This is a genomic window from Pseudomonas sp. BNK-7 (assembly GCF_048072025.1).
Lineage (GTDB): Bacteria > Pseudomonadota > Gammaproteobacteria > Pseudomonadales > Pseudomonadaceae > Aquipseudomonas > Aquipseudomonas danubii.
In genome coordinates this window covers 1706838-1882500 of the sequence record NZ_CP182252.1, presented here as the reverse complement: position 1 = coordinate 1882500, position 175663 = coordinate 1706838, and the positions used below count along the sequence as shown (strand labels likewise).

General features: G+C 63.7%; 155 protein-coding genes, 1 tRNA gene and 1 pseudogene (2 of these 157 only partly in view). 96 read left to right on the top strand and 61 right to left on the bottom strand.

The window, feature by feature from the left end; translation table 11 throughout:
• Positions 1-1069, bottom strand: partial view of an aspartate aminotransferase family protein gene (locus ACMGF8_RS08685; protein ID WP_416759286.1) — the 5' portion only. Its footprint begins 281 nt before the window's first position; 1069 of the gene's 1350 nt are visible here — the first part of the coding sequence; its start codon is at positions 1067-1069; its stop codon lies beyond the left edge, outside the window.
• 124 nt (positions 1070-1193) lie between these two features.
• Between ACMGF8_RS08685 and ACMGF8_RS08680 the strand changes: the two genes are divergently transcribed.
• The 6 genes from ACMGF8_RS08680 (at position 1194) to ACMGF8_RS08655 (ending at position 7888) form a co-directional block, all read left to right on the top strand.
• Positions 1194-2114: a LysR family transcriptional regulator gene (locus ACMGF8_RS08680; RefSeq protein WP_102863048.1), complete on the top strand. Its 921-nt coding sequence runs from the start codon at positions 1194-1196 to the stop codon at positions 2112-2114.
• Positions 2115-2491: 377 nt separating this feature from the next.
• Complete coding sequence (locus ACMGF8_RS08675) at positions 2492-3160, top strand: TetR/AcrR family transcriptional regulator (protein WP_102863047.1); 669 nt, start codon at positions 2492-2494, stop codon at positions 3158-3160.
• Between the two features lie 5 nt (positions 3161-3165).
• Complete coding sequence (locus ACMGF8_RS08670; RefSeq protein ID WP_102863046.1) at positions 3166-3747, top strand: IMPACT family protein; 582 nt, start codon at positions 3166-3168, stop codon at positions 3745-3747.
• 531 nt (positions 3748-4278) lie between these two features.
• Entirely contained in the window at positions 4279-5844 is a 1566-nt protein-coding gene (locus ACMGF8_RS08665) for an ABC transporter ATP-binding protein (RefSeq protein WP_416759282.1), read from the top strand.
• Between the two features lie 11 nt (positions 5845-5855).
• Entirely contained in the window at positions 5856-6962 is a 1107-nt protein-coding gene (locus tag ACMGF8_RS08660; RefSeq protein ID WP_102863044.1) for an ABC transporter permease, read from the top strand.
• Positions 6962-7888, top strand: coding sequence for an ABC transporter permease (locus tag ACMGF8_RS08655; RefSeq protein ID WP_207167023.1), 927 nt, complete (start codon positions 6962-6964; stop codon positions 7886-7888). Before ACMGF8_RS08660 ends, ACMGF8_RS08655 begins: the two co-directional genes overlap by 1 nt.
• Here ACMGF8_RS08655 and ACMGF8_RS08650 read toward each other — a convergent pair.
• Complete coding sequence (locus ACMGF8_RS08650) at positions 7885-8322, bottom strand: hypothetical protein (protein WP_102863042.1); 438 nt, start codon at positions 8320-8322, stop codon at positions 7885-7887. The genes ACMGF8_RS08655 and ACMGF8_RS08650 overlap by 4 nt on opposite strands.
• A gap of 185 nt (positions 8323-8507) precedes the next feature.
• Between ACMGF8_RS08650 and ACMGF8_RS08645 the strand changes: the two genes are divergently transcribed.
• The 3 genes from ACMGF8_RS08645 to ACMGF8_RS08635 all read left to right on the top strand — a co-directional run bounded on the left by ACMGF8_RS08645 (position 8508) and on the right by ACMGF8_RS08635 (position 11873).
• The gene (locus ACMGF8_RS08645) at positions 8508-9191 is read left to right on the top strand and encodes an SDR family oxidoreductase (protein WP_102863041.1); all 684 of its coding nucleotides are present in this window, start codon (positions 8508-8510) and stop codon (positions 9189-9191) included.
• Between the two features lie 204 nt (positions 9192-9395).
• Entirely contained in the window at positions 9396-10754 is a 1359-nt protein-coding gene (locus ACMGF8_RS08640) for an 8-oxoguanine deaminase (RefSeq protein WP_207167022.1), read from the top strand.
• A 111-nt stretch (positions 10755-10865) separates the two neighbouring features.
• Positions 10866-11873, top strand: coding sequence for a formylglycine-generating enzyme family protein (locus ACMGF8_RS08635; protein ID WP_347709961.1), 1008 nt, complete (start codon positions 10866-10868; stop codon positions 11871-11873).
• Here ACMGF8_RS08635 and ACMGF8_RS08630 read toward each other — a convergent pair.
• On the bottom strand, positions 11870-12958 hold the full coding sequence (locus ACMGF8_RS08630; RefSeq protein WP_102863038.1) for a calcium:proton antiporter: 1089 nt from the start codon (positions 12956-12958) through the stop codon (positions 11870-11872). The two genes, ACMGF8_RS08635 and ACMGF8_RS08630, sit on opposite strands and share 4 nt — an antisense overlap.
• A gap of 327 nt (positions 12959-13285) precedes the next feature.
• Between ACMGF8_RS08630 and ACMGF8_RS08625 the strand changes: the two genes are divergently transcribed.
• The 3 genes from ACMGF8_RS08625 to ACMGF8_RS08615 all read left to right on the top strand — a co-directional run bounded on the left by ACMGF8_RS08625 (position 13286) and on the right by ACMGF8_RS08615 (position 16531).
• Positions 13286-14368, top strand: coding sequence for a BMP family ABC transporter substrate-binding protein (locus ACMGF8_RS08625; RefSeq protein WP_115581537.1), 1083 nt, complete (start codon positions 13286-13288; stop codon positions 14366-14368).
• Positions 14369-14433: 65 nt separating this feature from the next.
• Positions 14434-15399 (top strand): 2-oxoglutarate and iron-dependent oxygenase domain-containing protein, encoded by a 966-nt coding sequence (locus tag ACMGF8_RS08620; RefSeq protein WP_416759276.1) that lies wholly within the window; start codon positions 14434-14436, stop codon positions 15397-15399.
• Positions 15400-15577: 178 nt separating this feature from the next.
• Positions 15578-16531: an adenosine deaminase gene (locus ACMGF8_RS08615; RefSeq protein ID WP_016966700.1), complete on the top strand. Its 954-nt coding sequence runs from the start codon at positions 15578-15580 to the stop codon at positions 16529-16531.
• Positions 16532-16607: 76 nt separating this feature from the next.
• Here the strand turns inward: ACMGF8_RS08615 and ACMGF8_RS08610 are convergent, their stop codons facing one another.
• Both ACMGF8_RS08610 and ACMGF8_RS08605 read right to left on the bottom strand, forming a co-directional pair.
• Positions 16608-17984 (bottom strand): MFS transporter, encoded by a 1377-nt coding sequence (locus ACMGF8_RS08610; RefSeq protein WP_416759274.1) that lies wholly within the window; start codon positions 17982-17984, stop codon positions 16608-16610.
• A 136-nt stretch (positions 17985-18120) separates the two neighbouring features.
• Positions 18121-19029 carry a LysR family transcriptional regulator gene (locus tag ACMGF8_RS08605; protein WP_102863034.1) on the bottom strand — a complete coding sequence of 303 codons (909 nt, stop codon included), beginning with the start codon at positions 19027-19029 and terminating at the stop codon, positions 18121-18123.
• A 118-nt stretch (positions 19030-19147) separates the two neighbouring features.
• On the opposite strand from ACMGF8_RS08605, the gene ACMGF8_RS08600 reads away from it, so the two are divergent.
• The 3 genes from ACMGF8_RS08600 to ACMGF8_RS08590 all read left to right on the top strand — a co-directional run bounded on the left by ACMGF8_RS08600 (position 19148) and on the right by ACMGF8_RS08590 (position 20806).
• Positions 19148-19441 carry a putative quinol monooxygenase gene (locus ACMGF8_RS08600; RefSeq protein ID WP_102863033.1) on the top strand — a complete coding sequence of 98 codons (294 nt, stop codon included), beginning with the start codon at positions 19148-19150 and terminating at the stop codon, positions 19439-19441.
• Positions 19442-19471: 30 nt separating this feature from the next.
• On the top strand, positions 19472-20485 hold the full coding sequence (locus ACMGF8_RS08595; RefSeq protein ID WP_102863032.1) for a zinc-binding alcohol dehydrogenase family protein: 1014 nt from the start codon (positions 19472-19474) through the stop codon (positions 20483-20485).
• 144 nt (positions 20486-20629) lie between these two features.
• Positions 20630-20806, top strand: coding sequence for a hypothetical protein (locus ACMGF8_RS08590; protein WP_162884107.1), 177 nt, complete (start codon positions 20630-20632; stop codon positions 20804-20806).
• Between the two features lies 1 nt (position 20807).
• Here the strand turns inward: ACMGF8_RS08590 and ACMGF8_RS08585 are convergent, their stop codons facing one another.
• Positions 20808-22004 carry a multidrug effflux MFS transporter gene (locus tag ACMGF8_RS08585; protein ID WP_102863031.1) on the bottom strand — a complete coding sequence of 399 codons (1197 nt, stop codon included), beginning with the start codon at positions 22002-22004 and terminating at the stop codon, positions 20808-20810.
• Positions 22005-22096: 92 nt separating this feature from the next.
• Complete coding sequence (locus ACMGF8_RS08580) at positions 22097-22294, bottom strand: heavy-metal-associated domain-containing protein (protein ID WP_102863030.1); 198 nt, start codon at positions 22292-22294, stop codon at positions 22097-22099.
• Between the two features lie 145 nt (positions 22295-22439).
• Here ACMGF8_RS08580 and ACMGF8_RS08575 point away from each other — a divergent pair, with 145 nt between their 5' ends.
• From ACMGF8_RS08575 to cueR, 3 genes are all read left to right on the top strand, one after another.
• Positions 22440-22823 carry a hypothetical protein gene (locus ACMGF8_RS08575; RefSeq protein WP_102863029.1) on the top strand — a complete coding sequence of 128 codons (384 nt, stop codon included), beginning with the start codon at positions 22440-22442 and terminating at the stop codon, positions 22821-22823.
• 151 nt (positions 22824-22974) lie between these two features.
• Positions 22975-25371 (top strand): heavy metal translocating P-type ATPase, encoded by a 2397-nt coding sequence (locus ACMGF8_RS08570; protein ID WP_115581533.1) that lies wholly within the window; start codon positions 22975-22977, stop codon positions 25369-25371.
• On the top strand, positions 25368-25772 hold the full coding sequence (gene cueR, locus ACMGF8_RS08565) for a Cu(I)-responsive transcriptional regulator (RefSeq protein WP_060837378.1): 405 nt from the start codon (positions 25368-25370) through the stop codon (positions 25770-25772). The genes ACMGF8_RS08570 and cueR overlap by 4 nt, the downstream gene beginning before the upstream one ends.
• Positions 25773-26019: 247 nt before the next feature.
• Here cueR and ACMGF8_RS08560 read toward each other — a convergent pair whose 3' ends face one another.
• Positions 26020-26916, bottom strand: a complete 897-nt coding sequence (locus ACMGF8_RS08560; RefSeq protein ID WP_102863027.1) for a PA4780 family RIO1-like protein kinase — start codon at positions 26914-26916, stop codon at positions 26020-26022.
• A gap of 456 nt (positions 26917-27372) precedes the next feature.
• Between ACMGF8_RS08560 and ACMGF8_RS08555 the strand changes: the two are divergent.
• Positions 27373-28461, top strand: a pseudogene (locus ACMGF8_RS08555) (cache domain-containing sensor histidine kinase); the annotation flags it as partial.
• A 90-nt stretch (positions 28462-28551) separates the two neighbouring features.
• The gene (locus ACMGF8_RS08550) at positions 28552-29319 is read left to right on the top strand and encodes a methyl-accepting chemotaxis protein (RefSeq protein ID WP_371826197.1); all 768 of its coding nucleotides are present in this window, start codon (positions 28552-28554) and stop codon (positions 29317-29319) included.
• An 84-nt stretch (positions 29320-29403) separates the two neighbouring features.
• Here ACMGF8_RS08550 and ACMGF8_RS08545 read toward each other — a convergent pair whose 3' ends face one another.
• Positions 29404-30681: an acetyl-CoA C-acetyltransferase gene (locus ACMGF8_RS08545; RefSeq protein ID WP_416759269.1), complete on the bottom strand. Its 1278-nt coding sequence runs from the start codon at positions 30679-30681 to the stop codon at positions 29404-29406.
• A gap of 133 nt (positions 30682-30814) precedes the next feature.
• Between ACMGF8_RS08545 and ACMGF8_RS08540 the strand changes: the two genes are divergently transcribed.
• Positions 30815-32167 (top strand): 3-oxoacyl-ACP reductase, encoded by a 1353-nt coding sequence (locus tag ACMGF8_RS08540; RefSeq protein WP_416759267.1) that lies wholly within the window; start codon positions 30815-30817, stop codon positions 32165-32167.
• Positions 32168-32169: 2 nt separating this feature from the next.
• Positions 32170-33024 carry a MaoC family dehydratase gene (locus ACMGF8_RS08535; protein WP_102863023.1) on the top strand — a complete coding sequence of 285 codons (855 nt, stop codon included), beginning with the start codon at positions 32170-32172 and terminating at the stop codon, positions 33022-33024.
• Between the two features lie 7 nt (positions 33025-33031).
• Here the strand turns inward: ACMGF8_RS08535 and ACMGF8_RS08530 are convergent, their stop codons facing one another.
• Positions 33032-33481, bottom strand: a complete 450-nt coding sequence (locus tag ACMGF8_RS08530) for a DMT family transporter (RefSeq protein ID WP_102863022.1) — start codon at positions 33479-33481, stop codon at positions 33032-33034.
• A 420-nt stretch (positions 33482-33901) separates the two neighbouring features.
• Between ACMGF8_RS08530 and ACMGF8_RS08525 the strand changes: the two genes are divergently transcribed.
• Together ACMGF8_RS08525 and ACMGF8_RS08520 are read left to right on the top strand one after the other, a co-directional pair.
• The gene (locus ACMGF8_RS08525; RefSeq protein ID WP_115581529.1) at positions 33902-35401 is read left to right on the top strand and encodes a collagen-like triple helix repeat-containing protein; all 1500 of its coding nucleotides are present in this window, start codon (positions 33902-33904) and stop codon (positions 35399-35401) included.
• 192 nt (positions 35402-35593) lie between these two features.
• Positions 35594-37270 (top strand): ShlB/FhaC/HecB family hemolysin secretion/activation protein, encoded by a 1677-nt coding sequence (locus tag ACMGF8_RS08520; protein WP_416759264.1) that lies wholly within the window; start codon positions 35594-35596, stop codon positions 37268-37270.
• 75 nt (positions 37271-37345) lie between these two features.
• Here the strand turns inward: ACMGF8_RS08520 and ACMGF8_RS08515 are convergent, their stop codons facing one another.
• Positions 37346-37759, bottom strand: coding sequence for a response regulator (locus tag ACMGF8_RS08515; protein ID WP_102863019.1), 414 nt, complete (start codon positions 37757-37759; stop codon positions 37346-37348).
• Between the two features lie 187 nt (positions 37760-37946).
• On the bottom strand, positions 37947-38153 hold the full coding sequence (locus ACMGF8_RS08510) for a Flp family type IVb pilin (RefSeq protein WP_102863018.1): 207 nt from the start codon (positions 38151-38153) through the stop codon (positions 37947-37949).
• Positions 38154-38482: 329 nt separating this feature from the next.
• Between ACMGF8_RS08510 and cpaB the strand changes: the two genes are divergently transcribed.
• Genes cpaB through ACMGF8_RS08470 form a run of 8 tightly spaced genes read left to right on the top strand, consistent with a single transcriptional unit; the run spans position 38483 to position 45949 of the window.
• Complete coding sequence (gene cpaB, locus ACMGF8_RS08505; protein WP_416759262.1) at positions 38483-39418, top strand: Flp pilus assembly protein CpaB; 936 nt, start codon at positions 38483-38485, stop codon at positions 39416-39418.
• 19 nt (positions 39419-39437) lie between these two features.
• A complete protein-coding gene (locus tag ACMGF8_RS08500) occupies positions 39438-40691 on the top strand; it encodes a type II and III secretion system protein family protein (RefSeq protein WP_102863016.1) in 1254 nt (417 codons plus the stop codon).
• Positions 40688-41875, top strand: a complete 1188-nt coding sequence (locus ACMGF8_RS08495) for an AAA family ATPase (protein WP_102863015.1) — start codon at positions 40688-40690, stop codon at positions 41873-41875. The genes ACMGF8_RS08500 and ACMGF8_RS08495 overlap by 4 nt, the downstream gene beginning before the upstream one ends.
• On the top strand, positions 41872-43152 hold the full coding sequence (locus ACMGF8_RS08490) for a CpaF family protein (protein WP_102863014.1): 1281 nt from the start codon (positions 41872-41874) through the stop codon (positions 43150-43152). The genes ACMGF8_RS08495 and ACMGF8_RS08490 overlap by 4 nt, the downstream gene beginning before the upstream one ends.
• A gap of 16 nt (positions 43153-43168) precedes the next feature.
• Entirely contained in the window at positions 43169-44050 is an 882-nt protein-coding gene (locus ACMGF8_RS08485; protein ID WP_416759259.1) for a type II secretion system F family protein, read from the top strand.
• 1 nt (position 44051) lies between these two features.
• The gene (locus ACMGF8_RS08480; RefSeq protein WP_102863012.1) at positions 44052-44936 is read left to right on the top strand and encodes a type II secretion system F family protein; all 885 of its coding nucleotides are present in this window, start codon (positions 44052-44054) and stop codon (positions 44934-44936) included.
• A 10-nt stretch (positions 44937-44946) separates the two neighbouring features.
• Positions 44947-45681, top strand: a complete 735-nt coding sequence (locus ACMGF8_RS08475; protein ID WP_102863011.1) for a tetratricopeptide repeat protein — start codon at positions 44947-44949, stop codon at positions 45679-45681.
• A 1-nt stretch (position 45682) separates the two neighbouring features.
• Complete coding sequence (locus ACMGF8_RS08470; RefSeq protein ID WP_102881936.1) at positions 45683-45949, top strand: DUF3613 domain-containing protein; 267 nt, start codon at positions 45683-45685, stop codon at positions 45947-45949.
• A gap of 56 nt (positions 45950-46005) precedes the next feature.
• Here ACMGF8_RS08470 and ACMGF8_RS08465 read toward each other — a convergent pair whose 3' ends face one another.
• Together ACMGF8_RS08465 and ACMGF8_RS08460 are read right to left on the bottom strand one after the other, a co-directional pair.
• Positions 46006-46794: a response regulator transcription factor gene (locus ACMGF8_RS08465; RefSeq protein WP_102863009.1), complete on the bottom strand. Its 789-nt coding sequence runs from the start codon at positions 46792-46794 to the stop codon at positions 46006-46008.
• A 126-nt stretch (positions 46795-46920) separates the two neighbouring features.
• Positions 46921-47391 carry an A24 family peptidase gene (locus tag ACMGF8_RS08460; RefSeq protein ID WP_102863008.1) on the bottom strand — a complete coding sequence of 157 codons (471 nt, stop codon included), beginning with the start codon at positions 47389-47391 and terminating at the stop codon, positions 46921-46923.
• Between the two features lie 74 nt (positions 47392-47465).
• Between ACMGF8_RS08460 and ACMGF8_RS08455 the strand changes: the two genes are divergently transcribed.
• Both ACMGF8_RS08455 and ACMGF8_RS08450 read left to right on the top strand, forming a co-directional pair.
• Positions 47466-47903, top strand: a complete 438-nt coding sequence (locus ACMGF8_RS08455) for a TadE/TadG family type IV pilus assembly protein (protein WP_416759256.1) — start codon at positions 47466-47468, stop codon at positions 47901-47903.
• Positions 47900-50662 (top strand): ATP-binding protein, encoded by a 2763-nt coding sequence (locus ACMGF8_RS08450; protein ID WP_207167014.1) that lies wholly within the window; start codon positions 47900-47902, stop codon positions 50660-50662. Before ACMGF8_RS08455 ends, ACMGF8_RS08450 begins: the two co-directional genes overlap by 4 nt.
• Here ACMGF8_RS08450 and ACMGF8_RS08445 read toward each other — a convergent pair.
• From ACMGF8_RS08445 to ACMGF8_RS08425, 5 genes are all read right to left on the bottom strand, one after another.
• Positions 50647-52665 (bottom strand): pilus assembly protein TadG-related protein, encoded by a 2019-nt coding sequence (locus tag ACMGF8_RS08445; RefSeq protein ID WP_207167013.1) that lies wholly within the window; start codon positions 52663-52665, stop codon positions 50647-50649. The genes ACMGF8_RS08450 and ACMGF8_RS08445 overlap by 16 nt on opposite strands.
• Positions 52666-52842: 177 nt before the next feature.
• Positions 52843-53400, bottom strand: coding sequence for a DUF4136 domain-containing protein (locus ACMGF8_RS08440; RefSeq protein ID WP_102881942.1), 558 nt, complete (start codon positions 53398-53400; stop codon positions 52843-52845).
• A 41-nt stretch (positions 53401-53441) separates the two neighbouring features.
• Positions 53442-54050 carry a DUF4136 domain-containing protein gene (locus tag ACMGF8_RS08435; protein ID WP_102863003.1) on the bottom strand — a complete coding sequence of 203 codons (609 nt, stop codon included), beginning with the start codon at positions 54048-54050 and terminating at the stop codon, positions 53442-53444.
• Between the two features lie 11 nt (positions 54051-54061).
• The gene (locus ACMGF8_RS08430) at positions 54062-54811 is read right to left on the bottom strand and encodes a methyltransferase (RefSeq protein WP_102863002.1); all 750 of its coding nucleotides are present in this window, start codon (positions 54809-54811) and stop codon (positions 54062-54064) included.
• Positions 54808-55113 carry a MazG-like family protein gene (locus ACMGF8_RS08425; protein WP_102863001.1) on the bottom strand — a complete coding sequence of 102 codons (306 nt, stop codon included), beginning with the start codon at positions 55111-55113 and terminating at the stop codon, positions 54808-54810. Before ACMGF8_RS08425 ends, ACMGF8_RS08430 begins: the two co-directional genes overlap by 4 nt.
• A gap of 189 nt (positions 55114-55302) precedes the next feature.
• On the opposite strand from ACMGF8_RS08425, the gene ACMGF8_RS08420 reads away from it, so the two are divergent.
• On the top strand, positions 55303-55596 hold the full coding sequence (locus ACMGF8_RS08420) for a hypothetical protein (RefSeq protein WP_102863000.1): 294 nt from the start codon (positions 55303-55305) through the stop codon (positions 55594-55596).
• Positions 55597-55663: 67 nt separating this feature from the next.
• Positions 55664-57010 (top strand): MATE family efflux transporter, encoded by a 1347-nt coding sequence (locus tag ACMGF8_RS08415; protein ID WP_110650868.1) that lies wholly within the window; start codon positions 55664-55666, stop codon positions 57008-57010.
• On the opposite strand, the gene ACMGF8_RS08410 is transcribed toward ACMGF8_RS08415, so the two are convergent.
• From ACMGF8_RS08410 to ACMGF8_RS08390, 5 genes are all read right to left on the bottom strand, one after another.
• Positions 57004-57879, bottom strand: a complete 876-nt coding sequence (locus ACMGF8_RS08410) for an alpha/beta hydrolase (protein WP_102862998.1) — start codon at positions 57877-57879, stop codon at positions 57004-57006. The genes ACMGF8_RS08415 and ACMGF8_RS08410 overlap by 7 nt on opposite strands.
• A 174-nt stretch (positions 57880-58053) precedes the next feature.
• Positions 58054-59967 carry an arginine decarboxylase gene (speA, locus tag ACMGF8_RS08405; RefSeq protein ID WP_102862997.1) on the bottom strand — a complete coding sequence of 638 codons (1914 nt, stop codon included), beginning with the start codon at positions 59965-59967 and terminating at the stop codon, positions 58054-58056.
• A gap of 222 nt (positions 59968-60189) precedes the next feature.
• Positions 60190-60561 (bottom strand): translation initiation factor Sui1, encoded by a 372-nt coding sequence (locus ACMGF8_RS08400; RefSeq protein WP_015634001.1) that lies wholly within the window; start codon positions 60559-60561, stop codon positions 60190-60192.
• Positions 60562-60762: 201 nt separating this feature from the next.
• A complete protein-coding gene (locus ACMGF8_RS08395) occupies positions 60763-61299 on the bottom strand; it encodes an NUDIX hydrolase (RefSeq protein WP_092319250.1) in 537 nt (178 codons plus the stop codon).
• 3 nt (positions 61300-61302) lie between these two features.
• The gene (locus tag ACMGF8_RS08390; protein WP_102862996.1) at positions 61303-62370 is read right to left on the bottom strand and encodes a DUF2333 family protein; all 1068 of its coding nucleotides are present in this window, start codon (positions 62368-62370) and stop codon (positions 61303-61305) included.
• Between the two features lie 288 nt (positions 62371-62658).
• Here ACMGF8_RS08390 and ACMGF8_RS08385 point away from each other — a divergent pair, with 288 nt between their 5' ends.
• The 16 genes from ACMGF8_RS08385 to ACMGF8_RS08310 all read left to right on the top strand — a co-directional run bounded on the left by ACMGF8_RS08385 (position 62659) and on the right by ACMGF8_RS08310 (position 81102).
• Complete coding sequence (locus ACMGF8_RS08385; protein ID WP_102862995.1) at positions 62659-64329, top strand: response regulator; 1671 nt, start codon at positions 62659-62661, stop codon at positions 64327-64329.
• 53 nt (positions 64330-64382) lie between these two features.
• Complete coding sequence (locus ACMGF8_RS08380; protein ID WP_207167012.1) at positions 64383-66344, top strand: methyl-accepting chemotaxis protein; 1962 nt, start codon at positions 64383-64385, stop codon at positions 66342-66344.
• A gap of 235 nt (positions 66345-66579) precedes the next feature.
• Positions 66580-67035: a type II 3-dehydroquinate dehydratase gene (aroQ, locus tag ACMGF8_RS08375; protein ID WP_025130565.1), complete on the top strand. Its 456-nt coding sequence runs from the start codon at positions 66580-66582 to the stop codon at positions 67033-67035.
• A gap of 24 nt (positions 67036-67059) precedes the next feature.
• Positions 67060-67521, top strand: a complete 462-nt coding sequence (gene accB, locus ACMGF8_RS08370; protein WP_015633997.1) for an acetyl-CoA carboxylase biotin carboxyl carrier protein — start codon at positions 67060-67062, stop codon at positions 67519-67521.
• A 17-nt stretch (positions 67522-67538) separates the two neighbouring features.
• Positions 67539-68900, top strand: coding sequence for an acetyl-CoA carboxylase biotin carboxylase subunit (gene accC / locus ACMGF8_RS08365; protein WP_015633996.1), 1362 nt, complete (start codon positions 67539-67541; stop codon positions 68898-68900).
• A gap of 238 nt (positions 68901-69138) precedes the next feature.
• The gene (prmA, locus tag ACMGF8_RS08360) at positions 69139-70017 is read left to right on the top strand and encodes a 50S ribosomal protein L11 methyltransferase (protein ID WP_102862993.1); all 879 of its coding nucleotides are present in this window, start codon (positions 69139-69141) and stop codon (positions 70015-70017) included.
• Positions 70018-70047: 30 nt separating this feature from the next.
• Positions 70048-71355: a DUF3426 domain-containing protein gene (locus ACMGF8_RS08355; RefSeq protein WP_416759247.1), complete on the top strand. Its 1308-nt coding sequence runs from the start codon at positions 70048-70050 to the stop codon at positions 71353-71355.
• A 196-nt stretch (positions 71356-71551) separates the two neighbouring features.
• A complete protein-coding gene (gene dusB / locus ACMGF8_RS08350) occupies positions 71552-72565 on the top strand; it encodes a tRNA dihydrouridine synthase DusB (RefSeq protein WP_016968220.1) in 1014 nt (337 codons plus the stop codon).
• Entirely contained in the window at positions 72562-72882 is a 321-nt protein-coding gene (gene fis, locus ACMGF8_RS08345) for a DNA-binding transcriptional regulator Fis (protein WP_007921650.1), read from the top strand. Before dusB ends, fis begins: the two co-directional genes overlap by 4 nt.
• Before the next feature lie 82 nt (positions 72883-72964).
• Positions 72965-74572: a bifunctional phosphoribosylaminoimidazolecarboxamide formyltransferase/IMP cyclohydrolase gene (gene purH, locus ACMGF8_RS08340; protein WP_102862991.1), complete on the top strand. Its 1608-nt coding sequence runs from the start codon at positions 72965-72967 to the stop codon at positions 74570-74572.
• Positions 74573-74761: 189 nt separating this feature from the next.
• Positions 74762-76051 (top strand): phosphoribosylamine--glycine ligase, encoded by a 1290-nt coding sequence (gene purD / locus ACMGF8_RS08335; RefSeq protein WP_102862990.1) that lies wholly within the window; start codon positions 74762-74764, stop codon positions 76049-76051.
• 100 nt (positions 76052-76151) lie between these two features.
• Positions 76152-78938 (top strand): hybrid sensor histidine kinase/response regulator, encoded by a 2787-nt coding sequence (locus ACMGF8_RS08330; RefSeq protein WP_102862989.1) that lies wholly within the window; start codon positions 76152-76154, stop codon positions 78936-78938.
• A 63-nt stretch (positions 78939-79001) separates the two neighbouring features.
• Entirely contained in the window at positions 79002-79598 is a 597-nt protein-coding gene (locus ACMGF8_RS08325; RefSeq protein WP_060837337.1) for a MarC family protein, read from the top strand.
• 33 nt (positions 79599-79631) lie between these two features.
• A complete protein-coding gene (locus ACMGF8_RS08320) occupies positions 79632-80084 on the top strand; it encodes a hypothetical protein (protein WP_060837336.1) in 453 nt (150 codons plus the stop codon).
• Positions 80081-80653 (top strand): CPCC family cysteine-rich protein, encoded by a 573-nt coding sequence (locus ACMGF8_RS08315; RefSeq protein WP_416759243.1) that lies wholly within the window; start codon positions 80081-80083, stop codon positions 80651-80653. The genes ACMGF8_RS08320 and ACMGF8_RS08315 overlap by 4 nt, the downstream gene beginning before the upstream one ends.
• A complete protein-coding gene (locus tag ACMGF8_RS08310) occupies positions 80650-81102 on the top strand; it encodes an SMI1/KNR4 family protein (RefSeq protein WP_102862986.1) in 453 nt (150 codons plus the stop codon). Before ACMGF8_RS08315 ends, ACMGF8_RS08310 begins: the two co-directional genes overlap by 4 nt.
• A gap of 67 nt (positions 81103-81169) precedes the next feature.
• On the opposite strand, the gene cobJ is transcribed toward ACMGF8_RS08310, so the two are convergent.
• The 4 genes from cobJ to cobG are packed head-to-tail and all read right to left on the bottom strand — an operon-like array spanning position 81170 to position 85554.
• A complete protein-coding gene (gene cobJ, locus ACMGF8_RS08305; RefSeq protein WP_207167007.1) occupies positions 81170-82891 on the bottom strand; it encodes a precorrin-3B C(17)-methyltransferase in 1722 nt (573 codons plus the stop codon).
• A complete protein-coding gene (locus ACMGF8_RS08300) occupies positions 82891-83622 on the bottom strand; it encodes a precorrin-2 C(20)-methyltransferase (protein WP_102862984.1) in 732 nt (243 codons plus the stop codon). Before ACMGF8_RS08300 ends, cobJ begins: the two co-directional genes overlap by 1 nt.
• Complete coding sequence (locus ACMGF8_RS08295) at positions 83622-84248, bottom strand: precorrin-8X methylmutase (RefSeq protein WP_102862983.1); 627 nt, start codon at positions 84246-84248, stop codon at positions 83622-83624. The genes ACMGF8_RS08300 and ACMGF8_RS08295 overlap by 1 nt, the downstream gene beginning before the upstream one ends.
• Positions 84241-85554, bottom strand: a complete 1314-nt coding sequence (cobG, locus tag ACMGF8_RS08290) for a precorrin-3B synthase (RefSeq protein WP_416759240.1) — start codon at positions 85552-85554, stop codon at positions 84241-84243. Before cobG ends, ACMGF8_RS08295 begins: the two co-directional genes overlap by 8 nt.
• Before the next feature lie 131 nt (positions 85555-85685).
• On the opposite strand from cobG, the gene cbiE reads away from it, so the two are divergent.
• The 27 genes from cbiE to ACMGF8_RS08155 all read left to right on the top strand — a co-directional run bounded on the left by cbiE (position 85686) and on the right by ACMGF8_RS08155 (position 111949).
• Entirely contained in the window at positions 85686-86900 is a 1215-nt protein-coding gene (gene cbiE / locus ACMGF8_RS08285; protein ID WP_416759238.1) for a precorrin-6y C5,15-methyltransferase (decarboxylating) subunit CbiE, read from the top strand.
• Between the two features lie 93 nt (positions 86901-86993).
• Positions 86994-88091: a cobalt-precorrin-5B (C(1))-methyltransferase gene (locus ACMGF8_RS08280; RefSeq protein ID WP_300244288.1), complete on the top strand. Its 1098-nt coding sequence runs from the start codon at positions 86994-86996 to the stop codon at positions 88089-88091.
• Positions 88088-88816 carry a cobalt-precorrin-6A reductase gene (locus ACMGF8_RS08275; RefSeq protein WP_115581507.1) on the top strand — a complete coding sequence of 243 codons (729 nt, stop codon included), beginning with the start codon at positions 88088-88090 and terminating at the stop codon, positions 88814-88816. The genes ACMGF8_RS08280 and ACMGF8_RS08275 overlap by 4 nt, the downstream gene beginning before the upstream one ends.
• Before the next feature lie 173 nt (positions 88817-88989).
• Positions 88990-89292, top strand: a complete 303-nt coding sequence (locus ACMGF8_RS08270; protein WP_060837327.1) for a type II toxin-antitoxin system RelE/ParE family toxin — start codon at positions 88990-88992, stop codon at positions 89290-89292.
• Between the two features lie 3 nt (positions 89293-89295).
• On the top strand, positions 89296-89586 hold the full coding sequence (locus ACMGF8_RS08265) for an addiction module antidote protein (RefSeq protein ID WP_016968235.1): 291 nt from the start codon (positions 89296-89298) through the stop codon (positions 89584-89586).
• Positions 89587-89685: 99 nt separating this feature from the next.
• A complete protein-coding gene (locus tag ACMGF8_RS08260) occupies positions 89686-90084 on the top strand; it encodes a DUF2946 domain-containing protein (RefSeq protein WP_102881960.1) in 399 nt (132 codons plus the stop codon).
• 49 nt (positions 90085-90133) lie between these two features.
• Positions 90134-90628 (top strand): copper chaperone PCu(A)C, encoded by a 495-nt coding sequence (locus tag ACMGF8_RS08255; RefSeq protein WP_102862976.1) that lies wholly within the window; start codon positions 90134-90136, stop codon positions 90626-90628.
• A gap of 18 nt (positions 90629-90646) precedes the next feature.
• Positions 90647-91093, top strand: a complete 447-nt coding sequence (locus ACMGF8_RS08250; RefSeq protein ID WP_102862975.1) for a DUF2946 domain-containing protein — start codon at positions 90647-90649, stop codon at positions 91091-91093.
• A gap of 88 nt (positions 91094-91181) precedes the next feature.
• The gene (locus ACMGF8_RS08245) at positions 91182-93314 is read left to right on the top strand and encodes a TonB-dependent copper receptor (RefSeq protein ID WP_416759233.1); all 2133 of its coding nucleotides are present in this window, start codon (positions 91182-91184) and stop codon (positions 93312-93314) included.
• A gap of 99 nt (positions 93315-93413) precedes the next feature.
• Complete coding sequence (locus ACMGF8_RS08240) at positions 93414-94796, top strand: PepSY-associated TM helix domain-containing protein (protein WP_102862973.1); 1383 nt, start codon at positions 93414-93416, stop codon at positions 94794-94796.
• 154 nt (positions 94797-94950) lie between these two features.
• Positions 94951-97086 (top strand): TonB-dependent receptor, encoded by a 2136-nt coding sequence (locus ACMGF8_RS08235; RefSeq protein ID WP_207167001.1) that lies wholly within the window; start codon positions 94951-94953, stop codon positions 97084-97086.
• A 41-nt stretch (positions 97087-97127) separates the two neighbouring features.
• Positions 97128-97916 (top strand): ABC transporter ATP-binding protein, encoded by a 789-nt coding sequence (locus ACMGF8_RS08230; protein ID WP_207167000.1) that lies wholly within the window; start codon positions 97128-97130, stop codon positions 97914-97916.
• Positions 97913-98872, top strand: coding sequence for an ABC transporter substrate-binding protein (locus ACMGF8_RS08225; protein WP_207166999.1), 960 nt, complete (start codon positions 97913-97915; stop codon positions 98870-98872). Before ACMGF8_RS08230 ends, ACMGF8_RS08225 begins: the two co-directional genes overlap by 4 nt.
• Positions 98869-99879, top strand: a complete 1011-nt coding sequence (locus ACMGF8_RS08220) for a FecCD family ABC transporter permease (protein WP_102862969.1) — start codon at positions 98869-98871, stop codon at positions 99877-99879. The genes ACMGF8_RS08225 and ACMGF8_RS08220 overlap by 4 nt, the downstream gene beginning before the upstream one ends.
• 151 nt (positions 99880-100030) lie before the next feature.
• Entirely contained in the window at positions 100031-100330 is a 300-nt protein-coding gene (locus ACMGF8_RS08215) for a hypothetical protein (RefSeq protein ID WP_102862968.1), read from the top strand.
• Positions 100331-100598: 268 nt separating this feature from the next.
• On the top strand, positions 100599-101864 hold the full coding sequence (urtA, locus tag ACMGF8_RS08210) for an urea ABC transporter substrate-binding protein (RefSeq protein ID WP_102862967.1): 1266 nt from the start codon (positions 100599-100601) through the stop codon (positions 101862-101864).
• Positions 101865-102034: 170 nt separating this feature from the next.
• Positions 102035-103537 (top strand): urea ABC transporter permease subunit UrtB, encoded by a 1503-nt coding sequence (gene urtB, locus ACMGF8_RS08205; protein ID WP_207166998.1) that lies wholly within the window; start codon positions 102035-102037, stop codon positions 103535-103537.
• Positions 103537-104616, top strand: a complete 1080-nt coding sequence (gene urtC, locus ACMGF8_RS08200) for an urea ABC transporter permease subunit UrtC (RefSeq protein ID WP_102862965.1) — start codon at positions 103537-103539, stop codon at positions 104614-104616. The genes urtB and urtC overlap by 1 nt, the downstream gene beginning before the upstream one ends.
• Entirely contained in the window at positions 104613-105473 is an 861-nt protein-coding gene (urtD, locus tag ACMGF8_RS08195; protein ID WP_102862964.1) for an urea ABC transporter ATP-binding protein UrtD, read from the top strand. Before urtC ends, urtD begins: the two co-directional genes overlap by 4 nt.
• Positions 105474-105612: 139 nt before the next feature.
• Positions 105613-106311 (top strand): urea ABC transporter ATP-binding subunit UrtE, encoded by a 699-nt coding sequence (gene urtE / locus ACMGF8_RS08190; RefSeq protein ID WP_207166996.1) that lies wholly within the window; start codon positions 105613-105615, stop codon positions 106309-106311.
• 30 nt (positions 106312-106341) lie between these two features.
• Positions 106342-107181 carry an urease accessory protein UreD gene (locus tag ACMGF8_RS08185; RefSeq protein WP_102862962.1) on the top strand — a complete coding sequence of 280 codons (840 nt, stop codon included), beginning with the start codon at positions 106342-106344 and terminating at the stop codon, positions 107179-107181.
• A gap of 43 nt (positions 107182-107224) precedes the next feature.
• Positions 107225-107527, top strand: coding sequence for an urease subunit gamma (locus ACMGF8_RS08180; RefSeq protein ID WP_060837311.1), 303 nt, complete (start codon positions 107225-107227; stop codon positions 107525-107527).
• A gap of 9 nt (positions 107528-107536) precedes the next feature.
• Positions 107537-108070, top strand: a complete 534-nt coding sequence (locus ACMGF8_RS08175) for a GNAT family N-acetyltransferase (protein ID WP_115581497.1) — start codon at positions 107537-107539, stop codon at positions 108068-108070.
• Between the two features lie 7 nt (positions 108071-108077).
• The gene (locus tag ACMGF8_RS08170; protein ID WP_102881976.1) at positions 108078-108611 is read left to right on the top strand and encodes a GNAT family N-acetyltransferase; all 534 of its coding nucleotides are present in this window, start codon (positions 108078-108080) and stop codon (positions 108609-108611) included.
• Positions 108608-108913, top strand: coding sequence for an urease subunit beta (locus ACMGF8_RS08165; RefSeq protein WP_102862959.1), 306 nt, complete (start codon positions 108608-108610; stop codon positions 108911-108913). The genes ACMGF8_RS08170 and ACMGF8_RS08165 overlap by 4 nt, the downstream gene beginning before the upstream one ends.
• A gap of 108 nt (positions 108914-109021) precedes the next feature.
• Complete coding sequence (gene ureC / locus ACMGF8_RS08160; protein ID WP_102862958.1) at positions 109022-110722, top strand: urease subunit alpha; 1701 nt, start codon at positions 109022-109024, stop codon at positions 110720-110722.
• A 99-nt stretch (positions 110723-110821) separates the two neighbouring features.
• Complete coding sequence (locus ACMGF8_RS08155; RefSeq protein WP_102862957.1) at positions 110822-111949, top strand: sensor histidine kinase; 1128 nt, start codon at positions 110822-110824, stop codon at positions 111947-111949.
• Positions 111950-112137: 188 nt separating this feature from the next.
• On the opposite strand, the gene ACMGF8_RS08150 is transcribed toward ACMGF8_RS08155, so the two are convergent.
• Both ACMGF8_RS08150 and ACMGF8_RS08145 read right to left on the bottom strand, forming a co-directional pair.
• A complete protein-coding gene (locus ACMGF8_RS08150; protein WP_102862956.1) occupies positions 112138-112440 on the bottom strand; it encodes a chaperone modulator CbpM in 303 nt (100 codons plus the stop codon).
• Between the two features lie 23 nt (positions 112441-112463).
• Positions 112464-113402, bottom strand: a complete 939-nt coding sequence (locus ACMGF8_RS08145; protein ID WP_102863062.1) for a DnaJ C-terminal domain-containing protein — start codon at positions 113400-113402, stop codon at positions 112464-112466.
• 297 nt (positions 113403-113699) lie between these two features.
• Here ACMGF8_RS08145 and ACMGF8_RS08140 point away from each other — a divergent pair, with 297 nt between their 5' ends.
• The gene (locus ACMGF8_RS08140; protein WP_102862955.1) at positions 113700-114965 is read left to right on the top strand and encodes an Hsp70 family protein; all 1266 of its coding nucleotides are present in this window, start codon (positions 113700-113702) and stop codon (positions 114963-114965) included.
• A 66-nt stretch (positions 114966-115031) separates the two neighbouring features.
• Here ACMGF8_RS08140 and ACMGF8_RS08135 read toward each other — a convergent pair whose 3' ends face one another.
• From ACMGF8_RS08135 to ACMGF8_RS08110, 6 genes are all read right to left on the bottom strand, one after another.
• On the bottom strand, positions 115032-116042 hold the full coding sequence (locus ACMGF8_RS08135) for an AI-2E family transporter (protein ID WP_102862954.1): 1011 nt from the start codon (positions 116040-116042) through the stop codon (positions 115032-115034).
• 125 nt (positions 116043-116167) lie between these two features.
• A complete protein-coding gene (locus tag ACMGF8_RS08130) occupies positions 116168-117025 on the bottom strand; it encodes a hypothetical protein (RefSeq protein ID WP_207166995.1) in 858 nt (285 codons plus the stop codon).
• Complete coding sequence (locus ACMGF8_RS08125; RefSeq protein WP_207166994.1) at positions 117022-126657, bottom strand: hemagglutinin repeat-containing protein; 9636 nt, start codon at positions 126655-126657, stop codon at positions 117022-117024. Before ACMGF8_RS08125 ends, ACMGF8_RS08130 begins: the two co-directional genes overlap by 4 nt.
• 35 nt (positions 126658-126692) lie before the next feature.
• Complete coding sequence (locus ACMGF8_RS08120) at positions 126693-128396, bottom strand: ShlB/FhaC/HecB family hemolysin secretion/activation protein (protein WP_102862951.1); 1704 nt, start codon at positions 128394-128396, stop codon at positions 126693-126695.
• A 244-nt stretch (positions 128397-128640) separates the two neighbouring features.
• Positions 128641-128940 (bottom strand): PsiF family protein, encoded by a 300-nt coding sequence (locus ACMGF8_RS08115; protein WP_102862950.1) that lies wholly within the window; start codon positions 128938-128940, stop codon positions 128641-128643.
• A 71-nt stretch (positions 128941-129011) separates the two neighbouring features.
• Positions 129012-129800: an AraC family transcriptional regulator gene (locus ACMGF8_RS08110; protein WP_207166993.1), complete on the bottom strand. Its 789-nt coding sequence runs from the start codon at positions 129798-129800 to the stop codon at positions 129012-129014.
• 96 nt (positions 129801-129896) lie between these two features.
• Between ACMGF8_RS08110 and ACMGF8_RS08105 the strand changes: the two genes are divergently transcribed.
• On the top strand, positions 129897-130802 hold the full coding sequence (locus ACMGF8_RS08105; RefSeq protein ID WP_102862948.1) for a DMT family transporter: 906 nt from the start codon (positions 129897-129899) through the stop codon (positions 130800-130802).
• 3 nt (positions 130803-130805) lie between these two features.
• Here ACMGF8_RS08105 and ACMGF8_RS08100 read toward each other — a convergent pair whose 3' ends face one another.
• The 3 genes from ACMGF8_RS08100 to ACMGF8_RS08090 form a co-directional block, all read right to left on the bottom strand.
• Positions 130806-131696 (bottom strand): esterase/lipase family protein, encoded by an 891-nt coding sequence (locus ACMGF8_RS08100; protein WP_102862947.1) that lies wholly within the window; start codon positions 131694-131696, stop codon positions 130806-130808.
• Between the two features lie 118 nt (positions 131697-131814).
• Entirely contained in the window at positions 131815-132120 is a 306-nt protein-coding gene (locus tag ACMGF8_RS08095; protein WP_102862946.1) for a DMT family transporter, read from the bottom strand.
• 12 nt (positions 132121-132132) lie between these two features.
• Positions 132133-132771 carry an FMN-dependent NADH-azoreductase gene (locus ACMGF8_RS08090; protein WP_115581491.1) on the bottom strand — a complete coding sequence of 213 codons (639 nt, stop codon included), beginning with the start codon at positions 132769-132771 and terminating at the stop codon, positions 132133-132135.
• Positions 132772-132896: 125 nt separating this feature from the next.
• Here ACMGF8_RS08090 and ACMGF8_RS08085 point away from each other — a divergent pair, with 125 nt between their 5' ends.
• Both ACMGF8_RS08085 and ACMGF8_RS08080 read left to right on the top strand, forming a co-directional pair.
• On the top strand, positions 132897-133820 hold the full coding sequence (locus ACMGF8_RS08085; RefSeq protein WP_207167963.1) for a LysR substrate-binding domain-containing protein: 924 nt from the start codon (positions 132897-132899) through the stop codon (positions 133818-133820).
• A gap of 121 nt (positions 133821-133941) precedes the next feature.
• Positions 133942-134472, top strand: coding sequence for a ferritin-like domain-containing protein (locus ACMGF8_RS08080; RefSeq protein ID WP_102881989.1), 531 nt, complete (start codon positions 133942-133944; stop codon positions 134470-134472).
• 66 nt (positions 134473-134538) lie between these two features.
• On the opposite strand, the gene ACMGF8_RS08075 is transcribed toward ACMGF8_RS08080, so the two are convergent.
• Complete coding sequence (locus tag ACMGF8_RS08075; protein ID WP_207166992.1) at positions 134539-136614, bottom strand: AsmA family protein; 2076 nt, start codon at positions 136612-136614, stop codon at positions 134539-134541.
• Between the two features lie 384 nt (positions 136615-136998).
• Between ACMGF8_RS08075 and ACMGF8_RS08070 the strand changes: the two genes are divergently transcribed.
• From ACMGF8_RS08070 to ACMGF8_RS08040, 7 genes are all read left to right on the top strand, one after another.
• The gene (locus ACMGF8_RS08070; RefSeq protein WP_102862941.1) at positions 136999-137424 is read left to right on the top strand and encodes a hypothetical protein; all 426 of its coding nucleotides are present in this window, start codon (positions 136999-137001) and stop codon (positions 137422-137424) included.
• Between the two features lie 168 nt (positions 137425-137592).
• Positions 137593-138225: a TetR family transcriptional regulator gene (locus tag ACMGF8_RS08065; protein WP_102862940.1), complete on the top strand. Its 633-nt coding sequence runs from the start codon at positions 137593-137595 to the stop codon at positions 138223-138225.
• Between the two features lie 282 nt (positions 138226-138507).
• On the top strand, positions 138508-139008 hold the full coding sequence (ureE, locus tag ACMGF8_RS08060) for an urease accessory protein UreE (protein WP_102862939.1): 501 nt from the start codon (positions 138508-138510) through the stop codon (positions 139006-139008).
• The gene (locus ACMGF8_RS08055; protein ID WP_110650924.1) at positions 139005-139679 is read left to right on the top strand and encodes an urease accessory protein UreF; all 675 of its coding nucleotides are present in this window, start codon (positions 139005-139007) and stop codon (positions 139677-139679) included. The genes ureE and ACMGF8_RS08055 overlap by 4 nt, the downstream gene beginning before the upstream one ends.
• 9 nt (positions 139680-139688) lie before the next feature.
• The gene (gene ureG, locus ACMGF8_RS08050; protein ID WP_047301379.1) at positions 139689-140303 is read left to right on the top strand and encodes an urease accessory protein UreG; all 615 of its coding nucleotides are present in this window, start codon (positions 139689-139691) and stop codon (positions 140301-140303) included.
• Between the two features lie 37 nt (positions 140304-140340).
• Positions 140341-140913 (top strand): HupE/UreJ family protein, encoded by a 573-nt coding sequence (locus tag ACMGF8_RS08045; RefSeq protein WP_102862937.1) that lies wholly within the window; start codon positions 140341-140343, stop codon positions 140911-140913.
• 130 nt (positions 140914-141043) lie between these two features.
• Positions 141044-142183: an AGE family epimerase/isomerase gene (locus tag ACMGF8_RS08040; protein ID WP_102862936.1), complete on the top strand. Its 1140-nt coding sequence runs from the start codon at positions 141044-141046 to the stop codon at positions 142181-142183.
• A 73-nt stretch (positions 142184-142256) separates the two neighbouring features.
• Here the strand turns inward: ACMGF8_RS08040 and ACMGF8_RS08035 are convergent, their stop codons facing one another.
• The 9 genes from ACMGF8_RS08035 to ACMGF8_RS07995 form a co-directional block, all read right to left on the bottom strand.
• Positions 142257-143162: a cation diffusion facilitator family transporter gene (locus ACMGF8_RS08035; RefSeq protein WP_102862935.1), complete on the bottom strand. Its 906-nt coding sequence runs from the start codon at positions 143160-143162 to the stop codon at positions 142257-142259.
• A gap of 234 nt (positions 143163-143396) precedes the next feature.
• Positions 143397-144158: an SDR family oxidoreductase gene (locus ACMGF8_RS08030; protein WP_416759216.1), complete on the bottom strand. Its 762-nt coding sequence runs from the start codon at positions 144156-144158 to the stop codon at positions 143397-143399.
• Between the two features lie 895 nt (positions 144159-145053).
• Complete coding sequence (locus ACMGF8_RS08025; protein WP_016967871.1) at positions 145054-145770, bottom strand: ABC transporter ATP-binding protein; 717 nt, start codon at positions 145768-145770, stop codon at positions 145054-145056.
• Positions 145767-146639, bottom strand: coding sequence for an ATP-binding cassette domain-containing protein (locus ACMGF8_RS08020; RefSeq protein WP_102862933.1), 873 nt, complete (start codon positions 146637-146639; stop codon positions 145767-145769). Before ACMGF8_RS08020 ends, ACMGF8_RS08025 begins: the two co-directional genes overlap by 4 nt.
• On the bottom strand, positions 146636-147931 hold the full coding sequence (gene livM / locus ACMGF8_RS08015; protein WP_102862932.1) for a high-affinity branched-chain amino acid ABC transporter permease LivM: 1296 nt from the start codon (positions 147929-147931) through the stop codon (positions 146636-146638). Before livM ends, ACMGF8_RS08020 begins: the two co-directional genes overlap by 4 nt.
• Before the next feature lie 2 nt (positions 147932-147933).
• Positions 147934-148848 (bottom strand): ABC transporter permease subunit, encoded by a 915-nt coding sequence (locus ACMGF8_RS08010; protein WP_102862931.1) that lies wholly within the window; start codon positions 148846-148848, stop codon positions 147934-147936.
• Between the two features lie 161 nt (positions 148849-149009).
• A complete protein-coding gene (locus ACMGF8_RS08005) occupies positions 149010-150146 on the bottom strand; it encodes a branched-chain amino acid ABC transporter substrate-binding protein (RefSeq protein ID WP_102881998.1) in 1137 nt (378 codons plus the stop codon).
• A gap of 364 nt (positions 150147-150510) precedes the next feature.
• The gene (locus tag ACMGF8_RS08000; RefSeq protein WP_115581485.1) at positions 150511-151794 is read right to left on the bottom strand and encodes an NAD(P)/FAD-dependent oxidoreductase; all 1284 of its coding nucleotides are present in this window, start codon (positions 151792-151794) and stop codon (positions 150511-150513) included.
• Between the two features lie 114 nt (positions 151795-151908).
• Positions 151909-153399: an aldehyde dehydrogenase family protein gene (locus ACMGF8_RS07995; RefSeq protein ID WP_102862928.1), complete on the bottom strand. Its 1491-nt coding sequence runs from the start codon at positions 153397-153399 to the stop codon at positions 151909-151911.
• A 171-nt stretch (positions 153400-153570) separates the two neighbouring features.
• On the opposite strand from ACMGF8_RS07995, the gene ACMGF8_RS07990 reads away from it, so the two are divergent.
• From ACMGF8_RS07990 to nadE, 3 genes are all read left to right on the top strand, one after another.
• Positions 153571-154473, top strand: coding sequence for a LysR family transcriptional regulator (locus tag ACMGF8_RS07990; RefSeq protein ID WP_102862927.1), 903 nt, complete (start codon positions 153571-153573; stop codon positions 154471-154473).
• Positions 154474-154665: 192 nt separating this feature from the next.
• Entirely contained in the window at positions 154666-155880 is a 1215-nt protein-coding gene (pncB, locus tag ACMGF8_RS07985; protein ID WP_102862926.1) for a nicotinate phosphoribosyltransferase, read from the top strand.
• Positions 155881-155883: 3 nt separating this feature from the next.
• Positions 155884-156711 carry an ammonia-dependent NAD(+) synthetase gene (gene nadE / locus ACMGF8_RS07980; protein WP_102862925.1) on the top strand — a complete coding sequence of 276 codons (828 nt, stop codon included), beginning with the start codon at positions 155884-155886 and terminating at the stop codon, positions 156709-156711.
• Between the two features lie 165 nt (positions 156712-156876).
• Here nadE and azu read toward each other — a convergent pair whose 3' ends face one another.
• Positions 156877-157323, bottom strand: a complete 447-nt coding sequence (gene azu / locus ACMGF8_RS07975; RefSeq protein WP_102862924.1) for an azurin — start codon at positions 157321-157323, stop codon at positions 156877-156879.
• 352 nt (positions 157324-157675) lie between these two features.
• On the opposite strand from azu, the gene ACMGF8_RS07970 reads away from it, so the two are divergent.
• Entirely contained in the window at positions 157676-158263 is a 588-nt protein-coding gene (locus ACMGF8_RS07970) for a TIGR00730 family Rossman fold protein (RefSeq protein WP_102862923.1), read from the top strand.
• A 68-nt stretch (positions 158264-158331) separates the two neighbouring features.
• Positions 158332-158508 carry a hypothetical protein gene (locus ACMGF8_RS07965; RefSeq protein WP_162884106.1) on the top strand — a complete coding sequence of 59 codons (177 nt, stop codon included), beginning with the start codon at positions 158332-158334 and terminating at the stop codon, positions 158506-158508.
• Between the two features lie 101 nt (positions 158509-158609).
• Here the strand turns inward: ACMGF8_RS07965 and ACMGF8_RS07960 are convergent, their stop codons facing one another.
• The 11 genes from ACMGF8_RS07960 to rnr all read right to left on the bottom strand — a co-directional run bounded on the left by ACMGF8_RS07960 (position 158610) and on the right by rnr (position 175384).
• Positions 158610-159500: a transglutaminase family protein gene (locus ACMGF8_RS07960; protein ID WP_102862922.1), complete on the bottom strand. Its 891-nt coding sequence runs from the start codon at positions 159498-159500 to the stop codon at positions 158610-158612.
• Positions 159500-161986, bottom strand: a complete 2487-nt coding sequence (locus ACMGF8_RS07955) for a circularly permuted type 2 ATP-grasp protein (RefSeq protein WP_102862921.1) — start codon at positions 161984-161986, stop codon at positions 159500-159502. Before ACMGF8_RS07955 ends, ACMGF8_RS07960 begins: the two co-directional genes overlap by 1 nt.
• Positions 161987-162073: 87 nt before the next feature.
• Positions 162074-165349, bottom strand: coding sequence for a DUF2126 domain-containing protein (locus ACMGF8_RS07950; RefSeq protein WP_102862920.1), 3276 nt, complete (start codon positions 165347-165349; stop codon positions 162074-162076).
• A gap of 309 nt (positions 165350-165658) precedes the next feature.
• A complete protein-coding gene (locus ACMGF8_RS07945; RefSeq protein WP_102862919.1) occupies positions 165659-167956 on the bottom strand; it encodes a YgiQ family radical SAM protein in 2298 nt (765 codons plus the stop codon).
• Between the two features lie 185 nt (positions 167957-168141).
• Positions 168142-169539 carry a replicative DNA helicase gene (gene dnaB / locus ACMGF8_RS07940; protein ID WP_007921486.1) on the bottom strand — a complete coding sequence of 466 codons (1398 nt, stop codon included), beginning with the start codon at positions 169537-169539 and terminating at the stop codon, positions 168142-168144.
• Between the two features lie 123 nt (positions 169540-169662).
• Positions 169663-170109, bottom strand: a complete 447-nt coding sequence (gene rplI / locus ACMGF8_RS07935) for a 50S ribosomal protein L9 (RefSeq protein ID WP_020299422.1) — start codon at positions 170107-170109, stop codon at positions 169663-169665.
• Between the two features lie 19 nt (positions 170110-170128).
• On the bottom strand, positions 170129-171022 hold the full coding sequence (locus ACMGF8_RS07930; RefSeq protein WP_102862918.1) for a hypothetical protein: 894 nt from the start codon (positions 171020-171022) through the stop codon (positions 170129-170131).
• Between the two features lie 36 nt (positions 171023-171058).
• The gene (gene rpsR / locus ACMGF8_RS07925; RefSeq protein WP_002551829.1) at positions 171059-171289 is read right to left on the bottom strand and encodes a 30S ribosomal protein S18; all 231 of its coding nucleotides are present in this window, start codon (positions 171287-171289) and stop codon (positions 171059-171061) included.
• A gap of 28 nt (positions 171290-171317) precedes the next feature.
• Positions 171318-171743, bottom strand: a complete 426-nt coding sequence (gene rpsF / locus ACMGF8_RS07920) for a 30S ribosomal protein S6 (RefSeq protein ID WP_011058949.1) — start codon at positions 171741-171743, stop codon at positions 171318-171320.
• A 249-nt stretch (positions 171744-171992) separates the two neighbouring features.
• Positions 171993-172760, bottom strand: a complete 768-nt coding sequence (gene rlmB, locus ACMGF8_RS07915) for a 23S rRNA (guanosine(2251)-2'-O)-methyltransferase RlmB (RefSeq protein WP_016964328.1) — start codon at positions 172758-172760, stop codon at positions 171993-171995.
• A complete protein-coding gene (gene rnr / locus ACMGF8_RS07910) occupies positions 172757-175384 on the bottom strand; it encodes a ribonuclease R (protein ID WP_102862917.1) in 2628 nt (875 codons plus the stop codon). Before rnr ends, rlmB begins: the two co-directional genes overlap by 4 nt.
• 226 nt (positions 175385-175610) lie before the next feature.
• On the opposite strand from rnr, the gene ACMGF8_RS07905 reads away from it, so the two are divergent.
• Positions 175611-175663: transfer RNA gene (locus tag ACMGF8_RS07905), tRNA-Leu, on the top strand; it runs 34 nt beyond the window's last position.

The following is a 175663-nucleotide window of genomic DNA, read 5'->3' as shown; positions in this document are numbered from 1 at the left end:
CAGCCACGCTCTGCACCAGGTTTTCCTTCTGCAACAGATCCAGTGCCGCCAGACCCGCAGCGCACGCCACCGGGTGCGCCGAATAGGTGTAGCCGTGGGGGAATTCCACGGCGTACTCGGGCGTCGCCTGGTTCATGAAGGTCTGATAGATCTCGGAGCTGGCAATCACCGCGCCCATGGGAATGGCGCCGTTGGTGACCTGCTTGGCCACACACATCAGATCCGGGGTTACGCCGAAGCTGTCGGCGCCGAACATCGCCCCCGTACGACCGAAGCCTGTGATCACTTCGTCGAACACCAGCAGGATGTTGTGCTGATCACAGATTTCCCGCAGACGCTTGAGATAACCCTGTGGCGGCACCAGTACGCCAGCCGAGCCAGCCATCGGCTCGACGAAGACCGCAGCGATATTGGAAGCATCGTGCAGTTCGATCAGCTTCAGCAGCTCATCGGCCAGGGCAATACCGCCCTGCTCCGGCATGCCACGGGAAAACGCGTTACTGGCCAGCAGAGTGTGCGGCAGGTGGTCCACATCCATCATTGCCTGGCCGAACAGTTTACGGTTGCCGTTGACCCCGCCCAGACTGGTGCCGGCGATGTTCACACCGTGATAGCCACGGGCACGGCCAATCATCTTGGTCTTGGTCGACTGGCCTTTCAGGCGCCAGTAGGCACGCACCATCTTCACTGCGGTATCAGCGCACTCGGAGCCGGAGTCGGTGAAGAACACATGGTTCAGGTTGCCCGGAGTCAGGTCGGTGATTTTTTCCGCCAGTTGAAACGACAGCGGGTGACCGTATTGGAAGCCTGGGGAGTAATCCAGGGTGCCCAGTTGCTTGGATACCGCTTCCTGGATCTCTTTGCGCGAGTGACCGGCGCCGCAGGTCCACAGACCGGACAGCGAGTCATAGACCTTGCGGCCCTTGTCATCCACCAGCCAGCTGCCCTCGGCGCCGACGATCAGGCGCGGGTCGCGTTGGAAGTTGCGATTGGCGGTGTAGGGCATCCAGTGAGCGTCAAGCTTGAGCTGACTGGCCAAAGATGGAATCGCGGTTTCCGGCATGTTCATGAGCAAAACCTCGCAAGGCAATGAAGCGGCGTAGGAATAAAAGCGTTGTTGCGACTAAGTTGCCACGGCTATAAAGTCGGTGAAATCCAACTTTAATAACCTTCAGTCTGGCATCCACTAAACTATGAGCAGCCGTCGCGCCGACCCGCTGGCGCAAGTCAGCGACTTTGATATCCGCCTGCTGCGGATCTTTCGCAGTGTTGTGGAATGCGGTGGTTTCTCCGCCGCAGAGACCGTGCTCGGCATCGGCCGCTCGGCCATCAGCCAACAGATGAGTGATCTGGAGCAACGGGTCGGCCTGCGCCTGTGCCAACGCGGACGCGCCGGCTTTTCCCTCACCGAAGAAGGCCGCGAGGTCTATCAGTCGAGCCTGCAACTGCTCAGCGCCCTGGAGAGTTTCCGCACCGAGGTCAACGGCCTGCACCGCCACCTGCGGGGCGAGTTGATCATCGGCCTCACCGACAACCTGGTGACACTGCCCCACATGCGCATCACCCACGCCCTGGCGCAATTGAAGGAGCGCGGCCCGGACGTGCAGATCCAGATCCGCATGATCGCCCCCAACGAAGTCGAGCAAGGGGTACTCGACGGTCGCCTGCACGTCGGCGTGGTGCCCCAGGCCAGCGCCCTGTCTGGATTGGAGTATCAGCCGCTGTATGACGAACGTTCGTTGCTGTACTGCGCGGTGGGCCATCCCCTGTTTTACGTGGACGACAAGCAACTGGACGATCAGCGTCTCAATGACCAGGACGCCATTGCCCCGACCTTCCGCCTGCCCGCGGAAATCCAGGCCCACTATCAAGCATTGAACTGCACCGCCAGCGCATCCGACCGCGAAGGCATGGCCTTCCTGATCCTCACCGGACGCTATATCGGCTACCTCCCTGACCACTACGCCACCCTCTGGGTGCAGCAAGGCCGGTTGCGCGCGCTCAAGCCCAAGTCGCGCTTCTATGACCTGAGCCTGGCATCGGTCACACGCAAGGGCCGGCGCCCCCACCTGGTGCTGGAAAGCTTCCTGGAGAGCCTGGCGGCGACCCGCTGAAAACCGGCAAAGCCCGCGTAAAGCCCCGTACTCGCAAGGCCGTATCGACAACCAGAGAAAATGACCTGAGCACCTGGACAGCTTTTTTGCAAAGACCTCGGCACCTAGAACCTTCAGCCCGAGCTCCACGCCCTTCAGCCAGATGCTTCCCGCTGCAGTGAACTGATCCACGGACTCAACGACCGCCGCCCCCCCTGGCAGCCCTGTTGATGCGCCTGCTGCCGGACGGTAAAAGCCTGCCAAACGACATAAATCCGGCGCCGGAAAATCACTGCCTGAAGGCCCGCTGAAGCTTTTGTCGCGCCAAGGCTTGTCTGATCAACCTGGGTGCGCTATCAACGCACAGGTTGCACCCACAGACTTGCTCGGAAACCTCCATGACCTTTGAAGTCCCCGCCCACAGCACTCCTCACCCAGGCAAACCCGCCAGCCGCATTCGGCAGAAGAATGAAGAGGCCATCATCCAGGCCGCCGAGGACGAGTTCGCCCGTCACGGCTTCAAAGGCACCAGCATGAACACCATCGCGCAGAAGGCCGGCCTGCCCAAAGCCAACCTGCACTACTACTTCACCAACAAACTGGGGCTGTACATCGCGGTGCTGAGCAACATCCTCGAACTCTGGGACAGCACCTTCAACACCCTCACCGCCGAGGATGACCCGGCCGAGGCCCTGACCCGCTACATCCGCGCCAAGATGGAATTTTCCCGTCGCCAGCCACAGGCCTCGCGGATCTTCGCCATGGAAATCATCAGTGGCGGCGAATGCCTGAGCGAATACTTCAGCCAGGACTACCGCGCCTGGTTCCAAGGCCGGGCCAATGTGTTCCAGGCCTGGATCGACGCCGGCAAGATGGACCCGGTTGACCCAGTGCACCTGATCTTCCTGCTTTGGGGCAGCACCCAGCACTACGCCGACTTCGCCACCCAGATCTGCCGCGTCACCGGCCGCAGCCGCCTGACCAAGCAGGATTTCGAAGAGGCCGGCACCAACCTGATCCGTATCATCCTCAAAGGCTGTGGCCTGACTCCCGCCCAGAAAGACTGACGCTCATGCCCTTTACCCTGGCCGGCCTTTGCGAGTACCGCGAAGAGATTCGCAAAAGCCGCTTCATCACCTTTGCCGCGCCCATCACCAGCGCGGTCGAGGCCCAAGCCTTCATCCAGCAATACAGTGACCTCAACGCCTCCCACAATTGCTGGGCGTGGAAGCTGGCCGATCAGTACCGCAGCAACGACGACGGCGAACCCGGCGGCACCGCCGGACGGCCGATCCTCGCGGCCATCGAGGCCCAGGATTGCGATCAGGTAGCCGTGCTGGTGATCCGCTGGTACGGCGGCATCCAGCTGGGCACTGGTGGCCTGGCCCGGGCTTACGGCGGCGGTGCCAACAAATGCCTGCAAGGCGCCGAGCGCATCGCCCTGGTCAACCGCGTACCGCTGCGCTGCGCCTGCAGTTTCAGCGAGCTGGCCCTGGTCAAGTTGCGGATCGCCGAACTGGGCGGGTTGCTGGTAGAGGAAGACTTCACCGCCAATGGCGTGGAGTTGCAACTCGCCCTGGGCGAAGAGCAGATCGATACCCTGCAACAGCAGTTGGCCGACCTCAGCCGCGGACGCATCCTCTTGCAGCGCTGAGCGCACCAACCCGGCCCGAGCACCTTGTGCATAACCCGGCAGAGCCTCCCGCAGTTGCCCACATCTGCTGTGCACCCGACTGTGGATAACCTGAGCACATAACGCTGTAACCCTTCTGTAACGTGGCTTTGCGGGCTTTGTTCATTTTTTGCCCAAAGTTCCTCCAATGGACTTTTTTGCAACGTAAAACAGTAAGTTAGAGTGGTTTATCGCGGTTGGAAGGCAAGGCTGCCGGGCTTATGCCCAAGTTCCAGGCTTGCACACAAATACTGTGGAGCAAGCTGTGGATAACCCGTGCAAGGCTGCTCCAGCCGCTGACTGCACAGGGCCTGCAGGCCACTGGTCATTTTTTGCTCAGTTTGCCGCGGACAAAAACAGAGCCCTTTCAAACACTTTGCCCCGAAGTGGTGCCCGGTTTCCGCCTCCTCCAACAGTTCAAGGGGCACTCCAGGGCGGCGCCTGAGCTTTCCTGACCTACTGGCCAGGAAATTGCTTTATCCACAGCAACAACTCCAATCCCCCGAGCCCGTCATGCCAAATTCCGCTGTGCCCATCGCACAAACTCCGCGCCTGCAACTGCGCCAGATCAGCAAGCGCTATCCCGGTTGCCTGGCCAACGACGCCATCGACCTGAGCATCGCTCCAGGTGAAATCCAGGCCCTGCTCGGCGAGAACGGCGCCGGCAAAAGCACCTTGATGAAGATCATCTACGGGGTGATCCAGGCCGACTCGGGGGAGTTGATCTGGCAAGGCCGGCGTCAGCTCATCAGCAGCCCGGCCCAGGCTCGCGGCCTGGGAATCGGCATGGTGTTCCAGCATTTCTCATTGTTCGAAACCCTCAGCGTCGCGCAAAACATTGCCCTGGCCATGGGCGCGGCGGCCGGCACGCCGGGCCAGCTGGAAGGCAAGATCCGCGAAGTGTCCCAGCGTTATGGCATGCCCCTGGAACCCCAGCGCCTGGTGCACAGCCTGTCCATCGGCGAGCGTCAACGAGTGGAGATCGTGCGCTGCCTGATGCAGGACATCCGCCTGTTGATCCTCGACGAACCCACCTCAGTGCTGACCCCGCAAGAGGCCGAAGAACTGTTCGTCACCCTGCGCCGGCTGGCGGCCGAGGGCTGCAGCATCCTGTTCATCAGCCACAAGCTCGCCGAAGTCCGCGCGCTGTGCCACAGCGCCACAGTACTGCGGGGCGGCCGGGTGGCCGGTCACTGTCGGCCGGCCGAATGCTCGAACCAGGAACTGGCGCGACTGATGGTGGGTGACACGGCGGCCCTGCTCGCCGACTACCCCAAGGTCAGCGGCGCTACCGAATTCCTGCACATCCGCGAGTTGAGCTGGCACAACCCCGATCCCTTCGGCTGCTCCCTCAAGGCCATCGACCTGAGCCTGCGCAGTGGCGAAATCGTCGGTATCGCCGGGGTCGCCGGCAATGGCCAGGACGAACTGCTGGCCCTGCTCAGCGGCGAGCAACGCCTGGCTCCCGGTGAGGCCCAACGCATCTGCCTGGCCGGCCAGGCCGTCGGCCATCTCTACCCCGATGCAAGACGCCGAAAGGGGCTGGCCTTCGTCCCCGCCGAACGCCTGGGGCAAGGTGCAGTGCCGGAACTGAGCCTGGAAGACAACGCGCTGCTCAGCGCCTTTCAACAAGGACTGGTCCGCAATGGCCTGATTCAAAGAGCCAAGGTCCGCGCCCTGGCCGAGACAATCATCCAGCGCTTCGGGGTCAAGACCGGTGATGCCCAGAGCCCGGCCCGCAGCCTGTCCGGCGGCAATCTGCAGAAATTCATCCTCGGCCGCGAGATCCTCCAGCAACCGCGCTTGCTGATCGCCGCGCACCCGACCTGGGGCGTCGACGTGGGTGCCGCTGCCACCATTCACCGGGCACTGATCGCCCTGCGCGATGCCGGCGCGGCGATCCTGGTGATCTCCGAAGACCTGGATGAACTGCTGCAGATCAGCGATCGCATTGCCGCCCTGTGCGGTGGTCGTCTCTCGACGCCCAAAGCCTGCGCCGACACCTCATTGGTCGAAGTCGGCGCCTGGATGGCCGGCCACTTCGAAGCCGTCCCCTACACCCCCGCCCCGGCGGTTTAACGGAGTCGTCCATGCTGCTTTCACTCGAACCTCGCGGCCGCCAGTCGCGCCTGATGCTCTGGTGTTCCCCTCTTCTGGCCGCGCTGCTGACCCTGAGCTGTGGTGCCCTGCTGTTCATGGCCCTGGGGCATGACCCGCTGCTGACCCTGCACACCCTGCTGATCGCCCCGGTCAGCGACCTGTACGGCGTCTCGGAACTGCTGGTCAAGGCGCTGCCGATCCTGCTCTGCGCCCTGGGCCTGGCAGTGGCCTACCGGGCCCGCATCTGGAACATCGGCGCTGAAGGCCAATTGCTGCTCGGGGCCCTGGCCGGCAGCGCCCTGGCGGTCAACCTCATCGAATTGCAAAGTCGCTGGGCGCTGGTACTGATCCTGCTCACCGGCACCCTGGCCGGCGCCGCCTGGGCCGGGCTCACGGCCTGGTTGCGCACGCGCTTCAACGCCAACGAAATCCTCACCAGCATCATGCTCAACTACATCGCCCTGAACCTGTTGCTGTATTGCGTACACGGCCCATTGAAGGACCCCGCCGGGTTCAACTTCCCCGAGTCGGCGATGTTCGGCGACGCCAGCCGCCTGCCACAGTTGATGGAAGACGGTCGGGTCCACGCCGGGGTGTATTTCGCCCTGCTGGCCCTGGTGGCAGTCTGGGTACTGCTGCAGAAAAGCTTCGTCGGTTTCCAGATCAAGGTCCTCGGGCTGGACCGGCGCGCCGCGGGTTTCGTCGGCTTTCGCCAGCAGCGCCTGATCTGGCTGGCGCTATTGATCAGCGGCGCCCTGGCTGGGTTGGCCGGGGTCTGTGAAGTCACCGGGCCCATCGGCCAACTGGTGCCGCAGGTCTCCCCCGGCTACGGCTATGCGGCGATCACCGTGGCCTTTCTCGGGCGCCTGAACCCCATTGGCATCCTGTTCTCCAGCCTGCTCATGGCCCTGCTGTACATCGGTGGCGAAAGCGCGCAGATGAGCCTCAACCTGCCCCAGGCCATTACCCAGTTGTTCCAGGGCATGATGCTGTTCTTCCTCCTGGCCTGTGACGTACTGATTCTCTATCGGCCGCGCCTGAACCTGCGCTGGGCACGCCGCGACACGCCCCTCAGCGCAACCGCCGGAGCCCTGTAATGGATATCGATCTGCTGAGCAATATTCTCTACGCCATGGTGCGCTGCGGCACGCCCTTGCTGCTGGTGGCCCTGGGGGAACTGATCTGTGAAAAGAGCGGCGTCCTCAACCTCGGCCAGGAAGGCATGATGCTGTTCGGCGCGGTGATAGGTTTTATCGTCGCCCTCAACAGCGGCCATTTGTGGCTTGGCGTGCTGCTGGCAATGGCGGCGGGAATGCTGCTCTCGGCGCTGTTTGCCCTGGTGGCCCTGGCGTTCAATGCCAATCAGGTGGCTACCGGGCTGGCGTTGACTATCTTCGGGGTCGGCTTGTCGAGCTTTGTCGGCGCGGCCTGGGTCGGCAAGCCACTGGCCGGGTTCGAACCGCTGGCACTGCCATTGCTCAGCGACATCCCGCTGATCGGCCGCATGCTGTTTGCCCAGGATCTGCTGGTGTACTTGTCCTTCGCGCTGTTCGCCCTGGTGGCCTGGGTGCTCCTCAAGAGCCGGGTTGGCCTGATCATCCAGGCCGTCGGCGAAAACCCCGACGCCGCCAGCGCCATGGGCCTGCCGGTGCTGCGGGTGCGCACGCTCGCGGTGCTGTTCGGCGGTGCCATGGCCGGGTTGGCCGGGGCCTACCTGTCCCTGGCCTACACCCCGATGTGGGCCGAGAACATGAGCGCCGGCCGCGGCTGGATTGCCCTAGCCCTGGTGGTGTTCGCCAGTTGGCGCGTGTGGCGACTGTTGCTCGGCGCCTACCTGTTCGGCCTGGCGAGCATCCTGCATCTGGTGGCCCAGGGCCTGGGGCTGGCGATACCCTCCAACCTGCTGGCGATGCTGCCCTATGCCGCCACCATCCTGGTGCTGGTGCTGCTATCGCGCGACGCCTTGCGCACCCGTTTGTACGCACCGGTATCCCTGGGGCAGCCTTGGCAGGCGGGGCATTAAATGACCGGCGCACGCCCGGCTGGAGCCAGCTTGCCTACGTCGCCTTTGACCGGCAGCAACTGCGCCACGCACCAGGCCAGTTCGAAAACCAGGAACACCGCGATCAATGCGGTGGCGCCGTGCATCAGGGCGTACCCCTGCCAAGTGGCAAACAGGAGGCGCCCCACCGCGTCATAACGGCCAAACGCCTGCTGCGGATCACGAATCCGCAGCACCGACCATACGCAGACAATCGACCCCATGAGGTTGGCCATCAGCAGGTGCATCGGCTCGAACGGAGGCAGGCTACCGGGCAGATTGAAGGCCTGGGCCGCGCCCTGCAGCAACTCGTGCAAGGCCATGAAACTCCAGGGGGTGACAAAGGCCAGCGTCACCAGCAAGTCGTACCAGCCGCTGGCGCGGACCAATTTTCGGTAGTGTTCGGTCGTCCACATAGGAAGTGCTCCATCAACTCAAGGAGCGCGCAGGCTAAAGCCTGGAGTATGCTCCAGGGTCAAGCCCTTTCGAGCCCCATGCAAGTGCATCGGAGAACTGGGCCAGTTGCGCCACGAGCTGCAACTGCGGCTGGGACAAGCCTGTCCATTGAATCCGTGATCCTCATTTATCAAGGAACCTCATCATGTCCACGGCAAAAACCGCACTGATCATCGGCGCCTCCCGGGGCCTGGGCCTCGGCCTGGTACAACGCCTGCTGGAAGACGGCTGGCAAGTCACCGCCACCGTGCGCAACCCGCACAAGGCCGAAGCCCTGCAGGCACTGGGCAAGGTGCAGATCGAACAACTGGACATGGACGATCAGCAAGCGGTGATCGCCCTGAGCCAGAAACTCAAGGACCAGGTGTTCGACCTGCTGTTCGTCAATGCCGGGGTCAAGGGCCCGGACAACCAACTGCCGGGCCACGCGACCCTGGCCGAAGTCGGCCAGCTGTTCTTCACCAACGCGGTGGCGCCGATCAACCTGGCCCAGCGCTTTGTCGGGCAGATCCGCAAGGACAGCGGCGTGCTGGCGTTCATGAGTTCGGTGCTGGGCAGCGTGACCATGCCGGACGCTCCGGAGCTGGCGCTGTACAAGGCCAGCAAGGCGGCGCTGAACTCCATGACCAACAGCTTCGTCACCCAGCTGCAACAGAAGCTGACCGTGCTCTCGCTGCACCCGGGCTGGGTAAAGACCGACATGGGCGGTGAAGGCGCCGACATCGACGTGCAAACCAGCACCCGTGGGCTGATCGCCCAGATCAACGCCTACACCGGCAAGGGCGGCCATCACTTCGTCAACTACAAGGGCGAAACCATCCCCTGGTAAGCCCGCAATCTCTGTAACCGATGCCCCTGGCAGCGCTTGCACAGCGCTGCCAAGGCTCTGCAACGGGGGGCAAACCGCAAGTTTTGTCCCCCGGCACATCTTTCGCTAGACTGCGCACCTCGCCCCTTGCGGCGACCCTGGATCAGCAGACAGGGCAACACTGAGCTGGCTAACCTGAACCCACTTTCAGAGGAGCCGGCCACCATGCCTGCGACCCGTACCTGGTTAAAAAATCCCCTGGCCATCTTCACCGGCAATGCCCTCGACGCCCGTGGCGGCCTGGTCGTGCAAGACGGTCTGATCGTTGAAGTCCTGGGCCTGGGCCAACAGCCTGCGAGCCCTTGCCAACAGGTCTTCGATGCCCGCGAGCACGTGTTGCTGCCGGGCCTGATCAACACCCACCATCACTTCTACCAAACCCTGACCCGGGCCTGGGCGCCGGTGGTCAACCAGCCGCTGTTCCCCTGGCTCAAGACCCTGTACCCGGTCTGGGCCCGGCTGACCCCGGAAAAACTCGCCCTGGCCACCAAAGTGGCGCTGGCCGAGCTGCTGCTCTCCGGTTGCACCACCGCCGCCGACCATCACTACCTGTTTCCCGACGGCCTGGAAAACGCCATCGACGTGCAAGTCGAAAGCGTGCGTGAACTGGGCATGCGCGCCATGCTCACCCGCGGTTCCATGAGCCTGGGCGAAAAGGACGGCGGCCTGCCACCGCAACAGACCGTGCAGGAAGGCCAGGTGATTCTCGACGACAGTCAGCGCCTGATTCGCCAATACCACGAGCGTGGCGACGGCGCGCAGATCCAGATCGCCCTGGCGCCGTGCTCGCCGTTCTCGGTGACCCCGGAAATCATGTCGGCCAGCGCCGAACTGGCCAACGGACTCGATGTGCGCCTGCACACTCACCTCGCCGAAACCCTCGACGAAGAAGACTTCTGCCTGCAGCGCTTCGGCCTGCGCACCGTGGATTACCTGGACAGCGTCGGCTGGCTCGGTCCGCGTACCTGGCTGGCCCACGGCATCCACTTCAACCCGGATGAAATCGCCCGCCTGGGCGCTGCCGGCACCGGCATCTGCCATTGCCCGAGTTCGAACATGCGCCTGGCCTCCGGCATCTGCCCCAGTATCGAACTGACCGACGCCGGCGCGCCCCTGGGCTTGGGCGTGGACGGTTCGGCGTCCAACGATGCGTCGAACATGATCCTCGAAGCGCGGCAGGCGCTGTACATCCAGCGCCTGCGCTACGGCGCCGAGAAGATCACCCCGGAGCGCGTATTGGGCTGGGCGACCCAGGGTTCGGCAAGCCTGTTGGGCCGCACCGACATCGGCGAGCTGGCGGTGGGCAAGCAGGCGGACCTGGCGTTGTTCAAGCTCGATGAGCTGCGTTTCTCGGGTAGCCATGATCCGGTTTCGGCGCTGCTGTTGTGCGGCGCGGATCGAGCGGACCGGGTCATGATTGGTGGCCAGTGGCGGGTGATTGATGGCCAGGTCGAAGGGCTGGACCTGAAAAACCTGATCGCCGATCACAGCCAGGCGGCCCGGCAACTGATCGCCGGTAGCTGATCGTTGAGTTCAACGGCGAGGGACCCGATCCCTCGCCTGCGCCTTAAGCGGAATCGGATTGAGGAAACATGTTAGTTTCCGCCCTCGAACGAACCGCTATAGGGACATTACGTGAAACAAAAGTACGGACTGGCGCTCTGCGTCGCGCTGCTGATTTCAGGCTGCGAGAAACAGGAGGTTGCTGGCCCGCCCAGCAAAGCGCTGTCAGCTGAAAAAGTGGCAGAAATTGCTTCGACCATCAGCCGCAAATACCCAGATCTGTCCCCACAAAACCGCGAGGCCGTACTCAACACAGTGATCCGCTCGCTGGACAACATGGTGTTGATCGAAGGGGGCGAATTCCAGATGGGCGATTTCGGTTGGCCCCATGGCTTCGACCCACTTGCCTTGTGCCAATGGCCCTGCGGCGTGGACCCGGCAAAAATGGAGCGGATCAGTCTCGACGTCGATGACGATTTCGTTCACCCGGTCAAATTGAGCAGCTATTACCTGTCCTCGCTGCAAACCACCCTGGGCGATTTTGATCTGTTCTTCCTGGCCCAAGGCAAGCCGCCATTCGACGCTGAACTTCGTAAACGCGAAGACATGAAGCACCTCTACCTTGAAAACCTGCCCGCCCCGGCCTCTCGATCATGGCAAGAGGCCAAGGATTACTGTGGCTGGCTGGCAGACCTCAGCGGCTATCGCGTCGATCTGCCGACCGAGGCGCAATGGGAATATGCGGCGCGCAACCGCGGCCAGCCGGTGATGTTCGCCACCGACAACGGCAATCTGGATTACGGCCGCAACTTCCCGGCCCCTGACGACAACGAAACCTTCGCCGTGGACAGGTTTGTGCCCAATCCGCTAGGCCTCTACAACCTCACCGGCAACGCCAGTGAATGGGTCAACGATTGGTACGATAAACACTACTATCGCGAGTCTCCCGTGGAGAACCCGCAAGGGCCTGAAACAGGCATCTATCGGGCGCAACGCGGCGCCAACAACAAGTTTGCCAACGACCCGACCTTTTCTCCTTCGGCCAGCACCGTGCGCCGTTGGCGTTGGGGGGCACTGGCGGCCTGGAATGCCCCCGGTGTCAGCTTTCGCTGCGCCATCCAGTCAGCCCAGCCGCTTTAAAGGCCCAGCAGCGACAGCATGATGAAGGTGGCAAACAGCACGAAGTGAGTCATGCCCTCGATGGCATTGGTTTCACCGTCGTTGAGGTTGATCGCGCTGACGATCAGGGTGATGAACACCATCACTGTCTGCACAGGAGTCATGGCCATCTGGAACGGCTGGCCGGTGTACAGGGCCATGGCCTCCATCACCGGCACCGTGAGGATCACCGTCGACAGGGAGGCGCCCAGGGCCACGTTGACCACCGACTGCATGCGGTTGGCCAGGGCCGCACGCAGGGCGGTGAGAATCTCCGGCGCGGCAGAAATCGCCGCCACCAGGATCGCCGTGATCACCGGCGGCGCGCCCGTGCCTTCCAGGCCCAGGTCCAGGGTCTTGGACATCACCTCGGCCAGGGCGCCGATCACCACCACGCCGAACACCAGGATGCCGATGCTCCAGGCCAGGTTGACGGCATGGGGCTGTTCCTGGGCCTCTTTAGCACGGCGCTTTTCCGGGTAGCTATAGCTGAAGAAGTAACTGTGCGGCCCGACCTGCATGCGCAGGAACAGGGTATAGAGCACCACCATCGCGCCAATGGTGAAGGCCGAATACACCTTCCAGTCGGCCTCGGGGATGAACTCCGGCACCACCATCGACACGCCCATGGCGGTGAGAATCATCACGCTGTAGGTGCGCGCCGAATCGTCGTTATAAGGCTGCTCGCCGTGCTTGATGCCGCCCATCAGCGCGGCCAGGCCGAGGATGCCGTTGATGTCCAGCATCACCGCCGAATAGATGGTGTCGCGCACCAGGGTCGGCGAGGCTTCGTTGCTCATCATGATGGCCAGGATCACCACCTCCACCAGCACCGCGGCCAGGGTCAGGATCATGGTGCCGTAGGGATCGCCGACCTTTTCCGCCAGCCGTTCGGCGTGGTGGGCAACACGCATCGAGGCGATGACGATAAAGCCGATCAGCACCAGCCCGGCCATCAGGGCAATGCCTTGGCCGCTATTGAGCAGCAGGTGTTCCAGGGGATAGGCGGCCACGGCAGCCAGCAGCGCAAGCAGCAGAAACTGTTCTTGCTTGAGGGAAGTGAACATTGCAGTCCTTTGACGGAAATAAAAACGAGTACAGGAGATGAATGAAAGACTGCTTCGGGTCACTAACGTTTCGTTACATGTCAGTGCACCAGGCTCAGGCGCCACGCACCGGGATGGATCTTGAACAGCCCTTCGCCGGCAAGCCGGCTCCTACATTCCAACGCCGTAGGAGCTGGCTTGCCAGCGAAAAACGCGCCCCACAGCCCACGTAGAAACCGCCTCGCCGGCGCAACCGCCATCTTTGTTGTCCTGTTGGTCAGCTATTTGCATTGCCCTTAAGCGCTTGCCGACCCAGTCCTCCCCCACAACAAGATGGAGCTCCAATTCATGCATACACGTCCGTTGCACAAGCTGCTCTGCGCCCTCGCCGCCGCCGTCGGCCTGAGTGCCAGTCTCGCCGCCAGCGCTGCCGATCCACTGAAGGTCGGCTTCGTCTACATCGGTCCCATCGGTGACCACGGCTGGACCTATCAGCATGAACAAGGACGCAAGGCACTGGCGGAAAAATTCGGCGAGCAGATCAAGACCAACTACGTCGAGAACGTGGCCGAAGGCGCCGACGCCGAGCGGGTGATCCGCAACATGGCCAAGGACAACTACGACCTGATCTTCACCACCTCCTTCGGCTACATGAACCCCACCCTGAAAGTCGCCAAGCAGTTCCCCAAGGTGACCTTCGAACACGCCACCGGCTACAAGCAGGACAAGAACCTCGGCACCTACCTGGCACGCACCTACGAGGGACGCTACGTCGGCGGCTTCCTCGCAGCGAAAATGACCAAGAGCAAGAAGATCGGCTACGTCGCCTCCTTCCCGATCCCGGAAGTGATCCGCGACATCAACGCCATCCAGCTGGCCCTGAACAAGTACAACCCGGGCACCGAGATCAAGGTGGTGTGGGTCAACTCCTGGTTCGATCCGGGCAAGGAAGCCGACGCCGCCAACGCCCTGATCGACCAGGGCGCCGACGTGATCTTCCAGCACACCGACAGCCCGGCACCGATCCAGGCCGCGGAGCGCCGCGGCGTGTATGCGGTGGGCTACGCCTCGGACATGGCCCACTTCGGCCCCAAGGCGGTGCTGACCTCCATCGTCAACAACTGGGCCCCGCACTACATCCAGGCCACCCAAGGGGTGCTGGACCACAGCTGGACATCCCAGGACTACTGGGGCGGTCTGAAAGAGGGTACGGTTGAGCTGCCCCTCAGCGACCTGCTGCCGGCCCCGGTGAAAGCCGAGGCCGAGCAGATCATCGCCAGCATCAAGAGTGGCCAGTTCCACCCGTTCACCGGCCCGATCAAGGACCAGGGCGGGGTAGAAAAAATCCCTGCGGGGGTCAGCGCCAGCAATGCCGAACTGGCCTCGATGAACTACTACGTCGAAGGCCTGAAGGCAGACCTCCCCAAATAAGCTGGTCGTCGCTGCCGGAGCACCCGCCAGCGACGACGGACCGCCAACAGGATGGGAGCCTTTTCATGCATCAACTGCCGATCATCGATATCAGCCCGCTGTATCAGGAGGCCCAGCCAGGCTGGGACAGTGTCGCCAGACAGATCGACCGCGCCTGTCGCGAATGGGGCTTCTTCTACATCAAGGGCCACCCGATCAGTGCACAACGCATCGAGCAATTGCTGGCCATGGCCAAGCACTTCTTCGCCCTGCCCAGCGCCGAGAAACTCAAGATCGACATCACCCAGAGCCGCCACCATCGCGGCTACGGCGCCATCGCCACCGAGCAACTGGACCCGGGCAAGCCCAGCGACCTCAAGGAAACCTTCGACATGGGCCTGCACCTGCCGGATGACCATCCCGAGGTCGTGGCGGACAAGCCCCTGCGCGGCCCCAACCGCCACCCGGACCTGCCCGGCTGGAAAGACCTGATGGAGCAGCACTACCAGGACATGCAAGCCCTGGCCCAGACCCTGCTGCGGGCCATGACCCTGGCCCTGGGCATCGAGCGCGACTTCTTCGACCGCCGCTTCCAGGACCCGGTCAGCGTGCTGCGGCTGATCCACTACCCGCCCCGCCACACCGCCAGCAGCACCGAGCAGCAAGGCGCGGGAGCCCATACCGACTATGGCTGCATCACCCTGCTCTACCAGGACACCGCCGGTGGCTTGCAAGTGCGCAACGTCCAGGGGCAGTGGATCGATGCGCCGCCCATCGAAGGCAGCTTCGTGGTCAACCTCGGCGACATGATGGCGCGCTGGAGCAACGACCGTTACCTGTCGACTCCGCACCGGGTCATCAGCCCGCTGGGGGTGGACCGCTACTCGATGCCGTTCTTCGCCGAACCGCACCCGGACACCCGCATCGAATGCCTGCCCGGCTGCCAGGACGCGGAGCACCCGGCCAAGTACCCGGTGACCACCTGTGCCGAATTCCTGCTCTCGCGCTTTGCCGATACCTACGCCTATCGCCGGGAGCTGGAGCAGGCCTGATCGCCCATTCGGTCAGGTTTTACCGAACAATGGCGCCGCCAGATGTAGAATGGCGGCTTTTTCGGGCCCGGTGAAAACCTGGCGATCGCCGCAACCGCCGCCAGTTCCCCAGAGAAGGGCACGGCCCCGGCAGCGCATCACTCTCGCAGCGCCCGCCTGCACCTGATGAGACAACACCATGTATGACTGGCTGAACGCCTTGCCCAAGGCCGAGTTGCACCTGCACCTGGAAGGTTCCCTGGAACCGGAACTGCTGTTCGCCCTGGCCGAACGCAACAAGATCGCCCTGCCCTGGAGCGACGTCGAAACCCTGCGCAAGGCCTACGCCTTCAACAACCTGCAGGAGTTCCTCGACCTGTATTACCAGGGCGCCGATGTGCTGCGCACCTCCCAGGATTTCTACGACCTGACCTGGGCCTACCTGCTGCGCTGCAAAGAGCAGAACGTGATCCACACCGAGCCGTTCTTCGATCCGCAGACCCACACCGACCGCGGCATCCCGTTCGAAGTGGTGCTCAACGGCATCGCCGCCGCACTCAAGGACGGCGAGCAGCAACTGGGCATCACCAGCGGCCTGATCCTCAGCTTCCTGCGCCACTTGAGCGAAGAAGAAGCACAGAAAACCCTCGACCAGGCGCTGCCGTTCCGCGATGCCTTCGTTGCCGTGGGCCTGGACAGTTCGGAAATGGGTCACCCGCCAAGCAAGTTCCAGCGGGTCTTCGACCGCGCCCGCAGCGAAGGCTTCCTGACCGTCGCCCACGCCGGCGAGGAAGGCCCGCCCGAGTACATCTGGGAAGCCCTGGACCTGTTGAAGATCCAGCGCATCGACCACGGCGTGCGCGCTTTCGAGGATGAGCGGCTGATGCAGCGCATCATCGACGAGCAGATCCCGCTGACCGTGTGCCCGCTGTCCAACACCAAGCTCTGCGTGTTCGACCACATGTCCCAGCACAACATCCTGCAAATGCTCGAGCGCGGGGTGAAGGTCACGGTCAACTCCGATGACCCGGCCTACTTCGGCGGCTACGTCACCGAGAACTTCCACGCCCTGTACACCGACCTGGGCATGACCCAGGACCAGGCCCGGCGCCTGGCGCAGAACAGCCTGGATGCGCGGCTGGTCAAGCCGTAACGGCCTTCGCCGGCCAGCCGGCTCCTACAGGTTCGTGTAGGAGCCGGCTGGCCGGCGAACAGCTCCCCCCTCTCTATCAGCCCGCCGCCTCGCTCAACGCCTCCAGCGTCTTGCCCCGGGTCTCCATCCCGAACAGCCAGACCACTCCCGCCGCGATCACGAAGCACGCCGCCCCCAGGGCAAACACCCCGCCCTGCCCGGTGATGGGAAACACCAGCCCGGTCACCAAAGGCCCCAGCAGCGAACCGATCCGGCCAACGGCCGAAGCGAAGCCCGAACCCGTGGCCCGGGCAGACGTCGGGTACAGCTCCGGCGTGTAGGTGTAGAGCACCGCCCACATGCCGAACAGGAAAAACTGCATCAGCAGGCCGGTGCCGATCAACAGGCTGACGTTGCCGCCAAACACCGCGCTCTGGCCGTAGAAGAAGGCCATGATCCCGCCGCCGAGCAAGGTGACGATGCACACCGGCTTGCGCCCCCAGCGCTCCACCAGCCAGGCGGCCATGAGGAACCCGGGAATCCCGCCCAGGGAAATCAGCACCGTGTAGTACACCGACTGGGTCACGGCAAAACCGGACTGTTGCAGCAAGGCGCTGAGCCAGGACGTCAGCCCGTAGAACCCCAGCAATGCGAAGAACCACAGGCTCCAGATCATCATCGTGCGTTGCCGATACAGGGGCGACCAGATCTGTTTCAGCGCAGAAAAAAAGTGCCCCGGCGCCTGCTCGACTCGCGGCAGGCGCACCGGTTCCGGCAACGGGGCGCCACCCAGGGCAGCCCGCACCTTGTCCTCGATGCCCAGCAGCACCCGGTCGGCCTCGGCATGGCGCCCAGCCTGCTCCAGCCAGCGCGGCGACTCGGGAATGAAGAAGCGGATCACCAGCACGAACACTGCCGGAATCGCCAGCACCAGGAAGATGTCGCGCCAGCCGATCAGCGGCAGGAGGAAGTACGACAGCGCACCGGCCGCCACAAAACCCAAGGGCCAGAAGCCGTCCATCAAGGCGATGTAGCGCCCGCGTCGTTGCGCCGGAATCATCTCCGAGAGCATCGATTGGGCGATGGGAAACTCCATGCCCATGCCGATGCCCAGGAGCACCCGGAACAGGGTCAGGCTGTCCACGCTCTGGGCGGTGGAACACAGGTAACTGGCCACGCCCCAGAGCACGATGCTCCATTGGAACACCGGCTTGCGCCCGAAGCGGTCGGCGAGCATGCCCGACAGCGAGGCGCCGAGCACCATGCCGAAGAAGCTGGAGCTGGCCAGCAGGCCGGCCTGGGCCGAGCTCAGGCCGAACTCGGTTTTGATCGACCCCAGCAGGAAGGTCATCATCGCCAAATCCATGGAGTCGAAGAAAAACGCCAGGGCAATGATGATGAAGATCACCCGGTGATAACCGCTGATAGGTAAGCGCTCCAGGCGCTCTGCGGCGCTGTATCCCTGTATGCCCATGCCCTGTTCCCCCGATTGAATGCACGACCCGTCGAGTGTGCGGGATCGAAGCGGGGGGTGATGGCTGAGGGCGACCTGTTCGCGTCCGGCAGCGACGCCGAGGACGCGGCACCTGGGTTCGCCGGCACCCCGGCTCTTACGGGCGGCGGGCGCTGATCTGGGCGCAGCGCTCCTGGAGCATGTCCCGCAACAGCTTGACCGGTTTGCTCAAGTGCGCGCGATGGGTGCACAGCAGGTTCAGCGACGCGCCTTCGCAACGCAACTCCGGCAACAGCACTTGCAAGCGGCCGGCCAGCACGTCGGCGGCCACATCCAGCCAGGACTTGTAGGCAATCCCTTCGCCGGCCACCGCCCAGCGCCGCACTACATCGGCATCGTCACTCAGGCGGTCGCCGCTGACGGTCAGGCTCACCTCGCGCTTGCCGTCATAAAAACTCCAAAGGTCATGGGCCCGGCTGTCGAGCATGTACAGCAGGCAGTTGTGCTGGGCCAGTTGCTCCAGCTGGCGCGGCTCGCCGTGCCGGGCCAGGTAGCTGGGGGCCGCACACAGGACCCGGAGATTGTCCGGGGCTATCGGCAGCGCCACCAGGCTGGAGTCTTCCGGCTCGCCGTAGCGCAGGGCAATGTCCACCGGCTGGCGGAACAGATCGGCAATCCGGTCCCCCAGCAGCAGGCGCACGCTGAGCTTGGGATGCTCGCGCTGGAACTCGTCGAGCCAGGGCAGCAGCAGGTTGCGACCAAAGTCAGAGGGCGCGGAAAGCTGCAACACGCCGCTGACCTGATCCTGTCCACTAGCCAGCAAGCGCCGCCCTTCATCCAGGTTGCTCAAGGCGGCGCGAGCGTATTCAAGAAAGCCCTCGCCCTCGGCCGTCAGACGCAGGCTGCGGGTGGAACGGGCCAGCAAACGCGCCCCCAAGTGTTCTTCGATGCGCTTGAGGGCGGCGCTGGCCACCGCCGGCGACAGGTCCATGACCCGGGCCGCCGCCGACAGGCTGCCCAGGTCCGCGGCCCGCACGAACAGTTGCAGGTCATCGAATCGCAGCATGGATCTACCCCTGGATTATCAAAAAAATATTGAAAGACACTGCTCTTTTAGCCGGTTTTATCTTCAGGAGAAATAGCCAATTATCTGCCCATCACCTGACAGCCCAAAGGTAAACACCATGTCCCAAGCCTTTACCGCCATCGCGACCCTGATCGCCAAGCCTGACCAGCACAACGTCCTCAAGCACGAACTCAGTGCCCTGGTACACCCCAGCCGTGCCGAGACCGGCTGCCAGTACTACCAATTGCATCAGGACGCCGAACAGCCGGGCACCTTCTACGTTCTGGAACGCTGGGACGATGAGGCCGCCCTGGAGTTTCACAACAACACCCCGCACTTCCAGCATTTCCTCGACCAGACCCGCGAGGCGATCGAGCACTTCGAACTCAAGCGCCTGCAACTGATCGTCTGACCCTCACTCTGCACTCAACAGGAATTCACCATGAAAGCCATCGCCTACTACGCATCCCTACCAATCGACGACCCCAAGTCCCTGCAAGACATCGAACTGCCCGAGCCGGTCGCCGGCCCTCGCGACCTGCTGGTGGAGGTCAAGGCCATCTCGGTCAACCCGGTGGACACCAAGGTCCGCCAGAACGTCCAGCCCGAAGGCGGCGCCGCCAAGGTGCTGGGCTGGGACGTGGCCGGCGTGGTCAAGGCCGTGGGCAGCGAGGTCAGCCTGTTCAAGGTTGGCGACCGGGTGTTCTACGCCGGCTCCATCGCCCGGGCCGGAGGCAACAGCGAGCTGCACACCGTGGATGAACGGATCGTCGGCCATATGCCCAAGAGCCTGGGTTTTGCCGAAGCCGCGGCCCTGCCGCTGACCGCGATCACGGCCTGGGAACTGCTGTTCGAACGCCTGCAAATCAGCCAGGACCGCAGCGACCAGGGCCAGAGCCTGCTGATTGTCGGCGCCGCCGGCGGGGTCGGTTCGATCCTCACCCAACTGGCCCGGCAACTGACCGGCCTCAAGGTGATCGGCAGCGCCTCCCGGGAGCAGACCCAAGCCTGGGTCCGCGAGCTGGGCGCGCACGGCGTGGTGGATCACCGTCAGCCACTGAGTGCCGAGCTCAAGCGCATCGGCATCAACCAGGTGACCCACGTCGCCAGCCTGACCCAGACCGACACCCACCTTGATGAGTTGGTGGAAGCCCTGGTGCCCCAGGGCAAACTGGCCCTGATCGACGATCCGAAAAGCCTCGACGTGACCAAGCTCAAGCGCAAGAGCCTGTCCCTGCACTGGGAGTTCATGTACACCCGCTCACTGTTCGAGACCACCGACATGCAGGAACAGCACGTGCTGCTCAACAAGGTCGCCGAGCTGATCGACGCCGGCACCTTGAAGACCACAGTGGGCGAGCATTTCGGCCAGATCAACGCGGCCAACCTGCGCCGCGCCCACGCCTTGCTGGAGAGCGGCACGGCCAAGGGCAAGATCGTCCTGGAAGGTTTCTAAGGGCTGAACGCACGGCGGCCATCGCGCACAAAAGCCCGATGGCCGCCGTCAGTCCGAGAGTTGATTTCGGTCATATTTGTGACCGTATTCGGGTCTACACTGGCAGCCCTTGCATCGCACTCTTTTACCGTTAGGAGGTCAGCAATGAAGATCCTGATAAAAGAATTGGCAAACCCTCAAGGCTCCCAATGGCAGGTCCGTCTCGACCAGCACGCGGTGACTTTCCGCAGTGAAGCCGAGGCCCGGGCTTTCACCCAGACCCTGCAAGCACGCCTGCAAGCCCCCCACCCGATTCCCCAGAGTCAGCGCGCCGTCGGCTGACTCAGAGCTCAGCGGCTTTCAAGGCCCGGGCATTCTGCAAACGCCGGGTCATGACCGCCATGCTCACCGCCAGAACACCACACAGGCTGATGACCATGGCCATCGGCATGGCGCTGCCATCGTGCAACACACCCACCAGATAGGCAGCGCCCGCAGCGACGCTGAACTGCAGGCAACCGAGCATGGCCGAAGCGCTGCCGGCCCGCGCGCCCTGGCCGTTCATGGCGCAGGCCGCCGCGTTGGGAATGATGCAGCCCAGGCTGGCGATGCACACGAACAAGGGCAGCAACAGCGGCCAGAGCTCACTCGTATGCAGAGCGCTGACTGCCAGCAAGGTCAACCCGGCCGCCAGGTAGATCCACACCGTACGGGCCAGCAGGAAAGCCGGACCGCGCTTGGCCAACAGCCGCGCATTGATCTGCGCCACCAGGATGAAACCGCCGGCATTGATCCCGAAGAACCAGCCGAAATGCTCCGCCGGCACGCCGTAGAGCTTGATAAAGACAAAGGGCGAGCCGGCGATATAGGAAAACATCCCGGCGATGGCGATGCCGCCGGTCAGGGCGTGACCGAGAAAGACCCGGTCCGCCAGCAACAGGCCGTACTGGCGCAACGCGCCGGACAACGGCAGGCGCGGGCGCGTGGCCGGCATGCTTTCCGGCAGGCCCAGGGCCACCGCCAATCCCGACAGGGCGCTGAACACCGTGAGCATGATGAAGATCGATTGCCAACCGTAGAGATTGACCAGCAGGCCGCCGAGCATCGGCGCCAGGATCGGCGCCAGGCCCATCACCAGCATCAACTGGGAGAACACCTTGGCCGAACCCACGGCATCGCACTTGTCGCTGACCACCGCGCGGGATATCACCATCCCGGCGCAACCGCCCAGGGCCTGGACGAAACGCGCGCCAATCAGCCACTCCAGGTTGGGCGCATAGGCGCAGGCCAGTGAGGCCAGGGTGAACAGCCCCACTCCCACCAGCAACGGCAGGCGCCGACCAAAACGGTCGGCCACAGGACCATAGGCCAGCTGCCCAATGGACAATCCAAGGAAATAGGCGGCCAGGGTCAGTTGGACGTGCTTTTCATCGGTGCCGAAAGCCAGGGCCATCGAGGGAAAGGCCGGCAGATAAAAGTCGATGGCCAAAGGGCCAAAAGCGCTCAAGGCGCCGAGAATCAGGATTGTGCGCAGGTTCATGGCATCCAAGCGAGCGTTGGTCAGCGGTCGCACAGTCTAGCTGCGCTTGGACGCCTTGAACATTCCGATAGGTCGCTAACGATTAAAAAGACTCAAGCAACCTGGACGGCGTAGCCTTCCTCGCTGATCAGATTGATCACCTCTTCGCTGGACAGGCGACTCTCGACCCCCACTTCCTTGGCCGCCAGATCCACCCGCACGGTGGCCGCCGGGTCCTTGCTCTGCAGCGCCTGAGTGATGGCCCGCACGCAGTGGCCGCAGGACATGCCTTGAACATTGAATACTTGCATCGCGCTTCTCCTGTATTGGGATGCACGCAGTCTTGTCCTTGCCACCGTGGCAAGGTCAAGTTCCGGATTGAACTGCCGGGCTGGAAATCGGCGCCGCGCTCCGCCAAGCTGCACGTCTTATGACATCACAGCAGGAGATTCAGCCATGCGCTGGTCAACTTTCAGCCTCGTCGGCCTCCTTGGTCTGTTGGCGGCAACGCCACCGGCACTGGCCGCCGGAGAAGACTACGGCGTACTGATCATTTCCCGGGAGCGGCTGGAAGTCGCCACCTCCTGCGAGATCGGCCTGTACATCCAGGACCAGCTCGCCGGTCGGCTGTTCCAGGAACAGAGCGCCTCCTTCAACCTGCCGCCGGGCAAAGTGTCCCTGCGCCTGAAACTGCTGCCGGGCCAGGCGCCGGGCTGCAACCCTGGCCTGCTCGCCCCGGGTTCCCAGGACATCAGCGTGCGGGCCGGCGACGTGCTGAAGTTCCGCATCGCCAGCAACGCCTCGGGCATGTACCTCAAGCCCACCGCCCTGGACTACTGACGCTCCGCTCTCCACACGCCTTGCGTCCTGCAGCGCAAGGCGTGCTCCTGCTCCCCCCTGGGACAAAATGAAGCACCCTGGCAATGCCCGCTTGACCTTGCCTGCATGGCAAGGTTGATCCTGTGGGCAACATTTACAGGGAGTGTCAGCCATGCCTGAATCAACCACCTTCGACCTGCCGATTGCCGGCATGACCTGCGCCAGTTGCGCCGGTCGTGTGGAGCGTGCCTTGGCCAAAGTCGCCGGTATACGCGCGGTCAGCGTCAACCTCGCCACGGAACAGGCCCGGATCGAAGCCCCCGGGGACAGTCTGCCGGCCCTGCTGGAAGCGGTGGAAAATGCCGGTTACAGCGTACCGGTGCAGTCCATTGAATTGACCATCGGCGGCATGACCTGCGCCACCTGTGCCGGACGTGTAGAACGCGCCTTGAACAAGGTTCAAGGCGTGCGCAGCGCCAGCGTCAACCTGGCCACGGAACGGGCTCACCTCGAGCTGCTGGGCCAGGTCGACCCGGCGCAACTGATCAACGCCGTGACCCAGGCCGGCTACTCAGCCAGCCTGTGGCAGGCCGAGCAGAAGCACGGCAACGACCAGCAGCAGAACCTGCGCCGCGAACGCTGGAGCCTGGTCCTGGCGATCCTCCTGGCCCTGCCCCTGGTGCTGCCGATGCTGGTGCAACCCTTTGGCCTGCACTGGATGCTCCCGGCCTGGGCCCAGTTCGCCCTGGCCACTCCGGTGCAGTTCATCTTCGGCGCACGCTTTTATGTCGCCGCCTGGAAAGCCGTGCGCGCCGGCAGCGGCAACATGGACCTGCTGGTGGCCCTGGGCACCAGCGCCGGCTATGGCCTGAGCCTGTATGAATGGGCCACGGCCGCCGCCGGCAGCATGCCGCACCTGTACTTCGAAGCCTCGGCGGTGGTGATCGCCCTGGTGCTGCTGGGCAAGTACCTGGAAAGCCGCGCCAAGCGCCAGACCGCCAGCGCCATCCGCGCCCTGGAAGCCCTGCGCCCCGAGCGGGCAATCCAGGTCATCGATGGGCGCGAGCAGGAAGTCGCCATCAGCGCCCTGCGCCTGAACGACCTGGTGCTGGTCAAACCCGGCGAGCGCTTTCCGGTGGACGGCGAAGTCATCGAAGGCCAGAGCCATGCCGACGAAGCGCTGATCAGCGGTGAAAGCCTGCCGGTGCCCAAGCAGCCTGGGGATAAAGTCACCGGCGGCGCCATCAACGGCGAAGGCCGCCTGCTGGTACGCACCCTGGCCCTCGGCGCGGAAACCGTGCTGGCACGGATCATTCGCCTGGTGGAAGATGCCCAGGCCGGCAAGGCACCGATCCAGAAGCTGGTGGACAAGGTCAGCCAGGTGTTCGTACCCACCGTGCTGGTGCTGGCGCTGATCACCCTGGTGGGCTGGTGGCTGTATGGCGCGCCCCTGGAAACCGCAGTGATCAACGCCGTCGCCGTGCTGGTGATCGCCTGCCCTTGCGCCCTGGGCCTGGCCACCCCCACCGCGATCATGGCCGGCACCGGCGTGGCCGCCCGCCACGGCATCCTGATCAAGGACGCCGAAGCCCTGGAACGAGCCCACGAAGTCAGCTCGGTGGTTTTCGACAAGACCGGCACCTTGACTTCCGGTACGCCACGCATCGCCCATATGCAGGCCCTGGAAGGCGACGACAATAGCGTGCTGCAACTGGCCGGTGCCCTGCAGCGCGGCAGTGAGCATCCCCTGGCCAAAGCGGTGCTGGACCTGTGCCAGGAACGCCAACTGCCGGTGGCCGATGTCAGCGCCAGCCAGTCCCTGACCGGGCGCGGCATCGCCGGCACCCTGGACGGCCGCCAACTGGCCCTGGGCAACCGCCGCCTGCTGGAAGAAAGCGGCCTGACCCCGGGCAGCCTGGCCCAGGCAGCCAAAGACTGGGAACACGAGGGCCGGACCCTGTCCTGGCTGATCGAGCAGAGCCCGCAATCCCGGGTGCTGGGCCTGTTCGCCTTTGGCGACACCCTCAAGCCCGGCGCCTTGCAGGCGGTGCAGCAACTGCGCGCGCGGCATATCAGCAGCCACCTGCTGACCGGCGACAACCGTGGCAGCGCCAAGGTCGTGGCCGATGCCCTGGGCATCGACGATGTGCACGCCGAAGTACTGCCGGCGGACAAGGCCGCCACGGTGACGGCACTGAAAAAGACCGGCGTGGTGGCCATGGTCGGCGACGGCATCAACGACGCCCCGGCCCTGGCGGCGGCAGACATCGGCATTGCCATGGGCGGCGGCACCGACGTGGCCATGCACGCGGCGGGCATCACCCTGATGCGCGGCGATCCACGACTGATACCCGCGGCCCTGGAGATCAGCCGCAAGACCTACGCGAAAATCCGCCAGAACCTGTTCTGGGCCTTCGTCTACAACCTGATCGGCATCCCGCTGGCGGCCTTCGGCCTGCTCAACCCGGTGCTGGCCGGGGCGGCCATGGCCCTGTCCAGCGTCAGCGTGGTGAGCAATGCGCTACTGTTGAAAACCTGGAAACCCAAAGACCTGGAGAACGCCGAATGAACATCGGCCAAGCAGCGCGCAAGAGCGGCCTGAGCGCCAAGATGATCCGTTACTACGAGTCCATCGGCCTGCTCAAGCCGGCCCATCGCAGCGACAGCGGCTATCGCCTGTACGGCGACGAAGACCTGCACAGCCTGGCCTTCATCAAGCGCTCTCGCGATCTGGGCTTTTCCCTGGAAGAAGTGGGCAAGCTGCTGACCCTGTGGCAGGACCGGCAGCGAGCCAGCGCCGATGTAAAGGCCCTGGCGCGCCAGCACATCGATGAACTCAACCAGAAGATCCGCGAACTGGCCGGGCTGCGCGACACCCTGCAGGACCTGGTGGAGCACTGCCACGGCGACCATCGCCCGGACTGCCCGATCCTCAAGGAACTGGCTTCGGGCAGTTGTTGCGGGTCCTGAGCATTTGCAAGAAGCGCTCTCTGTAGCCGCTGCCGAGCCCTGGCGAGGCTGCGAAAAGGTCCGCAGGGCCTTGCTTGGCGATCCCTTGCAAAACCTCAGCGCCCTCAAGATCCTCGCGTCCCTTCGGGCCGTGCGCAGCCTGCGGCAGCGGCTACAAGGTGCCAAGGTGCCAAGGTGCCAAGGTGCCAAGGTGCCAGGTAGCTTGCAGGAATAAAAAATCCGGCCAAGGCCGGATTTTTCTATTCCATCACTGCATCCAGGGCGGAGGCGGTGGTTCTTCGGATTTGCCTGGCGGCGCATCGTCCGCCGCCCGCACGGCCTGCCGGCGTTCCTCGTCGAGACGTGCCGCTTCGATCTCGCGGATCACGCTGCCAACATCCGCCAGTTCTTCGGGGTCGTCGAACTCGCCGGTCAGCACACTGCCCGGATGCAAGGTGCCAGCCTCGTACAAGGCCCACATTTCCTTGGCATAACGGGTGTGCTTGAGCTCCGGGGCAAAACGCCCGAAGTAGGACGCCATGTTGCCCACGTCCCGCTCCAGCATGCTGAACGCATGGTTGTTGCCTGCGGCATCCACCGCCTGGGGCAGGTCGATGATCACCGGACCGTCCGGCGTCAGCAGCACGTTGAACTCGGACAGGTCACCGTGCACCAGACCGGTACACAGCATCAGGACAATCTGGGAAATCAGGAAGGCGTGATACTCACGGGCCTGATCCGGTTCCAGCACCACATCGTTGAGACGCGGCGCCGCGTCGCCGTACTCGTCGGCCACCAGCTCCATCAGCAACACGCCTTCGAGAAAGTCGAATGGCTTGGGCACCCGCACCCCGGCATTGGCCAGACGGAACAAGGCCGCCACTTCGGCGTTCTGCCAGGCGTCCTCGGTTTCCTTGCGACCGAACTTGGAGCCCTTGGCCATGGCCCGCGCCTGTCGGCTGTTGCGAACCTTGCGCCCCTCCTGATATTCCGCCGCCTGACGGAAACTGCGTTTGTTCGCCTCCTTGTAGACCTTGGCGCAACGTAGCTCGTTGCCGCAGCGCACCACATACACAGCTGCCTCTTTACCACTCATGAGTGGGCGCAGCACCTCGTCTACCAGACCGTCTTCGATCAGGGGTTCAATGCGTTTTGGAGTCTTCATCAGCTTTTATTGTGGGTCCCTTGTTACCAAACACGCGAAAGTCACTCGTTATACGGCAATCCTCCCACCACGGGAAAGGGCTGCCGAGCGCTGGACGACAGCAATGCACTCAATGTGCCAGATCCCTGAAGCGCTGCCGCCGAGGATCATAGCCGAGTGGCCAGCGAACAACGTCCGCCATGGCGTGAGAGATTGCCGCCATCCGTCGCACGCCCTTGGCGTCTTCAAGGAGGTTTTTTCTCTGCGCGACTCAATTTTCCGCCGTCCCAGCCGAAGTCATCAGAGACAAAGGGATTTTGTCCGACAATCCAATAAAGACGTCAGCCGCCGGCCAAGGTTCGATCGCTGCCTGCTCGACTTCTGCCTCAGGGACTGCAATCAGCGCCATCTTTCAAGCTGCCAATAATCCGCGAGTCGCCTGCACTTCGTGGTCATACAAGAAAATCTGGAGCGCGGATGAATATCAAACAGAAACTCACCTGGGCCTTCGCCGCCATTGCCTGCCTGCCCGTGGTGCTGGTGGCCACGCTGGTGGTGATCAACCTGCGCAGCGAAGCGCAAAACACCTTTGTCGACGGCAGCGGCCGCGAGATCCGCCAAGTGGCCAATGCCATGCAGCTGTTCTTCGAAGGCATCAGCCAGAACATCGACTACCTGGCAGCCCAACCCTTGCTGACCCAGGCCGGCGGCGACCTCAAGACCTGGATGAGCGCCGATGCCGCCAAGGTTCCGGAAGGCGAGCAGGACAAACGCATCTTCGAACTGTTCGCCGCCATGGCCGCCAGCCACCCCGCCTATGCCTATGTGTCCTATGGCGTGAGCAACGGCGGTTACGTCTCCTGGCCCGCCGACCTGAAGCTGGCCAACTACGATCCCCGCGTGCGCCCCTGGTACAAGGCCGCGCTGGCCAGCCCGGGCAAGACCCTGCGCACCGATGCGTACTACTGGGCCCCGGACGATGCGGTGCTGGTCAGCACCGTGCGCTCCCTGGCCAACCAGTTGGGCCCCCAAGGCGGCGTGGTCGCGGTCGACGTGTCGCTCAAGCAGCTCACCGAAATCGTCAAGCAGATCAAGCTGGGCGAGTCCGGCTACCTGATGCTGATGGAAAACAACGGCACGGTGCTGGTGGACCCCAAGCAGCCGGAGCATAACTTCAAGGCCCTGGACAGCCTCGGCGAGGGATACGCGCAACTGGCCAAGACCGGCAAGGGCCTGGTGCAAGTGGAACTGGGCGGCGAGCACTACATGGCCAACGTCTGGCCTTCCGAACAACTGGGCTGGACCTTCATCGGCCTGATCAAGCAGAACGAAGTCATGGGCTCGGCCACCCAGCTGACCTGGATCATCGCCGTGATCGCCGGGGTCCTGGCCGTGTTGTTCGCGGTATTCGGAGCCAGCTTCGCCAGCCTCATCGTGCGGCCGATCCGCAGTGTCGCCAGTGGCCTGGAAGGCATCGCCCAGGGTGAAGGCGACCTGACCCGCAACCTGAATATCCGTGGCAGCGATGAAACCGCGCAACTGGCCAACTGGTTCAACCAGTTCCTCGCGGCGATCCGCAGCCTGATCCAGCACATCGGCCAGGCGGCACAGAAGATTCTCGCCACCTCCCATTCCTCGACCCAGGTTTCCAACGACATGGCCGAAGCCGCCGGACGCCAGCGCGAAGCGGTGGACATGGTGTCCACGGCCTTCCACGAAATGGTGGCCACGGCCAACGAAGTGGCTCGCTCCTGCAGCCAGGCCGCCGAATCGGCAGACAGTGGCCAGCGTCAGGCCCAGGAAGGCCAGCAGCAGATCGACGACGCGGTGCACAGCGTCGACCGCCTGAGCCAGGAGATCGAGCAATCGGCGCAATCGATGCAGCAACTGGAACGCGACAGCAACGACATCCAGTCGATCCTCGGCACCATCCGCTCCATCGCCGAACAGACCAACCTGCTGGCCCTCAACGCCGCCATTGAGGCTGCCCGGGCCGGAGAGCAGGGACGCGGTTTTGCCGTGGTGGCCGACGAAGTCCGCGCCCTGGCCAAGCGCACCGCCGACTCCACCGCCGAGATCGACGGGCTGCTGGGCAACCTGGCCAAGCGCACCAGCGCCGTGACCCAGCAGATGCACGCCAGCCTGGAAGTATCCCAACAGTCGGTGAACCGCATCGGCCTGGCGCGCAACAGCTTCGGACAGATCCGCGAGTCGGTGGACGTGATCCGCGACATGAACACTCAGATCGCCACCGCCGCCGAGGAGCAGCATCAAGTGGCGGAAGACATCAACCGGCACATCAGCCAGATCCATGGCGATGCGCAACGGGTGGCGGAACTGGCCAACGCGGCACGCCTGGACTCCCAGAACTTGGCGGGGCTGTCCAATGAGCTGGACAGCCTGGTGCGGCGCTTCAAGACTTGAGGCCCTTTTCACCGGCAAGCCGGCTCCTACGGATTTGGAGGCACTTCTCTGTAGGAACCGGCTTGCCGGCGAGCGCCACGAACCTCAGCGTTCGATGATCGCCGTCACACCCTGTCCGCCCGCCGCACAGATCGAAATCAGCCCACGCCCCTGCCCCGCCACACTCAGCAACTTCGCCAGGTTGGCGACAATGCGCCCGCCGGTGGCGGCAAACGGGTGGCCCGCCGCCAGGGAGCTGCCTTTGACGTTAAGCCGGGCGCGATCGATGCGGCCCAGAGGCGCGTCGAGGCCCAGGCGGGTCTTGCAGTAATCCGCGTCCTCCCAGGCCTTGAGGGTGCACAACACCTGGGCGGCAAAGGCTTCGTGGATCTCGTAATAATCAAAGTCCTGCAGGCTCAGCCCGTTGCGCGCCAGCAAGCGCGGCACGGCATACACCGGGGCCATCAGCAGACCTTCGGCGCCTTTGACGAAGTCCACCGCGCCAGCCTCGCCGTCGCGCAGGTAGGCGAGGATCGGCAGGCCGCGCTCCTGGGCCCATTGTTCACTGCCCAGCAACACCAGGGAGGCGCCATCGGTCAGCGGCGTGGAATTACCGGCGGTGAGGGTGCCCGCGGCACTGCGATCGAAGGCCGGCTTGAGGCTGGCGAGCTTTTCCAGAGTCAGGTCCGGGCGCAGGTTGTTGTCCCGGGTCAGGCCGAGGAAGGGGGTGAGCAGGTCGTCGTGCCAGCCTTCGGCATAGGCGGCGGCCATCTTCTGGTGGCTTTCCAGGGCCAGTTGGTCCTGTTCGCCACGAGCAATATTCCAGGTCTTGGCCATCTGTTCACAGTGTTCGCCCATGGACAGGCCGGTGCGCGGCTCACCGTTGCGCGGCAGTTCCGGCTTGAGGTGATGGGGCCGCAACTGCAGCAGGATCTTCAGCTTGTCGCCGGTAGTCTTGGCCCGATTGGCCTGCAACAGGATCTGCCGCAGCCCCTCGTTGACCCCGATCGGCGCATCCGAGGTGGTGTCGACGCCACCGGCGATGCCGCAGTCGATCTGCCCCAGGGCAATCTTGTTGGCCACCAGCAAGGCCGCTTCCAGGCCGGTGCCACAGGCTTGCTGGATGTCGTAGGCCGGGGTGGTGGGCGATAGCCGCGAACCCAGTACGCACTCCCGGGTCAGGTTGAAGTCCCGCGAGTGCTTGAGCACCGCCCCCGCCACCACTTCGCCAAGGCGCAGGCCGTGGAGCTGGTAACGCTCGATCAGGCCCTCCAGGGCGGCCGTGAGCATGGCCTGGTTGCTGGCCGTGGCATACGGGCCGTTGGAGCGGGCGAAGGGAATGCGGTTACCGCCGATAATCGCGACGCGACGCAGCTGTGTCATGGAAAGCTCCCTATTCTATGAGTGCGACTTCGGTGAGTACCTCTCCCACTAGCGTAGGAGGCTTCTCGCAGATCGAACGACTCGGGGCCATTCGTGGTCCACACTTTGAACCCCAGCCTGCGGAGTGCGTTCCATGTCCGACCGTTATATCGACTTCGCCAATTCGTCCATCGGCCAGCGCCTGGTCGGGGCCCTTGGCCTGCCGTCACCGGTACGTCTGGAGCGCTGGCAGGCCGGCCGCCTGCGGCCCATCGAAGGCGCTCTGTTGATCGGTGGCGGCGCCATGGCCCAACAGGTGAGCGCCCTGGCACCGCGCCTGACCGATTCGGTCTACAGCTACGGCACCGACCCAACCCTGGCCACGCCCTGGATTCCCGGCCATGGGCCCAAGCTCAAGGCCGTGGTCTTCGATGCCAGCGAACTGCGGCATACCGATCAGCTCAAGCAACTGCGGGAGTTCTTCCAGCCGCTGCTGCGCAGCCTTGAATCCAGCGCCCATCTGCTGATCCTCGGACGTGCTCCGCACACCCTGGCAGAGCCCTTTGCCGCCAGCGCCCAGCATGCCCTGGAAGGCTTCAGTCGCTCCCTGGCCAAGGAGCTGCGCAACGGCGCCACCCTGCAACTGCTGTACGTGGCCGAGGGCGCCGAAGAGCAGTTGGAAGGCGCCCTGCGATTCTTTCTCTCGCCCAAGAGCGCCTATGTTTCCGGGCAGGTGATCCACTTGCAGCCCTGCGCCAGTCAGGTCCAGGACTGGAGCCGCCCGCTGGCCGGGCGCAAGGCCCTGGTCACCGGCTCGGCCCGGGGCATTGGCGCGGCCATCGCCGAAACCCTGGCCCGGGACGGGGCCCAGGTGCTGTTGCTGGATGTGCCCCAGGCCAAGGCCGACCTGGACGCTCTGGCGGCCCGTCTCGGCGCACGCGCCATCGGCCTGGATATCTGCGCCGAGGACGCCCCGGCCCAGTTGCTCGAACAACTGCCCGAGGGCATCGACATTCTGGTGCACAACGCCGGGATCACCCGGGACAAGACCCTGGCCAACATGACCGCCGAGTTCTGGGACGCCGTGCTGGCGGTGAACCTCAACGCCCCGCAGGTACTGACCCAGGCCCTGCTCGACAGCGGCCGGCTGCACGATCACGGACGCGTGATCCTGTTGGCCTCCATCAGCGGCATTGCCGGCAACCGCGGACAGACCAACTACGCCGCCAGCAAGGCCGGGCTGATCGGCCTGGCCCAGGCCTGGGCACCGCTGCTCAAGGCCCGGGACATCAGCATCAACGCCGTGGCGCCAGGCTTCATCGAGACCCAGATGACCGCCAAGGTGCCCTTCGCCTTGCGCGAAGCCGGACGCCGCATGAGTTCCCTGGGCCAGGGCGGCCTGCCTCAGGACGTCGCCGAGGCCGTGGCCTGGCTCGGTCAGCCGGGCAGTGGCGCGGTCAGCGGGCAAGCCTTGCGGGTGTGTGGCCAAAGTGTCCTGGGAGCCTGAAGATGACAACGCACTGGCATGAACTGAACCTGCCTGCGCTCTTGCCGCCGCTGTTTCTCAAGGCGGCGCTGAGACGGCGGAGCAATGGCATCGAGTTGCCCGAAGATGGCCTGCGCTGCTGGATCAGCCTGGAGCCCAAACAGCTGGCGGCCTATCGCAAGGTCTGCGGTTTTGCCGACAACGGCCTGCTTCCCGCTACCTATCCCCATGTGCTGGCCTTCGCCCTGCAGATGCAGCTGCTCACTGCCCAGAACTTCCCCTTCCCGTTGCTGGGGCTGGTTCATCTGGCCAACCGGATTCGAGTGTTGCGCCCCATGGGCAACGTCAGCAGCGTGCGCATCGGTGTCCGGGTAGACAACCTGCAACCTCACGCCAAGGGGGCGGTGTTCGATCTGCTGACCACCGTGGACGATCTGCTGGGGCCACTCTGGGAAGCCGAAAGCCAGATGCTCTGTCGCACCGTCAAGGTGCCCGGAGAACCTGTCGCGCCGCTCCCACCATTGGGCGAAGGCCTGAACGAGGTGAGCCGCTGGCAGGCCGAAAGCAATATCGGCCGGCGCTACGCCAGGGTCTCTGGTGACTACAACCCTATCCACCTCAGCGCCTGGAGTGCCCGCCTGTTTGGCTTTCCCCAGGCCATAGCCCACGGTCTGTGGAACAAGGCCATGACCCTGGCGGCACTGAGCGAGCACCTGCCGGCCGCGAATATCGAAGTGTCGGTGCATTTCATCAAGCCCGTGCTGCTGCCCGGAACCGTCCGCCTGCTGGCCAGCGCAGCAGGGTCCAGTGGCGAACTCCAGCTACTGGGCAATGGCGATCTGCAACATATGCAGGGTCGCTGGCAGCCCATCGCCTGAGCCCTCATCACCCCCGGCGAATAAGCACTACACCGGCGACGATCAGCAGCAATCCGGCAATCTTGCCGAGGCTCACCGGCGCCTCGCGAAAGCCCACCCAACCAAAGTGGTCCAGGGCCAGGGCCATGCTCAACTGACCCGCCAGCACCAGAGCCATGAACAGCAAGGCGCCGATCCGTGGCCCGGCAAAAGCTGCGGTGGTGATGAAAAAGACCCCCAGCAGGCCGCCACACCAGTGCCACCAGGTCAGGCCCTTGAGGGCACTCAACGAGGGCATCTCACGCTGCATCAACACCAGGATCAACAAGGCTGCAGTACCGACAAAAAAGGAAATCAGTGCTGCGGCCAGCACACCGCCGACCTGCTTGGCCAACTGACCATTGATTCCGGCTTGCAGGGCCAGAAAGGCCCCAGCGAAAAACGGCAGGCACAACAGCCACCAGATTGGACTAGGCATCACAGGCTCCAACAGCAATTCGGCCGCGCAGTATAGGCCAGCGCAGATTTGAAAGTCCTCGACAGCCACTAATAGAATCTTAGAAAACTGCCGTTCTCTCGAGCAGAAAACAAAATAAAAACCATTAATTGTATATATATAACTTTCGTTTATAGCTCATGAGCAGCCGCTCCAGCCATAGATACAAGGCATTGATTAATAACAACTTAAAAGACACAAACTTCACAAACAATACTTTCAAACTAGTCACTTTTAAAGCAGTAAAAAACCAAGAATAAAACTCATTAATACCAAGTTCATAATTGTTCAAAAAGTCTCTCGCGCCTTTTATGTAGACAACGGACGACGGTATCTCCAGCAATAGAACTGGAGAGCTATCGAAAACAACGAACGTTGTAATAGGTGCAAGGGATACCTCTCATGAAAACTCAATTCGGATGGAAAGCGTGTACAGCACTGGCGATGATCCTGACCCTCAGCCTGGCGGGCTGCAGCGGCGGCGGTGGTGGTCATAAGAGTGGCTCGAGCAGTTCTCCTGCCAGCTCAGGTGGTGGTGGCACCGATGGCGGAACCGGTGGCACGCCCAGCACCCTGGTGACCGCCGACGTGGCGTCCGGCGTGGGTTCTACCGTGAGCGGTGTCGGCGACGGCATCAGCGCCCTGGGCGATTCTCTGGCAACGGTTCCAGTGGTCGGCGGCCTGGCCCGCAGTGCCGTCAACACTACCGGTAATGTGGTGGACAGCGTTGGTGAGGGCTTGACCAACGGCCTTGGCAAACTGGGCAGCGATCCCAAGGCCCTGAGCAAGACCACGGCCACCGTCGGCAACGTGGTCGGCGATGTGGGCACCGGAGTCAAGGATCTTGGCGGGCAACTGGCGACGACCACCCAAAGCGTTCCGGTCGTCGGTGGCGTGGTGACCAGGGTGGCCCCGGTACTCAGCGGTGTCGGCACCCGGGTGACCATGCTGGGCAACACCTTGAGTACCGTCACCAGTAGCGGCCCAGTAGGCACCCTGACCGATGGCGTGGGTGACAAGGTACTGGTACCGGTAGTGAGCATGGCAGAAGGCCTGACCGACAAGGTGGGCAGCACCACCGGCCTGGGCGCCCCCGTCAAGGGACTGATCAAAGGTGTGAGCGATGCTGTGGATGATACCGGCGAGAAGGTCAGCGATACCGGTGATGGCAACCCTGTGACCGATCTGTTGGGCAATGCCCTGAGCAACGCCAGCGGCGCGGTAAACAGCGCAGGAGGCTACGTCGGCAAGTCCGGGAGCGGCACCGGAAGCGGTGGCAGCAACGGTGGCGGTACTGGCCTGGGCGGCACCGGCATGCTGGAAGTCGTAGGCGGTGCAGTGGCCAATCTCGGCAACGGCATCAACACCGGCAACACCAATGGCGCGGTCAGCGCAGGGAGTGCCGCCGCCGGTGCGGTGGGCGGCCTGATCGCCTCGGTGGGCGGAGCCCTGGGCGGCCCAGGTACTCCCAACCTGGTGGTCACCGCGCCCCTGGCCAGTGTCGGCGTAAACCTGGGTTCGGCGTTGAATCCGGTCACCAGCTCCGTCACCGGCCTGACCCAGCAAGTGGGCGCAGCCAGCGGCCTGGGTGGCGCGGTCAGCGGTCTGCTGGGCCAAGCGGGCGGGGCTGTGAGCAATGTGGGTACCACTGTTGCCGGTGGCATAGGCGGCAATCAGGTCGGCGGCGCCCTGGGCGGCACCCTCGGCGCAGTGGGCAGCACCGTGGCCTCGGTCGGCGGTCTGGTCAACGGCGGCACTGCCCCCGGCGGCGGTCTGCTCGGTGGGGCCGGGCTCGGCGTCGGAGCCAGCGCCAACGGCAGCGCTTCTGCAGGAGCAGGTCTCAACGGTGGCCTGGGTGGTGCGCTGGGTGGTTTGACCGGCGCCCTGGGCGGCAGGAAATAATTTGCACCTGGCCGATTCGACGGCCTCACCTACAGCGCCTACGCTTGGTTGAGGGCGAGAGGTTCAGATGAATCTCTCGCCTTTTTGTTTATCCAGAGCATCACCCTCCAGCACCTGATCAGGGCTCAGACCTTGAACGGTGCATGGAATGAGGACTTTTAGCATCGCTGCGGCTTGACCATGGAGTGTCCTATGCGCACGTTGGCCAGTTTGTTGTTGATTGGATGCTGTACCTCCGCTTACGCCGACTCCCTTCCCCGCTTTCTCAACAGTAACGACAGCATTACCAACCTGCCCCAACCCAACCTGCCGGTGGACGCCTACCGCCCGGCTACACCGCAGTTGCAGATGCCTGAGCAACCCGTCGCCCCCCAAGGGCAGCAGCCGCTGATGATGGGCACCAAGGTTACGGTGCGTCAGGTCCAGATCGAGGGTGGCACGGTCTACCCTCTTGAGCAGTTGGCGGCGATCTACCAGCCATTGATCGGCCATGAAACCAGCTTCGCTCAACTGATCGAAGCCACTCGTGAGATCACCCGACGCTACCAGAACGACGGCTACCTGCTGTCCTACGCCTTCATGCCGCAGCAGAACTTCAACCAGGGTGTCCTGCGGGTGGTGCTGGTGGAGGGCTACATCAGGGACTACCAGCTGCAGGGCGACATCGGTCCGGTGTCCGCCTATCTGGACAAGCTGGTGAGCAAGCTAAAGGCCGAACGCCCGCTGACCCGCAAGACCTTCGAGCGCTATACCACTCTGATGAGCCGGGTACCGGGCGTGACCCTGCAAGCGGTGGTGCCCCCACCGGGAACCACCGACGGTGCGACCCAATTGGTCGCCGTGGCCAGCCGCAAGTCCATCAGCACCACCCTCAACAGCACCGACGACAATCGCAACGGTCTGCAGGCCCTGGTGGGTATTACCAGCAGCTCGCAAACGGCCTGGGGCGAACAGCTGAGCCTCAGCGGACTGTTTCCCCCGGGCAAGGACAAGGAACACTACTACCGCCTGGACTACAGCCAGTTGCTGGGTTCCGAGGGCACGCAGTTGAGCCTCTACGGTGCGCGCTACCGCAGTGATCCGCGAAGCAACGTGCAATTGGGCAATGGCCTGGAGCTTGAGCCCCATCGCGCAAACGACCGTTTCTCCATCGGCGTCAGCCACCCCTTCATCGCCTCGCCCAATGAGATGCTCACCGCCGGTACACGCCTGTATGCAGTGAACGACAAGACCCGCTATCGGCTGAACAACGCCCCCCTGACCCTGGAAGAGAAAACCGATATCCGCGCCCTGGCGCTGGAGAGCGACTGGAGCAAATCCGATCCGCGCCAACTGCGAATCCTCAGCGCCGGTCTCTACCAGGGCCTGGACAGCATGGGAGCCAAGACCAACAACGCACTCTACGATCTGGATTTCTTCCGCCTGCGTGTGGCGGGGGTACAGAGCGACCGTTTCTTCGACAATTGGCAGGGGGCGCTTTCCGCAGCCCTGTACTGGAGCGACGACAATCTGCCAGACAGTGAACGGGCCAGTTTTGGCGGACAGAACTTCGCGCGGGGTTATCCCGATGACCAGGCCACCGGTGACAAGGGTTGGGGCGTGGCTTATGAGGTGAACTACAGCTTCCGTCGCGAGGGACCCTGGGTCCGGGTACTGCAACCCTATGTCGTGCTGGACCGCTCCAAGACCTGGTTCAACCAGTTGCCGGTCAAGGGCAGCAACCTGTCATCGGCGGCTGTGGGCCTGCGCTTCGGCGACACCAAGCACTACAACATCGCCCTGGAGGCCGCCAAGCCCATGTCCGATGAAGCCCTGGACACCTACAACCGCCGTCCGCGCTATACCTTGAGTTTCAGCTATCAACTCTGAACAGTTGGGTGATTTTGACCTGCTCCCCAGCAGGTCTTTTTTTGCCGATAAAAAAAGACCGAGCAAGCCTGAAGGTCAGGGACCGACGACATGCAGCCGGGGTTGGGGAAACAGATTATTGAGGGTTTCCAGCAGGCGCACGTAATAGATCGGCTTGCGGAACAGATCCAGGACCTGCAGGCGCAACAGGTCACTGACGTCATCCATGTCGGCGTGCCCCGACATGACGATCACCGGCAAGTGCTGACGCGAGGTGTGCTCGCGCAGACGCTTGATCAGCGACAGGCCACTCTCTTCCGGCATGCGCAGGTCCGTGATCACCAAAGCAATATCTGGATGCTGGGTGAGGTGTTCCAGAGCACATTTCACCGAGGTGGCGGTAAAGCAGCAGAAACCCTCGCCTTCCAGCAGCTCGGCGAGTTCCATCAGCGCATCTTCTTCGTCGTCCACCAGCAGCAATTGCTGACGTGTGGGTTGAGGGAAGGTCATGGACAGTACCCTGGAGTGAGCGTCACGCCCGTGGTTGAACGCAGCCATCGAACATCAGGCCACCCGTGACGCAACCGCTAGCAGGCCTTCGGTTCTGGAAAACCGAAGGCCTGCACGGAACCGGGGGTAGCTTGAAGGTCTGTCGAAAGCGCTGCCCAGCGGCTGCTCACCTGGGCCACTCCGCTGATCAAGGGTCAGGCCGGGTGACGGCGTCGCCTCCAAGGCTGGTCAGGATGTTGTTGAAGATGGCCAGTACACGATCACCCAGAGGGGTCACGAACGCTACGACCACCACTGCCACCATCGCTACGACAATCGCGTACTCGATCGCGGATGCGCCTTCGGTGCGGTCAAAAAACAGGCGCGCCCTGAGCAACAAATATTGAAGAATCATCCTAGCTCTCCTTTGCGCCAGACGGCGCCACTGGAACAGCACTGGGCAAAATTCCCCGGTGCCACCTGAGCATTGTCAACAAAGCCCGGCCCAGCAACTGTAAGAACTGATTAATCACAAAGTATTAATCGGATGGTTGGCGCCAAAAAACTCGCCCCGTTGAATCAACTCATACTTTTGTTAGCTATTTTTCGACGACTTAATGGCATTTCGTCCTAGCTCTACTACCTTCACATAGCGAAATAGTTGCATGTTCATAGCTGCCTGATTGCGAAATTAACTCGTTTGGAATCACGGGCTGGTGGTGCAGCAGGATAGGGAGAGCCTTCATGAACAGTCGCGTCACCATGGGTCTGGCTGGACTACTGCTGCTCGGAGCGGTGTTTTTCGGTTACTGGGGCCTGGTCCTCAGCCGTCAACCCGAACCGGCACCACCAGCTCAACCGGTGGCCCCCCGTGTCGTCGAACAAGTCACCAGCAATGCCGAAGACCAGACCCGCCAACCCGTGGTGGTACTGGTGCGCGATGTGCCACCTTTCGTTCCACTCACCGCCGCGGATCTGGCGCTGGAAAAACTGCGCACCGCACCTGCCGGCAGCCTCAGTGCCATTGATCAGGCGGTGGGCCGTACGCCCTGGCGACAACTGAGTGCCGGCACCTGGCTCAACGCCCAGAGCTTCGAGACCGGTGGCACCCTGGCACGAATGATCCGCAGCGATGAGCGAGCCCTGGCGGTAGCGGTGGATGAAGTCATCGGCGCCGCCGGGCAACTGAGCCCCGGAGACTATGTCGACGTGCTGTTGTTCCTGCGTCAGGACACGACCAATCCACAGCAATCGGCACAGATTGCCGTGCCCGCCATGCGGGTACTGGCAGTGGGCGAGCAACTGGGACTGACCAATGACGGACAGCCCGCCGCCCCAGCGGTGACCCGCGAGGAGAAGCTCAAGCAGGACCAGCGCCGGATCGCCGCCCGCACGGTGGTTCTGGCTGTACCCGAGCAGCTCTTGAGCCGGTTGATGCTCGCCACCCAGGTCGGCGTGCTGCGACTGGCGGTGCGCAGCAGAGAGGAGCAGCGCCTGGCCCACTACTGGGCCGGCAACGAGGACGCCATTGGCCACCTCGATGCAGCCAACAGCAACCTGTTCCAGTTCACTCAACTGGCCCTCGGCAAAGCTCCCCGTAGCCCGCTCGCCCAAGGTGGCGGACCAAGCCCGGCGGTGGAGGTCATCCGGGGCAACCAGGTCTCTCAACAAACCCCCTGATCGAGCAAGGATGCATGACATGCGCAGTCGTTCCATGCCGCTGTTCACCACACTGCTGACGCTGAGTCTGGGCCAATGGCTCTGGAACCCGGCCATGGCCGCGCCAATGTCGGGCTGCTCGAGCCTGGCGCCGTTGCCGGCCGTGCTGGAAGTCGGCGAAGGTTTGCAACAGGAGCTGCAGTCCCCGGTGGTCATCACTCGCTTGGCGGTAGGCGATCCAAAAGTTGCCGATGTCCACGCCAACGGCAACAAGGCCTTTCTGCTCACTGGCATGGCTCCCGGCGCCACCAGCCTGATGGTCTGGACCTCCTGCTCCAGCACTCCACGCCAGAGCATGGTGTTCGTCCGCGGCCGGGCCACTGCCGACATGACCGCCAGCGGCTTGCCAATCAGCGATGATCCGTTGCTGCCCAGCCAGGTACAGACCGATATCCGCTTCGTCGAGGTCAGCCGCACCAAGCTCAAGGAAGCCAGTGCCTCGATCTTCGGCCGCGGAAACAACTTCCTGTTCGGCTCCCCTGGCACCGCTCCCGTCACCACCGGCACCGCCGGCAGCGTCACCCCGACCTTCGGTGGTCGGCGGACCAACATCCCCCTGGACAACGGCACCTTCAATATCGGCTTCGGCAACGGCCGAGTGCTGACCCTGATCAACGCCCTGGAAGGCAGCGGCTTCGCCTACACCCTGGCCCGGCCATCCCTGGTGGCCCTCAGCGGCCAGAGCGCAAGCTTCCTGGCCGGTGGCGAAATCCCTATTCCGGTGCCCAGCACCGCTAGCAACAGCGTGACCATCGAATACAAGGAATTCGGTATCCGCCTGACCCTGACCCCCACCATTGTCGACAGCGGTCGCATTTCGCTGAAAGTGGCCCCGGAGGTCAGCGAGCTGGACTACAGCAACGGCGTGACCATCGCCGGGACCGTGGTACCGGCGCTGACCGTACGACGCACGGACACCAGCATCTCCCTGGCCGATGGCGAGAGCTTCGTCATCAGCGGCCTGATCAGCACCCGCAACAGTTCCCTGGTGAACAAGTTTCCCGGGTTGGGGGACATCCCGGTACTGGGGGCCTTTTTCCGCGACTCGACGATCAATCGCGAAGAGCGCGAGCTGCTGATGGTGGTCACTCCGCATTTGGTCCAGCCCCTGGCCGCCGATGCCAAGCTGCCGGCCTTGCCCGGTGAACGCCTGCGCAGCTACGACCCGAACTTCTATCGCATGTTCTTCCTCGAGAACGGCAACTTCGACAAGCGCAGCGGGCTATCGCAATGAGCCAGAACATGAGCCAGACGTTCCTGGCCATCACCCGCAACAGCACCGATCTTGAGTGGCTGCAAGGCGCCCTGGCGCCCCTGGGCCAGGTGGTAGGGGCCGATGGCAGCCTCGACGAGTTGCTGGCGCTGGTGGACGTGACTTTCGCCAACCTGGTATTCGTCGGCCTCGACCGCGAGCATGTGGTGGCCCAGGCCGCACTGATCGAAGGGGCCCTGGAAGCCAAGCCGATGCTGGCGATCGTCGCCCTCGGCGATGGCATGGACAACCAGTTGGTCCTCAACGCCATGCGTGCCGGCGCCCGGGACTTCGTCGCGTACGGCTCGCGTTCCAGCGAAGTTGCCGGTCTGGTCAGACGTTTGAGCAAACGCCTGCCGGCAGTGACGCCCAACACCCAGATGGGCGGCCTGACCGTGCTCTACGGCGTGCAAGCCGATAGCGACGGCGCACTCCTGTCCGGGCACCTGGCCCTGGTGGTGCAAAAGAGCGGCCAGCAAACCCTGCTGCTGGACCTCGGCCTGCCCCGTGGCGACAGCCTGGCACTATTGGGGCTGGAAAGTTCGTTCCACTTCGGCGATGCCCTGCGCCACCTGCGGCGCCTGGATACCACCCTGATCGACAGCGCCTTCACCAGCACTGAAGCCGGCTTGCGCATCCTCGCCTACGCCAGTCACGACGAGCCCCTGGAACACACCAGCGCAGCCGAGCTGTACATGTTGCTCAGCGCCTTGCGCCAGCACTTCCAGCACATCGTGGTGAACCTCGTTGGCCAGCCCGACAGCGAGGCTCTGCGGACCTTCGTCAGTCATTGCGACAAGCTGATCTGGTGCACCGACCAGAATGTCCTCGACTGCCGGCGCAACCTGGCGGTCCTCAATCACTGGCGCGAAAAGGGCATGAAACTGGAGCACGCACGCTTGCTGGTGGACCGCTACCTGCGCGCCGTCACTCCGGATTCCGAAACCCTGGGCAAGACTTTCGGCCTGGAAGTGATCGCGGTGCTGGCCTACAGCCCGGAGGTGCGCCTGAACGCCAAGAACCAGGGAGTCACCCTGTTTGAAATGGCCCCCCGGGAGAGCCTGACCCAAAGCATTCGCACCTTGGGCGAACGCCTGGCCAAGCGCTCCGAAGGCCTGCCCAAGCCCAAGGCCGGCTGGCTCAACAGAATCATGGGGGGCAGATGAGCGGCGAAAAACTCTTTGGCGCCCCGGCTCGTCCGGCACCGGGCAATAGCGATCACGAAGGCCTGAAGCTGGTACTGCATCGCTACATCATCGATGCCATCGAAGACTCGGGGAAAAACCTGCTGGAAAGCTCACGGCAGAACCTCTCGCAGTTCGTCACCGACAAAGTGGCGGAGTACATCGCGCGCATGCACCTGGCGATTTCCCGCTATGAAATGGAACGGCTGGCGGAGGAAATCGTCGATGAGCTGACCGGCTTCGGCCCCCTGGAAGTGCTGCTGCGCGATCCGGCGGTGACCGAGATCCTGGTCAACGGCCCGCACCGGGTATTCGTCGAGCGCGACGGCGTGCTGCACCAGAGCGACCTGCGTTTCATCGACGCCCACCACGTTGAGCGGGTCATGCAACGGATCCTTGCCCCCTTGGGTCGACGCCTCGACGAGTCCTCGCCGATGGTCGATGCGCGCCTGCCGGACGGCAGCCGGGTCAACGCCATCATTCCTCCCATCGCCCTGGACGGCCCCTGCCTGTCGATTCGTAAATTTCGCAAGGACATGCTCAAGAGCAGCGACCTGATCGCCATGCAGACCATCGACCTGGCGATCTTCGAGTTCCTCCAGGAGGCCGTGGGCAAACGCTGCAACATCCTCATCAGCGGCGGCACCGGTACCGGCAAGACCACCCTGCTGAACATCCTCAGCCAGTTGATCAATCCCCACGAACGGCTGGTGACCATCGAAGACGTGGCCGAACTGCAACTGGGGCACCCCCATGTGGTGCGTCTGGAAACCCGCCCGCCCAATGCCGAGGGCCATGGCGAGGTCAAGGCCAGCGACCTGATCCGCAACGCCCTGCGGATGCGCCCGGATCGGATCATCCTCGGTGAGATCCGCGGCGTGGAAGTACTGGATGTACTGACCGCGATGAACACCGGCCACGATGGTTCCATGAGTACGGTACACGCCAACAACGCTCAGGATGCCCTGTTGCGCCTGGAGACCCTGGTGGGCCTGACCGGTCGCCAGATCGCCGAACGCACCTTGCGGCAGATGATCTGCGCAGCCCTGGATGTGGTGATCCAGTTGACCCGCCTGCCCGATGGCCGGCGCTGCGTCAGCGAAGTGGTGGAGGTGGTGGGCATTCGCGATGACATCTATGTCACCAACACCCTGTTCCGCCTGGATCGCCGCAGCGGCTTTGGCTTCGGTTTCCTGCGCGAGGCGCTGCACCCGGCGGGTGACAAACTGCGCCGCGAGAGCGGGCTGAGCGTCAATTGAACCGGCGAGGTAGCCCATGATCGGCCTGCTGCTTACCTTGATCTGCCTGATTCTGCTGGGGCTTTCCGGCTGGCTGTTCTACCACGGTGTGCGCAAGACCGAGCGTGAGCGAGTGCTCAACCGGCTGGCCGAAGGGCAACCCGAGCTGAGCCCGCAACGCAGTCCATGGATCGGCCTGGAGCGCGCCTTTGCCCGCGCCGGCCTGGGCCAGCCCAGTGAGCGCCTGGGCCTGTGGCTGGTGGTGTGGGCAGTGCTGATGTTGTTGGGCTACCTGCTGGGGGACTGGCTCGGACTGCTGGGCAGCCTCTTCGGCCCACCGCTGCTGTTGCGGCTGTATATCGCCTGGCTGTACCAGCGCCGGCTCAAACGCATGATCGAACAACTGCCGCCCTTGCTGGATCACTGCGTGCGCAGCCTGAAGTCCGGACGCACCCTGGCAGACGCCGTGCTGGGAGCCATCGAGGCCAGTAACGATCCGCTGAAACAAGCCATGGGGCGTATCCAGCGCAACGTGCAACTGGGAGTCAATCTGCCGGACGCGGTCAACGATTTCGCCGAGTTCTACGAGCAGGACGAGTTACGCATGTTCGCCCTGGGCCTTAAGGTCAATCACCGATATGGCGGCAACGCCAGCGAGCTGCTGGAGAACCTGATCAAGCTGATTCGCGAGCGGGAACAAGGGGCCCGACAACTGAGCGCGATGACCGGCGAAACCCGCATGACCGCCTGGGTCCTGGGAACCCTGCCGCTGCTGCTGGTGGGCTACTTCATGCTCACCAACCCGGGCTACATGCTGGGCATGTGGCACGACCCTTCCGGACAGAAAATGCTGATCACTGCCGTGTGCTTGCAGATCTTCGGCTGCCTGGCCCTGTGGCGCATGTTGAGGAGTATCTGAAATGCTTCTGCTGGCCGCTGCGATGCTGTTTTTAGGTGCCTTGCTGCTGCTTGGCAACGGCGTGCTGGAGCAACGCCGGCGCGAGCGCCAGGTTGCCCAGCGCCTGCAAGGCAACCTGACCCGTGACAACCGCCTGGGCAGTTGGCTGCGACAGTTGGGCGACAGCCGCTTCGGCCAGCGCGCCGTCAGCATGGACAGCGAGACCCAGACCCTGCTCAACCGTCTGGGCTGGCGTCGCGCCAGCCAGCGCTCGCTGTTCGCCGCCAGCCAGATCGCGACCCCGGTGCTGGCGGTGTGCCTGGTGATCTTTGTCCAGGAAGTGGCATTCCCCAACGCGCAAAGCAAATGGCTGGTACCGATGCTGGCGGCCGGGGCCGGTTATCTGCTGCCCAAGCGCGCCCTGGCCTACGCCGCTCACCGCCGGCAGAAGCAGATCGCCCTGGAGATTTCGACCTTCATTCCCTTGCTGCGCATTCTGTTCGAGTCGGGCATGGCCGTGGAACAGGCCCTGCGGGTCCTGAGCAACGAAGCCGGGAAGCTGCTGCCGGAACTGACCCACGAGTTGCGCCTGATCCTGGCACGGGTCGATTCGGGCCTGGAGCTGGGCCAGGAGCTCAGCCAGACCGCGACCCTGCTGGCGGTGGACGAATTCACCGACACCTGTGTGATTCTCCAGCAACTGGTACTGCAAGGCGGCGGGGCGATGAAATCCCTGCAGGCCCTCAAGCAGTTGCTCGACGACCGGCGCCTGACTCGCCTGCAGGAATACATATCGAAAATGTCGGCCAAAATGTCGGTGGTGATGATGCTGTTTCTCTTCCCCGCCTTGTTGATCGTGCTGGCCGGGCCGGGCTTCACCGCCATCGCCCGGGCCTTTGCTGCCTAGAGGGAATCTGATGAAAGCCATGATTGTCGCCACCAGTTTGTTGCTGCTCGGCGGATGCGCCAGCAACGGCCAGGTGCCGTGGGCAGCCCTGACCCACTCCGCCAGTTGCGCCAAGCTCAGCTCCGAGCAGGAGCTGGCGGTGAACCTCGCCGATGAGATGGCCAACGACGGCAAGCTGCACGCCAGCCTGGCCAACCTGCAGAACCTGCCGGACAACCTCGCCGAAGTGCGGGTGCGCAAGGCCCGGGTCTACCGCCTGCTGGGCCGTAATGAGGCCGAGCCACTGTACCGCAGCCTGCTGGGCTCCTGCCTGGCCGCCGAGGGCGAGCATGGCCTGGGCCAATTGGCGGCGGCCCGGGGGGACAACGGCCAGGCTCAGGCTCACCTGCAAAGGGCGGCGCGACTGGCACCGACCAATGAAAAAATCCGCAACGACCTGGGGGTCGTCTACCTCAACCAGTTGCGCATCGAAGATGCACGCTTCGAATTCCTCACCGCCATCGAGCTCAAGCAGTCCGAGCCGCTGGCGGCCATCAACCTGGTGACCCTGTTGCTTTATCAGGACAACTGGAAGCAGGCCGCCGAAGTGGTCAGCCAGGCCAACCTGAATCCCCAGCAGTTTTCCCAGGCCCAGGCCCGCGCCGAGGCGCTGGGGAAACCCGCGACAACCACGGCCTCCGTGCCCCAGGTGGCGAAGGGTTCCACGACCCTGCAGCCAGAGGCCACGCCGTCCAAGGAGCGCTGAAATGAAACTGCCCATGCTCTGCTGCACCGCCCTGCTGACCATGCCTCTGGCTGCCCAAGCCATCGATGCAGGCCCCGCCTCGCCCCAGCAGCAGGAGACCGAAGGCTGGCTGCTGTTGCAAAGCCGCAACCTGGCCGCCTCGCCGCAGCCACAGTCGGCGACCCCCACGGAACGTGAGCTGGCGTTGCAACGCTGGTTGAAAAAATACCACTACGAAATTCCGGACCTGTACGACCCGGATGCCGGTGGCAAGGTGGAAACCAAGTAGCCAGGAGGCAATCAAGCGGCGGCAAGCTCATCACCGCCGCCATGCACTGCTCGTTATCAGTGGGCGGTGACCCGCTGGCGCAGCCCCGAATTGCTCGGTGACAAGGCCAGGGCCAGTTGCGTGCGGTTGTGCATGTGGGTCAGCCGCAGGACCTGGGAAACGTAGAGTTTTACGGTGTTTTCGGTGATCCCCAGTTCACAGGCGATCTGGTAGTTGGTCTGCCCCTTGCCCACCAGTCGCGCCACGTCCAGTTGTCGTGGCGACAGCTGGTTGAAGATGGCCGGAATCTCGATGGCATCCCCGTCTGCGCTGTCGCCCTGAGACTCCTCGCTGCGACTGGCGGCGGGGGTACGCCGGACCTTGTCCAGGTCCTGGTAGAGATCGTCTATGGACTCCGAAAGAAACTGCAGCTTCTGGTTCAGGTGCCCCAGGTGCAGGTTCTTCTGCCGCTCCTGCAAGGCGACTTCCTGACGCTGCAGGCCTTCGAGGAGTTCGTCCAGGTCGATGGGTTTCTGGTAGTAATCGGCAATGCCGGCGCGCAGGGCCTTGATCACGTCCTGTTTGTCCGCCTGCCCGGTGAGCATGATGGCTTCGAACACCCGATGCTTGCCGGCCAGGCGCTGCAGTTCCTGCACCAGCTGGATACCGTCCATATCGGGCATGTGCAGATCGCAGAGCACCAGGGAGATTTCCGGGTCCTTGTTGAAGCACTCCATCGCCTGGAGGCTGGACTCGCAAGGAACACAACGGTAACCACTGCTTTCAAGAAACTCGCAAAGTTCTTCGACAATCAGTGGCTGATCATCGACCACGAGCACTTTCATCTGTGAGGTGAGCTTGTTCACGTGCTACTCCGTGCGGGCCATTCGTCGACTGGCCACTCCTGTCCTGCCTCGCATGATCCAGGCAGCTACACATAAAAACCTAGACCCACTTTCCGACTATGTACATCGCATTAATCAGTCCGGCGACTAATGGATCACGCTCACAGTTAAGACCATTCCAGCCAGTACAAAGGGAGCAAATGGGTATTTTTTTGACAAGCGCCTGCCGGTCCCTCCCTCTTGGGGCTCAAGCCCTTGTTTCTGCTGAAACCAGAGCCTGGGCGCGATCAGCAACCACACCAGGCTGCACAGCCCAGCGCCGATAAAGGCCCCCAGTAAGTGCTCCGGATCGCAGAGCAGCCCCAGGGCCGCCATCAACTTGACGTCCCCCGCCCCCATCCGCCCCATGGCATACCCGGGCAAAGTGAACAACAGGGCCAGCAACAATGCCCAACCACCCTGTGCGGCACTGGCCCCCAGCCAGGTACTGCCGGTCCACAACAGGTATAGGCCGGCCAGCAGCGCGACGCCCAGAGTCAAGCTGTTGGCGATCTGCCGCTGACGCAGATCCTGCAGCGCACAGATTGCCAACCAGATCCACAAAACCCAGAAATGCATCGCCTAAGAGGGTTCCTTTTGCCGGATTGATCCTATGCTCAATGGACATAGTGGTTGTCAGGGTAGACGCACTCATGAAACCGGGCCTCCCTAGAAAGCAGAAAGGTGCTGTGGCGATCGAGTTCGCCGCCGTGTTCGTGATCTTCTTCGCGGTGTTTTACGGCCTGGTCAGCTACAGCCTGCCGCTGCTGATGATGCAATCCTTCAACCAGGCGACCGCTGAAGCGGTGCGCCGGGCCGTGGCGGTCGACCCCAATACTGACGACTACGCCACCACAGTGCAGGACCTGGCCAACATGGTGGTGCAGAACCAGACCAACTGGATTCCGCCGGCCTTCAACTTCGCCGCCACCGACCACAGCGCGGTGTACGCCAACGGCGTACTCACAGTACGGATCGACTACCCCACCCAGAAACTCACCCAGGTACTGCCGCGCCTGGTATTACCGGTGGTCGGCCCGGTGCCCAACCTGCCCACCAACCTGAGCGCCATCTCGAGTGTGCAATTTTGACCTCTGGTGACAAGCTGCTTGGACGCTTGCTGGGGCGTCAGCCACTCCCCGCCGACGAGTCCCGGGTCCCGCCCCAGGCTGTTGGCCTGCAACTGGTACTCGACCCCCAGGGCCGGGTCCTCACCAGCAGCGGGCCATTGCGTCATGGGCTGGCCCAGTTGCCCCCCAGCGCCGAACCATCACACCTGCTGGACTACATCCTGCCCGGCAGCACCCTGGCCCTCGAAGGCCGTCCCGCCGACTGGAGCGGACAAGTGCTGGACCTGGACCTGCGCGGGCTGGGTGGCAAGACCTTGCACCTGCGCGGCTGGCTCCAGCCCTGGGGCTCGCAATGGTTGCTGCATCTGCTGGACATCGGCGACCTGATCCAGCAACGCCAACAGGCCCTGAGCCGTGAGCAATGCCAGATCTTCGCCGCGCAGATCAGCGAACAGATCCGCCTGTGCAACCTGACCCGCCTGCCGGACGTGCTGCACGACCAACTCGCCGACCTGGCCCGCTACTGGCACATCCCCTGCCTGGGCCTGGCCTTGCTCGACGAACAGGAACAAAGCTGGGTCATCCACAGTTGCTACAGTGCCCATGACTCGCCCCGGTTGTGGCATGACGACCAGGACCTGGGGACTGGCCTGGATAGCCTGAGCGGCAATACACCGCTGCATCTGAATCAAATCCAGGGCCTGAATGAACACCCGCGATTGCAGGGCATCTTCGGTCATCGCGAAGGTTTTCTGGTGCCCTACCGGGACGACCATGGCGTCGCGGCCTGGCTGCTGTGCGGCTGTTACGCCGTACAGCAACACGCGCCCAACCTGCTGGACCGCGACTGGCTGATGCTCACTGCGGCCCTCGCCGGACCACTGCTCAGCCGCCTGCGGGAACAGCGTCATCACCTGCACCTGGAGCGCCTGGAAGCCCTGCAAGGGCTGCTGGGCACCGGTTGGTGGGAACTGCGCGCCGACACGGCCGAAGTGTTGCTGGCCAAGCCTCTGGCCGCCAGCCTGCAACTGCCCGCCGACAGCAACAGACTCAGCGTCCAGGATTGGCTGGAACTGATTCATCCCGCCGACCGCGCCGAACTCAACAGCCGCCTGCAGGCCCTGAAGCTGGGCAAGCCGCTGCTGCTCTGCGTACGCCTGCACGAAGCTGACCCGAGCGCAGCAACGCGCTGGTACCGTTTGCAGGGCCAGGCCCTGGGACGAGGGGAACAGCAACGGCTGGTGGGGTTCATGCTGGATATCAGCGATATCAAGAACCAACAGCAACAAGCCGCTGCCGCCCATGCCCGCCTGGACAACCTGATCGCCAGCTCGCCGGCGGTGATCTATGTCCAGCGCTACCTGGAAGGCGCTCTGCAACCGAGTTTTTTCAGCGCCAGCCTGCAACCGCTGCTGGGCTGGAGCCTGGAAGACTGCAACGAAGGCGCCGTGGCGGACTGGGTCCATCCCGAGGACCGCGACCTGTACTTCCAGCGCTGTCGCCAACTGCTGCGTGAGGGCAACGTCCATGCCCGCTACCGACTCCGGGATCGCCAGGGGAACTTTCACTGGGTACTGGACGAAGCCCGGCTGCTGCGCGATGACCTGGGCCTGCCGGTGGAAGCTGTTGGCCTGTGGCTGGACGTCACCGAAGCCACCCTGGCCGCCGAGCACGTGCGCCAGAGCGAAGAGCGCTACCGGATTCTGGTGGAAGACTCACCGGCGATGATCTGCCGCTACCGCCCGGACCTGACCCTGACCTTCGGCAACCGGCCGCTGGCGGCCTACCTGGAGTGCGCCGCCGAAGACCTGCCGGGGAGCAATCTCGGACAGTGGCTGTCCGCCGAACAGCGCGAGGGTTTTGAACGGCGGCTCACGTTGCTGAGCCCGGAGTTTCCGGTCAGCACCGCCGAGATCAACCTGCAACTGCCAGGGCGTGAACACGCCTGGTGGGTCTGGTCGGATCGTGGGGTATTCGATGAACAGGGGCAGTTGCTGGAAATCCAGGCCGTGGGCCGCGACAACACCGAAGTGCGGCGTTCCCAACAGCAACTGACGCAAAGCGCGAAAATGGCCACCCTGGGGGAAATGGCCACCGGCCTGGCCCATGAAATCAACCAGCCGCTCAACGTGATGCGCATGGCCATCGTCAATGTGCTCAAGCGCCTGAACAGTGGCGATATCCAGGTCGACTACCTGACCGAAAAACTCCATCGCATCGACGCTCAGGTCCAGCGGGCCGCTCGAGTGGTGGATCACATGCGGGTATTCGGCCGGCGCTCGGAGGTGGAGCAACAGCCCTTCAATCCGGCCCAGGCCATCGAGGGGACCCTGTCGCTGCTGGCCGAGGGCATGCGTGGCAAGGGGCTGGAACTGCGTATCAGCGAGCTGGGTTTCGAGGTTCAGGTGCTGGGCTTTGTCGACCAGTTGGAACAGGTGCTGATCAACCTTTTGGTGAATGCCCGGGACGCCCTGCTGGGCAAGCAAGGGCAGCAGAAGGATTTCAAACCCTGGATTGCCGTACATGGCCAGCGCGACGAACAGTGGGTGCGCCTGTGGGTCGAGGACAACGCCGGCGGCATCGACCCGCGGCTGCTGGAACGGATTTTCGAACCCTTCTTCACCACCAAGCCGGTGGGCGTCGGCACCGGGCTCGGTCTGTCGGTGAGCTACGGCATAGTCCAGAACATGGGCGGTCGCCTGAGTGTCAGCAACGGTCAGGACGGCGCGCGCTTTTGCATCGAACTGCCAATTGTCCAGGCGGATCAGATCACCAGATAGGCCCTGCCCGTCTGCCCGCAGGTGAGGTTGGCACCGACCTCGACGTCCATCAGGCTGACCCCCAATGCCGCCAGCAGGTTGTTCAACAGCGGATCGAGCAAGGGGCTCAGCAGATTGCTGATCAACGGCATGATCAGGCTGGTGACACCATTGATCAGCCCTCCCGCGCCCGCCACCACCGAACCCAGGAGGTTGGCGCTGACCGGCTGGTAAACCTGCAGGCTGATCCCGGAGATAGTGCCCGACAGGCTGTTGACGAGGTTGTTGGTCGGGGCAGCGTTCTGGTAGCTCGGCGCCTGGTTGACGTTCGGGGGGACGGAAAAATCCGGCGCACCGCTTGAGTAAGTCAGGTCCCGCCCCAGGTTCGGCCCGGTCTGGCTGCGCCCCAGCGAAGCGTCGACCTTGATGCCGATGCCCCCGGCGGCGAAGGCTGTGCGTGCTGGCCCGCAACTGCCGATCCCGAGAATCTTGCGACAGGTCCAGATGCCCAGGTCGATGATCGGCAGCGGCGTCACCACAGGTTGCGTCGAGGAAGAGAACGTCGTGTTGGGATCAATCTGCCCGACCTTGATGTCGGCCAGGGACGATTCGCTGTGCGCCGTGAGGCTTTTGCTTCCGGTGTTGCCCGTCGGACAGCTGTAGTTGGTGACGTAGGCCTTGGCGCCCCCCAACTCCAGGTTGATGTCGATTCGCGGAGAAGGCAGCACTTGCGGGTCGACTTGCTGGCAGCCGGCGCCCAGCAGGCAGCCCACGGAGTTGATGGTGGCCGCCAGGTTCAGGCTCAGGACACTGTTGAGGGTCGGTGTCAGCGAACCCACCAGCCCCAGCACGGCATTGGCCAGGCCGGTCACCCCGGACAGGCCCGTGAGGTTGACCGAAACCAGCGTCCGTACCTGGGCTGTGCTCACATAGATGCGATTGGCTCCCAACGGATCGAGGATGGCCAGCCGAGGGTCACCGACCGCCGAGAACTGCGGTGGCTCGATGACCTTGACCCTGACCGTCACACTGGCCAGGCCCAGCAGGTTGGCCGGTATTACCGCCGCCACCGCGCTCTTGCTGTTGGCCAGTTGAACCATCGCTTGCAGCAGTTGGAACAGCTGCACGTTGGCATCCAGCGCGGTGGACACGGCACCGGTCTGCAGTTTCAGGATGTCCGCCAGTTCCAGCTCCGGTATCTGAGCACTCACCGCCGCCTGCAGGCTCCCCAGGGCCGCCAGTATGTCGGCGGTCGCGCCATTGGCCTGGACCACGGTGGCAGCAGTCTGGATCAGTTGAGTCAGGCTCGCCTGGGTGTTGAGCAACTGGGTGTAGTTGCCGGCGGCGACGCCCAGGTCGATGGCCAATTGGTCGAGGTAGCTCAGCAAATTGATATCGCTGTTGAGCAGGCCATTCCAGCCCACGGCACTGATGTTTAGACTGCCGCCGAGCATGTTGCCCACCAGGGCATTGAGCAACGCTGAGTTGGCGCTGTTGACGGTGGCGATGGTGCTGCGAATGCTCAGTTGCGCCAGCGGTGGCGTGGGTGCAGCCGCAACGGCTGTGGCCGTGAGCTGCGTGGTGAGGTTGATCGGACCTGGCGAGAACAGCGCAGCAACACCCGAGGCCACACTGATGGGGACGGTGTTAGTGGCGATTACCTGCACAGCCGCCGACTGCGCCGGGTTGGCATTGAAGGTACGCAAACCGTCGGCTCCGGTGCTCAGGAAGCCGCAGTTGGTGGTCAGGGTATTGCCGGCGGCGACGACGAAGCCATTGCGCACTGCACTCTGCCCGACATAGGTGGCCGCCGTCAGGCCGGCCAGGCAATTGCCGCCACGGCTGACGGCTTCCAGCGCCGCGTTGTCCGCTACCCGCTGCAACTTGCGCTGCTCCATGTAGAGCCGGCCGCTGTCCACCACCAGCAGCATCAGCAACAGCGCCAGGCCCAGGGTCGTTGCCGCCATCAGGCCAATGGCGCCACGTTGACGGGCCGGGCCGGTAAACCGCTTCAGAGGAGACATCGGGGCACTCCTTTACCGGCTCGCAGCCGAGCGCACTCTCCATCGATGCACAGCAGTGTAGTCAAAGGCCCGGGCCTGCGCTGGCAGGCTGCCAGCTCGCCTGACTGTCGGCGCAAAGGCGCGCCACAGGCTGTCTGCGGCGCTTGCCAAAGCCGGTGCTCCTGCCTGGTAAAGGCCTCAGTGCGGCGGGTAGTTCTGCAGGATTCGCATCACCGTAGTACGCACCGCAGTCGTGCGGTCGGCGGGATTGGGCGAGCTGCTGAGCATTTGTTCATCACTGCCACGCCACACCAGCCTGCCGTCCTTACCGTCCAGCAAGTCGATCTGAAGGGTCGCCACCTTGTAGGTGATGTTACGGGTCTCGTTGTACATCGGGCCGCCCCAGTAGCCATTCCATGGGCCACCCCAGCCTCCACCATAGTGGGTGGTGACCTGTTGCTGACGGTCCTCGACGATCAGATACGCCTGGACATTCAGGTCCGCCCGGCTCCCGCCCTGGGCCGGGCGCAGACCCCGCTGGTCCAATTGCTCGGCCACCGCCTGACGGATGCGCTGCTCGGTCAGGTCACTCTTGATGCGCGGATCGTCGGGGCGATATTGCAGGGCGGGTTCTTTCCAGCTCCAGCTGCGGTAGGCGCCAAAGTCCCGGCTGGCGTCAAAGTCATGATTGATCTGGTCAGCAGCGCAAGCACTGAGCAAGGCGGCACACACCAGTAACGCGATTCGATGGAACATGCTGTTTCTCCGCGTGAAGAGCAAAAACGGGCATCGTTCAACTAACTGGGAGGATAGGCGGCCATGGCCTTTTGCACTGCCTCACGCAGCGAATCGGCACGTTCACTCAGGCTGCCCCTGCTGCTGGTCTCGGCACTGGCGCTCCACACCGGCTGGCCGCTGGCGCCGTCAAACAGATTGACCCGGACCACCACGACCTCCACCTCGTAGGTGCGCACCACCGGCACGCTGCCGTACATGCCGTAACCCGGCCCGTAGCGGTTGTACCCCCCGTACCCACCATAACCATAATCGTCCCGGACCTGGCGCAGGCGCTTCTCCAGGTGCAGGTCGGCGCTGACCCACAGGTCCGCCGGACGCAGGTCTTGCACCGGTCGCAAACCCTGCTGATCCAGGGCATTGCTGACCGCCTCGGCGATCTGCGCCGAGTCGGCCCAGGCCGAGCCGTTGGGCAGGCGCCCATTGAGCCAGGCCCAGTTGCGGTAGCGCCCATAGTCCCGTTGCGGAGCCGGATAGGCGCTGCGGTCGAAGGTGTTGGCCGCTTGCGGCGGCGCCGGTGGCAGAGGCTTGCTACTGGCGACGTAGGGATTGCTGCCCTGACAGGCGGCAAGCCCGGAACACAGGAAGATCAGACCCAGGCGGCGTTTCATTGCGCACTCCGTTAGACCGGCCGGCACAGCCAATGCAGATAACGCCCAAGCCCGGCAAAACCTGGGTGTCGGCGGTGAGCCAATTCCATCTCCAGCAGATCCGTCAGCTCGGCGCGAGCCTGGAATTCCACCGGCATGTAATCGTGGAAAACCCGCACTCCGCTCTGGGTTTCGACTCGCCACAAGCCCTCAAGTTGCGCCGCCAGCTCGCGCGGATCAAGCGGTTGTTGTGGGGTCAGGCTCTGCTTCTCGCCGGCCATGTCGTTCTTGCGCAGCTTGCGGAAGTGGCCCTTGAGCAGATTGCGATAAACCAGGGCATCGCGGTTATAGAAGGCCAGGGACAGCCAGCCGTCGGCGCTGGTCAGTTGGTGCAGCACCGGCAGGATCGCGTGGGGTTCAGCCAGCCATTCCAACACCGCATGGCAGAGCACCAGGTCGTAGGGCTCGGTGAGCTGCCCCAACAACTCCTGCCAGGGCGCCTGGATGAAGGTCGCCTGCTGCCCGGCCTCGGCAAAACGCTGGCGGGCGCCTTCGAGCATCGGCGCGGCGGGCTCGGCCAGCGTCACCTGGTGCCCGTGCTGGGCCAGCCACAGTGACATGTGCCCAAGGCCGGCACCGATATCCAGCACTCGCAGCGGCCGCTCGGGCAGGCTTTCCTTGAGGTCGGCCTGGAGCACCGCAAGGCGGATCGCGCCTTTGGCGCCGCCATAGATCTTCTCGGCGAAACGAGTGGCCAGTTGGTCGAAATGCCGATCGCTCATGAGCAGAACCGCCGTTCGCTGTCCGCCAGCTTGCTGCGCACCACCTGGTCCATGTCCAGTCCCAGTTCACTGCATAGCAACAGCAGGTAGAGGACGATATCGCCTACCTCCTGTCCGGCGTGAGCCAGCTTGTCCGCGGGCAGTTGTCGCGACTGCTCCTCGGTCAGCCACTGGAAGATTTCCACCAGCTCCGCCATCTCGACACTGGCGGCCATGGCCAGGTTCTTCGGGCTGTGAAATTGCCGCCAATCGTTGTGGTCACGAATGGCGTGCAGGCGTTGGGTCAGTTGCTCTAGATTCATCGGGGTCTCCTGAAGGCGTATAGCTTCCGGGGGATAGCCGTGGGACGCAAGAGTGCTTTCGCCGGCCGGTCGGCTCCTACAGAATGAGCGGCCCCGGCAGCTTCTATGCTTAACAGGGAACTCGCTGCGGGCATTCATGGCCCAAGGTTGAGCTCGGGCACCCGCCCCCTCTTTCATCAGGACGCACACATGCAGGTAGAAAGTTTCTTCGAGTGGCTTGGCCAGGCCATAGGTTCGGTCATCCGGTTTATCGTCGACCTGCTCAGCGGGTTGTTCAATACCCTGACCCACGCCGGTGGCAACTTCGTCGACGGACTGTCCCGGGCCCTGGGAATGGACACCTCCATTGTCAGCATCATTGGCCTGATCATCGGCCTGATGTTCCTCTACTCGGCGATCCGCGCCTTCATGCGCGCCTCGATCATCCTCGGCATCATCTGGCTGGTGCTCGGTCTCTGGCTGCTGAGCTGGATCATCCACTGATTCCCTTCTGAAACCTCGGCGCCTCTCGTCGCCGAGGCTACAATGCCGGCTCTCGCAAGGAGCCCGCATGTCCCCCCTGATCACCGATTGGCATCATCGCCCCACCCATCGCCGCGTCTGGGCCCTGGCCGCGCCGATGATCCTGTCGAATATTTCCGTGCCCCTGGTGGCCCTGGTGGACAGCACCGTGATCGGTCACCTGCCCCACGCTCATCAGTTGGGGGCCGTGGCAGTAGGCGCCAGCCTCTATACCTTCCTGGCCTGGGCCATGGGTTTTCTGCGCATGGGGGCCACCGGGTTTGCCGCCCAGGCCGCCGGCCGCGGCGACGGGGCTGCCCTGCGCCAGATCCTCCTCCAGGGCCTGTTGCTGGCCCTGGGCCTGGCACTGCTGCTGGGGGCCATCGGCGTGCCGCTGAGCGGCGCGGCCTTGCACCTGATGCAACCCTCGGCGGGCCTGGACCAGATGACCCGGGCATTTTTCCACACCCGATTGCTGGGCCTGCCAGCGGCCCTGGCCAGCTTCGCCCTGGTGGGCTGGTTCCTCGGCACCCAGAATGCCCGGGCACCGCTGGCCATCCTGCTCAGTACCAACCTGGTGAACATCGCACTCAACCTGTGGTTCGTCCTGGGCCTGGACTGGGGCGTGGTGGGCTCGGCCCGGGCCTCGGTGATCGCCGAATGGACCGGGGCATTGATCGGCCTGGCCATGACCCGGCCGGCCCTGCGCGCCTATCCGGGACGGATCGTCTGGGCCGCGCTGCGCCGCTGGCAAAGCTGGCGCCCGCTGCTAGCAGTGAACCGCGACATCTTCATCCGCAGCCTGGCCCTGCAATCGGTGTTTTTCCTGATCACCGTACAAGGCGCCCGCCTCGGGGATGCCACGGTGGCAGCCAACGCTCTGCTGCTCAACGGCCTGTTGCTCACCGCCCATGCCCTGGACGGACTGGCCCACGCGGTGGAAGCCCTGTGCGGCCACGCCATCGGCGCCCACGATCGCCAGGCCCTGCGCCGTTCGCTGGTGGTGGCCGGTGGCTGGTCATTGCTGGCCAGCCTGGGATTCGCACTGATGTTCTTGCTAGGCGGCCACCTGTTCATCGAGATGCAGACCAACATTCCCGAGGTCCGCCAGACCGCCTTCACCTATTTGCCCTACCTTGCCGTACTGCCCCTGATCGCCGTCTGGAGCTACCTGCTGGACGGCCTGTTCATCGGTGCCACCCGAGCCCGGGAAATGCGCAACGGCATGCTCCTCACCGTGCTCCTGCTACTGCCCTTCGCCTGGGGCCTGCAAGGCTTCGGCAACCACGGCCTGTGGCTGACCTTTCTGCTGTTCATGCTCCTGCGCAGCCTGACCCTGGCAGCCTTCGCCTGGCACCTGGAACGACGCGATGGCTGGTTTGCCGGGGCTCACTGAGTCGGCGTCGACTCGACAAAGCCACTGACCCGATCCAGTACCGGCGCCAGCCCACGCAAGGGGCGAGACAAGGCGGCCACCAGCGTGGCGTGGCCAGTGCGGGAGAAATAGAACTCCTGCACCGGTACTCCTGCCGCTCGCAGCTTGCTGGCCAGGCCACCGGTATTACGCTGTGGGTTGACCAGCGAATCATCATCGGACGCTATCAGCAGCGCCGGCGGCGCGCCGCGGCTGACGTGGTTGATCGGCTGGGAGTCCGGCGGCGAATCAGGGTAGAAAAACACCGGGCGCACCTCAGGGTTGCGGATCGGCAGAAAGTCATAGGGCCCGGCCAGGCCGATCCAGCCCTTGATGATCTGCGGCGTCAGCCCGACTTGCCCCAGCAAGCGCGAGTCCAGGGCGAGCATGGCCGCGTTGTAGGCGCCAGAACTGTGCCCCATCAGATACAACCGCCGCGGGTCGGCGCCAAACTCGCCGATATGTTCATGGGTCCAGGCCACGGCGCGGGCCGCGTCTTCAAGAAAGGCCGGATAGCGCACCTGTGGATACAGCCGGTAGTCCGCCAGGACCGCCACCATGCCCCGCGAGGCCAGGGCCTCGCCGACAAAGTCGTAGTCGTTGCGCGAGCCGCTGTTCCAACTGCCACCGTAAAAGAACACCACCACCGGTGCACCGGGAACCACCTGCCGGGGCTGATAGACATCCAGCTTCTGCCGTGGATCGCTGCCATAGGCAATGTCCCGGGTCTTGATAAAGGTGCTGTCGGGGGTCAGGGAATTAAGCGCCTTGAGCGGTGAACAGGCCGCCAGCAGGCTGAGCACCAGGGTGCCGAACAGCAGACGCCAGGCGCCTTTCGATGTATTGAGCATCAGCAAGCCTCGTTGCGCCCACCATGGACGCCTCTTTGCAGGCTAGCTGAAATGGAACGGGGCCCCCTCTTCCGTGGCGAACCTGTAAACCGTTCAAAAAAAAGCCGCGCCCTCCATCGCAGGGCGCGGCTTTGTGCCGGGACGGAACAGGCATCACTGGGGATGCCCGGGCCTTCAGGACGACAGGTAGGACGAGCGGGTCAGGCCCAGGCGCAAGGCGTCGAGGAACTGGGTGCGCTCGGCGGCGCTGATCTTGGCGCTGGCCACTTTATCGCGGTAATGAGTCATCAACTCCTCCGGCGACAAGTGCACGTAACGCAGCATGTCTTCGATGGTGTCGTGGGTCTCGATCCCGGCGTGGTACACGCTGCCATTGGGCCGCTGGTAGATGTTCACCGAGTCGGTGTCACCGAACAGGTTGTGCATGTCGCCGAGGATTTCCTGGTAGGCGCCCACCAGGAAGATCCCCAGCAGGTAGTCCTCGCCCTCGTTGAGACCATGAACCGGCAGGCTGGTCTCGATGCTCTGCTCATCGACGTACTGCTTGATCTTGCCGTCGGAGTCGCAGGTCAGGTCTTGCAGCACCGCGCGACGCAGCGGCTCTTCGTCCAGACGGTGCAACGGCAGGATCGGCAGCACCTGGCCGATGGCCCAGGTGTCCGGCAGGCTCTGGAACACCGAGAAGTTGCAGATGTACTTGTCCGCCAGCTTGTCGTTGAGTTCGTCCAGCACCTGGCGGTGAGAACGCTGACGTGCCTTCAGCGAGTTGTGCAGGCGACGGCACACGGCGAAGTAGCACTGCTCGGCCAGGGCTTTTTCGGCCAGGGTCAGCTTGCCGTCGGCATACTGGGCCGCCACGTCGCTCATGTAGTGCGTGGCGCGCCAGTAGGTTTCGGTGACCATCTCGATGTCGGTCGGACCCAGCAGGTCCACCAGCCATTGCACGGTTTCCGGCAGCTCTTCCTTGTTTTCGATCTTCGGCACGTCGTCGTTGTGTTTCTCAACGTCGGTCACCTGCACCACCAGCATGGCGTGGTGGGCGGTCAGGGAACGGCCGCTCTCGGAGAAGATGTGCGGGTGCGGCAGGTTCTGCGCATCGCAGAACTCCTTGAGCATGCCCACCACCACGCCGGCGTAGTCGTCCATGTCGTAGTTGATCGAGCTGGCGTTGCGCGAGTGGGTGCCGTCGTAGTCCACGCCCAGGCCACCGCCCACGTCGATGTGATCCACCGGCAAGCCGAGGTTGCGCAGTTCGCCGTAGTAGCGGATGGCTTCCTTGAAACCGTGCTGGTAGTCCGCCAGGTTGGCGATCTGCGAGCCCATGTGGAAGTGCAGCAGGCGGATGCCCTGGTCCAGGCCGGCGGCGCGGAAGCGCTCCACCACCGACAGCAGTTGCGCCGCCGACAGGCCAAACTTGGATTTCTCGCCGCCGGTGTCGGCCCACTTGCTCGACGCCAGGGACGACAGACGCACCCGCAGGCCCACCTGTGGCTTGACCTTGAGGGAAGCCGCTTCCTCGATCACCAGGCCCACTTCGGACTCTTTCTCGATGACGATGAACACGTTGTGGCCAAGCTTCTGGCCCATCAGCGCCAGGCGAATGAACTCACGATCCTTGTACCCGTTGCAGACGATGGTGCCGCCCTTGGGCGCCAGGGCCAGGACCGCCAGCAGTTCCGGCTTGGAGCCGGCTTCCAGGCCGATGGAGACGTTCTGGGTGGCGATGATGTTCTCGATCACCGCTTCTTGCTGGTTGACCTTGATCGGGTACAGGGCGGTGTACTTGCTCTGGTATTCCAGGCGCGCGATGTTGGCGTCGAAAGCGCCGGTCAGCTGGCGTACACGGTCCTGGAGGATGTCCGGGAAGCGCACCAGCAAAGGCAGGGACAAGCCGCTCTTGCGCAGCTCCTCGACCTGTTCGAACAGATCGATGGGCAAACTGCTCGGGCCATTCGGGCGAACTTCGACGCGACCGGCGTCATTGATCGCGAAATACCCGGCCCCCCAATGGCGAATCCCGTAGACACTGCGGCTGTCCGCAACGGTCCATTGGCTGCCATCGTCTTTACGTGTGCGTCGTACGGACATCGAAGTCCCCTATAAAGAAGTCATAGAGCGCCGCCCCAATCCGGGGTCGGCGCAGTCTAAAGAATGAAAATGACGATTAGCCTGCAAGCGCAATAGACCGCGCCTGCCGTGCTGAGTTTAGAAACCGTTCATGAACAGGCTCTGTGAAAACCATGGAGACGACACCTGCGTCCTGAGCCAATCAAGACAGCGTCCAGTCAGAGGTGGTTTTCACAGAGGCTGCTAGCCGCCGGACTTCTTCGCCTTGAAACCGTGCTTGACCAGTTCCGCCAAGAGTAGCTCGACATGGTCACCCTGGATTTCAATGACGCCGTCCTTCAAGGCGCCACCGGTGCCACAGCGTTTCTTCAACGTGGTAGCAAGCTCCTTGAGGGCGTCTTCGGCCAGAGGCACGCCGGTGATGGTGGTCACCGTCTTGCCGCCACGGCCCTTGCTCTCGCGACGCACGCGGGCAATGCCGTCGCCGGCCGGAATCACGGTTTGTTTGCAGATACAGGCGGCCACCGGCTGGCTACAGTCCGGGCAATGTCGACCTGCGTCGGTGGAAAACACCAGGCCACCAAGGGCGGCGAAGGATGCGGCTTTTTTGGCCACCGGCAATCCTCTTGGGAGGACAAAGACTGGTCGAAGCACATGGCGGTGCCATCGACCGCGAAGCCCCACTCAGGCAGGGGCAGCGCTACTGAGCCGGGCGCCCTTGTTTAAGAAGCAGCATCGGTTCAGCTTGAAAAGTCGCGCAGTGTAACGGCAAAAAGCCCGGTTGCTAAGAGCCAATCAGCGTCAATTTATGCAACTTTAACGACGTCGGGCCAGATAACGTTGCAAGGCGGCCAGGGAGTCCGGGCAATAGGGCTTTTCGTGGATTTCCCGCAGCACCTGATCCAGGGGAATGAAGTGCGCTTCCAGGACTTCTTCCGGCTGCAAACGCAGCGGACCGTCCCACACGGCAGAGAACGCCGAACACCAGAGACGGTTGCCGGTGTCCTCGAAAAAGAAGTGATCATGGGCAGTCAGTTCGACGCCGCTCACCCCCAGCTCCTCTTCCAGTTCCCGGGCCGCGGATTCGGCATAGCTTTCAGTCGCCAGGACCATGCCACCGGCGGCAACATCCCAATAGCCCGGGTAGATGGCCTTGCTCAGGGTGCGCCGGTGCACGCACAGCTCACCGGCAGAATTGAACAGCATGATGTAGGTGCCACGCCCGATCAGGCCGCGCTCGCGCAGCTCCGAGCGGACCATGGCCCCCAGCAGTTGGTCTTCGCCATCGACCCAGGCTATTTCTTCAGCGTCGGAGGCGGCGCGATGGGCCGCCTCATTGGTGGTCGCAACCATGGATCAGCCTTGATTGAGCAGTTGGCGCAAGTCGATGACCGCTGCGTTGGCTCGGGAAATATAGTTGGCCATGACCAGCGAGTGGTTGGCCAGGACGCCGAAGCCGCTGCCATTGAGAATCATCGGGCTCCAGACCGGCTCCTGGGAGGCCTCCAGTTCGCGGATGATCTGACGCACGCTGACCGTAGCGTTCTTTTTCGCCAGCACGTCGGCGAAGTCCACTTCAATCGCACGCAGCAGGTGCGACAGCGCCCAGGCCTGGCCACGGGCCTCGTAGAAGACGTTGTCGATCTGCATCCATGGGGTTTCCACCACTTCTTCATCCACCTGCGGGCCCTGGCCCGGGGCCGGCACTTCGGTTTTCAGTGCGGTGTTGAGCTTGACCCGGCCCACACTGGCCGACAGCCGTTGCGACAGCGAGCCCAGGCGCGTCCCTACATCACCCAGCCAGTTGTTGAGGTTGTCGGCACGGGCATAGAACTGCGCGGTCTTCTGGTTTGGATCGGAGAGGCGAGCCTGGTAGCGGCTAAGGGAATTGATGCCGTCCTGGTACTCGGACTCGCTGGACGGCAGCACCCAGCTCTTGTTGTCGAAGTTGAAGCGCGGTTCCGCCTTGGCCAGGTCGGAGTCTTCAGCGGACTGCGACTGGGAGCGGGCGAAGTCCTTGCGCAAGGCGCGGGTCAGGTCGCGGACCTGGACCAGCACGCCATATTCCCAGCTTGGCATGTTGTCCATCCACAGGCCCGGTGGAAAACGGTCGTTGGAGATATAGCCACCCGGCTTGTCCAGCAAGGTACCGACCACGGTCTTCAGGGTTTCCACGGTGGTGTAGCCCACCACCATCTGCCGGCCTTCCTTCTCGGCAGCGATCTGGGCGTTCTGCTGGACCGGGAACAGCGCAGGTTCCTGACTCCAGTACCAGCCCAGGCCGCCCGTGACCAACAGGTACAGGCCCAGCAAGGTGGCCAGGGCACGACTGAACAGCAGGCCACCGAAATAGCTGCGTGTCGCCGACTTGGGTTCGGCAGCACGATCCGGCGCGCTACCTGCGCGATTCTTCCAATCCAGCATGGCTATGTCCTTTCAATCACTTGGGTTCATCGGTTCGACCACAACCCTACTCCATCGTGCCTTGCCTTGACGGGATATATCTTCCGGCAAATGCGCGCCGCGCAATGATTGCGAATCAGGCGGTCACTATAAATGAAGCACACTCCAGAGCCTATGCGACCAGTGGGTCAGGAACTGAATAACCCCGCCTTGCACATTATTGACGTACGACACTCATGGGACACAAAAGTGGTGCTAGCATAGAGCCACCAGTCGACCTCAGCATGCACCCTACCTAGTAGTCAGGATATGACCGAGCCAGAAGACCCCAGCCGTGAGCGCCTCAAGCACCACTTTGCCCAGCGGGTAATTCATCAGGCACGTCAGATTCTTGAGATATGGCAGCGTCTGCAACGCAGCGAATGGTCCACCACCGACATGTCGGAACTGTGTGAAGCCAACCTGCGCCTGCTGCGTTTCGCTGAACGCTTCGAGCAACCCGAACATACCCAACTGGCCCGCAGCATCAGCCAATCGCTGGAGGCTGTCGATGCCAATCGCGGTCGCCTGAGCAGCAACCTGATCACCGACCTCAATCGCTTGATGCAGCGTTTGTCGCGCACCGGCCTGCGCCACGGCGACCAGTTGGAACAGACCTTCCTGCCGCCGTTGCGCAAACCCATCTACGTAATGTTGCAGGATCACGACCGGGCCGAGCGCCTGGCCAAGCAACTGGAGTTCTTTGGCCTCACAGCCCAGTCCCTGGACAGCATCGCCGCCTTTCGTTCGTCCATGGTCGAGCGTTTGCCCGCGGCCATCGTCATTGATGTGGACTTCTGCGGCCCCGGCATGGGCCTGACCCTGGCAGCCGAAGCCCAGGTCGGCCTGGAGCAGAAACTGCCGCTGCTGTTCTTCAGCCTGCATGAAACCGACACCCCGACTCGCCTGGCGGCAGTACGCGCCGGCGGCCAGGAGTTCCTGACTGGCACCCTGGAAGCTTCCAGCCTGCTGGAAAAGATCGAAGTGCTGACCTGCGTCGCCCAGTACGAGCCTTATAAAGTGCTGATCATCGACGACTCCCGGGCCCAGGCACTGCATACCGAGCGCCTGCTCAACAGCGCCGGGATCGTCACCCGCACCCTGATCGAACCGATCCAGGCCATGGCCGAGCTGGCGGACTTCCAGCCGGACCTGATCATCCTCGACATGTACATGCCGGCCTGCACCGGCACCGAGCTGGCCAAGGTGATCCGCCACAACGACCGTTATGTCAGCGTGCCGATCATCTACCTGTCCGCCGAGGACGACCTGGACAAGCAACTGGACGCCATGAGCGAAGGCGGCGATGACTTCCTCACCAAGCCCATCAAGCCGCGGCACCTGATCACCACCGTGCGCAACCGCGCCGCCCGGGCGCGCAACCTCAAGGCACGGATGGTCCGCGACAGCCTCACCGGCCTGTACAACCACACCCACATTCTGCAACTGCTGGAAGACTGCAGCTTCCGCGCCCGCCGCGAGGGCAAGCCGCTGAGCTTCGCCATGCTCGACATCGACCACTTCAAGCGGGTCAACGACAGCCACGGCCACCCCATGGGCGACCGGGTGATCAAGAGCCTGGCGCTGTTTCTCAAGCAGCGTCTGCGCAAGACCGACTTCATCGGCCGCTACGGCGGCGAAGAGTTTGCCATCGTCATGCCCGACACCGATCAGGACGCCGCCTGCAAGGTTCTGGACGAAATCCGCCAGCGCTTTGCCGAGATCCATTACCCGGCCCAGCCTCAAGACCTGTGGTGCACCTTCAGCGCCGGCGTGGTGGAGATGCAAGAAGACTCCGACAGCCTGATGATGGCCAGCCAGGCGGACGAGGCGCTGTACCGCGCCAAGCACGGCGGTCGCAACCGAGTGCAGGCCGCACGGCAATCAAGTCAAAGTGCCATCTTTTCATCCGAATCCACAGATTCGGTCATAACCTTGTAATGCAAACGCAATAAATTCAGGCGCTTACCATTTTTGCCGTTGGTAGAGCCCTGATGCGCCTGAAGCTGCTGACCAATCTCAATACTCTGCTGTTAGTTGCCGTCTGCCTGGCCCTGGGGGCCACGCTCTGGTGGTCACAACGAGCCCTGGAGCGCCCCTATCTGCTGATGGAGCGCTACCTGGGACTGTCCCAGCAGTTTCAAAATCAGGTAGCGCGCAATATCGAAGACTACCTGGCCAGCGGCGACGCCCTGCGCCTGAGTAGCGCAGCCCAGGCCATTGAGGCCGTGCAAGGCGAACTGACCGAGCTGCCGCCGCAACTCGCGCAAAGCTTGCGCCCGAGCCTGGCCAGCCTCGATGACTTCAGCAAGACCGACCTGCTGGCCGCGGGCAAGCTGGCCGGCGATCCCCAGGCCCTGCTGCTGCAGGCCGAGCGGGAGCTGGGGGCCAACCTGGAACAGCTCAGCCAGTACGCCAGCGGGACCAAGACCGCAGAAGGCGCCACTTACCTGCCCTTGCTGCTCACCGCTGCGCAGCACCTGGGCAAACTGTCCCTGGCCCGGGACAAGTTGGTGAGCAGCGGCCGCAGCGAACTGGCCGCCGATGTCGAACGCGAAGTCAACAACATCAAGGCCCAGGCCGACCGGCTCGAAGCCCTGCCTTTATTAGGGGTGGCCGCCAGCAGCGAATCGGGCACCGATGACTTTGCCGCCCTGATGGGCCTGGAAAACACCCAGAAAGCCACTGCCGAAGACGCCGGCATCGGCCTCAAGCGCGAACTCCACAGCCTGCTCAACCGCTACCCGGCGGAACTGCAGCGCACCCGCGAGCAGATCCAGAAACGCGCCGACCTGAGTGCCGCGACCCTGCTGAAGATCACCGCCGTGCGCCAGGCCATCGCCGAGCTGGAACCGGCGGTGCGGGCCCAGCACGGTCAGATCCAGGGCGAGGTACGGCTGATCCAGGGGCTGATGATCGGCCTGATCCTGCTGATCGCCCTGGTCATCGACACCTTGCAGCGCAAGCTGGCCCGGGTCCTGACCAACCTGGCCCCGGCGCTGTCGACCTGGGCCGAAGGCGACTTCAGCCGACCGATCCAACTGGGCAAGACCAACCGCGAACTGCACGCCATCGAAGAATCCCTCAACCGCCTGCGGGCCTACCTGGTGGATCTGGTGGGCACCATTCGCCAGAACGCCGAGCAAGTGGCCGGCAGCAGCCGCGCCCTGGCTGACCTCAGCAGCGGCCTGCACAGCGGGGCCGAGCGCCAGGCCGGCGATACCGCGCAAATCCGCGATGCCCTGGGGGAGCTGGAAGCCACCATCCAGCAGGTTGCCGGTGACGCCAGCCAGGCCGCCGATGCCAGCCGCAGCGCTGGCCTTGCGGTGCAACAGGGGCAGAAAGTCATAGGCCTGAGCCTGACCGGGCTGCACGCCCTGGTGGGTGAGGTACAGGGCAACGCGCAGATGATCGAGCACCTGGCCCAGGAGTCCGCCACCATTGGCGGCGTGCTGACCGTGATCCGCTCCATTGCCGAACAGACCAACCTGCTGGCCCTCAACGCCGCCATCGAAGCCGCCCGCGCCGGAGAGATGGGCCGCGGCTTTGCCGTGGTCGCCGAAGAAGTGCGCTCCCTGGCCCAGCGTACCGCCGGCGCTACGGCAGAGATCCAGACCCTGATCGCTGGCCTGCAGGCCGCCGCGCAACAATCGGTGCAAGGCATGCGTGCCCAGGTGGAACACGCCGAAGCCACCGCCAGCCAGGCCCAGGCCGCCGACGGTGCCCTGGACGAAATCGTCGGGGCGATCCAGACCATCGCCGACACCGCCGTGCGCATCGCCGATGTCACCGCCCAGCAAAGCGGCGCGGTCAGCGAGATCCGCGACCACAGCGAGCGCATCCATCAGTTGGGCGGCGACAACCTGCTGCGCATTGGCGAAGGCCGGGCCCAGGGCGAGAACTTGCTGGACCTCGGGGGACAATTGCATACGGCGGTGCAAGCCTTCCGCGTCTAAGCTCTGCCTGTGCCCCGGTTTTCCCTGACAAACGCCCCATCATCGGCGAAACGGCTGGCCGGGAGTGCAGCGCTCTCACCCTGCAGGCAAATGACCGGATTTAAGTGCTTGGTCACATATTTTGCGCAAACATCGGTCATCGTGCTGGCTATTGCAGAGAACTGGACAGTCATAAAGTCTTTCCGGCATAGTCGCCGGGTTCTGACAACAGCACCCCGATAACAAGGAACAACCGATGGCCACCCTACTGGTGCTTCACGGCCCCAACCTGAACCTGCTCGGCACCCGTGAACCGGGGGTCTACGGTGCAACCACCCTGGCCCAGATCAACCAGGACCTGGAGCAGCGGGCCCGTGATGCCGGGCACCATCTGCAGTATCTGCAGAGCAATGCCGAGTACGAATTGATCGAACGTATCCATGCCGCCCGCGATGAAGGCGTGGACTTCATTTTGATCAATCCAGCAGCTTTTACACATACAAGCGTCGCATTACGTGACGCGCTGCTGGCAGTGAGCATCCCATTCATCGAAGTGCATTTGTCCAACGTGCACAAACGCGAACCTTTCCGCCATCACTCCTACTTCTCCGACGTTGCGGTGGGAGTGATCTGCGGCCTTGGCGCCAGCGGTTACCGACTGGCCCTGGAGGCCGCACTAGAGCAGCTTGAACAACAAGCTAAACGCCCCTGACCGACCCTTGGGAGTTGATGATTCATGGATATCCGTAAAGTTAAGAAACTGATCGAACTGCTGGAAGAGTCCGGCATCGACGAGTTGGAGATCAAGGAAGGCGAAGAGTCCGTGCGCATCAGCCGCCACAGCAAGACTCCAGCCCAGCAGTACTACGCACCGGCTCCGGTTGCCGCCCCCGTAGCTGCACCTGCCGCTGCCGCCCCGGCCGCCGCCGCTGCTCCTGCCGCCCCCGCCGCACCTGCGCTGAACGGCACCGTGGCCCGCTCGCCAATGGTCGGTACTTTCTACCGCAAGTCTTCGCCTACCTCGCCAGCCTTCGTTGAAGTCGGCCAGAGCGTGAAGAAGGGCGACACCCTGTGCATCGTCGAAGCGATGAAGATGATGAACCACATCGAAGCTGAAACCAGCGGTGTGATCGAATCCATTCTTGTCGAAGACGGCCAGCCGGTTGAGTACGACCAACCGCTGTTCACCATCGTTTGAACCGCGGAGAGTCTTTGATGTTGAAGCCTGCGAAGTTGGAAAAAGTCCTGATCGCCAACCGCGGCGAAATCGCCCTGCGGATCCTGCGTGCCTGCAAGGAAATGGGGATCAAGACCGTCGCCGTCTACTCCAAGGCCGACAAGGAGCTGATGCACCTGGGCCTGGCGGACGAATCCGTCTGCATCGGGCCTGCGCAAGCCGCGCAGTCCTACCTGCACATTCCGGCCATCATCGCGGCCGCTGAAGTCACTGGCGCTACGGCAATCCACCCTGGCTACGGCTTCCTGGCGGAAAACGCCGACTTCGCCGAACAGGTGGAAAACTCCGGTTTCGCCTTCATCGGCCCGAAAGCTGAAACCATCCGCCTGATGGGCGACAAGGTTTCCGCCAAGCACGCCATGATCGCGGCAGGTGTTCCTACGGTTCCAGGTTCCGACGGCCCACTGCCGGAAGACGAAGAAACCGCCCTGCGCATTGGCCGTGAAGTCGGCTACCCGGTGATCATCAAGGCCGCTGGCGGCGGCGGTGGTCGCGGCATGCGCGTGGTGCACAAGGAAGAAGACCTGATCGCCTCGGCGAAGCTGACCCGTTCCGAAGCCGGCGCGGCGTTTGGCAACCCGATGGTCTACCTGGAGAAGTTCCTGACCAACCCACGTCACGTGGAAGTCCAGGTGCTGTCCGACGGCCAGGGCAACGCCATCCACCTGGGCGACCGCGACTGCTCGCTGCAGCGTCGTCACCAGAAAGTCCTCGAAGAAGCGCCGGCACCGGGCATCGACGAGACTGCGCGCCAGGAAGTCTTCGCCCGCTGCGTCAAGGCGTGCATCGACATCGGCTACCGCGGTGCCGGTACGTTCGAGTTCCTTTACGAGAACGGCCGCTTCTACTTCATCGAGATGAACACTCGCGTGCAGGTAGAGCACCCGGTTTCGGAAATGGTCACTGGTATCGACATCGTCAAGGAGATGCTCAGCATCGCCGCCGGCAACAAGCTGTCGTTCACCCAGGATGACGTGGTCATTCGCGGTCACGCCCTGGAATGCCGGATCAACGCCGAAGACCCGAAAACCTTCATGCCAAGCCCAGGCACGGTCAAGCATTTCCATGCTCCGGGCGGCAACGGCGTGCGCGTCGACTCGCACCTGTACAGCGGTTACGCGGTTCCACCGAACTACGATTCGTTGATCGGCAAGCTGATCACCTACGGGGCGACCCGTGACGAAGCCATGGCGCGCATGCGCAATGCGCTGGACGAAATCGTCGTCGACGGAATCAAGACCAACATCCCGCTGCACCGCGATCTGACCCGTGACGAAGGCTTCTGCAAAGGGGGCGTGAACATTCACTACCTCGAGCACAAGCTGGCCGAGCAACACTGATCGGCACTCGCCACACCGACAAGGCCGCTTTCGAGCGGCCTTGTCGTATCTGTCATTTGCCCCTGCGCGCCCCTTTGCCCGCCAACCGCACAGCGGCCATTGCATGCATTTCCCGATTAACCGTTAACGCGAGCAAGAACTAGGCGTCCCCCTCGCTCCTGCGGGTCGTCTCGCGTAAACTTGCGCGCTTCTCGCGGCCCGCTAGGCTGCACATCACATATTTTCAAAGGTGCCCGCCATGCCTTGGCTGCAAGTCCGTCTCGCCATCAGCCCAGAACAAGCCGAAACCTATGAAGACGCTTTTCTTGAAGTCGGTGCCGTCTCGGTCACCTTCATGGACGCCGAGGATCAGCCGATCTTCGAACCCGAACTCAATACCACGCCACTGTGGTCCCACACTCACTTGCTGGCTCTGTTCGAAGGCGGCACTGAAGCCGCCAGCGTGCTCGCTCACCTGGAACTGCTGACCGGCAGCCCGTTGCCCGAGCACCACAGCGAAGTCATCGAGGACCAGGACTGGGAACGCAGCTGGATGGACAACTTCCAGCCGATGCGTTTCGGCCAGCGCCTGTGGATCGTTCCAAGCTGGCACGCCGCACCGGAGCCTGACGCGGTCAACCTGCTGCTGGACCCGGGCCTGGCCTTCGGCACCGGCACCCACCCGACCACCGCGCTGTGCCTGGAGTGGCTGGACGGCCAGGACCTCAAGGACTGCAATGTGCTGGACTTTGGTTGCGGCTCGGGAATCCTCGCCATCGCTGCCCTGCTGCTGGGCGCCAAGCAAGCGGTCGGCACCGATATCGATGTCCAGGCACTGGAAGCCTCCCGCGACAACGCCGGGCGCAACGGTATTGCCGACGAACTGTTCCCGCTGTACCTGCCCGAGCAACTGCCACAAGTACAGGCCGATGTGCTGGTGGCCAATATCCTGGCCGGCCCGCTGGTCTCCCTGGCCCCGCAACTGTCCGGCCTGGTGAAGTCCGGAGGACGCCTGGCACTCTCCGGCATCCTCGCCGAACAAGGCGAAGAGGTGGCTGCGGCCTATGCCCAGGACTTCGATCTGGATCCGATCGCCACCCTCGATGGCTGGGTGCGCATCACCGGCCGTCGGCGCTAGAATGGCCGCCTGCATAATCCGGATGGCCGCATGACCGACAGTTTCGTCACCCAGTGCCCGCATTGCCAAACCAGGTTCCGTGTCAGCCATGCTCAGTTGAGCGTGGCCCGCGGGGTGGTTCGCTGTGGCTCCTGCCTGCAGGTGTTCAACGCCGCGCGGCAGTTGCTTGAGCAGCGCGCCGCCAAGGAAAACGCAACGTCCAGGCCGGCGGCGAAACCGGCACCCGCACCCGCACCCGCTGCGCCGCCTAAACCCGAGCAGCCGCCCGCCCCCGCACCAACGCCGGCGGCGGCGCCTCCCCAGCGCGCCATCAGCCAGAAACAATGGTCGGCCGCCGAGATGGACCTGGATCACCTGGACCTCGACGAGGAATTGGCCAAGCTCGAGCAACGGGAGATCCAGCCGGCCAAGGCCTTTGGCCAGGAACGCGAACACCAGGAAGACAGCCTCAGTGCCCGTCGCGACCCTCAGGGCACCGACGAAGCCCACTGGCCCGACGGCCTGTTCGGCAGCGCCAGTGAACACGACGAGTCCGAGCCCGCCGCCCTCAAGGCCCAGACGCATCAGGACGACAGCGCCCCCGAGCCGGCCCGCCCCAGTCGCACCGAGCCTTCGCTGTCCTTCAACCTGGCGGATCTGGATGACGAGCCAAAGACGCCGAAACTGCGCCATGACGACGACCTGGAACCCTTCGAGGCCCAGGTGTCCACAGACGCCGACGAACACGACGAACCATCGCCAGCCGCCTCCCCCGGCAAGAAACGCCGCGAACGCAGCGAGCCCGGAGTCAAGGAGGATGTATTGCTGGACCTGGTGGACGATCCGATCCACCTCGATTGGCAGAAACGCCGCTCGCCCTGGGGCCGGCGCCTGCTCTGGCTGCTGCTGATCCTGCTGGCCGCCGGCGGCCTGGTCGGCCAATACGTCGCGTATCACTTCGACGAGCTCGCACGCCAGGACCAGTACCGGCCGTGGTTCCAGGAGTTGTGCCCGGAGCTCGGCTGTACGGTGCCATCCCGGGTGGATATCGCCCGAATCAAGAGCAGCAACCTGGTGGTGCGCAGCCACCCGGAATTCAGCGGGGCGCTGGTGGTGGACGCCATCATCTATAACCGCGCGCCCTTCTCCCAACCCTTCCCTCTGCTGGAGCTGCGCTTCGCCGACCTCAACGGCCACCTGATTGCCAGCCGCAGTTTCAAACCCGGGGAGTACCTGGGCGGCGAGATGCAGGATGTGGCGGAAATGCCACCGCAGACGCCGATTCACATCGCCCTGGATATTCTCGACCCAGGACCGAAAGCGGTGAACTACAGTCTGAGTTTCCACTCGCCCGAGTGAATCGGCTGATCAGACTAACGGACAACTCTGGATTGACGACAGATTTATGACTGTATCGCTCAGATTGATCACCGGGCGATAACGGAAGAACTGTTCAGATTTTATCCAATTCAGCCTTTATCCGGTCATCGAGAGCGGGTATCATGCCAACCCTTTTTCGAACTCTCATGATCCGGCCCCACAACAGGGAAGTCCTATGTCGGCGGTACGCATCGGCCCATATACATTGCACAACGGCTTGATTCTCGCCCCGATGGCGGGGGTCACCGACCAGCCCTTTCGTCAGCTTTGCAAGCAGTTGGGCGCGGGCCTTGTAGTCTCGGAAATGGTCACCAGCGACATGAGCTTGTGGAACAGCCGCAAATCGCGGTTGCGCATGATCCACGAAGGCGATCCCGAGCCACGCTCGGTACAGATTGCCGGTGGCGATGCACAGATGCTGGCAGACGCCGCCCGCGCCAACGTCGAGTTGGGCGCACAGATTATTGATATCAACATGGGTTGTCCGGCGAAGAAGGTCTGCAACAAGGCTGCCGGTTCCGCGTTGCTGAAAGACGAAGCCCTGGTCAACGAGATTCTCCAGGCGGTGGTGGCCGCAGTGGATGTACCGGTCACCCTGAAGATCCGCACCGGCTGGGACCGGCAGAACAAGAACGGCCTGACGGTGGCGAAGATCGCCGAGCAGGCGGGCATCACGGCACTGGCGGTCCACGGTCGGACCCGGGCCGACCTGTACACCGGTGAAGCCGAGTACGACACCATTGCCGCGATCAAGCAGGCGGTGTCGATTCCGGTCTTTGCCAACGGCGATATCGACTCGCCCGAGAAGGCCCGGCAGGTATTGCACGCCACCGGGGCCGACGGGTTGTTGATCGGCCGGGCCGCCCAGGGGCGGCCATGGATTTTTCGTGAAATCGAACACTTCCTGCGTACCGGTGAAACCCTCCCGGCACCGGAGCTGTTCGAGGTGGAACGTATTCTGCTAGAGCACCTGGCCGCGCTGCATGCCTTCTATGGGGAGGTCATGGGCGTCCGCATTGCGCGCAAGCATGTGGGCTGGTATCTCGCAACCCTGCCGGGCGCCAGGGAGTTTCGCGCCCACTTCAATCGTTTGGAAGATACGGAAGCACAATGCGCCAACGTTCGTGAGTTCTTTGCCGGACGTTACAAGAGCCTGGAAACAGGGGACGGAGAGGGGGTGGCCGCATGACGATGATGACCGAGACTTTAGTGAGTGGAACTGCACCCGTGAGCGACAACGTGAATTTGAAACAGCACCTCAATACCCCCAGCGAAGAAGGCCAGACCCTTCGCGGGAGTGTCGAGAAGGCGCTGCACAATTATTTCGCCCACCTTGAGGGCGCTGCCGTCACGGACGTGTACAACCTGGTGCTCTCCGAAGTCGAGGCTCCGTTGCTCGAAAGCGTGATGAACTACGTCAAGGGCAACCAGACCAAGGCCAGCGAACTCCTGGGTCTGAACCGCGGCACCCTGCGCAAGAAACTCAAGCAGTACGATTTGTTGTAAGCATTCAATCAAACCAGAAAGGCGCCCGCGTAAAAAACGGTCGCCTTTTTTGCTGACTCCTTTGCTTTTGATGGAAATTGAGATGACCGACCAGACTACCCGCCTGCCGATCCGCCGCGCCTTGATCAGTGTTTCCGACAAGACCGGGATCCTCGAATTCGCCAAGGAGCTGGAAGCCCTCGGTGTGGAGATCCTCTCCACCGGCGGGACCTTCAAACTGCTGCAGGACAACGGCGTGGCCGCAGTAGAAGTCGCGGATTACACCGGTTTCGCGGAAATGATGGACGGCCGGGTCAAGACCCTGCACCCGAAAATCCACGGCGGTATCCTCGGTCGTCGCGGTATCGACGACGCCATCATGAACGAGCACGGGATCAAGCCCATCGATCTGGTGGCGGTCAACCTCTACCCCTTCGAAGCCACCATTTCCAAGCCCGGCTGCGACCTGCCGACCGCCATCGAGAACATCGACATCGGCGGCCCGACCATGGTCCGCTCGGCGGCCAAGAACCATAAGGACGTGGCCATCGTGGTCAATGCCAGCGACTATGCCGGCGTCCTGGAAAGCCTCAAGGCCGGCGGCCTGACCTACGCCCAGCGTTTCGACCTGATGCTCAAGGCCTTCGAACACACCGCCGCCTACGACGGCATGATCGCCAACTACATGGGCACCGTGAACCAGGCCGCCGAGACCCTCTCGACATCCGGCCGCAGCGAATTCCCGCGGACCTTCAACAGCCAGTTCATCAAGGCCCAGGAAATGCGCTACGGCGAGAACCCGCACCAGAGCGCGGCGTTCTACGTGGAAGCCAAGCCTGCCGAAGTCGGCATCGCCACCGCCACCCAGCTGCAAGGCAAGGAGCTGTCCTACAACAACGTAGCCGACACCGACGCCGCCCTGGAATGCGTGAAGAGCTTCGTCAAGCCGGCCTGCGTCATCGTCAAGCACGCCAACCCGTGCGGCGTGGCGGTCAGCCCGGACGCTGAAGGCGGCATCCGCCAGGCCTACGAACTGGCCTACGCCACCGACACCGAATCGGCCTTCGGCGGCATCATCGCCTTCAACCGCGAACTGGATGCCGAAACCGCCAAGGCCATCGTCGAGCGTCAGTTCGTCGAAGTGATCATCGCCCCGAGCGTCAGCGAAGAAGCCCGCGCCATTGTCGCCGCCAAAGCCAACGTGCGCCTGCTGGCCTGTGGCCAGTGGTCGGCAGACCGCGTACCGGCCTGGGACTACAAGCGCGTCAACGGTGGCCTGCTGGTGCAGAGCCGCGATATCGGCATGATCAGCGCCGATGATCTGAAAGTCGTGACCAAACGCGCCCCGACCGAGCAAGAGATCCACGACCTGATCTTCGCTTGGAAAGTCGCCAAATACGTCAAATCCAACGCCATCGTCTACGCCAAGAACCGCCAGACCATCGGTGTCGGCGCTGGCCAGATGAGCCGCGTGAACTCGGCGCGGATCGCTGCGATCAAAGCCGAACACGCCGGCCTGCAAGTGCAGGGCGCAGTGATGGCTTCCGACGCCTTCTTCCCGTTCCGTGACGGCATCGACAACGCGGCCAAGGTCGGCATCACTGCAGTGATCCAGCCAGGCGGCTCGATGCGTGACAACGAAGTGATTGCCGCAGCTGACGAGGCTGGCATTGCGATGGTGTTCACCGGCATGCGCCACTTCCGTCACTGATACGACAACGGTCGCACTGACACCGGCATCTGCTGCGTTGGAGCCCACCCCGATGACGCTCATTGCCAACAGGCAACTGCGCTCATCGAGGTGGGCTCCGCCTTGCATCTACCTCTGTCATTGCAACCTCCTGAGGCGTGCAGCGCTTCAGGTTCCAAAACAGAATTAGCGTCATCCGAGGTTTTTGAAATGAATGTACTGATCATTGGTAGCGGCGGTCGCGAACACGCCCTGGCCTGGAAAGTCGCTCAGGACCCACGGGTCGAAAAAGTATTCGTTGCCCCCGGCAACGCCGGTACCGCCATCGAAGCCAAGTGCGAGAACGTCGCCATCGACGTACTGGCCCTGGAGCAACTGGCCGATTTCGCCGAGAAGAATGTGTCCCTGACCATCGTCGGTCCGGAAGTGCCGCTGGTGGCTGGCGTGGTCGACCTGTTCCGCTCCCGCGGCCTGGACTGCTTCGGTCCGACTGCCGGCGCCGCGCAGCTGGAAGGCTCGAAAGCCTTCACCAAGGACTTCCTGGCACGCCACAAGATCCCGACCGCCGACTACCAGAACTTCACCGAGATCGAGCCGGCCCTGGCCTACCTGCGGGAAAAAGGCGCGCCGATCGTGATCAAGGCCGACGGCCTGGCCGCCGGTAAAGGCGTGATCGTCGCCATGACCCTGGCCGAAGCCGAGGAAGCCGTGCGTGACATGCTGGCCGGCAATGCCTTCGGTGATGCCGGTTCCCGCGTGGTCATCGAGGAGTTCCTCGACGGCGAGGAAGCCAGCTTCATCGTCATGGTCGACGGCAAGAACGTGCTGCCCATGGCCACCAGCCAGGACCACAAACGCGTCGGCGACGGCGACACTGGCCCCAATACCGGTGGCATGGGCGCTTACTCGCCAGCACCGGTGGTCACTTCAGAAGTGCACCAGCGGGTGATGGATCTGGTGATCTGGCCCACCGTTCGCGGCATGGCCGAGGAAGGCAACGTCTACACCGGCTTCCTCTATGCCGGTCTGATGATCGACAAAGCCGGCAACCCGAAAGTCATCGAGTTCAACTGCCGCTTCGGCGACCCGGAAACCCAACCGGTGATGCTGCGCCTGCAATCGAGCCTGGTACTGCTGGTGGAAGCCGCCCTGGCCCAGGCCCTGGACAAGGTCGAAGCCCAGTGGGACCCACGTCCAAGCCTGGGCATCGTCCTCGCCGCCGGCGGCTATCCTGGCGACTATGCCAAAGGCGCGGCCATCACTGGCCTGGACGCCGCCGCTGCACTGGAAGGCAAAGTGTTCCACGCCGGCACCGCACTCAAGGACGGTCAGGTCGTGACCTCCGGCGGCCGGGTGCTCTGCGCCACCGCCATGGGTGACAGCGTCGATGCCGCCCAGCAACAAGCCTACCGCCTGGCGGCCAAGATCGACTGGCAGGGCTGCTTCTACCGCAACGACATCGGCTACCGTGCCATTGCTCGTGAGCGCGGCCAGGAGTAAAGCTGCCAGCGCCCCCCGGCAAGGGCCTCGCGCCCTTGCCGTGCGGTGATCACGCCGCGCATAGTTATAATCAGGCATCAACCAATGAAGGGATTTCGCCGTGCGCTGGCTCAGGACCGCCCTAGGCTTCACCGTCACATTGCTGACCTTGCTCTGCTTGAATCCGGCCCTGGCCGCTCAAGGCAGTGGCTGGGCGGTTTTGCTCGACGAACAGGCCGACCTGCAGCTCAGTGATATCCGCTCCCCGCGCTACACCAACCAATTCAGCCCCATCGAACTGGACAAACTGACCGCAGCCGAACCCGACGGCGCCCTGTGGTTGCGCTTCAAGCTCCAACCGGGAACCCACGAGCAGATCCTGCGGATCTTCGCCCCCGACCTGTCCCACCTGAATCTCTACGTGCTCGACGGCGACAAGCTGATCGAACAAGTGAACACCGGCGCCAGCCAGTCGCAAGCCCAAAAGCCTTTGCCCAGCAGCGACTTCATGCTGCCACTGCCGCAAAGTGCCAAGCCGCTGGACGTCTATCTGCGCCTGGTGTCCGAACATGAACTGCGTCCCTACATCACCCTGCAATCGGCAGTGATGAGCGCCGCCGACCAGAGCCAGACACTGATCTACGGCCTGTTGTTCGGCTGCCTGGCGATGCTGATCCTGCACAACCTCACCCGCTTCGCCTACACCCGTTCACGCAGCAGCCTGTGGCTGGCAGCCTGTGAAGGCCTGCTGACCCTCAGCCTGTTGATGCTGCTGAACCTGCTCGGTCCCTGGTTACCGGACTGGCAAGCGTTGCAGACACCGGGCGCCTACGTGGCCCTGCTGCTGACCGCGCCCTGCGGGATGATGTTCGCCTACCGCTTCTTCGCTCCACTGGGCCCGCACCCGCTGAACCGCTTGCTGCTGGGCAATATTCTGCTGATCGGCCTGTTCGGTCTGTTGCTGCTGTTCGTCAACACCCTGCCGCTGAACATCATCACCTACGGCCTGGTGGCCCTGGCCGGCCTGAGCATGCTGTTCGTTGGCGCCTACCACTGGCACCAGGGCTATCGTCCGGCCCGGCTGTTCGTCACCGCCATGGTGATTTTCAACCTCGGCACCCTGGTGATTCTCCCGGCGCTGCTGGGCCTGACCCTGGTAGCGCCGCAAGGGTTGATCGTCACCCTGCTGAGCGTGGTGTGCATCGCCGGGTTGCTGATGAGCATTGCCTTGGGCGAGCGCCAGCGCAACATCACCGAGAACCGCTTCAGTGTCAGCCGCGACCTGGCCGCCAGCACCGCCGAGATCAATGCCAAGGCCGAGTTCCTGGCCAAGATCAGCCACGAGATCCGTACGCCGATGAACGGCGTGCTGGGCATGACCGAGTTACTGCTGGGCACCCCACTGTCGGTCAAGCAGCGTGATTACGTGCAGACCATTCACAGTGCCGGCAACGAGCTGCTGACCCTGATCAACGAGATCCTCGACATCTCCAAGCTGGAGTCCGGGCAGATCGAACTGGACGACGTGCAGTTCGACCTCAACGCCCTGATCGAGGATTGCCTGAGTATCTTCCGGGCCAAGGCCGAACAGCAGAACGTCGAGCTGATCAGTTTCATCCAGCCCCAGGTGCCGCGGGTCATCAGCGGCGACCCGACGCGCCTGCGCCAGGCCCTGCTGAGCCTGTTGGAAAACGCCCTGAAGAAGACCGACGAAGGCGAAGTGCTGATCGTCGTCGCCCTCGACGAGCGCAGCAGCAAACCGCGCCTGCGCATTGCCGTACAAGACAGCGGCCAGCCCATGGATACCGAGGAACGCGAAGCGCTGCTGCACACCGAACTGCACAGCAAGAACTTCCTCGCCACCACCCGCCTGGGGGGCAACCTGGGGCTGGTGATCGCCCGCCAGTTGATCCTGCTGATGCACGGCGAATTCGGCATCAAGAGCGGCACCAACCAGGGCAGCACCCTGTGGTTGACCCTGCCCCTGGACGCCGAGCGCCTGGAACATCCCACCGCCGACCTCGACGGCCCCTTGCAGGGCGCGCGGGTGCTGGTGGTGGACGATAACGACACCTGCCGCAAGGTGCTGGTGCAGCAATGCAGCGCCTGGGGCCTGAACGTCAGCGCCGTGCCTTCGGGCAAGGAAGCCCTGGCCCTGCTGCGGACCAAGGCGCACCTGCGGGACTATTTCGATGTGGTGCTGCTGGACCAGAACATGCCCGGCATGACCGGCATGCAGCTGGCAGCGAAGATCAAGGAAGACCCGAGCCTGAACCACGACATCCTGCTGATCATGCTCACGGGCATCAGCAACGCGCCGAGCAAGGTGATTGCGCGCAATGCCGGGATCAAGCGCATCCTCGCCAAGCCGGTGGCCGGCTACACCCTCAAGACCACTCTGGCCGACGAGCTCAGCCAACGCGACAAGGCCCCCACCGCGCCCTACAACATGCCCCTGAACCCGGCACCGGGTCCGGCGCCGATCACCGTTCCCAGCGACTTCAGCATCCTGGTGGCCGAAGACAACAGCATCTCCACCAAGGTCATCCGCGGCATGCTGGGCAAGCTCAATCTGCAGCCCGACACCGCCAGCAACGGCGAAGAGGCCTTGCAGGCCATGAAGGCCAAGCGCTACGACCTGGTGCTCATGGACTGCGAAATGCCGGTGCTCGACGGTTTCTCCGCCACCCAGCAGTTGCGGGCCTGGGAAGTCGGCAACCAACGGGTGCGCACCCCGGTGGTGGCGCTGACCGCGCACATCCTCGCCGAGCACAAGGAGCGCGCGCGCCAGGCCGGCATGGACGGGCACATGGCCAAGCCGGTGGAGTTGTCGCAACTGCGCGAGCTGGTGGAGCACTGGGTCACCCAGCGCGACCTGCGCGAGCGCAGCACCGCGCACACCAGTTGAGCCGACAGCCTGCGCGGCGCCTGTTAAACTCTGGCTCGCCCTCCCTAGTCGTGAGCTCCCGCCATGCTCCACGTGCTGTTCAGCGTTTACCTGAAGATGCTGGTGCTCTATAGCCCGTTCTTCGTCCTCTCATGCTTCATCAGCCTGACCCGCGGCTACTCCTCCAAGGAGCGCCGACGCCTGGCCTGGAAAGTCGCCCTGGCTACCCTGGTCTCCAGCGTCTTGCTGTACCTGTTCGGGCGGGTGATCTTCAGCGTGTTCGGCATCACCGTGGACGCCTTCCGCATCGGTGCCGGCAGCGTGCTGTTCATCTCGGCCCTGGGCATGGCCCAGGGCAAGTCGGCGGTACAGACCGACAACGTGCAACAGGACGTGACCATCGTGCCGCTGACCATTCCCCTGACCGTGGGCCCGGGCACCATCGGCGCCCTGCTGGTGATGGGGGTCAGCCAGCCCCACTGGGACGACAAGCTCACCGCCATTCTCAGCATCGCCCTGGCCAGCCTCACCGTGGGCGTGGTGCTGTACCTGTCCAACCGCATCGAACGCATCCTCGGCGACCAGGGCCTGCAGATCGTCAGCCGGCTGATGGGACTGTTCGTCTGCGCCCTGGCGGCGCAGATCATCTTCACCGGGGTCAAAGGCTATCTGGTGCCCTAACAGCGGCACGACCCAGCGGACAAGGAATGTCACATGCCCGGCCATGAAGATCGCCAGCTCATCCAGCAACGATGGCAGGACGAACGCTACCCCAGGGACAACTCACTCGCCCTGGGCTCGGGCTTCTACTGCCTGTTCGAGCTGCCCCATGAGCATCCCCGACTGATCAACAAGGTGTGGCTGCCGGCCTCGGACTGCGACGCTCATCAGGACGGCGAGGGCCTCGCGACCCTGGCGCTGTGCGTCGCCGGCAACGGCGCCTTGCAGGCCCGGGCCGGCGAGTGTGCCGCGCATGGCGGGGATGGTTTCCTGGCATTGCAGGAGAAAGATTCTGAGGCCCTGATCTGGCTGCTGGTCCTGAGGGACACCAATCCCTTCAACCGGGTCGAGATCCAGGACCGACACCTCTATGCCGAGTCGACCTCCGGTGTCAGCGTGCAGATCCCTCTGGAGCGCCCCGATCAGTTGACCCTGGCCTGGCCATGACCCTTGCACTGCCACCGAGCCCGATGAAAAAACTGACCACCACCGCCGCCATCGACCTCCTCAGCCGCCAGCGGTTGCCCGGCCTCGACGCCGCCGCCCGCGCCTCCCACCTCCTGAACTGGTGGGGAATAGACAGCGACGACCTTGAGTTCGCCGCACTCCCACCCAGCCTGCAACAACAGCTCAGGGCGCAGCCGGAGCCCCCGGAAGACCCGCAGGCCCCGCGCTACGACGCCCTGCTGCTGATCGCCCTGCGCGCCGAATACCGCGGCGTGACCCACCACTACCTGATGCGCTGCCTGCGCGAAGCCGGGCTGGGCGACTACGCCGTCAGCGCGGACATCGAGTACCTGGAGGCCTGCCCCTGCTGCGGTTATCGAACCCTCTCGGCGCGGGGCGACTACCAGATCTGCGACCTCTGCCATTGGGAGGACGACGGCAGCCAGGCGCTGGATGTGCTGAGCGGACCCAACCACAAAACCCTGGGCCAGGCCCGGGAACACTTTGCCCGGCAGCAGGGCCACCTGCCCTTGGACAAGTGGCCACACATCAGCAAGGACACCCCATGATTCCCCAGCAGTTGGTCAGCCTGATCGAAGCCCAGCCCCGCTTCCGCCCGCGCCCCGACACCGCCGAGGTCACCCGAGCGTTGGCAACATTGGGGATTGCCCTGGACAGCGAGTTCGCCCAGATCTATCTGGCCTGTCACCCCGCCGACTTCGAAAGCCGGGCGAGCTACGAAGTGCTGATGGATATCGACGGGCCCAGTGATGAAATCCTGATGTGCACCGAGTTCATTCATGAAGTCTGGGAGTTGCCAGAGAACTTCGTCGCCTTCACCTCGTTGCAAGGTGAAGGCGGCTACCTGCTGGACAAGGACAGCGGCGGCGTCTGGGATTTCGACCTGGGCGACCGGGAGGCGTTCGTTGCCGGCCGCCTCCCCGCCCGCTGGGCCGGCTTCTTCGAATTCATCACCTGGCTGCTGACCGCCAAGGACAAGGACCAGGATGATGAGTGACCCTGCACGCTAGAAGCCGCTGCCGGCGATGGCGATCTTGTGAGCGCCTTCGCCGGCAAGCCGGCTCCTACAAGGGTTTATTGCCGTACCAGCGCGGCGTGTAGACCCACTCGCCACCCTCGGCCCGGGGGAAGACGCAGGTGGTGGAAGAGCCCACCAGCACCATGGTGCGCATGTCCACCTGCTCCGGGGTCAGCTCGCCCAGGGTGATGACCCGCAGGGTCTGCCCCGGACGACCGATATCCCGTCCCAGCACCACCGGGGTTTGCGGCGTGCGGTGCTGGCGCACGATCTCCAGGGCCCGGCCCAGTTGCCAGGGCCGCGAGCGGGAGATCGGGTTGTAGAAGGCCAGGGCCAGATCGGCCTGGGAAGCAAGGTCCAGGCGCTTCTCGATGATGTCCCAGGGCTTGAGGTTGTCGGACAGCGACAGCACGCAGAAGTCATGACCCAGCGGCGCGCCGGCCTGGGCGGCGGTGGCCAGTGAGGCGGAGACGCCCGGGAGGATCTCCAGGTCGACACGATGCCAGGCCGGATCGCTGGATTCGTGCAGGGCTTCCAGGACCGCCGCGGCCATGGCAAACACCCCCGGATCACCGGACGACACCACCACCACCGAACGGCCCTGGGCCGCCAGTTCGAAGGCGTGCCGGGCGCGCTGCATTTCTTCGCGGTTGTCAGTGCAGTGCATCACCTGATCGGCGCGGAACGGGCCGGCCATGCGCACGTAGGTTTCATAACCGAGGATGTCGTTGGCCCGGGCCAGTTCGGCTTTCACCGCCGGCACCATGAGTTCGGCAGCACCAGGACCGAGGCCGATGACTGCCAGGCGCCCACGGGGCCGGCCGATCTGTTCGAGGTCCAGGGGCTGGCTGGCCACGGCGATGGCGATGTCCTCCCCCACCTTCAGCGGCGGCAGCAATTGCGGCACGGCTTGCTGTGCCAGTTCGACGACACTGCCGGCGGCCGGCAGGAAACGCAGCGGCACACCCAGTTGCGCAGCCGCCTGATGCAGGGCGCGGTCAGCCATGTCACTGTCGGCCGCCAGCAGGCAGGCGACGGACTGCACGGCGATGCGCGCCTGATGCAGGGCCTGACGGATGTGGGTAGCCAGGCTGGTATCGCTTTCGCCAGCAAGCTGGCCGCTACGGCAAGCGACCAGGACGCTGCGGGGGTAGATCAGCAGCTCATTGGCCGCAGGCTCGCGCTCGGCAGAGCCGACCCGGATGGTCAGGCGGGCCTGATCGTTCTCGGGCAGCTTGGCCGCGGCCAGCCAGGGCGCGGCGCCTTCGATGCGCACGCTTTCGCCACCCAGCAGGTCGGAGACAAAGCGCTTGCCCAGCTCCAGGTCGCCCAGGGCATAACCGCTGGGCGGGTTGAGCAGGCAGGTGCCAAAGCGCAGTTCGCCACTGGTGGTAATGGCCGCAGCCACACCAAGGCCCGCGGCGATTTCCCGGGCCATGACGTTGACGCCGCCCAGGCCACCCAGCAGCGGCACCACGGCGCTGCCGTCTTCGGCCACCGCCAGCACCGGCGGTTCGGCGCCTTTTTCCAGCAGCAGCGGGGCCAGGGTGCGGATCACGATACCCGCCGCACACAGGGCGATGATGGGCCTGTCCTGTTGATACAGCTGGCGCAGGGTGGCGCCGAATTCGTGGTAGATCCGATCAGCGCCTTCGACCCGTTCCGCCAGACCGTGGATCAACGAATCGGGATACAGCCGCTGGATCTGCCGTGCGGTGTCGAGACTGCCTTGGCCAAGGATGACGATGGCCGGAATTGAACGGGCCATCAGCCTTGCCACCTTTCGCCGGGCACGATGATCAGCGAGAAGTACGGCGAGGACATCGGCTCCACGTCATCCAGCGGCACGATCTTCTGGTTGGCCATGGTGGCGCGCTCCACATACAGCGCACGCTGCGCCAGCCCCAGCTCTTCCAGGACCTGGCGCACCTTGGGGAAATTGCGCCCCAGCTTCATCACCACCGCCGCGTCGGCGTCCGCCAGACGCCGCTTGAGCTCGTCATGTGGCAGCACGCCCGAGAGCACCGACAGGCTCTGGTTGCGATACACCAGCGGCGCGCCCAGCACCGACGCGCCGCCCAGCATCGAGCACACCCCGGGCACCACTTCGGCCTGGTAACGCTCGGCCAGACGATCGTGCAGGTACATGTAGGAACCGTAGAAGAACGGGTCGCCTTCGCAGATCACCGCCACATCCCGACCGGCATCCAGATGCAGCGCCAGCTCCTGGCTGGCGCTGTCGTAGAAATCGCTGATCACTTGCTCGTAGGACAGCGGCGCCGGCAGCACTTCGGTGGTCACCGGGTACACCAGCGGCAGCAGGGTCTGGGCCTGTTGCAGGTGCCCTTCGATGATGCCGAAGGCGTTGCCTTTCTTGCCCTTGGCCACGAAGTAGGCCACCACCGGCGACTCGCGCAGCAGGCGCAGGGCCTTCAGGGTAATCAGCTCCGGATCACCAGGACCCACGCCAAGGCCGATCAAACGTCCAGGTTGCTGCATCATTCGATCTCCGTGGCCAGGGCGTTGACGGCGGCGGCGGCCATGGCGCTACCGCCCAGGCGACCCTGCATGATCACAAAGGGCACGCCGCGGCTGTCGGCGGCGAGCATCGCCTTGGATTCGGCGGCGCCGACGAAGCCCACCGGGAAGCCGAGGATCAGCGCCGGTTTCGGCGCGCCGGCGTCGAGCATTTCCAGGAGGTAGAACAGGGCGGTGGGCGCATTGCCGATCACCACCACGCTGCCTTCCAGGTGCGGACGCCAGAGCTCCAGAGCCGCCGCCGAGCGGGTGTTGCCCAGCTCTCGGGCCAACTCCGGGACGCTGTCATCGCGCAGGGTGCAGATCACTTTGTTGTTGGCCGGCAAGCGTGCCCGGGTAATGCCTTCAGAGACCATCCGCGCATCGCAGAGGATCGGTGCCCCGGCGGCCAGGGCATCACGCCCGGCCTTGCCGGCGCCCGCGGAGAATTGCAGGCCGTCGATGGCCTCGACCATGCCGCAGGCGTGGATCACCCGTACCGCGAGTTTTTCCAGGTCGGCGGGAATGCGATCCAGCTTGGCTTCTTCGCGGATGATCGCGAAGGAGTTGCGATAGATCTCCTGACCGTCGCGGATGTAATCAATCATCTAGGTGGCTCCGTGGGCGGGCATCAAGCAGTGCCTCTGCCGCTTCAATAGAAAGGTTGCGTGCGTGCAGCGCGCCGAAACCCGGCTGTGCTGCATCGCGTAGATACAAGTCGTAACGCCCTGGGGCCGTCGCCAGCAGGGTGGCCGGCGCCACATGGGCGGCGGCGCAGGAACGGGAGCAGGCCGACAAATGCACCGCCTGCTGACGGCCATGGCCCTGGAGCAGGGTCGCCAACTTCAACGCATCGCCCTTGGTGTCGGCCAGGGCTTTGCCGCAGCCACTGGAGCCGGTACAGGCAATCAGGTGGGCCAGGGACTGTTCAGGGCTGCACAACAGGCCCAGTTGGCCCAGACGTGCCGTGACCCGGGGAGCATCCGCCGGGGCAATGCCGGGCAGCAGCAGGCTCTGCCAGGGTGTGAAGCGCAGGCTGGCGTCGCCGTACTGTTCGGCCAGTTGCGCAGCGCCCTTGAGCATGACGGGATCAAGGCGCCCCAGGGGCGCAACCGCACCGACATAGACCTGTCCGCGTTCACGCTGTGGATAAGTTCCCAGGTGCAGCCCAGCGACCGAGGCCGGACGCTGCCAGCCGTCGATACTCAACAAGGGCCGGCTCAGGCGCAGGTTCAGTTGGGCAAGAAAATCCGCCACCGGCACCTGCGCCAACAGGTGCCGCATCCGCGTCTGCTCGGGCGTGGCCAGTTCGAGAAACAGCTCCAGCACCGCCACCAGCAGTTCATGGCCCAGTTCCTGGGGCACTGCCGCCAAGGGTTTATCCACAGGGCTGCCCGCCAGGCCAAAGGCCAACAGCAACTGCCCCTCCCGCACCAAGGCGGCCAGCCACAGATCGTGATGATGTTCGAGCATGGCCAGGGCTTCGCCGCCATCGAGCTGCACGGCGAACTTGGCCGACAGTTCATGGAAGCGCGAGTGGCTCTGCAAGGTCTCGAGGATCTGCCCGGCCAGGGGCCGGGTGTCCATCAGCAACTGCCGGTCGATGCCGGCACTGGGGCTGAGCATCAGGTTGCGCACATCGTCGCCGGCGGCGGTGGTCGGTCCCAGGCCGGCCGCCAGCAGTTTGTCGATCAGTGCCTGGTGCTCGGCGCCGATCCCGCGAATCTGCAGGTTGGCGCGGTTGGTGGCCTCGATCACACCGCCGGCATAAGCCTGCGCCGCCTCGGCCACCGCCGCTGCCTGAGCGGCACTGATGACGCCGCCCGCCAGCTTGATCCGGCAGATGCCGCCGTCCAGCGCCGGGACAATGCGCAGCAACCCCGGGCAGGCCGAGGGGCGGATGGCGGTGGACATAGGACGTTCGTTCAAAGGGGCGACCGGCAGTGTGGGAAAAGCGCTTCGTCAGCGAAGGCGCGGTATTATGCCTGCTTTGTCCGAAGGCATGAAAAGCCTGCCGGTCGGAACCTTAGGTTTGAGGAATATAGATGTCGCCCTGGCTGACAGTAGTGGGAATCGGTGAAGACGGCTTCAAGGGCCTGGGCAGGAACGCCCGCCATGCCCTGCTGGGCGCTTCGCGGATCGTCGGCGGCCAGCGCCAGCTGGATCTGCTGCCGGCGTGCATCCGTGGCGAACGCCAGTTGTGGCCCAGTCCGTTCTCCCTGGAGCCGGTGCTGAGCCAACGCGGCACGCCCGTCTGCGTGCTGGCCAGCGGCGATCCAATGCTATTCGGCGTAGGGGCCAGCCTGGCCCGGCAACTGCCGGCCGATGAGCTGCAGGTACTGCCCTTTCCTTCCTCCTATTCCCTGGCCGCCGCCCGTCTGGGCTGGGCCCTGCAGGAGGTGGTCACGCTGTCGGTGGTGGCACGGCCGATTGCCGCGCTCAACGCCCAACTGTTCAGCGGCGTGCGCCTGCTGGTGCTGAGCAATGACCGCCACAGCCCGGCAGCCATCGCCGGACTGCTGCGCGAGCGCGGCTTCGGCCCGAGCCGGATCACGGTACTGGAGCACTTGGGCGGGCCCTTGGAGCGACGCCTGGACAGCACTGCCAATCAATGGAGCGATCCATCGATCGCCGACCTCAACCTGCTGGCCATCGAATGCCGGGCGGCGGCCGATACGCCGCCACTGTCCCGTCTGGCCGGCCTGCCGGACTCGGCCTTCCGTCATGACGGCCAGTTGACCAAGCGGGACGTGCGCGCCATCACCCTGGCCCGTCTGGCCCCGGTACCCGGTGAACTGCTCTGGGATGTGGGGGCCGGCAGCGGTTCCATCGGTATTGAATGGATGCGGGCCCACCCCAGTTGCCGGGCCCTGGCCATCGAAGCCGACGATGGCCGCCAGCAGTTGATCGAATACAACCGCGACGTGCTCGGCGTGCCCGGGCTGCAACTGATTCGCGGCAGCGCGCCCCAGGCTCTGGCCGGACTTGAGCGTCCGGATGCGGTGTTCATCGGTGGTGGGGTGACCCGCGAAGGCGTATTGCAGACTTGCTGGGAGCAGCTCAAGCCCGGTGGGCGCCTGGTGGCCAACGCGGTGACCCTGCAAAGTGAAATGACCCTGATGCACTGGCGCGAGCAGTACGGCGGGGAACTGACCCGCATCCATATCGCCCAGGCCCAGCCCCTGGGGGAGTTCGATACCTGGCGCCAGGCCCTGCCGATCACCCTGCTGGACCTGCACAAACCCCGGGACCTGCCATGAACCTTGCAGGAATGGGCTTGCCCGCAAAAGCGTCCAGCAAAGAGACCGCAGCGCGCCCTTCGCGAGCAAGCTCGCTCCTACGGGAGCAAGGGCATGCGTGAGGAAACAGCGGAACAGCCCGCGCCCCTGCGCAGCGGCCTGACCACCGGCAGCTGCGCCACCGCCACCAGCCTGGCCGCCGCTCGCCTGCTCTTGGGGGGCGTCAATGCGGACGCGGTGGATATCGTCCTGCCCAAGGGTAAACAGGTACAGATGCGCCTGGAGTTCTGTCGCCGCACCCACGACGGCGCTGAGGCCGGAACCCTCAAGGATGCCGGCGACGACCCGGACGTGACCCACGGCGCCCTGCTCTACTCCCAGGTGCGCCTGACTCCCGAGCCGGGAATCCGCTTTATCGCCGGCCAGGGTGTGGGCACCGTGACCCGCCCCGGGCTGGTGCTGGCAGTGGGTGAGCCGGCGATCAATCCCGTGCCGCGCCGAATGATCAGCGACCACCTGCAACGGCTCGCCGAGGAACAGGCCTACCCCGGCGGGTTCGAAGTCACGGTGAACGTCGAGGGCGGAGCGGAACTGGCCCTGAAAACCATGAACCCGCGCCTGGGGATTCTCGGCGGGCTGTCGATCCTGGGCACCAGCGGCATTGTCCGGCCCTTCTCCTGCGCGGCCTATATCGCCTCGATCCACCAGGGCATCGACGTGGCCAAGACCAATGGCTACCTGCACATCGCCGCCTGCACCGGCAACGCCAGCGAAGACACCATGCGCCGGGTCTACGAACTGCCGGAAATCGCCCTGATCGAAATGGGCGACTTCGTCGGCGCAGTGCTCAAGCACCTGCGCAAAGTGCCGGTGGATAAACTCAGCCTGTGCGGCGGCTTCGGCAAGATCAGCAAACTGGCCGCCGGGCACATGGACCTGCACAGCCGCCATTCCAGCATCGACCTGCCACAACTGGCGCGCTGGGCCGCCGCGGTGGGTGCCGACCCGGCGCTGCAACAGGCCATCCGCGAGGCCAATACCAGCCAGCAGGCCCTGGCCATGGCCAGCGCCGCCGGGATCGCCCTAGGCGACGCGGTGTGCCAGCACGCCCTGGACTTCGCCCGCAGCGTGGTGCCGGCCCAGGTTCAGGTGGAAGTCTTCGCCATCGATCGCCAGGGCGGCATCGTTGGCCATGCCGGAGTCTTGTCATGACCCGTATTCTGCTGCTGGGCGGGGTCACCGAAGCCCTGGCCATCGCCCGCACCCTGGGCCCTGAACATATCTACAGCCTGGCCGGGGTCGGTCGGGTGCCCAGCGACCTCAAGTGCCAGGTCCGGGTCGGCGGCTACGGCGGTGCCGAGGGCCTGGCGCGCTTTATCCGCGAACAACGCATTGGCCTCCTGCTGGATGCCACCCACCCCTACGCGGCGCAGATCAGCGCCAATGCCGTGGCTGCGGCACAGCACGCAGCCGTGCCTTGCTGGGCCTTGCGGCGCCCGGCCTGGCAGCCGCAGCCCGGGGATGACTGGCGCGAGATCGCCGGCTGGGAGGCATTGGTCGAGGCCCTGCGGCCCTTCAAGCGGCCGCTGTTCACCCTGGGCCGCGAGCCGTTGCAGCATCTGAACGAGATTCCTGCGGGGCAGTTCTGGACCCTGCGCGCCCTGGAAACCTGCCCCGGCAACGAGCGTTGCGAAGTCATCGGTGCCCGTGGGCCTTTCCTGATCGAAGACGAGCGCCAACTGTTCGCACGTCGGGACATCGATGTGCTGATCAGCAAGAACAGCGGCAGCAGCGCCACCGAGCCCAAGTTGGAGGTGGCACGTGAGCGGGGCATACCGGTGCTGGTGCTCAAGCGCCCAAAGCTGCCCGAGGCCGACCGCCACTTTGCCAGCGTGGCCGAGTTGCTGCAGGCCCTGCACTCGCCGGACAAAACCTGACAGGCAAAACCGCCGCGCCCCACAAACACTTGGGAAGCCCCTGGCAGCGCGCTACCAACCCCATGCTTTAGCCTCCTTGGACCGTCTCAATGGCGCCGGCTCCGCTCGTCGCCCAGTTGAGCTCTAGGCGGGCAAATGGGTTGCCACGCTGTATCCCAAGGAATACATTCGTCATGTACGTCTTCGAGCAGACCCTGGAGTTCAGCCGCTGGCTCCTGCACCTGAAGGATCCGCAAGGCAAAACCCGTGTACTGGCCAGGATCCGCGCCGCCCAACTGGGCCGATTCGGCGACTGCGAAGCACTGGGTGGAGGTGTCTATGAAATGCGCATCCATCGCGGCCCCGGCTATCGGGTGTACTTCTCGCGCCGGGGCACGGTGATCTACCTGTTGTTGATCGGCGGTGACAAGAACACCCAGAGACGCGATATCCAACGCGCCAGGCAACTGGCCCACGACCTCAAGAGCGAGGGTTGAAACATGCACACCCCAGTCACCCGCTTCGACGCGGCGGAGTACCTCAAGACCCCTGAAGACATGGTGGCCTACCTCGACGCCTGCTTCGAGGAAGATGCCGGCGACGGCAAGCTGATCCGCGCCGCCCTCAACGACATCGCCCGCGCCCGGGGCATGACCCAGGTGGCCCGCGACACCGGCCTGGGTCGCGAGAGCCTGTACAAGGCCCTGGGCAGCCAGGGCAATCCCGAGTTCGCGACTATCATCAAGGTCATGAAGGCACTGGGACTCAAGCTCCACGTCAGCCCGGCCTGAACTGGCACTGCGACACCACACCGCATACGCTGCTTTTTTACTTATCCACAGCGATCAGGCTAAATACCCGCCTGATCGCTCAACCGACGGATCGTCCCCATGTCCCGACAACGGCTCGCATTTGCCTGGATCGCCTGCTTCGCAGTGCTGTTCAACATGCTTGCCATGCCGCTTTCCGGGGCCATGCAACGCAACGATTCGGGGCTGGACGAACAACTGCTGTGGGGCAGCTTCTGCTCTTCCAGCGGCACCAAAATGGTGGCCATTTCCCTGGGCAAGCTTGAACAGAAAGCCCCGCAGAACGACGAGCACTCGAACATGCAGCACTGCTGGTGCTGCTCAGGCTCAGCGCCGCTGGTGGCCCTGCCCGGTCATGTACCCCAGCTGAATTTCATTCGTTTCGCCGTCCAGCCGGGCGCGCCGCAACCGAAGATCGCAATGCTCACCCTGCGCCAGCAATGGCCCAGCCTGAACCCCGGTGCCCCGCCTCTGGCATGATTCCCTTTCGCAAGTGATCTGCGTTTTTGAATCGTTCTGGAGAACCGTCATGTCCAAACCGTCCCTGATCAAGCAATCCCTGCTCGTTGTCGCACTGCTGCTGCCTGCCTGTTTCGCCACCGCTCACGACTACAAGGCCGGTGAGTTGCAGATCGCCCATCCCTGGTCGCAGGAGCTGCCGCCGAACGCGCCGACCGTCGCGGCTTACTTCGTGGTGCACAACCCAGGCAAGAACGCCGACACCCTGCTCAGTGTCGACTCGCCGATCTCTGGCCGGGCCGAACTGCATGAACACGTCATGCAAGGCGACATGATGAAAATGCAGCAAGTGGCCAAGGTTGCGGTGCCCGCCGGCGGTGAGGTGACCTTCGCCCCCATGGGCTACCACGTGATGCTGATGGAGCTCAAAGACCGCAGCCTGCTCAGCGACGGCAAGCGCTTCCCCCTGACCCTGCACTTTGAAAAGGCCGGCGACGTCACCGTCGAAGTGGCCGTACAGAAGCAGCCACCGGCCGCCATGCACGAGTCCAAGCACGCTCACTAAGCTGACCGGCTCGTTACCGTGAACACCCCGCACGCGCCTGGCCGCAGGCGGTCCGCGCCGCGTCGCAACTCCCCGGGAGTGCGCCGCGGCAGCTGGATCAGCCTGTTCGCCATGCTGATGATCTTTATCGGCCCGCTGATTTCTCAGTCGATGCCGATGGATCACGCGATGCCGATGAACATGTCCGTCTCCATGGACATGGGCGACGGCGCGCCCGGCTGTCACGGTGAAAGCCCGCATCACGCCCAACAGGGCAAGTCCCAGGGCGAACAACACGTACTCTGGGAAAAATGCGGCTATTGCAGCCTGCTGTTCAATTGCCCGGCGCTGCCTTCGGGCCTGTCGTTCGCCGCCCTGTCCGCGCCGCCCACACAGCATTTCCTGATCCCCGCCACGCGCCTGGGCCACGCCCGGCAGACCGTGTTCCCCGGCGCCCTGACCCGCGCCCCACCGATCCTCGTCTGAGTCCCCTGCTCATCTCACACGGCCGACTGTCATTGCGACAGCCGCATAGTTGCGGCCGTGTCATTCAAGACCGATCGATGGAACATCTATGTTTTCTGCTGACACTCGCCTGGGCGCTGCCCAGCCATCCAAGCCCTTTGCCCTGAACCCGTCGCGCCTGCGTTTCAACCATGCCCTGGCGGTGCTTTGCGGCGTGCTGCTGACCCCCCTGGCCCTGGCCGACGAGGCCCCGACGGATCACTCCCGACACGGCACGCAATTGAGCCCGACGGTGATCACCGCCATCGCCCCCAGCTCGCCGCTGACCGTGGTCACCAATCCCAAGGACCCGCGCCAACCGGTCCCGGCCAGTGACGGCGGAGACTACCTGAAGACCATTCCCGGCTTCGCGCTGGTACGCAATGGCGGCACCAACGGTGACCCGGTACTGCGGGGCATGTTCGGCTCGCGCCTGAACATCCTAACCAATGGCGGCATGATGCTCGGCGCCTGCCCCGGCCGCATGGATGCACCGACCTCCTACATCTCCCCGGAAACCTATGATCGCCTGACCGTGATCAAGGGCCCGCAAACCGTGCTCTGGGGCCCGGGCGCCTCGGCCGGCACGGTGCTGTTCGAGCGTGAGCCGGAACACTTCGGCGAACTCGGCACGCGGGTCAACGCCAGCCTGTTGGCGGGCTCCAACGGCCGCTTCGACAAGACCCTGGATGCTGCCGCCGGCGGCCCCCTGGGGTATGTGCGGGTGATCGGCAACACCGCCCATGCCGACGACTACAAGGATGGCAACAACGACACCGTGGCCTCGCGCTACGACAAGTGGAACGGTGACGTGGCCCTGGGCTGGACCCCGGACGCCGACACCCTGCTGGAGCTCACCGCCGGCAAGGGCGACGGCGAAGCCCGCTACGCCGGCCGCGGCATGGACGGTTCGCAGTTCAAGCGCGAAAGCCTGGGCCTGCGTTTCGAAAAATCCAACATCGGCGAGGTCCTGGACAAGGTCGAGGCCCAGGTCTACTACAACTACGCCGACCACGTGATGGACAACTACAGCCTGCGTACCCCGTCCGGCACCGGCATGATGGCCGGCCCCATGGCCTCCAATGTCGACCGTCGCACCCTCGGTGCGCGGATCAAGGCCACCTGGCGCTGGGCCGACCTGCAGTTGATCGGCGGCCTGGATGCCCAGACCAACGAACACCGCACTCGGGCCAGCAACGGCGTGGATACCTACAAGCAACTGCCCCGTACCAAGGACGCCGACTTCCACAACTACGGCGCCTTCGGCGAACTGACCTGGTACGCCGCCGAGCGCGACCGCCTGATCACCGGGGCCCGCCTCGACCGTGCTTCGGCCAAGGACTACCGGCAGAGCATCGGCTCGGGAATGATGAGCCGGCCCAACCCCACTGCCGGCGATACTCGGGCCGATACCCTGCCCAGCGGCTTCGTGCGCTACGAGCATGACCTGGCCGACAGCCCGACCACGCTGTACGTCGGCCTTGGCCACACTCAGCGCTTCCCCGACTACTGGGAGCTGTTCTCGCCGAAAATGGGCCCGGCGGGCTCAGTGAACGCCTTCGATTCGATCAAGCCGGAAAAGACCACCCAACTGGACTTCGGCCTGCAATACCAGAGCGAGGATCTGGAAGCCTGGGCCTCGGGCTATATCGGCCAGGTGCGCGACTACATCCTCTTCGACTACAACTCGAAAATGATGGGCATGAGCACCTCTCGGGCCGAGAACATCGACGCCCGGATCATGGGCGGCGAACTGGGTGCGGCCTACAAGCTGACCTCCAACTGGAAAGCCGATGCGACCCTGGCCTACGCCTGGGGCAAGAACAGCAGCGACGGCAAGGCCCTGCCGCAGATGCCGCCGCTGGACGCGCGCTTCGGCCTGACCTACAGCGAGGACGACTGGAGCGCCGGGGCCTTGTGGCGGGTGGTGGCGGCGCAAAACCGCGTCGACCTGAACAAGGGCAACGTGGTCGGCAAGGACTTCGGCAAGAGCGGTGGCTTCGGCGTGTTCTCCCTCAACGGCGCCTACCGGGTGACCAAGAACCTCAAGCTCAGCACCGGGGTCGACAACCTGTTCGGCAAGGCCTACGCCGAACACCTGAACCTGGCGGGCAACGCCGGCTTCGGCTACCCGGCCAGTGATCCCCAGGCGATCAAGGAGCCGGGGCGCACCCTCTGGACCAAGGTCGACCTGAGCTTCTGATCCGCCTTCGCCGGCACGCCGGCTCCTCACCGCAGGAGCTGGGGTGCCAGCGAACAGCCCCTATAAGAAAAGATTCACTGCCCTGCGGAGCGTTCCCCGATGAACCGACCCAAAGTGTCTTTCTACAACCTGGCCTGGCGCTGGCATTTCTACGCCGGGCTGTTCGTGGCCCCTTTCATGGTGATGCTGGCCCTGACCGGCATCATCTACCTGTTCAAGCCACAACTGGACCCGTTGATGTACCCCAGCCTGCTCAAGGTGCCCGCCGGTCATCACCTGCTGAGTGCCGACGACTTGCTGCAAAGGGTGCAATCGGCCTACCCCCAGGGCCATATCAAGCAGTACCTGCCACCGATTGATGCCGAGCGCAGCGCGCAGTTCGTGGTGCAGGACAAGGGTCAGGAGCTGAATGTCTTCATCGACCCCTACCACGGCGATGTGCTCGGCGAGCAGGATGCCAAGGCCAACCTGCAGGCCGTGGCCCGGGCCATTCACGGTGAGCTGATGATCGGCACCGTCGGTGACCGGCTGGTGGAACTGGCCGCTGGCTGGGGCATCGTCCTGGTGGTGTCCGGCCTGTACCTGTGGTGGCCACGGGGCAAGTCGTCGGCGGGCGTGCTGTGGCCGCGTTTCAGCGTCCGCGGCAGGCCGTTCTGGCGCGACCTGCACAGTGTGCTGGGCTTCTGGGGCGCGGCATTCCTGCTGCTGATGCTACTCAGCGGCATGACCTGGACCGGCTTCTGGGGCAAGCAGTACGCCGACCTGTGGAACCGCTTTCCGGCGGCCATGTGGAACGACGTGCCGACCTCCGACCAGCAGGCCCGGGAGCTCAACAGCGCCACGCGCCAGACCGTGCCCTGGGCGGTGGAAAACACCCCGATGCCGATGTCCGGCGACCACGCCGAGCACATGGCCCACAACGCCGCGGACACGGCGCCGGCAGCCCCGTCCATCAGCCTGCAAGCGGTGCAGGACATCGCCCGCCAGCGCCAGGTCGAACCGGGCTACAGCATCACCTTGCCGAAGACCGCCACCGGCGTGTTCACCATCGCCGTGTTCGCCGACGATCCGCGCAACGATGCCACCCTGCATGTCGACCAATACAGCGGCAAGGTCCTGGCCGACGTGCGCTGGCAGCAGTACAGCAACGTGGCCCGGGCCACGGAGGTTGGGGTGATGCTGCATGAAGGCAAGATGTTCGGCCGCGTCAACCAGATCCTGGTGCTGGTGGTGTGCCTGATGATCCTGCTCAGCGCCGTGAGCGGCATGGTCATGTGGTGGCAGCGTCGTCCCCAGGGCCGACTCGGCGTGCCCCCGCTGCGCCACGACCTGCCGAAATGGAAAACCGCGATGCTGATCATGGCGCTGCTGGCCTTGGCATTTCCTTTGGTTGGAGCCTCGCTGATTGGGGTGTGGCTGCTCGATCGCCTGCTGCTTTCACGCTTCAACCGCGGGCCTGAATCTGCTTCATCTTCAACATGAATCAGCTGAGATGCTCGTTCCAGAGGGCTCTGTAGAATCTCGGCGCTTTAGCCATGCACGGTTATAATGTTACTTTATAACATTAAAGTGTAAGATCCCTGCCCGCAGTTCCCCACTGCGGGCAACCCCCTCGAAGAAGTGATTCACCGTCCCGATGAACAAGTACTTGCTGCCCAGCCTTTGCCTGATGGCCTTGCCTTCCCTGGCTCAGGCGGATGATTCCGCCGCCTCCCTGACCCTGCCCACCGGCACCATTTCGGCTCCGGCCAGCGCGGCCGACGACAGCGTCAGCCTGAAGACCCCCACCAGCGCCGGCTCGCGCCTGGGCCTCAGCGCCCTGGAAACCCCGGCCAGCACTGACAGCCTGAGCGGCGAACGGATTCGCGCCCGGGGTGACCGCAGCATTCAGGACGCGGTCTCCCGCAGCGCCGGCATCAGCCGCACCGGCACCCCAGGCGACGGTGGCACTTCCTTGTCGGCACGGGGTTTCACCGGGCAGAGTTCAGTGATGCAGCTGTATGACGGCAACCGCATGTACACCGGCATGGGCACCGTGACCTTCCCGGTGGACAGCTGGGCGGTGGAGCGGGTCGACGTGCTGCGCGGCCCGGCCTCGGTGCTGTATGGCGAAGGTGCCACCGGCGCGGTGATCAACACCCTCCCGAAAAAGCCCTTCAGCGGCGCAATCGAAAACCACCTGCGCCTGGGCTACGGCTCCTTCGATCGCCAGCAGCAGGCCCTGGACAGCGGTGGCTCCCTGAGCGACACCTTGAGCTATCGGCTCAACCTCAACCGCGAGCGCAGCAACGGCTGGATCGACCGTGGCGACTCCTCCGGCGATTTCGTCAGTGCCGCCCTGCGCTGGCAGGCTCGCGACGACCTGGCCTTTACCCTGGCCCACGACTACGGCGACCAGAACCCGATGAACGACTTCGGCACGCCGCTGATCAACGGGCGCTTCCACAAAAGCCTGCGAAACAAGAACTACAACGTCCGCAATGACCAGCAGCACTACAACGACCAGTGGACCCGCCTGACCAGCGAATGGCAGATTTCCGACCAGGTCAGTGCCAGCAACGAGCTGTATTACCTCAAGGCCCAGCGTCGTTGGCAGAACGCCGAGAACTACAACTTCAACCCGACCACCGGCCAACTGAGCCGCAGCGGTTACTACGCTATCGGCCACCAGCAGGAACAGGTCGGCGACCGCCAGACCTTTACCTTCAAGCACTCGCTGCTGGGCCTCGACAGCCAGACCCTGACCGGCGTCGACTACAACCGCATTCGCTTTCACCTGAAGAGCAATTCGCCCTTCACCGACAGTTTTACCAACGGTCAACCGCTGGACCTGTATCACCCGGCCGCGGGCGACTTCGCCAGCAACAGCCCCTACCGCGATCAATTCAAGACCACCACCAAACAGCTGTCGGTGTTCGCCGAAAACCGCCTGCAACTCAGCGAGCGCTGGTCCCTGGTGACCGGTGTGCGCCGCGACTATGCGCACATTGATCGGGATGACTTGAAGGACGACAGCCGCAGCGACAAGACCCTGACCGGCAACAACTGGAAGGCCGGGCTGGTGTTTGCCGTAACCCCGGACACCTCCCTTTACGGGCAGTACTCCACCAGCACCGACGGCGTTGGCGGGCTGATTTCCCTGAGCAAGAGCCAGCAACAATTCGACCTGTCCAGCGCCCGGCAGAGCGAGATCGGCCTCAAGCAGGCGTTCTGGGACCAGCGTGGCGAATGGACCCTGGCGGCCTACCACATCGTCAAGAAGAAGCTGCTGACCGATGTGCCCGGCGAGCCGAACCGCAAACAGCAAGTGGGCCAGCAATCCTCCAACGGCCTGGAAGCCAGCCTGGAGCTGCAACTGCCCGACGCCTGGCAATTGCAGGCCAACGCCGCCATCGTTCGTGCCCAGTACGACGACTTCCAGCAGGACGTCAACGGCGTGCAAGTCTCCCGCGACGGCAAGCGCCCGGTGGACGTGCCGCGCCGCACCGCCAACCTGTGGCTGAGCAAGGCCCTCAACGATGACCTGCGGGCCGGCGCCGGAGTGCGCTACGTGGATGCGCGCTACGCCGATATGGCCAACCGCAACGAACTGCCCAGCTACACCGTGGTCGATGCCAACCTGTCGTGGAAAGCCCTGCCCAATACCACCCTGGGCCTGCAATTGAACAACCTGTTTGACCGCCAGTACGCGCAAAGCCAATACAATGACGGCCAGCAATGGATACTCGGCGAGCCACGCTCGTTCTTCGTCACCGCTGACTACACCTTTTAACCCCACCTGGCGCTACGGCACGGGGATCACACGGACACCGCATGACCTCGCTGAACCTCACCAACCTGGCCTGGACACCCCTGGGCCAGGGCCACTGCCATCACCAGTTCCAACTGCGTGAGGCCAGCCTGCAAGTGGCGGCCGGCGAGTTCGTCGGCCTGATCGGGCCCAACGGCAGCGGCAAGACCAGCCTGCTGCGCTGCGCCTATCGCTTCAGCAAGCCGCAGCAGGGCGAGGTGCAGCTTGAGCATCAGAATGTGTGGAAGCAATCGCCACGCTGGTGCGCGCAACGCATCGCCGTGGTGCTCCAGGAGTTCCCCGACGCCTTCGGCCTGACGGTGGAGGAAGTGGTCGCCATGGGCCGCACGCCGCACAAGGGCCTGTTCGACGGCGACACCGAACAAGACCGGCGCATCGCCCGCGAGGCCCTGGAATCGGTGGGCCTGCTGGGCTTCGAGGACCATGCTTTCGCCACCTTGTCCGGGGGCGAGAAACAACGGGTGATCCTGGCCCGGGCCCTGGCCCAGCGCCCGCAACTGCTGATCCTCGATGAACCGACCAACCACCTCGACCCGCGCTACCAGCTGGAGCTGTTGCAACGGGTCAAGCGCCTGGGCATCGGCACCCTGGCGAGCATCCATGACCTGAACCTGGCCGCGGCCTTCTGCGACCGGCTGTATGTCCTCGATCACGGACGCATCGTCGCCAGCGGCACTCCCACCGAAGTGCTCACAGTCGATCTGCTGCGCAACGTGTTCGGCGTCGAGGCGCTGATCGACGCCCACCCCCTGTCCGGCTACCCACGAATCACCTGGATCACTCAACCATGACCTTGCGCTCCCTGCTCCGCTCCGGCCTCGCCCTGACCCTGTTCCTGGGCACCGCCCAAGCCTTCGCCGAAGCGACCCACTACCCGCTGACCATCACCAGCTGCAACCGTGAAGTGACCTTCAAGCAAGCGCCGCAACACGCCCTCAGCCATGACATCAACATGACCCAGATGATGCTCGCCCTGGGGCTCAAGTCGCGGATGGTGGGCTACAGCGGCGTCAGTGGCTGGAAGGCCGTGACCCCGCAAATGAGCACCTTGCTCGACGGTCTGCCAGAGCTGGCGGCCAAGTACCCGTCGGTGGAAACCCTGCTCAACGCCAACGTCGACTTTTTCTTCGCCGGCTGGGACTACGGCATGCGCATCGGCGGCGACCTCACGCCGCAGACCCTGGCGCCACTGGGGATCAACGTCTACGAGCTGACCGAGTCCTGCGCCTTCGTGATGAAGCGCCCGGCGGCCAGCCTCGACGACACCTACAACGACCTGCGCAACCTGGGGCGGATCTTCGACGTGCAGGACCGGGCCAACGCGCTGATCGCGCAGATGCAGGAGCAGGTCGCCGAGGTACAGAAGGACCTGCCCAAGGACAAGCCCCGGGTGTTCCTCTACGACAGCGGCGAAGACCGGGCCATGACCTCGGGCCGCCTGGGCATGCCCCAGGCCCTGATCGATGCCGCTGGCGGGCGCAACATTCTCGATGACGTCGAAGCCAGTTGGACCCGAATCAACTGGGAGACGGTGGTCGAGCGTAACCCGCAAGTGATCGTCATCGTCGACTACAGCGAAGTCACCGCCGAGCAGAAGCAGCAGTTCCTGCTGAATAACCAGGCCCTGCAAGGAGTCGACGCGATCAAGAACCAGCGCTTCATCGTCATTCCCTATGTGCAAGCCACCCCGGGCATCGACAACGTGCTGGCGGTGGAAACCCTGGCCAAGGGTTTCCACGGCGAATGATCAAGGGTCGTTATGCCTGCCTGTTACTGACCCTCGGCGCCCTGCTGCTGGCGTCCTGTGTGCTGTCCCTGGGTTTCGGTCCGGCGCGGGTGCCGGCGGAGGTGGTCTGGCGGATTCTCCTGCACAAGGCCCTGGGCCTGGGTACGGTGGACTGGAGCCCGGGCCAGGAGCATATCGTCTGGCTGATCCGCGTCCCGCGCATGCTCCTCGGTGCTTTGGTCGGCGCCGGGCTGGCACTGATCGGCGCGGTGCTGCAGGCCGTGACCCGCAATCCCCTGGCCGACCCGCACCTGCTGGGGGTGACCTCCGGCGCCACCCTCGGCGCGGTGATCGTGGTGCTGCACCTGGGGCAGGTCATCGGCCTCTTGACCCTGCCCCTGGCGGCCTTTATCGGCGCCCTGGCGAGCATGCTCCTGGTGCTGGGCATCGCCGCGCGCAACGGGCGCCTGGACAGCGACCGCCTGCTGCTGTGCGGGGTGGCGGTGTCCTTCGTGATGATGGCGGTGGCCAACCTGCTGCTGTTCATGGGTGATCACCGGGCCAGCTCGGCGGTGATGTTCTGGATGCTCGGCGGCCTGGGCCTGGCGCGCTGGGAACTGCTGGCGATTCCTGCCGCCAGCGTGCTGCTGGGGCTGGGGTTGCTGCTGGGCATGGCACGGCCGCTGAATGCCTTGATGGCCGGGGAACAGACCGCCGTGACCCTGGGCCTGAACGCACGCAACGTGCGCCTGAAGGTGTTCCTGATCGCCTCGCTGATGACCGGGGTGCTGGTGTCCATCAGCGGCTCCATCGGCTTTGTCGGGCTGATGGTGCCGCACATCGCCCGGCGCCTGGTGGGTGCCGAGCACCGTCGACTGCTGCCGGCGTGCGTGCTGCTGGGCAGCCTGTTCCTGGTCTGGGTCGACGTCGCCGCGCGTACCCTGATTGCCCCTGAGGACCTGCCCATCGGCGTGGCCACCGCGGCCATTGGCGGGCTGTTCTTCATTGGCCTGATGCGCCGCCGCTGACGGTGCCCGTCTCCCTGTAGGCGCCGGCTTGCCGGCGAAGGCGCCCCTGAGCCTTGTGCCAGGTTCGAGGGCCTCTTCGCTGGCAAGCCAGCTCCTACAATCGTCGCCCTTGCTTTAAGATCGCGCGCTTGGATCTCTCAGGATGAGTCTCATGTTCAGAACCGCATTCTTGGCCTTGCTGCTCGGCACCACCCTTGGTGCCCAGGCCGGCACCTCGGTCGACGTCTCGAAAATCTACGGCAACATCCAGATCGTCAACAGCTTCCCCGACTACAAGGTCAAGGTGGTGAACTCCTTTCCCGATCTGAAGGTCAAGCAGGTCAACTCCTTTGCCGACGCGCCGGGCAAGTGGAAGATCGTCAACAGCTTTCCCGATTACAAGATCCAGATCGTCGACTCCTTTCCCGATTTCACCATCAAATACGTCGACTCCTTCCCTGGGGTTAACTGAAGCCCCTGGCTGACCCAGGCTGCCGCTCTGCGGCAGCACCACAATGACGCATCCATGCGCACCATCCTCTGCGCAAAGCCTCCTCTTGGGGCATCACCTAGCCGCTCACTGCCGCTAAGACCGACGTTTTCATGCCCTAGGGCGACTCGGCACATCCCTTGCAAAACAGCCCTTCAGCACAGGCGGAGTGAAAACTACTGCGTTTTCACTGCGCCCGAGAAGTCGCATCTACCACCTGAAAAAATCAAGAGTTCATGGAGATCGCACAATGAAGCGTCGTAGTTTGCTCAAGGCTTTCACTCTCTCGGCAAGCATTGCCGCGATGGGCATGACCTGGACCGTCCAGGCCGCCGAGACCATCAAGGTCGGTATCCTGCACTCCCTGTCGGGGACCATGGCGATCTCTGAAACCTCGCTCAAAGACATGGCGCTGATGACCATTGACGAGATCAACGCCAAGGGCGGGGTCAACGGCAAGCTGCTGGAACCGGTGGTGGTGGACCCGGCCTCCAACTGGCCGCTGTTCGCCGAAAAGGGTCGGCAGTTGCTGACCCAGGACAAGGTGGCGGTGGTGTTCGGCTGCTGGACATCGGTGTCGCGCAAATCGGTGCTGCCAGTGTTCGAAGAACTCAACGGCCTGCTGTTCTACCCGGTGCAGTACGAAGGCGAAGAAATGTCGCCCAACGTCTTCTACACCGGCGCCGCGCCGAACCAGCAGGCGATCCCGGCGGTGGAGTACCTGATGAGCGAAGACGGTGGCAGTGCCAAGCGCTTCTTCCTGCTGGGCACCGACTACGTCTACCCGCGCACCACCAACAAGATTTTGCGTTCGTTCCTGCACGCCAAGGGCGTGGCCGACAAGGACATCGAAGAGGTCTACACCCCCTTCGGCCACAGCGACTATCAAACCATCGTCGCCAACATCAAGAAGTTCTCCGCCGGCGGCAAGACCGCGGTGATCTCCACGGTCAACGGCGATTCCAACGTGCCCTTCTACAAGGAACTGGCCAACCAGGGCCTGAAGGCCACCGACGTGCCGGTGGTGGCGTTCTCGGTGGGCGAAGAAGAACTGCGCGGCATCGACACCAAGCCGCTGGTGGGCAACCTCGCGGCATGGAACTACTTCGAATCGGTGGATAACCCGGTGAACCAGAAGTTCGTCGCCGCCTGGAAGGCCTACGCCAAGGCCAAGAACCTGCCGGGGGCAGACAAGGCGGTGACCAACGACCCGATGGAAGCCACCTACGTCGGCATTCACATGTGGGCCCAGGCGGTGGAGAAAGCCAAGTCCACCGATGTCGACAAGGTCCGCGAAGCCCTGGCCGGGCAGACCTTCGCCGCGCCCTCGGGCTACACCCTGACCATGGACAAGACCAACCACCACCTGCACAAGCCGGTGATGATCGGCGAGATCCAGCCGGACGGTCAGTTCAACGTGGTGTGGCAGACCGAAGGGCCGATCCGCGCCCAGCCCTGGAGCCCATACATCCCGGGCAACGACAAGAAGCCGGACTACGCGGTCAAGAGCAACTGATCGCCGGATGGACGCCAAGCCTTCAGGCCCGGCACACCCCCTGTAGCCGCTGCCGTAGGCTGCGATCGGCCTCGAAGAGCACGTGCTCTTGAGGCCTTTGAAGGTCCTGCGGACCTTATCGCAGCCTGCGGCAGCGGCCACAGAACCACGCTACGCGCAAGGCCACTGATATGCCCACTGCCCTCTACCGTTTGATCCTCGCCTGCCTGTTGCTGCTGCCCATGGCCGCCCAGGCCGGCGACGCCGAAGACTTCGTCGCCGGCAACTCCAGCGAACAGGCCCGGCTTCTGGAAAGCTGGGCCGCGCAGCCCGACCCGGCGCGCCTGGAACTGCTCACGGCCCTGCAACAAGGCCAACTGAGCATGGCCGGCGAAACCAAGCCCCTGCGCCTGAACAACCGCTTGCGGGGCCTGATCGACAGCGCCCTGGCCAGCCATCAGTTGCTTGCCAGCGAGGCCAGCACCCGGCTCGACGCCGCCCGGCAGCTGCAGAAAAGCGCCAAGCCGGCGCAATTGAAATTCCTCGATGCCCAGCTCGCCGCCGAGCAAGACCCCGGCGTGCGCGCCGCCCTGAGCCTGGCCCTGGCCAACCTGCAACTGGTGGACAGCGACCCGGCGGTGCGTCTGGCCGCCGTGCGCCTTTTGGGGGAAACCGGCGACCCACTGGCCCGCACCCGCCTCGAAGGCCTGCTGCAACCCGGGGTCGAGGCCGATGCCAATGTGCGCACCGCCGCCGAAACCAGCCTGGCCCAGGTCAAGCGCAAGCTGCTGGTGGGTGAAGTCCTCGGCCAGGCCTTCAGCGGCTTGTCCCTGGGCTCGATCCTGCTGCTGGCGGCCCTGGGCCTGGCCATCACCTTCGGCCTGCTGGGGGTGATCAACATGGCCCACGGCGAGATGCTGATGCTCGGCGCCTATGCCACCTACGTGGTGCAGCTGCTGTTCCAGCGCTACGCCCCACACGCCATCGAGTACTACCCGCTGCTGGCACTGCCGGTGGCGTTCTTCGTCACCGCCGGGATCGGCATGGCCCTGGAGCGCACGGTGATCCGTCATCTCTATGGCCGGCCCCTGGAAACCCTGCTGGCCACCTGGGGCATCAGCCTGATGCTGATCCAACTGGTGCGCCTGCTGTTCGGCGCGCAGAACGTCGAGGTGGCGAACCCGGCCTGGCTCTCCGGCGGCATCCAGGTATTGCCTAATCTGGTACTGCCCTACAACCGCATCGTGATCATCGCCTTCGCGCTGTTCGTTGTCGTGCTCACCTGGCTGCTGCTGAACAGGACCCGCCTGGGCCTGAACGTGCGAGCAGTGACCCAGAACCGCAACATGGCCGCGTGCTGCGGCGTGCCCACCGGCCGCGTGGACATGCTCGCCTTCGGCCTCGGCTCGGGCATCGCCGGCCTGGGTGGCGTGGCCCTGAGCCAGGTCGGCAACGTTGGCCCGGACCTGGGCCAGAGCTACATCATCGACTCGTTCCTGGTGGTGGTGCTCGGCGGCGTCGGGCAACTGGCCGGCAGCGTGCTGGCGGCCTTTGGCCTGGGGGTGGCGAACAAGATCCTCGAACCGCAGATCGGCGCCGTACTGGGCAAGATCCTCATCCTGGCGCTGATCATTCTGTTCATCCAGAAACGCCCGCAAGGACTCTTCGCACTCAAAGGACGGGTGATCGACTGATGAATCAACCACTGCTCATTACCGCCAGCCAGAAAGCTGGGCCCAAGGTCACGATCGCCGTCGGCGCGCTGCTGCTCCTGGTGCTGCTGGCCTTGCCGCTGTTGTCACTGCTGCCGGCGGACAACCCGCTGCAGGTCTCGGCCTACACCCTGACCCTGGTGGGCAAGATCCTCTGCTACGCCATTGTCGCCCTGGCCCTGGACCTGGTCTGGGGCTACGCCGGGCTGCTGTCACTGGGCCACGGCCTGTTCTTCGCCCTGGGCGGCTACGCCATGGGCATGTACCTGATGCGCCAGGCCGCCGGAGACGGCCTGCCAGCGTTCATGACCTTCCTTTCGTGGAGCGAACTGCCCTGGTACTGGACCGGCACCAGCCACTTCCTCTGGGCCCTGTGCCTGGTGGTGCTGGCGCCGGGTCTCTTGGCCCTGGTGTTCGGTTTCTTCGCCTTCCGCTCGCGGATCAAGGGCGTGTATTTCTCGATCATGACCCAGGCCCTGACGTTTGCCGGAATGCTGCTGTTCTTCCGTAACGAGACCGGTTTTGGCGGCAACAACGGCTTCACCAATTTCCGCAGCATCCTGGGTTTTGGCATCACCGAACCGGGCACTCGCGCGGTGCTGTTCCTGGCCACGGTGCTGCTGCTGGTGGCCAGCCTGTACCTGGGCTGGCGCCTGGCCCGGAGCAAGTTCGGCCGGGTGCTGACCGCCCTGCGCGATGCCGAGAACCGCCTGATGTTCTGCGGCTACGACCCCCGTGGCTTCAAACTGTTCGTCTGGGTCTTGAGCGCGGTGCTCTGTGGCTTGGCCGGGGCCCTGTATGTGCCCCAGGTGGGCATCATCAACCCCAGCGAGATGTCCCCCACCAACTCCATCGAGGCTGCCGTGTGGGTAGCCCTGGGCGGACGCGGCACGCTGATCGGGCCGCTGCTGGGCGCCGGGCTGGTGAACGGCATGAAGAGCTGGTTCACCGTGGCCTTCCCCGAATACTGGCTGTTCTGCCTCGGTGCCCTGTTCATCGTGGTGACCCTGTACCTGCCCAAGGGCGTGATCGGCCTGCTGAAGAAACGAGGTGAACAATGAGAGTCACTGCGACCGCGGACTTCATGCTCGAACCCATTCTCGACGCCAACAAGGACGCCGGCGCCAGCCGCGACGCCATCGGCCTCGGGCACGCCGCCGGCAAGGGCCTCAACACCCGCCACGGCACCCTCCTGACCCTGGAAGACATCAGCGTCAGCTTCGACGGTTTCAAGGCCCTCAACGACCTCAACCTGTACATCGGCGTCGGCGAGCTGCGCTGCATCATCGGCCCCAACGGCGCCGGCAAGACCACCCTGATGGACGTGATCACCGGCAAGACCCGCCCCACCCAGGGCAAGGCCTGGTTCGGCGAAACCCTGGACCTGACCCGGATGAGCGAAGTGCAGATCGCCCAGGCCGGGATCGGCCGCAAGTTCCAGAAGCCCACGGTGTTCGAGGCCCTGAGCGTGTTCGAGAACCTGGAGCTGGCGCAGAAGACCGACAAGTCGGTGTGGGCCAGCCTCGGGGCGCGCCTGAGCGGCGAACAGAAAGACCGCATCGCCCAGGTGCTGGAGACCATTCGCCTGAGCCCTTCGGCCCAGCGCCAGGCCGGCTTGCTGTCCCACGGTCAGAAGCAGTTCCTGGAGATCGGCATGCTGCTGATGCAAGACCCGCAACTGCTGTTGCTGGACGAGCCGGTGGCAGGCATGACCGACGCCGAGACCGAGTTCACCGCCGAGCTGTTCAAGACCCTGGCGGGCCAGCATTCGCTGATGGTGGTGGAACACGACATGGGCTTTGTCGGCTCGATTGCCGACCACGTCACCGTGCTGCACCAGGGCAGCGTACTGGCCGAAGGGTCGCTGGAGCAGGTGCAGGAAAACGAGCGGGTGATCGAGGTGTACCTCGGCCGCTGACCCAACCAACCACCTTTGTCGCCGCTGCCGCAGGCTGCGATCGGCCTTGAAGAGGACGTGCTCTGCAAGGCCCATGAAGGTCCTGTGGACCTTGTCGCAGCCTGCGGCAGCGGCTACAGGTTTTTGAAGGAATCCGAACATGCTGCAAGTCGACCAGCTGCACCAGTACTACGGCGGTAGCCACATCCTGCGCGGCCTGAGTTTCGAAGCCCGGATCGGCGAAGTCACCTGCCTGCTGGGACGCAACGGCGTGGGCAAGACCACCCTGCTCAAATGCCTGATGGGCCTGCTGCCGGTCAAGGAAGGCGCGGTCAACTGGGAGGGCCGGACCATCACCGGCTACAAGCCCCACCAGAGGGTCAGCGCCGGGATCGCCTACGTGCCCCAGGGCCGGGAAATCTTCGGCCGCCTGAGCGTGGAGGAAAACCTGCTGATGGGCCTGTCCCGCTTCCCCGGCTCCCAGGCCAGGGAAGTCCCGGCCTTCATCTACGAACTGTTCCCAGTGCTGTTGCAGATGAAGCAGCGCCGTGGCGGCGACCTCTCCGGCGGCCAGCAGCAACAGCTGGCCATCGGTCGCGCCCTGGCCAGCCGCCCCCGGCTGCTGATCCTCGATGAGCCCACCGAAGGCATCCAGCCCTCGGTGATCAAGGAGATCGGCGCGGTGATCAAGCAACTCGCGGCCCGGGGCGATATGGCCATTGTGCTGGTGGAACAGTTCTACGACTTTGCCGCCGAACTGGCGGACCAGTACCTGGTGATGTCCCGGGGCGAAATCGTCCAGCAGGGCCGAGGGGAAAATATGCAGGCAGAAGGTGTACGCGGCCTGGTTACGATCTAATCTGTAGCTTCCTAACGATAACGACCCAGCATGAACTCACCTGCCGCCACCGCCCTGTTCACCCCCAGCTGGCACGCCGAGCTGGAACTGGCCTATGCCCGTTTCGGCGCCACCACGCGCCCGGTGCTGCGTCGCCACCTGGGCCCGCTGCGGGTGCAGAAGCACCTGTATGCCGAAGGCCCCGAGGTCTGCCAGCACATCATCGTCCACCCACCCGGCGGCATCGCCGGCGGCGACCGGCTGGCCATCAGTGCCCGGGTCGAGCGCGACGCCTGGGCCCAGCTGACCAGCCCCGGTGCCGCCAAGTGGTACCGCGCCACCGGCCCTGCCAGCCAGACCCTGAGGCTGCAAGTGGCGCCGGGGGCGACCCTGGAATGGCTGCCCCAGGAAACCATTGTCTTCAGCGCCGCCCAGGCCGAACTGACCACCCTGATCGAACTGCAAGGCGATGCCCGGCTGTTCTACTGGGACGTCGTGGCCCTGGGACGCCCGGCCAGTGGCGAGCGCTTCGAGCAAGGGCACTTCCAGGCTCACCTGGATATCCAGCGCGACGGCCGACCGCTCTGGCATGAGCGCCAGCGCATCAAAGGTGGCGACGGCCTGCTGGATTCCCCCATCGGCCTGGACGGCCAGCCAGTGTTCGCCACCTTGCTGGTGACCGGTGAAATCGACAGCCAACTGCTGGAGCGCTGCCGCGCCCTGGAACACCCGGTACGTGGCGACCTGAGCCAACTGCCGGGCCTGCTGGTGGCCCGCTGCCTGGCCAGTGAAGCCCTGCAGGCCCGGGCCTGGCTGATCGACCTGTGGCGCCTGCTGCGCCCGGCGTTGCTGGGCCGCGAGGCCGTGCCGCCGAGGATCTGGAACACATGAAACACCTGCCCTTTTCAAACTGCCCAACGACGGATCGATCACGATGGACCTGACCCCACGCGAAAAAGACAAGCTGCTGATCTTCACCGCCGGCCTGGTGGCCGAACGGCGACTGGCCCGCGGCCTCAAGCTCAACTACCCGGAAGCCATGGCCTATATTTCCGCCGCGCTGCTCGAAGGTGCCCGGGACGGCCAGAGCGTGGCCGATCTGATGCACTACGGCACCACCCTGCTGAGCCGCGAACAGGTGATGGAAGGCATCCCGGAGATGATCCCGGAGATCCAGGTCGAGGCCACCTTCCCCGACGGCACCAAGCTGGTCACCGTCCACCAACCCATCGCCTGAGGCCGCGCCATGACCTATCGCATCCGCGACGCATTGCACGCCGACCTGCCGGCAATCCGCGACATCTACAACGACGCGGTGGTCAATACCACGGCGATCTGGAACGACGCCCCGGTCGACCTGGGCAACCGTCAGGCCTGGTTCAGCGCGCGCCAGAGCCAGGGCTATCCGATCCTGGTGGTGGTCAACGCCGAGGAGCAGGTGCTCGGCTACGCTTCCTTCGGCGACTGGCGACCCTTCGACGGCTTTCGCCACACCGTGGAACATTCGGTCTATGTCCGTCGCGACCAGCGCGGCAACGGCCTGGGTCCACAGCTGATGGCAGTGCTGCTGGAGCGCGCCCGGGGCTGTGACAAGCACGTGATGGTGGCCGCCATCGAAAGCGCCAACGCCGCCTCGATCCGTCTGCATGAGCGCCTGGGTTTCATCAGCACCGGGCAGATGCCCCAGGTGGGCACCAAGTTCGGCCGCTGGCTGGACCTGACCTTCATGCAGCTGATTCTCAACCCTGGGGCACAACCGCCCGCCCCTCACCAGGAGTGACCTCTCGATGAACGCCGCCCAACTGCGCCGAGTCCATGGAGAAAGCTTTGCCCATTACCGTCAAGGATTGATCGACCTGCTGCTGGATTCGGTGCACCACGGCGCGTCCATCGGCTTCATGGCCGATCTGGACGACAGCCAGGCCCGGGACTACCTCGGCAGCGTGCAGGCAGGCGTCGAGGACGGCAGCCTGATGCTGTGGGTGGTGGTTCACGATGAGAAGGTCCTGGCCAGCGTGCAGCTGGCGCTGTGCATGAAGGCCAATGGGCGCAATCGCGCCGAGGTGCAAAAGCTCCAGGTGCTGCACAGCGCCCGGCGCCGTGGCCTGGGCCAGCAACTGATGAACGCCCTGGAGCAGGCCGCCCGCCAGCACAAGCGCGGGCTGCTGTACCTGGACACCGAGGCTGGGTCGGCGGCCGAGGACTTCTACCGTTCCCTGGGCTACACCCGGGTCGGCGAACTGCCCAACTACTGCCAGAGCCCGGACGGCACCTACACCGCCACCGCCATCTACTTCAAGACCCTGGGACACCCCCTATGATTCCTGGCCAATACCAGATCCAGCCCGGCGAGATCGAACTCAATGCCGGGCGCCGCACCTTGACCCTCAGCGTGGCCAACAGTGGCGACCGGCCGATCCAGGTCGGCTCCCACTATCACTTTTTCGAAACCAACGACGCCCTGACCTTCGACCGCGCCGCCAGCCGCGGCATGCGCCTGAACATCGCCGCCGGCACCGCGGTGCGCTTCGAACCGGGACAGACCCGGGAAGTGGAACTGGTGGATCTGGCCGGCAAGCGCCGGGTGTTCGGCTTTGCCGGACGCATCATGGGCGACCTCTGAGCCCTCGACCCTACGCACATAGGAGCCAGCTTGGTGGCGAATGCGGTCTTTCGGGCCCCTTCGCCGGCAAGCCGGCTCCTACAAGACCTGTTTCTGTAAGGAGCTGCGATGAAGATTTCCCGTGAGGCCTACGCCGACATGTTCGGCCCCACCGTGGGCGACAAGGTACGGCTGGCCGACACCGAGCTGTGGATCGAAGTGGAGCAGGACTTCACCACCTACGGTGAAGAAGTGAAGTTCGGTGGCGGCAAGGTGATTCGCGATGGCATGGGCCAGAGCCAGCTGCTGGCGTGCGATGTGGTGGACACCCTGATCACCAACGCGCTGATCATCGATCACTGGGGCATCGTCAAGGCCGACGTCGGTTTGAAGGACGGGCGCATCGCCGCCATCGGCAAGGCCGGCAACCCGGATATCCAGCCCGATGTGACCATCGCCATCGGCGCCAGCACCGAGGTCATCGCCGGTGAAGGCATGATCCTCACCGCCGGCGGCATCGATACCCATATCCACTTCATCTGCCCGCAACAGATTGAAGAAGCGCTGATGAGCGGTGTCACCACCATGATCGGCGGCGGCACCGGGCCGGCCACCGGGACCAACGCCACCACCTGCACCTCCGGGCCTTGGCACATGGCGCGCATGCTCCAGGCCGCGGACGCCTTCCCGATGAACATCGGTTTTACCGGCAAGGGCAACGCCAGCCTGCCGGAGCCCTTGATCGAGCAGGTCAAGGCGGGGGCCATCGGCCTCAAGCTGCACGAGGACTGGGGCAGCACCCCGGCCAGTATCGACAACTGCCTGAGCGTGGCCGATGAGTACGACGTGCAAGTGGCGATCCACACCGACACGCTGAACGAATCCGGCTTCGTCGAAACCACCCTCGGCGCCTTCAAGGGCCGGACCATCCACACCTACCACACCGAAGGTGCCGGCGGCGGCCATGCCCCGGACATCATCAAGGCCTGTGGCTTCGCCAATGTGCTGCCCAGCTCCACCAACCCGACCCGGCCCTTCACCCGCAACACCATCGACGAGCACCTGGACATGCTCATGGTCTGCCACCACCTGGACCCGAGCATCGCCGAGGACGTGGCTTTTGCCGAGAGCCGCATCCGCCGCGAGACCATCGCCGCCGAAGACATCCTCCATGACCTGGGGGCGTTCTCGATGATCAGCTCCGACAGCCAGGCCATGGGCCGGGTCGGCGAAGTGGTGACCCGCACCTGGCAGACCGCCGACAAGATGCACCGCCAGCGCGGTCCGCTGCCGGGCGACGGCCCGGGCAACAGCAACTTCCGGGTCAAGCGCTACATCGCCAAGTACACCATCAACCCGGCCATCACCCACGGCATCAGCCATGAGGTGGGCTCTATCGAAGTAGGCAAATGGGCCGACCTGGTGCTCTGGCGCCCGGCCTTCTTCGGGGTCAAGCCGACCCTGATCCTCAAGGGCGGGGCCATTGCCGCGAGCCTGATGGGTGACGCCAATGCCTCGATCCCGACCCCGCAACCGGTGCACTACCGGCCGATGTTCGCAAGCTTTGGCGGCAGCCGCCACGCCACCAGCCTGACCTTTATCAGCCAGGCCGCACTGGACGCCGGCGTACCGGAGCAACTGGGGCTGAAGAAGCGCATCGCCGTGGTCAAGGGCTGTCGCACCGTGCAAAAGAGCGACCTGATCCACAATGACTACCTGCCGAACATCGAGGTCGACCCGCAGACCTATCAGGTCAAGGCCGATGGTGTACTGCTGTGGTGTGAACCGGCGGATGTGCTGCCCATGGCCCAGCGTTACTTCCTGTTCTGAGGCGTGTCCGGCCACTGGGCAGGCACGATGTTGAAGCCGTGGATAAGGCGCTAAGATGCGTGTCGGTTTTCCACTCTCTGCCCAATAAGGTGCCCGGCTATGCGCCTGTCCGATTTCATCGTGCAGCACGTTGATCGAATCGTTGATGAATGGGAACAATTTGCCAGGACCCTGGCCGCGGACACTCTGACACGCAGCGACCTGCGGGATCACGCCACCTCGATCCTGCTGGCGGCCGCCCGGGACATGCGCATCACCCAGAGCCCGGGTGAACAGCTGGCCAAGGCCAGGGGCGAAGGCCCGGAGAAATCCCCGAGCCTGGATGCGGCCGCCGCCAGCCATGGCGAACTGCGCCATCACGTGGGTTTCGATCTGGTGCAGATGACGTCCGAGTTCCGCCACCTGCGGGCCTGTGTGATCCGTCTGTGGGTCGCCAGCCTGGTAACCCCGGACCTGGAACACCTGCAGGACATGATCCGTTTCAACGAGGCCATCGACGAAGCCCTGGCCGAGTCCACCTGCGCCTATGCCGAGCAGGTCAGCCGCTCACGGGACATCTTCCTGGCGATTCTCGGCCACGACCTGCGGGCACCGTTGCAGGCGGTGAGCATGTCCACCGAGATGCTGGCGCGCAAAGTGCCGCTGGATGGCGACGCCCAGGCCTTTGTCTCACGCATCAAGACCGGCACCCGACACATGGGCGCCATGGTCAGCGATTTGCTGGAGTTCGTCCGCAGTCGCCTGGGCAACGGCCTGCCCATCGACCCCGCGCCCATGGACCTGGCCAGCGCCGCCAAGGCCGCCATGGACGAAGCCTGCGCCGGACAGCCCGATTGCACGCCGTTACTGAGCTTCGAAGGTGACAGCCATGGCATCTGGGACCGGGGACGTATCGAACAGATGCTGCAGAACCTGATCGGCAACGCCCTGCAGCACGGCAGCAACCGCCGTACCGTGACCGTGACCATTACCGGCGGTGCGGAACAGGTGCTGTTGACCGTGCACAATTACGGCACGCCGATTCCCAAGGAAGCCCTGGGCACCCTGTTCGATCCTTTGGTGCGCAGTGCCGATGAGGAACTGGGCAGCACCAGCACCAGCCTTGGCCTGGGGTTGTTCATCGTCAAGGAAGTGGTGACCGCGCACCAAGGCAGCATCGAGGTCAGCTCCAACGAAAGCGACGGCACCACCTTCACCGTCACCCTGCCGCGGGTCTCCCGCGCCTGAGGCACGCTATAACTGCTGCTGCCCTCTGTAGCCGCTGCTGAGCGCCAGCGAAGCTGCGAACGAGGACGCAGTCCTCGCAACCTGCTTTTCCTGACACGCCGCAGCTGCCTGTTTTTACGGCCGCTGCGCGCCCGGTCGCAGCCTCGCTGGCGCTCGGCAGCGGCTACAGGCCGTCAGGCCATGGGACATCAGTCCAGCAGCAGGCGGCCCAGGCGCTGCTTGAGCATCTGGTTCTCCGCCCGCAGTTGCCGCACCTCGTCCAGCAGGTCCAACGCCAGGGCGACGCCCTCCCACTCCAGGTCCAGGTCGCGGCGCAACTTCGCCGCGCGCTTGGCCAGGGCCAGTTCGACATCATTGAAGCGCCAGTCCTTGGGCGCCGTCCCCTGAGGTTCGAGGATGCCGTGTTCGACGATTTCGATCACGTAGGCCGCCGACAGGTCGGCCACTTCACAGAACTCTTCCATGTCCAGCTGAACGATCAGGGTGCTCATGATCAGCGCCTCCTAGTGTCGAATCAGAAATTTTCCCGGGGGTCGAACGCCGCCTTCTTCGCCAGTTCCTGCCACAACGCCTTGACGTCGTCGCCGGTGTGCTTGGGCATCACCGCCTTGAGCTGGACGAACAGGTAGCCACGCTGGCCGGCCTTGTTCAGCAGACCGTGCCCCTTGGCGCGCATGCGCTGGCCGTTCTGGCTGCCGGCCGGGACCTTGAGATTGATCTTGCCGGTCAGGGTCGGGACCGCTACCTCGGTGCCCAACGCCAGCTCCCAAGGGGCCAGCGGCAGGGTGATGATCAGGTTTTCACCTTCGACATCGAATTTCGGATGGGGCGCAAAACGAATGGTCAGGTACAGGTCGCCATTGGCCCCGCCGCCCACGCCCGGCGCGCCCTGGCCCTTGAGGCGGATGCGCTCGCCGTCAGTGACCCCGGCCGGAATCTTCACGTTCAGGCTTTTGCTGGTGTTGCTGACGTGCTGCCCGTTGGCGTTGTATTGCGGCACCTGGAAGCTGATCTTCTTCGACTCGTTCGACAGGGTTTCTTCAAGAAAGATCGGCAGTTCCATTTCCACATCCTGTCCACGACGACCGCTGCTGCGGCGCTGCTCCGGGCCGCCGAATCCTGGCCCCCGGTTGCCAAAGATCGAACTGAAGAAGTCCGAGAAGTCCCCACCGTCACCGCCACCAAAGCCGCCACGGCTCTGCCAGCCCGGTGGCCCCTGGAACGGCTGGCCGTGCTGGCCGTACTTGCGCAGGTCGTCGTACTCGGCGCGCTTGTCGGCGCTTTTCAGCGCTTCATAGGCTTCCGAGGCATCCTTGAACTTGGCCTCGGCATCCTTTTCCTTACTGACGTCGGGGTGGTATTTGCGCGCCAGCTTGCGATAGGCGGCCTTGATCGCCTTGTCGTCCGCCGTCGGCTCCACGCCGAGAATCTTGTAATAGTCTTTGAAGTCCATCGAGGGAATCACCATCCGTTATCAAAGTCGCGCGGCGTGCAGCACAGCATGCTCGGTCTGGCAGCATGAGAATTGATCAATCTCAATCCTCTGACTGAACGGCGCATCAGAAGTTTATCGGCAGCCGCGGGCGGATCTTGTGATCCCTGGTGGCTGCTCGGCCCATGCCTGCAAGTTTGGGGGTCAAGGATAGTCTTTCAAGGCACGACAGGGGGTGATTTAGCAGATAGTCGGCCTTTGCAACGCGCGAGGACTGGCGTACGCTTCGCGGCCGTTTTTTTCACCGGATCCAAAGACATGAACAACGCCACCCCGGCCCGTGCCTGCGGCATTGACTTCGGTACCTCCAACTCCACCGTCGGCTGGCTGCGCCCCGGCGAGGAGACGCTGATCGCCCTGGAGGACGACAAGATCACCCTGCCTTCGGTGGTGTTCTTCAATATCGAGGAGCGCCGTCCGGTGTACGGCCGCCTGGCGTTGCACGAATACCTGGAAGGCTACGAAGGCCGGCTGATGCGCTCGCTGAAGAGCCTGCTGGGCTCCAAGCTGATCAAGCACGACACCAGCGTGCTAGGCACCGCGATGCCGTTCAAGGACCTCTTGGGGCTGTTCATCGGCCAGTTGAAAAGCCGCGCCGAAGCCACCGCCGGTCGGGAATTCGAGCAAGTGGTACTGGGCCGCCCGGTGTTCTTCGTCGATGACGATGCCGCCGCCGACCAGGAAGCCGAAGACACCCTGGTGGAAGTGGCGCGCAAGATCGGCTTCAAGGAAGTGTCCTTCCAGTACGAACCCATCGCCGCGGCCTTCGACTACGAATCCACCATCGAACGCGAAGAGCTGGTACTGATCGTCGACATCGGCGGTGGTACTTCGGACTTTTCCCTGGTGCGCCTGTCCCCCGAGCGCCGTGGCGTCGACAACCGTCACGACGACATCCTCGCCACTGGCGGCGTGCACGTCGGCGGTACCGACTTCGACAAGCAACTGAGCCTGCAGGGCGTGATGCCGCTGTTCGGTTACGGCAGCCGGATGAAGAGCGGCGCCTACATGCCCACCAGCCACCACATGAACCTGGCGACCTGGCACACCATCAACTCGGTGTATTCGCAAAAGTCCCAGCTGGCCTTGGGCAGCATGCGCTACGACATCGAGGACACCGGCGGCATCGACCGTCTGTTCAAGCTGATCGAACAGCGCGCCGGGCACTGGCTGGCCATGGAAGTGGAAGAAACCAAGATCCAGCTGACCCACGCCGAGAACCGCCTGGTGGCCCTGGACCGCATCGAGCGCGACCTCAGCGTCGACCTGAGCCGGGCCCTGTTCGAATCCTCCATCGACGGTTTGCTGGAGCGCATCCGCACCAGCGTCACCCAACTGCTGAGCGATGCCAATGTTGGTGTGGCCCAGGTCGACACGGTGTTCTTCACCGGCGGTTCCAGCGGTATTCCGGCGCTGCGCCAGAGCGTGGCGGCCATGCTGCCCAACGCCCGGCATGTGGAAGGCAATATCTTCGGCAGCATCGGCAGCGGTCTGGCCATCGAAGCCAAGAAGCGCTACGGCTGAAACCGCCTCGCCGGCCAGCCGGCTCCTACAGACCGTTGTAGGAGCCGGCTGGCCGGCGACCTAGATTCACACCAGTCCCGCCAGCTTCAACTCGCTCTTCAAGTACGCGTAATAGATCGGCCCCGCCACCACCCCGGGCAGGCCGAAGGCGGCCTCGAACACCAGCATCGCCAGAAGCAGTTCCCAGGACTTGGCACTGATCTGCCCGCCGACAATCCGCGCGTTGAGGAAGTATTCCAGCTTGTGGATAAAGATCAGGTAGCCCAGCGCCGCTACCGCCACCCAGATCGACAGCGACAGACCGACGATGGTGATCAGGGTGTTGGAGATCAGGTTGCCGATCACCGGCAGCAGGCCCAGCAGGAAGGTCAGCACGATCAGGGTCTTGGTCAGCGGCAGCTTGACCCCGAACAGCGGCAGGATCAGCGCCAGGAAGATCCCGGTGAAGAAGGTGTTGAGCAGGGAGATCTTGATCTGGGCGAAGACGATGTTGCGAAACGCCTGGACCAGCAAGTGCAGGCGGTCGAACAGCGCCGCTGCCAGGGGCTTGCGTTTGGTCAGGTCGGGGATGCGCTGCAAGGCGATGATCGCCCCCAGGACCATGCCGATCAGCAAGGTCACGAACATGTGCGCCGCGTCCTTGCCTACCAGCTGCAACTCGCTCAAGTGCTTGCTGGCCCAGGCGCCGATGGCCGCCTGGAACTCCGCGGCGCTGGCCGGCAGGTAGGCGTCGAGGAACGGCGGCAACTGGCCGCGGGCCTTGTCCACCACCACCATGAACTTGCCCAGCGAAGCCCCGGGGTTCTCCGCTTCATGCAACAGGAAGCTGATGGCCCCGGCGAACAGCAGGGTCAGCAGACTGACCACCAGCGTGCCCAGCAGGGCCACCGCCAGCCAGCGCGCGCGCCGGCCCTCGATCAGCCGCTGCAATTGCGGGGTGAGCATGTTGACCAGCTCGAACACCAAGAGACCGGCCAGCAGGCTGGGCAACAGACGCATGGGCAAGGCCAGCAACAGGCCACCGAAGATGATGATCCAACTGATGAACAACAGATGACGCTGTGAAAACGCTGGCATAAAGCCTCAAGACAAACAGCGGGAAAAGACCGGCAGTCTGCCAGCCTTCACCCCGGAGGAATAGTGGCAGGCGCCCCAAGGGCATGGGCTTACATGGGTACTTGAGTCTTGTGACAGGCGAAGGTTCAGTCGCTTTTGGCCTGGGGCAGCGGGGCTGAAAGGTCGGGCAGCGGCACGTTGTAACCGCAGTAGTGCAGGTGTGTCAGGGTCAGGCGCTTGTCGGGGTAGTCATCGCCCCATCTCAGGTTCTGGTCGTAGCGCGATTTGACATGGGCACAGAACCCTTGAAGATCGGCCCGGGCCTTGGCCAGCAGCGGTGCCGGCAATGGGTTGATCTTCAGGCTCTGGAAGAACGGCAGGATGAACACCTGATCCAGGTCGTAGCCCTTGCCTCCCAAGGGCAGGCGCTGGCCGGCATGCACGTAGAACGGCTGCTGCAGGCCGCTCTCCTGCTCCCAGCACCAGTACTTGACCTTGTCTTCGAGAATGCCCACTGCGGTCCCTTCCCAGCGCTCGTAGGCGCGCAGGCATTGATAGCCCTGCACAGTCACCCACTGCAGGCTGCTGGGCTTGACTCCGCTATGGGAGGGCAACGCCTGCCTGGCCAGCAGATCGTCCAGAAAGGCCTGGCGGGGATACAGCAGCCCATCCGCGCGACCATCGAGAAAGCTGTTGACCCGCATGTACAGTGCCGCAGCCGTCACCTCGGTAGTGCCGTAGGAGAAGGTTCCGGAGGTGCCGACCGACAGCGCGTCACGGCCCTTTTCATAATCAAAGCCGCCGGTGACAGTGCCACACGGCGCATGCCGATAAGGCTCGGGCAGGTCGAAGGAGTAACGCTGCATCAGGGTGACCCGCTTCGCCCCCTCCTGGCACAGCATGCGGGAATCCAGACGAGCATTTTCATAGACCAGGGGTGGGCCGCCGCACGCCGGCAGCACCCCACAGGTCAGAACGATCAGCGCTATCTGTGCAGCCTTCATTGCGAGCCCAGTAATTTGTCGTTGCCGTGCTGATCGATCAAGGTCGGGACGATGTACTTGTTGCTGTTCTTGAAGGTCTCTTGCAACCCGCTGCTGGCTCCGCCACAAATGTCCTTGGCCACACACAAGTAGTTGGAGTGAGGACTGTCCGCGGCCAACAGCTTGCCTGACGTAGCCGCGGCCCCGAAGAATCGGGCAACCGTATCGGACGAGTGCCACGCATTGCGCCCCAGCAAGTCGGACACCGTATCGGTCACCGGCAACGTATTGAAGAACATGCTCGAGGTCGGCCGGTTGACCTGGAAGAACGCCCCTTCACTGATGTCGAACCCGGCATTCTTGGCCGCCTGGAAGAAGTCCGTCGAAGCGACGGGCGCGCCCGACAGCTGGATGCTACCCGCATTGCCATTGGCATTGAAGTTGAGTCCGGCAATGGCCCGGTACGTCAGCAAGCCGCCCTGGCTGTGGCCGAATACATCCAGCTTGTTGCCCTGGTCGAGCCCGGCGCCGAGGAAATCATTGAGCTGCCGGGCGTTCCCTGAACGCACGGCACCGCCGAGCATCACATCCCACAAGGACTCCACCAGGTCACCCAGGAAGCCATGCTCAGGGTTATAGGCCTGGATGAAGCTGTCCTTGCCGGTCTGCATGCCGCCGTTGACCAGCGCCGCATCCAGAGAGTTCTGGATCCCGTTGGTGAACACCGCTGCGTTACCGTCGGGTGTCAGCAAGTTCTGCAAACTGTTGCGTGTGGCGTCCACATCCAGGACCGGCTTGCCCGATTCCGGGTCGATAAAGACTTTTCCATTGGCATCCTTTTTGTACTCCATCTGCACACGATAGAAGCTCATGTCCCCCGTGAGCAGCGCCGGGACTTGGGTAACCACGCCACCATGACTGACGACGCCGGGTATTACGCCGCCGGTGTAGAAGGCCGACTCGTCCATGGCTTTCTGCAGGAAGCCCGGTATCCAGGCCAAAGGCGCCAACGCCGGGTTGTCGGCCAGGGCCTTGTCCGCGGCCTGGGTCAGATCGCCGTACTGGGTGAACGCTGCGGACGCATTCTTGCCATAGTCCTTGATCCCCTGAGCCCATTGATTGAGGGTCTGCAACGGATGGCTCACCGCGTCCAGGGACGACTGGGACACATACAGATCGGTACGCTTTTCCTTGTCCTTGGTGATCTCGTAGGCCCGTGACGGATCACGGTTCAGGCCCGCCGTGGAGTCGGCGCCGGTCTTGGCGTCGTTGCGCACGGTGATGGTGCCCGCGCCCACTGTGGCCCGGACCTCTTGCTCACGCTCCTTGCGGTAGTCATAGCCGCTGACACTCCAGCCCGAAGCCCCGGTCTTGCCCTTGCCTTCCTGGCTCTTGTCATTGGTGAAGGCCACCTCCTTGCCACCGGTGGACTTGGCGCCGTCGCCGCCGCCCCAGCCAAAGGTGCCGCCCGCGTTGACGTAGTAGCTGTGCTCCTTGTCCTGGCCGGAGATATCGCGGAAGCCCAGGGTGCCGGTGTCCAGCTTGAGGTTGCCGTTGTCGGCGGCGACCAGCGCGCCATCGAGCTGGGTGTGCTTCTCGGTGCGGATGTCGACACCGTTCTTGCCGGTGATGCTGGTCTGCTCCTGGACCCAGTTGGTCTTGCCGGTGGTCTTGCCCACGCCCAGGGAACCGCTGACGCTGCCACCGCCGCCCAGGCCGATGCTCACGGTGACGCTGGCATCCAGTTCCTTGCCGCTGACCTTGCCGGTATCCGGCACCGAGGACACGGTCAGGTCACCGCCCACCCGGCCGATGACCTCTCCGCCGCGCAGGGTGGCGCCGGCAATGGTGGTGTCCTTGCCGCTGCTGAAACGCAACTGGTCGCCGGCCACCAGGTTGGCGTTCTGTTGCCGCTGGTTGTCCCGGTCCAGTTGGCCCTTGCCCATGTCGACGCTGGCATAGACCGAGATGAAGTCCTTGCCACCCACCGCCAGGCCCACTTCGCCTCCGCCGCTGTGACGGCTGGACTCGCTGCTGGAATCGTTCTGCGCAGCGCGGATGGTCAGGTCGTTGCCGGCCCCCAGGTCGATATCCCGCCCGGCCTGGACCTGGGTTCCGATCAGGGTCAGGTTGTTGCGCGCCTCAAGGCTGACGTCGCGCCCGGCGAGGAACACCGACGGGGTGTTGGTGCCCTGGCTCATCTGCTCGCTGGCCACACCGTTGCTGCCACCGATACCGGCACGGGCACTGCCGCCGCCGCTCTGGCCGTTGATCCCGCCCTGGCTGCGGGCGCTCTTGCTCTCTTCGGAAATCGAGCCGCGGGCCACATCCACATTGATGTCGCGCCCCACCAGGGTGATGTCGCGCCCGGCGTCGAACTGACCGCCACGAATGTTGATGTCATTGCCGGCCACGGCGCTGATGTCCCGTCCGGCACCGAGGCTGGCAGGGCTGTTGCTGTGCACTTCCTGGCGCGAGCTGCTGGACTGGCTGGCCGTGCCGAAGTGGGTCGCGGTGGTCGGGCCCGAGGTGAACTGGTTGATCGCATCCACGGTGCTCAGCACGCTGGAGGCCTTGCTGGTGTTGTCCTCGCCTTTGCCGGTGCCCTTGATCGCATCCATGGTGTTGCCGTAGTTGTGGCTGACGTTGACCGTCAGGCCATTGCGATCACGGCTCTTGCTGCGTTCCTCGATCGAGGTTTGCTTGCCGGCATCGATGCTGATATCGCGCCTGGCCTGCAGGTTGATATCGCGCTCGGCATCCACCCGCGAGCCTTCCAGGGTCAGGTCACGCCCGGCCTTGATGGTTGCATCCTGCCCGGCCAGCAACTGGCTCGGCGCCACTGTCTGCTCGGCATTGCGCGACTTCTGCTTGAGGGCTTCGCTGCCCAGGAACGCGGTGACGCCGTTGCGATCGCTCTCCAGGGACAGCCCCACATGCTTCTCGGATTTCCAGTTGCTCTGGTCCGAACTGTTGCTGCCAGCCAGCACGTTGACGTCGCGGCCCGCCCCCACATTGAGGTTGCGCTCGGCCGCCGCCGTGCTGCCGATCATGTTGACGTCGCGGGCCGCCTGCAGGGTGGTGTCACGCCCGCCGCTGACCACGCTGCCAACGCTCTGGGACTGGGTGTTTTCCTGCCCCGACTTCTTCGCCGAGGCAATCGAAGTGAAGCTGCCGGAACTGGAAAGCCCCACCTTGCTCTTGTACTTCTCGCTCTGGCTGCTGGAGGTGTTGGCTGCATCCATCAGGTTGATGTCGCCGTTCTTGTCGATCAGCCCGGCGCGCACTTCGGCATCGCGCTTGGCCTCGATGGAGCTGGCCGAAAGGTTGACGTTGTTCCCGGAGATCACCACCGCGTCATTGCCGGCACTCAGCTCGCTGCCCACCTGGGTGGTGCTGCTGGAGGTGCGGCTGTTGCCGCTCTTGCTCAAGCCGAAGCTGCCTTTCTTTTTCTGGCTGTAGGCGCTGTCCTGCTGCTCCTGGGCCGAGACCAGGCTGACGTCCCGGGTGGCACCCACCAGCAGGTCGTTGCCGGCCTTGAGCTGGCTGCCGACCACGGTGACGTCGCGCCCGCCGTTGAGGCTGATGCGGCCGTCCTGGTCCTGGCTGACGTTGACCATCAGGTCGTGCCCGGCGCTGATCTCGGAGGCCACGTTGGTGGTCGAGGAGTCGGCGCTCTGGGTGGTCTTGCTCTTGCCCCAGGAACCTTTCTTCTTCTGGTAGGAGGTCGAGGACTGCTCGTCCTGGGCCGAGGCGATGACGATGTCGCGCTTGGCGTTGAGGGACAGGTCATGGCCGGCATCAACCTTGCTCGCCACCACCGCCAGGTCGCGCCCGGCATTGAGTTGCAGGTTGCCGCCGGTGGTCACGCTGGAGCCCAGGGTCTGCACTGTGTCGTGGGTCACCAGGCCGCGACGGATCGCGCTCTGGGTGAAGGTATGGTCCTGCACCGCCAGTAAATCGATGTCACGACCAGCGCTGAGCTTGGCATCCCCGGCGCTGGCGAGCTGGCCGAGGTTGCTCAGGTCGCGACCGGCGCTGAGGTCGAGCTGCTGGCGCGCGGTGATCTGGCTGCCCTGGTCAAGGATGGTGCGACTGCCCGAGCCGTAGCCGACGGCCACCGCGGTGCGGTCGTTGATGATGTCGCCCTTGATCGAGGTGACGCTGACCTGGTTGCCGCGGATCTCCCCGGCCAGGGCGTTGCGCACGCTGTCCTGGGCCATCAGGCTGACCCGCTCGTTGGCTTCGATCAGGCCACCCTGGTACAGGCTGCCGCCGGCATTCACGCTCAGGTCGTTGCTGGCCCGCAGGGTGCCAACGTTGCTCAGGTCGCCACCGGCGATCAGGGTCATGTCGCGCCCCTGCACCAGGCTGCCGCCGCGCAGGTTGCGGGTTTCCGCCTGGGCCAGGTACAGCACCGGCACCAGCACCTTCTCGCCCTGCACTTCGCGGGTTTCCATCCACACGATGTCGTGGGTCAGCGAGGCCACCTGGGCCGGGGTCAGGGACACGCCGACGCTGAGCTGCAACTGGTCCTTGGAAGCGATGGCGTTGTCCATCAAATAGCGATACTGGTCGTAATCACTGGTCAGCCCTGCCGCGAGGAAGCGCTGCCCGGTCTGGGCCAGCACCGCATCGCGGATCAAGCGGGTTTCATACAGGCCGTCGCCCAGGCGGCGCCAGGTCTGGTCGGTGTTGTAGTTGAGGTGGCCGAGCATGTAGTCCGAACTCATGAAGCGCGACAGGTCGGTGAAGGTCGGGTTGGTCTCGATCAGGTAGCGGCCCTGGGGATTCTGGCTCTTGACGAACAGGCCGTACTCGCCCTGGGGTACGCGGAAACTCGACAGAGAGGTCGGGTCCACGGCAGCGAACGGTACGCCGGAGAAGTCCACCGGCACGAAGCTGACTTGGGTGGTGCCGTCAGCGGCGACCTTTTCGATGCGCTGCACATCCTTGGCCACCTGATTGGCAGCGGCGGAGCTTTGCGCGTTGACTGTAATGACCTGGCCGCCCACCTGGGTCAGGTTGTTCTGTAACGTCTGCCCGGTGAGCTGGGCGCGGCTCTGTTCGGTCTGCACGCCGTTCTCGATAGTGCCGCTGACCTGCAGGTGCAGGCGCTGGCCGGCCTGCAAGGTGGAAGCGTAGGCAGTCTGGGTGCCCGGAGTGATCACCGTGTGGCTGGCGGGTTCGTAGATCGGGTACTGGGTCACCTCTGTCGGCAACGGGTCCTGCTGGCCCGGCGCGCGATTGGCGTTGGCAGCGTTCCAGGCGAGGGTCGCCCGCTCCGCGGCGCGGAACGCGCCCTGGGAAACCCCATGCAGGAAATAGCTGATGCTGTCGACCCGCTTGTCCAGGGTCAGGCCGCGGTTGTAGAGATTGTTGGCCGTAATGGAAACATCACGGTTGGCGGCGATCAGGCTCTGGTCGTTCTCCACTGTGTCGGCATTGATGGTCAGGTCACGGTTGGACACCAGGCGGGCACCGGCGGAGTGCTCGCCCATGGTGCCTTCATAGGTGGTGTTAACGATGTAAGTGGCGGTGTGGTGATCGCCGGAACAGTCGGTGCAATTGATCACGATGTTGCGCTGGGTGATGGTTTCGCCGACCTGGTACTTGTCCATGGCGTTTTGCAGCAACGCCACGTTGAGGTTCATGTCGCCCTCGCTTTCGATGGTCCCGGAGCGGTTGCTCAGCAGGGCCGCGCGGCCACCGTCGAGGGCGGCAAAACTGAGGTTGCCGGCGCTGTAGAGATCGCCATAACTGTTGCTCAGAGTATTGCCCCGCAGGAGCATGTCGCCGCCGCTGTAGATCAGGGTGTCGGCCGAGGTGGTGATGCCGTTGCCGGAGCGCAGTTGCATCTGCCCCAGGGCCCCGAGGGTGCCGCGGTTGTTGATCTGCGCCGCGGACACATAGAGATTCTGGCTGGCGATCAGGCGCCCCAGGTTGTCCAGGGTGCCGCGCAGGTTCAGTTCGCTGTCGCCGCCACTGGCGATGCGACCGCCGTACTGGTTGAGGTCGCCGGCCCCCACCGTGAGCTTGCCCCGGGACGACAGCAGGCCGCTGTTGTTCAGGTTGCCCCCCAGGTCCAGGGTCAGGTAACCGTCACTGGCCAGCTCCCCGGCGTTGTTCAGGGTCGCCGCGCCCACTCGCAGGCCGCTGGCGCTGGCGATGCGGTCGCCGGCACTCAGGTTGAGGTCGCCCCCGGTGCTCAGGTCCAGCGTACCGTTGAGTTGCATCAGACCGCTGCGATCCACCGCAGCCACATCCCAGTCGCCATGGCCCAGGCCGGTGATCCGTCCCTGGAAGCCGGACAGCGCCCCCAGGTCCAGTTTGAACAAGCCGCCGCCGGCGTGCTCGATGCTGCCGCCGATGTTGTTCAGCTGCCCGGCATTCAGGGCAAAGGCGCTGGAGCCCAGGGCCAGGGTGCCGCCCTGGTTGTTCAGCACGCCGCCCAGGGTGATACGGCTTTGCTCGCCAGCCAGCGCCCGTACCCGGCCCCCGGCGCTATTGTCCAGGTTGCCGCCCACCAGCAGCAGTGAGCTGCCCGACTCCACCAGCCCGCCCTGGTTGTAGAGGTTGGCCGCCACGTTCAAGTCCAACTGCCGGGCGCTGACTTCGCCGCCAAAGCGGTTGTCCAGGGTCTGCCCGGTGCTGCTGAGCAGGCCATTGGCGTAGAGCTTGCCCGCCTGGTTGGTGAGGCGATCGACCACCAGCTTGAGCGCTCCGGCCTGGCTGCTGATCAGTCCGGCCTTGCCGTTCAGGGCACTGTTATCCACAGCCCCGGCAGTGACTCCCAGGGTCGCGCCCTGCAGGGTGCCTCCACGGTTGTCCAGAGTGCCTTGGCCCAGCGCCACTTCGCCGTGGCCGTCCTTGACCAGGATCATCCCTTGGGCGTTGTTCAGGCCGCCGGCCACCAGGTTCAAACCGTCGCTGCCGGCCAGCAGTTGTCCCTGGCGGTTATCCAGGGCTGAACCCGCAACCTCCAGGCGCTTGCCCTTGAGGGTGCCGCCCTGGTTGTCCAATTGCCCGCCCTGGGTCACCCGCAGCGCCTGTTCACCGGCGTCGATGACCCCGGCGTTGTTGTTCAGTGTGCCGTGGTTGAGCTTCAGATCCAGCGCCCCCTGACTGGCCACCACCGCGCCCTTGGCGCTGTTGTCGAGGCCGGAGGTATCAAGCCCGACACTGCGGCCCAGCAGCACACCGCCACTGTTGTTCAGTTGACCGCCGTTGATCTGCAGGTGCCCGTCGCTTTGCAGGCGCCCCTGGCTGTTGAGCAGTTGCCCCGGTGCCGCGCCGTCAGCCGTCAAGGTCAACTGCAGGCCATCGCTGCCGGCCGCCAGCAGGCCCGACGCCTGGTTGTCCAGACGCTGGGTGCTGACGGTCAACTGATCACCGGCCAATTGCCCACCACGGTTATCCAGCAGGCCGGTGTTGGTCAGCAGCAAGTGATTGCCCACCACCACACCGCCCTGGTTGTTCAGGCTGCCCGAGACGATCTGCACGTCACCGGTCTTGGCCTGCAGGTGGCCCAGGGCATTGTTCAGGTGCTGTTTGACCGTCAGCGTGAGCTTGCCGGTCTCGGCGCTCAACACCCCGGCCTGGTTCTGGCTGAGGCTGTCGAGGTTGGCGCTCAGCACGTCGGCGATGACCTGGCCCTGGTTGTTCGCCAGGTCCCGGGCGTCCAGCAGCAGGTTGTCCTTGCCCTGCAGCAGGCCGCCCTGGTTGTCGATGTCCGCGGTGTGCAGCTCCAGCGCGTCGGCGGTGAGGGTGCCGCCCTGGTTGCCGAGCTTGCCGCTGCTGTTGAGGGTCAGTTGCGGGGCGATCAGGGTACCGCCGCGGTTGTCCACACTGCCGGCCTTGAGGTTCAGCAGCGAAGTGGCCTGCAACTTGCCATCGGCATTGACCAGGTCCTGATCGAGGTTCACTTGCAGTGCGCCCTTCTCGGCGCTGACCAGGCCCTTCTGGCTGTTGTCCAGGCGCTTGCCGGTCACCTTGATCTGGTCGGCCAGCAGCTTGCCGCCCTGATTGAGCAACTCCCCACCCTGGGTTTCCAGCAGGGTCTGGGCCTGGAGCCGGCCGCCATTGTTGTTCAACTGCTCGCTGACCTTGAACGTGGCGCTGCCCTGGCTGGCCCCGATCAGGCCCTGCTGGTTGTCCAGCCGCTGGGCGCTGATCGCAACCTGGTCGGCGACCATCGAACCCTTCTGGTTACTGACCTCACGGGCGTTGAGGGTCAGGTCGGCACCCGCCACTTCCAGGCGTCCGCCGTTGTTGTTCAGGCTGTCGAGGGTCAGGGTTGCCGCCTGCCGATCGCCAAAGCGGATCAGGCCTTCCAGGTTGGCAATGGCCGGGGTGGTGAGCACCAGCTCATTGTGCGCCAGCACTCGGGCCTGCCCGCCCTGGTTGACCAGGCGTGCGGCCTTGACCTCGACCTTGGGCCCCTGGATCACACCGTTCTGGTTGCTCAGGGTCTGCCGCGCGGTCAGTTGCAGAGAGCGGCTGGCCAGCACATCGCCGCGGTTTTCCAGGTTGTCGGCGTTCAGCTTGACCACGCCTTGATCGTTGCGGCTGTTGTCGCTGTTGACCCCGGCCTCGATGATGCCGTGGTTGACCAGTTGCCCGGCGTCCACCACCCGCACCTGATCCCGGGCCGCCAGACTGGTGCCCACCTCGATCTGCTCCTTGGCCTGCAGGGTCGCTTCGGTCCCGGCATAGGCCTTGCCCTTGAGGTCGATGCTCTGGGCCTTGATCGCGATCGCCTGGTTGGCGCCCATGCCGGCCACCGTGACCTTGCCGTTGGCGTCGATCTGGATGTCACCGGTGCTGGCCGCCATCTCCCCCGACATGTTCACACCCACGCCCTTCTCCGTGCCCACCAGACGGATGGCCCCGGCGTACATGCCTCCCAGGGCCGCACTGTCGATGGCCAGTTCCGGCTTGGCACTGGCATCGGCGTCCCGGGCGGTGACGCTCAGGTCATCGGCCTTGACGTCGTTGCGCCCGGTGATGACGTTGAGGTTCTTGGCATACAGGTTGGCGTTGAGCTTGGTGCTGCGGGTGATCAGGTCGAACTGATCGATATTGCTGGCGTTGAGGCCGGCACCTTCAATGCTGATATCGCCGCCATCGACCTGGAAGCGATCGAGCTTCTGACCCTCGATAATCGGCTTGCCGGTGGTCAGGGTGGCGCGCGGGGTGTTGATGAAGCCGCAACCGTTGCAGGTAATGCCATGGGGGTTGGCGACGATCACCCGGGCAGCCTGTCCGGCCACCTCGGTGTACCCCGCCAGCTTGCTGCGGTTGCTGCCGGTGACTTCGTTGAGGATGACCTGCGCCGCCTGCCCCTTGAGGTTGGGGTTGCCGATGATGTAGCCGCCCAGCTGGGTGCTCTGGGTCGAGCCGGTGGCGTTGTTGAGGATCAGGCCGTTACTGCCGACGTTGTATTCGCTGAACTTGTTGTGGGACAAGCCGCTGCCATTGGCCGCATTGATGTTGACGATGGGGACGCCGTTGCCCGCCGCGCCGATGGTGGCATTGCCCCCGGCGGCCGGGTCCAGGACCAGGCCGGCGGCGACGCTGACGATCGGATTGAGAAACAGGATCCCCGACAACGACAGGGCAATGCATTGGGCAAAGGGCTTGCGTACGTCCATATACGAATCATCCATCCACTAGCGTTTGGGTCGGGTCAGAAGAACAGGTCTACTCGCACGTACACCGGATGCTCTCGTCTCTCGATAATGTCCGGTCGCTCCAGGGAGCGCGCGAAGCTGACTGACGCGGCCAGGTACTGGCCACGGGCGTTGAGTTCGATGGCGTTGCCACTCATGCGGCCCTTGGCGTCATGGTTGTAGCGATCGCCCTTGATCACCCCGACGTCATAAGCAAAGGCCAGGCCGTATTCCTGGACAAAGGGTTGCAGCGCCTGCCAGGTCACGGCACGGCGCCAGCGCAGTTGGTTGCGCCAGTAGCCGCCGCTGTTGCCGGAGAGGGTCTGGTCCTGGAAGCCGCGCACCGAATTGAGCCCGCCGAGGCTGATGCGCTGAGGGCTGAAGAGCACGTCCTCGCTACGCTGGCCGGTGGCCAGGCTGTCGAAACTGAAGTTCTCGTTCCACAGGCGAAAGGGCTGCAGGTAGCTCAGGGTCAGGCTGTACTTGTTGTAGCGCGAAACCGGCTCGCTGCCGTGAGGGTTGCCGCTGCCCTGGGCGTCCAGCGCGCCGATGCCCTGCTGCCAGCCGATGTCGGCGTTGACCAGGGCATTGCCGATGCGCCGCCCGTGGTTGAAGCCCAACTGGCTTTCGGTGATGCGATTGCTGGAGACGTCGATCAGGTTGTCGTCGATGTAGTTGCGCGTGCGCAGCTGGCTCAGCCCCAGGCTCATCCCGGTCTTGCTCAGGTTGTCGCGGTGCAACACACGCTCGGCGCGCAACTGCTGGTTCTTGCTTTCGCCGTCCATGGTGAAGTCGAAGCCGGTGCTGTCATTGCGAGTGCGGTAGTAGCTCTGGCTGTAGGCGTAGCTGAAAGTCCACCAGCCCCAGGGCAGGCTGTAGAACAGACTCTGGTTGTCGGAATGGCGCCAGCGATCGCTGACTGCGTCCTGGTTGGCCCGCAGGCTCAATTGATCCGCCAGCCCCAGGGGGCTGTCCCAGTCCAGGCCGAGGCCCATTTGCTGCTCACCGGTGCTTTTGTCGCCACTGTTGTTGCGGGTGGCCGAGACGCGCCAGGGTTTCAGGCGCTGGCCCTTGAGCCCGACATGGCTGTCCCCCAGTTTCTCCCCCGGTGACAGTTCCAGCTCGACCTGGCGCGAAGGCAGGCGGCTGAGCTGGTCCACCAACTGCTCCAGTTCCCGCAGGTTCAGCACCTGGCCGGTGGTGCCGGGAAAGGCCATGGCCAGCTCCCGGGAACTGGCCAGGGCCGAGCTGTCCAGGCTTTCCAGGCGACCTTCGACGATGACGATGATCAATTGCCCCGACGCCAGCTCCTGGGCAGGCAGGTAGGCGCGGGTGGTGACATAGCCCTGTTGCAGGTAGTGGTGGGTAATGGCCTTGAGCAGGGTGTTGATCTGCGCCACCGACAGGCACTGGTCGCGATAGGGCGCCACCAGGCGCTCCTGATCCGCTGCCGAGAGGTGTTCGGCGCCTTTGAGGACCACGGTCTTGATGGTGAAACAGCGCTGCTCGCCAGGTTGCGGAGCAGGCTCGGGGGGCAGGGTCTTGCCGGGCAGTTGCTGCAGTTCGTCGAGGCGCTTTTGCTGCTCTTGCAGCAACTGCTGCTGGCGATCACGGATCAGATCGCGGTCACCCGGCGTCTGCAGCGGGGCGGCGGTGAGGGCAAACGAGCCGAACAAAGCACAAAACGCTACGACAGGCCTGAAACAGCCAAAACGCGACATGCCTTCCATTCCCTTGAGTCGCAGACGCCGGTACTAGAGCGGCCGCGCGGTGCATCCCGGCACCTGTTTTCGAAGGGAATAAAGTCTAAATGTAAAATTTATTACATAAAAAAAAAGCGACGAGCGGTATCTTTCTGATTTATCTCATTGAAATAAAAGATTTTTTATGATTCTGAAATCGTAAACCTCGATGCGAACCAAGGCCCTGTGCCAGCCCGGTGACCTTGGTCCCATCGATTCAGGCTCACTTTTTCTTCAGGCAATCACTCATGAACGCCTTGCGCGCATCGCCCTTGAGGGCCTGGGCGGTGGCGGTGGCGTTGCACGATTTCATTCTTTCCTGGGGCGTGGAAGGTGTCGCCGCAGCCGCCGGAGCCGCCTTGAGGCAGGTGCTCATGAAGGCCTTGCGCTCGTCGCCCTTGAGGGCCTTGGCGGTGGCCTCGGCATTACAGGTGGTCATCTTGTTTTGCTGGGCAGTGGCGGCAAAACCTTGGGAGCAAAGCAGCAGGCCCACCATCAACAAAGGGATACGCAACATCTTCATGGAGTTTTCTCCTGGTCACCGCACCGATGGGCACGGCCTCCTGCGCAGTGTAGACAAAGCCTGTTACACCTTCACCTGTTCTGCAGGCTGGCCCGGCGGTACTGCTCGGGGGTGCAGCCGGCCTGGCGCTGGAACATCGCGATAAACGCCGAGGCGCTGCTGTAGCCCATGTCGAAGGCGATTTCCTGGACGCTGCGGGTGCTTTCCAGGGCCTCGATGGCCGCGAGGAAGCGCTGGCGCTGGCGCCATTCGCCGAAACTCATGCCCAGCTCGCGGACGAACTGCCGGGCCAGGGTCCGTTCACTGACATGGGCCTGCTGCGCCCAGTGGGCCAGGGGCTGGTGGTTGCCCGGTTCGGCCTGCAGGGCCTGGAGTACCCGCAGCAGCTCGGGGTTGCGGGCATAGGGCAGGTAACAGTCTTGCACCGGGGCCTGGCGCAACTGGTGCAGCGCCACCTGGGCCAGACGCTGGTCGGCCTCGCCCTCGGGGATCTGCACGTCCCGGGCGGCGAAGTCCTTGAGGATCGCCTTGAGAATCTCGCTGATGGCCAGGGTGCTGCCCTGCTTCGGCAAGTCCGTGCACAGTTCCGGCGCCAGCAGCACCGCTCGGTAGTTGATCGGTTGCGGAGTGTAGAAACTGTGGGGCGTCTGCGGCGGCACCCAGACCGCGTACTGTGGCGGCGACATGAAGCGCCGGCCGGCGATGTCCATGCGCATCACACCATGGGCCGAATACTCCAGGCAGCCCCAGGGGTGCCGGTGCTCCAGGGCGTGGCTGTCGGCGGCGAAGTCGGCATAGCGGAAGTACACCGGCGCGGGCAGGCCGTGGAAATCCAGGAGATCGATGTGTTTTTTGCTCATGCTGTCCGGATGTCGGGGCAGGTTGTCCGGTTCGAAGTATAGGCATTGATCCGGACAGGAGGATAATCAGCCCTCATCAACTGTCTGGCTGTTTCCATGCAATACGCTTATCCACTGCTGGCCATCTTTATCTGGGCCGGCAATACCGTGATCAACAAACTCGCAGTGGGTGCGATCTTCCCGGCAGAGATCGGCTTCTACCGCTGGCTGCTGGCGGGCCTGCTATTCACTCCGTTCATGCTCAAGCCGGTGCTGCGGCACTGGCCGGTGATCCGCCCCAACCTGGGCCGGATTTTCATCCTCGGGGTGTTGGGCATGGCCGTGTATCAGAGCCTGGCCTACTTCGCCGCGACCCTGACCTCGGCCACCAACATGGGCATCATTCTTTCCCTGATGCCGCTGATGTCCCTGGCCATGGCCATTGCCGCCCTGGGCCAACGCCTGACCGCCGGGGCTCTAGTGGGGGCGGTGCTGTCCTTTGCCGGGGTGCTGGTGGTGGTGTCTTCCGGCAGCCTCGCCGCGCTGCTGCAACACGGGGTCAACCTGGGTGACGCGATGATGCTGATCGCCACCCTGGCCTATGCGATCTACAGCACCTTGCTGAAGAAGTGGCAACTGCGCCTGCCGCCGCTGGTGCTGCTGTACCTGCAGGTGCTGGTGGCGGTGCTGGTGCTGCTGCCGTTGTTCCTGGCCTCACCCAAGGTCGGCCCGACCCTGCAGAACATTCCGCTGGTGCTCTATGCCTGCCTGCTGGCGTCGATGCTCGCGCCCCTGGCCTGGATGCAGGCAGTGGTGCGCCTGGGACCAAGCCGGACCACGCTGTTTTTCAATCTGCTGCCGTTGATCACGGCGCTGATTGCCGCGGTGGTGCTGCATGAGCAACTGGCCTGGTTCCATCTGGTGGGGGGCTTGTTGACCTTGGGCGGGGTGGTTCTTTCCGAACGCTGGACCAGGGTGCTGGGGCCGGTCGCCGGCAAGCCGGCGGCTACAGGGCCACAGTGAGGGTCAGAGGTTGGCGGCCTTGAGGCGCCGGGCATGTTCGACGAACAGGCGGATCGGTTCGGCGCCCTTGCCCACCAGCCCCAGGGATTGGTTGACGATATCGAAGTGGTCCAGGGGGTAGTCGTCGCCGATGACCTGCCCCAAATGCGAGCTGTAGCGCCCGACCATGCCGTCGCACTGGCCGGCCTCGCGGACGAAGGTGCGGGCGAACAGGCGGCAACTGCGGTTGGTGCCGTCGAACAGGTTGCGTCCGCGATTGGTCTTGCCCGGCTGCAAAATGCCGGACCAGGAGTAGTAGCGCACGCCGCCGACCTCTTCCGCGCCCTGGCCGCCCCAGGTGGACGGCAACCCTTGAGGGTATTGGCGGTTGAACAGGGCCACGCCCTCGGTGGTCAGCGACTGATGCGAAGCGTGGATATCCACCGGCAGTTTCGGCCCGCGATAGCCGGTTTCCAGCAGCGTCATCAAGGCCGCGACGCCCCGCAACAGCCAGCTCAGGACACGCCCCTTGAGGCTGTGGGCCGGGGAATGCCGAGCCAGGTAATCCGCCAGTTCGGAACCGTGGTTGGGGCCTGCTACCGAAGTCACCGAGGCGACCCAGTCAGGGCGTTTGGCCGCCGCGTAACGGGCGGTAAGCGCGCCCTGGCTGTGGCCGATCAGGTTGACTCGGGGCGCACCAGTCTCGGCCATGATCCGCTGGACCTGGGCCAGCAGTTGTTCACCGCGCACCTCGCTGGAGTTGAGCGGCGACACCTGTATCGCAAACACCTGGGCCCCACCCTGGCGCAAGGCCGGGATGATGCCGTACCAGTAGGGATACAGCAGCAGGCGGACAAAACCGAGCATGCCGGGCACCAGTACCAGGGGGTAACGCGTGGCAAGCTCTTGGGACATGCGGGGACATCCTTGTGCGAAGGCAGGGGGGCTGGCTGAAAGCTAGACCATAACCAAGGCCGTCGTCAGCCCCCGTGACGCTTTGGCGACAAACCAATGACAACCCGGCCCCGAGTTGCTACTTCAGCCCCACCACCCCGACCACGATCAGCCCCACCGACACCAGCTTGACCGGCGTCAGGCTTTCCCCCAGCAGCATGAAGCCCAGCAGCACCGTGCCCAGGGAACCGATGGCGGTCCAGATCGGGTAGGCCACGCTCACCGGCAACTCGCGCATGGCCAGGCTCAGGAAGTAGATCCCGCCCAGCGCCGCGACCACCGTCAGCAGCGACGGCCAGGGCCGGGTAAAGCCCTGGGCATACTTCATGCCCATGGCGAACGTGACCTCGAAGGCCGCTGCCAGCAGCAGGAACATCCAGGCCATGACGCCGCCTCCTCAGAAGGTCTGCGCCAGGGCCAACAGGCGCTGCCGGGCTTCGCCACAGGACTGCGCGAAACGCTCGGGCGCCGACTCCTCGCCTTCCGCCGCAACCACCGTCACATCCTCGATCCCAATGAATCCCAGGGCCGTGCGCAACCATGGATCGGCGTGATTCATCGCTTCATGCTCCCCCCCGGGCCCAAATCCACCGCCGCCGCGGCTGGTGACGATCAACACCTTCTTGCCCTGCACCAAGGGCTGGTACTGGGCCACGCCGTTGTCCAGCTGGGTGTTGAAGGTCAGCCCCAGGCGCACGATGTGATCGACCCAGGCCTTGATCCCGCTGGGCACGCTGAAGTTGTGCATCGGCGCCGAGATCACCAGGCGCTGATGGCCGAGCAACTCACCGACCAGCTCGTCACTCAAGGCCAGGTCAGCCTGCATCAACAGCGGCCGCGCTTCGGGCTGTGGATAAAACGCCGCGGCGATAAAGGCTTCGCTGACATGGGGCAAGGAACCCCGCCCGACTTCGCGCCGGGTCAGGATGGCCCCGGGATTGGCCTGTTGCCAGGCTTGTAGAAAGTCATCGGTCAGACGCCGACTGTGGGAGCGCTCGCCTCGGGGGCTGCCGTGAATCGCAAGAATTGTGCTCATCTGCTTTCTCGTGTACGGATTGACTGTAACGGCCTTGAAGCCGGCCCTGTTCCGCGTTAAAGCTAGAGCTACCGCGACTCACCCACAAATGAGTAAACATTCACTTGGATGAACTCAACTCATCCATGGAGCCCGTCATGTTCGCCCACCTGCCCCTGACCGCCCTGCGTACCTTCGAGTCCGCCGCGCGCCTGCTGAGCTTCAAGGCCGCTGCCGAGGACCTGTCGGTGACTCCCACCGCGGTGTCCCACCAGATCCGCAGCCTGGAACACTGGCTGGGGGTGCCACTGTTCGAACGCCTGCCCCGCCAGGTACGCCTGACGGAGGCTGGCCGCCGCCTGTTCCACAGCCTGCATGGCGCCCTGCTGGATGTGGCCCAGAGCGTCGACACCCTGCGCCCCAGTCCCAGCGCCGCGCAGCTGACCGTTTCCACCACTGCGGCCTTCGCCGCCCTGTGGCTGGTGCCGCGCCTGGGGCGCTTTTACACCCGGCACCCTGGCATCAACCTGCGCCTGGATACTCAGTGCGAGGTGGTGGACCTGCACCAGGACGCCAGCATCGACGTCGCGATCCGCTACAGCCAGGACGGCTACCTGAATCTCCATGGCCTGTGCCTGTTCGACGAGCGCTTTGCGGTCTATGGCGCGCCGCAGCAGGTGGCCCTGGCCCGGCAGCAGCCACCGTCCCTGATCAGCGTGCATTGGCGCAATTCCAGGTTGTATGCCGATGGCTGGCAGGCCTGGTGTGCCCAGGCCGGGGAAAACTGGCTCGACGCTCGGTTGCCGATCCGTTCCTACGACGAGGAGCAGTACGCCCTGCAAGCTGCCATTGCCGGTCAGGGCCTGGTACTGGCGAGCAACATCCTGGTGTCCCAGAGCGTGGCCAACGGCCTGCTGCAAGCCTATCGGCCGGAGGTCCAGGTGGACGGCGCGGGCTATAGCGCCCTGTGCGTGCCGGGGCGAGAGCGGCACCCTCCGGTGCGGGCTTTCCTCCAGTGGCTGCAACAGGAAGCGCTGCTGGCCGGACATCCGCCCCTGGCCCGCAGTTGACCCCGGCGCAGACCACCGGGCACATCCGATAAAACTTTTTGCCGCGCCCGGGACTCACAACTCAGGTAGTGATCAGGCCGAGAGAGCCTGGCGCAAAACGGATTAGCCCCAGGAGATCGAAATGAGCGACAAGCATTTATCCGATGTGAACACCCTGCGCGAACGGGCCCGTCAACACGTGGAGAACGGAGCCGTGACCGAGGGCTACAACGCCGACCGCGAGCAGGTGCTGCGGCTGCTCAACGAATCGCTGGCCACCGAACTGGTGTGTGTCTTGCGCTACAAGCGCCACTACTTCATGGCCAACGGCCTCAAGGCCAGCGTGGCGGCCGACGAGTTCCTCGAACACGCGACCCAGGAAGCCGAGCACGCCGACAAACTGGCGGAACGCATCGTCCAGCTCGGCGGCGAACCGGAGTTCAACCCGGACCTGTTGTCCAAGCACTCCCACGCCCAGTACGTGGCCGGCAACACCCTGAAGGAAATGGTCTACGAGGATCTGGTGGCCGAACGCATCGCCATCGACAGCTACCGCGAGATCATCCAGTACATCGGCGACAAGGACCCCACCACCCGCCGCCTGTTCGAAGAGATCCTGGCCCAGGAAGAGGAACACGCCGACGACATGGCGGACATCCTCAACGACCTGTAATCCCCTCCTCCAAGCCCGCCCCTGCCTACCGTAGGAGCGGGCTTTTCCGCGAAGCCCCAGTCCTTGCTACTGGCTCGGCTTGACCGTCACCGGCGCCTTGCCCGAGCGCATCTGCTGCAGCAGCGGCGCGCACTGATTGGGCTCGTCACCGCTGGGCGCCACCAGCGCCAGCAAGCCTGCCGCCGGCCCGGCGATCAACCCCAGCGCCACCATCCCGGCACCGCGCAGCACCAGCGGCACCGCCTTGACCCCGGCACTGGGCTTGATGAACTTGCCCTGCACATAAAGCGGTGAACGCAGAGAGAACAGGCGCAGCCCCTTGGACTCCGGCGTGATGGTCAAGTCCAGTTGCTCAGAGGCCATATTGGCGGTGCCATCGATGTAGATGATGGCGTTCTCGGTATCGAAGACGAACAGCCGAGACGTAGCCAGACCGCTCTTGATGCCAAAGTCGGCGGCGGCGCAATTGATCTTCACTTCCTTGTCGCCAAACATCTTGCCGACCACATAGTTGCCGACGTTGAGCCCGGCGATTTCCATGAGGCTGCGGCTGATGGCGCCATCGTTGATCAACATCTTCAGGTCGCCGTTGGCGCTGCCCAGCAAGGCCGCCACCGAGTTGCCGCGTCCGGTGATATCGGCATCGCCATTGAGCTCGCCGAAGCTGGTCTTCATCGGCTCGAAGGTCGGAAACAACTGCTTGAGCTTGAAGTTGCGCGCCGTCAGCCTGGCCCGGCCTTCCAGCGGCGTGGTGTGACCATTGAGGCGCACCTGGGCGTCCAGCTTGCCCCCGGCCACGCCGAAGCGCAGGGGCTCCAGGCTGAGCTGGCCGTCGTTGAGCACCAGGTGCGTGTAGAGATCGGTGAACGGCAACTCGGCGCTGTGGACAATGCGCTTGCCGGTGAACTCCACATCGGCGTCCATGTCACCCCAGCGCTCGGTACGGAACTCCTCCACCGGCAGCACCTTGTCCGCCGGCTGCTTGCTCTCGCCGCCCCGGGCCTTCTGCTTGGCGTTGGAGTCGGCACCAATCAGCGGCGCCAGGTCGCTCATCAGCAACTGGTTGGAGACCAATGCACCGCTGAGCTTGGGTCGCGGCTGACTGGCGACGTAGGTCAGGTTGCCGTGGATATCGCTGTCGCCGATCTTGCCGTTGAAATCCTGGTAGCTGAAGGTCGCACCCGCCGGGTCGCGGAGCTTGGCGGTCAGATGGCCGTCGGTGGCATAGGGCGGCGAATCCGGCAGGGTCACCCCGGTCAGCGGATAGAGATTGCCCAGGCTGGTGCCGGCCAATTTCAGGCGCAGGTCCAGGGCGCCCAGATTCAGCGGGTCGGTGAGGCTGCCCCGCAGCTCCACCTTGGTGTCGCCGATCTGCGCCTGGGCCTGCAGTGGAAACGGCTTGCGTCCGTCCTGCAGGGCCAGCAAGCCGCCGATCTTGCCGGTGCCGGCGAGCTTCTGCCCGTGGTACTGGCCCTTGACCTTGAGGGCGAAGGTATAGGCTTGGGCCGCGGCGCCTTTTTCACTGATTTTCTTCGCTTCGCTCTCACCGACTATGTCGCTGAAGGGAATGGGTTTGCCGAGCAGCTCTACCTGCAGGTCAAGTTGGGTTTTCAGGCTCTGGTCGTCCAGGGTCACATGGCCCTTGTCGAAACCGATGGCGCCGATGTCCACCGTCCAGTTGGAAGGCTCGGCCTCGGGGTCCTTCGGGTCGAGCTTGAAGGTCCAGTTGGCGCGACCGTCCGCCAGCCGCTGCAGCGCAGCATCGGGCTCGGTCAGATCGATACGCGGGATGCTGACCCGCTGGGCCAACAGGGCCAGGGGCGAGATGCGCAACTCGACCCGTTTGAGGCTGACCATCTGCGGCGCCTTGGACCACTCCGGGTTGCCCAGGGTCAGGTCCTGGGCCACTACGTGAGGCCAGGGCACCCAGGCCCGCCAGCCACCCTCGTCGGGCTCGCGCTGCCAGGCCACGGACAAGTCGCCATTGATCGCGAAGGGCCGATGCAACTCCTCGGACACCTTGGCGTTGAGGGTCGGCTTGATGCGGTTCCAGTCGAAGAATGCGATCACCAGCACCAGCACGGCCAGTAGCAGGATCAGGCTGGCGACGGACCAGGCGAGGATTTTACGAGTGCGCGTCATTGCACGAGGCTCCTGAAGACAACTGAGCGCCAAACTGCGACGCATCGATGAAATGCCGATGGAAAATCACCGGCCATGAAAACTACGACTGACAAAGCCCACGCAGGTTTAATCCGGCGGCTCGATGCGGCGAAAAAACCTGAATTGCTGATCGCTTGGACAGCTTTGTGTTACCTCGAACCGCCCCTCCCTGAAGCGGGAGTGGGTCGAAAATACCCACCCTGGTGCAAAAGCCATCGGTGCTAAAGCCCGAGCTAGAGCCTTCGAGGCAAACAATCAATTCCGTTGATTATTACCATTGTGTTTATGAACTTTTATATCGATTTTGCGGCGGTAACATTAGCTCCGTACCCACTTTATCGCCCTACCAAGGAGCAACCCATCATGAAACGCCACCTCTTACTGAGCCTGACCTTATCCGTTCTGGCTGCCAACGCCTTCGCCCTGCCAGCCGCTGAACAAGCCACTCCACAGGTCAAGGCCAGCCACAGCGTGTTCACCCAGACCCTGGCCGAAGGCGGTTCGGACCGTCTGATCGAACGCAACAAAGTCGCTGCCGACGGTTACGAACGCACTCCACAAGGCCAGAGCGTTGCCGAAGACGGCTATGATCGCACCCCACAAGGCCAGAGCGTTGCTGAAGATGGCTACGACCGTACCCCACAAGGCCAGAACGTAGCTGAAGGCGGCCGTGATCGCCTGGAAGAGAAAGGCCTGGTTGAAGACGGCTACAGCCGCACGCCTCAAGGTCAGACCGTTGCCGAAGGCGGCGCTGATCGCCTGGCTGAACGTCATCAAGCAGCGAGCTGAGGCCATGCTGGCCCTTAAAAAAAGCCCGATCCCTGGATCGGGCTTTGGCTTTTATGGCCCCGGCATTTTAGCCCTGACCTTCGCCGCTCTCGCCTGACTCCAGTTCGACTCCGGCAAAGTTGATTTGCTAGAGTGCGCCGCTCCCATTGAGCAAAGAACGCCCCGCCGATGCTGCCCCGCGCCGAACAGAAGCAACAGACCCGCAACGCCCTGATGGATGCTGCCCGGCATCTGATGGAGTGTGGTCGTGGTTTCGGCAGCCTGAGCCTGCGGGAAGTGGCCAAAGCCGCCGGCATCGTGCCCACCGGCTTCTATCGGCACTTCAGCGACATGGACCAACTGGGGCTGGAACTGGTCAGCGAGGTCGGCCAGACCTTCCGTGAAACCATCCGCCTGGTGCGCCACAACGAATTCGTCATGGGCGGCATCATCGACGCCTCGGTGCGCATCTTCCTTGATGTCGTGGAAGCCAAGCGCGCGCAATTCCTATTTCTGGCCCGTGAGCAATACGGCGGCTCGCTGCCGGTGCGCCAGGCCATCGCCACCCTGCGCGAGAACATCAGCTCGGACTTGGCTGCCGACCTGACCCTGATGCCCAAGCTGCAGCATCTGAATGCCGCCGACCTGAGCGTCATGGCCGACCTGATCGTCAAGAGCGTGTTCGCCACCCTGCCGGACATCATCGATCCCCCGGCCCAGGCCCTGCCTGAACACCTGACGCCGCAGGCGAAGATCACCCAACAACTGCGCTTCATCTTCATCGGCCTGAAGCACTGGCAAGGCCTGGGCAGCACCGAGTAATACAGCCTGCCCCTCTCCCCCTTTCAATCGGCGTGCCCCGCTCTGGGTAGCGCGTTTGCGCCTGCTCGTCGGCCCGGCACCGGATTGCAGCAAAAATATTTCCAGCGCACCAACTCAGTGCTATAAATCAGCTCAGCGCGCCATTTTGTAACAAGATAAAACAAGGTTTTGCCCCTTTTTCAGGCGCAGTTCCGGTGTCGACAAAGGGTTTTTCCTCTCCCTCGGGCGATTGGCAAGGCCCTTGCTCTGGCTTGTGTATCGCTCATAGCTGGAAGCTTTCCGATGCTGGTGATCCACCGCAGAACCGAACCCCAAGCCACCTGGTCCGCCGAACTGCACCTGACCTATGAGGCTCGCAGCAAAAGCCGCCTGCGCTGTTTCAGTGCCACAGGCGAAGACGTCGGCCTGTTTCTGGAGCGCGGCCAGCCGCCGCTGCACGACGGTGAGTTCCTGGTGGCCGAGGACGGACGCATCGTCAAGGTCTGCGCCCGCCCGGAAACCCTGCTCCATGTCACCTGCCGCAATGCCTTCGAACTGACCCGCGCCGCCTATCACCTGGGCAACCGCCACGTGGCCCTGCAGGTGGGCGACGGCTGGCTGCGCCTGCTCGATGACTACGTGCTCAAGGCCATGCTCGAACAACTGGGCGCCAGCACTGAAACCATCGAGGCGCCGTTCCAGCCCGAACACGGTGCCTACGGCGGCGGCCACCATCATTCGCGCCACGGCGATGAAGACTTCAATTACCCGCCGCGCCTGCACCAGTTCGGCGTGCGTCAATGAACCCAGCCTGGGCCCTGCTGCGCCTGGCCAGCCCACAGCTGCCGATCGGTGGCTACAGCTATTCACAGGGACTGGAAATGGCAGTGGAGCAACAACGGGTGAACGACCCGGACAGTGCCAGGCGCTGGATCAGCGATCAGTTGCTGTTCAACCTGGCGCGCTTCGAGGCTCCGCTGCTGCTCGCCCACTGCCAGGCCGCCGCAGATCAGGACTGGGCCAGGCTGCAGCAACTCTGCGAAGAACATCGGGCCAGCCGTGAAACCCGCGAGCTGTACCAGGAAAGCCGGCAGATGGGCTATTCCCTCAAGCAATTGCTCGAAGGCCTGCCGGAACTGGACGGCGGCGCCCGGGAGCTGCTGGCGCACCAGGACGAACCGCACCTGGCCCTGGGCTGGGCCCTGGCCGCCCGCGCCTGGCACATCAACCCCGAAGACGCCCTGGCGGCCTGGCTCTGGAGCTGGCTGGAAAACCAGCTGGCGGTGCTGATGAAAACCCTGCCCCTGGGCCAGCAGGCGGCCCAGCGCCTGACCAGCGAGCTGCTGCCGCTGCTGCAAGAGGCCCAGCGCCACGCCACCCACCTTGACCCCAACCACCTTGGCAGCGCCGCTTTCGGCCTGTCCCTGGCGAGCATGGCCCACGAGCGCCAGTACAGCCGCCTGTTCCGTTCCTAGGAGAAACTCATGAACGCACAACCTCTGCGTGTCGGCATCGGCGGCCCGGTGGGCTCCGGAAAAACCGCCCTGACCCTGGCCCTGTGCCTGGCCCTGCGCGAGCGCTACAACCTGGCAGTGGTGACCAACGACATCTACACCCGCGAAGACGCCGACTTCCTGGTCCGCAATGAAGCCCTGGCGCCGGAGCGGATCATCGGCGTGGAAACCGGCGGCTGCCCGCACACCGCGATACGCGAAGACGCCTCGATCAACCTGGAGGCCGTGGACCAGCTGAACCGGCGCTTCCCGGGGCTCGATCTGATCCTGGTGGAGTCCGGCGGCGACAACCTTTCAGCCACCTTCAGCCCGGAACTGTCGGACCTGACGATCTATGTGATCGACGTTTCCGCTGGCGACAAGCTGCCGCGCAAGGGGGGCCCGGGCATCTGCAAATCCGACTTGCTGGTGATCAACAAGATCGACCTGGCGCCGCTGGTGGGCGCCTCCCTGGAGATGATGAACAGCGACACCCAGCGCATGCGCGGCGGCAAGCCGTTTGTCTTCAGCAACCAGAAGACCGGCCAGGGCCTGGAAGACATCATCGCCTTCATCGAACGCCAGGGCCTGCTGACCGCGGCCTGAAACCGAACCTGAAAAACGCTCAACAAGGAAGCCACTCATGACCCTGAAATCACTCTTCGGCGCACTGGCGCTGCTGCTGACCCCGGCCCTGGCCTTCGCTCACCCGGGCCACGGCGACAACGGCCTGATGGCTGGTATCAGTCACCCCATCGGTGGCCTCGACCACTTGCTGGCCATGCTTGCGGTCGGCCTGTGGGCCGCCCAGCAACAAGGCGCGGCGCGCTGGGCACTGCCCTGCACCTTTGTCGGCACCATGCTGATTGGCGGCCTGCTGGGCTTTGAAGGGCTGAACCTGCCGGCCCTGGAAAGCGGGATTGCCGCGTCAGTACTGGCCCTGGGCCTGGCCGTGGCCCTGGCGGTGCGCCCGCCACTGAGCCTGGCGCTCGCCGCCACTGCGCTGTTTGCCCTGTTCCATGGCGTGGCCCATGGCCTGGAACTGCCAGACATGTCAAGCCCCTGGGCCTATGCCGCCGGTTTTGTCGCAGCCACCGCGGCCCTGCATGCCGCCGGTTATGCCGTGGTGCGGGTACTGCCTCAGGCGGCGGCGCCGCTGGTGCGCGTGGCCGGTGCGGCCTCGGCTGCGACGGGCGTGTGGTTGCTGGCAGGCTAATCCCTGCCCTCTTCTGTAGGAGCCGGCTGGCCGGCTCCTACCCGTATCTCGTGCTTGGCGGGCAAGCCGCCTGGCGGGGCTTCTCTGGTAACATGTCGCGCACTCAAACCTGCCGTGACGACGCCAGCCAATGCCCGATGTATCCCGCTCCGCCACCTCGCCTGAATCGAGCGCTCTGTTCAACGCCATGCAGCAGCATTTCCACAAGGTGATAGTGCCGCTGTGGCAAGGTCCGGGCTGGAATCCGCAGTTGGCACTGCCCTATGAGGCGCTGGACGCCGAACAGCGGCCATTGCCGCCGCAGCGCTATCGAGCCATGGCCTGTGCCCGGCAGCTGTACCTGTTCTCCCAATTGATCGGTGATGCCGCCGCCCCCTTTGCCCAAGAGCGGGCCGCCGCGCTGTTCCGCTCGCTGCAGCGGCACTTCCACGATGCCGAGCACGGTGGCTGGTTCTACAGCATCGATGCCGACGGCGCGCCGCTGGATCGGCGCAAGGACCTCTACACCCACGCCTTTATCCTCTTCGCCTGCGCTCATTACTGGGCCAAGGTCCGCGAGCCGCTGGTGGAGTCGGTGCTCAATGCTGCCCTGGAAGTGGTAGCCCTGCGCTTTGCCCGGGGCGATGGACTCTACGAAGCCAGCCTCGCCGAGGACTGGTCCGTACTGGGTTCGGGGCCCCTGCAGAATCCGCTGATGCACCTGGCCGAAGCCTTTCTCGCAATCCTGGCAGTGCGCGAAGACGCCGCGGTACAAACCGCACTGCTGGAGCTGTGCCAGGCCATGCAGCAGCAGTTCATCGACCCGCAGCACGGAGTGATGCTGGAGAAGCCACTGGGGGCTGTGGATAACTGGTTCGAGCCAGGGCATCAGTTCGAGTGGTTCTTCCTCCTCGACTCTTCGCCCTTGCTGCGCAGCAACCCGCTGCACGCCTCATTGAGTCGTGCCTTCGCGTTTGCCGAGCAGCTTGGTGTCGACCCGCAGAGCGGCGCGGTGTGCGCCATGCTCGACCTGCAACCGGGTGCCCCCATCAAGGACGCCACCCAGCGCATCTGGGCCCAGGCCGAGTACGTGCGTGCACTGACCTTGCGTGCGGACAGCCAGGCGCCCCTGCTGCGTCAGCTCAAGGCGCTGCACGCGCATTTCCTGCATGCAGGGGGCTGGAATGAATGCCTGGATGCCAGTGGCGCGGTCAGCCGGCGGGATATGCCATCGACCACGCCTTATCACCTGGCGACCTGTTATCGCGGGCTGGCGGAATATTTTGCCTAAAGCCTCTGCCGGCCAGCCGGCTCCTGCAAGCCCCCTGTAGGAGAAGGCTGGTCGGCGAAAAGCGCACCGCCCATCAAACGATCCACTTGCGATCCCCGGTAAAGCTGATGGTCAGCCAGCGCGCTGCGTCGGCCTCTCCCAACTCACTGGAAATCTCCTCGCGCAAGCGGTCCAGAGTCGCCACATCCTGCAGCGGATAGTCCGCCGGCAGCACGATATGGATCTCGATGAAACGCGCCCGGCCGTGCTTCTGCACGTAGGAAATGTATTCCTGGAAGCCATACGCAACCATGGCCTCTTCCATCACGCTGCGCACCTTTTCATCCAGTTGGTCCGGAGCGATGCCCAGCACATCACGCAACGCCGGCCGCAGGATCTTCAAGGCTGGCGGCAGCATGCTCAGGGCCAGCAGGATCAGGATCGCCGGGTCGACATACACCGCCCACTGGCCATGCCCGTACTGCTTGAGCAGCAAGGCAATGATGAAACTCACCAGCAGCCCCACCGAGAGCATTGCGTCCACCAGCCAGCTGATGTTGTCGAACTGGATCAGCGACGATTTGAGCTTGCGGTTACGCCGGCGCACATAGAAGAAGTAGGCAAACTCCGTTACCGCAAAGAACCCGGCGTAGAAGATCACCATCCCCAGCTCGACCTCCCGGCCGCCATTGATGATGCCGAACACACCGTTAAGAAAGGCGTAGATGGCGATCAACAGCAGGAAGCTGCCTTCGATCAGCAGCACCATGGGTTCCAGGTGCCAGAAGCCGAACTGGAAACGGTGGTTGCTTTCCTTGGCAATCAGCTTGGCAGTGATCAGCATCAGGACCTTGATGAAGGTCGCGATCAGGGAAAAAAACCCATCGAACAAAATGGATTGGGCGCCAGAAACAAAACCCGTGACGATACCGGCGATCGCCACGGCGAACATCAGTACAGTCGATTGTTTGAGCAGAACCTGCTCACCTCGGTTACTCACAACTCCTCCTATCGAACTTCAAAAACACCGCCTTGAGTGAGGCGGCAGCGAAATTTCGAGGCGGAATTCTACCCTGCCAAGGCTGACCTTCAGCTGAAACGAATCAGCTTATGTGTTTCCAAGTACAACTGTAGTCACTGCCGAGCTATGGCGAGGCTGCGACACCTGCGCAGCAGGCGCAGGTCTTGCAACCGTTGGAGGGCCTGACGGCCCTGTCGCAGCCTGCGGCAGCGGCTACACCTTGCGCTCGATGGCGAAGCCGGCCCAGGTCTGGCTCACCGGCATCAGCTCCAGGCTATTGATGTTGACGTGGGCAGGCGTGTTGAGAACCCAGAAGATGGTATCGGCAATGTCCTCGGGCTGGATCGGCTCGGCCCCGGCGTAGGTGGCGTCGTAGCGCGCCTGGTCGCCGGCGAAACGCACCAGGGAGAACTCGCTTTCGCACAGGCCCGGTTCAATGTTGGTGACCCGCACGCCGGTGCCCTGCAGGTCGCAGCGCAGGTTCAGGGAGAACTGTTTGACGAAGGCCTTGCTCGCGCCATAAACGTGACTGCCCGGGTACGGGTAGTTGCCGGCAATGGAGCCCAGGTTGACGATCCCGGCGCCCCGGCCATGGGCGATCAGCCGCGGCAGCAGCAGACGGGTGCTGTACATCAAGCCCTTGATGTTGGTGTCGACCATGGTGTCCCAGTCATACAGGTCGCACTTGGGCGCCGGGTCGACGCCCAGGGCCAGGCCGGCATTGTTGATCAGGCCGCGCAACTTGCTGAAGGACGGCGGCAGGTTGGTGATGGCCGCTTCCATGGCCTTGCGGTCCCGCACATCGAGTACCAGGCCGTGCACTTCGGTCTGCTTGGAGAGCTCTGCGCACAGCGCGTTGAGGCGCTCCTCGCGGCGGCCGGTGAGCACCAGCGACCAGCCGGCCTCGGCAAAACGCCGGGCGCAGGCTTCGCCAAAACCGGACGTCGCGCCCGTAATGAACAGTGTGGAAGTCATGGTGTTCTCCTTGCTGGGTGGCGAGCCGCCGTTACGATAAAAAAGCGTTTCGCAGCATGCCCGGCCCGGCTCTGGGCGGCAACAGAAGCGCTGGATATCCGGCATCACTGTACAAAAAACGCTCACATGGCTGAAAGCTATGGTCGGCAAGGCCTGCAGCCACATGCCCGCACCTTATCCACAGGCCGGTCCACAGTCTTTGGGGGCAAGTGCAAATCGCGCAAAGCCGCTGTACACAGGGCTTGCAGCGGATCATGGGAAGTTTTTTGCTTGACCCGCAGAGGCTGTCCATGCAGGTGACCGCAGAAAAGATGACCGAGCGGTCAAAGTGTATAAGGCCAGAGGCCAGTAACTACGCCGCCCAGAGCAGTCTTTCCAGAGTTTAGTCACAGACTTATCCACAGGCTTATCCAGAGTCTTTTGCGGGTACGGCTGCGACAATAAAAAGGTTGACAAGCGCGTCTTCGAGTTGCTCAAAAAGCCATGATCAAAAAACAATCAATTGCTTGCAGGCCACGTAAACAAAGGCTTCCAGCCAGCTACTCCCACGTTACCCACAGCCCGCTCCACAGCAAACGGGGACAAGTCAAAACGGTGGAAAAACAACTGTTTGCAGCGTCTTTATGCCGCGCTTTGCCAGCTTGGGAATAATGTTTTCCACAATTGTCGGACGCCGCCTGCCCTTCTGCGCACGCGCGGTTGCCAATGCCCGCACTCAGCCCGCAGGAACCAGCTTGCCGGCAAATCCCGGACGCACAACGGAATCTGAACAGCTGCCATAGGCAGGGGTCGTTTCGCTGGCAAGCCAGCGCCTAGGGGGCGAGTGAGAACTGTGGATAAAAAATGCCCCGGCGGCGTGAACCGACGGGGCATGGTTTATCCACAGACCGGACCGTCAGTGACCGCCCAGGTAAGCGTTGCGCACCTCCTCGTTGACCAGCAGCTCCTTGCCGGTGCCGCTCAGGCGGATCTCGCCGTTGACCATCACATAGGCACGGTCCGACAGCTTCAGCGCATGGTTGGCATTTTGCTCCACCAGGAAGATGGTCATGCCAGTGGCCGCCAGCTCCCGCAGGGTGGCGAAGATCTGTTTCACCACGATCGGCGCCAGCCCCAGGCTCGGTTCATCAAGCAACAGCAACTTGGGCCGGCTCATCAGCGCCCGGGCGATGGCCAGCATCTGCTGCTCACCGCCGGACATGGTCATGGCCCGTTGGGTGCGCCGTTCCTTGAGCCGTGGAAACAGCTCGAACATGCGTTGCATATCCTCATTGGCGTACTTGTCGCCAATCGGGATGGTGCCCATCAGCAGGTTCTCTTCCACGGTCATGTCGGGAAACACCCGGCGCCCTTCCGGCGACTGGGCGATGCCGTTGGAGGCAATGTAGTGGGACGACTTGTGGGTGATGTCCACGCCGCGATAGAGGATCTGCCCGGACTCCGCCCGGGGCTGGCCGAAGATCGACATCAGCAGGGTCGACTTGCCGGCACCGTTGGAGCCGATCAGGCTCACGGTTTCCCCTTCGTTGATGTGCAGCGAGACTTTCTTCAGGGCCTGGATCGGGCCGTAGTACACGTCCAGATCCTTGAGTTCGAGTATGGGTTGACTCATACCAGCTCCTCTTCGTCGGCACCCAGGTAGGCGGCGATCACCTTCGGATCGTTGCGGATCGCCTCCGGCCCGCCTTCGGCGATCACGTTGCCGTGGTCGAGCACCACGATGTGGTCGGAAATACTCATCACCATGCCCATGTCGTGTTCAATCAGCACCACGGTCAGATCGTGCTCGTCGCGCAGCAGCCGGATCATCGCGCTCAGCGCTTCGGTTTCCTGGGGGTTGAGGCCGGCGGCCGGTTCGTCGAGGCAGATGATCTGCGGCCGGGTGCACATGGCCCGGGCGATCTCCAGGCGCCGCTGCTGGCCGTAGGACAGCTCGCCGGCCAGGCGGTTGGCGCAGTCCACCAGGTCCACCACTTCCAGCCAGTAGAAAGCGTGGTCCAGGGCGGCGCTTTCCGCCTGGCGGTAGCCCTTGGTGTTGAGGATGCCCGCCAGCAGGTTGCGGTTGACCCACATGTGCTGGGCCACCAGCAGGTTTTCCACCACGGACATTTCCTTGAACAGGCGAATGTTCTGGAAGGTCCGCGCCAACCCGGCGCGGTTCACCAGGTGGGTGCCGCCAAACATCTTGTAGTACAGGCGACTGGCGAAGCTTTTCGGCGACACCAAATCGGTGGCGCGAAATGGCTCGCCCAAGAGCTTGATGACGTTGGTCTGCTGGCCCCGGGTATTGAGCTCGATGCGCCCGCCGGAGGCCTTGTAGAAGCCGGTCAGGCAGTTGAACACCGTGGTCTTGCCGGCGCCGTTGGGGCCGATAAGGGCGAAGATCGAGTTGCGCTTGACCTTGAGGCTGACGTCGCTGAGGGCCTTGATGCCACCGAAGTGCATCATCAGGTTCTCGACCGAAAGAATGTATTCGCTCATGGCGCGTTCCCCTCAGTCAGAGCACCTTTGCGTGGCGTCACCCCGGTACGGCTGATGCGGATCAGCCCCCGCGGTCGCCAGATCATCATCAACACCATGAGGATGCCGAACAGCAGCACCCGGTACTCGGAGAAGCTGCGCAGCAGCTCCGGCGCCACGGTCAGGACGAAGGCCGCGATCACCACGCCCACCGTGGAGCCCATGCCCCCCAGCACCACGATGGCGAGGATCAGCGCCGACTCGAAGAAGGTGAACGAGGACGGGTTGACGAAGCCCTGATAGCTGGCGAAGAACACCCCGGCCAGACCGGCGGTGGAGGCACCGATGGTGAAGGCCGAGAGTTTCACCAGCACGTGGTTCAAGCCCATGGCGCGGCAGGCGATCTCGTCTTCACGCAGGGCTTCCCAAGCCCGGCCCACCGGCATGCGGGTCAACCGGTGCTTGATGTAGAGCACCAGCAACACCACCAGGAACAGCACGATGTAGATGAACAGGAACTTCAGGTTGGGGTTGTATTCCAGGCCGAAGAACTCGTGGAACGGCACCCCACCGTCCTTGGCCCTGCGACCGAACTCCAGGCCCAGGAACGTCGGCGATGGCACCGGCATGCCGTTGGGGCCGCCAGTGAAGGACAGCCAGTTGTTAAGCACCAGGCGGATGATCTCGCCGAAGCCCAGGGTCACGATGGCCAGGTAGTCGCCATGCATTCGCAGCACCGGGAAGCCCAATATGCACCCCGCCAACGCGGCGGCAATCGCCGCCAGGGGCAGCACGCTCCAGAAGCCCAGGCCCAGGTACTGGTAACCCAGGGCCAGGCCATAGGCGCCGATGGCGTAGAACGCCACGTAGCCCAGGTCCAGCAGCCCCGCCAGGCCCACCACAATGTTCAGCCCCAGGCCCAGCAGCACGTAGATCAGTCCGAGGATGACCACGGTCAGCAGGTACTTGTTGGCGAAGAACGGGAACACGATGGCGATCACGATCAGCGCCGGAATGATCCAGCGCAACCGCGACTTGTAGTCCGGCGCCAGCACATGCACCCCGGAGCCTGTGGTCTCGAAGCCCTGGAGAATCTTCAGGCCCTTGGGGGTTTGCAGGAACAGGCTCAGGGCCAGGCGGCCGGCCATGACGATCGCCACCAGCCAGGCGACCCGGGTCGGTTCCAGGTTGAAGCTGTAGCCATCCAGGACCACGCCCACGATGGGGCCGAACACGATCAGCGAGATCAGCCCGGCCAGTACGGCGTCGATGACGCTCTTCTTGATATCAATCGGTTTATTGGCAGCAGACATACTTATACCTTCGCCACGAGTGGGCGACCCAGCAGGCCTTGGGGACGGAAAATCAGGATCAGCACCAGCAGCGAGAAACTGAACACGTCTTTGTAGTCGGAGTTGATCAAGCCGGAGAACAGCGACTCGGAGATCCCGAGGATGATCCCGCCGAGCATCGCTCCGGGCAGCGAGCCAATGCCGCCGAGCACGGCTGCGGTGAACGCCTTGATGCCGATGACGAAGCCGGCATAGAAGTCGAAGGTGCCGTAGTTCATGGTGATCAGCACACCGGCCAGGGCCGCCATGGCCGCGCCGATGACGAACACGTAGGAGATCACCCGATCAGTGTTGATGCCGAGGATCGAGGCCATCTTGCGGTCTTGCTGGGTGGCCCGGCACATGCGCCCCAGCTTGGTGTACTTGATGATGTAGGTCAGCAGCGCCATGCCGGCGAACGCCGCCACCAGGATGAAGATCTTGGTGTAGGTGAGCTGCACGAAGCCGGTGCCGATATCGACTTTCCAGGCCCCGGCCAACAGGGTCGGAACCCCTTGCTGCTTGGCGCCCTGGCTGATCTGCGCGTAGTTCTGCAGGATCAGCGAGATACCGATGGCGCTGATCAGCGGTGCCAGGCGGGTGGAGTTGCGCAGGGGTTTGTAGGCCACGCGCTCGATGACCCAGCCATAGATCCCCGTCACCACCACGGTGAAGACCAGGGTGCCGAGAATGAGTAGCGGGAAGGATTCGATGCCGAAGTAGGCCAGCAGAGCCAGACTGATTGCCGCGAGGTAAGCGGAAATCATGTAAACCTCGCCGTGGGCGAAGTTGATCATGCCGATGATGCCATAGACCATTGTGTAGCCGATGGCGATCAGACCATAGACAGACCCGAGGGTCAGTCCATTGATCAGTTGCTGCAGGAAAATACCATCCATAACGCAATCTCACGGACTTGAGAGACGGCACAGGGCGTCAGCGACGGACAGGGATCACCGGTCCGCGCAACACGTCCGTTGTGCAGCTCTACGAGAAAAGGCAAGTACTGCACGAGTACGAACCGGTACCAGGGGGTAGTACCGGTTCGTTCGGACTCATGTCACTTCTGTTTTTCCAGCTGGTGGTACTTGCCGTCCTTGTCCCACTGATAGACCACGTAGTCGGAGATCTTCAGGTCGCCCTTGCCATCCCAGGACTTCTCGCCCATCACGGTTTTCACCGGGTTGGCCTTGAGCCACTTGGCGGCGTCTTCGCCTTTGTTGGATTTGGCGCCATTGAAGCCGGCGGCCAGGGCCTGGACCGACGCGTAGGCGTACAGGGTGTAGCCTTCAGGCTCGGTGCCAGCCTTGCGGAAGGCATCCACCACCGCCTTGCTGTCAGGCAGCAGGCGTGGGTCGGCGCCGAAGGTCATGTACACGCCGTCAACGTATTGCGGGCCACCGGCGGTGGTCACCAGCTCGTCGGTCACGATGCCGTCGTCGGACATGAACTTGACGTCCTTCAGGCCCTGCTCGCGCAGCTGGCGGACCAGCGGACCGGCTTCCGGGTGCAGGCCGCCGAAGTACACCACGTCGGCACCGGCAGCGCGGATCTTGGTCACCACGGCGCTGAAGTCCTTCTCGCCACGGGTCAGGCCCTCGTACAGCACCGGGGTCACGCCGCGCTTGGTCAGCTGTGCCTTGGTAGCGTCCGCCAGGCCCTGGCCGTAGGTGTCCTTGTCGTGCAGCACCACGACTTTCTTGCCCTTGAGCACGTCAACGATGTAGTCGCCGGCGACGATGCCCTGCTGGTCGTCACGCCCGCACATACGGAACATCGCGGACAGGCCACGCTCGGTGACCTGGGGGTTGGTGGAGCCCGGGGTGATGGCAATCACACCGGCGTCGCTGTACACCTCGGAAGCCGGAATGGTCGACGAGGAGCAGAAGTGCCCCACGACGCCCGCCACCTTGTCCTGGTCCACCAGGCGGTTGGCCACGGCCACGGCCTGCTTCGGTTCGCAGGCGTCGTCGCCCTTGACCAGGACGATCTTCTCGCCGTTGACACCGCCCTTGGCGTTGATCTCGTCAGCCGCTGCCTGTGCACCCTTCATGTACTGCTCGCCAAATGCCGCATTGGCGCCTGTCATGGGACCCGCTACGCCGATCTTCAGGTCGGCTTGAGCAAACGCAGAAACACCCAGCGCAGTTGCCACTGCGAGGGCCAGAAAGCCTTTCTTGTAAAACGTCTGGGACATGAGGTGGTGCTCCAAGGTTTTTTTAGTTGGCACTGCGACTTCACTAGAATTGCTCAGAGCAAGCGCCGTGCCAGTGGTTTTTTATTCTGAAAAAAGTCGCTGTCTTATTGTTATTTCGACTGTTTCGAGCCCATTTTTATTGGGCGTGCAACCGTCTAAACCGCGGAAGGTAAAACCCTGCTTTTTAATGGGCGCAACCCATGCGTGCCATCATTGCAACCGCGACACAATTCAACGTGCAACCCTGCTGTAACAGCCCGCGTCACCGAACTGCACACTGCTGGTGCGAGACTGCTACGAGCCGCACCATTACAGGCTAGTCGCTGCATCGAAAAGCGTCGTCCCCGACTGTTTATTTCCTTGTTCAGATGACGATCCGCAGGCACTGGCCCGCGTGGTAGAGGGAGAATCCGGCCTCGTACAGACAACTGCGCAACCCCACTCCGACCAGGGGCTGCATGGGGGCAAAAGGAATCGGCAGGGCCTGGGGATTGCCGTTACACAGGTAGTCGGCGAACGCCTTGCCGACCACGGTGCCGGTGGTGACGCCACGGCCGTTGTAACCGGTGACCGCCACCAGGCCGGGCGCCGGTTCAAACAGGCGCATCAGGTGATCGGGGGTAAAGGCAATGCAGCCGGTCCAGGTGGATTCCCACTCCACCGGTTTGAGGTAGGGGAAGTAATGCTGCTGCACCCGATCGGCCCAGGCCTTGAGAAACCACAGGGGTTTCTGGTTGCCATTGCCCAGGCTGCCCAGCAACAAGCGGCCATCGGCATCCCGGCGAATGCTGCTCAGCACCTGGCGGGTATCCCAGGAACCCTGGCCTCCGGGCAGGATCTGCCGGGCGGCCTCTTCGGTGAGCGGCGCCGAGGCCACCTGGTAGTAGTAGCCAGGGAAGAAGTTGCGCCGCAGCTCGGTCCAGTCGCCTTCGGTGTAGGCGTTGGAGGCGATCACCACCTGCTCGGCCAGCACCGAACCCTGGTCGGTCTGCACCGACCAACGCTGACCCTGGCGTTCCAGGCGAGTGACGGGGGAATGATCGAACAACTGGCCGCCGAGCTTGATCGCGGCCTTGGCCAGCCCGGTGGTGTAGGCCATCGGGTTGAGGGTGCCGGCGCGCCGGTCGAGCAAGGCGGCGGCGATCTTGCGGGTGCCGGTGGCCTGTTCGCAGGCGGTGCCGGTCAACAGTTCCACCGGTGCACCACGGCGCTTCCATTGCTCCTCGCGACTGCGCAGGTCGGCTTCGCCCCGGGCGTTGTGGGCCATGTGCAACGTGCCTTCGCGGCGTAACTGGCAATCGATCTGGTATTTGTCCACCAGGCTGAACACCAGGGACGGCGCGGCCCCGAGCATGCGGTTGAGCTGGCTGCCCACCTGCTCGCCGAAACCGGCCTCGATCTCGTCCGGGGGAATCCACAGGCCGGCGTTGACCAGCCCGACGTTGCGCCCCGAACCGCCCTGCCCGGCGCGGTGGGCCTCGACGACACAGACCCGCTTGCCTTGCTCCAGCAGATGCACGGCCGCCGATAAACCGGTGAAGCCGGCGCCGATGATGCACACATCCGCCGTCAGCTCGCCCTTGAGCGGCGCATTGTCAGGTCTTTGTGGGGTCAGCTTTTCCCATAGACATTGTTCTTGTAGCGCCATTGCCAGACTCCGAAATAAACCAACCACAGATGCTCAAACGCATGTGCCGCTGTTCGCCGACAAGCGGGCTCCTACAGGAACGTTCTGCAGGAGCCCGCTTGCCGGTCATAGAACTCAATCGAAGGTAATGCCCTGGGCCAATGGCAGCTCCTGGGAGTAGTTGACGGTGTTGGTCTGACGCCGCATGTAGCCACGCCAGGCATCGGAGCCGGACTCGCGACCGCCGCCGGTTTCCTTCTCGCCACCAAAGGCGCCGCCAATCTCCGCGCCACTCGGGCCGATGTTGACGTTGGCAATCCCGCAGTCGCTGCCCACCGCCGACATGAACTGCTCGGCTTCACGCACGTCAGTGGTGAAGATGCACGACGACAGGCCCTGGGGCACGGCGTTGTTCAAGCGCAGGGCCTCTTCAAAGTCGTTGTAGCCAATGACATAGAGGATAGGGGCGAAGGTTTCGCTGCACACCACATCACTCTGCTCCGGCATTTCGACAATCGCCGGCGACACGTAATAGGCATTGGGGAACTGGTCCTGCAACTGGCGTTGGCCACCGAACACCCGGCCGCCCTCGCTCAGGGCCTGCTCCAGGGCGTCCTGCATGGCGTCGAAGCTGTGCTTGTCGATCAGCGGGCCGATCAGGTTGCCCTGCAGGGGGTGGCCGATGCGCACCTTGGAGTAGGCCGCCTTGAGACGGGTGACGATTTCCTCTTTCACCGACTCGTGGGCAATCAACCGGCGCAAGGTGGTGCAACGCTGGCCGGCGGTGCCGACAGCGCTGAACAGGATGGCGCGCACGGCCATGTCCAGGTCGGCGCTCGGGCCGAGGATCATGGCGTTGTTGCCACCCAGTTCGAGAATGCTGCGAGCAAAGCGTGCGGCCACTTTCGGCGCCACTTCACGGCCCATGCGGGTGCTGCCGGTGGCGCTGATCAGGGCCACGCGTGGATCGTCCACCAGGGCGGCGCCAGCGTCGCGACCACCGATGATCACCTGGCTCAGGTACTCGGGAGCGTCCTGGAAATTCTTCAGCACGCGCTCCAGCAAGGCCTGGCACGCCAGGGCGGTGAGCGGGGTCTTCTCCGAAGGTTTCCAGATCACCGGGTTGCCGCAGACCAGCGCCAGAGCGGTGTTCCAGGCCCAGACCGCCACCGGGAAGTTGAAGGCACTGATCACCCCGACCACGCCCAGGGGATGCCAGGTTTCACGCATGTGGTGGCCGGGGCGCTCGGAGGCGATGGTCAGGCCGTAGAGCTGGCGCGACAGGCCGACGGCGAAGTCGCAGATGTCGATCATCTCCTGCACTTCCCCCAGCCCTTCCTGGGTGATCTTGCCGGCTTCCCAGGAAACCAGTTCGCCCAGATCGGCCTTGTACTCGCGCAGCACCTCACCAAATTGCCGCACCAGCTCGCCACGGCGGGGAGCCGGTACTTTGCGCCACAGGGCGAATGCATGCTCTGCACGACTGACCTGCTGCTCCACTTCGGCGGCGCCCTGCCAGTTCACGGCGGCGATCCGGCTGCCGTCGATCGGCGAATGCACAGGCTGGGAGCCCGACTGGTACAGGGCCGGGTTCACACCCAGACGATCAAGCAATGCGGCAACCATGGGGTCACTCCTTACAGGTGAAAAGCGAAAAATCCCGACCGCTGCGACGGCCATCAAGGCCTGTAGTTGTAGCTGGCCCGAGACTTGCCAACAAACGACCTTTAAGCGAGATATCATTCCGTTTATTCATGCTGAGCCGGCATCCAGCACCGATAAGAACAAGGACCACCCATGCTCAACAAACGCTACCTGCCGTCGATCACCGCCCTGCAGTGTTTCGAGGCCGTGACCCGGCACCTGAGCTTCACCCGCGCCGCCGAGGAACTCAATCTGACCCAGAGCGCGGTCAGCAAGCAGGTGGCGCAGCTGGAAGAGCTGCTGCAACACCTGTTGTTCCGTCGGGTCCGCCGCCGCCTGCAACTGACCCCGGCCGGCGACCTGTACCTGGTGGAAGTGCGCAAGATCCTGACCCAGGTGGAGATGTCCACCCACTACCTGCGCTCCTACGGCGGCGAGACCGAAGTGCTGCGGGTGTCCACGCCCTACACCTTCGGCGCCCGCTGGCTGGTGCCACGCCTCAAGGGCTGGCGCCTGCGCCATCCGCATATCCACCTGGACCTGTGCAACGAACAGGAGCCGGACGAACTGCTCCAGGGGCACGCCGACCTGGCGTTCTACTTTGGCCAGGGTTCGCGCCCCGGCACCGAGAGCCTGAAACTGTTCAGCGAAGAACTGGTGGCAGTCTGCGCCCCGGATAGCCTGCCCGCCGAACCCTTGACCGACCCCAGGCAACTGACCGATCTGGTCCTGCTGCAAAACGCCTCGCGCCCCCAAGGCTGGCACGAATGGTTCGAACAGCAGGGCTACCAGACCGAACACAGCTATCACGGCCCGCGCTTCGAAACCTTCTATATGTGCATCCGCGCCGCCCAGGTCGGTTGTGGCGTGGCGCTGCTGCCACGCTTCCTGGTGGAAGAGGAACTGGCCGAGGGCAAGCTGGTGATCGCCTGGAAGTACGCCATGCCCAGCCAGGATGCCTACTACCTGGCCTACCCCGAACACTCGGCGGAAGTGCCCAAGGTCCGCGACTTCGTGCGCTGGATGCTCGAACACAACGACGCTCCCCTCGCGTAGGAGCCGGCTTGCCGGCGATGGAGCCCAGGCACGGCCCAAGCCCCATTCGCTGGCCAGCCAGCGCCTATCGCAGGAGAATGGCCCGCCGCAAAAATCGCTGGTCAAGCGCAGGACGTCTATGCGCCACTAGCGCCTTCATTGAAAGAGCTGAAGCCGCCGCTGTCCGTCGCGGCCAGCATGGAGATTCCCGTTATGAGCGAGAGTGTGTTTGCCGATCGCATCGTGCAGAACCTGCTCGACACCGACTTCTACAAACTGACCATGATGCAGGCGGTGCTGCACAACTACCCCAACGTGGAAGTGGAATGGGAGTTTCGTTGCCGTAACAGCGAGGATCTGCAGCCGTACCTGGCGGAGATCCGCTATCAGTTCGAGCGCCTGGCGGAACTGAGCCTGAGCGCCGACCAACTGGGCTTTCTCGAACGCATCAGCTTCCTCAAGCCGGACTTCCTGCGCTTTCTCGGGCTGTTTCGCTTCAACCTGCGCTACGTGCACACCGGCATCGAGAACGGCGAGCTGTTCATCCGCCTGCGCGGTCCCTGGCTGCATGTGATTCTGTTCGAAGTGCCGATGCTGGCCATCATCAGTGAAGTGCGTAACCGCTACCGCTACCGCGAGATCCAGCTGGTGCAGGCCCGGGAGCAGCTGTACCGCAAGTTCGACTGGCTCAGCGCCAACGCCAGCAGCGAAGAGTTGTCCGAACTGCAAGTGGCGGATTTCGGCACCCGCCGACGCTTTTCCTACCGGGTCCAGGAAGAAGTGGTGAACGTGCTCAAGCATGATTTCCCCGGGCGTTTTGTCGGCACCAGCAACGTGCACCTGTCCCGGGAGCTGAACATGAAACCCCTGGGCACCATGGCCCACGAATGGATCATGGCCCACCAGCAGTTGGGCCCCCGGTTGATCGACAGCCAGATCGCCGCCCTCGACTGCTGGGTCCGCGAATACCGCGGCCTGTTGGGCATTGCCCTGACCGACTGCATCACCACCGACGCCTTCCTCGGTGACTTCGATCTGTTCTTCGCCAAGCTGTTCGACGGCCTGCGCCACGACTCCGGGGACCCGATCCTCTGGGCGGAGAAAGCCATCGCCCATTACCACAAGCTGGGCATCGACCCGATGAGCAAGACCCTGGTGTTCTCCGACAGCCTGACCCTGCCGCGCTCCCTGGAAATATTCCGTGCGCTGCGGGGGCGGATCAACGTCAGCTTTGGCATCGGCACCAACCTGACCTGTGATATTCCCGGTGTCGAGCCGATGAGCATCGTGCTTAAAATGGCCGCCTGCAATGGCCAGCCCGTCGCCAAGATCTCCGATGAAGCGGGCAAGACCCATTGCAAGGATCCCAACTTCGTCGCTTACTTGCGCCACGTTTTCCAAGTACCTGTCCAACCTGGCAAGGAGTGAATCATGCAAGCCGCACAGCGTGAGATTGCGCAGCAGCTGAAGGTCCAAGCACCTTTTCCCGACCAAGCGGCCCTGGAGGCGGAAATCGCCCGGCGCGTCCGTTTCATCCAGGACTGCCTGGTCAATTCCGGTCTCAAGTCCCTGGTCCTGGGTATCAGCGGCGGTGTCGACTCGCTGACCGCCGGCCTGCTGGCCCAACGCGCCATGCGTGAGCTGCGCGAGCGCAGCGGTGACGACAGCTACCGCTTCATCGCCGTGCGCCTGCCCTACGAGACCCAGTTCGACGAACACGACGCCCAGGCTTCGGTGGACTTCATCAACCCCGACGAACGCCACACCGTGAACATCGGCCCGGCGGTCAAGGCCCTGGCCAATGAAGTCGCGGCCTTTGAGGGGCAGCACGCGGTGTCCCGGGACTTTGTCCTCGGCAACACCAAGGCGCGGATGCGCATGGTGGCCCAGTACACCATCGCCGGCGCCGCCCAGGGCCTGGTGATCGGCACCGACCACGCCGCCGAAGCGGTGATGGGTTTCTTCACCAAGTTCGGTGATGGCGCCTGCGACCTGGCGCCACTGAGCGGCCTGGTGAAGAATCAGGTGCGCTCGATTGCCCGCTACTTCGGCGCTCCGGAATCCCTGGTAGAGAAGGTGCCCACCGCCGACCTCGAGGACCTGTCCCCGGGCAAGCCGGATGAAGCCTCACATGGCGTCACCTACACCGAGATCGACGCCTTCCTGCATGGCCAGCCGGTGCGCGAGGAAGCCTTCAAGATCATCTGCGACACCTACCGCAAGACCCATCACAAACGCGTCATGCCCTTCGCCCCGTGACCCACCACGTTCTGTAGGAGCCGGCTTGCCGGCGAAAGGGCCGCGTGATGCTGCACCAGGTTCAAGGGCCTGTTCGCGGACAGGCCCGCTCCGACCAGAGGGTGAAACGTCAGGCACAAAAAAGCGCCCCGCGGGGCGCTTTCTTGTTGCAGCCGGACCTGATGCTTACTTCAGGATCACAGCGCCTTTCATCATCGAGTTGTGGCCTGGGAACGAGCAGAAGAACTGGTAGCTTTCGCCAGCAGTCAGCTTCGATACGTCGAAGGTCACCGAGTCTTTCTCGCCAGCACCGATGATCTTGGTGTGGGCGATGACGCGGGTGTCGCCTTCTTTCAGGTAGCTCTTGTCGATGCCAGCGGCCATGCCGTCGGCGGCGATGCCAGCCATGTCTGCGGTTTTGCTCAGGACCCAGTTATGACCCATGACGTTCTTCGGCAGGCTGCCGGAGTGAGTCAGGTTCACGGTGAAGGTCTTGCAGCTCTTGTCGATGGTGATTTCCTTAGTGTTGAAGGACATCTGGTCGGTAGAGTCGACATCGACCTTGCATTCGGCAGCCATCAGTTGGCTGCTGGCCAGTGTCAACAGGGATACCGCAACGAGTTTGGCAAACATGGTGAATCTCCAAGGCAGGGTTAACAAAATCCATCTGAATCCATGGGACCGAAGACTGCCTGAATTTCTGCCAAGTTCCTATGATTTGCATCAAAAAACTGTATACAACTCTCTGCTATCGGGCCGATCAAGACAATCAAACAGCCCCCTGCGAAACCGCCCTCTAAGATCTGCCCATCAACATCTTTTCGGAGCCTTGGTCATGCCTCTCAACAGCCTGTTTCGCAGCTTGCTCGCCGCCTACGCCTGCGGTGCCAGCGGTACCCATGAAACCCCGCAACGCGAGGTTTAATGCTTGGAGCCAGATCTTTCAGCCTTTACTCTGAGGCCATCAATGACCTCGGAGTAAGGCATGTCGTTAACTTCTGTCTGTGTATTTTGTGGCGCCAGTACCGGCAGCCATCCCCTCTATCGTGAAGCAGCCCAGGCCCTGGGGCGCGCCCTGGCCGAGCGCAAGCTGACCCTGGTCTATGGCGGCGGCGCGGTGGGCCTGATGGGCATAGTGGCCGACGCGGCCCTGGCAGCCGGCGGTGAAGTCATCGGGATCATCCCGCAAAGCCTGAAAGACAAGGAAATCGGCCACAACGGCCTGACCCGCCTGGAAGTGGTGGACGGCATGCACGCGCGCAAGGCGCGCATGGCTGAACTCAGCGATGCCTTCATTGCCCTGCCTGGGGGCCTGGGCACCCTGGAAGAGTTGTTCGAAGTCTGGACCTGGGGCCAACTGGGCTATCACCACAAGCCTCTGGGCCTGCTGGAAGTGAACGGCTTCTACGAAAAACTCAGTGGATTTCTCGACCATATCGTCGGCGAAGGCTTCGTCCGGGCCCCGCACCGTGACATGCTGCAAATGAGCGAATCGCCAGCCAGCCTGCTGGATGCCCTGGACGCCTGGAAGCCTTCGGTAGCGGACAAGTGGTCCGAGAGCAAACCCAGTTAACCGTCAGCACCCGATAACAGGCAGAATACGCGCCGCTCAACCTCACCTTCGACCCCAGAGGATCGCCCATGGCTAAACCCAACTACTCCTTCGCCAAACGTCAACGAGACTTGGCCAAGGAACAGAAGAAAGAGGAAAAGCTGCAACGCAAGAAAGCTGCTGCAGAAGAAGCCAGCACACTGACCCCGGATACTGAAGGTGAAGTGAGCGTCGACGACGCCGAGCCTCAAGCCCCCCAGGCCTGAAACACCCGACCTGGCAGAGTAGAAGCCGGCTAGCCAGCGAAGGCTCCCCCAAGCCCCACGCAGCATCCGCCGGCCTCTTCGCCGGCAAGCCGGCTCCTGCTTTATTCCAGAGGCATGACGGTGACCCGGACCTCCGGGTCATGGCTGCCCCCGCCAAGAATCACTCCACGCAACGGCGACACATCGGAAAAATCACGGCCCCAGGCCAGGGTGATGTGTTCCAGTGCCGGCTGCACGTTGTTGGTCGGATCGAAATCCACCCAGCCCAGCACCGGGCAAAACACCGATACCCAGGCATGGGAAGCGTCGGCACCGATCAGCCGCGGCTGCCCCGGCGGTGGCTGGGTCAGCAGGTAGCCGCTGATGTAGCGCGCCGCCAACCCTCGCGAACGCAGGCACGCCAGCATCAGGTGGGCAAAGTCCTGGCACACGCCCCGTCGACGCTCCAGGACTTCCACCAAAGGTGTCGCCACTTGGGTCGCTTCGGCATCGAAGGTGAACTCGCTGAAGATCTTCTCCATCAAGGCCTGGACGCCCTGCAACAGTGGCCGTCCCGGAGCAAAGCAGCTTGCGGAAAACTCGACGAAACGCTGCTTGAGATGCACATAAGGTGATTCGAAGCGATAGCGGCTGGCCTCCAGCAACGCCACCGGCAACGGCCGACCGCTGTAGGTCAGGGCTCCCCGGGCGACATCCCACGCCATGGACGCGGCAAAGTCCAAACGCGGCCGATCCAGCACCTCGACGCTAAGCTGGGCGTTGACCTGCAATTCATCATGGGGCCGCTCGAAGGCCAGACGGGTCAAAGGGTTACCAAACACATCCTGCTCGTCACGGCGGGAGGTGGGCTCGGGACTGATCAGCAACTGCCGCTCGCTGCACTGTTGCCAGGCGCAAACCCGGGGCCACAGGTGCGCCAGCTGCTGGGCCAGGGACACCGGGCTGTCGTAGCGATAATGGGTGTCATGGAAAATCTGGTAGCGCGCGCTCATTACACCGACACCGTTTGCTGGCTGACATCATCCACGTGGGCGAAATGCCGCAAGGCCAGGCGATCGGACACCTGGCCGCTGACCTCGGCGATCTCTTGCAACAGGTCCGCCAGCCCCGCCACGGCGGCTCTCACGCTGGCCTCACCAAACAGGGAGTTCTCCAGGCAGCCCAGGTCGACATGGGCCAGGCGCTCCACCAGCCTCGGCAACGCCACCTCACGGGGCACGCCGAAGTCATCGTTGAGGCGCTTGAGGGTTCGGGTCACCAGCTTGAGCTGGAACAGCACCGCATGGGGGTTCTGCTCATCCAGCAGCAACAGGTCGAGGACCGGGATCAACTGCGCCACCGCCAGGTAGCGGGAGCGATAGGTGATGCTGCTGTTGCCCAGCTCCAGCAGCCACTCCAGGCCCGCCTGATCGAACACCGCAGTGCCCCGCAGGAAGGCGGCCAGGCTGCTGCTGAGAAATTGCAGGCGCTCGATGCGTCGGCCAATCATCAGGAAGCGCCATCCTTCGTCGCGGGTCATGTCGTCCAGGGCGAATCCCGAGAGCGCCGCCAGGGACATCACCAGACGGTTGAGAAAATCCAGCAGCTCGCCGAAGTCCGGCTCTGCGGTGTCCAGCTCCTGGGCTTCGCGCTGCAACTCCACCAGGGCCTGCCAGTTTTCCCGGGACAGCTTGCCGCGCACCTGGGAGGCGGCCCACTGCAGGCGCTGCAGGTTGGAGCGCAGGCTGAACGACCAGTCCTCCCCCAACAGGGCCGCCAGCAGACGCTCGGGCAACTCGCCCTCATCCGGCAGCAGCATCAGGCTTTCCCCCAGGTCGACCGCGGCCAGCAAGGCTCGCGGATCGTCGCCATCGACGTAACGGGCCAGCATGATCCGCAACAGCCGTGCGCTGTCGTCACAGCGCTCACAATAACGACCGAACCAGAACAGGTTCTCCACCACCCGCGACGGCAAGTAAGGATCACGACGGACCAGGTCATAGACACCAATGGTGCGCTGGGCTTTCCATTGCTCGCCACTGGGCGCGCGCTCCCCCAGCACCCAAGTGTCCTTGCTGGCGCCACCGCGCTGCATCGACACCACTTCGGCGTCGGCATCGGCGGCGACCCGGGTCAGGCCGCCGGGCAGCACCCGATAGCCGTCGTCGCTGGCCACCGCGTACACCCGCATGCCGATGGCCCGTGGCTGCAAGCGACCGTCCTCGGCCTGCCAGACCGGCGCCTGGGACAGTTGCGGCAACTCCTGGGCCACATAGGCATAGGGCCGCGCACGCATACGCTCGGCGAGGCTGGCGCGCTGTTCGGGACTCAGGTCGCGCCCCAGCACCGGGGTGAAACTCTGGGATGGAAACGCCGGCTTGATCAGCAGCTCTGGGAGTTTCTCCAGGGCCTGTTGCAGCACGGGCGCCTCGCCACACCACCAGGTGGCGATGGAAGGCAGGAGCAATGGCTCCCCCAACAGGAACTGGCTGATTTTCGGCAAGAAGCCCAGCAGCCCTGGAGACTCCAGCACCCCGCTGCCCAGGGCATTGGCCACCAGCACCCGGCCCTGACGCACCGCATCCAGCAGGCCGGGCACCCCCAGAGCGGAATCGGTGCGCAGCTCCAGAGGATCACAGAAATCATCATCCAGGCGACGCATGATGGCGTGCACCCGACGCAGGCCGCTGAGGGTCTTGAGATAGACCGTGGCATCGCGCACCGTCAGGTCGCCGCCCTCCACCAGCGGGTAACCCAGCTGACGCGCCAGGTACAGATGCTCGAAGTAACTCTCGTTGAAACGCCCCGGAGTCAGCAGCACGATCAGCGGCGCTTCGGCATCCCGGGGCGCCTGCCGGGCCAGGGTTTCCTGCAGGGCACGGAAGAAGCCGGCCAGATGCTGCACGTGCAGGTCGCGGTACAGATCCGGAAAGGCCCGGGACACGATCATGCGATTTTCCAGGGCATAGCCGGCCCCGGACGGCGCCTGGGTACGATCGGCAGTGACCCACCAGCGACCATCGGGGGTGCGCGCCAGGTCCACTGCATAGAGGTGCAGAAAGGTCTGCTCGGGCGGCTGGATGCCCTGGCATGGCCAGAGAAAGTTGTTGTGCCCGAACACCAGTTCAGCAGGCAACAGCCCTTCGCTGATCAGTCGCTGCGGGCCGTACAGGTCCGCCAGTACGGCATTGAGCAGGCGCGCCCGCTGGGCGATCCCGGCGGACAACAGTTGCCACTCCTCCACCGGGATCACATGGGGCAACAAATCCAGCTCCCAGGGCCGGTCCGCGCCCTTGGGGTCGGCATAGACGTTGTAGGTGACACCGTTCTCGTGGATCTGCCGGGTCAGCAGCGCCTGGCGCTGGGCCAGTTGTGCGGGGCTGCTGCGTTGCAGTTGTTCAAGCAGGCGCTGCCAGTGCGCCCGGACCGCACCCTGGTCATCCAGCAGCTCGTGGTAGGTACCCGCCGTCAGCGGGTAACGGTCTAGCAAGTCAGGCATGGAACACTCGGCAGACGGCAGGGAAAGTCAGATTAACCCACAGCCCCGACGCCCGGATATGGCTAGATCGCGGGCGTCGCAGGTGGATTAGAAGCGTCGCAAATCCAGGGTCATGGGCAGCTCGTCATTGATGATCAAAGGCGGCACCGCGAGGCTCCCGGGGCTGTGTCCGAGGCGAAAGAAACGCGCCATGCGCCGGCTTTCCGCTTCATTGGCATTGACCGGCAGACTGTCGTAGTTGCGTCCCCCAGGATGGGCCACATGGTATTGGCAGCCCCCCAGGGAGCGCTGCATCCAGCTGTCCAGCAGATCGAACACCAGCGGTGCGTGTACCGGGATGCCGGGTTGCAGGCAGTTGGCCGGCTGCCAGGCGCGATAGCGCACCCCGGCGACAAACTCCCCTACCCGCCCGGTGGGCTGCAAGGGGACCGCCACACCGTTGCAGGTCAGCACATGGCGCTGCGGCGTCAGCCCACTGACCTTGACCTGCAGACGCTCCACAGAGGAGTCGACATAGCGCACCGTGCCCCCGGCCCCGCCCTCTTCCCCCAGCACATGCCAGGGCTCCAGGGCCTGACGCAACTCCAGCTCGATACCGCTGACCGCGTAATCGCCGACCTTGGGAAAGCGAAACTCCAGGTGCGCGGCAAACCACTCGGCCCGCAGCGGATATCCGGCGGCATTGAGCTCCACCAGCACATCGGCAAAATCCTGCTCGATGAAATGCGGCAGCAGGAAACGATCGTGCAGCTCGGTGCCCCAACGCGCCAGCTTGGCCGGGGCATAAGGTTCGCGCCAGAACCGCGCCACCAGCGCCCGCAGCAGCAACTGCTGGACCAGGCTCATGCGCCCATGGGGCGGCATTTCAAAGGCCCGCAGTTCCAGCAGGCCGAGACGCCCGGTGGCGCCGTCCGGCGCATAGAGCTTGTCAATGCAGAACTCGGCGCGATGGGTATTGCCGGTGACATCGATCAGCAGGTTGCGCAGCAGGCGATCCACCCGCCACGGCGGGCACTCCTCGCCCGGCGCGGGCATTTGTGCAAAGGCAATTTCCAGTTCATAAAGCGAGTCGTTGCGCGCCTCATCGACCCTGGGTGCCTGGGAGGTGGGGCCGATGAACAACCCGGAAAACAGGTAGGACAACGACGGATGATTGTGCCAATAACTGATCAGGCTACGCAGCAGGTCGGGGCGGCGCAGGAACGGCGAGTCCGCCGGCGTCGCGCCACCGAGGACGAAATGGTTGCCGCCGCCAGTACCGGTGTGGCGCCCGTCGATCATGAATTTCTCACTGGTCAGGCGGGTCTGCCGGGCCTGCTCGTACAGGAACTCGGTGCGTTCCACCAGCTCGTCCCAACTGACCGAAGGCTGCACGTTGACCTCGATCACGCCTGGGTCCGGCGTCACCCGGAAGTTGCTCAAGCGCGGGTCGGCGGGCGGCTCGTAGCCTTCCAGCAGCACCGGGCAATGCAGCTCTGCCGCAGTGGCTTCGATCACGCTGACCAGTTGCAGGTAATCCTCGAGTCGCTCCAGGGGCGGCATGAACAGGTACAGCCGCCCTTCTCGCGCCTCGGCGCAGAGCGCGGTACGGGTCAGCCAATCCGCGGACTGATCGATCTGTGGCACGCGTTCATCCGCAACCGCCGACTCAGGGACTTCTGCGAGCTGCGCCCGGTCCGGTAGCTCAGGGAAGTCCTGGTTCGGATCGTTGGGGTGAATGAAGGGGTACTCCGCCGCTGTCACCCAGGGTTGGGACGCCAGGGGCAGGCGATAGCCCAGGGGGGAATCCCCTGGCACCAATCGGCAATGACTGTCTCGCAAATACCAGCGGCCGCTCTGCCATTGATCACCCTTGGCGCTGCGGGCCAGGGGCAGCACCTGGCCAATGACTTTATCCAGGCCCTGGCTGAACACCTTGCGCAACCGCTGGCGCTCCAGGGCATCCTCCAGCCGCGAGTCCTCGGCACTGACATTGAGGGGCAGGCGGCCCTCGCGCCACAGGTAATAGAAGTGGTCTTCGTAGGCGGGAAACACAAAGCGCCCGGGCAGCTTCAGGCGCTCGGCGACACTGGCGAGAAAGCGCCCGGCCAATGATGCGTCAGCGCCATAGTCCTCGTGCTCATCGGCAATCAAGGCGCTGTTGTGCCAGATCGGCACACCGTCAACTCGCCAATAGCAGTTCAGCGACCAGCGCGGCAATTGCTCCCCCGGGTACCACTTGCCCTGGCCGAAGTGCACCAGCCCCTGAGGCCCGTAGCGCTGGCGCAGGCGCTGGAACAGCTCAGCGGCCAAACGCCGCTTGTTCGCGCCCAGGGCGGCGGTGTTCCACTCGGCGCCGTCGGGATCGTCGATGGCCACGAAGGTCGGTTCGCCGCCCATGGTCAGGCGCACATCGTTCTGCAGCAGGTCCACATCGATCTGCCGGCCCAGGGCCTGGATGGCCAGCCACTGCTCGTCGGTGTAAGGCTTGGTGACCCGGGGCGCTTCCCAGATCCGCTCCACACTCATTTCATGGCTGAACTGACACTCGCAAGGCTCCACAAGACCCGTGATGGGCGCCGCTGAAGAGGGATCGGGGCTGCAGGCCAGGGGAATGTGACCTTCTCCGGCAAACAGCCCTGAGGTCGCGTCCAGGCCGATCCAGCCGGCTCCGGGCAAGTAGACCTCGCACCAGGCATGCAGGTCAGTGAAGTCCACCTCGGTGCCCGAAGGACCATCCAGGGATTTGACGTCGGCCGTGAGCTGGATCAGGTAGCCGGAGACGAAACGCGCCGCCAGTCCCAGGTGGCGCAACAGCTGCACCAGCAGCCAGGCCGAATCGCGACAGGAGCCGGAGGCATTGACCAGGGTCTGCTCCGGGCTCTGCACCCCCGGTTCCAGGCGAATCAGGTAGGCGATGTCTGCGCTGAGTCGCTGATTCAACGCCACCAGGAAGTCCACCGCCGGCAACGGCGTACGCGAGATACCGTCCAGGTAGGCCTGGAACTTGGGCGTCAGGGGCAGGGTTTCCAGGTAGGGCGCCAGCTCGCGTTGCTCATCGGCGGCGTAGGCGAAAGGGATCTGCTGCGCGTAGGGCTCAAGGAAGAAGTCAAACGGATTGAACACCGCCATCTCCGCCAGCAGATCCACTTCGATCCGCAGCTCGGTGGTTTTCTCCGCAAAGACCAGGCGCGCCAGATAATTGCCCTGGGGGTCCTGCTGCCAGTTGATGAAATGCTGCTCGGGCTGGACCTTCAGCGCATAGGCGAGGATTCGCGTGCGGCTGTGGGCAGCCGGGCGCAGGCGGACGATCTGCGGGCCAAGTTCGACGGCGCGGTCGTAGCGATAGTGCGTGACATGGTGCAATGCGACATGAATCGACACGGCGTGCCTCCTGCGAGCCTGAGCGGTGGATGAACCCGCGCAAGACTTGTGCCAGGGCCCAAGTCCGGGGGGGTTGTTCAACGACTCGGGGCAGTACAGCACCAAAACCGCGCAACCGGTGCATCCCTGTGCAGCTCACTGCACAGAAATGTGCCAGACGGCATGACCTGAAGCTGCTGCGCTCGCACGGTTAATGCAGCGCCAGCTCAATGCGCCAGCGCTGACAGCGGACCGCCAACAAGACCGGCTTGCGCCGCGATCGGCAGCCAAAACAAAAACGCCAGCTCCGAGGAGCTGGCGTTCTGTTGTCTAGCGCGGTACCACCGGCTTGCGGGTTGGCTTCTTGCCTTTGCCCTTGGCCGCATCGGCACGCTCCTTGGCGGCCTGCTTGTTGCGGGCGAAGGCGGCGGCCTTGGCCTGTTCACGCTTGTCCCAGGCATTGCCACCGTCACTGCCACGCGGCGGCAGGCCGGTGTGCTGGGTCAGGATCTTGGTTTCCTTGGCCACCTTGTGGCTGCCGGCCGGTGTCGAGTTCTTGCGGCGGGCGCTCTGGTAGCTGTCGGTGGCCGGCTGATGGGTCGGAATCAGCTGGTGCTTGCCCGGGCCGATCAGGTCGCCACGCCCCATGCGCAGCAGGGCCTCGCGCAGCATCGGCCAGCCCTTGGGATCGTGGTAGCGCAGGAACGCCTTGTGCAGGCGACGCTGTTCCTCGCTCTTGACGATGGTCACGCCGTCGCTCTTGTAGGTGACCTTGCGCAGCGGGTTCTTGCCCGAGTGGTACATGGCGGTGGCGGTGGCCATCGGCGACGGGTAGAACGCCTGCACCTGGTCGGCGCGGAAGCCGTTGCCCTTGAGCCACAGGGCCAGGTTCATCATGTCTTCGTCGGTGGTCCCCGGGTGGGCGGCGATGAAGTACGGAATCAGGTACTGCTCCTTGCCCGCTTCCTTGGAGTACTTCTCGAACATCCGCTTGAAGCGGTCGTAGGTACCGATGCCCGGCTTCATCATCTGATTGAGCGGACCTTCCTCGGTGTGTTCCGGGGCAATCTTCAGGTAGCCACCCACGTGGTGGGTCACCAGCTCCTTGACGTACTCCGGCGATTCCACCGCCAGGTCATAGCGCAGGCCGGAGGCGATGAGGATCTTCTTCACCCCGGGCAAGGCGCGGGCGCTGCGATACAGCTGGATCAGCGACGAGTGGTCGGTGTTGAGGTTCGGGCAGATGCCGGGGAACACGCAGGACGGCTTGCGGCACGCGGATTCGATCTCCGGGCTCTTGCAGGCGATGCGGTACATGTTCGCAGTCGGACCGCCAAGGTCGGAGATCACTCCGGTAAAACCGGGAACCTTGTCGCGGATTTCTTCGATCTCGCGAATGATCGACTCTTCGGAACGGTTCTGGATGATCCGCCCTTCGTGCTCGGTGATGGAGCAGAAGGTACAGCCGCCGAAGCAGCCACGCATGATGTTCACCGAGAAGCGGATCATGTCGTAGGCCGGAATCTTTTCCTTGCCATAGGCCGGGTGCGGAACGCGCTGGTAAGGCATGCCGAACACGTAGTCCATTTCCTCGGTGGTCATGGGAATGGGCGGCGGGTTGAACCACACGTCCACTTCGCCATGTTTCTGCACCAGGGCGCGGGCGTTGCCCGGGTTGGTTTCCAGGTGCAGCACGCGGTTGGCGTGAGCGTACAGGACCGGGTCGTTGCGCACCTTCTCCATGGACGGCAGGCGGATCACGGTCTTGTCCCGGGTCATCCGCGGGCTGGCAAGGATCTGCACCACCTTGGCTTCGCTCGGATCTTCAACCGGGCCCTTCTCCTGCTCGATGGCGCAGGCCTGGGTGTCCTGGGTATTGACGTAGGGGTTGATGATCTTGTCGATCTTGCCCGGGCGGTCGATACGGGTGGAGTCCACTTCGTACCAGTCTTTGGGCGTATCGCGGCGGATGAAGGCGGTGCCGCGCACGTCGGTGATGTCTTCGATCTTGTGGCCATAGGACAGGCGCTGGGCCACTTCAACGATGGCCCGCTCGGCATTGCCGTACAGCAGGATGTCGGCGCTGGCGTCGATCAGGATCGAGTTGCGCACCCGATCCTGCCAGTAGTCGTAGTGAGCAATACGGCGCAGGGAAGCCTCGATGCCGCCCAGGACGATCGGCACATGCTTGTAGGCTTCCTTGCAGCGCTGGCTGTACACCAGGCTGGCGCGGTCCGGACGCTTGCCCGCCAGGCCGCCCGGGGTGTAGGCGTCGTCGGAGCGGACTTTCTTGTCGGCGGTGTAGCGGTTGATCATCGAGTCCATGTTCCCGGCGGCGACACCGAAGAACAGGTTCGGCTCGCCGAGCTTCATGAAGTCGTCTTTGGACTGCCAGTTCGGCTGGGCGATGATCCCCACGCGAAAGCCCTGGGACTCCAGCAGCCGGCCGATGATCGCCATGCCGAACGAGGGGTGATCGACGTAGGCATCACCGGTGACGATGATGATGTCGCAGGAATCCCAGCCAAGCTGATCCATCTCCTCCCTGCTCATGGGCAGGAATGGTGCTGGCCCGAAACATTCGGCCCAGTACTTTGGATAGTCAAATAACGGCTTGGCTGCTTGCATGTCGATGACCGGTGTTGGCTTGGATAGGGACGCGTTGATTCACAGGGAAATTCGCGGGCGCGGAATATAGCACAAAAAATAACCAATTCCGACCATTATGGTCGGAATTCGGTGCAGCCCGACTCGCCGGCGAGCCGGCACCTACAGCTAGGCGCCGGCAAGCGAATTGCCGGCGAACGGGCGGGTTATTCGTCGTCGTCGAAGTTGTAACTGCCCGGCGCGAGGTTCTCGAAGCGGGTGTACTTGCCGATGAACGCCAGGCGGATAAAGCCGATGGGGCCGTTCCGCTGCTTGCCGATGATGATCTCGGCAATGCCCTTGTGCTCGGTCTCGGGGTGATACACCTCATCCCGGTACACGAACATGATCACGTCGGCGTCCTGCTCGATCGCTCCGGATTCCCGCAAGTCGGAGTTCACCGGGCGCTTGTTGGGGCGTTGTTCCAGAGAGCGGTTGAGCTGGGACAGGGCCACCACCGGGCAGTTGAATTCCTTGGCCAGGGCTTTGAGGGACCGGGAGATCTCGGAAATCTCGTTGGTCCGGTTGTCACCGCTGGAACCGGGGATCTGCATCAGCTGCAGGTAGTCGATCATGATCAGCGCGATGTCGCCGTGCTCACGCACCAGGCGACGGGTCCGCGCACGCATCTCCGAAGGGCTGATACCCGCGGTGTCGTCGATGAACAGCTTGCGGTCATTGAGCAGGTTGACGGCCGAGGTCAGGCGCGGCCAGTCGTCGTCTTCCAGCTGGCCGGAACGGACCTTGGTCTGGTCGATGCGGCCCAGGGAGGACAGCATACGCATGATCAGCGATTCGCCTGGCATCTCCAGGGAGTACACCAACACCGCCTTGTCGCTGCGCAGTACCGCGTTTTCCACCAGGTTCATGGCGAAGGTGGTCTTACCCATGGACGGACGGCCGGCGACGATGATCAAGTCGGCCGGTTGCAGGCCGCTGGTCTTCTCGTCGAGGTCGGTGTAGCCGGTGGACAGGCCGGTGATGGCGTTGTCGGTGTTGAACAGGGTATCGATGCGGTCGATGGCCTTGGTCAGCAACTCGTTGACGCCCACCGGACCGCCGGTCTTGGGCCGCGCCTCGGCAATCTGGAAGATCTGCCGTTCGGCCTCGTCGAGGATCTCTTCGGCGGTGCGACCTTCAGGGTTGAAGGCGCTGTCAGCGATCTCGGTACTGATGCCGATCAGTTGGCGCAGGGTCGCCCGCTGGCGAACGATCTGCGCATAGGCCTTGATGTTGGCCACCGACGGGGTGTTCTTGGCCAGCTCGCCGAGATAGCCCAGGCCGCCGACCTGGGAGGTCTGGCCTTCCTTGTCCAACTGCTCGGACAGGGTGACCACGTCGATGGGCATGTTCTGATCGGCCAGCTTGGCGATGGCGCGGAAGATCAAACGGTGGTCATGCCGATAGAAATCGCCGTCGGACACTTGATCCAACACGCGTTCCCAGGCGTTGTTGTCCAGCATCAGACCACCGAGCACGGCCTGTTCGGCCTCGATGGAATGCGGCGGCACCTTCAGGGCAGCGGTTTGCAGATCGTATTGCTCGGGAGCGGAAATATCGTTCATGGCCACTTGGAATTCGGGGGTGAAAATCAGGATCAGCAGAAAGACAAAGGGCACGACCTGTAAACAGGATCGTGCCCGATGTTAACCGTCAGCCACACAAGGTGCCAGACGATTTGGTACTGCTTAAGCAGCCACCACGACAACGCGTACGGTTGCTTCAACTTCAGCGTGCAGGTGCACGGCTACGTCGAATTCACCTACGTTGCGGATGGTGCCGTTCGGCAGACGAACTTCGCTTTTTGCGACTTCAACGCCGGAGGCGGTCAGTGCATCAGCGATGTCGTGGGTGCCGATCGAACCGAACAGCTTGCCTTCGTCACCGGCGGTGGCAGTGATGGTCACTTCCAGCTCGGCCAGTTGGGCAGCGCGGCTTTCAGCCGAAGCTTTACGGTCTGCAGCCAGTTTTTCCAGCTCAGCACGACGCTCTTCGAACGCAGCCAGGTTGGCAGCGGTAGCAGCGGTGGCTTTGCCGTAAGGCAGCAGGTAGTTACGGCCGTAACCAGCCTTAACGTTCACTTTGTCGCCCAGGTTGCCCAGGTTGGCGACTTTTTCCAGAAGGATCAGTTGCATGTGAAAATCCTCTTAACTTTTAACCTTCACCGTTCGCGTTATCGGCGTCTTTCGGCGCCAAACGACCGCGAAAATCAACCAGACTGTCGACAATGGCCAGGACCACTAGCAACGGATAGATCAGCTGCATGAATGGCAACAGCGTGACGTACAACCCCACCAGCCAGAATCTGGCCAGTCGCCCTTGCGCCACCAGCCCGTGAATCAGGGCCAGCCCGGCAAAAGCCAGCGGGACACTGCACATCGGCGTAAGCATGGCCAGTTGAGGTCCGAAGTTCGGCCCCACCAGCATGCACGCCAGCAGCAACATCGCTGGCCCAAGAGGGATTCTGATGGCGCGAAACTCGCGACCAAAACCACCCGGGTTATACAACACAGCCTGCCAGTAACGCCCAAGAATCAGGCTCAGCACGCTGATGGCTTGCAACAAGGCCGCTATCAGGCCGGTCAGGATCGGTGCAATCAGCGTGGCAAGACGAGCTCGCTCTTCAACCGATAACTGCTGGTAGACCTCACCCAAGGCCATCGGCAGGATCTTTATCAATTCCTGCGACAACGCTTCGATCTGAGGGCGGAAAGCCGCACCCAGGACTCCAGCAAACACCAATCCCATCGCTATGCTGACCAGCAGCACGCGGCTCCAGGACTCGCCTGCGCGCAAAACCAACGCAAGACTCGAAGACCCCACCAGCACCAGAAATGCTCGCGGGTCATCGAACGCCAGCCACCAGAACAAAGCCGGCAGCATTCCCAGAGCGAGGACACCAAGGGCATCCTTCAACCCGCGCCGCAGAAGCACCAGGCTCCCCGCGGCAGCACCCAACCAATACAACAACGGCAATGCCGAACAGCCAGCCACTACCAGAGTGGCCTGCATACGACCGCGCATGATGAACTCAGCTAAGGCGCGCATGCATTCAATCCCTTACTACTTGTCGACTGCCCGGTCTCAGCGGCCGTGGCTGTCGGTGTAGGCCAGCAGGGCCAGGAAGCGGGCGCGCTTGATAGCGGTGGCCAGCTGACGCTGATAACGAGCTTTGGTACCGGTGATGCGGCTTGGAACGATTTTGCCGGTCTCGGATACGTAGGCTTTCAGAGTGTTGAGATCTTTGTAATCGATCTCTTTCACGTCTTCAGCGGTGAAGCGGCAGAATTTACGACGACGGAAGAAACGTGCCATGTAATTGGCTCCTCAAAAGGTCCGTGGATTACTCGTCAGCGTTATCGCTGGCGTCGCTGTTGTCGCTGTCATCGCCATCGGCGCTGTCAGCATGCTCAGGACGGTCACGACGCTCACGGCGCTCACTGCGGTTTTCTTCAGCCTTGAGCATCTCGGATTGGCCAGTGATGGCTTCTTCGCGACGGATGACCAGGTTACGGATCACAGCATCGTTGTAACGGAAGTTGTCTTCCAGCTCAGCCAGGGCTTTACCGGTGCACTCAACGTTCAGCATCACGTAGTGAGCCTTGTGAACATTGTTGATTGCGTAGGCCAGTTGACGACGGCCCCAGTCTTCCAGACGGTGGATTTTGCCGCCGTCTTCTTCGATCAGCTTGGTGTAACGCTCAACCATGCCGCCGACTTGCTCGCTTTGATCCGGGTGGACCAAAAAGATGATTTCGTAATGACGCATGAATGCTCCTTACGGGTTGTAGCCTGCCGCCTATAAGCGGTCAGACAAGGAGTGAATGACACTGGTGTGTCTTGCCTGTTAGTAGGCACATATGCGCCTGCCGTCACGGCAAGGGGCGCAATTGTAGAGAAGGGGGAACAGCGGCGCAAGGCAATTGGTGATTATTTGAACAATCACCTGCAGGAGCCAACGAGCCGGCAATGGACGGCAGGGCATGGTTCGCCGGCAAGCCGGCTCCTACGGGATAGATCAGGCTTTTTTGGCGACGGCCTTGGCCTTGGCGCCGCGCTGGCGCATGGCTTCGAACAGGCAGACGCCCGTGGCCACGGAGACGTTGAGGCTGCTGACGCTACCGGCCATTGGCAGGCGCACCAGATAGTCGCAGTGCTCGCGAGTCAGGCGACGCATGCCCTTGCCTTCGGCCCCCATGATGATGATGGTCGGGCCGGTCAGATCCTGATCGTACAACTCCTGCTCGGCCTCGCCGGCGGTACCGACGATCCACAGGCCGCGCTGCTGAAGCTTTTCCAGGGTACGGGCCAGATTGGTCACCGCCACCAGCGGAATCACTTCGGCAGCACCGCAAGCCACCTTACGTACGGTCGGGGTCAGAGTGGCCGACTTGTCCTTGGGCACCAGCACCGCCAGGGCACCCGCCGCATCGGCGGTACGCAGGCAGGCGCCAAGGTTGTGCGGATCGGTCACACCATCCAACACCAGCAACAGTGGCGCGCCCTCGGTGCGATCCAGCAGCTCGTCGAGCATGGCTTCGCCCCACACCTGGCTTGGGCTGACTTCCGCCACCACCCCCTGATGCACGCCTTCAACCCAGGCGTCCATCTCACGACGCTCGGCCTGGCCGACCGACACACGGTTCTGCGCAGCCAGATCAACCAGCACCTGAACCCGTGGGTCACTGCGCCCTTCAGCCAACCAGATCTGCTTGACCCGCTTGGGATGGTGACGCAGCAACGCTTCTACAGCATGCACGCCGTAGATCTTTTCCAACTGACTCATGACTTGGCCTTAGGTTTGCGCGCGCCGCCGCTTTTCGCGCCGGAAGCGGAGCCCGCCTTGGGCGGCCCCTTACGATGTTTGCTCGGTTTGGCTGGCCGGTCGCTGTCTCTGGCCGGAGCCGATTTGCCGGACTTTCCCCCAGACGCCGCTTTACCACCGCCTTTGGCTCCCGCCAGCAGCGCCTGTTTCATTTCACGACTTTTGCGTACTTCGGCGTTTTTTGCCGCCGCATCGCTCGGACGGTAAGCCTCGACCGCTTTCTCCTTGGCAGAGCTGCGACGCCCCGCCTTCGCTGGAGCTGGCTCTTCGACTGTCTTGCTCGCCGGCACGTCCGCAGCACCCCGCTTTTTACGGCCAATAGGTGCAGCAATGGTCTTTTCGGCCATCTCGAAATCGATTTTGCGCTCGTCCAGATCTACGCGCATGACCCGCACTTCCACGGTGTCACCCAAGCGGAAGCTGCGACCGGTGCGCTCGCCCGCCAAGCGGTGATGCACAGGATCGAAGTGGTAGTAGTCACCTGGCAGCGCAGTGACATGCACCAGGCCTTCGACGTAGATATCGGTGAGTTCGACGAACAGACCAAAACCGGTGACCGCGGTGATCACGCCAGGGAAGGATTCGCCGACGCGATCCTTCATGAACTCGCACTTGAGCCAGTTCACCACGTCACGAGTGGCTTCGTCGGCGCGACGCTCACTCATCGAGCACTGCTCACCGAGCTGCTCGAGGATGGCCTCGTCGTACGGATAGATACGCGCTTTCGGAATACTCATCGCTCCGGCTCGACGCACGTGCGGCGTGTCTTGCTTGGAGTGGATGACACTGCGAATGGCCCGATGGGTCAGCAGGTCCGGGTAACGACGGATCGGCGAAGTGAAGTGGGTATAGGCTTCGTAATTCAGGCCGAAGTGGCCCTGATTATCAGCGCTGTACACCGCCTGGCTCAGCGAGCGCAGCATCACGGTCTGGATCAGGTGGTAATCCGGACGATCCTTGATGGTTTCCAGCAGCGCCTGGTAGTCCTTCGGCGTAGGACCATCCTTGCCTTTATGCAGGGACAGGCCCAGCTCGCCAAGGAAGGCACGCAGCTTCTCCAGACGCTCCGGCGGCGGACCGTCGTGCACCCGGTACAGGGCCGGAATCTCATGCTTCTTGAGGAACTCGGCGGTGGCCACGTTGGCCGCCAGCATGCATTCCTCAATCAGTTTGTGAGCATCGTTGCGCGTGGTTGGACGAATTTCGGCGATCTTGCGCTCGGAACCGAAGATGATCCGGGTTTCCTGGGTTTCAAAGTCGATGGCGCCACGGGTATGACGAGCACCGAGCAGGACCTTGTACAGCGCATACAATTGCTTAAGGTGCGGTACGACATCCGCGTACTCACCGCGCAGTTGCTTGGCTTCGGTGGTTTTCGGCTGCTCGAGCATGGTGCTGACCTTGTTGTAGGTCAGTCGCGCCTTGGAGTGGATCACCGCTTCATAGAACTGGTAATCGGTCATTTCGCCGGACTTGGAGATGGTCATCTCACAAACCATGGCCAGGCGATCAACTTTCGGGTTCAGCGAGCACAGGCCATTGGAAAGCTGCTCAGGCAGCATCGGGATAACCCGCTCGGGGAAATACACCGAGTTGCCACGCACCTGGGCTTCAGCATCCAGAGCCGAACCAATCTTCACGTAGCTGGAGACGTCGGCAATGGCCACGTACAGTTTCCAGCCGCCGCCGAACAGGCGCAGCTTGCCGGGCTTGGCTTCGCAAAACACTGCGTCGTCGAAGTCGCGAGCGTCTTCACCATCGATGGTGACAAAAGGCAGGTCGCGCAGATCAATGCGTTTCTCTTTGTCCTTCTCCTCCACTTCCGGCTTGAGCTTGGCGGCCTCTTTGAGCACGGCCTCGGGCCAGACATGGGGAATATCGTAGGTGCGCAGGGCAACGTCGATTTCCATGCCCGGCGCCATGTAGTTGCCTACCACTTCAACTACGTCGCCTTGTGGCTGGAAGCGCGGCGTCGGCCAGTGAGTAATCTTCACTTCAACGAACTGACCGACCTTGGCATTGGCATTACGCCCCGGTGTCACCAGCACTTCCTGCTGGATCTTCGGGTTATCCGCTACCACAAAGCCGATACCGCCCTCTTCAAAGTAACGCCCCACGATGCTTTCATGGGCACGAGATACCACTTCGACGATCACGCCTTCGCGACGACCACGACGATCCAGGCCGGAAACTCTGGCCAGGGCGCGGTCACCATCGAATACCAGGCGCATTTGCGCCGGGCTCATGAACAGGTCGTCGCTGCCATCATCCGGCACCAGAAAGCCGAAGCCGTCGCGGTGGCCGCTGATACGACCGAGGATCAGGTCGAGCTTGTCCACCGGCGCATAAGTGCCGCGGCGGGTGTAGATCAGTTGAGCGTCGCGCTCCATGGCGCGTAGGCGGCGGCGCAAAGCTTCAAGTTGGTCCTCTGTGGTCAGACCGAACTCTTCTACCAACTGCTCGCGACTAGCAGGCGAACCCCGATCAGCAAGGTGCTGGAGGATGAGTTCGCGGCTAGGAATAGGGTTTTCGTATTTTTCCGCTTCACGAGCGGCCTCGGGATCGAGGGACTGCCAATCGGCCATTAGATAAATTTCACCTTGTCTATATGCGGGTTAGTTTGGCATACGCGTATTGAAACGGGAAATTTCAGGCTCAGACAACGCTGGAAAAATCCTCATCGCCGCCTCAGAAACATCCTCACGCCTGCCACCGGAGACTTTTTTCAAACTTTTTTGAAATCGGGGGTTTACAGTTTAAAAGAGCCTCCGTATAGTGCGCGCCATCGACGACGGAGACGTCAGCGATACTGCCCAGATGGTGAAATTGGTAGACACGCCAGCTTCAGGTGCTGGTGACCGCAA

Coding starts and splice junctions, on each gene's coding strand:
- ACMGF8_RS08680 (WP_102863048.1), top strand. CDS start 1,194: ATGAGCAGCCGTCGCGCCGACCCGCTGGCGCAAGTCAGCGACTTTGAT.
- ACMGF8_RS08675 (WP_102863047.1), top strand. CDS start 2,492: ATGACCTTTGAAGTCCCCGCCCACAGCACTCCTCACCCAGGCAAACCC.
- ACMGF8_RS08670 (WP_102863046.1), top strand. CDS start 3,166: ATGCCCTTTACCCTGGCCGGCCTTTGCGAGTACCGCGAAGAGATTCGC.
- ACMGF8_RS08665 (WP_416759282.1), top strand. CDS start 4,279: ATGCCAAATTCCGCTGTGCCCATCGCACAAACTCCGCGCCTGCAACTG.
- ACMGF8_RS08660 (WP_102863044.1), top strand. CDS start 5,856: ATGCTGCTTTCACTCGAACCTCGCGGCCGCCAGTCGCGCCTGATGCTC.
- ACMGF8_RS08655 (WP_207167023.1), top strand. CDS start 6,962: ATGGATATCGATCTGCTGAGCAATATTCTCTACGCCATGGTGCGCTGC.
- ACMGF8_RS08650 (WP_102863042.1), bottom strand. CDS start 8,322: ATGTGGACGACCGAACACTACCGAAAATTGGTCCGCGCCAGCGGCTGG.
- ACMGF8_RS08645 (WP_102863041.1), top strand. CDS start 8,508: ATGTCCACGGCAAAAACCGCACTGATCATCGGCGCCTCCCGGGGCCTG.
- ACMGF8_RS08640 (WP_207167022.1), top strand. CDS start 9,396: ATGCCTGCGACCCGTACCTGGTTAAAAAATCCCCTGGCCATCTTCACC.
- ACMGF8_RS08630 (WP_102863038.1), bottom strand. CDS start 12,958: ATGTTCACTTCCCTCAAGCAAGAACAGTTTCTGCTGCTTGCGCTGCTG.
- ACMGF8_RS08625 (WP_115581537.1), top strand. CDS start 13,286: ATGCATACACGTCCGTTGCACAAGCTGCTCTGCGCCCTCGCCGCCGCC.
- ACMGF8_RS08620 (WP_416759276.1), top strand. CDS start 14,434: ATGCATCAACTGCCGATCATCGATATCAGCCCGCTGTATCAGGAGGCC.
- ACMGF8_RS08615 (WP_016966700.1), top strand. CDS start 15,578: ATGTATGACTGGCTGAACGCCTTGCCCAAGGCCGAGTTGCACCTGCAC.
- ACMGF8_RS08610 (WP_416759274.1), bottom strand. CDS start 17,984: ATGGGCATACAGGGATACAGCGCCGCAGAGCGCCTGGAGCGCTTACCT.
- ACMGF8_RS08605 (WP_102863034.1), bottom strand. CDS start 19,029: ATGCTGCGATTCGATGACCTGCAACTGTTCGTGCGGGCCGCGGACCTG.
- ACMGF8_RS08600 (WP_102863033.1), top strand. CDS start 19,148: ATGTCCCAAGCCTTTACCGCCATCGCGACCCTGATCGCCAAGCCTGAC.
- ACMGF8_RS08595 (WP_102863032.1), top strand. CDS start 19,472: ATGAAAGCCATCGCCTACTACGCATCCCTACCAATCGACGACCCCAAG.
- ACMGF8_RS08590 (WP_162884107.1), top strand. CDS start 20,630: ATGAAGATCCTGATAAAAGAATTGGCAAACCCTCAAGGCTCCCAATGG.
- ACMGF8_RS08585 (WP_102863031.1), bottom strand. CDS start 22,004: ATGAACCTGCGCACAATCCTGATTCTCGGCGCCTTGAGCGCTTTTGGC.
- ACMGF8_RS08580 (WP_102863030.1), bottom strand. CDS start 22,294: ATGCAAGTATTCAATGTTCAAGGCATGTCCTGCGGCCACTGCGTGCGG.
- ACMGF8_RS08575 (WP_102863029.1), top strand. CDS start 22,440: ATGCGCTGGTCAACTTTCAGCCTCGTCGGCCTCCTTGGTCTGTTGGCG.
- ACMGF8_RS08570 (WP_115581533.1), top strand. CDS start 22,975: ATGCCTGAATCAACCACCTTCGACCTGCCGATTGCCGGCATGACCTGC.
- cueR (WP_060837378.1), top strand. CDS start 25,368: ATGAACATCGGCCAAGCAGCGCGCAAGAGCGGCCTGAGCGCCAAGATG.
- ACMGF8_RS08560 (WP_102863027.1), bottom strand. CDS start 26,916: ATGAAGACTCCAAAACGCATTGAACCCCTGATCGAAGACGGTCTGGTA.
- ACMGF8_RS08550 (WP_371826197.1), top strand. CDS start 28,552: ATGGCCGAAGCCGCCGGACGCCAGCGCGAAGCGGTGGACATGGTGTCC.
- ACMGF8_RS08545 (WP_416759269.1), bottom strand. CDS start 30,681: ATGACACAGCTGCGTCGCGTCGCGATTATCGGCGGTAACCGCATTCCC.
- ACMGF8_RS08540 (WP_416759267.1), top strand. CDS start 30,815: ATGTCCGACCGTTATATCGACTTCGCCAATTCGTCCATCGGCCAGCGC.
- ACMGF8_RS08535 (WP_102863023.1), top strand. CDS start 32,170: ATGACAACGCACTGGCATGAACTGAACCTGCCTGCGCTCTTGCCGCCG.
- ACMGF8_RS08530 (WP_102863022.1), bottom strand. CDS start 33,481: ATGCCTAGTCCAATCTGGTGGCTGTTGTGCCTGCCGTTTTTCGCTGGG.
- ACMGF8_RS08525 (WP_115581529.1), top strand. CDS start 33,902: ATGAAAACTCAATTCGGATGGAAAGCGTGTACAGCACTGGCGATGATC.
- ACMGF8_RS08520 (WP_416759264.1), top strand. CDS start 35,594: ATGCGCACGTTGGCCAGTTTGTTGTTGATTGGATGCTGTACCTCCGCT.
- ACMGF8_RS08515 (WP_102863019.1), bottom strand. CDS start 37,759: ATGACCTTCCCTCAACCCACACGTCAGCAATTGCTGCTGGTGGACGAC.
- ACMGF8_RS08510 (WP_102863018.1), bottom strand. CDS start 38,153: ATGATTCTTCAATATTTGTTGCTCAGGGCGCGCCTGTTTTTTGACCGC.
- cpaB (WP_416759262.1), top strand. CDS start 38,483: ATGAACAGTCGCGTCACCATGGGTCTGGCTGGACTACTGCTGCTCGGA.
- ACMGF8_RS08500 (WP_102863016.1), top strand. CDS start 39,438: ATGCGCAGTCGTTCCATGCCGCTGTTCACCACACTGCTGACGCTGAGT.
- ACMGF8_RS08495 (WP_102863015.1), top strand. CDS start 40,688: ATGAGCCAGAACATGAGCCAGACGTTCCTGGCCATCACCCGCAACAGC.
- ACMGF8_RS08490 (WP_102863014.1), top strand. CDS start 41,872: ATGAGCGGCGAAAAACTCTTTGGCGCCCCGGCTCGTCCGGCACCGGGC.
- ACMGF8_RS08485 (WP_416759259.1), top strand. CDS start 43,169: ATGATCGGCCTGCTGCTTACCTTGATCTGCCTGATTCTGCTGGGGCTT.
- ACMGF8_RS08480 (WP_102863012.1), top strand. CDS start 44,052: ATGCTTCTGCTGGCCGCTGCGATGCTGTTTTTAGGTGCCTTGCTGCTG.
- ACMGF8_RS08475 (WP_102863011.1), top strand. CDS start 44,947: ATGAAAGCCATGATTGTCGCCACCAGTTTGTTGCTGCTCGGCGGATGC.
- ACMGF8_RS08470 (WP_102881936.1), top strand. CDS start 45,683: ATGAAACTGCCCATGCTCTGCTGCACCGCCCTGCTGACCATGCCTCTG.
- ACMGF8_RS08460 (WP_102863008.1), bottom strand. CDS start 47,391: ATGCATTTCTGGGTTTTGTGGATCTGGTTGGCAATCTGTGCGCTGCAG.
- ACMGF8_RS08455 (WP_416759256.1), top strand. CDS start 47,466: ATGAAACCGGGCCTCCCTAGAAAGCAGAAAGGTGCTGTGGCGATCGAG.
- ACMGF8_RS08445 (WP_207167013.1), bottom strand. CDS start 52,665: ATGTCTCCTCTGAAGCGGTTTACCGGCCCGGCCCGTCAACGTGGCGCC.
- ACMGF8_RS08440 (WP_102881942.1), bottom strand. CDS start 53,400: ATGTTCCATCGAATCGCGTTACTGGTGTGTGCCGCCTTGCTCAGTGCT.
- ACMGF8_RS08435 (WP_102863003.1), bottom strand. CDS start 54,050: ATGAAACGCCGCCTGGGTCTGATCTTCCTGTGTTCCGGGCTTGCCGCC.
- ACMGF8_RS08430 (WP_102863002.1), bottom strand. CDS start 54,811: ATGAGCGATCGGCATTTCGACCAACTGGCCACTCGTTTCGCCGAGAAG.
- ACMGF8_RS08425 (WP_102863001.1), bottom strand. CDS start 55,113: ATGAATCTAGAGCAACTGACCCAACGCCTGCACGCCATTCGTGACCAC.
- ACMGF8_RS08420 (WP_102863000.1), top strand. CDS start 55,303: ATGCAGGTAGAAAGTTTCTTCGAGTGGCTTGGCCAGGCCATAGGTTCG.
- ACMGF8_RS08415 (WP_110650868.1), top strand. CDS start 55,664: ATGTCCCCCCTGATCACCGATTGGCATCATCGCCCCACCCATCGCCGC.
- ACMGF8_RS08410 (WP_102862998.1), bottom strand. CDS start 57,879: ATGCTCAATACATCGAAAGGCGCCTGGCGTCTGCTGTTCGGCACCCTG.
- speA (WP_102862997.1), bottom strand. CDS start 59,967: ATGTCCGTACGACGCACACGTAAAGACGATGGCAGCCAATGGACCGTT.
- ACMGF8_RS08395 (WP_092319250.1), bottom strand. CDS start 61,299: ATGGTTGCGACCACCAATGAGGCGGCCCATCGCGCCGCCTCCGACGCT.
- ACMGF8_RS08390 (WP_102862996.1), bottom strand. CDS start 62,370: ATGCTGGATTGGAAGAATCGCGCAGGTAGCGCGCCGGATCGTGCTGCC.
- ACMGF8_RS08385 (WP_102862995.1), top strand. CDS start 62,659: ATGACCGAGCCAGAAGACCCCAGCCGTGAGCGCCTCAAGCACCACTTT.
- ACMGF8_RS08380 (WP_207167012.1), top strand. CDS start 64,383: ATGCGCCTGAAGCTGCTGACCAATCTCAATACTCTGCTGTTAGTTGCC.
- aroQ (WP_025130565.1), top strand. CDS start 66,580: ATGGCCACCCTACTGGTGCTTCACGGCCCCAACCTGAACCTGCTCGGC.
- accB (WP_015633997.1), top strand. CDS start 67,060: ATGGATATCCGTAAAGTTAAGAAACTGATCGAACTGCTGGAAGAGTCC.
- accC (WP_015633996.1), top strand. CDS start 67,539: ATGTTGAAGCCTGCGAAGTTGGAAAAAGTCCTGATCGCCAACCGCGGC.
- prmA (WP_102862993.1), top strand. CDS start 69,139: ATGCCTTGGCTGCAAGTCCGTCTCGCCATCAGCCCAGAACAAGCCGAA.
- ACMGF8_RS08355 (WP_416759247.1), top strand. CDS start 70,048: ATGACCGACAGTTTCGTCACCCAGTGCCCGCATTGCCAAACCAGGTTC.
- dusB (WP_016968220.1), top strand. CDS start 71,552: ATGTCGGCGGTACGCATCGGCCCATATACATTGCACAACGGCTTGATT.
- fis (WP_007921650.1), top strand. CDS start 72,562: ATGACGATGATGACCGAGACTTTAGTGAGTGGAACTGCACCCGTGAGC.
- purH (WP_102862991.1), top strand. CDS start 72,965: ATGACCGACCAGACTACCCGCCTGCCGATCCGCCGCGCCTTGATCAGT.
- purD (WP_102862990.1), top strand. CDS start 74,762: ATGAATGTACTGATCATTGGTAGCGGCGGTCGCGAACACGCCCTGGCC.
- ACMGF8_RS08325 (WP_060837337.1), top strand. CDS start 79,002: ATGCTCCACGTGCTGTTCAGCGTTTACCTGAAGATGCTGGTGCTCTAT.
- ACMGF8_RS08320 (WP_060837336.1), top strand. CDS start 79,632: ATGCCCGGCCATGAAGATCGCCAGCTCATCCAGCAACGATGGCAGGAC.
- ACMGF8_RS08315 (WP_416759243.1), top strand. CDS start 80,081: ATGACCCTTGCACTGCCACCGAGCCCGATGAAAAAACTGACCACCACC.
- ACMGF8_RS08310 (WP_102862986.1), top strand. CDS start 80,650: ATGATTCCCCAGCAGTTGGTCAGCCTGATCGAAGCCCAGCCCCGCTTC.
- cobJ (WP_207167007.1), bottom strand. CDS start 82,891: ATGGCCCGTTCAATTCCGGCCATCGTCATCCTTGGCCAAGGCAGTCTC.
- ACMGF8_RS08300 (WP_102862984.1), bottom strand. CDS start 83,622: ATGCAGCAACCTGGACGTTTGATCGGCCTTGGCGTGGGTCCTGGTGAT.
- ACMGF8_RS08295 (WP_102862983.1), bottom strand. CDS start 84,248: ATGATTGATTACATCCGCGACGGTCAGGAGATCTATCGCAACTCCTTC.
- cobG (WP_416759240.1), bottom strand. CDS start 85,554: ATGTCCACCGCCATCCGCCCCTCGGCCTGCCCGGGGTTGCTGCGCATT.
- cbiE (WP_416759238.1), top strand. CDS start 85,686: ATGTCGCCCTGGCTGACAGTAGTGGGAATCGGTGAAGACGGCTTCAAG.
- ACMGF8_RS08280 (WP_300244288.1), top strand. CDS start 86,994: ATGCGTGAGGAAACAGCGGAACAGCCCGCGCCCCTGCGCAGCGGCCTG.
- ACMGF8_RS08275 (WP_115581507.1), top strand. CDS start 88,088: ATGACCCGTATTCTGCTGCTGGGCGGGGTCACCGAAGCCCTGGCCATC.
- ACMGF8_RS08270 (WP_060837327.1), top strand. CDS start 88,990: ATGTACGTCTTCGAGCAGACCCTGGAGTTCAGCCGCTGGCTCCTGCAC.
- ACMGF8_RS08265 (WP_016968235.1), top strand. CDS start 89,296: ATGCACACCCCAGTCACCCGCTTCGACGCGGCGGAGTACCTCAAGACC.
- ACMGF8_RS08260 (WP_102881960.1), top strand. CDS start 89,686: ATGTCCCGACAACGGCTCGCATTTGCCTGGATCGCCTGCTTCGCAGTG.
- ACMGF8_RS08255 (WP_102862976.1), top strand. CDS start 90,134: ATGTCCAAACCGTCCCTGATCAAGCAATCCCTGCTCGTTGTCGCACTG.
- ACMGF8_RS08245 (WP_416759233.1), top strand. CDS start 91,182: ATGTTTTCTGCTGACACTCGCCTGGGCGCTGCCCAGCCATCCAAGCCC.
- ACMGF8_RS08240 (WP_102862973.1), top strand. CDS start 93,414: ATGAACCGACCCAAAGTGTCTTTCTACAACCTGGCCTGGCGCTGGCAT.
- ACMGF8_RS08235 (WP_207167001.1), top strand. CDS start 94,951: ATGAACAAGTACTTGCTGCCCAGCCTTTGCCTGATGGCCTTGCCTTCC.
- ACMGF8_RS08230 (WP_207167000.1), top strand. CDS start 97,128: ATGACCTCGCTGAACCTCACCAACCTGGCCTGGACACCCCTGGGCCAG.
- ACMGF8_RS08225 (WP_207166999.1), top strand. CDS start 97,913: ATGACCTTGCGCTCCCTGCTCCGCTCCGGCCTCGCCCTGACCCTGTTC.
- ACMGF8_RS08220 (WP_102862969.1), top strand. CDS start 98,869: ATGATCAAGGGTCGTTATGCCTGCCTGTTACTGACCCTCGGCGCCCTG.
- ACMGF8_RS08215 (WP_102862968.1), top strand. CDS start 100,031: ATGTTCAGAACCGCATTCTTGGCCTTGCTGCTCGGCACCACCCTTGGT.
- urtA (WP_102862967.1), top strand. CDS start 100,599: ATGAAGCGTCGTAGTTTGCTCAAGGCTTTCACTCTCTCGGCAAGCATT.
- urtB (WP_207166998.1), top strand. CDS start 102,035: ATGCCCACTGCCCTCTACCGTTTGATCCTCGCCTGCCTGTTGCTGCTG.
- urtC (WP_102862965.1), top strand. CDS start 103,537: ATGAATCAACCACTGCTCATTACCGCCAGCCAGAAAGCTGGGCCCAAG.
- urtD (WP_102862964.1), top strand. CDS start 104,613: ATGAGAGTCACTGCGACCGCGGACTTCATGCTCGAACCCATTCTCGAC.
- urtE (WP_207166996.1), top strand. CDS start 105,613: ATGCTGCAAGTCGACCAGCTGCACCAGTACTACGGCGGTAGCCACATC.
- ACMGF8_RS08185 (WP_102862962.1), top strand. CDS start 106,342: ATGAACTCACCTGCCGCCACCGCCCTGTTCACCCCCAGCTGGCACGCC.
- ACMGF8_RS08180 (WP_060837311.1), top strand. CDS start 107,225: ATGGACCTGACCCCACGCGAAAAAGACAAGCTGCTGATCTTCACCGCC.
- ACMGF8_RS08175 (WP_115581497.1), top strand. CDS start 107,537: ATGACCTATCGCATCCGCGACGCATTGCACGCCGACCTGCCGGCAATC.
- ACMGF8_RS08170 (WP_102881976.1), top strand. CDS start 108,078: ATGAACGCCGCCCAACTGCGCCGAGTCCATGGAGAAAGCTTTGCCCAT.
- ACMGF8_RS08165 (WP_102862959.1), top strand. CDS start 108,608: ATGATTCCTGGCCAATACCAGATCCAGCCCGGCGAGATCGAACTCAAT.
- ureC (WP_102862958.1), top strand. CDS start 109,022: ATGAAGATTTCCCGTGAGGCCTACGCCGACATGTTCGGCCCCACCGTG.
- ACMGF8_RS08155 (WP_102862957.1), top strand. CDS start 110,822: ATGCGCCTGTCCGATTTCATCGTGCAGCACGTTGATCGAATCGTTGAT.
- ACMGF8_RS08150 (WP_102862956.1), bottom strand. CDS start 112,440: ATGAGCACCCTGATCGTTCAGCTGGACATGGAAGAGTTCTGTGAAGTG.
- ACMGF8_RS08145 (WP_102863062.1), bottom strand. CDS start 113,402: ATGGACTTCAAAGACTATTACAAGATTCTCGGCGTGGAGCCGACGGCG.
- ACMGF8_RS08140 (WP_102862955.1), top strand. CDS start 113,700: ATGAACAACGCCACCCCGGCCCGTGCCTGCGGCATTGACTTCGGTACC.
- ACMGF8_RS08135 (WP_102862954.1), bottom strand. CDS start 116,042: ATGCCAGCGTTTTCACAGCGTCATCTGTTGTTCATCAGTTGGATCATC.
- ACMGF8_RS08130 (WP_207166995.1), bottom strand. CDS start 117,025: ATGAAGGCTGCACAGATAGCGCTGATCGTTCTGACCTGTGGGGTGCTG.
- ACMGF8_RS08125 (WP_207166994.1), bottom strand. CDS start 126,657: ATGGACGTACGCAAGCCCTTTGCCCAATGCATTGCCCTGTCGTTGTCG.
- ACMGF8_RS08120 (WP_102862951.1), bottom strand. CDS start 128,396: ATGTCGCGTTTTGGCTGTTTCAGGCCTGTCGTAGCGTTTTGTGCTTTG.
- ACMGF8_RS08115 (WP_102862950.1), bottom strand. CDS start 128,940: ATGAAGATGTTGCGTATCCCTTTGTTGATGGTGGGCCTGCTGCTTTGC.
- ACMGF8_RS08110 (WP_207166993.1), bottom strand. CDS start 129,800: ATGAGCAAAAAACACATCGATCTCCTGGATTTCCACGGCCTGCCCGCG.
- ACMGF8_RS08105 (WP_102862948.1), top strand. CDS start 129,897: ATGCAATACGCTTATCCACTGCTGGCCATCTTTATCTGGGCCGGCAAT.
- ACMGF8_RS08100 (WP_102862947.1), bottom strand. CDS start 131,696: ATGTCCCAAGAGCTTGCCACGCGTTACCCCCTGGTACTGGTGCCCGGC.
- ACMGF8_RS08095 (WP_102862946.1), bottom strand. CDS start 132,120: ATGGCCTGGATGTTCCTGCTGCTGGCAGCGGCCTTCGAGGTCACGTTC.
- ACMGF8_RS08090 (WP_115581491.1), bottom strand. CDS start 132,771: ATGAGCACAATTCTTGCGATTCACGGCAGCCCCCGAGGCGAGCGCTCC.
- ACMGF8_RS08085 (WP_207167963.1), top strand. CDS start 132,897: ATGGAGCCCGTCATGTTCGCCCACCTGCCCCTGACCGCCCTGCGTACC.
- ACMGF8_RS08080 (WP_102881989.1), top strand. CDS start 133,942: ATGAGCGACAAGCATTTATCCGATGTGAACACCCTGCGCGAACGGGCC.
- ACMGF8_RS08075 (WP_207166992.1), bottom strand. CDS start 136,614: ATGACGCGCACTCGTAAAATCCTCGCCTGGTCCGTCGCCAGCCTGATC.
- ACMGF8_RS08070 (WP_102862941.1), top strand. CDS start 136,999: ATGAAACGCCACCTCTTACTGAGCCTGACCTTATCCGTTCTGGCTGCC.
- ACMGF8_RS08065 (WP_102862940.1), top strand. CDS start 137,593: ATGCTGCCCCGCGCCGAACAGAAGCAACAGACCCGCAACGCCCTGATG.
- ureE (WP_102862939.1), top strand. CDS start 138,508: ATGCTGGTGATCCACCGCAGAACCGAACCCCAAGCCACCTGGTCCGCC.
- ACMGF8_RS08055 (WP_110650924.1), top strand. CDS start 139,005: ATGAACCCAGCCTGGGCCCTGCTGCGCCTGGCCAGCCCACAGCTGCCG.
- ureG (WP_047301379.1), top strand. CDS start 139,689: ATGAACGCACAACCTCTGCGTGTCGGCATCGGCGGCCCGGTGGGCTCC.
- ACMGF8_RS08045 (WP_102862937.1), top strand. CDS start 140,341: ATGACCCTGAAATCACTCTTCGGCGCACTGGCGCTGCTGCTGACCCCG.
- ACMGF8_RS08040 (WP_102862936.1), top strand. CDS start 141,044: ATGCCCGATGTATCCCGCTCCGCCACCTCGCCTGAATCGAGCGCTCTG.
- ACMGF8_RS08030 (WP_416759216.1), bottom strand. CDS start 144,158: ATGACTTCCACACTGTTCATTACGGGCGCGACGTCCGGTTTTGGCGAA.
- ACMGF8_RS08025 (WP_016967871.1), bottom strand. CDS start 145,770: ATGAGTCAACCCATACTCGAACTCAAGGATCTGGACGTGTACTACGGC.
- ACMGF8_RS08020 (WP_102862933.1), bottom strand. CDS start 146,639: ATGAGCGAATACATTCTTTCGGTCGAGAACCTGATGATGCACTTCGGT.
- livM (WP_102862932.1), bottom strand. CDS start 147,931: ATGTCTGCTGCCAATAAACCGATTGATATCAAGAAGAGCGTCATCGAC.
- ACMGF8_RS08010 (WP_102862931.1), bottom strand. CDS start 148,848: ATGGATGGTATTTTCCTGCAGCAACTGATCAATGGACTGACCCTCGGG.
- ACMGF8_RS08005 (WP_102881998.1), bottom strand. CDS start 150,146: ATGTCCCAGACGTTTTACAAGAAAGGCTTTCTGGCCCTCGCAGTGGCA.
- ACMGF8_RS08000 (WP_115581485.1), bottom strand. CDS start 151,794: ATGGCGCTACAAGAACAATGTCTATGGGAAAAGCTGACCCCACAAAGA.
- ACMGF8_RS07995 (WP_102862928.1), bottom strand. CDS start 153,399: ATGGTTGCCGCATTGCTTGATCGTCTGGGTGTGAACCCGGCCCTGTAC.
- ACMGF8_RS07990 (WP_102862927.1), top strand. CDS start 153,571: ATGCTCAACAAACGCTACCTGCCGTCGATCACCGCCCTGCAGTGTTTC.
- pncB (WP_102862926.1), top strand. CDS start 154,666: ATGAGCGAGAGTGTGTTTGCCGATCGCATCGTGCAGAACCTGCTCGAC.
- nadE (WP_102862925.1), top strand. CDS start 155,884: ATGCAAGCCGCACAGCGTGAGATTGCGCAGCAGCTGAAGGTCCAAGCA.
- azu (WP_102862924.1), bottom strand. CDS start 157,323: ATGTTTGCCAAACTCGTTGCGGTATCCCTGTTGACACTGGCCAGCAGC.
- ACMGF8_RS07970 (WP_102862923.1), top strand. CDS start 157,676: ATGTCGTTAACTTCTGTCTGTGTATTTTGTGGCGCCAGTACCGGCAGC.
- ACMGF8_RS07965 (WP_162884106.1), top strand. CDS start 158,332: ATGGCTAAACCCAACTACTCCTTCGCCAAACGTCAACGAGACTTGGCC.
- ACMGF8_RS07960 (WP_102862922.1), bottom strand. CDS start 159,500: ATGAGCGCGCGCTACCAGATTTTCCATGACACCCATTATCGCTACGAC.
- ACMGF8_RS07955 (WP_102862921.1), bottom strand. CDS start 161,986: ATGCCTGACTTGCTAGACCGTTACCCGCTGACGGCGGGTACCTACCAC.
- ACMGF8_RS07945 (WP_102862919.1), bottom strand. CDS start 167,956: ATGCAAGCAGCCAAGCCGTTATTTGACTATCCAAAGTACTGGGCCGAA.
- dnaB (WP_007921486.1), bottom strand. CDS start 169,539: ATGAACGATATTTCCGCTCCCGAGCAATACGATCTGCAAACCGCTGCC.
- rplI (WP_020299422.1), bottom strand. CDS start 170,109: ATGCAACTGATCCTTCTGGAAAAAGTCGCCAACCTGGGCAACCTGGGC.
- ACMGF8_RS07930 (WP_102862918.1), bottom strand. CDS start 171,022: ATGCGCGCCTTAGCTGAGTTCATCATGCGCGGTCGTATGCAGGCCACT.
- rpsR (WP_002551829.1), bottom strand. CDS start 171,289: ATGGCACGTTTCTTCCGTCGTCGTAAATTCTGCCGCTTCACCGCTGAA.
- rpsF (WP_011058949.1), bottom strand. CDS start 171,743: ATGCGTCATTACGAAATCATCTTTTTGGTCCACCCGGATCAAAGCGAG.
- rlmB (WP_016964328.1), bottom strand. CDS start 172,760: ATGAGTCAGTTGGAAAAGATCTACGGCGTGCATGCTGTAGAAGCGTTG.
- rnr (WP_102862917.1), bottom strand. CDS start 175,384: ATGGCCGATTGGCAGTCCCTCGATCCCGAGGCCGCTCGTGAAGCGGAA.